Source organism: Paenibacillus sp. YSY-4.3, assembly GCF_054767475.1.
In genome coordinates this window covers 690,014-887,927 of the sequence record NZ_BAABMC010000002.1, presented here as the reverse complement: position 1 = coordinate 887,927, position 197,914 = coordinate 690,014, and the positions used below count along the sequence as shown (strand labels likewise).

General features: G+C 47.0%; 183 protein-coding genes, 9 tRNA genes and 1 other RNA gene (1 of these 193 only partly in view). 137 read left to right on the top strand and 56 right to left on the bottom strand.

Features of this window, described 5'->3' with window-relative positions; all coding sequences use genetic code 11:
* Nucleotides 1–26 precede the first annotated feature (26 nt).
* The 15 genes from ACYUJT_RS10730 (at nucleotide 27) to ACYUJT_RS10660 (ending at nucleotide 6,761) form a co-directional block, all read left to right on the top strand.
* Nucleotides 27–118, top strand: a tRNA-Ser gene (locus tag ACYUJT_RS10730).
* Between the two features lie 21 nt (nucleotides 119–139).
* Nucleotides 140–216 (top strand) — tRNA-Met (locus ACYUJT_RS10725).
* A gap of 8 nt (nucleotides 217–224) precedes the next feature.
* Nucleotides 225–300, top strand: a tRNA-Val gene (locus ACYUJT_RS10720).
* Nucleotides 301–321: 21 nt separating this feature from the next.
* Nucleotides 322–397, top strand: a tRNA-Thr gene (locus ACYUJT_RS10715).
* A gap of 24 nt (nucleotides 398–421) precedes the next feature.
* Nucleotides 422–498: transfer RNA gene (locus ACYUJT_RS10710), tRNA-Asp, on the top strand.
* A 91-nt stretch (nucleotides 499–589) separates the two neighbouring features.
* Nucleotides 590–662: transfer RNA gene (locus tag ACYUJT_RS10705), tRNA-Phe, on the top strand.
* A gap of 46 nt (nucleotides 663–708) precedes the next feature.
* Nucleotides 709–793: transfer RNA gene (locus tag ACYUJT_RS10700), tRNA-Tyr, on the top strand.
* A gap of 15 nt (nucleotides 794–808) precedes the next feature.
* Nucleotides 809–881, top strand: a tRNA-Lys gene (locus ACYUJT_RS10695).
* 216 nt (nucleotides 882–1,097) lie between these two features.
* Complete coding sequence (locus tag ACYUJT_RS10690) at nucleotides 1,098–2,144, top strand: PucR family transcriptional regulator (protein ID WP_460321618.1); 1,047 nt, start codon at nucleotides 1,098–1,100, stop codon at nucleotides 2,142–2,144.
* Between the two features lie 123 nt (nucleotides 2,145–2,267).
* Nucleotides 2,268–3,386 carry an ABC transporter ATP-binding protein gene (locus tag ACYUJT_RS10685; RefSeq protein WP_460321539.1) on the top strand — a complete coding sequence of 373 codons (1,119 nt, stop codon included), beginning with the start codon at nucleotides 2,268–2,270 and terminating at the stop codon, nucleotides 3,384–3,386.
* Between the two features lie 10 nt (nucleotides 3,387–3,396).
* Nucleotides 3,397–3,591, top strand: a complete 195-nt coding sequence (locus ACYUJT_RS10680; RefSeq protein WP_460321537.1) for a hypothetical protein — start codon at nucleotides 3,397–3,399, stop codon at nucleotides 3,589–3,591.
* Nucleotides 3,584–4,525: an HPr(Ser) kinase/phosphatase gene (hprK, locus tag ACYUJT_RS10675; RefSeq protein ID WP_460321535.1), complete on the top strand. Its 942-nt coding sequence runs from the start codon at nucleotides 3,584–3,586 to the stop codon at nucleotides 4,523–4,525. Before ACYUJT_RS10680 ends, hprK begins: the two co-directional genes overlap by 8 nt.
* 11 nt (nucleotides 4,526–4,536) lie before the next feature.
* Nucleotides 4,537–5,580 (top strand): prolipoprotein diacylglyceryl transferase, encoded by a 1,044-nt coding sequence (gene lgt / locus ACYUJT_RS10670; protein WP_460321533.1) that lies wholly within the window; start codon nucleotides 4,537–4,539, stop codon nucleotides 5,578–5,580.
* Between the two features lie 6 nt (nucleotides 5,581–5,586).
* Nucleotides 5,587–6,240, top strand: a complete 654-nt coding sequence (gene ppaX, locus ACYUJT_RS10665; RefSeq protein ID WP_460321531.1) for a pyrophosphatase PpaX — start codon at nucleotides 5,587–5,589, stop codon at nucleotides 6,238–6,240.
* Nucleotides 6,237–6,761: an acyltransferase gene (locus ACYUJT_RS10660; RefSeq protein ID WP_460321528.1), complete on the top strand. Its 525-nt coding sequence runs from the start codon at nucleotides 6,237–6,239 to the stop codon at nucleotides 6,759–6,761. Before ppaX ends, ACYUJT_RS10660 begins: the two co-directional genes overlap by 4 nt.
* Before the next feature lie 72 nt (nucleotides 6,762–6,833).
* On the opposite strand, the gene ACYUJT_RS10655 is transcribed toward ACYUJT_RS10660, so the two are convergent.
* Together ACYUJT_RS10655 and ACYUJT_RS10650 are read right to left on the bottom strand one after the other, a co-directional pair.
* Complete coding sequence (locus ACYUJT_RS10655; protein WP_460321526.1) at nucleotides 6,834–8,243, bottom strand: DUF4179 domain-containing protein; 1,410 nt, start codon at nucleotides 8,241–8,243, stop codon at nucleotides 6,834–6,836.
* Nucleotides 8,227–8,757 (bottom strand): sigma-70 family RNA polymerase sigma factor, encoded by a 531-nt coding sequence (locus tag ACYUJT_RS10650; protein ID WP_460321523.1) that lies wholly within the window; start codon nucleotides 8,755–8,757, stop codon nucleotides 8,227–8,229. Before ACYUJT_RS10650 ends, ACYUJT_RS10655 begins: the two co-directional genes overlap by 17 nt.
* 310 nt (nucleotides 8,758–9,067) lie before the next feature.
* On the opposite strand from ACYUJT_RS10650, the gene ACYUJT_RS10645 reads away from it, so the two are divergent.
* The 12 genes from ACYUJT_RS10645 to trxB all read left to right on the top strand — a co-directional run bounded on the left by ACYUJT_RS10645 (nucleotide 9,068) and on the right by trxB (nucleotide 21,062).
* Complete coding sequence (locus ACYUJT_RS10645) at nucleotides 9,068–10,270, top strand: ATP phosphoribosyltransferase regulatory subunit (RefSeq protein ID WP_460321521.1); 1,203 nt, start codon at nucleotides 9,068–9,070, stop codon at nucleotides 10,268–10,270.
* A gap of 33 nt (nucleotides 10,271–10,303) precedes the next feature.
* On the top strand, nucleotides 10,304–10,945 hold the full coding sequence (hisG, locus tag ACYUJT_RS10640) for an ATP phosphoribosyltransferase (protein ID WP_460321518.1): 642 nt from the start codon (nucleotides 10,304–10,306) through the stop codon (nucleotides 10,943–10,945).
* A 60-nt stretch (nucleotides 10,946–11,005) separates the two neighbouring features.
* A complete protein-coding gene (gene hisD / locus ACYUJT_RS10635) occupies nucleotides 11,006–12,319 on the top strand; it encodes a histidinol dehydrogenase (RefSeq protein WP_460321516.1) in 1,314 nt (437 codons plus the stop codon).
* Complete coding sequence (gene hisB, locus ACYUJT_RS10630) at nucleotides 12,303–12,914, top strand: imidazoleglycerol-phosphate dehydratase HisB (RefSeq protein WP_460321514.1); 612 nt, start codon at nucleotides 12,303–12,305, stop codon at nucleotides 12,912–12,914. The genes hisD and hisB overlap by 17 nt, the downstream gene beginning before the upstream one ends.
* Nucleotides 12,915–12,916: 2 nt before the next feature.
* Nucleotides 12,917–13,543, top strand: a complete 627-nt coding sequence (gene hisH / locus ACYUJT_RS10625) for an imidazole glycerol phosphate synthase subunit HisH (RefSeq protein WP_460321512.1) — start codon at nucleotides 12,917–12,919, stop codon at nucleotides 13,541–13,543.
* Nucleotides 13,544–13,678: 135 nt separating this feature from the next.
* A complete protein-coding gene (gene hisA / locus ACYUJT_RS10620; RefSeq protein ID WP_460321509.1) occupies nucleotides 13,679–14,413 on the top strand; it encodes a 1-(5-phosphoribosyl)-5-[(5-phosphoribosylamino)methylideneamino]imidazole-4-carboxamide isomerase in 735 nt (244 codons plus the stop codon).
* Nucleotides 14,414–14,518: 105 nt separating this feature from the next.
* Nucleotides 14,519–15,277: an imidazole glycerol phosphate synthase subunit HisF gene (gene hisF / locus ACYUJT_RS10615; RefSeq protein WP_460321507.1), complete on the top strand. Its 759-nt coding sequence runs from the start codon at nucleotides 14,519–14,521 to the stop codon at nucleotides 15,275–15,277.
* Nucleotides 15,274–15,981: a bifunctional phosphoribosyl-AMP cyclohydrolase/phosphoribosyl-ATP diphosphatase HisIE gene (gene hisIE, locus ACYUJT_RS10610; RefSeq protein WP_460321505.1), complete on the top strand. Its 708-nt coding sequence runs from the start codon at nucleotides 15,274–15,276 to the stop codon at nucleotides 15,979–15,981. The genes hisF and hisIE overlap by 4 nt, the downstream gene beginning before the upstream one ends.
* Nucleotides 15,982–16,005: 24 nt before the next feature.
* Nucleotides 16,006–16,851 (top strand): histidinol-phosphatase HisJ, encoded by an 846-nt coding sequence (gene hisJ, locus ACYUJT_RS10605; RefSeq protein ID WP_460321502.1) that lies wholly within the window; start codon nucleotides 16,006–16,008, stop codon nucleotides 16,849–16,851.
* Nucleotides 16,852–16,907: 56 nt separating this feature from the next.
* The gene (locus tag ACYUJT_RS10600; protein WP_460321500.1) at nucleotides 16,908–17,855 is read left to right on the top strand and encodes a ribose-phosphate diphosphokinase; all 948 of its coding nucleotides are present in this window, start codon (nucleotides 16,908–16,910) and stop codon (nucleotides 17,853–17,855) included.
* A gap of 367 nt (nucleotides 17,856–18,222) precedes the next feature.
* On the top strand, nucleotides 18,223–19,950 hold the full coding sequence (locus ACYUJT_RS10595; RefSeq protein WP_460321498.1) for a tetratricopeptide repeat protein: 1,728 nt from the start codon (nucleotides 18,223–18,225) through the stop codon (nucleotides 19,948–19,950).
* Nucleotides 19,951–20,105: 155 nt separating this feature from the next.
* On the top strand, nucleotides 20,106–21,062 hold the full coding sequence (gene trxB / locus ACYUJT_RS10590) for a thioredoxin-disulfide reductase (protein ID WP_460321496.1): 957 nt from the start codon (nucleotides 20,106–20,108) through the stop codon (nucleotides 21,060–21,062).
* Nucleotides 21,063–21,135: 73 nt separating this feature from the next.
* Here the strand turns inward: trxB and ACYUJT_RS10585 are convergent, their stop codons facing one another.
* From ACYUJT_RS10585 to ACYUJT_RS10545, 9 genes are all read right to left on the bottom strand, one after another.
* On the bottom strand, nucleotides 21,136–21,738 hold the full coding sequence (locus ACYUJT_RS10585; RefSeq protein WP_460321494.1) for a response regulator: 603 nt from the start codon (nucleotides 21,736–21,738) through the stop codon (nucleotides 21,136–21,138).
* A complete protein-coding gene (locus ACYUJT_RS10580; protein ID WP_460321491.1) occupies nucleotides 21,716–22,882 on the bottom strand; it encodes a sensor histidine kinase in 1,167 nt (388 codons plus the stop codon). Before ACYUJT_RS10580 ends, ACYUJT_RS10585 begins: the two co-directional genes overlap by 23 nt.
* 6 nt (nucleotides 22,883–22,888) lie before the next feature.
* Nucleotides 22,889–23,626: an ABC transporter permease gene (locus ACYUJT_RS10575; protein ID WP_460321489.1), complete on the bottom strand. Its 738-nt coding sequence runs from the start codon at nucleotides 23,624–23,626 to the stop codon at nucleotides 22,889–22,891.
* A gap of 2 nt (nucleotides 23,627–23,628) precedes the next feature.
* The gene (locus ACYUJT_RS10570) at nucleotides 23,629–24,549 is read right to left on the bottom strand and encodes an ABC transporter ATP-binding protein (protein ID WP_460321487.1); all 921 of its coding nucleotides are present in this window, start codon (nucleotides 24,547–24,549) and stop codon (nucleotides 23,629–23,631) included.
* Between the two features lie 710 nt (nucleotides 24,550–25,259).
* The gene (locus ACYUJT_RS10565) at nucleotides 25,260–25,994 is read right to left on the bottom strand and encodes an ABC transporter permease (protein WP_460321484.1); all 735 of its coding nucleotides are present in this window, start codon (nucleotides 25,992–25,994) and stop codon (nucleotides 25,260–25,262) included.
* 2 nt (nucleotides 25,995–25,996) lie between these two features.
* The gene (locus ACYUJT_RS10560; RefSeq protein WP_460321616.1) at nucleotides 25,997–26,710 is read right to left on the bottom strand and encodes an ABC transporter permease; all 714 of its coding nucleotides are present in this window, start codon (nucleotides 26,708–26,710) and stop codon (nucleotides 25,997–25,999) included.
* Nucleotides 26,710–27,621 carry an ABC transporter ATP-binding protein gene (locus tag ACYUJT_RS10555; protein ID WP_460321482.1) on the bottom strand — a complete coding sequence of 304 codons (912 nt, stop codon included), beginning with the start codon at nucleotides 27,619–27,621 and terminating at the stop codon, nucleotides 26,710–26,712. The genes ACYUJT_RS10560 and ACYUJT_RS10555 overlap by 1 nt, the downstream gene beginning before the upstream one ends.
* Before the next feature lie 71 nt (nucleotides 27,622–27,692).
* Nucleotides 27,693–29,087, bottom strand: coding sequence for a sensor histidine kinase (locus ACYUJT_RS10550; RefSeq protein ID WP_460321480.1), 1,395 nt, complete (start codon nucleotides 29,085–29,087; stop codon nucleotides 27,693–27,695).
* A complete protein-coding gene (locus tag ACYUJT_RS10545) occupies nucleotides 29,084–29,761 on the bottom strand; it encodes a response regulator transcription factor (RefSeq protein WP_460321478.1) in 678 nt (225 codons plus the stop codon). Before ACYUJT_RS10545 ends, ACYUJT_RS10550 begins: the two co-directional genes overlap by 4 nt.
* A 167-nt stretch (nucleotides 29,762–29,928) precedes the next feature.
* Here ACYUJT_RS10545 and ACYUJT_RS10540 point away from each other — a divergent pair, with 167 nt between their 5' ends.
* From ACYUJT_RS10540 to ACYUJT_RS10475, 14 genes are all read left to right on the top strand, one after another.
* Nucleotides 29,929–30,156 carry a DUF1858 domain-containing protein gene (locus tag ACYUJT_RS10540; protein ID WP_460321476.1) on the top strand — a complete coding sequence of 76 codons (228 nt, stop codon included), beginning with the start codon at nucleotides 29,929–29,931 and terminating at the stop codon, nucleotides 30,154–30,156.
* A 42-nt stretch (nucleotides 30,157–30,198) separates the two neighbouring features.
* Nucleotides 30,199–31,464: a DUF438 domain-containing protein gene (locus ACYUJT_RS10535; RefSeq protein WP_460321474.1), complete on the top strand. Its 1,266-nt coding sequence runs from the start codon at nucleotides 30,199–30,201 to the stop codon at nucleotides 31,462–31,464.
* Between the two features lie 275 nt (nucleotides 31,465–31,739).
* Entirely contained in the window at nucleotides 31,740–32,690 is a 951-nt protein-coding gene (locus ACYUJT_RS10530; protein WP_460321472.1) for an ROK family glucokinase, read from the top strand.
* A gap of 193 nt (nucleotides 32,691–32,883) precedes the next feature.
* Nucleotides 32,884–33,777, top strand: a complete 894-nt coding sequence (gene rapZ, locus ACYUJT_RS10525) for an RNase adapter RapZ (protein ID WP_460321469.1) — start codon at nucleotides 32,884–32,886, stop codon at nucleotides 33,775–33,777.
* Between the two features lie 17 nt (nucleotides 33,778–33,794).
* Nucleotides 33,795–34,781: a gluconeogenesis factor YvcK family protein gene (locus tag ACYUJT_RS10520; RefSeq protein ID WP_460321468.1), complete on the top strand. Its 987-nt coding sequence runs from the start codon at nucleotides 33,795–33,797 to the stop codon at nucleotides 34,779–34,781.
* Between the two features lie 5 nt (nucleotides 34,782–34,786).
* On the top strand, nucleotides 34,787–35,725 hold the full coding sequence (gene whiA / locus ACYUJT_RS10515; protein ID WP_460321466.1) for a DNA-binding protein WhiA: 939 nt from the start codon (nucleotides 34,787–34,789) through the stop codon (nucleotides 35,723–35,725).
* Between the two features lie 100 nt (nucleotides 35,726–35,825).
* The gene (locus ACYUJT_RS10510; protein WP_019640181.1) at nucleotides 35,826–36,095 is read left to right on the top strand and encodes an HPr family phosphocarrier protein; all 270 of its coding nucleotides are present in this window, start codon (nucleotides 35,826–35,828) and stop codon (nucleotides 36,093–36,095) included.
* 186 nt (nucleotides 36,096–36,281) lie between these two features.
* Entirely contained in the window at nucleotides 36,282–37,034 is a 753-nt protein-coding gene (locus ACYUJT_RS10505) for an SIMPL domain-containing protein (protein ID WP_460321462.1), read from the top strand.
* 266 nt (nucleotides 37,035–37,300) lie between these two features.
* Entirely contained in the window at nucleotides 37,301–38,269 is a 969-nt protein-coding gene (locus ACYUJT_RS10500) for an ABC transporter ATP-binding protein (protein ID WP_460321458.1), read from the top strand.
* Nucleotides 38,266–39,114: an ABC transporter permease gene (locus ACYUJT_RS10495; RefSeq protein WP_460321456.1), complete on the top strand. Its 849-nt coding sequence runs from the start codon at nucleotides 38,266–38,268 to the stop codon at nucleotides 39,112–39,114. The genes ACYUJT_RS10500 and ACYUJT_RS10495 overlap by 4 nt, the downstream gene beginning before the upstream one ends.
* The gene (locus tag ACYUJT_RS10490) at nucleotides 39,114–39,920 is read left to right on the top strand and encodes an ABC transporter permease (protein ID WP_460321454.1); all 807 of its coding nucleotides are present in this window, start codon (nucleotides 39,114–39,116) and stop codon (nucleotides 39,918–39,920) included. Before ACYUJT_RS10495 ends, ACYUJT_RS10490 begins: the two co-directional genes overlap by 1 nt.
* 113 nt (nucleotides 39,921–40,033) lie before the next feature.
* Entirely contained in the window at nucleotides 40,034–41,083 is a 1,050-nt protein-coding gene (locus ACYUJT_RS10485; RefSeq protein ID WP_460321452.1) for an ABC transporter substrate-binding protein, read from the top strand.
* Nucleotides 41,084–41,245: 162 nt separating this feature from the next.
* Nucleotides 41,246–42,034 carry a DUF3298 and DUF4163 domain-containing protein gene (locus ACYUJT_RS10480; protein WP_460321450.1) on the top strand — a complete coding sequence of 263 codons (789 nt, stop codon included), beginning with the start codon at nucleotides 41,246–41,248 and terminating at the stop codon, nucleotides 42,032–42,034.
* A gap of 299 nt (nucleotides 42,035–42,333) precedes the next feature.
* Nucleotides 42,334–42,582 (top strand): substrate-binding domain-containing protein, encoded by a 249-nt coding sequence (locus ACYUJT_RS10475; protein ID WP_460321448.1) that lies wholly within the window; start codon nucleotides 42,334–42,336, stop codon nucleotides 42,580–42,582.
* A gap of 127 nt (nucleotides 42,583–42,709) precedes the next feature.
* Here ACYUJT_RS10475 and ACYUJT_RS10470 read toward each other — a convergent pair whose 3' ends face one another.
* From ACYUJT_RS10470 to ACYUJT_RS10440, 7 genes are all read right to left on the bottom strand, one after another.
* On the bottom strand, nucleotides 42,710–43,444 hold the full coding sequence (locus tag ACYUJT_RS10470) for a DsbA family oxidoreductase (protein ID WP_460321446.1): 735 nt from the start codon (nucleotides 43,442–43,444) through the stop codon (nucleotides 42,710–42,712).
* 24 nt (nucleotides 43,445–43,468) lie between these two features.
* Nucleotides 43,469–45,268: an adenine deaminase gene (gene ade / locus ACYUJT_RS10465; RefSeq protein WP_460321444.1), complete on the bottom strand. Its 1,800-nt coding sequence runs from the start codon at nucleotides 45,266–45,268 to the stop codon at nucleotides 43,469–43,471.
* A 90-nt stretch (nucleotides 45,269–45,358) separates the two neighbouring features.
* Nucleotides 45,359–45,955 (bottom strand): ATP-dependent Clp endopeptidase proteolytic subunit ClpP, encoded by a 597-nt coding sequence (gene clpP, locus ACYUJT_RS10460; protein WP_460321442.1) that lies wholly within the window; start codon nucleotides 45,953–45,955, stop codon nucleotides 45,359–45,361.
* Nucleotides 45,956–46,291: 336 nt separating this feature from the next.
* Nucleotides 46,292–46,366: transfer RNA gene (locus ACYUJT_RS10455), tRNA-Arg, on the bottom strand.
* Nucleotides 46,367–46,556: 190 nt separating this feature from the next.
* A complete protein-coding gene (locus tag ACYUJT_RS10450) occupies nucleotides 46,557–47,876 on the bottom strand; it encodes an ABC transporter substrate-binding protein (RefSeq protein ID WP_460321440.1) in 1,320 nt (439 codons plus the stop codon).
* 55 nt (nucleotides 47,877–47,931) lie between these two features.
* Nucleotides 47,932–48,327 (bottom strand): hypothetical protein, encoded by a 396-nt coding sequence (locus ACYUJT_RS10445; RefSeq protein WP_460321438.1) that lies wholly within the window; start codon nucleotides 48,325–48,327, stop codon nucleotides 47,932–47,934.
* A gap of 174 nt (nucleotides 48,328–48,501) precedes the next feature.
* A complete protein-coding gene (locus tag ACYUJT_RS10440; protein ID WP_460321435.1) occupies nucleotides 48,502–49,785 on the bottom strand; it encodes an ABC transporter substrate-binding protein in 1,284 nt (427 codons plus the stop codon).
* A gap of 249 nt (nucleotides 49,786–50,034) precedes the next feature.
* On the opposite strand from ACYUJT_RS10440, the gene ACYUJT_RS10435 reads away from it, so the two are divergent.
* The 9 genes from ACYUJT_RS10435 to smpB all read left to right on the top strand — a co-directional run bounded on the left by ACYUJT_RS10435 (nucleotide 50,035) and on the right by smpB (nucleotide 61,931).
* A complete protein-coding gene (locus tag ACYUJT_RS10435; protein ID WP_460321432.1) occupies nucleotides 50,035–51,096 on the top strand; it encodes a sugar-binding transcriptional regulator in 1,062 nt (353 codons plus the stop codon).
* 83 nt (nucleotides 51,097–51,179) lie between these two features.
* The gene (gene gap, locus ACYUJT_RS10430; RefSeq protein WP_460321430.1) at nucleotides 51,180–52,190 is read left to right on the top strand and encodes a type I glyceraldehyde-3-phosphate dehydrogenase; all 1,011 of its coding nucleotides are present in this window, start codon (nucleotides 51,180–51,182) and stop codon (nucleotides 52,188–52,190) included.
* A gap of 202 nt (nucleotides 52,191–52,392) precedes the next feature.
* Complete coding sequence (locus ACYUJT_RS10425) at nucleotides 52,393–53,574, top strand: phosphoglycerate kinase (protein ID WP_460321428.1); 1,182 nt, start codon at nucleotides 52,393–52,395, stop codon at nucleotides 53,572–53,574.
* 31 nt (nucleotides 53,575–53,605) lie between these two features.
* Nucleotides 53,606–54,358: a triose-phosphate isomerase gene (tpiA, locus tag ACYUJT_RS10420; RefSeq protein ID WP_460321426.1), complete on the top strand. Its 753-nt coding sequence runs from the start codon at nucleotides 53,606–53,608 to the stop codon at nucleotides 54,356–54,358.
* Nucleotides 54,359–55,906 (top strand): 2,3-bisphosphoglycerate-independent phosphoglycerate mutase, encoded by a 1,548-nt coding sequence (gpmI, locus tag ACYUJT_RS10415; RefSeq protein WP_460321422.1) that lies wholly within the window; start codon nucleotides 54,359–54,361, stop codon nucleotides 55,904–55,906.
* A 30-nt stretch (nucleotides 55,907–55,936) separates the two neighbouring features.
* Entirely contained in the window at nucleotides 55,937–57,223 is a 1,287-nt protein-coding gene (gene eno / locus ACYUJT_RS10410; RefSeq protein WP_460321419.1) for a phosphopyruvate hydratase, read from the top strand.
* Nucleotides 57,224–58,129: 906 nt separating this feature from the next.
* Nucleotides 58,130–58,363: a preprotein translocase subunit SecG gene (gene secG / locus ACYUJT_RS10405; RefSeq protein ID WP_460321415.1), complete on the top strand. Its 234-nt coding sequence runs from the start codon at nucleotides 58,130–58,132 to the stop codon at nucleotides 58,361–58,363.
* Nucleotides 58,364–58,597: 234 nt separating this feature from the next.
* Nucleotides 58,598–61,180, top strand: coding sequence for a ribonuclease R (gene rnr, locus ACYUJT_RS10400; RefSeq protein ID WP_460321412.1), 2,583 nt, complete (start codon nucleotides 58,598–58,600; stop codon nucleotides 61,178–61,180).
* A gap of 271 nt (nucleotides 61,181–61,451) precedes the next feature.
* A complete protein-coding gene (gene smpB, locus ACYUJT_RS10395; RefSeq protein WP_460321410.1) occupies nucleotides 61,452–61,931 on the top strand; it encodes an SsrA-binding protein SmpB in 480 nt (159 codons plus the stop codon).
* Between the two features lie 77 nt (nucleotides 61,932–62,008).
* Here smpB and ACYUJT_RS10390 read toward each other — a convergent pair whose 3' ends face one another.
* On the bottom strand, nucleotides 62,009–63,040 hold the full coding sequence (locus tag ACYUJT_RS10390) for a DUF2167 domain-containing protein (RefSeq protein ID WP_460321407.1): 1,032 nt from the start codon (nucleotides 63,038–63,040) through the stop codon (nucleotides 62,009–62,011).
* 348 nt (nucleotides 63,041–63,388) lie between these two features.
* On the opposite strand from ACYUJT_RS10390, the gene ssrA reads away from it, so the two are divergent.
* Together ssrA and ACYUJT_RS10380 are read left to right on the top strand one after the other, a co-directional pair.
* Nucleotides 63,389–63,752: a transfer-messenger RNA gene (gene ssrA / locus ACYUJT_RS10385) on the top strand.
* A gap of 347 nt (nucleotides 63,753–64,099) precedes the next feature.
* On the top strand, nucleotides 64,100–65,230 hold the full coding sequence (locus ACYUJT_RS10380; protein WP_460321404.1) for a protein kinase family protein: 1,131 nt from the start codon (nucleotides 64,100–64,102) through the stop codon (nucleotides 65,228–65,230).
* Between the two features lie 330 nt (nucleotides 65,231–65,560).
* On the opposite strand, the gene ACYUJT_RS10375 is transcribed toward ACYUJT_RS10380, so the two are convergent.
* The 3 genes from ACYUJT_RS10375 to ACYUJT_RS10365 all read right to left on the bottom strand — a co-directional run bounded on the left by ACYUJT_RS10375 (nucleotide 65,561) and on the right by ACYUJT_RS10365 (nucleotide 66,914).
* Nucleotides 65,561–65,788 carry a hypothetical protein gene (locus ACYUJT_RS10375; protein WP_460321401.1) on the bottom strand — a complete coding sequence of 76 codons (228 nt, stop codon included), beginning with the start codon at nucleotides 65,786–65,788 and terminating at the stop codon, nucleotides 65,561–65,563.
* Nucleotides 65,789–66,002: 214 nt separating this feature from the next.
* A complete protein-coding gene (locus ACYUJT_RS10370; protein ID WP_460321398.1) occupies nucleotides 66,003–66,275 on the bottom strand; it encodes a hypothetical protein in 273 nt (90 codons plus the stop codon).
* Nucleotides 66,276–66,458: 183 nt separating this feature from the next.
* Nucleotides 66,459–66,914 (bottom strand): S-layer homology domain-containing protein, encoded by a 456-nt coding sequence (locus ACYUJT_RS10365; RefSeq protein ID WP_460321396.1) that lies wholly within the window; start codon nucleotides 66,912–66,914, stop codon nucleotides 66,459–66,461.
* Between the two features lie 449 nt (nucleotides 66,915–67,363).
* On the opposite strand from ACYUJT_RS10365, the gene ACYUJT_RS10360 reads away from it, so the two are divergent.
* From ACYUJT_RS10360 to ACYUJT_RS10250, 23 genes are all read left to right on the top strand, one after another.
* A complete protein-coding gene (locus ACYUJT_RS10360; RefSeq protein WP_460321394.1) occupies nucleotides 67,364–68,800 on the top strand; it encodes a deoxyguanosinetriphosphate triphosphohydrolase in 1,437 nt (478 codons plus the stop codon).
* Between the two features lie 16 nt (nucleotides 68,801–68,816).
* Nucleotides 68,817–69,509, top strand: coding sequence for a hypothetical protein (locus ACYUJT_RS10355; RefSeq protein ID WP_460321391.1), 693 nt, complete (start codon nucleotides 68,817–68,819; stop codon nucleotides 69,507–69,509).
* A gap of 1,287 nt (nucleotides 69,510–70,796) precedes the next feature.
* The gene (locus ACYUJT_RS10350) at nucleotides 70,797–71,354 is read left to right on the top strand and encodes a hypothetical protein (protein ID WP_460321388.1); all 558 of its coding nucleotides are present in this window, start codon (nucleotides 70,797–70,799) and stop codon (nucleotides 71,352–71,354) included.
* A gap of 119 nt (nucleotides 71,355–71,473) precedes the next feature.
* The gene (locus ACYUJT_RS10345; RefSeq protein WP_460321385.1) at nucleotides 71,474–71,767 is read left to right on the top strand and encodes a hypothetical protein; all 294 of its coding nucleotides are present in this window, start codon (nucleotides 71,474–71,476) and stop codon (nucleotides 71,765–71,767) included.
* A 262-nt stretch (nucleotides 71,768–72,029) separates the two neighbouring features.
* The gene (locus tag ACYUJT_RS10340) at nucleotides 72,030–72,278 is read left to right on the top strand and encodes a hypothetical protein (RefSeq protein WP_460321382.1); all 249 of its coding nucleotides are present in this window, start codon (nucleotides 72,030–72,032) and stop codon (nucleotides 72,276–72,278) included.
* Complete coding sequence (locus ACYUJT_RS10335; RefSeq protein WP_460321379.1) at nucleotides 72,247–72,933, top strand: hypothetical protein; 687 nt, start codon at nucleotides 72,247–72,249, stop codon at nucleotides 72,931–72,933. Before ACYUJT_RS10340 ends, ACYUJT_RS10335 begins: the two co-directional genes overlap by 32 nt.
* A gap of 564 nt (nucleotides 72,934–73,497) precedes the next feature.
* The gene (locus ACYUJT_RS10330; protein ID WP_460321376.1) at nucleotides 73,498–74,109 is read left to right on the top strand and encodes a DUF4352 domain-containing protein; all 612 of its coding nucleotides are present in this window, start codon (nucleotides 73,498–73,500) and stop codon (nucleotides 74,107–74,109) included.
* 409 nt (nucleotides 74,110–74,518) lie between these two features.
* Complete coding sequence (locus tag ACYUJT_RS10325) at nucleotides 74,519–75,772, top strand: mechanosensitive ion channel family protein (RefSeq protein WP_460321373.1); 1,254 nt, start codon at nucleotides 74,519–74,521, stop codon at nucleotides 75,770–75,772.
* Nucleotides 75,773–76,086: 314 nt separating this feature from the next.
* Nucleotides 76,087–76,443, top strand: coding sequence for a DsrE family protein (locus tag ACYUJT_RS10320; RefSeq protein ID WP_460321371.1), 357 nt, complete (start codon nucleotides 76,087–76,089; stop codon nucleotides 76,441–76,443).
* A 16-nt stretch (nucleotides 76,444–76,459) separates the two neighbouring features.
* Complete coding sequence (locus ACYUJT_RS10315; protein ID WP_460321369.1) at nucleotides 76,460–76,702, top strand: glutaredoxin family protein; 243 nt, start codon at nucleotides 76,460–76,462, stop codon at nucleotides 76,700–76,702.
* The gene (locus ACYUJT_RS10310; protein WP_460321367.1) at nucleotides 76,695–77,378 is read left to right on the top strand and encodes a Crp/Fnr family transcriptional regulator; all 684 of its coding nucleotides are present in this window, start codon (nucleotides 76,695–76,697) and stop codon (nucleotides 77,376–77,378) included. Before ACYUJT_RS10315 ends, ACYUJT_RS10310 begins: the two co-directional genes overlap by 8 nt.
* A gap of 226 nt (nucleotides 77,379–77,604) precedes the next feature.
* Nucleotides 77,605–78,039: an HNH endonuclease gene (locus ACYUJT_RS10305; protein WP_460321365.1), complete on the top strand. Its 435-nt coding sequence runs from the start codon at nucleotides 77,605–77,607 to the stop codon at nucleotides 78,037–78,039.
* Nucleotides 78,040–78,244: 205 nt separating this feature from the next.
* The gene (locus tag ACYUJT_RS10300) at nucleotides 78,245–79,558 is read left to right on the top strand and encodes a BaiN/RdsA family NAD(P)/FAD-dependent oxidoreductase (protein WP_460321363.1); all 1,314 of its coding nucleotides are present in this window, start codon (nucleotides 78,245–78,247) and stop codon (nucleotides 79,556–79,558) included.
* 32 nt (nucleotides 79,559–79,590) lie between these two features.
* Nucleotides 79,591–80,922: a BaiN/RdsA family NAD(P)/FAD-dependent oxidoreductase gene (locus ACYUJT_RS10295; protein ID WP_460321360.1), complete on the top strand. Its 1,332-nt coding sequence runs from the start codon at nucleotides 79,591–79,593 to the stop codon at nucleotides 80,920–80,922.
* A 73-nt stretch (nucleotides 80,923–80,995) separates the two neighbouring features.
* The gene (locus ACYUJT_RS10290) at nucleotides 80,996–81,304 is read left to right on the top strand and encodes a hypothetical protein (protein ID WP_460321358.1); all 309 of its coding nucleotides are present in this window, start codon (nucleotides 80,996–80,998) and stop codon (nucleotides 81,302–81,304) included.
* A gap of 120 nt (nucleotides 81,305–81,424) precedes the next feature.
* Nucleotides 81,425–82,273, top strand: a complete 849-nt coding sequence (locus ACYUJT_RS10285) for an ATP-binding cassette domain-containing protein (RefSeq protein WP_460321356.1) — start codon at nucleotides 81,425–81,427, stop codon at nucleotides 82,271–82,273.
* A gap of 26 nt (nucleotides 82,274–82,299) precedes the next feature.
* Nucleotides 82,300–83,118, top strand: coding sequence for an ATP-binding cassette domain-containing protein (locus tag ACYUJT_RS10280; protein WP_460321354.1), 819 nt, complete (start codon nucleotides 82,300–82,302; stop codon nucleotides 83,116–83,118).
* Nucleotides 83,111–83,860 (top strand): energy-coupling factor transporter transmembrane component T family protein, encoded by a 750-nt coding sequence (locus ACYUJT_RS10275; protein ID WP_460321351.1) that lies wholly within the window; start codon nucleotides 83,111–83,113, stop codon nucleotides 83,858–83,860. Before ACYUJT_RS10280 ends, ACYUJT_RS10275 begins: the two co-directional genes overlap by 8 nt.
* 24 nt (nucleotides 83,861–83,884) lie before the next feature.
* Nucleotides 83,885–84,463, top strand: coding sequence for a hypothetical protein (locus ACYUJT_RS10270; protein WP_460321349.1), 579 nt, complete (start codon nucleotides 83,885–83,887; stop codon nucleotides 84,461–84,463).
* 28 nt (nucleotides 84,464–84,491) lie between these two features.
* Nucleotides 84,492–85,922 (top strand): PQQ-dependent sugar dehydrogenase, encoded by a 1,431-nt coding sequence (locus tag ACYUJT_RS10265; RefSeq protein WP_460321347.1) that lies wholly within the window; start codon nucleotides 84,492–84,494, stop codon nucleotides 85,920–85,922.
* A gap of 126 nt (nucleotides 85,923–86,048) precedes the next feature.
* Nucleotides 86,049–87,209 carry a cobalamin-independent methionine synthase II family protein gene (locus ACYUJT_RS10260; RefSeq protein WP_460321345.1) on the top strand — a complete coding sequence of 387 codons (1,161 nt, stop codon included), beginning with the start codon at nucleotides 86,049–86,051 and terminating at the stop codon, nucleotides 87,207–87,209.
* A gap of 289 nt (nucleotides 87,210–87,498) precedes the next feature.
* The gene (locus ACYUJT_RS10255; RefSeq protein WP_460321343.1) at nucleotides 87,499–87,840 is read left to right on the top strand and encodes a DUF485 domain-containing protein; all 342 of its coding nucleotides are present in this window, start codon (nucleotides 87,499–87,501) and stop codon (nucleotides 87,838–87,840) included.
* Nucleotides 87,841–87,844: 4 nt separating this feature from the next.
* Nucleotides 87,845–89,395 (top strand): solute symporter family protein, encoded by a 1,551-nt coding sequence (locus tag ACYUJT_RS10250; RefSeq protein ID WP_460321341.1) that lies wholly within the window; start codon nucleotides 87,845–87,847, stop codon nucleotides 89,393–89,395.
* An 87-nt stretch (nucleotides 89,396–89,482) separates the two neighbouring features.
* On the opposite strand, the gene ACYUJT_RS10245 is transcribed toward ACYUJT_RS10250, so the two are convergent.
* Nucleotides 89,483–90,673, bottom strand: a complete 1,191-nt coding sequence (locus tag ACYUJT_RS10245) for a hypothetical protein (RefSeq protein WP_460321339.1) — start codon at nucleotides 90,671–90,673, stop codon at nucleotides 89,483–89,485.
* A gap of 152 nt (nucleotides 90,674–90,825) precedes the next feature.
* Between ACYUJT_RS10245 and ACYUJT_RS10240 the strand changes: the two genes are divergently transcribed.
* Complete coding sequence (locus tag ACYUJT_RS10240) at nucleotides 90,826–91,746, top strand: VOC family protein (RefSeq protein WP_460321337.1); 921 nt, start codon at nucleotides 90,826–90,828, stop codon at nucleotides 91,744–91,746.
* Nucleotides 91,747–91,900: 154 nt separating this feature from the next.
* A complete protein-coding gene (locus ACYUJT_RS10235; RefSeq protein ID WP_460321335.1) occupies nucleotides 91,901–92,659 on the top strand; it encodes an SDR family NAD(P)-dependent oxidoreductase in 759 nt (252 codons plus the stop codon).
* A 35-nt stretch (nucleotides 92,660–92,694) separates the two neighbouring features.
* On the opposite strand, the gene ACYUJT_RS10230 is transcribed toward ACYUJT_RS10235, so the two are convergent.
* Nucleotides 92,695–93,438, bottom strand: a complete 744-nt coding sequence (locus ACYUJT_RS10230) for an NADPH-dependent oxidoreductase (RefSeq protein WP_460321333.1) — start codon at nucleotides 93,436–93,438, stop codon at nucleotides 92,695–92,697.
* Between the two features lie 163 nt (nucleotides 93,439–93,601).
* On the opposite strand from ACYUJT_RS10230, the gene ACYUJT_RS10225 reads away from it, so the two are divergent.
* A complete protein-coding gene (locus ACYUJT_RS10225; RefSeq protein ID WP_460321331.1) occupies nucleotides 93,602–94,090 on the top strand; it encodes a MarR family transcriptional regulator in 489 nt (162 codons plus the stop codon).
* A 45-nt stretch (nucleotides 94,091–94,135) separates the two neighbouring features.
* Here the strand turns inward: ACYUJT_RS10225 and ACYUJT_RS10220 are convergent, their stop codons facing one another.
* A complete protein-coding gene (locus ACYUJT_RS10220) occupies nucleotides 94,136–94,480 on the bottom strand; it encodes a hypothetical protein (protein ID WP_460321329.1) in 345 nt (114 codons plus the stop codon).
* Between the two features lie 197 nt (nucleotides 94,481–94,677).
* Here ACYUJT_RS10220 and ACYUJT_RS10215 point away from each other — a divergent pair, with 197 nt between their 5' ends.
* The gene (locus ACYUJT_RS10215) at nucleotides 94,678–95,475 is read left to right on the top strand and encodes an SDR family oxidoreductase (protein WP_460321326.1); all 798 of its coding nucleotides are present in this window, start codon (nucleotides 94,678–94,680) and stop codon (nucleotides 95,473–95,475) included.
* Nucleotides 95,476–95,516: 41 nt separating this feature from the next.
* Here ACYUJT_RS10215 and ACYUJT_RS10210 read toward each other — a convergent pair whose 3' ends face one another.
* Entirely contained in the window at nucleotides 95,517–95,861 is a 345-nt protein-coding gene (locus ACYUJT_RS10210) for a winged helix-turn-helix transcriptional regulator (protein WP_460321324.1), read from the bottom strand.
* A 161-nt stretch (nucleotides 95,862–96,022) separates the two neighbouring features.
* Between ACYUJT_RS10210 and ACYUJT_RS10205 the strand changes: the two genes are divergently transcribed.
* From ACYUJT_RS10205 to ACYUJT_RS10145, 13 genes are all read left to right on the top strand, one after another.
* Complete coding sequence (locus ACYUJT_RS10205; RefSeq protein ID WP_460321322.1) at nucleotides 96,023–96,961, top strand: aldo/keto reductase family protein; 939 nt, start codon at nucleotides 96,023–96,025, stop codon at nucleotides 96,959–96,961.
* A 140-nt stretch (nucleotides 96,962–97,101) separates the two neighbouring features.
* Nucleotides 97,102–97,329 (top strand): DUF2997 domain-containing protein, encoded by a 228-nt coding sequence (locus ACYUJT_RS10200; RefSeq protein ID WP_460321319.1) that lies wholly within the window; start codon nucleotides 97,102–97,104, stop codon nucleotides 97,327–97,329.
* Nucleotides 97,330–98,085: a hypothetical protein gene (locus ACYUJT_RS10195; protein WP_460321316.1), complete on the top strand. Its 756-nt coding sequence runs from the start codon at nucleotides 97,330–97,332 to the stop codon at nucleotides 98,083–98,085.
* Nucleotides 98,086–98,090: 5 nt separating this feature from the next.
* A complete protein-coding gene (locus ACYUJT_RS10190) occupies nucleotides 98,091–99,119 on the top strand; it encodes a helix-hairpin-helix domain-containing protein (RefSeq protein ID WP_460321314.1) in 1,029 nt (342 codons plus the stop codon).
* Complete coding sequence (locus ACYUJT_RS10185) at nucleotides 99,119–99,715, top strand: 4Fe-4S single cluster domain-containing protein (protein WP_460321312.1); 597 nt, start codon at nucleotides 99,119–99,121, stop codon at nucleotides 99,713–99,715. Before ACYUJT_RS10190 ends, ACYUJT_RS10185 begins: the two co-directional genes overlap by 1 nt.
* Nucleotides 99,716–100,074: 359 nt before the next feature.
* Nucleotides 100,075–100,494, top strand: coding sequence for a DUF1259 domain-containing protein (locus ACYUJT_RS10180; protein ID WP_460321309.1), 420 nt, complete (start codon nucleotides 100,075–100,077; stop codon nucleotides 100,492–100,494).
* Between the two features lie 47 nt (nucleotides 100,495–100,541).
* On the top strand, nucleotides 100,542–100,964 hold the full coding sequence (locus ACYUJT_RS10175) for a DUF1259 domain-containing protein (RefSeq protein ID WP_460321307.1): 423 nt from the start codon (nucleotides 100,542–100,544) through the stop codon (nucleotides 100,962–100,964).
* A gap of 171 nt (nucleotides 100,965–101,135) precedes the next feature.
* Entirely contained in the window at nucleotides 101,136–101,705 is a 570-nt protein-coding gene (locus ACYUJT_RS10170; protein ID WP_460321305.1) for a TetR/AcrR family transcriptional regulator, read from the top strand.
* Nucleotides 101,706–101,788: 83 nt separating this feature from the next.
* Nucleotides 101,789–102,247 (top strand): hypothetical protein, encoded by a 459-nt coding sequence (locus ACYUJT_RS10165; RefSeq protein ID WP_460321303.1) that lies wholly within the window; start codon nucleotides 101,789–101,791, stop codon nucleotides 102,245–102,247.
* 283 nt (nucleotides 102,248–102,530) lie between these two features.
* Entirely contained in the window at nucleotides 102,531–104,438 is a 1,908-nt protein-coding gene (locus tag ACYUJT_RS10160) for an S-layer homology domain-containing protein (protein WP_460321301.1), read from the top strand.
* Nucleotides 104,439–104,639: 201 nt separating this feature from the next.
* Nucleotides 104,640–105,275, top strand: a complete 636-nt coding sequence (locus ACYUJT_RS10155; protein WP_460321299.1) for a TetR/AcrR family transcriptional regulator — start codon at nucleotides 104,640–104,642, stop codon at nucleotides 105,273–105,275.
* A 12-nt stretch (nucleotides 105,276–105,287) separates the two neighbouring features.
* Nucleotides 105,288–107,606: an ABC transporter permease gene (locus ACYUJT_RS10150; RefSeq protein ID WP_460321297.1), complete on the top strand. Its 2,319-nt coding sequence runs from the start codon at nucleotides 105,288–105,290 to the stop codon at nucleotides 107,604–107,606.
* A 4-nt stretch (nucleotides 107,607–107,610) separates the two neighbouring features.
* The gene (locus ACYUJT_RS10145; RefSeq protein ID WP_460321294.1) at nucleotides 107,611–108,369 is read left to right on the top strand and encodes an ABC transporter ATP-binding protein; all 759 of its coding nucleotides are present in this window, start codon (nucleotides 107,611–107,613) and stop codon (nucleotides 108,367–108,369) included.
* Between the two features lie 61 nt (nucleotides 108,370–108,430).
* Here ACYUJT_RS10145 and ACYUJT_RS10140 read toward each other — a convergent pair whose 3' ends face one another.
* On the bottom strand, nucleotides 108,431–108,826 hold the full coding sequence (locus ACYUJT_RS10140) for a VOC family protein (RefSeq protein WP_460321291.1): 396 nt from the start codon (nucleotides 108,824–108,826) through the stop codon (nucleotides 108,431–108,433).
* 210 nt (nucleotides 108,827–109,036) lie between these two features.
* Here ACYUJT_RS10140 and ACYUJT_RS10135 point away from each other — a divergent pair, with 210 nt between their 5' ends.
* A complete protein-coding gene (locus ACYUJT_RS10135; RefSeq protein ID WP_460321288.1) occupies nucleotides 109,037–109,954 on the top strand; it encodes a class I SAM-dependent methyltransferase in 918 nt (305 codons plus the stop codon).
* 80 nt (nucleotides 109,955–110,034) lie between these two features.
* On the opposite strand, the gene ACYUJT_RS10130 is transcribed toward ACYUJT_RS10135, so the two are convergent.
* Complete coding sequence (locus ACYUJT_RS10130) at nucleotides 110,035–113,997, bottom strand: endo-1,4-beta-xylanase (protein WP_460321285.1); 3,963 nt, start codon at nucleotides 113,995–113,997, stop codon at nucleotides 110,035–110,037.
* 1,412 nt (nucleotides 113,998–115,409) lie between these two features.
* Between ACYUJT_RS10130 and ahpC the strand changes: the two genes are divergently transcribed.
* Nucleotides 115,410–115,973 carry an alkyl hydroperoxide reductase subunit C gene (gene ahpC, locus ACYUJT_RS10125; RefSeq protein WP_460321282.1) on the top strand — a complete coding sequence of 188 codons (564 nt, stop codon included), beginning with the start codon at nucleotides 115,410–115,412 and terminating at the stop codon, nucleotides 115,971–115,973.
* A 13-nt stretch (nucleotides 115,974–115,986) separates the two neighbouring features.
* On the top strand, nucleotides 115,987–117,516 hold the full coding sequence (gene ahpF, locus ACYUJT_RS10120) for an alkyl hydroperoxide reductase subunit F (protein WP_460321280.1): 1,530 nt from the start codon (nucleotides 115,987–115,989) through the stop codon (nucleotides 117,514–117,516).
* 48 nt (nucleotides 117,517–117,564) lie between these two features.
* Here the strand turns inward: ahpF and shc are convergent, their stop codons facing one another.
* Complete coding sequence (shc, locus tag ACYUJT_RS10115) at nucleotides 117,565–119,466, bottom strand: squalene--hopene cyclase (RefSeq protein WP_460321277.1); 1,902 nt, start codon at nucleotides 119,464–119,466, stop codon at nucleotides 117,565–117,567.
* A gap of 76 nt (nucleotides 119,467–119,542) precedes the next feature.
* On the bottom strand, nucleotides 119,543–120,481 hold the full coding sequence (locus ACYUJT_RS10110) for a helix-turn-helix transcriptional regulator (protein ID WP_460321275.1): 939 nt from the start codon (nucleotides 120,479–120,481) through the stop codon (nucleotides 119,543–119,545).
* Between the two features lie 115 nt (nucleotides 120,482–120,596).
* Here ACYUJT_RS10110 and ACYUJT_RS10105 point away from each other — a divergent pair, with 115 nt between their 5' ends.
* The 13 genes from ACYUJT_RS10105 (at nucleotide 120,597) to ACYUJT_RS10045 (ending at nucleotide 133,837) form a co-directional block, all read left to right on the top strand.
* Nucleotides 120,597–121,046: a VOC family protein gene (locus tag ACYUJT_RS10105; protein ID WP_460321272.1), complete on the top strand. Its 450-nt coding sequence runs from the start codon at nucleotides 120,597–120,599 to the stop codon at nucleotides 121,044–121,046.
* A 280-nt stretch (nucleotides 121,047–121,326) separates the two neighbouring features.
* Entirely contained in the window at nucleotides 121,327–123,120 is a 1,794-nt protein-coding gene (locus ACYUJT_RS10100) for a sensor histidine kinase (RefSeq protein ID WP_460321270.1), read from the top strand.
* The gene (locus ACYUJT_RS10095; protein WP_460321267.1) at nucleotides 123,113–124,684 is read left to right on the top strand and encodes a response regulator; all 1,572 of its coding nucleotides are present in this window, start codon (nucleotides 123,113–123,115) and stop codon (nucleotides 124,682–124,684) included. The genes ACYUJT_RS10100 and ACYUJT_RS10095 overlap by 8 nt, the downstream gene beginning before the upstream one ends.
* 109 nt (nucleotides 124,685–124,793) lie before the next feature.
* The gene (locus ACYUJT_RS10090; protein WP_460321264.1) at nucleotides 124,794–125,750 is read left to right on the top strand and encodes an ABC transporter permease; all 957 of its coding nucleotides are present in this window, start codon (nucleotides 124,794–124,796) and stop codon (nucleotides 125,748–125,750) included.
* An 18-nt stretch (nucleotides 125,751–125,768) separates the two neighbouring features.
* Complete coding sequence (locus ACYUJT_RS10085; protein WP_460321614.1) at nucleotides 125,769–126,656, top strand: carbohydrate ABC transporter permease; 888 nt, start codon at nucleotides 125,769–125,771, stop codon at nucleotides 126,654–126,656.
* Nucleotides 126,657–126,735: 79 nt separating this feature from the next.
* Complete coding sequence (locus ACYUJT_RS10080; protein ID WP_460321262.1) at nucleotides 126,736–128,436, top strand: ABC transporter substrate-binding protein; 1,701 nt, start codon at nucleotides 126,736–126,738, stop codon at nucleotides 128,434–128,436.
* Nucleotides 128,437–128,643: 207 nt separating this feature from the next.
* A complete protein-coding gene (locus ACYUJT_RS10075; protein WP_460321260.1) occupies nucleotides 128,644–130,242 on the top strand; it encodes a multicopper oxidase family protein in 1,599 nt (532 codons plus the stop codon).
* Between the two features lie 132 nt (nucleotides 130,243–130,374).
* Nucleotides 130,375–130,575: a DUF2933 domain-containing protein gene (locus tag ACYUJT_RS10070; protein ID WP_460321257.1), complete on the top strand. Its 201-nt coding sequence runs from the start codon at nucleotides 130,375–130,377 to the stop codon at nucleotides 130,573–130,575.
* Nucleotides 130,576–130,695: 120 nt separating this feature from the next.
* Complete coding sequence (locus ACYUJT_RS10065; RefSeq protein ID WP_460321254.1) at nucleotides 130,696–131,403, top strand: response regulator transcription factor; 708 nt, start codon at nucleotides 130,696–130,698, stop codon at nucleotides 131,401–131,403.
* A complete protein-coding gene (locus ACYUJT_RS10060; RefSeq protein WP_460321252.1) occupies nucleotides 131,400–132,806 on the top strand; it encodes a sensor histidine kinase in 1,407 nt (468 codons plus the stop codon). Before ACYUJT_RS10065 ends, ACYUJT_RS10060 begins: the two co-directional genes overlap by 4 nt.
* Nucleotides 132,803–133,006 carry a hypothetical protein gene (locus ACYUJT_RS10055; protein ID WP_460321250.1) on the top strand — a complete coding sequence of 68 codons (204 nt, stop codon included), beginning with the start codon at nucleotides 132,803–132,805 and terminating at the stop codon, nucleotides 133,004–133,006. Before ACYUJT_RS10060 ends, ACYUJT_RS10055 begins: the two co-directional genes overlap by 4 nt.
* A 177-nt stretch (nucleotides 133,007–133,183) precedes the next feature.
* Nucleotides 133,184–133,555 (top strand): NusG domain II-containing protein, encoded by a 372-nt coding sequence (locus tag ACYUJT_RS10050; protein WP_460321247.1) that lies wholly within the window; start codon nucleotides 133,184–133,186, stop codon nucleotides 133,553–133,555.
* 51 nt (nucleotides 133,556–133,606) lie between these two features.
* The gene (locus ACYUJT_RS10045; protein ID WP_460321244.1) at nucleotides 133,607–133,837 is read left to right on the top strand and encodes a hypothetical protein; all 231 of its coding nucleotides are present in this window, start codon (nucleotides 133,607–133,609) and stop codon (nucleotides 133,835–133,837) included.
* A gap of 102 nt (nucleotides 133,838–133,939) precedes the next feature.
* Here the strand turns inward: ACYUJT_RS10045 and ACYUJT_RS10040 are convergent, their stop codons facing one another.
* Nucleotides 133,940–134,359, bottom strand: a complete 420-nt coding sequence (locus tag ACYUJT_RS10040) for a hypothetical protein (protein WP_460321242.1) — start codon at nucleotides 134,357–134,359, stop codon at nucleotides 133,940–133,942.
* A gap of 173 nt (nucleotides 134,360–134,532) precedes the next feature.
* Here ACYUJT_RS10040 and ACYUJT_RS10035 point away from each other — a divergent pair, with 173 nt between their 5' ends.
* Nucleotides 134,533–134,748: a hypothetical protein gene (locus ACYUJT_RS10035; RefSeq protein WP_460321239.1), complete on the top strand. Its 216-nt coding sequence runs from the start codon at nucleotides 134,533–134,535 to the stop codon at nucleotides 134,746–134,748.
* Nucleotides 134,749–134,793: 45 nt separating this feature from the next.
* On the opposite strand, the gene ACYUJT_RS10030 is transcribed toward ACYUJT_RS10035, so the two are convergent.
* Complete coding sequence (locus tag ACYUJT_RS10030) at nucleotides 134,794–135,159, bottom strand: winged helix-turn-helix transcriptional regulator (protein ID WP_460321237.1); 366 nt, start codon at nucleotides 135,157–135,159, stop codon at nucleotides 134,794–134,796.
* 271 nt (nucleotides 135,160–135,430) lie between these two features.
* Between ACYUJT_RS10030 and ACYUJT_RS10025 the strand changes: the two genes are divergently transcribed.
* Complete coding sequence (locus ACYUJT_RS10025; protein WP_460321234.1) at nucleotides 135,431–135,967, top strand: NAD(P)H-dependent oxidoreductase; 537 nt, start codon at nucleotides 135,431–135,433, stop codon at nucleotides 135,965–135,967.
* Nucleotides 135,968–136,041: 74 nt separating this feature from the next.
* Here ACYUJT_RS10025 and ACYUJT_RS10020 read toward each other — a convergent pair whose 3' ends face one another.
* Complete coding sequence (locus ACYUJT_RS10020) at nucleotides 136,042–136,176, bottom strand: hypothetical protein (RefSeq protein ID WP_460321231.1); 135 nt, start codon at nucleotides 136,174–136,176, stop codon at nucleotides 136,042–136,044.
* Between the two features lie 104 nt (nucleotides 136,177–136,280).
* Between ACYUJT_RS10020 and ACYUJT_RS10015 the strand changes: the two genes are divergently transcribed.
* The 4 genes from ACYUJT_RS10015 (at nucleotide 136,281) to ACYUJT_RS10000 (ending at nucleotide 139,140) form a co-directional block, all read left to right on the top strand.
* Nucleotides 136,281–136,538, top strand: coding sequence for a hypothetical protein (locus ACYUJT_RS10015; protein ID WP_460321228.1), 258 nt, complete (start codon nucleotides 136,281–136,283; stop codon nucleotides 136,536–136,538).
* On the top strand, nucleotides 136,535–136,921 hold the full coding sequence (locus ACYUJT_RS10010) for a retropepsin-like aspartic protease (RefSeq protein WP_460321226.1): 387 nt from the start codon (nucleotides 136,535–136,537) through the stop codon (nucleotides 136,919–136,921). The genes ACYUJT_RS10015 and ACYUJT_RS10010 overlap by 4 nt, the downstream gene beginning before the upstream one ends.
* Nucleotides 136,922–137,174: 253 nt before the next feature.
* A complete protein-coding gene (locus tag ACYUJT_RS10005) occupies nucleotides 137,175–137,747 on the top strand; it encodes a TetR/AcrR family transcriptional regulator (protein WP_460321223.1) in 573 nt (190 codons plus the stop codon).
* Between the two features lie 22 nt (nucleotides 137,748–137,769).
* Entirely contained in the window at nucleotides 137,770–139,140 is a 1,371-nt protein-coding gene (locus tag ACYUJT_RS10000; protein ID WP_460321612.1) for a DHA2 family efflux MFS transporter permease subunit, read from the top strand.
* Between the two features lie 106 nt (nucleotides 139,141–139,246).
* Here ACYUJT_RS10000 and ACYUJT_RS09995 read toward each other — a convergent pair whose 3' ends face one another.
* Nucleotides 139,247–139,750 (bottom strand): hypothetical protein, encoded by a 504-nt coding sequence (locus tag ACYUJT_RS09995; RefSeq protein WP_460321221.1) that lies wholly within the window; start codon nucleotides 139,748–139,750, stop codon nucleotides 139,247–139,249.
* Nucleotides 139,751–139,963: 213 nt separating this feature from the next.
* Between ACYUJT_RS09995 and ACYUJT_RS09990 the strand changes: the two genes are divergently transcribed.
* Nucleotides 139,964–140,128, top strand: coding sequence for a hypothetical protein (locus tag ACYUJT_RS09990; protein WP_460321219.1), 165 nt, complete (start codon nucleotides 139,964–139,966; stop codon nucleotides 140,126–140,128).
* 13 nt (nucleotides 140,129–140,141) lie between these two features.
* A complete protein-coding gene (locus tag ACYUJT_RS09985) occupies nucleotides 140,142–140,795 on the top strand; it encodes a hypothetical protein (RefSeq protein WP_460321217.1) in 654 nt (217 codons plus the stop codon).
* A gap of 52 nt (nucleotides 140,796–140,847) precedes the next feature.
* Here the strand turns inward: ACYUJT_RS09985 and ACYUJT_RS09980 are convergent, their stop codons facing one another.
* From ACYUJT_RS09980 to ACYUJT_RS09945, 8 genes are all read right to left on the bottom strand, one after another.
* On the bottom strand, nucleotides 140,848–141,267 hold the full coding sequence (locus ACYUJT_RS09980; protein WP_460321215.1) for a hypothetical protein: 420 nt from the start codon (nucleotides 141,265–141,267) through the stop codon (nucleotides 140,848–140,850).
* Nucleotides 141,268–141,355: 88 nt separating this feature from the next.
* On the bottom strand, nucleotides 141,356–142,273 hold the full coding sequence (locus ACYUJT_RS09975; RefSeq protein ID WP_460321213.1) for a hypothetical protein: 918 nt from the start codon (nucleotides 142,271–142,273) through the stop codon (nucleotides 141,356–141,358).
* A gap of 787 nt (nucleotides 142,274–143,060) precedes the next feature.
* Entirely contained in the window at nucleotides 143,061–143,540 is a 480-nt protein-coding gene (locus ACYUJT_RS09970; protein WP_460321210.1) for a hypothetical protein, read from the bottom strand.
* A 203-nt stretch (nucleotides 143,541–143,743) separates the two neighbouring features.
* A complete protein-coding gene (locus tag ACYUJT_RS09965) occupies nucleotides 143,744–144,127 on the bottom strand; it encodes an iron-sulfur cluster assembly scaffold protein (RefSeq protein ID WP_460321207.1) in 384 nt (127 codons plus the stop codon).
* A gap of 19 nt (nucleotides 144,128–144,146) precedes the next feature.
* The gene (locus ACYUJT_RS09960) at nucleotides 144,147–144,944 is read right to left on the bottom strand and encodes a class I SAM-dependent methyltransferase (protein WP_460321204.1); all 798 of its coding nucleotides are present in this window, start codon (nucleotides 144,942–144,944) and stop codon (nucleotides 144,147–144,149) included.
* Entirely contained in the window at nucleotides 144,910–146,139 is a 1,230-nt protein-coding gene (locus ACYUJT_RS09955) for an MFS transporter (RefSeq protein ID WP_460321202.1), read from the bottom strand. The genes ACYUJT_RS09960 and ACYUJT_RS09955 overlap by 35 nt, the downstream gene beginning before the upstream one ends.
* Nucleotides 146,140–146,163: 24 nt before the next feature.
* The gene (locus ACYUJT_RS09950) at nucleotides 146,164–147,453 is read right to left on the bottom strand and encodes an adenine nucleotide alpha hydrolase family protein (RefSeq protein ID WP_460321199.1); all 1,290 of its coding nucleotides are present in this window, start codon (nucleotides 147,451–147,453) and stop codon (nucleotides 146,164–146,166) included.
* A 60-nt stretch (nucleotides 147,454–147,513) separates the two neighbouring features.
* Nucleotides 147,514–147,702: a hypothetical protein gene (locus ACYUJT_RS09945; RefSeq protein ID WP_460321196.1), complete on the bottom strand. Its 189-nt coding sequence runs from the start codon at nucleotides 147,700–147,702 to the stop codon at nucleotides 147,514–147,516.
* A 263-nt stretch (nucleotides 147,703–147,965) separates the two neighbouring features.
* Between ACYUJT_RS09945 and ACYUJT_RS09940 the strand changes: the two genes are divergently transcribed.
* From ACYUJT_RS09940 to ACYUJT_RS09910, 7 genes are all read left to right on the top strand, one after another.
* Nucleotides 147,966–151,388 (top strand): AAA domain-containing protein, encoded by a 3,423-nt coding sequence (locus ACYUJT_RS09940; protein ID WP_460321193.1) that lies wholly within the window; start codon nucleotides 147,966–147,968, stop codon nucleotides 151,386–151,388.
* A gap of 288 nt (nucleotides 151,389–151,676) precedes the next feature.
* Nucleotides 151,677–154,097, top strand: coding sequence for a DUF2357 domain-containing protein (locus ACYUJT_RS09935; protein ID WP_460321190.1), 2,421 nt, complete (start codon nucleotides 151,677–151,679; stop codon nucleotides 154,095–154,097).
* Nucleotides 154,098–154,383: 286 nt separating this feature from the next.
* Nucleotides 154,384–156,513 carry a sensor histidine kinase gene (locus ACYUJT_RS09930; protein WP_460321187.1) on the top strand — a complete coding sequence of 710 codons (2,130 nt, stop codon included), beginning with the start codon at nucleotides 154,384–154,386 and terminating at the stop codon, nucleotides 156,511–156,513.
* Nucleotides 156,514–156,517: 4 nt separating this feature from the next.
* Nucleotides 156,518–157,135 carry a hypothetical protein gene (locus ACYUJT_RS09925; RefSeq protein ID WP_460321184.1) on the top strand — a complete coding sequence of 206 codons (618 nt, stop codon included), beginning with the start codon at nucleotides 156,518–156,520 and terminating at the stop codon, nucleotides 157,133–157,135.
* Nucleotides 157,125–157,784, top strand: a complete 660-nt coding sequence (locus tag ACYUJT_RS09920; RefSeq protein WP_460321181.1) for an HNH endonuclease — start codon at nucleotides 157,125–157,127, stop codon at nucleotides 157,782–157,784. Before ACYUJT_RS09925 ends, ACYUJT_RS09920 begins: the two co-directional genes overlap by 11 nt.
* A complete protein-coding gene (locus ACYUJT_RS09915) occupies nucleotides 157,756–159,222 on the top strand; it encodes an Eco57I restriction-modification methylase domain-containing protein (protein ID WP_460321178.1) in 1,467 nt (488 codons plus the stop codon). The genes ACYUJT_RS09920 and ACYUJT_RS09915 overlap by 29 nt, the downstream gene beginning before the upstream one ends.
* Before the next feature lie 341 nt (nucleotides 159,223–159,563).
* On the top strand, nucleotides 159,564–159,866 hold the full coding sequence (locus ACYUJT_RS09910; protein ID WP_460321176.1) for a DUF6809 family protein: 303 nt from the start codon (nucleotides 159,564–159,566) through the stop codon (nucleotides 159,864–159,866).
* Between the two features lie 756 nt (nucleotides 159,867–160,622).
* Here ACYUJT_RS09910 and ACYUJT_RS09905 read toward each other — a convergent pair.
* Complete coding sequence (locus ACYUJT_RS09905; protein ID WP_460321174.1) at nucleotides 160,623–160,988, bottom strand: hypothetical protein; 366 nt, start codon at nucleotides 160,986–160,988, stop codon at nucleotides 160,623–160,625.
* 125 nt (nucleotides 160,989–161,113) lie between these two features.
* Here ACYUJT_RS09905 and ACYUJT_RS09900 point away from each other — a divergent pair, with 125 nt between their 5' ends.
* Nucleotides 161,114–163,567 (top strand): AraC family transcriptional regulator, encoded by a 2,454-nt coding sequence (locus tag ACYUJT_RS09900; RefSeq protein ID WP_460321172.1) that lies wholly within the window; start codon nucleotides 161,114–161,116, stop codon nucleotides 163,565–163,567.
* Nucleotides 163,568–163,588: 21 nt separating this feature from the next.
* On the opposite strand, the gene ACYUJT_RS09895 is transcribed toward ACYUJT_RS09900, so the two are convergent.
* Nucleotides 163,589–163,807 (bottom strand): hypothetical protein, encoded by a 219-nt coding sequence (locus ACYUJT_RS09895; RefSeq protein ID WP_460321170.1) that lies wholly within the window; start codon nucleotides 163,805–163,807, stop codon nucleotides 163,589–163,591.
* 167 nt (nucleotides 163,808–163,974) lie between these two features.
* On the opposite strand from ACYUJT_RS09895, the gene ACYUJT_RS09890 reads away from it, so the two are divergent.
* The 6 genes from ACYUJT_RS09890 to ACYUJT_RS09865 all read left to right on the top strand — a co-directional run bounded on the left by ACYUJT_RS09890 (nucleotide 163,975) and on the right by ACYUJT_RS09865 (nucleotide 171,222).
* Nucleotides 163,975–165,588 (top strand): ABC transporter substrate-binding protein, encoded by a 1,614-nt coding sequence (locus ACYUJT_RS09890; protein WP_460321167.1) that lies wholly within the window; start codon nucleotides 163,975–163,977, stop codon nucleotides 165,586–165,588.
* Nucleotides 165,589–165,599: 11 nt separating this feature from the next.
* Nucleotides 165,600–166,514 carry an ABC transporter permease gene (locus tag ACYUJT_RS09885; RefSeq protein WP_460321165.1) on the top strand — a complete coding sequence of 305 codons (915 nt, stop codon included), beginning with the start codon at nucleotides 165,600–165,602 and terminating at the stop codon, nucleotides 166,512–166,514.
* Nucleotides 166,515–166,593: 79 nt separating this feature from the next.
* Complete coding sequence (locus ACYUJT_RS09880; RefSeq protein WP_460321610.1) at nucleotides 166,594–167,694, top strand: carbohydrate ABC transporter permease; 1,101 nt, start codon at nucleotides 166,594–166,596, stop codon at nucleotides 167,692–167,694.
* Nucleotides 167,695–167,960: 266 nt separating this feature from the next.
* On the top strand, nucleotides 167,961–168,335 hold the full coding sequence (locus ACYUJT_RS09875) for a PH domain-containing protein (protein ID WP_460321163.1): 375 nt from the start codon (nucleotides 167,961–167,963) through the stop codon (nucleotides 168,333–168,335).
* 198 nt (nucleotides 168,336–168,533) lie between these two features.
* The gene (locus ACYUJT_RS09870; RefSeq protein WP_460321161.1) at nucleotides 168,534–170,822 is read left to right on the top strand and encodes a hypothetical protein; all 2,289 of its coding nucleotides are present in this window, start codon (nucleotides 168,534–168,536) and stop codon (nucleotides 170,820–170,822) included.
* Nucleotides 170,823–170,835: 13 nt separating this feature from the next.
* Nucleotides 170,836–171,222, top strand: coding sequence for an immunity 22 family protein (locus ACYUJT_RS09865; RefSeq protein ID WP_460321159.1), 387 nt, complete (start codon nucleotides 170,836–170,838; stop codon nucleotides 171,220–171,222).
* Between the two features lie 224 nt (nucleotides 171,223–171,446).
* On the opposite strand, the gene ACYUJT_RS09860 is transcribed toward ACYUJT_RS09865, so the two are convergent.
* Complete coding sequence (locus ACYUJT_RS09860; protein ID WP_460321156.1) at nucleotides 171,447–172,178, bottom strand: alpha/beta fold hydrolase; 732 nt, start codon at nucleotides 172,176–172,178, stop codon at nucleotides 171,447–171,449.
* Nucleotides 172,179–172,828: 650 nt separating this feature from the next.
* On the opposite strand from ACYUJT_RS09860, the gene ACYUJT_RS09855 reads away from it, so the two are divergent.
* Entirely contained in the window at nucleotides 172,829–173,038 is a 210-nt protein-coding gene (locus ACYUJT_RS09855) for a PH domain-containing protein (RefSeq protein WP_460321153.1), read from the top strand.
* Nucleotides 173,039–173,514: 476 nt separating this feature from the next.
* Here the strand turns inward: ACYUJT_RS09855 and ACYUJT_RS09850 are convergent, their stop codons facing one another.
* Both ACYUJT_RS09850 and ACYUJT_RS09845 read right to left on the bottom strand, forming a co-directional pair.
* Nucleotides 173,515–174,366 carry a hypothetical protein gene (locus tag ACYUJT_RS09850; RefSeq protein WP_460321151.1) on the bottom strand — a complete coding sequence of 284 codons (852 nt, stop codon included), beginning with the start codon at nucleotides 174,364–174,366 and terminating at the stop codon, nucleotides 173,515–173,517.
* Between the two features lie 339 nt (nucleotides 174,367–174,705).
* On the bottom strand, nucleotides 174,706–175,578 hold the full coding sequence (locus ACYUJT_RS09845) for a TetR/AcrR family transcriptional regulator (protein WP_460321149.1): 873 nt from the start codon (nucleotides 175,576–175,578) through the stop codon (nucleotides 174,706–174,708).
* Nucleotides 175,579–175,738: 160 nt separating this feature from the next.
* Between ACYUJT_RS09845 and ACYUJT_RS09840 the strand changes: the two genes are divergently transcribed.
* Entirely contained in the window at nucleotides 175,739–177,238 is a 1,500-nt protein-coding gene (locus ACYUJT_RS09840) for a DHA2 family efflux MFS transporter permease subunit (RefSeq protein ID WP_460321146.1), read from the top strand.
* 92 nt (nucleotides 177,239–177,330) lie between these two features.
* On the opposite strand, the gene ACYUJT_RS09835 is transcribed toward ACYUJT_RS09840, so the two are convergent.
* From ACYUJT_RS09835 to ACYUJT_RS09810, 6 genes are all read right to left on the bottom strand, one after another.
* Nucleotides 177,331–179,076, bottom strand: coding sequence for an extracellular solute-binding protein (locus tag ACYUJT_RS09835; RefSeq protein ID WP_460321143.1), 1,746 nt, complete (start codon nucleotides 179,074–179,076; stop codon nucleotides 177,331–177,333).
* Nucleotides 179,077–179,134: 58 nt separating this feature from the next.
* Nucleotides 179,135–180,025, bottom strand: coding sequence for a carbohydrate ABC transporter permease (locus ACYUJT_RS09830; RefSeq protein ID WP_460321141.1), 891 nt, complete (start codon nucleotides 180,023–180,025; stop codon nucleotides 179,135–179,137).
* Between the two features lie 10 nt (nucleotides 180,026–180,035).
* A complete protein-coding gene (locus tag ACYUJT_RS09825) occupies nucleotides 180,036–181,004 on the bottom strand; it encodes an ABC transporter permease (protein ID WP_460321139.1) in 969 nt (322 codons plus the stop codon).
* 178 nt (nucleotides 181,005–181,182) lie between these two features.
* Entirely contained in the window at nucleotides 181,183–182,700 is a 1,518-nt protein-coding gene (locus ACYUJT_RS09820) for a response regulator (RefSeq protein WP_460321137.1), read from the bottom strand.
* Between the two features lie 13 nt (nucleotides 182,701–182,713).
* Nucleotides 182,714–184,486, bottom strand: coding sequence for a sensor histidine kinase (locus ACYUJT_RS09815; protein ID WP_460321135.1), 1,773 nt, complete (start codon nucleotides 184,484–184,486; stop codon nucleotides 182,714–182,716).
* A 39-nt stretch (nucleotides 184,487–184,525) separates the two neighbouring features.
* Entirely contained in the window at nucleotides 184,526–185,377 is an 852-nt protein-coding gene (locus ACYUJT_RS09810) for a helix-turn-helix transcriptional regulator (protein WP_460321133.1), read from the bottom strand.
* A 183-nt stretch (nucleotides 185,378–185,560) separates the two neighbouring features.
* On the opposite strand from ACYUJT_RS09810, the gene galA reads away from it, so the two are divergent.
* The 5 genes from galA to ACYUJT_RS09785 all read left to right on the top strand — a co-directional run bounded on the left by galA (nucleotide 185,561) and on the right by ACYUJT_RS09785 (nucleotide 195,044).
* Nucleotides 185,561–188,320 carry a beta-galactosidase GalA gene (gene galA, locus ACYUJT_RS09805; RefSeq protein ID WP_460321131.1) on the top strand — a complete coding sequence of 920 codons (2,760 nt, stop codon included), beginning with the start codon at nucleotides 185,561–185,563 and terminating at the stop codon, nucleotides 188,318–188,320.
* A 354-nt stretch (nucleotides 188,321–188,674) separates the two neighbouring features.
* A complete protein-coding gene (locus tag ACYUJT_RS09800) occupies nucleotides 188,675–190,546 on the top strand; it encodes a sialate O-acetylesterase (protein ID WP_460321128.1) in 1,872 nt (623 codons plus the stop codon).
* Nucleotides 190,547–190,588: 42 nt separating this feature from the next.
* Entirely contained in the window at nucleotides 190,589–191,191 is a 603-nt protein-coding gene (locus tag ACYUJT_RS09795) for a hypothetical protein (RefSeq protein WP_460321126.1), read from the top strand.
* 398 nt (nucleotides 191,192–191,589) lie between these two features.
* Entirely contained in the window at nucleotides 191,590–192,162 is a 573-nt protein-coding gene (locus ACYUJT_RS09790; protein ID WP_460321124.1) for a DUF1349 domain-containing protein, read from the top strand.
* Nucleotides 192,163–192,251: 89 nt separating this feature from the next.
* Complete coding sequence (locus tag ACYUJT_RS09785) at nucleotides 192,252–195,044, top strand: glycoside hydrolase family 3 C-terminal domain-containing protein (protein ID WP_460321122.1); 2,793 nt, start codon at nucleotides 192,252–192,254, stop codon at nucleotides 195,042–195,044.
* A gap of 116 nt (nucleotides 195,045–195,160) precedes the next feature.
* Here ACYUJT_RS09785 and ACYUJT_RS09780 read toward each other — a convergent pair whose 3' ends face one another.
* The 3 genes in view from ACYUJT_RS09780 to ACYUJT_RS09770 are tightly spaced (at most 19 nt apart) and all read right to left on the bottom strand, a layout consistent with a single transcriptional unit that may run on beyond the window.
* Nucleotides 195,161–196,390, bottom strand: coding sequence for a sugar efflux transporter (locus tag ACYUJT_RS09780; RefSeq protein WP_460321120.1), 1,230 nt, complete (start codon nucleotides 196,388–196,390; stop codon nucleotides 195,161–195,163).
* Between the two features lie 19 nt (nucleotides 196,391–196,409).
* Nucleotides 196,410–197,180, bottom strand: a complete 771-nt coding sequence (locus tag ACYUJT_RS09775; RefSeq protein WP_460321117.1) for a methyltransferase domain-containing protein — start codon at nucleotides 197,178–197,180, stop codon at nucleotides 196,410–196,412.
* Nucleotides 197,177–197,914 carry the 3' portion of a glycosyltransferase family 2 protein gene (locus tag ACYUJT_RS09770; RefSeq protein ID WP_460321114.1) on the bottom strand. Its footprint extends 426 nt past the window's final position, so the window shows 738 of its 1,164 coding nt (coding positions 427–1,164); the start codon falls outside the window, past its right edge; the stop codon is at nucleotides 197,177–197,179. Before ACYUJT_RS09770 ends, ACYUJT_RS09775 begins: the two co-directional genes overlap by 4 nt.

Here is a 197,914-nt window from a genome sequence, read left to right as displayed (position 1 = left end):
GATTAACATCCTTGAATTTATGGCTTGGAGAGGTACCCAAGTGGCTATAAGGGGACCCTCTGCTAAGGGGTTAGACTGCGTAAGCGGTGCGAGGGTTCGAATCCCTCCCTCTCCGCCATTTGTACAAGTATATATGTTTGGCGGTGTAGCTCAGCTGGCTAGAGCGTACGGTTCATACCCGTGAGGTCGGGGGTTCGATCCCCTCCGCCGCTACCATAATTTTCGGAGGCTTAGCTCAGCTGGGAGAGCATCTGCCTTACAAGCAGAGGGTCAGCGGTTCGATCCCGTTAGCCTCCACCATAATTTAATTATTTTACCTATGCCGGTGTAGCTCAATTGGTAGAGCAACTGACTTGTAATCAGTAGGTTGGGGGTTCAAGTCCTCTCGCCGGCACCATTTTTTTCTTGAAGTTGTTATTGCGGAGCCGTGGTGTAGAGGCCTAACATGCCTGCCTGTCACGCAGGAGACCGCGGGTTCGAATCCCGTCGGCTCCGCCATTACTTCCTTGAATAACTTCAAAATAGTATTTCCACAGAAAGTGGGAAAGTTATAAACTTAACCGCTTTATTTTTTTGACCATTTTTGTATGGCTCGGTAGCTCAGTCGGTAGAGCAGAGGACTGAAAATCCTCGTGTCGGCGGTTCGATTCCGTCCCGAGCCACTTTTATGTCAATCAAATCGTAGTGATTTGAGTCAGGCATGAATCTGGAGGCTTAGTGAAGTGGCTAAACACGGCAGACTGTAAATCTGCTCTCTTCGAGTTCGGTGGTTCGAATCCATCAGCCTCCACCATTCTTATTTTAATAAGAGCCATTAGCTCAGTTGGTAGAGCACCTGACTTTTAATCAGGGTGTCGAAGGTTCGAGTCCTTCATGGCTCATCTCAAAAGTCGTCAATCTAGTATTGACGACTTTTTTGCTATTTTACGAAGTTGTTGACGGTGTGATGTAAATTTTATTTTATTCCGGGGAACATGATACAATATGGACTATGGTCAATAAAAAACGGGATTTTCCGGAAAGGCAATCTTATGGAAATGAACTTACTTAAGAAGCAACTGGAACTCATAATTAAAGCTCCTGTCCATTTGTCGAACATGGAATTGCAGGAGTGGGAGAAATTGACGAATTATAAGAAGTCCAAGGAAGAAGCGATGGCTCGGTCCGCAGTGCAGAAAGATCGCTCACTATGGATATGTGGCATTGATAAACAGACGGTTCAAGTGCTTGAAGCGGATACGTCCAACCTGGCGGAGTCGGAAGTAAAGCTGATCGAGCTCTTAATGGCGGCTGTTGAAGGGGAAGCGCTGTTGCCAGCAGCAGGCGTGAAGAAGGATGACGAGCATCGGAGCCGTCAGTTGGGCGCATGGATTCAAGAGCAGTTGGAGCAGGGTGAATATGAAGCGAGTACCCCCGAGTCCTTAACTATACCAACTAAGATAGAGGGGATAATGATTCCTTTCTTGTTAAGCTGGGAAACCCATTCGGTCATGGACATTTCGTACGCCAAGCTAAACAAATTGCTGCGCAGTTATTTTGGCGGTGATATCGTGCTGCTGCCGCTTAAGGAAGAGTGGTACGTGCTTGTCGGCGAGAAATTGTTGACCGAACTTCGCGATGAGAACGATGAGGGCTTGGATACGGAGAGGGATATGCTCAGTGCCCTGAGTCAAGGGATGTATGAACTTGTCGCTAATGAATGGGGCGGAGGCGGATTTCATTTGGCGGTGGGCGACCCCATTGCTCCGGAGCGGGCGCTGGTCTCGACGGCTTTGCTGCTGCGGGAGACGTTGACGTTGGGTCGGCTATTCCACGTTGCGGAACAAATTCATCTGCCCTGGGAGCTGCGTCTGGAACGTCTCGTCTATAGTATTCCTGGTGACCAGCGGCAAAGATTCATAGAGGATACCGGAAACCAGATAAACTTGATGCAGGATGAAGAGATATTATCTACGCTGGATATTTTTTTTCAACTGGATTGCAATGTAAGTGAGACCGCCAAGCGATTGTATATCCATCGCAATACGCTGCTGTACCGGTTGGATAAGTTCAAGCAGGAGACCGGCCTTGATGTGCGCAGCTTCCATGATGCGGTTATAGTCAAGCTGGGGATGCTATTGTATAAAGTGACAAATAGGGAATAGGTTTTTTGTGCATTTTGTGGATAGCGCTTTATTGCCCAGATAGGTTAATATAAAGATACGAAATGAATCCGATTACATTATTATTTAACTTTGATACTAAATTAATTCTAGGAGGCAGAACTCATGGCAGGCGTACGCTTAGAACACATTTTTAAAAAATATCCAGGTGCTGATAAAGCAACCGTTATCGACGTTAACCTTGACATTGCAGATAAAGAATTCCTCGTATTGGTTGGACCATCCGGTTGCGGTAAATCTACAACGCTTCGTATGATCGCAGGTCTGGAAGAAATCACTGAAGGTAAATTGTACATTGGCGATCGCGTCGTTAACGACGTAGCTCCTAAAGACCGCGACATCGCGATGGTTTTCCAATCCTACGCTTTGTATCCGCATATGAACGTGTATCAAAACATGGCATTCGGTCTAAAACTTCGTAAAGTGAAAAAAGAAGAAATCGACCAACGCGTACGCGAGGCAGCAAGAATCCTCGACATCGAGCACTTGCTTGACCGCAAACCGAAGGCACTCTCCGGTGGTCAACGTCAACGGGTTGCCTTGGGACGTGCGATTGTCCGCGATCCGCAAGTCTTCCTCATGGACGAACCGCTTTCCAACTTGGATGCTAAACTTCGTGGTCAAATGCGCGCGGAAATCACAAAGCTCGTTAAGCGTCTTGAAACCACTTGTATTTATGTAACGCATGACCAAACAGAGGCCATGACGATGGGTGACCGTATCGTTGTTATGCAAGACGGTATCATTCAACAAGCTGCTTCTCCTGAAGAGCTGTACAACCAACCAACGAATATTTTCGTTGCTGGATTTATCGGTTCCCCTACAATGAACTTCATCAACGGTAAAATTGTAGAGCAAAACGGAGCTGTATTCTTCCATTCCGATTCTCTTAAAGTTGAAGTACCTCAAGGTAAAGCTGTTACCCTGAAGGAAAAAGGATACCTTGGCGGCAAAGAAGTAATCATGGGCGTTCGTCCAGAAGATATTCATGAAGAGCCAATCTTCTTGGAAGGATCTCCAAATACCGTCTTTACGGCAAGCGTAGACGTAACCGAGAACCTGGGTCACGAAATGCTCTTGTACTTGAACAGCACATCTCCACTGATCGCTCGCGTAGATGGACGTTCGAACACTCGTGAAGGCGACAATGTGAAGCTTGCAATCGATATGAACAAAATTCATATCTTCGATAAAGAAACTGAGCAAAACGTATTCTTCGGCTAATCTTAGCCAGATGACAAACCGCCCTTTGGGGCGGTTTTTGCCTTATAAATCGCTGGTAATTGATTTACGTCGTATTTTCCTTTACGATGAATACAATGAACTAAATGTAGTTGCCGCTGAATTCAATTTACATATTGCAGGCTGCTCTCCGTCATACAGATTATTTGCGGGCGAGTGGCTTGGAGAAGGAGAACACCATGGCTAAAAAAGTAAAAGTATCAGAATTGGTCAACCAGTTCGGACTTGAGGTTGTGTCCGGAGAACAAGGGTTGAAACGGGTAATTACCGTCGATGACTTATACCGTCCCGGCTTGGAAATGGCCGGTTACTTCGAGTACCATCCGCCAGAGCGGGTACAGATCCTGGGAAAGACGGAGTTAGCATTCTTCGAGATGCTGCCGTCTGAAGAGCAGCGTGACCGCATGGAGCGTCTATGCTCCAGCGATGAAACGCCTTGCATCATCGTAACGAGATCCTGGGAAGTGCCGCAAGAGCTGATAGACATCAGTTCAGTAAAGAATATTCCCGTCTTGCGGAGCAGTATGGCTACAACGATTTTGTCCAGCCGCATTACGAGTTTCCTGGAGAAGAAGCTTGCCCCTACAGCAACAATTCATGGCGTTCTCGTTGACGTGTACGGGGTCGGAATGCTTATCACGGGCTCCAGCGGCATAGGTAAAAGTGAGACTGCACTGGAACTGGTTAAGCGCGGACACCGTCTTATTGCCGATGATGCCGTAGAAATTCGTCAGACTTCCGATTTTCAGCTTCATGGAACCGCGCCAGAGTTGATTCGCCATTTGCTTGAAATTCGGGGCGTAGGCATCATCAACGTCATGACGCTGTTTGGTGCAGGCGCTATTCGTAACAATAAGCGGATTTCCCTCGTTGTTCGCCTTGAGGCTTGGCAGCAAGAGAAGCAATATGACAGACTCGGGCTTGATGAGGAGACTACTCGAATCATTGATACTGATGTACCGTTGGCTACGATTCCGGTTCGGCCTGGACGGAACCTGGCTGTCATCATTGAAGTGGCAGCGATGAACTTCCGTCTGAAGCGAATGGGATATAACGCGGCATTGCAGTTTACGACAAAGCTTACTGAGACGATTGCCGAAGATATAGACGATTTGGACTAGGAGCGTGAATGATGGGCACTTTGTTATTAGATCCAATAGCTTTTTCTATCGGAAGTATCGCCGTACGCTGGTATGGCTTAATTCTCGGAACTGGCGCGTTGGTCGGTTTGCTTCTAGCCATTCGAGAGGGGAAGCGCTTTGCGATTCCGCAAGAGTTCTTCATGGACTTATTGCTGTTAGGAGTTCCTTCCGCTATTATTGGCGCCAGAATTTACTTTGTCGCTTTTACATGGGATCAATACAAGAATAATTTATGGGATGTCTTCAAAATCTGGGAAGGCGGCATAGCGATATACGGTGCGCTTATTGGCGCAATTATATGTGCGGTCATTATGGTGCGTAGACGGGGCTATAATTTCTGGCGTATCGCTGATATTTGCGCGCCTTCGCTGATTGCTGGACAAATGATCGGCCGCTGGGGGAACTTCGTGAACCAGGAAGCCTACGGGGGGCCGACGACAGAAGCCTTTTTGAGGGATTACCTGCATTTGCCGTCGTTTATCGTGAACCAGATGAACGTTGAGGGTGTGTTCCATCACCCGACCTTCCTCTATGAATCGGTATGGAACCTGATCGGACTGCTGCTGTTATTCGTTCTTCGAAGACAGAAATTTTTGCGGTCAGGGGAGTTGTTTTTCTCCTATTTCATCTGGTATTCCATCGGCCGTTTCTTTATTGAGGCGCTGCGCACGGACAGCCTGGCATTTCAAGGGCCAGCGTGGCTGGCTTCTTTCGTGGACGGGCTTTGGTCTCCAATGATCTGGCTTGGATTCGAGCACGGACATTTGGACCCCGGCTATGGCAATGTACGCATATCCCAGTTATTGGCCTTGCTTATCATCGTTATTGCAATTATCTTCATCATCGTTCGCCGCAGAACGATCTCTAATTTGCCGCGCTATAGCGATCCGATCATTTCTACGAAAAATCAGGAAATGGAGAGTGGATCGAGCGCAAGCGCCGCTGTCCTGAATAGAAAGGCTGCAGATACAGGCAAGGCAGATGAAACGGATACTCCTGGGGCGGACCAAGATGAGGAACAGAAAAAGGAGTAGCTCAACTTGAATATAGACACCGTGTTATTCGATTTAGACGGAACGATCGTCGATACCAACGAACTGATTATTGCGTCGTTCCAGCACGTATTGGACAAGCATAAGCAGCCGCATACCCGGGAGCAGATCATTCCTTATATGGGGATGACGTTGGAGCAGCAGTTTCAGGCTTTTTCAGGCTGGGAGGATGTCGCGGAACTCGTCACCGATTACCGCTCGTTTAACACCATGCACCATGACACGATGGTAAAAGGATTTCCGCATGTCGATGAAGTCATCTCCACCTTGAAAGAGAAAGGAATTAAGCTTGGAATCGTGACGACCAAGATCAGGCCTTCGACGATGCGTGTACTCGAGCTTTTTGGATTGCTGAAATATATGGACACGATCGTTACGGTGCAGGATGTTACTCATCCCAAACCGCATCCGGAGCCGGTCCTGATGGCAATGAAGCAGCTCGATGCTGATCCGAAGCGAACGCTGATGGTGGGAGATAGCCCTGCGGATATTAAGTCGGCTCAGGCTGCCGGAGCGCTCTCTGCCGCAGTGGCTTGGTCCCTTAAAGGGGCGGAGGAGCTGAAGAAGTACAACCCGGATTATATTCTGGAGGATATGCTCGATCTGTATGGAATCCTAGGATGGGAGCTTGTGAAGAAGTGAGAAAAGTGCAGCGTTATCCAGTAGAGGGGCCAAATGCGCTGTGGCAGTTATACCGAACGGTAAGTCCATGGAAGGGTGTCAAAAATTTTATTTTCATCCAATTGGCCAGGTATTGTCCGGTGCTGCCACTGAAAAACTGGATTTATCGCCGCGTTCTCGGCATGAAGGTCGGGGAGCATACCGCTTTTGGCCTCATGGTGATGGTAGATGTCTTCTTTCCCGAGCTGATCACGATTGGGCAGAATTCAGTCATTGGCTATAATTCAACGATTCTGGCCCATGAATATTTGATCAAGGAATATCGTCTGGGCGAGGTTCGTATCGGAAATGAGGTCATGATTGGTGCAAACACGACGATACTTCCCGGAGTGACGATTGGAGACGGGGCAGTCGTCGCTGCCGGATCTGTCGTACATAAAGACGTGGCCCCGGGGGCATTCGTTGGCGGCAATCCGCTTCGCGTCATTGAGCGTAAAACCCCGGAAAATGCAGCCTTTGAGGCTGAAAAAACAAACGAGTAATACAATAAGGATCGCCTTTAGGCGATCCTTATTTGTTTGCAGTGCGGAATTTTTTTGAAATGGTGGTTACAGCTACTTGGCAGGATTGTTTCCGGAGAGAATCGGAATATCAATAGGCTGGTTGATATCTGTTCCGGGATAGGACAGAAGCTTAAAGGTTAGCGGTTGGGTATAATCCCCCGGCTCTAATTTATAGTGAACCGTTTGGAATGGATCATCGCCGGATCGGTAGCTGGACCGGCCCATCATTAGAGTATGCTTCTTCCCGTTTCCATCCGTGAATTCCTCATCTAAATCGAAGTATAGAGCTCTTTGGTCGGAAACGTAATCGAATTCAAAGTAAATGTCTATAAATTCTTTACTTGGAACCACGCGGCTAAGCCGGATGGAATCATTCGGAGCAGAGATGATTTTCTGTTCCTCCGTATCGAGCACCAGCTTTAAATTTTCCCCTAGAGCCTCTTCTATTCCGGATACGCCAAATGACAGGTCTTGCCACTTGGCATAATACAGGCTGTCAAACTGGATAAGATATTCATTTGGCCCAGCATTCATTGTAGACATTTGCATGGGTATGGACTTTCGCGCGCCTTCCTGAGTTATCCATAGAACAGGATCGATCAGACTCTGATACAGATTCTCCTTGGTGGAATCAATTCGGAGATAGACCTTTGTCGTTAGTGGATTCAAGACAGCTTCAACTACGGTAACCGAATAATGTCCAATCGCCGTTGAATGGTTAACCTGGATTCTCCGCTCCAACCCGGCATATTTACTGGAATCCAGCTGAATAGGAAACTCCATGAGTTCATGGGTCTCATCCGACGCTTGCGGATGACCCCATTTTGCGGAGAAGTTGAAATGAGCAGGCACATCATTATTAGGAAAAGAAACAGTAAATTTACCATGCTGTACATTAGTTGGAGTACCTGGCTTAGCTTCGGGAGATGGATATTCGATCATAACGTTTAGGTCATTCCCCTGGGCATCCAGAAACTTGGCATCCCGGGGAGAAATGGGGACATTACCCGGCAAATTAACCGATGTATAGAATACAACCATCTCTGTTCGGTCAGCAAGAATCCCGTCAATTGTAACCTGGTAATTGCCCTGTGAAATGGTTTCGTTAATGGGCTGGTACAGACCATGATTGGCTGCATCCTTAAGCTTGGGGGTCATGCTGTCGTATACGAAATTTGGGATATCCGAGCGGGATGCGTGAAAAGCAGCATGGCGTAAGTTGTCCGATGTCCACATCCGCCAGCCGCCGAACAGCAGGAGGCAGCATGCAAGCAGCGCACCTGTAAGCCTCCAAGGGAAATTATGAGCTAGGCGTTTATAGCGGGAATGGCCTGCCGTTATCCCGGTAAGCAGTGCATGATCTAATTTTTCTTCATCGATTTGCTTAGCAGCGGAGTCGTGGGATTTATAATAATCCGATAATAGCTCTTCCTCTCGATCAAAATCAAGCTTCCTCGGCATATCCTTCGCCTCCTTTTCTTATATGTTCGCGTACTTGCTTTAATCCTTGATGCAGCCAGGTCTTCACAGTGCCTTCGGGCCGCTGGAGGATCCGTGAGATTTCAGTCAATGTCATATCCTGATAATACTTAAGCATGAGTACGTCGCGATACTTGGGCTTCAAGCGCTCAAGTGCCAGTTCAAGATCCAGTTTATAAACGCTGATCATTTCTGTTTTCTCTTGGGTTTCCTCAGCATGATGCGGCCATGTTCTTTTGCGGTATTTTAATTCATCGTGACAACAGTTGATCAGGATGCGGATAAGCCAAGGTACGAAGGCATCCGGATCCCGCAGTTTCCGGCATTTGACCCAGGCGCGGCAGACCGCTTCTTGAACTGCGTCCAAGGCATCGGCCTCATTTTTCAAGTAACTATGGGCAATGCCGAATAATTTTCTTTTCTGGGAAGATACCAGCTTGTAGAAGGCGTCTTCGTCTCCAAGGCATGCGGCTGCAGCCCATTCTTTTTCTTGCACTTTCCGGCTCCTTTCTTGTGCGTGTTAGAGTTTCGCCGTAATTAAACGGGTATGAAATTCACTTTATATAGTTAAGACGCTGTAGAGCCGAAAACGGTTTTATCCGAACCCCTGCCAAATAGGCGTAGGTATGTTAAAGTTGTAATAGTTGGTACTTTTGCTGCCAAATGCAGCCATTTAGTTGTGCATTGACGATTCGGAAGCAAGTGTGATAAAATATGCCATACCCTTTAATTTGGTAGTATGGTAGCACTTTAATATGATAAAGTAAATTGAAATAATATAATGAATCTGCTGAGAGGTGAAAGTCTTGTCTAAACCGAAAGGATTTGAGAAACCCGCTGGTGTACGTGATTATTTGCCTTTTGCGGTAGAGAAGCTGCGTGCCATCGAGCGCAGCGTGCTGGATTGCATGTCCAGCTGGGGTTACCGCCAAATCATGACGCCTACGCTGGAATATTACGATACGGTCGGCGTAGCGAGTTCAACGTCCGATCAGAAGCTGTTCAAGCTGCTTAACAGCCGAGGAACGACGATGGTGCTTCGTTCAGACATGCCTGCTCCGATTGCGCGGGTCGTCTCTTCATTATTGAGGGAAGAGCCTTTGCCGCTTAGATTATCCTATCATGCGAATGTATTTCGGGCGATTGAGGAGGAAGCAGGCAAGGAAGCGGAGTTCTTCCAGACAGGCGTGGAGCTGGTTGGTGACGACTCTCCGGAAGCAGATGCAGAGGTTGTTGCTTTAGCGGTATCTTCGCTGCAGGCGGCTGGCGTGACGACATTCAAGATCGCTTTGGGCCATGTCGGCTTTCTGAATGGATTGCTCGAGGATGCGATTCCTGATCGGGAAGAAGCCAGGGAGACTTTGAAGGAAGTGCTCATGCACCGCGATTACGTGGGATACCGAGAGACGCTGGCTAAGCTGTCCTTGACCGAAGAGCAGAGAAATGAACTGGAAGGCGTTCTTAAGCTGCGCGGAGGAAAGGAAGTATGCCATCAGGCTCTTGAACTGAGCAGCAATGAGCTTGCCCAGGCTTCGATAGAGCATCTTGGCCAAGTATGGGATGCGCTTGAGGATTATGGCGTCGCCCAGCATGTGATGATCGATCTGACTATGATCGGCGATTTCTCGTACTACACAGGGATGACTTTTGAAGGATATGCGGCGGAGTTGGGCTTCCCAGTTTGCAGCGGGGGGCGTTATGACAACTTGCTCCAGCAGTTTGGCCGGCCGGCTCCGGCAACGGGGTTCTCCTTGAAGACCAATCGGATTCTGGATGGCGTGGGCGGTATTCAGGTGGAGCGTGAGCTGCCAATCCTGCTGCAATATGATGCGGCGAATCGCAAGCTGGCTTTTGCCGAGGCGGCTCGTCTTCGGACGGAAGGGCGAAGCGTAGTGATGAAGCATACCGACAGACCGGAGGACTTATTATCCGAGACGGTTGCCAGAAACATGCGCAGCGGCCCGTTGGGCCCGGCATACGGCGAGATTCGCAGCTACGTCAGTTTCTGACCTACATAGGTTTAAGAAGGGAGGGCTTTGGCTTTGGGAGAGATCATTAAGGTAGCAATGCCCAAGGGGCGTATATATAAACAGGCAGCGGCCATGTTCCGCGAAGCGGGGTTATTTATTCCGAACGATGTAGATGAGTCGCGCAAGCTCGTCATTCCTTTGCCGGAGATCGGCATGGAATTCATTATGGCCAAACCGGTGGACGTGCCGACTTATGTGGAGTATGGAGTTGCGGATATCGGCATCGTGGGCAAGGACGTACTAATGGAAGAGAACCGTGATGTGTATGAGCTGCTCGATTTGGGGATTGCCCGCTGCCGAATGTCGGTTATAGCGCTGCCGGAATGGAAGCCAGGCATTCATCAGCGAGTAGCGACCAAGTACCCGAATGTCGCTTCACAGTATTTCCGCGAGCAGGGCCAGCAAGTTGAGGTAATCAAGCTGAACGGTTCTATCGAGCTGGCGCCGTTGATCGGCCTGGCTGACCGCATCGTGGATATGGTGGAAACCGGCCGGACGTTAAGGGAAAATGGCCTTGTGGAGATGGAGAGCATATTTGAGATCACGAGCCGCCTGGTGGCGAACCGGGTCAGCTACCGCATGAAGAACAGTGAAATTCAGGCGGTGTGCGACGCCTTGAGCCGGGTTATTCAAAGTTCGGGAATCGAGAGCTAGGAACGGAATTGGAAGAAGGAACGGATAGAGAACATAGCCAGTGATAGGGGGCAATCAGGGATGAGAATCGTATCGGCGGGACAATTTCAGCTGAAGCGGGAAGTGGACTACGGTTCACCGGAACAGAATGCAATCGTCAAGACGATCATAAGTGCTGTGAAAAATGAAGGGGACGCTGCGCTTCTTAAATATACGGAGCAGCTCGACGGTATGAAGCTGTCGCCAGAAACGCTGCGCGTGACGGAGGAGGAAATGCGGGCCGCTTACGATAAGGTCGAACCTTCCTTTATAGATGCGATATCAGCCGCGGCCGCGAATATCCGCGCCTACCACGCCAGGCAGAAGCGCAATTCCTGGATGGATTTGCAGCCTGACGGCAGCATGCTGGGCCAGATCATTCGCCCGCTTAAGCGAGTTGGCGTGTATGTACCCGGCGGTAAAGCTTCTTATCCCTCCTCGGTGCTGATGAATGTCATCCCCGCTCAGGTGGCGGGCGTGCCGGAGATCGTCATGGTGACTCCGCCGGCGACAGGTGGGAAGGAAGGGATCGACCCGTACATCCTTGTGGCTGCTGCGGAGGCCGGAGTGAATGAGATTTACCGGGTCGGCGGAGCGCAGGCCGTCGCCGCTCTTGCCTACGGCACAGAGACTATCGTGCCTGTCGATAAAATCTGCGGACCGGGCAATATCTACGTCGCTTTGGCGAAGCGGGAAGTGTATGGAGCAGTCGATATCGACAGCATAGCGGGGCCAAGCGAAATCGCCGTGCTGGCCGATGATAGTGCTGACCCGGCTTACGTCGCTGCCGATCTGCTGTCGCAGGCCGAGCATGACGAGATGGCATCGGCCATTCTCGTCACGACCTCGGAAGCCTTCGCCAAAGCATGCCAGGAAGAGGTTCAGCGCCAGTTAACGATTCTGCCCCGGCGGGATATTGCGGCGGCCTCGATCGAGAAATACGGCGTCATTCTTCTGGTCGATTCCATTGAAGAGGGGATCGACGTGATTAACGAGCTGGCACCGGAGCATTTTGAGCTGATGGTGGAAGAGCCAATGGCATATCTCGGTCTCGTTGAGAACGCTGGGGCAATTTTCCTCGGGCCATATAGCTCAGAGCCGGTGGGGGATTATTTCGCGGGCCCGAATCATATTATCCCGACGAATGGAACCGCTCGTTATTCCTCCCCGGTCGATGTGGATGATTTCATTAAAAAATCGAGCTTGATCTATTATAGCAAGGAAGCATTGCTCAAGAACGGCGAGACGATTATGGAACTGGCGCGCCGCGAAGGTCTCGAAGGCCATGCGCGGGCGATCGAAATACGGATGCGTAAAGAAGGAAAGGCAGGGAATGTTGATGACAACGAATTATGAAGAGACAAGAGAGCGGAGCGCAAGCGTTAGCCGCAAGACGAATGAGACGGATATTAAATTGAGTTTCTCCGTGGATGGCAGCGGGCAATCCAACCTACAAACTGATGTGCCGTTCCTCGATCATATGCTGGACCTGTTTACGAAGCATGGCCATTTTGATCTGACGGTGGAAGCGCATGGCGATATCGAGATCGACGATCATCATACCGTCGAGGATATCGGTATTTGCTTGGGGCAGTGCCTGCGGGAGGCGCTAGGAGATAAGAGAGGCATCAAGCGCTATGCGAGCGTCTTTGTGCCGATGGATGAAGCTCTTGCTCAAGTGGTGATCGATTGCAGCAACCGCCCGCATTTCGAGTATCGCGCGGAGTATCCATCGGGTCGGGTGGGCAGCTTCGACGTTGAGCTGGTGCATGAGTTCTTGTGGAAGCTGGCTTTGGAGGCGCGGATTACGCTGCATGTCATCGTCCATTATGGGCAGAACACACACCACATGATCGAAGCCGTGTTCAAGGCACTCGGACGTGCCATCGATGAAGCTACAAGCATTGATCCGCGTGTTAGCGGCGTTCCGTCAACGAAGGGAGTGCTCTAACTTTGGCCATTGCCATCGTTGATTACGGAATGGGCAATTTGCACAGCGTCAGCAAAGCCGTCGAGCGCCTCGGCTACGAGGGGCTCGTCACCGGCGACGCTGCGGCGATCCTCGGTGCCGACGGCGTGCTGCTGCCGGGCGTAGGCGCCTTCGGCGACGCCATGGCGCATCTGCACGGCACCGGGTTGGACGCCGTCGTGCGGCAGGCTGCCGCCGGCGGCACACCGCTGCTCGGCATTTGCCTCGGCATGCAGCTGCTCTTCGACGAGAGCGAAGAGCATGGGCGCAACGAGGGCCTCGGCATTTTGCCGGGCAGGGCGGTGCGCTTTGCGGGCGGCGGATACAAGGTGCCGCACATGGGCTGGAACCGGCTGTCGTTCCTGCAGCCGGACAACCCGCTGCTTGCGGGGCTAGAAGAAGGGCATGTGTACTTCGTCCACTCCTACCATGTTGAGCCGCAAGCCAAGAGCGACTTGATCGCCGTGACCGACTACGGTCATCCGGTGACGGCGATCGTAGGCCGTGACAACGTTTACGGCATGCAGTTCCACCCCGAGAAGAGCGGAGAACTGGGCATGGCCCTGCTGCGCAACTTCCTGGCCTTGGCAGAGGCGAAGAGTAAAGCTTAGGGAAGCGCGGTTGCGGCATTGGAATACGAAATGATCTGTCTGAATAGAAGATAGATAGTATCAGGCAAAGATAGCGTGAAATCGAAATCACCTTGTTATATCAAGGAAAAGTATAGAGCGGAGGAACGAGAGGCTATGTCTTCATTTATCATCTACCCGGCGATTGATATCCGGGGAGGCAAATGTGTTCGCCTGGTTCAGGGCGATTATGGGCGCGAAACGGTATACAATGACAATCCGGTGGAGGTAGCCAAGTCCTGGGAAGCGCAGGGCGGCAAGTTCATTCACCTCGTCGATTTGGACGGAGCGAAGGCAGGCCATCCCGTAAACGATGAGCTGATCGGAGAAATTGCCCGCAGCGTGCAGGTTCCGGTGCAAGTGGGCGGTGGCCTGCGTACGCTGGATGACGTGAAGCGCCTGTTGTCGCTGGGAGTAAGCCGGGTCATTCTAGGTACAGCAGCCATCGAGGATCGCCAGTTTACGGAATCCGTGCTCGGCACCTATGGCGATAAAGTCGCCATCGGCATCGATGCGCGCAACGGCTTCGTTGCTACTCGCGGCTGGCTGGAGACTTCGGAGGTTCAGGCGGAGGTGCTCGCAAAGGAGCTGGCCGCTAAGGGAGCGGAGACCTTTATTTTTACAGACATTTCCCGTGACGGGATGATGCAGGGGCCGAATGTGGAAGCCATTGTCGCTTTAGCCAAGGCTTCGGGACGCACGGTTATCGCCTCGGGCGGCGTAACGGTCCAGAATGATCTGCTAAAGCTTGCGGCACATGCCCAGGAGGGCGTAGGCGGTGCGATCGTCGGCAAAGCGCTGTACACGGGCAGCATCGATCTGGCAGCGGCCATTAAGGCGATTCAGGGCTAGGGCTAGACAGTTAGGATCAAGATCAAAGGGCCTCAAAGGGGCGCTTGAAGCAGAATGCTGCAGCTTAAGGCTGAAGGAAACTATTCTAGGAAGGAATGATCCATCATGCTCGCAAAACGAATTATTCCCTGCCTTGACGTAAAGGACGGGCGGGTCGTGAAAGGCGTAAATTTTGTGAATCTGCGGGATGCGGGGGATCCAGTTGAGCTCGCGGCGCTGTATGACCGGGAAGGCGCGGACGAGCTTGTCTTCTTGGACATCTCCGCTTCAAATGAAGGGCGAGCGACGATGGTTGAGGTCGTGAAGCAAACCGCTGGGGAGATTTCCATACCGTTCACCGTAGGCGGGGGCATTTCCCAGGTGGAGGACATGAAGCGGATTTTGCGGGCGGGTGCGGACAAAATCGGCATCAACACCGCAGCCGTGCTGAATCCCGATTTGATCTCCGATGGAGCGAAGCGCTTCGGCTCACAATGTATCGTAGTCGCGATTGACGCGAAATATAACGAGGAGTTGAAGGATTGGGAGGTCTATACCCACGGCGGACGGAAGGCGACGGGAATGAGCGCGGTCAAGTGGGCTTTGGACGCCGAGTCGAGAGGCGCGGGTGAAATTTTGCTGACGAGCATGGACGCTGACGGTACCAAGGATGGCTTCGACCTGTCCTTGACGAAGGCGATCAGCCGTGCGGCGGGCATTCCAGTCATTGCTTCCGGCGGCGCGGGCAAAGTATCCCATTTTTATGATGTGTTTACTGAAGGAGAGGCGGATGCTGCCTTGGCGGCAACGATTTTTCATTATAAAGAGATTGCGATCCCGGATTTGAAACAGGATCTGATATCCAGAGGAGTGGAAATACGATGAGTCAGCAACTTAAACAGCAGCTTCCACTAAGTCAGCTGGAAGAGGCCATTCGCTGGGACGAGAGCGGCCTTGTACCGGCTATCGTGCAGGACGCAGCCTCGAAAGATGTGCTGATGCTGGCCTACATGAACCGGGAATCCCTGAAGAAATCGCTGGAGACCGGGCAGACCTGGTTCTGGAGCCGTTCGCGTGCCGAGCTGTGGAATAAGGGAGCTACTTCAGGTAATACGCAGCAAATCGTAGCGCTTCGCTATGATTGCGATGGAGACACCTTGCTCGTGGAGGTGCAGCGTCAAGGCCCAGCCTGTCATACCGGGGAGGATAACTGTTTTTACCGGGTAGTTGCCGCCGTGTCTGAAGAACAGGCAGCAGGAACAGGCGCAGCAGAGCGCGGCAAGGCAAGCAGCCGTTTCGCCGTTCTGGCCGAGCTCGAGCAGCTGATTGCCGAGCGGTACAAGGAGCGTCCTGAGGGGGCATACACGACCTATCTTTTCGATAAAGGGATCGATAAAATCCTGAAAAAGGTCGGCGAGGAAACTGCGGAATCAATCATCGCCGCCAAAAATGGGGATAATGACGAGCTGCGTTACGAGGTCAGCGATTTAATTTATCATTTGCTTGTACTGCTGCGCGAACGGAATTTGCCGCTCGACGACATCATGCACGAGCTAGAGCGGCGTCATGAACGTCCACGTCGTGATTAATAAGGCGCAAGCGAGGGATTATAAATGGCAAGGAAGAGGAATTATTGGATAGACTATCATACGCATCATGCCCGCTGCGGCCATGCCGTAGGCAGCCTGGAGGAATATGTCGTTCGAGGCATCGAGATCGGTCTGTCCGAAATCGGCTTATCCGATCATATGCCGCTCTTGCATGTGGACCCGGAGACTTACTATCCTGAAATGGCTATGCCAATGGTAGAACTGCCGCGTTATGTAGAGGAGGCCTTTGCCCTTAAGGAGAAATACCGCGGCCAGATCGACGTGAAGGTAGGTCTGGAAGGCGACTATATCGAGGGCTGGGAAGCCGAAATCGAGGAAATCATCCAGGCCTATCCTTGGGATTATGTCATCGGATCGGTGCATTTCTTGGGCACATGGGATATTTCTGATTTCCGTCAGGTACATAATTGGGAGGGCCAGGACGTCTTTGCGGTATATGAGCGTTATTATAAAGCAATAGGCCAAGCCGCCAAGACGGGCTTCTATGACATCATCGGGCATTTTGACGTCATTAAGCGCTTTGGCAACGTTCCGGACCCGGGGCGTGAGGAAGAGACAAGGGCTTTGGAGCAGGCCGCATTGTCAGCTATCACTGAATCCGGAATAGCGATGGAGCTCAACGCTTCGGGATTATCCAAACCTTGTGCTGAAATGTTCCCGGCCAACCGTATCCTAGAGTCGGCCATCCAATTGGGAATACCGCTGACGGTAGGCTCCGATGCCCATGATCCTCTGAAGCTGAGCGAACACTTGGATAAGGCGCGGGCCACACTCTACGGATTGGGAGTCCGGGAGTTGGCGACATTCACGGAACGGCAGCGCAAAATGATTCCACTGGAGCAGGATTAAAGAGCGATGCATCACCCACATAAATGACTACTACAATAATGATCCAGGAGGCTGTTATGGAATCCAGGCTGAGAATTTTTTCGGGTTCATCGAATCCAAGATTGACGGCACAAATTTGCGAGCGGCTCGGTGTAGAGCCGGGCAAGGTCAAGCTGTCCCGATTCAAAAGCGGAGAGATCTACGTGCATTATGAAGAGAGCATTCGCAACTCCGATGTGTTTCTGGTGCAGTCCCTTTCCCATCCGATCAATGAGCTGTTCGTCGAGCTGCTCGTGATGATCGATGCAGCCAAGCGGGCTTCCGCGCGGACGGTCAATGTCATTATGCCGTATTACGGCTATGCGCGGCAGGAGCGCAAATCGGCTCCGCGGGAACCCATCTCCGCGAAGCTGCTGGCCGATGTGCTGACCACTGCGGGGGCGAGCCGAGTTGCGACGATCGACTTGCACGCGCCTGCCATTCAAGGATTCTTTAACATTCCTGTCGATCATTTGACCGCGCTTGATTTAATGACCGAATATTTGAAGGCGCAGAACATTCCGAATCCGGTCGTCGTATCTCCTGATGCTGGACGGGCATCGATGGCGGAGAAGCTGGCCAGCGGGCTGGATTCCCCCTTCGCGATCATGATCAAGAAACGGCCGACCCATAACGAGTCGGTGATTACGCATGTTATTGGCGATGTTGCGGGATATACGCCGATCATTATCGAGGATTTGATCGATACCGGGAGCACGATCGTGAACGTCGTGGAGGGGCTGAGGGAACGCGGCGCCAATGACGCCTATGTCTGCGCGACGCACGGCCTGTTTTCGGATCGGGCGATTGAGCGCCTTCACCATAAGAACATCCGCGAAGTCGTGGTGACCGATTCGATCGAACTGCCGGAGCAGCCGCCAGCCCATTTTAAGGTGCTGTCCGTTGCGCCGATGCTGTCTCAGGCGATCCAGTTTATTACGGAGGGCGGATCAATCGCGGCCTTGTTCAGGGATCGGGGTATTTAGATTATTGGCCTAAAGGAAATCAGTACAGAAAAGAGCCAGAAATCCTCTGTCAAAGAGGATTTCTGGCTCTTTTTTGGTTTCAAGGATTGCGGCGGCCCCTTCCTAAAATAAGCCATACAATTAGCCCGGCAATCAATGCGAGGGGGACTAGAATAATTAACAAAGTAAGGATGACATTCTCCCATAAGATGGTCAACTATCTCACTCCAATTGTAAAATTATGTATCTATATTATACTTCGGGATAAGCTGGATTTTTCCTCTAAATCGGGCGATAATCCGTATTTTACCTCCCTGATTTTCCGTGGGAGGACCGGTCCCTCTATGGTATACTGTGTGAGAGATAGAGATAGAAGGAGGTGCCTTGAGTGAAGAAGAACAGAATCCGAATGGAGGGCATGCAGGCGAATGTGCTGCGGCTGTCCATGGATGCGAACTTTTTCTTTGAGAGAGCTGTCTCATCGCTGGACCGCAATCGCTATGACAAGGCATTGAAATATTTTCGCAAAGCAGTGGAATATGAGCCGGGCAACCCGGTAAATCATTGCAATATGGCGGGCATACTGTCGGAGATGGGCGATTATGAGGCGTCCAACGACGTGTTGTCCGCTGTCTTACGGGACATTGATCCGTCCTTGACGGAATGTTATTTCTACATGGCTAATAATTATGCGAATATGGAACAGTTTGAAGCAGCGGAAGAGTCATTAATAATGTATTTGCAGGAGGATGCCGGCGGACAATTTTTGGCCGAAGCGGAAGAGATGCTGGATTTGCTGCAATATGAGCTGGAGCGTCCGACGAAGCTGAAGCGCATCAAAGCGCGCGAGGGCATGGTCGAGCATGAATTGGCCCGTGACTTGCTCGAAGAGGGGAAGTTCGCCCAGGCCGTGAAGCTGCTGGAAGAGATTGTCGAGGATCATCCGGATTTTCTGGCCGCCCGCAACAATTTGGCATTAGGATATTATTATCTGGGATTGTTCTCTCAGGCGATGGAGGCCATTAACGGAGTGCTGGAGCGGGATGCCGGCAATCTGCATGGCCTCTGCAATTTGGCTATATTCTTACAGCGGGAGGGCAATGCTGCTGAATTGGACAGGCTTCGGGGGCTGCTCCGGGTCGTGTATCCTTTCCATCAGGAGCATCTGTTCAAGCTGGCGACGACGATGGGGATTCTCGGAGAGCATGAGGCGGCTTACACGCACTTTAGGCGGCTGCTTAAAGACCATGAGGTGAACAGCGATCCTGTTTTATATCATTACACAGCGTCTGCGGCTTGCAATACCGGCCGCTACCCGGCTGCGCGCGCGCTTTGGCGGCAGCTAAGCAAGCTGGATCCCAGTTCGGGTATCGCCTCTTTTTATTTGAATAGACTGGACGATTACGAACTGCATGGGCAATATCCTTCGATTAGCTATCATTATAACCTTCCTTTCGAAGAGCAACTGAAGCATCCGGAGAGATGGAAGAACGGCTTTCCTCCGGAAATTCGGGATAACCCCCTCATTCGCGCTTCCTTCTTCTGGGCGCTGCGCCACGGAGATCACCGTACGAAGCTTCAAGTCATTCAGGCCCTTGGCATGATTGCCGACCGGGAAGTAGAAGAGGCGCTCCTGGCCTTTCTACTCGTTCCGGAGGAGAATGTGTATTTAAAGGACATGGCTATTATCGTGCTGCGGTCACTTGGTGTAAAAGGCCCGGTGCCCGTATGGAAAGACGGGACAACGATCATGGTCGATCCCAGCAAAATAGGCTCCAGCTTGCCGGTATGGCGAAGCGAATGGCAGGCGGTTGTCGATTTGGCAGTTAAGCGCATTGGAAAATCCTCGGATCTGCGTTTGCAGTATGACATCGAAACGTTATGGGTAGACTTTTTAACTCGTTTATACCCGGACGTTCCGGCAATGGCCCATATTGAAGGGTGGGCGGCTGCGCTCGATTACCTGACGGCAAAAATGCACCGCAAAGCACTTACCTATGAAGAGGTGGCGAAGCGATACGGGATTTCCGCCTCCACGGCCAGCCGTTACGCCCGGCGGATGAGCCAGGTATGCAACGTGAAAGAAAAAGAGGATACGGTCCCCTTCGTACAATAGAAGATAATAGCATGTCTGCTATTGGCCGATTACTGGGCGGAAGGGTAAGACGGACCTTTCTTGGGTAAAACTTGTGTATAGGATCAATTACATAATGAATCATAGGCAAATTATGAATTGATTTGATGAACAATGACTACCAGGGAGGTTCGTTAATGTATAAAGCGATTGTAATTGGAACGGGTCCGGCGGGACTGACGGCAGCGATATACTTGGCCCGCGCCAACTTGAATCCGCTCGTGATCGAGGGTATGCAGCCCGGGGGGCAGTTGACGACCACAACGGAAGTCGAGAACTTCCCCGGCTTCCCGCAGGGCATTATGGGGCCGGAGCTGATGGATCAGATGAGGAAGCAGGCCGAACGTTTCGGTGCCGGGTTCCGCAGCGGATGGGTGCAGGAGGTAGATCTCCATCAGCGGCCGTTCAAATTAACAATAGAAGGCGGCGAAGTCCTAGAGGCGGAGACCGTCATCATCTCCACGGGAGCTTCCGCCAAATATTTAGGCATTCCCGGAGAGAAGGAGAACGTGGGTCGCGGAGTAAGCACCTGCGCAACCTGTGACGGCTTCTTCTTCCGCGGCAAGAAAATCATCGTGATTGGCGGCGGCGACTCGGCGATGGAGGAAGCGAGCTTCCTGACACGCTTTGCTACCAGCGTGACCATCGTGAACCGGCGCGACGAGCTTCGGGCCTCGAAGATCATGCAGGATCGAGCTCGGAATAATGAGAAAATCGAATGGGCGTTGAATCGTACCCCGCTTGAGGTATCGACGGACGAGAATGGCGCAGTTATCGGCCTTAAGGTGCGAAATAATGCAACAAATGGGGAAGAGCTGATTCCGGCGGACGGCGTCTTTGTCGCGATCGGGCATACGCCGAATACAAAGTTCCTTGGCGGACAGATTGAAACGGACGAGCACGGTTATATTCTCGTCAAGCCGGGAACGACGATCACGAATATCGAAGGCGTATTCGCCTGCGGCGACGTGCAGGATACGCGTTACCGCCAGGCGATTACCGCAGCAGGCTCAGGCTGCATGGCAGCGATGGATTGCGAGAAGTTGCTGGAGGGTGCCATGGTACGCGACTGGAGCGAGACGCTTAATCCCTAAAAATAGCAAAGGCTGTTCTTAGTTCATCCTCAGCTGGATGACGCTAAGAACAGCCTTTATTTTGTTTTGGGAGCTATATCCACCCTTTACCCTCGGCGAGACGTACCGCTTCGATCCGGCTCTTCACTTCGAGCTTGTTCAATATCTCCGAAATGTAATTGCGGACAGTTCCGTAGGACAGATGCAGAGAGGAGGCGATTTCTCCGGCGCTTAGCCCGTCTGCCGCGAGCTTGAGGATTTCTCGTTCCCTGGCGGTCAAAGGGTTTTCTTCACGCACGGCCCCGAAGATTAGCTCAGGGGATATTTCGCGATGCCCAGCCATGACGCGGCGAATGGACTCTGCCAGTTTATCGGAGGGCTCGTCCTTGAGCAGGTAGCCGTGGACGCCGGCCTGTACCGCCCGCTCGAAATACCCCGGCCGAGCAAAGGTGGTCAGAATGATGACGCGGCAGGAGGAGGAGCGCTGTTTGAGAAACTCAGCGATATCCAGCCCGCTCTGGCCGGGCATTTCGATATCCATCAACAGGACATCGGGCTGGACGCGTTCAACTAAAGCCAGCGCCTCTGCTCCGTTCTCTGCTTGACCGACGACTTGAAGATCCTCTTCCATATCCAGCAGAGAGGCGAGCGCTCCCCGCAGCATGCGCTGGTCTTCAGCAATGATAATGGAGATCATGCTGTCCAGCCTCCTTTCCGTCTTTCGTGATGATTGGAACGACGGCGTGCAGCAGCGTTCCTCCCGACCGGCCCGGCGATATCGTCAATGCCCCGTTAATGAGAGATAGCCGCTCTGCCATGCCCTTTAAGCCATTACCGGTCGTCATTTCGGCAGCAGCTGAATTGTCCAGGCCGATGCCGTCATCCTCGATGGCCACTTGGATGCTGTCTTCCAATCGCTCTATGGAGATCCGGCAGCATGCGGCCCGGCTATGCTTCACGGTATTCGTTACGGCTTCCCTGATGCAGAGGCTCAAGATGTTCTGAGTTAAATCGGGAATGTTCTGCACGCTGCCCATATTTCCGTATATCTCAAGCTTGATACCCGCAATGCGAAGAATTTCCGCAGCTTCGGACAATTCCTCGGTGACTGTGACCGCGCGCATGTCCGACACTAGTTCCCGGACTTGGCGCAGTGCAGCCCGGGAGGTGCGCTGTATTTCCCGGGCTTCCTCTTGAGCCCGCTGCGGATCGAGGGGAGCGAGCTTCTCGACAAGCTGGCTTTTGAGCGTGATCAGGGATAATGTATGGCCCAAGGTATCGTGCAAGTCCCGGGCGATGCGCATGCGCTCCTCCCGCTTGATCAGCGCCTTGATTTGTTCATTGGCCCGATCGAGCTCCTTCTCGAGCTGCTGCCGCGTGCTCAAAGAGCGGATGCCGAACGGAGAGGCGATCATGATCACCAGGAAGGGGAGCAGGAAGAGCAGATCCGTTCCTTTAAACTGCGGGAGATTCAGCAGAATGGATAGTGCTTGCATGAGAAGGAACGCGACCATACTTATTCTGAATTTCTTCCGTTCGGTATACCAGCCGATGAAATTGGCCGTGAAGAAGCCCATGTACAGATTATAGGGACTGTATAGGAGGCTCATGGCCAGAATGATCGCCATTTGCAGACCAAGCCACCAATTAAAGACGCGTCCGGTGACAAAATACAGCTGACGATAGCTGATGACGAACAGCCCGATCATGAGCCATCCCCCAAGAAGCAGGATTCCGGTATAACTCCTCAGGTTAAAGATCGGCATGGCGATATAGATAAGCCACACGTAGGGGAAGAAGCCTAATTTTCTAGGAAGAAACTCGAACGGCTTGCGCGACATGGTTGGTTACACCGCTTCCTGTTTTTTTCGGATATAGGTGGATAGTAACATAAACAGGAGAAAGTAGCCCAGCAAAATCAGTACGTTGCTCCACTCGGGCGATTGGCCGCGAATGATCGCCCAAGCGCCGCCGCCGAAGTTGTAAGAGGGCAGCCAGTGCGCGATGCGCTGCATGATCTGCGGAAGTATATCGATTGGCATCCACATGCCGCCGCAGATGGCAAGAATCATATAAACGGCATTGCTGATCCCGCTTGCGGTATCGACCCGCTTCATCGTGCCGACCAGGGTGCCGAGCGCGAGAAACGGGAGGGAGCCGCCAAGGATCCACAGCCCGCTGAGCAGCCATTGGCTTGGTGCGAGGGAGATGCCATTAATGAGATAGCCCGCCAGGAAAATGACGATGATCGAGAACAGATGCATGACGGTCTGACCGAACATTTTGCCAAAGAAGTAGGTCGTGCCTGGCAGCGGGGTAACCCGCATGAACTTATCCCAGCCGTTTGTCCGTTCTTGGACCAGCCGGATGCCGAGGGTCATGATCGCTGAGCCCATCACGCTAAAAGTAGTCATGGACATGAGATAATGCGCCTGCCACAGCTGGACGTCATCGGCTCCGGTGTTAAAAACTCTCGTGAAAATAAAGTAAAACGTAATAGGCATCGCCAGTGACCAAAATACATAAAAAGGATTTCGCAGAATCCTCAGCATTTCTGCTTTGCATTGCAGTCCGATAATTTTCATGATTATATCGCCTCCCCAGCAGACATCGTTAATTGTTCAAAAGCTTCGTCCAGCCGTCCCTGGTCGATCCGGATATCATGAACTGGCAGCTGTTCGGCGAAAATGGCCGCCAGCGCTTCATCGGTGCTGTCCGTGCTGACGTAGATGCGCCCGTCTTTGTCATAGCAGTCCGAGATAGGGGAGAGCTTCATCAGCCGCTTGCGGAGATCCGGGCTGTCCTCGTCGGATGTAAATGAGATAGAACGCTTTACGATTTGGGACTTGATCTGTTCCGGCGTGCCGTCGGCCGCAAGTTTCCCCTGGTTGAACAGCAGGATGCGGTCTGCGATATCGTCGGCCTCCTGCAGGTAATGGGTGGTGAACAGAATCGTGCGGCCTTCATCGGCTAAGCGCCGGACATTGTCCCAAAAACGGCGGCGTGCGGTAATATCGAGCCCGACGGTCGGTTCATCGAAGAAGACAAGCTCAGGATTTCCAGCCATCGCCAGTGCGAAGCCGAGACTGCGCTTCTGGCCGCCGGACAGCTTCTCCCCGTAGCGATTCAGATCGGAATTGCTAAGCCCCGTCAGTTCGATGAGGGCATCCATATTCAAGGGAGCGGGGTAATATGACCGGAACAAGGCCAGTATTTCCCGGACCTTGAGCTTATCCATGACGCTAACTTCCTGCAGCATCGTGCCGATTCTTTCCCGTACTTTGCGGTCTTTCGGATGCCCACCGAGCAGCCGAACTGTTCCTTCGGACGGCTCCAGCAGGCCGAGCATCATGGATAAGGCCGTCGTCTTCCCTGCTCCGTTCGGCCCGAGGATGGCGACGATAGAGCCTTTGGTGATTTGAAAGGATATGCCGTCAACGGCTTTTTTGTCTTTGAACGATTTGGTGACATGGTTCATTTCAATAATGATATTGCCATTGGCATTCATGAAGGATCGCCTCGCTTCTTTGTATCATGTGCGGTATTACTGCTTAAGTTCATGATAGAAGAATGCGGCGGCGGCCGTTAGTATGGACTGTCATAAATTCCAGGTGACAATTGTCATCTGAACAGATAGGGATAGGCGGGCAGTTGGGCGGATAGCAGGGGAAGAGGGGGCCATTATGGCATGGCAGGTCCCAAAAACAAAAAGTTGGATGTGAAGACAACCTGTTTTCCATCCAACTTTTTTGTACTGAATTTTTTGAGTAGGAAAGCAGCGGGGCGGATGCCCACCGGATTTCCGTCGTGTAGTGCCGGGTTTTCTTTTTCAAATAGCTCTGCCGTAAGGAAGGAGAAAATCAAATGGATTTATAGTAGTTAGTTTTTGTGGCAGAGAAAGGAAAATGAATTTAAATGTATTTCATGTCGCTAGAAGAAGGGGGAAGGCCATCCTGGGCTGAATTTCTGATTTTAGGTGCATAGAATCCATCTAATCCCCTGAAGTATTCATTATTAGATACATGAATTCCATTTAGTGTTCGACAGCGTACTGTACGACAGCTTAGATAAGATAACTAGAGAACGGGGTGCAGGCAAAGGAGAAAATTGATTCCGCAGAAACGGAAAGCTTTCTGAAAGAAAGGGGCGCCCCTGTCATCTAGGATGACTTTAGGACAGCCCCTCTATAAATTAATGCGCTGACGCTAAATTTTGGCGCTAAATTTCCTTCCGGCGAAAGTAGGTCAGACCGGCTAGGAAAAACAGCAGGAAACTGCCTAGTACGGTGATCAGTAAGTTTTGGTAAGGCAGGTTGAAGGCACCGAACTCAGCTTCGCCGTTTGGCATCATTGCCAATAGCGGCTGGGCCCAGGGATAGAACGGGCCGTAGGTGGCTGAGTTGACGATCAGCATGTTCGGAATCGTCAACGAGACGTTCAGCGCCAACGGGGCTGCAAAACTTGCCCAATTCAGCGACGCACCCAACTGCAGCGCGACGAGCGGCAAGCAGGCTACCCAGCCGCCCAGAATGCTCTTCAGGAACATGCCCCATGGCATGGCTCCCGGGAAGGCATGGTATTTCGCCGCACCGATCAGTGCCAGGAGAAAGAAGAGCTGGCTAAGTGCAAGCAGCCCGGCTACGACGGCAAATTTGGCGAGATATACGCCTGTGCGCGATACGGGCAGGACAAGCAGCTGCTTCCAGCCGCCGCCGGTATGCTCATAGCGGCAGACGAAGGCGGCGAACAGCCCGGCCATGATGGGCAGGAACAGCATGCCGTGCAGCATGACCATGCTGCCAAGCATGATCGGCCAAGGATCCGCGCCTGCGGGAACCGAGATCAATGCCCCGACCAATAGCGAGAGAAGCGGGCTGGCCAGAATAACCAGCCAAATGCCGGATTTGGACATTTTCAGCGTTTCCGCCGATAGGATTCGCAGGAAATTCCGCATGGTCAGTCCACATCCTTTCGGTTAAAGTGCAGCAGGCTGATCATAAGTATAAAGAGGCCGAGTGAAACTCCGCCAAGCGGATAGGCGAGCGGGCCGGTGTCGCTTAAGGCCAAAGTGGCCCAATTCAGCGGCAGCCATGCGGATAGATCCAGCGTAAAAGGCGAGAGAATCGCCGCGGCTATGCCGATCGAGACAGAAAGAGCCTGATTGCGGAACGTCAGCGACAACCAGAGCTGCAGAGCTAGCAGCGGCCATGCGGCCAAGTAAGGATAGAAGCCCATGGAGAGCAGCTCCCTTACCGGCAGCGGCATTTGAAAGCCGAGCAGGAGGCCGAGTCCAGTGGTGAAAACCGGCAGCAGCAGGCAGGAAATGCTCAGTACCAGTACGCACAAAGTGAATTTGGCCAGAAATACGGCACTGCGCGATACCGGCAAGGCTAGCAACTGCTTCCACGAGCTCATCTGGTGCTCCACGTTGGCGACCAGGGAGCTAATCAAGGTACAGCCGAGGAACAGTGCCATTGGGACGAAAAATTCGATGTTTTGGATTAACCCGCCCCAGAGATCGTCCTTGTATACTTTGGATAAGTAGTCGAATCGCAGTCCGAAATTCAGCCCCTGCATGGCGACGAGGCCAATCGGTGCAAGGAAAACCAGGAACCAGATTCCCTTACGGCGTATTTTGAGAAAGTCGGCGCTAAGGGAGCGCAGCAGCATCATAGTGCTCCCTCCCCGATCACTTGCATGAAGATATCCTCCAGGGATTTTTTCTTCTGCTCGACCCGGTAAATGGCGTGCCCGTTCTCAACGAGCCGCTTGACGAGATGGGCGACCTGGGGATCCTTCATGCCGGGAAAGGTCATAATCCCGCCTTGGAGGTCGACCGTCTGACCCATATCGCGGGCGATCCAGATGGCGGAATCGGGTTCGGATACGACCAGCTCGATGTCATGCTGCGCTTGGAGACGCAAGTTATCGATCGTATCCTGGAATACCAACCGCCCTTCGCGGATAATGCCGACCTTATGGGCCATCTGCTCGACTTCGCCCAGCAGGTGGCTGGAGACAAGTACGGTTATGCCGTATTGTAGGGGCATGTTCTTGATCAGCTCGCGCATTTCATGAATCCCGGAAGGGTCGAGACCGTTGGTTGGCTCATCCAGAATCAGGAGCTCGGGATTCCCGAGCAATGAAGCGGCAATGCCAAGACGCTGCTTCATGCCGAGGGAGAAGCCCTTGACCGGGCGCTTCGCTTCCTTCGTTAAGGAGACGATCTCGAGCACTTCGGCAATCCGCGATTTCGGCACATTCAGAATGCGGCGAATCGCCTCCAGATTGTCGATGGCGCTCAAATGGCCGTAATAGGAAGGGTACTCCACAAGCGACCCGATCCGGCGCAGAATGTTCAGCTTATCCCGCTTCAGCTCCCGTCCGAAAATGGAGATCGAGCCGCTCGTCGGCTGAATCAACCCCAGCAGCATGCGGATCGTTGTCGTCTTGCCGGCTCCATTCGGTCCAAGGAAGCCGTAAATATCCCCCTTGGAGATTTCCAGGTTCAATTGATCGACGGCCGGACGGCCGCGGTATTTCTTCGTTAATCCTTTGGTTTGGATAATGAGTTCGCTCACTACATATCACCTCGGTAACCAGCATAGCTTCCGAAGTTTAAATGCAGCGGTAGACGAAGTTTAAATTTAGGTTAAGAAGCGGGATAGATGGCGAACCGGGCACCTTCGGCCGAGGACTCCGCGTCCAGGCGAAGCCCCATCTCCCGCAACAGCAGCTCCACGATGGCCAGGCCAAGGCCTGCGCCCTTGGCTGACGAAGCGGCGTCAAGGCCCGGGCCGCGATCCGTAATAATAAGAGCAGGGTGTCCCTTCCACGGTGCCGTATGGATGCCTACATACTTGCCTGAACCGGCGTGGCGGACGACGTTCTGGAACAGGTTATCGAGGATGCGGCGGAAGCCCTGCGTGTCGACAGCCCACTTCAGGGGCTCTTCCGGCAGGTCGATGTCCACGGCTATGCCGGCTTTTTCCCAAACGGGATACCATGCAGCAGCGCTTTCCCGGACGATGCGATAAACGTCCTGAGGCTCCATGGACAAGGCATATTTTCCGCTGGTCAGCAAATTGTAGGACAATAAATGATCGATTAGGTGGTCGAGATCATCCAGTTTTGTCTCCATCAAGGATAAGGATTGCCGTCCTTGTTCGGATAAAGGCTCTTTGCCCATGGAATAGAGATGGCTAGCGAGAATGGTCAGCGGCGTACGCAGGTCGTGGGACAGATTGGCGATCAGATTTTTACGCAGCTCCTCTTCCTTGCGTTCCCTCCTGCGGCCTTCCTCCAGTTGGTTCACCATATGGTTGAAGGCTTGTTCCAGCCTGCCGATTTCATCGGGCCTCCCTTCGTCCGTGGGTTCCGGGAGCCCGTTCTTTCCGACGCGGGTCATGGCCGCTTCCAGCCGGAGCAGGCGCTTCTGGATGCCGCGGAAGAATAAATAGGACAGCAGAATGAAGATGCCGAAGATCAGGGCCAGGAACAGGCCATAGAATCGGGAATCGCTGGGCCGGCCCTGGGGCGTCAGATAGGAGCGCGGAAGTTCGAAGACCATGAACCCCTGCTTCGCCTCCTCGTCTCCTCCGATTAAGGCGACGACGGTGTAGGGGTCGGCATTGATTCCCGCCTTCATGAAGGCGATCGTATCCTCTGCTGACCATTGTTCGGGAAGCGATGCCTGCGCGGGCAGCTGAAGCCGGGTGAAGCTCTCGCCGTCGACCCAGAACAGCGCGGCATCGGGGTACTCCTCCTTCAGTCCGGTTAGCTTCGCGTCGATTTCCTCGGGGGAGGCTCCAGTCAGCGCTTTGGCGTGCTTATGCCACATCTGCTCTAGCTCATAGGCAGAGCCATAAGGCAGCTGATAGTTTTCCTGCCCGCCCAGCATCAGCATCCGGTTGACGGCCCAGGAGGCCATGAAGCTGGCCGGAATAAGCACGGGGATAAATACAAGGGCCGTGACGATGATCAGCACGTATCGCGACAAAAGGGAGCTGCGAAGGCGCTGAAAAGGGCTTTGTTTGATAAATCTCATGCCCGCACCCTGTAACCTATGCCGCGGATCGTCTCGATAATTTCCGGCGAGGCTGGGTCGCGCTCGATTTTTTCGCGTAAATGCCGAATATGTACCATTAGGGTCTTGTCGCCTTCTAGGTAGGATTCTCCCCACACGGCTTCATAGATTTGCTCCTTCGTCATGATTTGGCCGAGGTGGCGCAGCAGGTAATGGAAGATGTGAAACTGCTTCCCGGTAAGCAGAATCTCTTCTCCGGTATTCTGGTCGATAATGAGGTTCTCGCGTTCGTGGACGAGCAGATGCCGCAGCCTAAGCGGTTCCGGGGAAGCATTGCCGCTGCGGCGGAGCAGCACTTCAATTCGGGCGGCGAGCTCGTCCGGATGAAACGGCTTCGTCAGGTAGTCGTCCGCGAATTCCAGGCCTTGCAGCTTATCGTCGATGGAGGTTCTGGCCGACAGCATCAATATGGGCATTTTCGGGAACTGCTTCTTGAGCCGCTGCCCGACTGTGAAGCCATCCAGGCCCGGCAGCATGACATCGAGAATGGCAAGCCGGCAGGAATCGGCATACTCCAAAGCATGCTCCCCGCTCGTCAGCCATGTTACACGATAGCCGCGGTCCTGCAGGTTGGCATTAACCCACTTTCCAATCTCGGGGTCGTCTTCAATATATAGCAAATGAATGGGATTCATCATTAAGCCTCCTTTTGCTCCTATTGTGACAAATCTGCATTAAAAAATAAACTACGATAAAGCACCCACTTCCTTGTGATTGTAATCACAAGCCTCGATGGCGGCCTGTGATACTTTTGGTATGAGAATGGTTTTCAATTAAATTTGAAGAAATGCGGTGAGGGTTCATGGGGAAAGTGATCGATTTGCGTAGATCGGTTTATGAGTTATGCACGGCTGATCCAGAAATCATCGATATCATGGTGGGGTTGGGCTTCGAGCAGTTGGCCAAGCCGGGAATGCTGCAGAGCGCAGGGCGCTTTATGACGATCCCCCAGGGAGCCCGGCTGCGCAAGGTGGAGCTGGATACGATCAAGGGCGCGTTTCGCGCCAAGGGCTACGAAATCACGGAATGAGCTTAAGGCGGCAGGCTTTTAAATATAAAGGAGGATACGGCGATGAGTGAAATGATCAATAACCGCGAGCATGCGGTACCGGAGCAAGGACGCCGGCAGGAACTGCTGAAGGAGATCATTAAGGAGCTGCATGGAGGCAAAAGTGTGGAGGAGGTCAAGGCACGGTTCGAGGAAGCGGTCGGGGACGTAACGGTAGCGGAAATATCGGCGATGGAGCATGCCTTGATGGAAGAAGAGGGCATTCCGGTCTCCGAGGTGCAGCGGCTGTGTTCTGTGCACACGGCTATTTTCAAAGGCTCAATTGAGGAAATTCACCGCTCGTCCAAGCCGGAGGAGCAGCCAGGGCATCCCGTCCATACCTTTAAGCTGGAGAATGGTGAGATTGAGCGGCATGTCAATTTCAAGCTGGAGCTGCATAAGGACAAATTCCACCGGGAGGACAGCACGGAAATCGTATATAAGCTAGTAGAAGATTTGAATCTGTTACTGGATCTTGATAAGCACTACAGCCGCAAGGAAAATTTGTTGTTCCCGTATTTGGAGAAGTACGGCATTTATGGTCCGACCAAGGTCATGTGGGGCGTAGACGATGCTATTCGGGCGATGATCAAAGAAGTGAAGGAGAAGCTGCTGAGTTACAACGGCGACCGTGCCGATAAGGATATACTCATCATCGATCTGGAGCGTGTGATTACCGAGGTTAACGAGATGATTTTCAAGGAAGAGAATATTTTGCTGCCGATGGCTTTGGAGAAGCTGACGGAGGATGAATGGGTCAAAATTGCCGCAGAGAGCGATGAGATCGGCTATTGCCTGACTGCCCCGGAGCAGAAGTGGATCCCCGAGCGCGTTCCGCTTTCATATAACGAAGATGGGGAGGAAGCTGGGCAAGGCAATCTGCCGGACGGACTGATCCGGTTTGAGACAGGAATACTGACCTCCGCGCAGCTGGAAGGGATCATGAATCATCTGCCCGTCGATCTTACGTTTATCGATGAAAATGATGTCGTCCGGTATTTCTCTCATGGGAAGGAGCGTATTTTCGCCCGGACAAAGGCCGTCATCGGCCGTACGGTACAGAACTGCCATCCTCCGCAAAGCGTGCATGTCGTCAATGATCTGCTGGCGGATTTCAAGGCCGGGAGGAAGGACTCGGAGGACTTCTGGATTCCGTTTAAGGATAAGTTCGTCTACATCCGTTATTTCGCTGTTCGCAGTGTCGAGGGACGGTATATGGGAACCTTGGAATTCACGCAAAATATCGCACCGATCCAGGCGTTGGAGGGTCAGAAGCGAATATTGTCTTAAGCTTGATAGATATAGTATGCTCGCCTATAATATGACAGCCCCGCCTGCGGCGGGGTTTTTTGCTGGGAAATTGCAGGATTGGGCTGCATTTAGAGGGGCACTGCAGCAGGTGTAAATTCTATGTAAACGCCTCTTGTGAATTTCATCATTTGCGCTAAAAGCCTTGTATTTACTGGATTTTCTGCCGCTCGCTTCTCTTGACCGAACGGTGTGGTTCGCTTATAGTTGGTACGTAGGATAAACTATTTTATATGAAGAAAAAGGTGGCTTGTACAATGTCTGAAAAAATCTACATTGGTGTTGACCTTGGCGGTACTGCGATCAAAGTCGGCATCTGTAATGATGAAGGGCAGCTTCTTCATACTTATGAAGGGCCAACCGAAGCTGATAAAGGTGCCGATGCCGTAGTAAGCAATATCGAGCAGTATGTCCGTCATATCGTGGAGCAATCTCCTTTTGACTGGGAACAGGTAGCAGGCGTCGGAGCTGGAGTTGCCGGATTTACGGACGTTCGCGAAGGAATCATCATTCTAGCACCGAATGTAGGTTTGAGGGATCTTCCGATTCGCGAGATTCTGGAGGAACGTCTTGGCAAGCCTGTCAAAATAGACAATGATGCCAACGTTGCGGCACTGGGCGAAGCTTGGGGCGGCGCGGGCAAAGGCATCGATCATTGCGTTTGTGCCACGCTGGGTACAGGAGTAGGTGCCGGCATTATTATTCACGGTAAAATCTACCAAGGATTCGCTGGATTTGCGGGCGAGCTTGGCCATATGTCTGTCGTTCCCGATCTGGAAGCGATTCAATGCGGCTGCGGCGAGACAGGCTGCCTTGAGACGGTATCCTCGGCAACCGGCATTATCCGGATGGCGAATGATGCGGTAGCTAGAGGAGAGCGCACAACCCTGTCGCAAGTAGAGAAAATTATGGCGAAGGACGTATTCGATGCGGCGAAAGCCGGAGACGAAGTAGCGATTCGCATCGTGAACCGTGCTGCATTCTATTTGGGCAAAGCGCTGGCGGCCGTAGCCGTTGTGCTGAATCCGGAAGTGTTCATTATTGGCGGCGGCGTATCCAAGGCCGGGGACATTCTGTTTAATGAAGTGCGCAGCGTGTTCCAGAAGCTGACGCCGGAAGTAGCGGCAAGAGGGGTAAGCATCGTTCCTGCAACGCTGGGCAATGATGCCGGAATGGTTGGCGCGGCTGGCCTGTTCACTCGTTCGTAAGAAAATCGCGGCAAGCTGATTTGCTTGCAAGGGCAATAGCCTTCGGGCTATATTGAACAATCAGTTCGACAAAGCATGTTCGCAAGCTCGTAGGCAAGTCGGGGGTCTGTTATCAAATTCTGTCGATATATACTGTCGATTTTAGATATATAATAGATAGAAGAACAGGAGAACTTTACGAGGAGGGAAATGCATGTCAGACAAGGAGAAAGCTTCAGTTGCCAATTTGATTATCATTACAGGCATGTCGGGCGCAGGGAAGTCGCTCGCCGTTAGGAGCCTTGAAGATCTAGGATTCTTCTGCGTGGACAATTTGCCTCCAGTACTCATCCCCAAATTCGCTGAGCTGATCGAGCAATCGAACGGCAAAATCGCCAAGGTGGCGCTCGTCATCGACCTGCGCGGCCGGGAGTTTTTCACCGCTCTATCTGAGTCGCTTGGCTATGTTAAGGATCATTTTACGATTAATAGTGAAATTTTGTTCCTGGATGCGACCGATTCCGTGTTGGTTCAGCGCTATAAGGAAAGCCGCCGCCGCCACCCGCTTGCACCGGACGGCATGCCGCTTGACGGCATCCGGCTTGAGCGCAAAATGCTGGAGGAGCTGAAGATTTCCGCTACCCAGGTCATCGATACGAGCAATATCAAGCCTGCCCAGCTCAAGGAGAAGATCATCTCCCGCTTTTCTCATTTGGAGAGCAATCATTTGACCGTAAACATTACTTCCTTCGGATTTAAATATGGCATACCGATCGACGCCGATTTGGTCTTCGACGTCCGGTTCCTGCCAAACCCTCATTATATTGAGCAGCTTCGTCCACACACCGGACAAGACAGCGATGTATATGATTATGTTATGAAGTGGCCGGAGACACAGTCCTTCTTGACGAAGCTGTTAGATATGCTGCATTTTCTGCTGCCTCAATATCATAAAGAGGGAAAAAGCCAGGTGATTATCGCCATTGGCTGTACCGGTGGGAAGCACCGTTCGGTCGCCATTTCGGAATATTTGGGCCGGATGCTCGGAACTAGTGAAACGGAGACGGTTCGCGTAAGCCATAGAGATGAGGGCCGAGACCGGCATTAAGAGGGTGAATCAAGACGATGAATCGAGCTAACGAGACGAAAGACCCGCGAATCGTAGTGATGGGCGGTGGAACCGGCCTATCGGTCATGCTTCGCGGATTAAAGGAAAAACCGCTCGATATCACGGCCATTGTTACCGTTGCCGATGATGGAGGGAGCTCCGGGATTCTCCGGAATGAGCTGCACATGCCTCCTCCCGGCGACATTCGTAACGTATTGACCGCGCTTGCGGACGTAGAACCATTGCTATCGAACATGCTCAGCTACCGTTTTTCCAACGGATCTGGACTAGCAGGGCATAGTTTGGGCAATTTAATACTAGCGGCTATTACGGATATATCCGGGGATTTCGTCACGGCCGTCCGGGAACTGAGCCGCGTGTTCGCAGTCCGCGGTCGTGTGCTCCCCGCTGCTGACCAGGCGGTGGTGCTGCATGCAGAGATGGAAGACGGGACGATCGTGACCGGGGAATCGAAGATTCCCGAGGCCCGGGGCAAGATCAAGCGAATCTTCCTCGAGCCCGAGGAGGTTGAGCCGCTGCCGGAGGCGTGCGAAGCGATCCGTGAGGCCGATGCCATTCTGATCGGCCCAGGGAGCCTCTACACGAGCATTATACCGAATCTGCTCGTTCCGAAGCTGACGGAGTCGGTTCTGGCCAACAAGGATGCGATCAAGATCTTTGTCTGCAATGTCATGACTCAGCCTGGTGAGACGGATGACTACACGGTAAGCGATCATCTGCAGGCGATTTACGATCACGTAGGCCATCATTTATTTGATTATGTCATCGTCAATGACGGCGAAATCCCGACTCAGGTTCAGGATTTCTACGCGGAGCAAGGCGCCAAGCCAGTTGAAGTCGACTGGGATGTCGTTACAGGCAGAGGATACAAAGTCATTGCCGACACGCTTGTGTTGTTCCGCCGCTATTTGCGCCATGATGCCGACAAATTGAGTCAGCATATTTATCAATTGGTGCAAAACTGGAATTTACGAAAGAGGTGAGACCCTTGTCGTTCGCGGCGCAAACCAAAAAGGAACTAACGATGGTCGAGGCTGAGCCCTGCTGCGAGCAGGCCGAGCTGTCTGCGTTAATCCGGATGAACGGCTCGGTGCAGGTCTCGAACAAGAAGGTTGTTCTGGACATCTCTACGGAAAACGCCGCGATAGCAAGGCGAATTTATTCCTTATTGAAGAAGCACTTTCAGGTTCATACGGAATTGCTTGTACGCAAGAAAATGCGGCTAAAGAAAAATAACGTCTACATCGTACGAATTCCGGCCAGGGTTCAGGAAATACTGAAGACGTTGAACATCGTGTCCGAAGGTTTTATTTTTACGCAGGGGATTAATCCGGAGTTGACCCGGAAAAACTGTTGTAAACGGGCCTACCTGCGCGGGGCGTTTATGGCGGGGGGCTCCGTCAATAACCCGGAGGGCTCCTCGTATCATCTAGAGATCGCCTCTATGTATGAGGAGCACTGCCAGGCCCTGGTGGACCTCGCCAATGAATTTCATCTGAATGCGCGATGCATCGAGCGCAAGAAGGGCTTTATTTTCTACATTAAAGAGGGCGAGAAGATCATCGAGCTGCTGAACATTATCGGTGCTCACCAAGCGTTGTTCAAATTCGAGGATGTGCGCATCATGCGCGATATGCGGAATTCGGTGAACCGGATCGTGAACTGCGAAACGGCGAATTTGAATAAGACGATCGGAGCGGCCGTCAGGCAGATTGAGAATATCAGGCTCTTGGAGAAAGAAGTAGGACTTGAGAACCTTCCGGAGAAGCTGCGCGAGGTTGCGGAAGTACGTCTTGCTCATCCCGATATGAACCTGAAAGAGGTCGGGGAGCTGCTCAAAGGCAAGGTCAGCAAGTCAGGCGTTAATCATCGACTGCGGAAAATCGACGAGCTGGCGGAAAAAATTCGCGGGGGTACAGGCCTATAGCTAGTCTGTTATAGTCTGTATATGATATAATGATATAAATTTACCATGATCACATAGTTCTACAACATGCTATTGAATTCGTAATAGGGGGTAAGGTTTCATGATCAAACACCCGGTAACTGTTCGATTGAAAACGGGTCTACACGCTCGGCCGGCTGCGCTTTTCGTCCAGGAAGCGAATAAATATTCATCTGAAATATTTGTTGAGAAAGACGATAAAAAAGTAAATGCTAAAAGTATCATGGGTATTATGAGCCTTGCCATTAGCACCGGAACGGAAATCTACATCAGTGCGGATGGCGCAGACGCGGAGCAAGCCGCAAACGCTTTAATTAATCTGGTGAGCAAAGAGGAACTGGAGAACCAATAATAGGGTTTATGCCAGTGTTCTAGAAGGGATGATTTCGGGGTTCTGCCGCGAAATCATCCCTTTTTAAATTGAGTTGAAACCAGCTGAAATTAATATTTTTCCAAAGGAATGAATGTCTGGCTGCAACATTTGCATACGAGCCGTCGTTTAGTAGTTAAACTCACCCTATATTGGAGGTCATTACTAATGAAAAAATGGTTCAAGCCGATTGGCGCAGTCGTGATCGCAAGTGCATTAGTGGTTGGAGGTACTTTGGTTGGCGGGGGGCTGGATATCGCGCAGCCTGTATACGCTGACAATGAGGCGCAACGCAATGTAATCAACGTCACTGGCAGCGGTGAAATCATGATCAAGCCGGACGTAGCTTACATTTCCGTAGGGGTAGAGACACAGGCGGCTACGGCGAAGGAGGCGCAAAGCCAAAATGCAGCCAAAATGGCGAAGGTGAACACGCTGCTGAAGGATACGTGGAAGCTGGATGCAAAGGATATCAAGACAGGCCAGTTCTCGGTGCAGCCGAATTACACTTATGTCGAGAAGGAAGGGCAGAAGGTGAAGGGTTATACCGCTTACCATACTTTGTCGATTACTTACCGCGATTTGGAGAAGGTCGGCCAACTGCTGGATGAAGTCACGAAGGCAGGGGCTAACCGTATCGACAGTGTTCGCTTCTCAACCGAGAACCCTGATCAATATCAGGAGCAGGTGATTCAGAAGGCGATGGCTAACGCGGACATGAAAGCCGCCGCGATTGCCAAGGCCGCCAAGCGTCAGGTCGGCGTCGTGCTGAGCGTAACTCAGGCGAGCAATGACTACGCACCTTATATGAACATGAGCTTCGCTGTGGCGGAGAAGGCAACCATGGATCAGGGAACCTCCATCGAGCCGGGCGAAATCAGTGTAAAGACGACTCTTTCCGTCATGTATGAAATGAAATAATTGGAAGGCGAAAATCTGCCTGCCAAGGCCGTGATGCCCGGACCTGTCCATGGATAGGGGTGTTGCGGTCCTTTTTATTTGCCGAATGAACGCTTAACCTTCACAAAACTTCCTTTAGTTCTATCAAACGACCTAGAAAAGTGTTGTAACTAGGGACGAAACAAGGTATAGTGAATATGCAAAAAATGAATCGACTGACCTGTTAAAAGCCATACCAATGGATATGGCTTTTTTTTCTTAGTAGACTTAAAGGAGTTGGTGCATACATGATTGAACTGGCCGAAGTTGAGAAAAGCTTTGCAGGACAAGTCGTTGTGCATCCGCTTTCGCTCACCATACAAGAAGGGGAGTTCTTAACCCTGCTGGGCCCGAGCGGCTGCGGCAAGACGACGATTTTACGAATGATCGCCGGGTTCGAGCAACCGACAAGCGGCAGAATTTTGCTGGACGGCAAGGATTTGACCCATCTGCCTCCGAACCGCCGGGATTTGAACCTGGTATTCCAGCACTATGCATTATTCCCGCATATGACGGTAGAGGATAATATCGCATTTGGATTGAAAATGAAGAAAATACCGGCCAAAGAGCAGCGCCAGCGGGTAGAGGAAGCGGTCACGACGACCCAACTGACTCCGCTGATCAAGCGCTATCCGCATCAGCTGTCCGGTGGACAGCAGCAGCGCGTAGCAATCGCTAGGGCGATTGCGAACAAGCCCAAAGTCCTGCTGCTGGACGAGCCGCTGAGCGCCCTTGATTTGCAGCTGCGGAAGAATCTACAATCCGAGCTGAAGCAATTGCAGCGCAGTTTGGGCATTACGTTTGTGTACGTCACTCACGACCAGGAGGAAGCGATGATGCTGTCCGACCGGATCGTGATTATGAATAACGGACAAGTGGAACAAATCGGCACGCCGCGCGAAATTTACGCTAAGCCGGCCACCCTGTTCTCCGCCACCTTTGTAGGAGAGAATAACATTTTCTCCAGCGACGGGCGGCTATTTGCTGTGCGTCCGGAGAAATTGCGGGCAAGCAGAGAGGTAGAAGGCTCCAAACAAAGCGGAGAGGTCATGGATGTCCTATACCTAGGCAGCATACACAAACTGATCGTTCAGTTGGACAATGAACCGATGACCGTGTCCATTATATTTGATTTTACAGATGATCGCCCTTGGAATATCGGTGACAAGGTTGGGGTAGACTGGAATGCCGAGGACGAGGTGGTAATTGGGCGATGAGGAAATCGAGCCTGTCCGTACTGCCGGTGATGTTATGGTTGGGCGTTTTTATGATCATTCCGATGCTTATTGTCGTCGGGATGTCGTTTATGGGCCGTGACCAGGTTGGCGGCGTCGTAGCCGGCTTCAGCTTGGACTCATATGCCCGCTTTTTTGATCCGCTGTATTTGGGGATTTATTGGGATACGATCGTGCTGTCTGTCGTGACGACGGTGATCTGTCTGCTGCTGAGCTATCCGCTTGCTTATTATATCGCTAATGCCGGTCCGAAGAGACAGACCTGGGGACTGATTCTGGTTACGATACCGTTCTGGATCAACTTCCTCATTCGCACCTATGCCTGGGTGCTGCTGCTGCGGACACAAGGAATCGTCAACAATTTGCTGATCGATATCGGTCTGATTCACGAGCCGCTGCAGCTGCTATATACTCAGGGGGCCGTTCTGCTAGGCATGGTATATACGTTCATTCCCTTTATGGTGCTGCCGATCTATGTCGCCCTAGAGCAAATGGATAAGAAGCTGCTGGAGGCGGCCAGCGATCTTGGTGCATCGCCATGGAAGTCGTTCTGGCATATTACGGTGCCGCAGACCAAATCCGGCATCATGACGGGCTCAGTGCTGGTCTATGTCTCCACAACGGGAATGTTCGTCGTAACGGATATTCTAGGCGGCGCGAAATCGGCGATGATCAGCAATGTCATCCAAGCGCAATTCTCGGGAGCGAGGGATTGGCCGTTCGGTTCGGCGCTGTCGATCATTTTTGTGATCACGTCGTTGATTATGATCGGCTTGTTTAACAAAGCGATGACTTCCAGGCACCTCAAAGTGAAGGAGGGCCGCTGATGAAGACGAAGACACACCCATTGCTCGGCTTCCATTCATTATTGATGATGGTGTTTATTTATGTGCCGATCGCTTTTATTATTGCGTATTCCTTTAATAGCTCGCGTCTAGCTGCGGATTGGAGCGGCTTCACGCTGGACTGGTATTTCTCTTTATTTAAAAATCGCCGGGTTATCGAGGCGCTGAGCAACAGCTTGATCGTAGCTGCAGTATCTACCGTGGTATCCACGATCCTGGGAACGATGGCCGCGTTGTCGATGAGGAAGCTGAAGAGCAAGATGCGGGCTGGGATGGGCGGTCTGCTCTACCTGCCGATCATCATACCGGATATTATTATGGGGTTATCCTTGCTTGTCCTGTTCACCCAGTTCCATATTCCGATGGGCAAGCTGACGATTATTCTCGCTCATATTACGTTTAGCATGTCTTATGTTTACGTTGTGGTTAGTACACGGCTGGCAGACATGGGCAAGCAGCTAGAGGAGGCGGCGAACGATTTGGGGGCGGGCCCATGGCAGACGTTCCGTTATGTCACGTTTCCGCAAATCATGCCAGGCATCGTGGCAGGGGCGCTCATTGCCTTTACGTTGTCCTTGGATGACTTTATGGTAAGCTTCTTCGTAAGCGGGCCTAGCTCAACGACGCTGCCAATTTATATTTATGGGCAAGTAAAAAGGGGTATTTCCCCGGAAATTAACGCGCTGTGTACGATTCTGATCATCGTCAGCGTAACGTTGATTTTACTCGCGCAGTATGCGTTGAATCGGGGCAAAGGGCAAAAGAAAAAATCCCTCCTCCCATTCTAAGAGGGGAAGTGAGCTGGAACAACAGTGATCGTAGGAACATTTTACGTACTTGCCCTACATCCTTTTCAATTGTCCAACTTATAATAGGTTATTAAAGAGAGGAGATCAAAGAATTGAAAAAAATGAGATGGGCCGGCGTGCTGCTGGCAAGCATGCTGGTGATTTCCCTGTTGTCCGGATGCGGATCATCTGGCAAGGAAACGTTGAACATATACAGCTGGGCGGATAACTTCGACGCTGACGTCCTCGCTGATTTCGAGAAAGAGTATAACGTAAAAATCGTGTATGACGTATTTGCCAACAACGAGGATCTGCTTGCAAAAATTAAAACGGGCGGCAGCGGCTATGACTTGATTCAACCTTCCGACTATATGGTAGATACCATGATCAAGGAAGATTTGCTTGCACCGCTGAACATGGAGAATATTCCGAACTTTGAGAACGTCGATCCTGCGTTCAAGGACCCTGTATTCGACCCGGGTAACAAGTATTCCATCGTCTATATGACTGGTGTGACGGGAATTGCGTACAACAAGAAGTACATCAAGGACGAGATCGATAGCTGGGAAGATCTGTGGAACCCGGCGTACAAAGGAAAAGTACTGCTGCTCGACGATAACCGGGAAGTCATCGGGATGGCTCTGAAAAAAGCCGGCAAATCGAACAGTTCGATGGACGATGCGGAAATCGGTGCTGCGGTAGACGACTTGAAACAGCTGCTGCCGAGCGTGCTTGCTTTTGATACCGATAATATCAAGAATAAAATGATTCAGGAAGAAGGCTGGATCGGCACGGTTTGGTCTGGCGATGCTTCCGTGATCGCGAGCGACAATCCGGATGTGGCATACGTCGTGCCTAAAGAAGGCGGTACGATTTGGGCTGATAACTATGCGATTCCGAAGGACGCGAAAAACAAGGAGCTTGCGGAGAAGTTCATCAACTACATGCTGAAGCCTGAGGTTAGTGCGAAGAACTACGAGTCGATCGGCTACAGCGATCCGAATATCAAAGCGAAAGAATTCCATAGCGATGAATATAATGCCGATACGATGATCAACCTTTCTGCGGATGAGCTGTCCCGTACGGAATGGCTTGGCGACGTTGAGGATAAGCTGCAGCTCTATGACCGCTATTGGACAGAGCTCAAGAGCGGCCGGGAATAACGGCAACCGATCGAAAAAAGTACGGATCATAACAGCGAGGCGCATTTTGCGCTTCGCTGTTTTTTTACGGCCTCATACGCTGCATTTGGGAAGCAAGCATGATTTTGTTGGAAGAGGGACATAATTCGGTTATCCAAGGAAAGGTGTGAGGCAAAAATGATCATGTGGAAAAACATCCGGGTCGGGCTTGGCCTGCTTGCGGCCGTGCTGTTATCGCCGGGAATGCTGCTTGAGGGGAATATCAGCATAGCTGCGGCTTCCGAAATAGGAGTTCACGCCGAGCAGGCACAATTCGCTGCGCCGGCCCGAGAAAGCGCAGCTCCTGACCAAGGGGTCAAAGTCGAGACGCGAACGATAACGAAATCCCTTCCGGGGGCCTCGATCAAAGCGGAGTATCCTCAAATAAGCGGCTTAAAGAGCAAATCTGTCCAGCGGAAGCTCAACTCGTTCTTCAAGGCCCGCGCAGAGGATTTCGTGAAGAAATCCGTCAAAGAAGCGAAGCAAAGCCTCCCTTCCCCGAGCGGGAATAAGTATGAATTTCTGGGGAACTACACAGTCACGTATAACAAGAATTGCATTCTGAGCCTGTATGAACAAACGTATGCTTACACAGGTGGAGCGCATGGAAACAGCTACCGGGAGGGACTGACCTTTCGGCTAAAGGACGGCAAGCTGCTTACGCTTGATGAGCTGCTGCGGGCGAATCCGAATTATCGCCAAATTGTGGATCCGGTGATTGCCCAGCAATTGCAGCAAACGCCAGGTTATTTCGGCAATTTCAAGACGATTGGCCCGAATCCGTCGTATTATGTCAAGGACGAGGGAGTCGTCATCTTTTTCCCGCTTTATGAGTACTTGCCTTATGTGAACGGATTTCCGGAGTTCTATTTTCCTTTCTCGCAGCTGCTGCCGCCGGGTACGAATCCGTTTGATTTTACGAAACACAAATAATTTAACAAGAGGCTGTCCTAGGTCGATGATCTGCGGAAAGTCTCTTTTTTTATGTAAAAAAGCCATCAATGGCACAATTGTTTTGTTACTGTTATTTCGTTATGCTAATATAAGCTGTGAAATTAGAAGGCGTCATGCTGATTTGCTGGGGGAGGGTTATCTGTGCGAAGGAAGGTCACGATGCAGCAAATTGCTGACATGGCCGGGGTGTCTAAATTTGCTGTACCGAATACGGCATTGCACACAATCAGCTTCCCCAGCTTATGGTGTCCGACAATTTGAACGAGTATGAAGGTGTTATGTCTATTCCGCAAGACGAGCTTCCGCAAATTTTCGTGTGTGCCAATGACTGCGTAGCATTGAGTGTATATGATGCCTTGAATGAACGTGGCGTGAAAATTCCCGCCGAATGCGGCGTGACGGGGTTTGATAATACGGAATATGTAGAGAAATTAGTCCCGAAATTAACATCGGTCCATGTCCCCAAAGAAGCGATGGGCGCCAGGGCCGGATGGCCGTCTGTCCCTGCGGGTGCCTGCCGATTATAGGTATCAGGATATTGCCTTTGTACTCACGAGGCGCTGAATTATACGCAATGACGAAAAAGCTCCCCTCATAAGGGCGGGTATTTAACCTGCCTGCCATGAGGGGAGCTATTATTTTCAGGACGAGCTGTCAAACGGAGCAGGAGCCGTCAGAGCAGGAAGGGTCGGAATCCGGGCCTGCGTCCGAATTTCCGCCTGTCTGGCCGGAGATCACTTGCAATGGCTGCTGCTGTTCTTCCTGCCACACCTGCTCAAGTGCTTCCAGGAACGTTCCGCTCGGCTGTGCGCCGGATACGGCGTATTTATCGTTGAACACGAAGAATGGAACACCAGTAATTCCAAGACGCGCGCCCTGTTGGAGCTCGCCGATGACCGTGGAATTGAAGGAGCCTTCCTCAAGGGCGTGAAGAGCTTCTTGTTCGTCCAGGCCAACTTCGGCCGCTAATCGGGCGAGCGTAGGCTGGTCTCCGAGATCGAGCCCTTCCGTGAAGTAAGCTTTGAATAGCCGTTCGGCCAACTCGTTTCCTTTGCCATGCTGCTTGGCGAACTGCGTCATTTGGTGGGCATCATGGGTGTTCGTCGGAATAACTTTATCCATATGGTATTCCAGCCCGACTTCAGCGGCCTGCATGGTAACTTGCTCGTTCATTTGTTTGGCTCGGTCGTACGGCATGCCGTATTTTTCGGCCAGTATGGTATTGATGTCCTTGCCGGTCTTCTTCTCGGCATCGGGCGCCAGCTCGAAGCTGCGGAAGCCGATTTGGACTTGATCGCCGTGCGGGAATTGCTTCAGGGCGGCTTCGAATTTGCGTTTGCCGATATAGCAGAACGGGCAAGCGAAGTCTGACCATATGTCTACTTTCATAGTTGCCTCCTTAGATTTGTTCTCTTATTCTTCGATGATCTCTACGGGAATTAGCTTAAACTCAGTGACGTCGACCAGGCCGCGGTTCGAAATGCGGATCTCCGGAATGACCGGCAGGGCGATTAGCGAGAAGGTCATAAACGGCGCGTTCAACGGACAGCCCAACTGCTGCCAGGCTTCGGCGAGCTGCTTCACTTCCCTTGTCACGGTCTCCAGAGGCTGATCGGACATCAGGCCGGCGATGACCATCGGAACCGCGGCGAGAATTTGGCCGTTCTCCACCACGATCATGCCGCCGCCGAGCCGGGCAAGCTCATTGGCCGCGAGAGCCATGTCCTCCGCGTTCGTTCCCATAACGAGCAGATTGTGGCTGTCATGGGCGACTGTAGAAGCGACCGCCCCGCTTTTCAATTGGAAGCCTTGGGCAAATGCCAAAGAGATTTGTCCTGTGCCATGATGGCGCTCGATGCACGCCAGCTGCACGATATCCTGCTCAGGGTCAGGTTGGATGATGCCGCCGGAGACGGACAGCATCGCTACTGCTTTGGCTGTACGGGCGCTGTTCTCGATCGCTTGGATAACATGCACCTTGGTGCTTGTTCCCTGGCTCCGGCTGTTCAACAGGAAGTCGGCTGGAGTAAGCGGCCGGGCCAAATGAACTGACTGCCGAATCTTCTCCGGATAGACGTAGCTTGGGAACTGAGCTGTCAGCTTACCGTGATCGTATACCAGCTCTCCGTTCGTAATGACAGTGGACGGCTCCATTTGCCGCAAATCATCAATGAGCAGCAGGTCAGCGCATTTGCCTGGAGCGATTCCGCCGATATCGCCGTCGAGTTTGAAATAACGGGCTGTGTTGATCGTTCCCATCTGAATGGCAGTAACCGGGTCAACGCCTTCCTCGATGGCGCGGCGGATAACGTGGTTAAGATGCCCCTTCTCAACAAGCGTTTCCGGGTAGACGTCGTCGGTAACAAGCATGATGTTGTCGGTCCGCACGCGATCCTCGGTGACGACTTTGATGACCTCTTTGACGTCATGCCAGGCGGAGCCCTCACGGATCATCAGATGCATACCGAGCCTTAGCTTGGCCAAGCCTTGTTCTCTCGTAACCGTCTCGTGACAAGAGGTTACGCCCGCGGCAATGTAGGCCTGCAATTGCTGCTCATCATCGCTTGGGAAGTGGCCGGTTACCGCTTTGCCGGCTTCCATGGTGGCTTTGATTTCCCCGGTCATTTTCGGTTCGCCATGCACGACGCCAGGGAAGTTCATCACTTCGCCCAGTCCGGCCACGCCGTCCCAGGTCATGCCTTCCGCGATGTCGGCGACATGGAGCTCGGCTCCGGCATCCTCCAAGTCCGTCGTGGACGGAACGCAGGAAGGGAAGGTGGTGTACACTTTGAGCGGCAAGCCGCGGCCCTCTTCATGCATGAGGCGGACACCTTCAGTGCCGAATACGTTGGCAATTTCATGCGGGTCCATGAATATGGCGGTCGTTCCTTTGGCTAGCGCTGCTTTGGAGAATTCGGTCACGGACAACATCGTGCTTTCGACGTGCATATGTCCATCCAGCAGACCGGGCGAAATATACCGCCCAGCGGCGTCGATCACTTGCGTGCTTGTTCCTATCGTATGTAATGCGCCGCCAACGTAAGCAATGCGGCCATGCTTGATGGCTACATCCGTATTCTCGATCAGTTCGCCGGTATATACGTTAACCAGTGTACCGTTAGTCACGACCAGATCGGCAGGTTCTGCTCCCATGGCCACCTGGCCCAGACTGTGGCTGAAATCATATTGCTTGCTCGTTCGGTTATTGCTCATCCTCTTGTCTCCTTTATATTCTAGCACCCTAATTGCAAGAAAGACTGTCCTCCAAGCTATGCTTGGAAGACAGCCTTATATCAATAACGATTACACTCCTTCAGGAGTCACTCTTTCGATAACTTTGTCCACGATGCCGTATTCCATCGCTTCGGCAGCGCTCATAAAGTAATCGCGATCCGTATCCTTCTCAATCCGCTCCAGTGGTTGCCCAGTACGCTCCGCAAGAATGTGATTCAGTTTATCGCGCATTTTGAGGATGCGGCGAGCCCGGATTTCGATGTCCGTCGCTTGTCCTTCCGCACCGCCAAGCGGCTGGTGGATCATGATCTCACTGTTCGGCAGCGCATAGCGCTTGCCTTTGGCGCCCGCATTCAGCAGGAATGCGCCCATGGAAGCAGCCATCCCAACGCAAATCGTTGATACGTCCGATTTAATGAATTGCATCGTATCAAAAATCGCCATCCCTGCGGTAATCGAGCCGCCAGGGCTATTAATGTACAAATGAATATCTTTGCCTGGATCTTCTGCGTCCAGGAACAGCATTTGTGCGATGATGGAGTTGGCAACGACGTCATTCACTCCGCTACCAAGGAAGATAATACGGTCTTTCAGCAGTCTGGAATAAATGTCGTATGCGCGTTCTCCGCGGTTGCTTTGTTCAACGACCATTGGAATATAACTCACCGATAAAACCTCCTTAGATTGGTTCGAGCTACTACTAGCGTCCCTTGCGACAAAGGCCGGGCCAATTGCGAAGCGAGCAGTATAGCCTCCATTGTAATATAGATTCAGGTATCGATTCAATCAATCTCATAATTGACGAAATCGAGAATTATTAACCTCATCATAAACAATTTCAAGCATAAAGTCAAAGATGGTCAAACTAATAAAAAAAAGAAAAGCACCGCTTGGGTGCATTCGTTCTTCCGCTGTGATTCCACGAGTACGCGGATAAAGAGAATAAGAGAAATAAAAAAAGCCTTATGCAAGGCTTTGTGTGTGTAGAGATTGAAGATAAGATGGCGCGCCCGCGAGGAATCGAACCTCGATCTCAGGCTCCGGAGGCCTACGTCATATCCATTGGACCACGGGCGCAAATTTAGCGTAACAAAAATGATTATATGGCATCGGGGTGCAAATTTCAAGTGGCAAATTTTATTCTGCGCCAACACGTGTGTGGACGGCATGTCCGTCTCCATGCCAAAGAGCAATACTGCGGGCCGAAAGCTGCCGAGCGGTGTGAACTGGCCTGAACGTGTTGGCGGCATGTTATTTACTTTGCTCTTTACTGCTTCAGCTTAATCTCAGCGACTGCTGCATCGACCGCTTCTTGACCACGCAGCTCCGCTTCCGCGAGCGCTTCCTCTAGCGTCAGCTCATTTTGTAGGAGCCGATCCAGCACGGATTGCGCGGCAGATTGAAAAGCATCCAGCACATCGGCGTCAACCTGGGTATACGGGTCGATGTAATCGGGGTTGGCCTGAAGCAAATAAAGGGGAGAGAGATCATGCGCGCCTACCGGCTGGACATATTCGGTAACGGAAGGTAGGCCGTAATTGGGCTGTTTTTGGGCCAGCAGGCGGCTGTTAAAGGAATCTCCCGCAATGAATTTAACGAGTTCCAGTGCTTCTTCCGGATGCTCAGAGATTGTAGAAACACCAAAAAGGTCAAAAATCTCATAAAAGTTGGAGGTATCCGGACTCAACGGGTCAATGGGCGCGCTAACTACTCCCCAATCGAGCATTGTACCATCTTCAAAATGAGAGAAGGGTTCGAAATTATAAGCGAGAGCATTGGAGCTCACGGTCATTGCCGCATCTTCCGTCAAAAATGCGGGATGCTTCATTGAATCCAGATCCTCGCCTTGATCGTAAACGACTCCTGCACGGAAAGCCTGAACAGCGGTTGTCCAAATCGAATTCCAACGCTCAGTGTTCATCGTTACCTTCAGGGTGTGGGGATCCAAATAAGACAAGTTCTCGGTTTCCCCGGCTTTAAGGATATAATTCATCGTCACGTTCTTATAATAATTCATTTGAATGCCGTATAAGCGGTTGCCCTCCTTATCTTCAGTAGGAAATCGCTGTGCCAGAGCAAATACATCGCTCCAGCTCATTCCGTCGTACGGATAAGCGATGTTATATTCGTCAAACAGTTTCTTGTTGAAATATAATGCTTCGCTATGAAAAGCGGGAGCTAGCGCATAGTAGCGGCCGTCCTCGGAAGCTGAGCTAAGTAATGCGGTAACGATCGGCGAGAGTTCTCCTTCATTCGTCGATGGATCTAATAACGGCGGGAGAATCTGCCTAAGCTTACCTTGTTCTATTGCTGCTTTGTATTGATCCATTCCGTTTATATAGATTACATCAGCCTCTGTATCGAAGCTGCCAGCGTCCATACTGGGTTCATCCTGGATGACCTGGATTTCAATATGGGGATGCGATTTCTGAAAAGCAAAACCGAACATCTTATAGAACTGCTGTGCAGACGGATAACTGACTTTGATCGTAATCGGCTTAACCTGCTGCGGCCTCTGGCAGCCTGCAAGTGACGACATAACGACACTAAGAAGCAGGATCATGAGCAGTCCGCGTCTTCCGGGCATATGTATGTCCCTCCTTATAAGTGAAGAATAGGGCGGGATAGACCCGCCCTATCTATTACCAGCTATCTGATGCATAATCCTGGGCGTATTTGCCCCCGGAGAAATAAGTTCTTGATGCCGTATTTAACTTGTAGGATCCATTGCTGGAGTATACGCCGTCTTTTGTTAACCAGGCAGCTTCGGTATTTCTGCTGGTCGTAGTAGCGGTGCCGGTTTCTTTCTGGGTTGATGATTGATAGAAGGTTCCTTGTACATTTAGACTGGTCATTTTGGTATTCGAAGTAAGTGCATAAGACTTACCCCTAACGGTGTTGGGGGAGGATTGGCTTGAACCAATAAAAGCAACCGTTGTTACATTGGGATCTGGCGTATCAATGTCCGCAGCAAACGTTGGGATAGCGATAGCCAAAAAAAGTGAAGTGGCTGTAGCAGCTAATGTTGCCTTTTTCATCTTAACACGCTCCTTGCTTCATTTTATTATTGCAAGTCAACACGAGTGCTTTAAAAAGATAAGAACCAAACCCTCCTCTCTCGGCATAATGCTGAAGTGCGAGTCTGGATGCTTATATGTAAACGGAACAGAAGGTGTCCCGATTACACTCACCTAATTGCAGAGTTGGTATAGTTATTGAATTTCTTTCTTAGCTACTTCAGCTAATGCCTGTTCTACTGTTGCATTTCCGGTGATGACTTGTTCTATCGCTTCATTGAGAAGCTCATATATTGTGCTTGGGACCGGGCTTGTACGATAAGCAGGTCTAAGCTTGTAGAAGGCTTCTATATTTTCCGTGCTCTGCCCCATGAAAGTATAGGCTGTAAGTGAAGAAAAGCCGTAAACGGAACGATACGACCACTTGGCCGTTTGATCCGACATAAAGAAACGGATTAATTCCCAGGCTGCATCGCTTTCGGTCGAACTGGCAGGAATAGCCCACATGCCGTCTAACACATAGTGGTGGCTTGAATCCGGCTCTGATGGATGGGTTGGCATGGTCACCAGCTTCCATTCCAAATCCGAGCCTTGCTGCTCCAGTTGAATCAATTCTTCGTAAGTGATAATACCCATGGCATATTCGCCTGTTAAAAATAAATTGTCATTTGAATCATGAATGGCAATATTGCCTGTTCTTAGCGGCTCAAGAGTAAGCTCCAGTAAATTTGCCCATGAGGAGCTGTCTAAAGTGATTTGGTTCGTATCCTCGCTGTAGGCTTGGAGATTCTCGGTTTGCCCTACGTTAATTAAAAAGTGGGCGGTCGACGGGTAAGAAAGCGCCAATCCTTTGGGAAATTGATGGGCTAAATCAATGATTTCTTCCCAGGTCATCTGATCCTTAGGATATGGAACGCCATATTGATCAAATAAACGAGAGTTGTATACAAGAGCTCGGCTATAGAAGGTTGGAGCCAGTCCGTACAGCTCGCCATCTCCATATTGCCTCATGAGCTCTACGGCACTCGGAACGAAAGTATCCAGAGAGAAGGAGTTTTTTTGTATGTATGGGTCAAGCTCCTGGAGCAATTCGTTCTTTGCCAAAGATTGCAGATAAACCGGCGGTAGGTAGATCAGGTCCACAGCGTTCTCGGCAGCCCATTCTTGCACGGATTTCTTCTCGGTTATAAAGTCTCTTGTGGATATTACATTGTAATTTAATTTCGGGTATTCAATCGACAGCAAGGACGAATATCGATTCTCGAACTGCTGTTCTGAGAAGTAGCCGATGTTTAGGGTGAGCTCGTTGTCGTTCAGTTTGGAAGGGGAGGGCTGACCCGTACATCCGGTTATAAAAACAATGCAAATGATAAGAATATAGGTTGGCAAAACACGCAAGCGACACACCACATTTCCCAAAATTGTAATTAGATACCAATTCAAGTATACCTCCATCTCTACTATTTTGTAAATCAACAAACTAGATTGCTAGCATATTGTTGCCGGCTTGCCGTAAAAAAAGACATGACAACGCCATTTTTCATGTCTTGGCGAATTTCATCGAAGATTGTTGAATAAGTCTCCCGAAGATAGAGAAATATAGGGACATCACACTTGCAACAGGGACCAAAATTGGTTAAAATATCAGTGGGACTTAAAACGTTAACCCGGGACATTTTAAGGCCAAGGGAGATGGAGAGGAAGACGAAGCTTGCAGGAGTGGAAAGCATGCGAAATATTTTAGAAATGCAAAAGCAGCTTCTTCCAGATCTCATGGAAATTCTCAAAAAAAGGCATACCATACTTCACCAGATCATGTTATCGGATGTGATTGGTCGCAGAACCTTGGCGCTATCGCTAAACATGACGGAACGTGTACTGCGTGCCGAAACAGATCTCCTGAAGGCTCAAGGCCTGATTGAAATCGAGAATATAGGCATGAGGATTAGCGATTCGGGCAGGAAACTGCTAGAAGATATGGAGCCGATCGTAAAGGAAATATTCGGCCTCGCTAATTTGGAGGAGAAGATTCGCAAAGCCTTTGGATTGCGCAAAGTTGTGGTTATCCCTGGAGACTGGGAGAACTCTCCGCTGACGAAGCGGGAGCTCGGTCTGGCAGGTGCCAAGGCGCTGCTAGGGGCCATGCGCGGCGGAGACGTCGTAGCGGTCACGGGCGGTACAACGATGGCCGAGGTAGCGGAGCAGCTGAATCCGCCGGCGAATACAGCGTTCAAGCAGAACTGGTTCGTTCCGGCGCGTGGAGGGCTTGGCGAGAGCCTGGAAATCCAGGCGAATACGATTGCTTCCGGCATGGCTAAGCGGGTTGGAGCAGGATACCGATTGCTGCATGTGCCTGATTTGCTCGGCAAGGAAGCGTATCAGTCACTGGTACACGACCCGAACATCCGGGATATCGTGAGCACGATTCGCCAGGCGCGGATTGTTGTGCACGGCATAGGGGATGCTACGGAGATGGCCCGTCGCCGCAAACTCGACGCTGCAATGATCGAGGACTTGCAGAAGGATGGCGCGGTCGCAGAATCATTTGGATATTATTTCGACGAAGAAGGCGTAGTTGTTCACAAAATGCTGACCTTGGGACTCCGTCTGGAAGACATCAGGAAGACGGACACGGTGATCGGAATCGCGGGCGGCAAAAGTAAGGCCAAAGCTATACACGCGGTGCTGCAGTTCGGACATGAAGACATTCTCGTCACGGACGAAGCCGCGGCAATGGACATCGTGAGCGAACTGGAGCAAAAAGAAAAACAGCAGAACAGCGTATTTTGATCGTTTAACCTTATTTACTCATGACTGCCTTATCAGGTTGGTCTTGAATAATAAAAAAACAAACACACTGGGAGGATCTATCAATGAGTGTAAAAGTAGGTATTAACGGTTTTGGACGTATTGGACGTCTTGCTTTCCGTCGTATTCAAAACGTAGAAGGCATCGAAGTAGTAGCGATTAATGACTTGACCGACGCTAAAATGTTGGCTCATCTGTTGAAATATGATACAACTCAAGGCAGATTCGACGGCGATGTAGAAGTTCATGACGGCTTCTTCAAAGTTAACGGCAAAGAAGTTAAAGTTCTTGCAAACCGCAACCCTGAAGAACTTCCTTGGGGCGAGCTTGGCGTTGACATCGTTCTGGAGTGCACAGGCTTCTTCACAACGAAAGAAAAAGCTGAGCTTCACTTGAAAGGCGGCGCGAAGAAAGTTGTTATCTCCGCACCAGCTACAGGCGACATGAAAACGATCGTTTACAACGTTAACCATGAAATCCTTGATGGTTCCGAGACGGTTATTTCCGGCGCTTCCTGTACGACGAACTGCTTGGCTCCAATGGCTAAAGTTCTGAACGACAAATTCGGTATCGTTGAAGGTTTGATGACGACGATCCACGCTTACACAGGCGACCAAAACACACTTGATGCTCCTCATGCGAAAGGCGACTTCCGTCGTGCTCGCGCAGCAGCTGAGAACATCATTCCTAACACGACTGGCGCTGCTAAAGCAATCGGTCTGGTTATCCCTGAACTGCAAGGCAAACTTGACGGCGCAGCACAACGTGTGCCTGTAGCTACTGGTTCCCTGACTGAGCTTGTAACTGTTCTTGATAAGAGCGTAACGGCTGCTGAGATCAACGATGCAATGAAAGCTGCTGCTGATCCAGAAACTTACGGTTACACAGAAGACGAAATCGTATCTTCCGACATCAAAGGAATCACTTTCGGTTCCCTGTTCGATGCCACGCAAACTAAAGTTCTTACCGTTGGCGACAAGCAGCTGGTTAAAACTGTAGCTTGGTATGACAATGAAATGTCCTACACAGCACAACTCGTTCGTACGTTGGAGTACTTCGCTAAAAAAGCTAAGTAATCCCGCTATATAACACTTATATACCCAAAGAGGAGCGACCTGGCTGCAGGACTCCTCTTTGGTTCATGAAGTTATAGAATCGACATTCACACACACAAATTATAGAGATACAAGCACCGCTTAGGAGAGAAATCATTCAAGAGAACCCGTGGCGCATAGTGGCCTAGAAGCCATAGCCGCATACCTTAGGAGGAACGTGGAGATGAACAAGAAAAGTGTACGTGATGTGGAAGTAACCGGCAAACGCGTGTTTGTCCGCGTCGATTTTAACGTCCCAGTTCAGGATGGTAAAATTTCTGATGATACTCGTATTCGTGAGACGCTGCCTACGATTAACTATTTGGTTGAGAAAGGCGCGAAAGTTATTCTTGCCAGCCATATGGGACGTCCGAAAGGCCAAGTGGTCGAATCGCTGCGCTTGAATCTGGCTGCAGAACGCCTTTCCGAATTACTCGGCAAAAAAGTAGCGAAAGCTGACGAAGCTGTCGGCGAAGCGGTTAAAGCACAAGTAGCTGCCTTGAACAACGGCGATGTACTTGTACTAGAGAACGTACGCTTCTACCCAGGCGAAGAGAAGAATGATCCTGAGCTTGCGAAGCAATTCGCTGAGCTGGCTGATCTATTCGTCAATGACGCGTTTGGTGCAGCTCACCGTGCCCATGCTTCCACAGAAGGCATCGCTCATCATCTGCCAGCCGTATCCGGTCTGCTGATGGAGAAAGAGCTTGACGTTCTTGGCAAAGCATTGTCCAATCCGGATCGTCCTTTCACGGCGATCATCGGCGGTTCCAAGGTTAAAGACAAAATCGATGTTATCGATAACCTGCTTAACATTGCCGACAACGTATTGATCGGCGGCGGCCTGACTTATACCTTCTTCAAAGCGCAAGGCTATGAGATCGGTAAATCTCTGCTGGATGAGAGCAAGCTGGACGCTTCCCTCGAATTTATCGAGAAAGCGAAGAAGCTGGGCAAAAACTTCGTGCTTCCTGTAGACATCGTTGTTGCAGATGACTTCAGCGCGGATGCCAACCATAAAGTCGTCGATATCGACAGCATTCCGGCAGATTGGGAAGGCGTGGACATCGGACCGAAGACGCGCGCGAAATATGCGGAGATCATCAAGAACTCCAAGCTCGTCGTATGGAACGGACCGATGGGCGTATTTGAAATTGATATTTTTGCGAACGGTACTCGCGAAGTAGCAGAAGCTTGCGCTTCAACAGAAGGCTACACGATTATCGGCGGTGGCGACTCGGCTGCGGCAACGGAGAAATTCAATTTGGCGGATAAAATGGATCACATCTCCACGGGCGGCGGCGCTTCCCTGGAATTCATGGAAGGCAAGGCGCTTCCGGGCGTTGTGGCTCTGAACGACAAGTAAAACTATCAGTGAAAGATAAGGAGTGAACCGCATGAGAACACCGATCATTGCAGGGAACTGGAAAATGTTCAAAACCGTTCCTGAAGCAAAAGCTTTCTTCGAAGCGGTGAAAGGCAAGGCGGAGGTAGAAGGCGTAGAGAGCGTAATTTGCGCTCCTTTCACGAATCTGCCAGCTTTGGTCGAAGCGGCTAAAGGAACGAAAATCAAAATTGGTGCTCAAAACCTGCATTTCGAAGATGAGGGTGCATTTACCGGTGAAATCAGCGGCGGAATGCTGAAAGACCTCGGCGTCGATTATGTCATTATCGGGCATTCGGAGCGCCGGGCTTACTTCGGAGAGACGGATGAAATCGTGAATAAGAAAGTTCATGCTGCATTCAAGCATGGCTTGACTCCGATTCCTTGCGTCGGCGAGAAGCTGGAAGAGCGCGAAGCTGGACAAACGAAAGAAGTCGTTAAGGTGCAAACTGAAGCGGCGCTAAACGGATTGTCCGCAGAACAGGCTGCGCAAGTGGTTATCGCTTACGAGCCAATCTGGGCAATCGGAACGGGCAAATCCTCGACGGCTCAGGATGCGAATGAAGTGATTTCCTACATCCGCAGCTTAGTTAAAGATTTGTACAATGAAGAGGTTGCCGGCAAAGTTCGTATTCAATACGGCGGCAGCGTAAAACCTGAGAATGTGAAAGAATATATGAGCGAAAGCGACATCGACGGAGCGCTAGTCGGCGGTGCCAGCCTGCAGCCGGCTTCTTATATTCAGCTGGTCGAGGGGGCGCAATAAATGGCAGCTCCAAGACCTGTAGCATTGATCATTATGGACGGCTTCGGGCTTCGGAATACGACGGAAGGCAACGCGGTTGCCCAGGCTAACAAGCCGAACTACGACCGCTACCTGAAGGAATATCCGAATACTACGCTGACTGCTTGCGGCGAGGCCGTAGGCCTGCCGGAAGGACAAATGGGGAACTCCGAGGTAGGTCACTTGAACATTGGTGCGGGACGCATCGTGTATCAGGACTTGACTCGGATCTCCAAATCGATCCGCGAGGGCGAATTTTTCGAGAACGAGACTTTGGTAAGTGCCGTACGCAGCGCCAAGGCTAACGGAAAGAAGCTTCATCTATACGGACTTCTCTCCGATGGCGGCGTACACAGCCACATTGACCATTTGTTCGCAATGCTCGACCTTGCGAAGAAGGAAGAGATGAACGAGGTCTATATCCACGCATTCCTGGATGGCCGCGACGTGGCTCCGGATAGTGCGAAAGGCTTCATCGAGCGTCTCATCGCCAAGATCGAGGAAGTCGGAGTAGGCAAAATCGCCACGGTGCAAGGACGTTACTATGCGATGGACCGCGATAAACGCTGGGACCGCGTGGAGAAGTCCTACCGCGCCATGGTATACGGCGATGGACCGAGATACACCGATCCGATCACGGCTGTGACAGAATCCTACGAGAAATCGGTATTCGACGAATTCGTTATGCCGACTGTCATCGTGGACGGACATGACCAGCCGATTGCGCTTGTTGAGTCCGGTGATTCGGTCGTGTTCCTGAACTTCCGTCCTGACCGGGCGATTCAATTGTCGAACGTATTTACGAACAAGGATTTCCAAGGCTTTGACCGGGGGCCGAAGTTCCCGCAAGGTCTGCATTTCGTCTGCCTGACGCTGTTCGCAGAGACGGTAGACGGCTATGTAGCCTACAAGCCGAAAGATCTGGACAATACGTTTGGCGAGGTTCTGGTGCAGAACGGGAAAACTCAGCTTCGCATTGCCGAAACGGAGAAATATCCTCACGTCACGTTCTTTTTCAGCGGCGGGCGTGATGTTCAGCTGCCAGGCGAAACGCGCGTGCTGATCAACTCGCCGAAGGTCGCCACGTACGACCTGAAGCCGGAGATGAGCGCTTATGAAGTGGCTGAAGCTGCCGTGAAGGAGATCGAGTCCGATAAGCATGACGCGATCATTCTGAACTTCGCAAACCCGGATATGGTAGGCCATTCCGGCATGCTGGAGCCAACGAAGAAAGCGGTGGAAGTAACCGACGAATGCGTAGGCAAAGTGGTGGATGCCGTTAAGGCAAAAGGCGGCGTCGTCATCATCATCGCTGACCACGGGAATGCCGATATGGTATTCGACGAGAACGGCCGTCCGTTCACGGCACATACGACGAACCCGGTTCCTTTTATCATAACTGATGAGAATGTTATACTACGTGATAGCGGCATCCTGGCGGATGTGGCGCCAACACTTCTGGATTTGATGGGTCTGCCTAAGCCGGAAGAAATGACAGGCACCTCGATGATCGCCAGCCGCAAAGCATAAAAAAATACACATTTTAAAGGAGACTATACAATGACTATTATTTCTGACGTATACGCTCGCGAAGTCCTAGACTCCCGCGGTAATCCGACGGTAGAAGTTGAAGTATATCTGGAGTCCGGCGCAATTGGCCGCGCTATCGTTCCTTCCGGTGCTTCCACTGGCGCTCACGAAGCGGTTGAACTGCGTGATGGGGACAAATCCCGTTACCTGGGTAAAGGGGTACTGAAAGCTGTTGAGAACGTAAACGAAATTATCGCTCCTGAAGTGATCGGCATGGACGCTTTGGATCAACTCGGCATCGACAAACTGATGATCACTTTGGACGGAACACCTAACAAAGGCAAGCTCGGCGCAAACGCGATCCTGGCTGTGTCCATGGCTGTAGCTCGTGCAGCAGCTGACGCTCTGGATCTTCCACTGTACGTATACCTTGGCGGATTCAACGCGAAACAGCTTCCAGTTCCAATGATGAACATCATCAACGGTGGTGAGCATGCTGACAACAACATTGACGTTCAAGAGTTCATGGTTCTTCCTGTAGGAGCACCAACGTTCAAAGAAGCTCTTCGTGTTGGAGCAGAAATCTTCCACAACTTAAAATCCGTATTGAGTGCCAAAGGTCTAAACACAGCTGTAGGTGACGAAGGTGGTTTCGCGCCAAACCTTGGTTCGAATGAAGAAGCAATCACTACAATTATCGAAGCGATCGAAAAAGCTGGTTACAAACCAGGTGTTGACGTATTCTTGGGTATGGACGTTGCTTCCACTGAGTTCTACAAAGACGGTAAATACACACTTGCTGGCGAAGGTAAATCTTACACTTCCGCTGAGTATGTTGACCTTCTTGCTTCATGGGTTGATAAATACCCAATCATTACCATCGAAGATGGTATGTCCGAAGACGACTGGGATGGATGGAAATTGCTTACTGAAAAATTGGGCGACAAAGTTCAATTGGTTGGTGACGATTTGTTCGTTACTAACACTGAGCGTCTTGCAACAGGTATCGAAAAAGGTATCGGTAACTCTATCCTGATCAAAGTAAACCAAATCGGTACGCTGACAGAAACATTCGACGCGATCGAAATGGCAAAACGCGCAGGCTACACGGCAGTTATCTCGCACCGTTCCGGTGAGTCCGAAGACAGCACGATCGCTGACATCGCTGTAGCGACTAACGCTGGCCAAATTAAAACAGGTGCACCATCCCGTACAGACCGTGTTGCGAAATACAACCAATTGCTTCGCATCGAAGACCAATTGGGCGAGCTGGCTCAATACAACGGCCTGAAATCTTTCTACAACCTGAAACAATAGTCTGGAGCAAGTCTTCAGCATCTATTGACAGTTACTCCCGCATTCTAAAGAATGCGGGAGTTTTTGTTGTGGTAACGTTAAAAATGCAATTGATCTGAGGGAAATTGTATAACCCTAATAAAAAAAACGATGGGGCTGTCCCAGCAGTCATTAAAGATGACTGAGGGGTATCCCTTTCTTTTAGAAAACTATCCTTTCTGCGGAATCCATTTTTGCCTGAATCAATTTCTCCCTTGCCTGTATCCCATTCTTTGGCTCATCTTATATAGGCTATCGAACTCTAAAATCCACACTCTTTGGCCTATGTTATATAAGCTGTCGAACTCGAACACTAAATGGAATTCATGTATCTAATTATGCTCTAAACGAATGTTTTAGGGGAGTAGATGGATTTCATGTACCTAAAATCAAGAATCTCGCCCATGATGGACAGTTCCCTTCTTCTAACGACATAAAATCCATTTAAATCTGCTTTCCTTTCTTTGCCGCAGAAACTAACTACTATAATTCCATTTAGAACTAGAAATCCGCGATTCATGCTTGGCGTTAAGTGAGTGGAGAGCCTGTAGTGTGTTAGTTTTTAATGTGGCTTATCCGGATCCAACATATGTCTTAAGAATGAACAAAGAAAGACAAAATTTATATTGAAATGGATAGTACTTCTACGTGCAAATTCAGGATGGAGCTTTATCTGAGCTTCTGGAAAAAATAATTCAGCACCTGCAACCGTTGGATTAGAGCGTTGAATGTAAGAATGGAAAACATAGGGGTACATTGCTTAATTAGGTTGTCATTCCGTGGATGCTATGGTACAATAATAATGCTGTTTTTCTGTTTATGACATGATGCAATCATCATGATAATCGTTGAATTAATTTGGATGTTCTCACTTAGGAGGTGGATACAATGGAATTGTTTTTGAAAATATTGCTTATTATTTTTTCCATCGGTGTAATCACGGCAGTCCTTCTGCAGGAAGGTAAAAGCGCGGGTCTGACCGGCGCCATCTCTGGAGGAGCGGAACATCTGTTTGGCAAGGCGAAAGCACGCGGTATGGAACTTGTTCTGGAGCGGGTTACTGTTGCATTTGCTGCAGGATTCTTCATCCTGGCCATCGCGGTTGCCGTTGCTATTAAATAGGATACCTATAAGAGCCCTCGTTCTTTACGAACGGGGCTTTTTTGCATTGGTTTTCAGGTGAAATGAAATTTGGTGAAAAATGAAGTTCGGCGATTTGCGGAGAAACGGATGATGACGGTTAATTTCGTGTATACTAGGGTATATACATGGAGGGTAATTCATGGAAATCAGTTCCCAACATATAAAATACATAACCGGTTAAGGACAAGCCGAGCCGGGCCGAGGTGAGTTGTTATGGTAACAGAATCAGAGCTGCTTGATTTTATGCGGGAGACCGCTTATAAACCGATGACGTATCAGGAGCTTGAAGGGCATTTCCATATTACAGACGCGAAGGAATTCAAGGAGTTCCTGAAGCTGCTGAACCGTTTGGAGCAGGAAGGAAAAATCATACTGACGCGTACTCACCGTTACGGCATGCCGGAGCGGATGGATTTGGTGCGGGGGCGGCTGCAGGCGCATGCCAAAGGCTTCGCTTTTCTCATTCCAGAGGATCGCGAGCACCCTGACGTATATATTCATGCTAATGATCTCAAAAGCGCGATGAACGGGGACACCGTGTTCGTGCGTGTTAATTCGAAGAGTGTGGCCGGCGGCAAGCTGGAGGGTGAGGTCGTACGGGTCGTTACCCGGGCCGTAACCCAGGTTGTCGGCGTATTTCAAAATGAAGAGGCTTATGGCTTCGTCATCCCGGATGACAAGCGGATTAATCGTGATATTTTTATTCCGAAAGAGGGTTTTAACGGCGCGGCCAACGGCCAGAAGGTCGTGGTGCGGATTGTACAGTATCCGGAAGGGAGAGCCGCGGCCGAAGGCGAGATTATCGAAATTCTCGGGCATAAGGATGACCCGGGCGTCGATATTCTGTCGATCATCCGTAAGCATCAATTGCCGGAGGCTTTTCCAGACGATGTGATGGAAGAGGCGATGAGCGTCCCCGATGAGATCGACCCGGCGGAAATTGCCAAGCAAGGGCGCCGCGATCTGCGGGACAAGGTCATCGTGACGATTGACGGCGAGGATGCGAAGGATTTAGACGACGCCGTGAACGTGGAGCGTCTGCCGAACGGCAACATCAAGCTGGGCGTGCATATCGCCGACGTCGGCTATTATGTGCGCGAGAAATCGAAGCTCGATCAGGAGGCGTATAACCGCGGCTGCAGCGTGTACTTGGTGGACCGTGTTATTCCGATGCTGCCGCATCGGCTGTCGAACGGCATATGCTCCCTGAATCCGAAGGTAGACCGGTTCACACTGTCGTGCGAGATGGAATTCAACGAGCAGATGAAGGTCGTGAAGCATGACATTTTTACGAGCGTGATCCGCACGAAAGAACGGATGACCTACACGAATGTCCGCAAAATCGTAGAGGACGAGGATCCAGAGGTGTCGGCGCGCTACAGCGAATTAGTCGATATGTTCCGCCTGATGAAGGAGCTGGCGCTCAAGCTGCGGAGCAAACGGATGCGCCGCGGGGCGGTGGATTTCGACTTCGAGGAATCGAAGGTGATCGTGGACGAGAACGGCAAGCCGACGGATATCGTCAAAAGAGAGCGTTCGATCGCGGAGCAAATTATCGAGGAATTCATGCTGGCGGCCAACGAGACGGTGGCGGAGCATTTCCACTGGCTGAAGGTGCCGTTCATTTACCGGATTCACGAAGACCCGGATCAGGAGAAGCTGCTCAATTTCATGATGTTCGTCGCTAACTTTGGATATTCGGTCAAAGGCGGCAAGGGAGACCGCGTTCATCCGCGGGCACTGCAGTCGCTGCTGGAGGATATCCAGGGGACGAAGGAGCAGACAGTCATCAGCACGATGATGCTGCGTTCGATGAAGCAGGCGAAATATGATGCGGAGAGCACGGGGCATTTCGGGCTGGCTGCCGAATTCTATTCGCACTTTACCTCGCCGATCCGGCGTTATCCGGATTTGGTCATTCACCGGGTCATTCGCGAGGTTATCGAGAACGGAGGGGCTCTGCCGGCGGCGCGGGAAGAATATTTGGCCAGCCGGATGCAGGAGGTTGCCCAGCAATCGTCCGAGCGCGAGCGGGTCGCCGTCGAAGCCGAGCGGGATACGGAGCAGCTGAAGAAGGCCGAGTTCATGCTCGATAAGGTCGGGGAAGAGTTCCCGGGCATTATTAGCAGCGTGACGAGCTTCGGGATGTTCATTGAGCTGGAGAACACGGTAGAAGGCTTGATTCGCCTGAGCGCGATGACGGACGATTATTACCACTTCCATGAGCAGCATATGGCACTGATCGGCGAGCGCACGTCGAAAATCTACCGCATCGGCGATGAGGTCGAGATTCGCGTGGCCCGGGTCAATATGGACGACCATACGATCGATTTCGAGATGGTCGATATGAAGCCGCGGCGCCGGGGAGAAGGCTTTGAAGACGGCTTCGGCGGGCGTCCAGGCGGTAAAGGCGGCGGGAAGCCATGGCAGGCGGCTGGCGGCAAAGGCGGTAAGGCCGGCGGCGGTAAAGCCGGGAAGAAGGCCGGAGCGGGCAAAGCCTTCGGCAAGGCCGGCAAAGGCGCTGGCGGCAAGGGCAAGGCGGCGGCCAGTGGCAAGCGCGGCAAGCGTGGCGCCGGAGCGGCTGTGGATGCCGGGCCAGCGGTGAGCTTTGGCTTCGGCTCCGGCAAGGGCGGCTATGGCGCCGGGCCGGCGGCCACGAGCCGCAAAGCGGGCGGCAGCGGCGGCGGCGCGGGCAAGAGCTCGCGGCGGAAGAAGACGTCCGCGAGCGGGATTTTCATCGGCGGCGGCAGCAGTGGTGCGCCGGACGCCGATGGGAAGCCGCGCAAGAAGCGGTAGCTCTTGCGAGTGCGGTACGCCCGCCCGTGGGCTGTGCCCGGGCGGGCAGCGGTTTGGGCCGCGTGCCGGAACGGCGCGGCCTGTGGCGGCGGCCCCCACGGTGGTGGGGGCCGCTTTGTGTGGCCGCCCGCGCCTGGCGGGGCGGCCTGTGGTTTTGCGCCGCGCAGCGGTGCGCAAGCTCCTTGCTTTTGCCGCAGGGAGTTGATACAATAAATTTCTGATATACTAGAGTCAGTGACCTGGCAAAAATGGCGATGGAGGAGGATGAAACATGGGCAAGAAGAATGATGGTAAAGTGTTGGCGCAGAACAAGAAGGCTTCCCATGATTACTTCATCGAGGATACCTTTGAGGCAGGGATGGTGCTGACTGGTACCGAAATTAAGTCGATCCGTAACGGAAGAGCGAATATCGGCGATGCATTTGCGACGATTCGTAACGGCGAGATCCATATTCACAACATGCATATCAGTCCGTTCGAGCAAGGCAATCGGAGCAATCCGACTGATCCGACTCGTACACGGAAGCTGCTGATGCACAAGGCACAGATTAGCAAGCTGCTCGGGCTATCCAAGCAGGAAGGCTACTCGATTGTGCCGCTGAAGATCTATATTCGCAACGGTTATGCCAAACTGCTTATCGGCCTTGGTAAAGGGAAGAAGCAGTATGACAAACGGGAATCTGCCGCCAAACGCGATGCGCAGCGCGATATTCAGCGCGTGCTTCGTGAGAAGCAGAAGGTGGCGCGGTAATTTACTACAATAAAAGCCAAAACCTCGGATCGCAGCGGCATGATGCTTGCTGAAATCCGAGGTTTTTTTGATTTCTCTTAGAGTGAAGTCGGCGGCTTTTTATTTTCCTCTTCTATTTCGAATTTTGATTTGAATTTTGAATCTTCGTCGGTTCCGTGCGGGTCGCTTGCATGCGAGCTGTGATCTACTTCATCCGCTTGGTTAGTCTCTTGTGCCGGATCTTCCTGCTGCTTGTTGTTGCCTTTCCTGCGGAGCTTGTTGAATACCCATACGAACGGCAATATGACCACGAACCAGAATTTTTTGATCAGTACGGCTAGCAGTCCGAACAGCCCAGCCTTTTTGGCGACCGCAAGTCCTGCGCCACCCAGGATGAGTCCCGTCAATCCCATGGAGGATTTTTTATCGACTGCAGGGTCAAAGTCCTCATAGGTTTTACCAGGGTTAATAACGAGGTTCGGCAGGATGTCGCGCTCCATTGTCGCGCGGTCTGCGGCCAGGTTCTCAGGGTCTGAGGCCAGAATGACGGATAGGTAGCCAGTACGCGTTAATATGCGGACGTGATAGTTAATGAGCTTTTCCCCTTTGTAATCATGAAGGAGCAAAGACCATGTGAGGCTTCGCAAGGATTCGTTATATGTAGGTTCGATATCCCATCCGTCTACATAAAGACGGTTATGTTCTTCAACTTCTTTGTTGACTTCCTCTGTGCCTTTTTTGAAGCTATCCAGAAGCTTGTCGGCATCGATCTTGGTCTTCTCGTCATCTGAGATATGACCGGAGTCTACGTATTCGAAGTAAGTCACCCAGTAAGCATCTTCGTCTATAGGAAAAACAGCTCCGATCTCTAGATCAGAAGGAACTTGTCCATATTGTCTGATATAGGCCTTGACATCGGCGCCATTCAGAAACACGTAATCCTCATTAATAGTGACCTGCGCGATGTCTCCCACAGGAAGCGCCTGATCTGAGCCCTGAATCCAGTTCAGGTTCGTTTCGTTGACGGCCGCAGCACTGGCGGATAAAGGCGCGACCAAGGTGCTGATGACTAGAATCCAGGCCATCATAAAATGTGTTGCATGACTTTTGAATAAACGGCTAATTTTCATAACATCCTCCAATATTAGTTTGTCCAACCATTTATATCGGAGAATGATGTTATATTTTGTAGATTAATGTTTATTATTACCTTGAAAGTCGTGATTCACGGCTGAAAACTTGCATTTCGTTGTTCGGGTTGCTACAATTATGGTCTACCTGCCATTAAATCACCAGACATGAAGCGTGGTGAAAGTGGTATAATGATGTTAGTCAGATTGAAGCGATATTCGCTGAATTTGACTTTGCAATACTAAGTGCAAACAGCACTTATGCTCGGAATGAACCGGCTTAGCAGCCGACCCATTCGAATCGCCGTTTAAGGCGGGCGGATCGTTGAAGACCGCTTATCTTATTTCGGGGGCGTTTTTGGATTCGACGGGGGTAGATCGAGCATGGGTAGCGGGTAGTGGGGACGCGTCCGCTTTATCAACGCTAAAGCCAATTAAACGGCAAACAACAAACAAACTACGCTCTAGCAGCTTAATAACCTGCAGACGTGCTCTCGCTCTGTATCGCCCATGTACCGGGATGAGGGCCCAACTTTAGTGGGATACGCTGTCTAGTCTCCGCCTGCGGCTAGCTGAAGAAGACAAACAGGCTGACCCGAAGGGAATCCGGTGACGGGGAGTCTCTAGGGTGACATCAAAACTGTCACTACACCCGTAGAAGCTTATGTGGCGTTGCCTTCGGACAGGGGTTCGACTCCCCTCGCCTCCATATGTAGTACCAGTGACGGACACCAAAAAGGTGTCCGTTTTTGCTTGCTCGTACTCGATGGGGTGGGGCAAACTGCTTCGGCTCTAGGGCTTCGGGCTACTCTGACGTCGAATACGACATATTTCAGATGATGTACATGCGGTGCTTCTGTATGTAGCAGTTTTGATGTCACCCGAGCGATGCCCCGCAACTGGTTTCCCTTCAGGTCAGACTGCTTGTCTTCTTCCGTTCGCTACAGGCGGAGACGAGACAGCGTATCTTGGGGAGTACATAAAATAATCCTGCATTGACAACCTCAATTAACTTGTGAGACCATATTTTTCAAATTAATTGATATAAGGGGGATTACTATGTTGGTGCCAGGAGAACTTGTGAAATTTGATAGCATGAAGAACTTCAGATATCTTTCTCCATTAGGGGCTGGAGGAACTGGGGATGCTCATCTTTTTAAGGATGAGACAACGGATATGTTGTTTGCATTTAAAAAATATGCTCCTAAGGATAGTAATAACTCAGATGATACCTATAGACGTTTTGTAGACGAGATCAAAATTCTATTCAATATATCCCACAATAATATTGTCAGGGTTTTCAATTATTACTTGTATCCCGAAGCAAAGACAGGTTATTTACAAATGGAGTATGTGGAAGGCACGGCTATACATGAATTCGAGCCATTTTTTGGGGATAAATGGGAATATATTTTTAAAGAAGTTATATATGCTTTTGAATATTTAGAAGAAAAGAAAATATTACACAGAGATATCCGTCCTGCAAATATACTAATAGATAAGAATCAAAATGTAAAAATTATAGATTTTGGGTTCGGTAAAAAATTGGATTTTGAAGAGACTGGAGGGGAGAGCGTCTTTCTTAATTGGCCAGTGACTCAATGGCCTAACGAGACTCAGTTAGAAGGTATATATAATCATCAATCTGAGATTTATTTTATTGGGAAACTGTTTCAGAACATCCTTAGAGATAAAGGAGAGGTAGGGAGGTTTAAGTTTAATCATATTTTAGATAAGATGACTAAATTGGAACCATACGAACGTTATGCTTCATTTAACGATATCTCCCAAGCTATTTCTGAAGGAGTGATAAGCGAGATTGATTTCTCGGAAAAGGAGAAGGATACATATAAGAAATTTGCTGATGCACTAGTTGGTCACATTTCTTACTATAATGATAAATATGAGCCAATAAATGATATAGACATTATACTTAATAAATTAGGGACTCTAATTCGTAGTAGTTCACTTGAAACATTTATACAAGATAACTCTCAGCTTATCAGGTGTTTCATTAAAGGAAGCTATGCATATAATAAAAGATGTGATATTGAAGTTCAGCATGTAAAAGATTTTTATCAATTATTGGTAGGATTAGATCCATACAAGCAAAAAATTGTACTTGATAATATTCAAACTCGTTTAGGTGGCGTTAAAATTAATATTACTGATGATGATTTGCCATTCTAACTACTGAATTTGTGATAATCTTTTGATGCAAGCAACGACCGATCTTATCCTACATTATTGGACTGTCACTAACTGTATTGGGTGTTAATTTAGTAGAATGCTCTAATCTTCCTGATGCACTTATATGCCATTATAGCCGCGATTTTGTAACCAACATTATGAATTTTCACTTATTCAAATACAACTTCGCGGCAAAGATCTATAAAACTGCAAACAGTGGAAAGAACAACTGTATCCCCTCCGCTGTATTGTTGTTCATTCTCGTAAATGTATCCGCACCCTACGCCGTTCCCCATCTTATAGTTCTCAGGATGCGTCTCATGACTTGGTCTACTGTCTAGCCTTGGTTTCTTCAGATAGTTTCAGCATATCTGCATTGTAAGTCGTTCTAGCCAGCGTTACACCTTTATTCGGGTAAGCACTATAATCTAGTAGTAGACGTACTATATCAACCTGATTGAACATCCTCGCCGATTCCAGACCGCTATTTAAATCCGCACCGTATTGGGCAAGCAACTCTACAACCTTCAGATCGCCCTTCTCGATAGCATCCTGCATGGCCGGAAAGTCTAGGGTCGGCCCCCGCTTCCAGCAACATCTTCACCATCGGTACCAAGTCATCACAGCCAGTGGTAAGTTGCCTACAGCAATTTCATTTGCACCTATACCATAATCGGCCGGGATATTCGGCGAAGCTCCTTCATTCAACAATCGTTGCACCTCATTCAGATAACCTTCTCTGTTGCGGCAATCAACTCCGTAAATATGCCATCTAATCTTGTCCCACTGGACTGTTGCTGAGCTTTCCGTCTGTAGTCAGCTCATATATCGTTACTCCTGCGGTTAGATAGAATTTGCCGCTATGGTTTGTGAAGCTGTCATAGCGAGAACTATTCAGAGTAACGACCATCTCCACTTTGCGAGGGAAGAGACTGATTTTGGACAACGTATTGTTGCCAGTATCGAAGATGAAAAACTGCATTGTCGTTGACAATGGCATCACTTTTACCGAAGAAGTCAATGCCTGTTCCTTGGGAGTAATCACCTATAAGTTCCGCTTCGTTTCCTTATCCTCCTGCAAAGATGGAAGGGTTGAATTTCCATGCAACATCGTAGCCATAGTAGACCGTGTTAGCGCCAGGTACATTGATAAAGGCCATCGTTCTGCTTTTACTGCTGTATCCCAAGTTACCATCCACATCATCACGTAAAATGTAAGTTGCCAACTTCACATTGGACGTGATGTCAAAGACGAAATCATTGTCATAAGCGTACCTTTTGGAGCTTCGGCCCAGCAGATACAGTTTGTTGGTGATGATGAACTCGGTGTAGTTTTTTCCTTGTTGTCATTACCGTACTGATAAGCACGCCAGAGCATAACGGTTGTTTCTGCACGGGTGACTGTTGCCTGCGGACGGAATTTCTCATCCTGAAAACCAGAGACAAGTCCGTTCTCTACTGCCAATGTAACATAGCTCTTCGCAGATTCGGATATGCCAGCGTAGTCTTTAAACATGGCTTCAATGGTGCTTTGGTCAGGTGGACGATTAGCGTCATAGCCCTTAAGTTTGACAAGAGCCACAGCTACAACTTCACGAGTTGCAGGGGCAGATCTGCCGTCCACGCATTGGACAAGCAAATACATATATCCGAGATGGTGAACCGCAAAGTCATCAGAGGCCATCCTGACGGCAGGTTTCGGCCTAACAACACCATAGTTATCGGCAGGACTGTATACGGCCGATGTGCCAGAAGAATTCATTGCATCTGTGAAATATGATATTTAAACGTTGATAGGACTGCTGGATGCTGAGATTCAGAAATTTCAGTTCGTCAGCAAGTTTATGTCCCAGGTGCAGGTGATGAGAGAGACGAAGTAGATATATCTTATGGTGTGATTTGTGAATGCGGATGGGGTTCTGTATGAGAAGCATATAGTAACTGAACTCTAGTTCAAAATGAATACGAAACAGCCGATAAATCTTTTGACAGTGAGTTCATGTTATGGGAATATAGGCTTATCATATTCCAATATCTTGAAGGGGTTATTGGAGTTGTCGGCTGAATTTCGTATTAGTATTCAGGGTAAGGGTGTGTCAGTTGTTATATTAAATAAAGAAAAGAGGAAGAAGAGTGGAAAATTTTGTGATGGATTGGTCTTTATTGTTGAATGAGAACAGGAGAAGAGATTCTAAGGCCGCTAAAGACCATCGAAATGAATTTGAAAAAGATTATGACCGTGTAATCAACTCCTCATCCCTAAGAAGACTGCAAGATAAAGCACAAGTGTTCCCACTTCAAGAGAACGACTTTATTCGTACCAGATTAACACACTCTCTAGAGGTTTCATCTCTTGGAAGATCGTTTGGTTATGACATTGGACAAAAATTAGTTGAGGGTGGTCAAGTTGATATTGATGACTTCCCTAGAAAGATTGCATCAATACTTTCAGTAACCTGTTTAGTACATGATATTGGAAACCCACCATTCGGTCATTTTGGTGAGGATGTTATTCAAAAGTGGTTTAGTAAGTGGTTTTCAAGTGACGAGTTTAATAGATTAGATAAAGAATATTTTCGTAAAAATCAAAGGGCTCTCTTAAATGATCAGCAAAAAAATGACTTTATTAACTTTGAGGGAAATGCCCAAGCTCTTAGAATTCTCACTAGGTTACAATTTTTAAATGACCAATATGGTATTAACTTTACATATGCTACTTTAGCTGTTCTTCTTAAATATCCACGAAACTCATTAGAAAAAAATAAGGACAGTGAATTGAAAAGTTACTCGAAATTTGGGTATTTTAGTTCTGAACAAAACATTTTTGAGGACATAAAACTAAAAGTAGGGATTGCAAAATATAGACACCCCCTTACCTATCTGATGGAATCGGCTGATGACATAGCATACTCTGCGGCTGATGTAGAAGATGGTGTTAAAAAAGGTATTGTTCCTTGGGAAATTGTTTATGAAGATGTAAAAGTCGCTTTGTATGAGAAATACAAGGTGGGTTTTGACTATTTAGAATCTCTACGCATGAAAGCAAGGGAAAATAATGTTCCTGATATTGATCTTGTCAATGCACAAAATTTCAGGGTGTGGGCACAAGGTGAAATGTTTAAAGCATGTTCTGAGGCTTTTATTAATAATTATGAATTAATCATAAGTGGGCAAATTGATAAAGAATTGTTAAAAATTTCAACAGCATCCGATATTAAAGATAAGTTAGACGAAATAGCGCGTAAATATTGTTATTCGAGCAAGGAAGTGCTGCAACTGGAGCTAGTTGGAGAGAGTGTGCTTTCAGGTTTGTTGGATATGTTTGTAGATGCAATAATTTTGGTTAATACGGAGGAGGGAGCTAAGAAAAAAGAAAATAAGCTATTCCATCTTATATCTGAGAACTTTAGGTATGTTCAAAAGTTGGATGCATCTGGTAAGCCGACGAGGACTATACAAGATTTAAGTTTGTATGATAGGCTATTACTTATCACTGATTTTATATCGGGTATGACAGACTCTTATGCGGTTGATCTGTATCAGCGTCTTTCTGGCTTAAAGCTATTGTAAGGAGGTCTAGAAAGCTGTGTATCCTAAAAACTTTGAATTAAGGGATCAGTTTTACAATACAATTAAAAACTTTCCTCTTGCAAAAAATGTAGTATTTAGGTTGTTAGAAGAAGGGAACCTTCTTTTGTTTGGTGGTGCCATAAGAAGTTATTATGAAAATCAGTTTAGTACAATGCCTCGTGATTTTGACATTGTAGTTTGTACTAGAAATGACGAACTTGACCAATACTTTTTTAATGTTCCTTATACTCGTAATAGATATGGTGGGTATAAAATAAATATTTACCCGGTGGGTTTTGACATTTGGAGTATTAATTCAACGTGGGCTTTTAAAAATGGTGTAATAGAAAATCCCAACGTAGAAAATTTAACTAAAACTGTGTTTTTAAATTACGATTCCGTTGTTTATGATTTAACAACTGGTGAAGTCTATGATGAAGATTATCAAAAAGCTAAAGAAAATAAGAAATTGGATATTATTCTTGAACAAAATCCGTTTCCTGAACTTAACATTTTACGTTCTTTAGTTTTTAAGACGAGATATAATATGGATCTCTCAGAAGCTTTATATGATTATATGAAATCGTGGAGAAAAATGTTTAGTAATAATGAAGAAATAAATGTTTTAAGTGAGGTTCAAATAAAACATTACGGCTTTGAGTACATGACAAAAAAGCAGTTATTCAACGAACTACAACTTATCAGATAACTTTTGCTTTGAAATGATAGGTTAACATAGAACATTGACTACACTCGTAGAAGTATATGCGTCGTTATCCCTTACTTCCATACATGTACAAAAATGGACACCATAAAGGTGTCTGTTTTTATTAATATAAGTCTTTATATGTTAAATACTCCCTAGCGGTCATACTATGCAAACATTGCCTTCTTTCATGGAATATTCATCATCTTCCAATTACTCTATCGGATTCTTTCCTTTTTCTGATTGGTTATGAGAATATTTATATATTTCAAAGTAAGGAAGATAAAAAGAAGTTTGACTGTATTTTGGGTTATCCAGAACAAGAGAATCGAATGAGACAAAAATCAGGAAATTAATTTCAATTATATGGAAATCGGAAAGTGGTATATAGTAAAATAGGTATAAGTTGTATTTTAATTATTCAATTTTTTGGGGAGGATACTGATGTATCGCGAAATGAATGCAGTAAATGAACTGATCTCTAAACTCGGACAGAGATTGAAAATGCTGAGTTTTATACTCCCAAAGTCCTTAAATTTTTCAATACATTTATAGATGAAGAAGTACCGCTGGATGCAATTACTTATAACGATATAAATACATATTTATATGATCGAAGCAATCAATATTATGGGCTAAAAAAATTCCTTGAACTTACCTATACAGGGAAAAAGGCACAGAGTGTAATGTCCAAAGTAACAACACGTGTATCAAAGGCGAAAAATCCCAATATATACCTTCTAGTCATTTGAAAAGTTTTGAGGAGTTTATACTAGATGAAAATGAAGATATGCCTGAAAGATTGTTATTAGTTTTTTTACTTAACTCGGGGGAAAATCTGGCTCTTAAAGAATAGAGACATAGTAGTAGGTAAGGATTTTTGACGGTCACTATATCAATAAATAGTCCGGATGCTGTTATTCCTGTTACACCTAAATTTGCAATGGTGCTTATTGAGTATAGGAGTACTTTATATCCTACAAATCTGAATAAACAAATAAATTTTTAATGTGACAAAAGGTGAAGAGTTAAATCCAATGCTCAATAAATTGAGCATGAGGATCGTAGGCAAGAAATACCCTCCAACAGAGTAATCGTATACGTTTATTGCAAAATGGCATGATAAGTCTGATGATATCGAGGCGATAAGCAAGTTGGTATTGAATGATCCATCAGGAATAATTAAACATAGATGCAGTGAAGCAGAAGTAATATATACTCGTCAGAATAAAGTAGTGAGCAATCTTTTTTGAAAAATCACAAAATATTATTAATTGGGAGAAGAGTAGATTGAGAAAGGTATGGCGGTTATTTAAAGAAAGTATATGGGATTTATTGAAGGATTGGACCAAAGCCATAATTAGTGCAGGTGTTATTGGTCTGTTGGCTATACTAGCTTCAAATGTAAAAAACGCATCAAGCATTGAAGTGAGAGTAAAGTTAAGCGTTATTATTTTTTCGAGTGCAGGTTTACTTGTTATACTAATACTTGTTGTTACTTTGTTTAAAAGACAGGTCGTTCTAAAGAAACTTTATAATGAGTTATTAAATCCGACAAATGAAAATGTTACAAAGTTTGAACGAGGTGATATCGTAATTATAAAAACTGAATCACAATCAATGAAGCCAAAAAGGCTGATAGTATTTAAAGTAACGAATTCACATGTATATTGTAGGTATGCATCCGATACAGATAAAGTAATTGAATTTGCTCCCGAAGAATTATTAACAAAGATTGAGACTGAAACAATTTTACAAAATTTGTTATTACGAAAACATAAACAGGAGAATGCTAGAAGAGAACATAACCGAAGTCAAGCGGATTTCTTCAGTCAACTTAATCGTTAAAATTCTTTGACGGATAATTTTATAGAAATTTCAAATATATTTGTTGGATATTTATAACAATTATTATGTCTACGAAGAAGAATAAAATGAGCTATGTAAAATTTTATTCGGAATATGATATGGCATATGGTTGGGAAATTGATAAGATAATTGAAAAGATTAATGGATGTGCAATTGAAATTGATTGGTCCATTAATGATCTAATAGATTTTCATAATATTTTAAAGTACTTGGATATTAAACGATTTGCAAATTACATTGTTGAGCAGACTGGTATCGATATTAAGGTATATGAGAAAAGACTAAAACAAAAAGTTGGTCTGTTTATTGGTAAGAATAAAAGTAATTTTGTTTCATTATATGATGATATTGATTTTATGGACACCAAGACTTTTTGGAAATTCCATTTATAAACTGATTTCAGAAGATGAATTTAAAGAACTACTTGGAAAAGAATATGTACATATATATATAGTTCTAAAATTTAGGAAACTAACAGAGTATTTTGATGCTGTAGTTAAAGAAGCTATACTAAGTAACTCTAGTAATGCTGAGACTATAATTTCGAAGTATCTAAAAGAGAGTCTATTGTTTTTGTAGTCTTCATTAACGGATAAAGAAATACTTAATTTAATTGATGAATATATTGACTCGCCACATGATAATATAAGTGATTTGAGGAAAGTTGTAAATTTCCCACCAGGTAAAGGCATTAATATTCCTGATAAAACTAAATTACTTGCAAAAAGAAAACTTAAGAAAGAGGAAGAAAAAATTTTCAGTACTGGAGCAGGGGTTGAATCAGGAGTTTCAATATCATATCCGATATACCAAGACGAAGTAGTCTTACTAAATAGCGATAAGAACATGGTTAGCATTAAGGTTAGAAGATTTGGTGGAGTGGTTTTTTCACATTTATGTTAAAGAAGAATTTGAAATTAATGATTTCATAGTAAAGATGCCATCTGAAGATGCCTCGTATTTTGAAAAATGCAGGACTATTCTTCCTGAAATTTACAGGATATTCAGGCAATTTAACGTACTAATCGAAGATGGTGAAATAGACCAGGAATTAATCCAGATGTCGTCATCTAGTGTGAAGAACAAGAATATTAAGTCATTAAATGAGAAAAAGTATGTATACTCTTCAAGTGAGTGGTGCGAAACAGCATCATACCTCTTGTTTTCTGACCAGAGCAGAATATTTTACTTGCCTAATAAAGGTGAAAAATATCAAAATTTCTTGGATTTGATAATTAAAGAGAAAGTATCAAGAAGCAAATTTCAGGAATATCAAATACAGAGAATGAAATGGTTATTTGACAATGATTTAATCCGTGAAAATGATAGTGATTATAAAGAGTTTACTGACATTAAAAAAGTCTATGCTCTAAAAGAGCTTTATTTTAAGGATGTATTAAGTTATTGGCACTATCCAGATGATATCAAAAACACAATTGATGATTTAGCAAATCAGGGGTATGTCTCTTTTGAAAGTATCTTATTCTCTAGAAACGAACAAGATTATTTTGACTTTTACTTAAATAAGGCAAAATTCACTAATGGTCTTGATCTTTGAAATAGGTATTTGCACGGTACTAAAAGTAATGATGAGAAACAGTACGAAACAGATTATTATTTAATTTTGAAGTTGATTGTAATAATTATTATCAAAATTAATGACGACTTTTGTATTAAAGAGGTTTATTCACGTAATCTGGAATAAAGCATTTTGTTCTACAATCATCATTTTAAATTGATTTGCATACTGCAATTAGGGACAGTTCTTAAAGTGCCTTCTATTCTACTTTAGTATTTTAAACTAACCTACTTATAATGAATGTATCCAACTGACAGGGTTTTTAAAAGTTTAAGTTCGCCTCCATATGTAGCATGAGAAAAAGCGACCTTAATGGGTCGTTTTTTTGTATTCTCATATAAATCAAAAGTTACGTGACACATTCCTTTCTACGGTAGCGTTAGCAACTCTACATTTTTGGTGAAATAGGAAGTGGAAAAATTAAGTTAATGTAGTGACTAACAAATTTAGGACAAAAGAAAGGCGAAATATTGAAAAAAAGGGAACCTAAGAACCATAAGGCTCGTAATATGTGGTAATATGTAGAAAAAGGGGGAGAGAGTTTTGAGAAAGACTAGTTTGGGAATTATATTTTTAGCACTGTTATTATTGGTTACTGCATGTGGAGGTGCTGCGTCTACATCAACAGGAACGCAGAATACTAATACTTCTGTAAAGGATCAAGGCACTGCTGAGAATGCAAATAATGAGCAAACGGGTGACGCTGTTGCAGCAGAACCGACTAAGGAGCCTGAAGAGCCGAAAGAGGTTGCTTACAAAGTAGGTGACAAGTTCAAATTGGGCGATTGGGAAGTTGTACTGGACTCTTTTGAATTCAATCAAAAAGTCAGTGATGAATACTTTTCTTCAAGTGCGGACGAGGGCAATAAGTTTTTAATTTTAAATTATACGGTTACTAATGAAGGAACGCAAGCAGACAACTTTACGTCAATGATTGGCGGAGTCGATATGAAGGCGATATTCCAGGACAAATATGAGTATCGATATACGATCACTATGATAGATAAAGATCTTAGCAAAGAGAGTATTAAGCCGCTATCTTCAAAAACCGGATTTGTTGTAATGGAAGTTCCTGACACAGTAGCTACATCAGAAGATAGTTTGATTCTTAAGCTCGAAGAAGATAAGGACAAGGCCACTATTAATTTAAGATAGCTGAAGTTGCCACTAGTATGAAAGAAACCGCAATCGTCTGGGAGTTCTCCCCAGGGCTTGCGGTTTTTTTGAGAGTCCCATCGCTTTAAAGAAACCTGTACCTCATTCGTTCAATCTGGAACCGATCACAAGCTGTATGATACGAATCAGTATGAATAATGGAGCGAGATTCTAGCAAGCTGCCCCGTGTGGCGTTGCCTTCGGACAGGGGTTCGACTCCCCTCGCCTCCATATGTAGCATCAGAAAGACCGCCGTTGAAGGTGGTCTTTTTTTGATTTTTCCTAGAGTCTTGCCAAGTACCTCCCAAATCAATCCCGTAATGTCTTATCTTGAACTTTGCTTAGCACTAAAATCTAATTTATAATAATAGGCTAATCTAAACTATCTATACTGCGTTAGGAGGAAACGATGGAATTTATCAAGAATCAACTAGACGGATATGGCATGAGCGAACAGATGATTGGATATCTTTCGAATATGATCATGGTCGTTTTTATAGCTGTGGTCTCTATACTAGCCAATTTCATTTCCAAAAAAATCGTGTTGAAGACGATTATTCATATCGTCCATAACAATCGGTATACGTGGGATAATATCATTTTGGAGAAAAAAGTGTTCCATAAGCTGTCGCATCTCGTGCCAGCCATTATCATCTATTATTCTGCGTCCATCTTTCCTCCCTATCAAGCTTTGATTGAAAAGGCCGCATTAACGTACATGATTATTGTAGCCATGGCGGTGTTTAATGCACTGCTCAATGCTTTTGATGCGATTTATCGCTCGTATGAAGTCTCTAAGATCAGACCGATTAAGGGATACATTCAGGTGGCGAAAATCGTTCTATTCATCGTTGGCGGCATTGTGGTGATCTCGAATCTTATCGGTCAGAATCCCTTAATCATTCTCAGTGGCCTTGGTGCTCTATCGGCTGTTCTGATGCTCATCTTCAAGGATTCCATATTAGGCCTGGTGGCAGGCGTTCAATTATCATCGAATGATATGGTGCGTGTCGGTGACTGGATTGAAATGCCTAAATATAATGCGGACGGCGATGTGATCGACATTACGTTAAACACGGTAAAGGTTAGGAATTTCGACAAGACGATTACGATGATTCCTAGCTACGCCCTCATCTCGGACTCGTTCAGAAATTGGAGAGGCATGCAAGTGTCCGGTGGCCGCAGGATTAAGCGAAGCTTCCATATCGATACGAGCAGCATCGGCTTTTGCACTGAGGAAATGATTGAGGAGTTCCAGAAGATTCACCTCCTTACCGATTATGTCACGACAAGATTAGATGAAATTAACGCATACAATCTAGAACACCAGATTAATACGGAAAGCAAAGTGAACGGTAGACAGCTTACGAATGTGGGCGTATTCAGAGAATACATCCATCAATATCTGCGGAACCATCCGAAAATTCACCAGGAAATGACGCTGATTGTCAGACAGTTAGCGCCAGGAGATAACGGACTGCCATTGGAAATCTACGCTTTCAGTAATGATACCAACTGGGGAGTGTATGAATCGGTTCAGGCGGATATCTTTGACCACATTTTTGCGGTTGCGCCGACATTTGGGCTTCGTGCCTTCCAAAATCCAACGGGCCACGATATCGCCAATCTCAAGGAAAGCACGCAATATTCACGAGGGTATTGAGATTGGATCGGAGGTAAGTTGAAGGGATTTGCAAGGTGAAGGCATGACTAAAATAAGTCTGATAACGGCGACTAGTTGGGCATGAGTTCGGTACTTTACCGGATTCATGTCTTTTAGTTTGGCCTTAACAAGGATTGAATTTCCCATATACTACCAATATGTTACCCATTTAATATTCTTTGGTAATGTACCTTACAGAACATTTTTCTTTTCTCCGGTAACATGAATCTAAAGCCAAAACAAAAGGGATCATTGTATGTATGATCACCCTAATTCCGGAAATAATAAATTTAAACTTTGGAGGGAATCAAAAGATGAGTAAAGTAGCTATATTTTTACATGCAACAGAGAATGAAATCGGTAGAGCCATCCATTCCTTGGTTTATACACAAGAGCTGCACGAAGCGGGTCATGAAGTTAAATTGATTTTTGACGGTCAAGGCGTGCTATGGATTAGTAAATTGGAAGATCCAAGCCATATGGTTAATCCACTCTTTAAGGCAGTAAAAAAGCTTGGTGTTATTGAAGCTTGTGGACACTGCGCAAGTTCTTTTAACGTAACTGAGACTGTTAAACAAGCCGATGTCTCCTTCTCCAAAGATATTGACACAGAAGGACATACTAATATTGCAACGTTAGTTACTAATGGTTGGCAAATTATTACTTTGTAATAGGGAGCTGCACCATTTGAAAGCTAAGATTCGGATTTATGTTACCTCGGATTGTCCTTCTTGCAAAGAAGCAATAAGTTATTTGAAACGTAAAAACACTCCGTATGAATTGGTTGATGTTACTTATAGTAAACAACATTTTAAAGAGATGATGGGATTGGGGGGGTTCGCAACCCCCTTTATCGTGTTGGATGAACGCAAGCTGTATTATTTTAACCCCAAGATTCTAGATTGGTTACTTGAGGATCAGCATGGATAAATTGTGGTATTTATCGCGCATTAGCCTTTTCGAGTCACTTTCAACCGAGGATTTAAAACAACTTGACCAGATGGCTCCCATGACGCATTTTAACAAACTTCCTAAGAACACAATTATTCAGCGGCCTGATATGGTAGTTGAAGGATTGTTCATCGTTAAGGAAGGAAAAGTAAGACTCTATAAGTTAAATGATGAAGGAAAACAGTTTACGGTGGGGATATTAGGTTCAGGGAATATGTTTGGGGAAGTTCATTTTATATCTCTCGGTACGAAAGGAGTTTACATTGAAACGATAGAAGAAACGCTTATATGCTCTTTAACGAAAAATCAATTCGAAAATTTTTTACTGCAAAGACCAATGCTGGCAATAAAATTACTACAATTATTGAGCAATAGGCTTCATGAACAGGAGGAGCTGCTTGAGATTATCGCGCTTGGTAATTTAAAGGCTCAAGTTCTCTTTTTGCTAATCAAGCTAGCCGATAAATTCGGTATTGCTGCAGAAGATGGAATGGTAAAAATCGATATGCCCCTTACGCATCAAGAATTAGCCAACATGATTGGTGCTACACGTGAATCTGTTACTGTTGTTTTGAATGATCTTGCAAAAGAAAATATCGTGATTACCGGCAGAAAAAGCATTTTATTGCGAAAAGATATTATGCAGGAAAGTTAAAAGGGATCAAGGTTGAAACCACCTATTAAATGGCAGTCAATGAACGTGTTCTAGAACATTAAGTGTGCTATTATGCCATCTCCCAAACAACCTAGACATCATGCGGCGGCGGATTGTGGATTTTCTGAGCCAAGGTTCGCCTCCACCATCATGAACACCATCCGCATGAGGATGGTGTTTTTGTTTATAATAAGTCAAAGCATTTCGTACAGTTGGAGTGAAATAGATGAATCATAATCATAATGAGGGAACAATGATATCGGTACTCAATATGGATGGTCAAGAACTAACACCGTGTTTGCCTCATCGAGCTTGGCGGGAAGTCGAGCGTTCGCGTGCCGTCTGGATTGATGAGGAGACGATCCAATTACTGTATAACCCATTCTTATTTCGTGACTATCGAAAGGTTGCGCTAAAACGGGATCATCACACTTGTTTGTGGTGCGGAAGTCCCGCCACGACAGTGGACCATATTATCCCCTCAAGCAAAGGCGGATCGGATCTTCCACACAATCTGCTTGCTTCATGTAGCGAGTGTAATACGAAGCGAGGAAACCGTACTGCGTTCTCTTATCTTGCCGAAAATGCACATTCGGTTCCTAATCTTATCAAGCTTTGTTGGCGCATTTTTAGAGCTAAATACAGACATCGTTCATTGTAAAAAACGATCATGAACACCATCCACTTAAGGATGGTGTTTTTGCTATATTTGGGGTATTACTGTAATGAGACGTAATGTCAGGAATACTCTACCGGGATTATACGGTGCACACTCCTGTGTTATAATTTGATATAGCATAGTTTCATTCGGAAAAATTACATTTCCTATATATAAATCCATTGGACAAGGGGTGCATTGACCAACCATGCACGATGATCAAGCTTTATTGCACCACAAGTTGATTATTATCGGCGCAGGCGCATCAGGACTCATGGCCGCCGTTACTGCGCGGGATTTGGGTATTGATACTGCCATTCTGGAGGGTAACGACAGGATTGGGAAAAAAATCTCAATGACAGGCGATGGTCGTTGCAATATTACGAACGATTCCACTGCGACGGGTTCGGACGACGAAGCGGTGGCCTTATCGCGTAAGTATTACGGAAATCAGGCTGAATTTCCATTGCCTGTGCTGCAGCAATTCGGCATCCGTCAAACCATTGATTACTTTCATGTGCTCGGGCTGCCGTTTACAAAATTGAAAGAGGGCTTAATGTACCCGATGTCGCTGCAGGCTGCATCTGTGGTGGATATTTTCGAGCTTGCTCTGGAGGAGCGGAGCATTCCGGTATACCTTAACAATAAAGTGCTGGATGTCACTGTATCGGCAGGTCATCCACGATTTAAGATGACATGCCGAACTGAAACAGAGGAGCAGGTTGTTTATACCAGCGAATATCTGTTTCTTTGTACGGGCGGTCTTACCGGCCAGAATGCCGGGACGGATGGGTCCGGGTATACACTTGCCCAGCGAATGGGGCACTCCTTGGTTAAGCCTGTTCCGGCCCTTGTGCAATTGAAGGTGAAATATCCATATCAGAAGGCGCTATCCGGCATCAAACTCCAAGGACGAGCCGACATCCTCGTGAACGGCAAAGTCGCCCGCAGCGAAACCGGCGAAATTCATTTCACCGATTACGGCTTCTCTGGACCAGCGATTTTGCAGCTCGGGCGGAAGGCAGCTGTTCATCTCGCGAAGGGAGATTCCGTGACGGTATCCATCGATTTGATGCCGGACCGCACGGAGGAAGAGGTTATCGAATTTCTGGAGACGAACTGGGGAACGTTCGCGCACCGGACGGTCGCGGAATCCTTCGTCGGTTTTTTACACAAGAAACTGGTCTCCGTCCTGTTGAAGGAAGCAAAAATTGATCAAGAGCCGAACTTGCTTTGCCAGGATCTCTCGTGGAAAACGAAAAAGGTCTTCTATAAGTTATTGAAGTGTTGGGAGTTTAAAGTGACCGAAACCCATAGCTTTGAGCACGCACAAGCGACAGCCGGCGGCATCGCTACGAAAGAACTCGTCGCAGATACGCTGGAATCCAAGCTCGTTCCGGGGCTCTATTTGACCGGTGAGGTGATGGATGTCGACGGCGACTTTGGGGGTTACAACCTGCAATGGGCCTGGAGCTCCGGTTATGCGGCCGCGATGGCGTTAGGGAAACACATTTTCAGATGAACCCATTAGAAAAAGGAATGAATTCAACACATATGTATAAGTCGAAATCTACAAAGCACCACAAGCTGTTCATTATCGGTGCAGGCGCCTCAGGTCTTATGGCCGCCGTTAATGCGCGAGACCGAGGGATCGATACTGCGATCATTGAAAGCAACGACCGGGTCGGCAAGAAGGTCCTAACGACCGGCAATGGGCGTTGTAACATTACGAACCAATCCACGGCGACGGGTACAGACGAAGCGGCCAACTTATTCACCAAATATCATAGCAATCAAGCGGAATTTCCGCTGCCTGTGCTGCAGCAATTCGGCGTTCGGCAAACTGTTGATTTCTTTAACACACTCGGCCTTCCGCTGACCGCTATTGAGAATGGCCGAATGTACCCGATGTCGTTGCAGGCTGCATCGGTGTTAGAGGTTTTCCGGATTGCTCTGGAGGATCGGAATGTTCCGATATACTTCAAAACCAAAGTATTGGACGTTACCGTATCGAAGGAACATCCGCGGTTCACGATTCAGTGCCAGTCGGAGGAAGAAGGGGAGGTTATATATACCAGCGATTATCTTTTCCTCTGTACGGGCGGCCTTACCGCTCCAAAGACAGGAACGGATGGCTCTGGTTACACCCTTGCCCAACGACTGGGACATACTCTGATCGATCCTGTACCCGGGATTGTTCAATTGAAGCTGGATAGCCCATATCTGAAGGATCTTTCCGGAGTTAAATTCGAGGGATGGGGGCATATCATTGTAAATGGTGAAATCATTCGCAGTGAGTATGGAGAGGTGCTGTTTACGAATTATGGCGCTTCCGGCCCGCCGATTCTCCAGTTAAGCCGAAAGGCTGCATATCAACTCGGAAGAGGAGAAACGGTGACCTTATCGCTTGACATGATGCCGGACCGGACAGAGGAAGAGGTCGTTGATTTTTTCGATACGCATTGGGGAATGTTCGGGCACCGGACGGTGGCTGCTTCCCTGATTGGTATTTTGAACAAGAAGTTGATCCCCGTCCTCTTGAAAGAGGCGGGAATCGACGATCAGGACCAGAATATGCTGTGTCAGGATCTATCGTGGAAAACCAGGAAAGCCTTGTGCCGCCTCATGAAGCATTGGGATTTCATCGTGACCGATACCAATGGTTTCCCGAACGCTCAAACGACAGCCGGCGGCATCGATACGACAGAGTTAAAAGAAGGAACGCTAGAATCGAAGCTTGTGCCTGGGCTCTATTTGGCCGGCGAGGTGATGGATGTGGACGGGGATTGCGGTGGCTATAACCTGCAATGGGCCTGGAGCTCCGGCTATTCCGCCGCGGTAGCACTTGCTGAACAACTTGCAAGCACCATGGAAAAGGGTGGATAGTTGCTTGCTCCTCGCATCTGGGAACACAAGTCGGCGAATAAAGATAACGTATTAAAGATGGTGGGGGTACTGGATGAATACTAGGTATCGAATTACGAGAAATGCTGACGGTAATCACCCTGATCAGGTCATGTCTCTTGATGAATGTAAAAGCTATTTTGCAGCTCAAACGGACTTTGTATATGCACAGGAGTATTCCTTTCGGTCAGCTGATACGACAATGAAGATTCCGGGAGATTTTTTTCTTTGGCGGCTAGGAGAGGCGACAGTTCCATTCCGATTTTATGAGGGAGACCTGTATGTAGCAGTATCGCATGAGGTTATTTTTCAGAAAATGCTAGAAGTGGCTGAGCAATTCAATGCGCAATATATAGAAGGTTAAGGAAGAGGGCACCTAATAGGGTGCTCTTTTTAATGTAACATAACAAACAAGCCTGCGATCATATAAATGGTGAATGTATATATATGTTCTCTTTTTTAGTGTAGGAAATGGGGTGACGATATGACCGATTCCTCCAAATCGCCAGCCGTCCTCTTCGAGAACGTTTCATTTCGATATTCAGAGCAAAGTGAATGGGTCATCAAGGATATAAAATTTAGCATTAGTCTGGGTGAATGGGTATCCATCGTGGGAGGCAACGGTTCGGGAAAATCGACTTTAATTAAATTAATGAACGGCTTGTTGAAAACAAGTTTGGGAAAAGTGTATGTCCTTGGTGAAAGTATCAAAATGGCGAATCTACTTAAGATTCGCAAGTGTGTCGGGGTTATTTTTCAAAACCCTGATGAACAGATGGTGGGAATAACTGTTGAAGAAGATATTGCATTCGGTTTGCAAAACCTGATGTTCCAAAGGGATGAGATCATTTCGAGAGTAGATCGTATTATGAAATTACTGCAACTGGAGGAGTTTCGGAACCGCCCCGTTCGAACCTTATCCGGAGGGCAGAAGCAGTTGGTTGCGATTGCGGGCATACTTGTCATGCACCCCAAAATCATCGTTTTCGATGAAGCCACATCCATGTTGGATCCACAAAGTACCATCCATCTGCACAGCCTAATGTCTGATCTTCATCAAAAGGGATTCACCGTGATCCATGTGACGCATCATCCAGAAGACATATTAAAGGCAGATCGGGTACTGGTATTGAATAAAGGCAGACTCACTTTTGAGGGAGATGTCCCGACCTTAATGAAACAGCCCGAGATTCTACATGATGCTCATACTCTACCGCCTTTTGTTGTACGCTTCAAAGAATCACTTTATAGGAGAGGTATAGAGCTGTCAGGCGGCTGCAAATCGGAAAAGGAATTGGCTAAATCCATATGGGCATATATTTCTGCGATGTAAGCTATACGCATGCCAAAGGGACGCCTATGGAGCATAGAGCGGTTAAGTCTATAACTATGTCCATCCCCGACGGACAATTTATTGCGATCATGGGTTCATCCGGGTCTGGAAAATCCACATTAGGACAGCTCAGTGCGGGTTTGCTGAAGCCGGATAAGGGTACTGTGTATGTGGATAATATCCCGATCAACAACCGCAAAAGCCGTTCTCAATTATGGAACAAAATCGCTTATGTATCCCAATTTCCGGAGCACCAGATGTTTGAAGAAACGGTATTTCTGGATATCGGTTTTGGCCTTCGCAGGATGAAGTATAGCGAGCATGAAATCACGGCTAAAGTGAAAGAAGCCATGGAATTAATAGGGCTGGACTTTGAACGTTACAAGGATCGATCCCCTTTTCAGCTTAGCGGTGGAGAACAAAGACTTGTTGCATTGGCAGGGGCACTGATCAAAGAACCCAATATTCTTATATTGGACGAACCGACAGTTGGACTCGATCCGTTAGCCCGTATGAAGTTCCATGCTTTACTAACCTTTCTTCAACGAACACGCCGAATATCCATAGTCTACATTACTCATGATCTTCAGGATGCATTGGAGCATGCAGATCGTTTAATCCTTTTACATCACGGAGAATTAGTCCATGACTTGAAAGCAACTGCAATCCAAAGTGTACTTGATCATCCTGGCTTTCCTTTATTTCCAACCCCACTACTGCGTCTATGTAAGGAACTTGAAGTCGTTTTCCCTGAATTAATCGATTCAGAGATCGTGCAGGAAAACAAGCTCCTCAACTACGTATCTGAACGACTTTTACGTATCTCGGAGATGGACAATGAGTAACTTTGGCGCATTATCCTCCTTGCAGTATGTAGCAGGCGATTCCTTACTTCACCGGCTGGACCCCCGTTCAAAATATGGTTTTGCTATCAGTTATTTGGTAACCCTCATGTTATCCAACTCATTAATAACGAGCTCAATAGGTATGGTTATCGTCATATCCTTCTATCTGCTTTCCGGGCTTCATCTTCTTATGGTATGGAAAAATCTGCGAGGTATTATTGTCGTCCTGTTCATCTTGGGTAGTGTTCAAGCCAGTCTAAATGGGATAGAAGCCGCAGCTCTAATGACTTTAAAAGTGCTTTCTTTTTTCCTGATGATCACATTGATGTTATCCACAACGCCGCCTGAAAAACAACTAGAGGGGCTTCGTAAATTATTAACCCCTGTACGTCGCTTAGGGATAAATACGGAAACGTTTGTGTTTATGTTCACTGTAGCCGTTATTTATATGCCGCTTCTTTTGGAGGATACAATGCAAATCATGCAGGCACAGAGAGTTCGTGGATTGCATAACGGCAGATGGAATATAGCAGGGAGGGGGAAAGATATGTTTTTACTTTTGACACCCTTACTCCTCATGATTTTAAGGCGGGCAGAACGATTGTCAGAGGCCATGGAGTCCCGATGTTATCAGCCCGGATGCGAGCGAACGGGTTATGTTCAACTGAAAATAGCTAAACACGATATCATCGTTTTGATTCTGGCGATCTTGCTTCCATTTATTCTTCTGTACCCAATATAAAGGAAGGCGGGAGGCTTCAGAGCAATGCGTGAACTTCTCCTAAATTATTGGATAAAACCGTTACCGCAAATGTCCGAAAAAATATTACCCCGGGCTCGTGAAAATCAAACGAAAACTCGGATCATCATTGCGTTTTTCAGCGCTCTTACCGCATTACTCCAATCGGCGGGAGGATTTTTGCCAGGACCGGGATACTTGATCAGCCCGTTTTCTACTGCCCCAATTGTATTATCGACGCTCATTTCGTTACGCTCAGGCCTTACTGCCCATGCACTTAGCTGCTTGTTATTGCTTCTTATTCAACCAAGCGAATTAATCGTCTTCCCATTTACTACAGGATTGCTTGGATTAGCATTAGGCTTCGGCATTACACATTTAAAGAATCGGATTCAAGTTATATTATTTTCCTCAGTCGCGTTATGGATGGGGATTGCACTAGTGGTATATGCCTTTCGTTTTCCAATACTCGGACCGACGGTCCCCATAAACTTTCAGATTGACATCAGCGTGTATGTCATTCTTTTTTGCTTGCTTTATAGCGGGATATGGGCGGAAATTAGTCTCCGGCTCTTAGCGAGATTAAAAAAGGCCGTGCAAGAATAATAATTAAGGGGAAGGAGTGTGATGCTAGTTGATGAAAGTTAAGGTGAGTTTACGGCCCATTGTAAGTAAGATAAATCTACCCACTGTTATGAAAACAGCTATACTTCCGGGTGATTCAGTTGAACGATTGTTTATTGCAACCCAGGTAGGAGAGATCTTTTACATAGGCAATGGAGATATAAGGACTTTTTTGGATATTCGCCCGCGAGTCATAAAGCTAGGTACTTCTGAACCGGGTGTTTCTCGTGGTGGATATGATGAACGGGGATTGATCGGGCTGGCGTTTCATCCCGAATTTTATTATAACGGTTTGTTTTATCTTCATTATTCAGTAGCTGGAACACAAGGTCCAGGTGCTCTTTCTGAACATTTTAAGCCTAATCCGTGTGATCCCGGAACTTTAAACTTAAGGTGGGTAAACAGAGAAACTCAATATGATCATGTTGATACCGTTGAAGAATGGATTTTACAATCGAATGGTCAACCTCGAAAACGGCGGACATTACTTCATTTAAGAAGACCATTTTTTAATCATAACGGTGTCAATAGCTTAAACTTTTCACCTGAAACAGGAAAGCTTATTCTAACAACCGGAGATGGAGGATCAGGGTATGATCCATTTAATTTAAGTCAGGACGATATGGAGATAGCCGGTAAAATCATAGAAATTGATGTAGTTAAGCCTACATTTATCAATGATCCACCTGTAGTCACACGTTTTAATGAACTTCCCGCATCTATTCAGGAAACCCTTACGGTAATTGCCAAAGGGGTTCGCAATATAACAGGCATTTCATTTCAAAGGTATTATAATTCGTATATTAAATATGTGGGAAGTGTGGGCCAGGATTTGGTAGAATCGATATTTTCATTCGTTCATTATAAACCCATACCGGTTACTCAGCTTATTCAAGCTTCTTCAATGAATTCTGAGCTTGAACAAGAAGGATTTATTAACTTTGGCTGGCGAGGGTGGGAAGGTGCTTTTCCTACTTCGTTTATAAAGGGGTGCTCTGCAAATCCGACTTTGGATGAGAAAACAATTGCTTATTACAATGAAGCCATAAAAACTTCTGTGAGGCGTATTCAGCCTTTAATAAGTTATTTTCATAAAGATCCCAGACCTGATAAGTTTGGAGGAACTGCACTTACAGGTGTCCAGTCATATATAGGGAATCAAATCCCCAATTTAACAGGTAGTGTTGTGTTTACCGATCTTGCCCGGAAAGAAGGAGCTGGGCCTCCGGTTAGAGGGGTGTTAGCTTATACTAGGGTAAGAGCGGATTGTAAACTAAATGATTTTAGTGTTATTGAAACCGATTATAATTTTGGATCTCAATCCGCTTATTATGTGAGTTTGGGGACGAATTTAGATCAAACCAGACTGTATTTAGGGGTTTACAGCTCTATGAAAGTAACTGATGTTAACCAAGGTACTGTTTTTGAAATTGTTCCATAATTCGTAGCCATTCCCGTTATAGCTTTTAGCTATAACTAGTTATGACTTTTGAGTGTTACCTATAAGGCCCTCTTCAATGCTACAATCAAGGCATTACACACGAGATAGACCGAGGAGGTTTTTTGAATGAGCAGTAGATTCCAAATAGTAGGTAGTTTGTTGCGACCGTCTGAGCTATTGAAATATAAAACACAAATAGAACATCGTGATGACATCAGCTATCCATTTTATCAAGATTTTGAGGGCTATGAGCAGTGTGAAACTGAGGCAATTCAGACTGTGATTGAAAAACAAATTGAGCAAGACTTGTCGATTATAACGGATGGTGAATATTCCAAATCCATGTGGCATCTAGATTTTGTTTGGGGATTTCAAGGAATAGATCGCTATATTGCGGATCATGGATATTTTTTCCGTGACATTGATGGAAGTTCGAAATATGAGACACGAAAAGATATCGGTTTGCGCATTACAGGTGAATTGAGCGGAAAGAACCATCATTTCATTGAAATATTCAAAAAGTTCCAAGCTCTTGCTGGCGACCGTGAAACGAAGTTATGCGTACCTTCTCCATCCCATATTTTTGGTGAGTTGTCATGGTCGGATAATATTGGCGGCACAGATGCGGTTTATAAAAATAGACATGAGCTTAAAAATGGCCTAGTCAAGGCATATAAGGAATTTGTTGAGGAGTTTGCTGCTGCTGGAGGGAAAATTCTGCAATTTGACGATTGCTTATGGGAACTGTTTGCGGATGACAACCCGAATTCTCCGTATACCGGTGAAAATATCAATCAAGAGGAAGTACAAGCTCTTGCTACTGAATTTATTGACATTAACAATACATTGATTGATTTTGGTCATAGTTTAGGTTTGAAAATGTGGACGCACAACTGCCGTGGCAACTATGATTCCCGTAATATGGGTGGCGGCTCCTATGTGAAAATTGCTAATCTGTTCCTGAAGCAGCTTAAATATGACCGTTTCTTCCTGGAATGGGATGATGAACGTGCAGGTTCGCTTGAGGCGCTTGCAGTCTTCAAGGATAAGCCGGAAACAGAAATTGTACTTGGCTTGCTGTCATCTAAAACGAATACGCTTGATGATGAAGAGCGTGTAATCAGAATGCTTGATGAAGCCTCGAGTATTATTGACAAGGATCGATTGCTGCTATCCCATCAATGCGGATTTGCTTCTTGTGATGGCGGTAATGAATTAACTGAGGCTGAGCAGTGGGCAAAAATTAATCAAGGACAAAGAATTGCCCAGCAATATTGGAATCAATAGGAATATGTAGGGATATATATACTGAAAACCCGCTCTTTGAGTGGGTTTTTCTCATTTTAAGAGTAAAATTGTAGACTTGATGATGATTTGAATCTTCCATGTTACATAAAATACAAATAAACTAATATATTTACAATTTTAAATCTTGTTGTATAATATTTTCAAATTGCATATCCATAAATTGTTCACATTTTGTTAAAGGTGGTGGCCCTTAATCATTGACGGATGTTGGAAGCGCTTCGTTTTTATACTTTGCAGGTAAATAAAATCGAATGAGAGGGGATTACCGATGGTAAGTAAACCATTAACCACTGATCGGAAAAGGCAGAAGCTAACTCCCGCACAATACTCATCCATCGCGAAGTCGGATCAATTTAGAAAGCTGATTCGAACCAAGAAAAGATTCATTATTCCTTTCACGATCTTCTTCCTTTGCTTCTATTTCGCTCTGCCGATTCTGACTTCCTATACGAACATCCTGAACCACTCCTTCTACGGCAGTATCACATGGGCTTGGGTCTTTGCTTTTCTGCAATTTATCATGACCTGGGCGCTTTGTATGATCTACTACAAAAAAGCTGCCAAGTTCGATGAAATCTCCGATCAAATTATAGCTGAGAAGGAGAGGTAATCATATGAATACAGCTGCATTTATTATGTTTTTAGTGATCGTTGCCCTGACACTCGTTATTACATACTGGGCTTCGAAAAAGAATAATTCTGCAAGTGAATTCTATACGGCTGGCGGCGGATTGACCGGTTGGCAGAACGGGATGGCGATTGCCGGAGACTATATGTCAGCGGCTTCGTTCTTAGGGATTGCGGGTTCGATTGCGCTAGCTGGATTTGATGGATTTTTCTACAGTATCGGATTCCTTGTCGCTTACTTAGTCGTCCTATTCTTAGTTGCGGAGCCTTTAAGAAATTTAGGAAAATATACTTTTGCAGATATGATCGCCGTTCGCTTTAAAACTGCAAAAATTCGCGGGTTTGCTGCGTTTAATACGATGGTCATATCCATCTTCTATATGATTGCCCAGCTTGTAGGTGCAGGGGCTTTGATCAAGCTGCTTCTTGGTATTGATTTTGCAACTTCTGTTATCATCGTAGGGATTCTCATGACTATCTACGTCACTTTTGGCGGAATGCACGCAACGAGTTGGGTGCAGATTATTAAGGCGGTCCTGCTGATGGCCGGAACGCTTCTAATCTCGATTATGGTGCTGCACAAATTCAACTGGAGCATCACAGGCATGTTCGATCATGTCAAAGAAGCAACGCCACTCCAAGAGAAGTTCCTTAATCCTGGCGTTAAGTATAAAGATGGACTGGATACCCTGTCCTTGACGATGGGATTAGTCCTTGGAACTGCCGGCCTTCCTCATATTCTTGTCCGCTTCTTTACGGTTAAGAATGCAAAAATAGCCCGCAGCTCCGTTGTCTACGCAACTTGGATTATCGGCATTTTTTATGTGATGACGATTTTCCTGGGCTTTGGTGCTGCCGCCTTCGTTGGAAATGGCGATATTACCGCTGCGGATAAAGCGGGGAATATGGCTGCTCCGCTGCTCGCACAAGCGCTGGGCGGCAATATGTTGTTTGCCTTTGTCTCTGCCGTAGCCTTCGCGACCATTCTCGCCGTTGTAGCAGGACTTGTGCTTACCGCCGCGGCTGCCTTCTCCCATGACTTCTACAATCAAATCTTGAGAAAAGGGAAGGCTACCGAGAAGCAGCAGGTCAGTATGGCACGTTACGCTTCCATTGGGATTTCTATCATTTCCATTCTACTGGCTTTATTTGCCCAGAATCTTAATGTTGCTTTCCTAGTGTCGCTGGCGTTTGCCGTTGCTGCAAGTGCAAACCTGCCTGTGATCCTATATACGATTTTCTGGAAGCGATTCAATACAAACGGGGCAATCTGGGCCATGGTGGTTGGTCTGATCGCCTCCGTGGGACTCGTTATCGTCAGTCCAAACGTATTTCATCCGGAAGCCGGAAAGGCGATCTTCGTTGGGGAACCCTGGTTTCCGCTGACGACTCCGGGTCTTGTCTCTATTCCGCTTGGCTTCCTCGCTGGTTTTGTGGGCACCATGCTGTCGCGAAAAACAGGCAACGCAGACAACCAAGTCGAATACGATGAAATTCTCGTCCGTTCCAATACGGGAATGGGTAACACGGTGATGTAATTGTTTACTTCCAGCAAAAAACCACTAAACCTAACGTTTAGTGGTTTTTCTTCGGGCAGAGATAACACTGCAGGTCCTTATGGTCACTCACTGACTCGTAACGACAAGCGCTTCTTTTTCCTCATCTATATATACCGTGGCGTTGCTCACCATTTCAAAATCGGATTGGGAGAGCCCTCCGCATTCATGACCATGATATTGCAACAGGTTCTTTTTTTCCCCGTTCTTCTTCAGAGTCCAGCCCCCCAATTTATTGACGAGGTAAGTATCCGAGCCTAATTTCCACTTGTATTTACCGTGGTCTGGAGAAGACACCTGAATTCCGAGTAGAACCAGTACGTCTTCAAAATCATCAATATGATATTGCTTGGTTGTCGTACAATATTTGACCTGGTGGACAGAAACGTAGGTGTCTCCCTCTTTGTAATTTTTTCTAACCTGATATTCCTTGCCGTTGACGATCACGCTTCCGAGTTCTTTCAAATGTCCGTCTATGTATCGTAGCGACTCGTGGTATTCCTCCATGGTAATCCAGGTGAACGAGTCCCTATCCTTATCATAAGTCCCGTAATATCCATGTCCATAATCTTCGACTACTACGTCGACGGGAAGCAGATCGTAGTTGTCCACATACTTAGCATAATCTCTTAACGTTTGCTCGATTTTAGCTAATAACTCTTTTATTTGCTCTTCATCGTCGATTAAAGTGAAGAATTTAAACTTATAGGAAGTTCCCCAATCATTAACGAGCTGTTTCGGGTGAATAGATTTCAACCGCAGTCCTTTTTTGGGATCAACAAAGCTGGCATAATAGTCCTCACCCTTGGTTAGGTATTCGTTGAACACGGCTACCGATGTTTGGGTTGCATTCGTTTCGTATTCGTGCAATCCGATTTCTTCCGGTTTAAAATATTTTGACAGCACATCCGAGTTAATTTGTTCTTCGCCTAGTCCCAAGGCATAATCCATGACCGCGTAGCCAAAGTTCGGCTTATCCCCTCCTTGGGTGTATCCATAATTGCGAAATTCAAATTCCCTTTGGATTCCGCGATCATCGGAAAATGCGACAACCCACCGGTAACCCGTTCCTTTCACAGGCAAGGGATTCGCTCGCCAATGGATTTTTTCTTCCTCCAGCACTTCATAGGGGCCTAAAGAATAGTTGAGATAGGCGCCGAATTTCTTGATGTAATCCGTTTTATAATGCTCCGTACATCCTGAGAGCAAAAGGAAAAGCATGGGGCATCCCAACAACAAAGTTACGAATCGTTTTTTCATGACAATGACAACACCTCTTTATGATTGTTCAACATTACATCATCTATTGAATGGACTATCTTTATATTGTAGTGTAAGTAGTGTGAGAAAAAAAGGAAGTATATAACATTATAGAGTTGTCAAAAATCTTCTTTAAAGGGGGCCGTTGAATCATGTCAACCCGTTTAACAGATCAAACAATTGTTCCGCATTTATGGTACGACAAGGAGGCCAAAGAAGCAGCGGAGTTTTATGTTTCCTTGTTCCCGGACTCACAAATTACGAATGTAACCACATTACATAACACACCGTCTGGCGATAGCGATCAAGTCTCTTTTGAAATATGGGGTCAAAAGTTCATGGCGATCAGCGCAGGACCCTACTTTAAAATCAATCCATCGGTGTCTTTCATGGTTAATTTTGACCCATCCCAGGACAAAGATGCGGAAGAGAGATTGAATGAGGTTTGGAACAAATTATCTGATGGTGGCACAGCGTTAATGCCGCTTGATAAGTATCCGTTCAGTGAGAGATATGGCTGGATTCAGGACAAGTATGGTTTGACGTGGCAGTTAATTCTTACGAACCCGGAAGGCGAAGTACGCCCTACGATCATACCGTCGATGTTGTTTGTCGGTGATATATGCGGTAAAGCGGAGGAGGCGATTCATTTTTACTTATCCATATTTAAGGCTTCAAAGCAGGGACATACTGCTCGCTACCCCAAAGGTATGGAGCCTGACAAAGAAGGGACGATCATGTTCGCTGAATTCATGCTTGAAAATCAGTGGTTTACCGCAATGGACAGCGCGCACGAGCATAGATTCAGTTTCAACGAGGCAGTTTCATTCATGGTGTATTGCGACACACAAGATGAGATTGACTACTACTGGGACAAGCTCTCTGCGGTTCCTGAAGCTGAGCAATGCGGCTGGCTGAAAGATAAGTATGGTCTGTCCTGGCAGATCGTGCCGAGAGATATGGACGAGATGATGAGTAAGGGTACACCGGAGCAGTTGGCTTCCGTAACAAAAGCATTTCTTAAAATGAAAAAATTTAATATTGCGGAATTGCAAGAGGCATACAAAGGATAATGTGATTTAGCCTAAAAAAGCCCGCTCATTGAGCGGGTTTTCTCATTTTCAGGTTCGAATATTCTATGGAAATTAGCGGCAGCGAATAATCTAAAGTCGGCAACGGAATATTAAATCTGAGAAGCTTAACAAGAAAAATCTAGGGGGTAATGAGATGAGCCTAAAAGATTTTGACGGCCGTGTTGTATTGATCACTGGAGCTGCCACCGGTATTGGTCGCGCAACAGCGATTGCTTTTGCACGCCGTGGTGCGAAAGTGGCTATTGGTGACGTGGATGGGCAAGCAAATGAAACGGTTGAACTGATTCAAAAAGAAGGCGGAGAAGCCGCATTCTTTAAAGCGGATGTAACAAACTCGAAGGAAGTAAAAGCACTTGTTGAACAAACAGTAAACCAATTTGGCGGATTGCATCACGCATTCAATAATGCGGGAATTTTAAATAAACCAGCCAAATTCGCAGATATTGAAGAAGATGTATTTGATAAAGTCATGGCTGTTGACGTAAAAGGCGTATTCCTTGCTGTAAAATATGAACTTGAATATATGGTTGCTAACGGTGGCGGTACCATTGTAAACACTGCTTCAGTAGCAGGTTTAATCGCCGATCCTAATATGGCCCCATACGTTGCTGCAAAACACGCGGTTACCGGTTTAACCAAAGCAGCTGCATTTGACTACGCCCAAGACGGCATTCGTGTAAACACCGTTGCACCAGGTCTAACTGAAACACCAATGACTCAAATGTGGAAAGATGACGAAGACAAATGGGCGGAGGTTACTTCCAACGTTCCCATGCGCCGTGCCGCTAAACCGGAAGAAATCGCTGAAATGGTAGTATTCCTTTCTTCCGATGCTGCAAGCTTCTGTAACGGATATGTTTATGCAGTGGATGGCGGACAACTTTCTCACTGATCTCCAAAGTTCAACTCGATTTTGTTGGTGTTCGTCTATTTCAGATCAAAACCTTTGCTTCTCACATATTCCGTATATCCGCCTAACGGCAAATCTCTATCCAGCATGGCGATGAACTTCCCGGACCAACTGGCCTTCTGCTTGTTGTTTGTTCGCGCGCCGTAATATTCCTCAATTTCCCGGTCATACCTTTCGACTTGTGCTTTAAGATCATGATCATACCGGTTCTCAAAAAACACGGCGGACCGGGGCAACCGCGGCTTCTGCTCGGGAGACTCATCGGGAACGCCTACTGCAAGTCCAACCAAAGGAATGACGAAGTCCGGCAGTTCAAGCCATTGGTCCAGTTCGGGCAGAGCTCCGGTAATCCCGCCGATAATTACGGCGCCGAGCCCCATCGATTCGGCCGCCAAATTGGCATTTTGCAGGGCAAGCGCGGAACTTAGCACAGCGGTTTGGTAAAAATACGAGAAACTCAGGTTATCACTCATTTTTTCTTGCTGGTCAGGTCCGGCGGCTAACATCATGCGGTGAAGATCGGCGCAAAAAATAAAAAAGTACCCGCATTCCTCAATCCACGGATTTTCCGAACGCGCCGCGATTTTCTTTAACAGCTCTTGATCCGTGACACCGATGATCGAGAACGGCTGCATATGCGCCGAGGTCGGCGCCATTTGTGCCGCATCGACGATAGCCTCGATTTGCTCGCCGGTCAACGGAGTATTTTTGAACTTGCGGATGGAGCGATGCTGGCGGATGACTTGGATGACCTCATTCATAAAATTTCCCTCCAAATAAATGGTTTTTGTAGAAGCTGCATGAAGACCACGTTTCGCCATATGGTTTCCATGGAAACAATAATAACAAAGGATATGACGCTCTGTCAAATGGTTTCCGCGGAAACCATGATATAATGGGAAGAAAAAAAGGTAGGCTTGCCTTATGTCAGATATAAATGATGATATGCTTCAGCTCAAAAACCGCATCGAAAAATCAATATACCGGATCCTCATCAGCGAAAACGATGAGGATCAGGACCGGCTTTGGCTTATAGAGCGCGTCGCCGACAATCGACTGAAAAAGCTGCTGCCCCGCCTATCCATCTCAAGCCTGCACGTTTTGGATGTCATCCATGCGCATGACGGCATTATAGGAATCGATATCGCCCGCGAAATGGGCTTAACGAAAGGCGCCGTCTCCAAAATTACCCGCAAATTGCTGGAACAAGGCCTGATTCGGAAAGCCCAGCTGCCGGACAACCTGAAGGAAATTTATTTCTTCGTGACTCCGCTTGGCGCCGAATTGGCCGAACTGCATCGGCTGTTTCACCAGGAGAAGGATCAGAAAGCGATGGAACTGTTGGCAAGTTTCGACACAGCGTCTTTGGAAATCGTGGCAGATTTTCTGGAGAAGCTGGCTAGGCTACGGTAGCTTGCGAAGTTTTTTATTTTACCGACATGAACAGAAGATCTCTTCCTACGAATTTGATTGTTTCAGCAGTTCTCTTATTTCATGTAGTTGTTCTTCCGTCATTTGTTGAGATTGATGAATTGTATTTAGCTTTTCCTCTACTTTTTCTAACCGCAGTTGGGTTTCTTTTTGGATTTCCTCGGTGTTCTTTTGCGTTTTGGAGTTATCCATGATGACCAGGATGGTGAGGCCTGCACTAAAGATGGTTAGTCCTCTAGCGATTTGATTTAAATCCGGTTGATTCATGGCGAGCAGGCAATCGGCAAGTCCTGCCCCGATTAGGATGCCGCCGATCGTTACAATCCCATTTCGTTTCCACTTATCAGGGATAATATTTAATGGTTGTTTCATTATGAGATCTCCTTCAACTAGGTAACAAGTTTATTATTCTTACAAGTATTCTACTATATAAACGGTCTTGTTATCGCACTTCCAAGGATGCGTTTAGGATCGTAAAGCTGGGTAATCAAAGAGTAAAAACAAGGGAATCATAAACCCGAAGGTTGCGATTGTCCATAATCCTACCGTGAAAGGAAGGAATGAACCAAATGGCGCAAAAGAGCGGCGAGCTATCCGGAAAGACGGTATTGGTGACTGGAGGAGGGTCGGGTATTGGCCGGGCAGCAGCAGAGCTTCTGGCGGAATATGGTGCGCAGGTATGCGTAGCCGATATCAATCTCGATGGAGCGGTGGAGACGGTCGATCCTATTCTGGCAGCGGGCGGGGAGGCCTTGGCGGTTCCCTGCGATTTGACGAAACCCAGCGATGTCCAACAAGCGGTGCAGTCGGCCGTCGAGCAGTGGGGGAAGCTCGATGGTGTTTTTGCGAACGGCGGCATCGTAGGCGACCTAACGTCCATTGAGGAGATGGAGCCCGAAAATTGGGACCAGGTGATGGACACGAATTTAAAGGGCACCTTCCTGACAGTCAAATATTCTGTTCCGCATCTGAAGCGGCAGGGAGGAAGTGTTGTGATTACAAGCTCGGTGAGCGGTAACCGCGTAATCTCACAGGTGGGGATGTCGGCGTACAGCACATCGAAGGGAGCGTTGACCACCTTTGCCCAAATGGCTGCGCTTGAACTGGCGGGATACGGCATTCGTGTGAATACCATCTGTCCCGGCGGTGTGAAAACGAATATTCAGGCAAGCATAGATGAGAAACCGGCACTCGAAGCCGTGGAGCTTCCGGTGCATTTACCGCATGGCGGCATGCCGCTTGAGCACCGGCCGGCCAGTCCAAAGCAGGTTGCAGAGCTTGTCTCGTTCCTGCTTAGTGACCGATCGTCACATATCACGGGCACAGACGTTTATATCGATGGTGCGGAATCTCTGCTGCGGGGTTAGACGCTGTGGCTGGCTTAGGCGGTAAAAGGAGAACAGGCCTCTTAAGTCCAACGGGCCGCCCACAGCTTCATCTCATGGCATATAACGTGCAGATCCTGCCCCTTCGGAGTCAGCGAATATTCGACCGTCACAGGCACCGTCGGGAATACATTCCTCTCCAGAACCCCCTTCTCTTCCAAATGCCGGAGTGTACTGGTCAATGCACGAGGACTTATGCTAGGGATTTTCCGCTGCAGTTCCCCGAACCGGAGCGTGCCGCAGAACAGTTCCCGGATGACAAGAAACGCCCATTTGCCACCCAGAACGTCCAATGTTTTTTCGATGTTGCATTCGATATGTTCAGGCGTCTTAGGAATATAGCTGCTAGCCTTTTTGGTTGTTGTCATTAGTGTATCCCTCCGATATATCATTACTATACTTTGTATAGTATCTATATCTCATATAATTAAGTGAAAAACATTTCACTTCTTCAAATTGTATATGAGATTATATAGAATGAAAAGGGAGATTGAAAAGGGTTACAACATTTATTAAGGAGGCCTATAAGATGAGATATAGAAGATTAGGCGGAAGCGGACTAAAAGTCAGCGAAATCAGCTTGGGTAGTTGGCTGACATACGGAGGTTATGTAGAACGCGAGAACGCGGTAAATTCCATTAAAACTGCCTATGACCTGGGGATCAACTTCTTCGATACAGCCAATGTTTATGAGAAGGGTGCCGCGGAAGAGCTGGTTGGGAAAGCTTTGAAGGCTTATCCGCGCGAATCCTACGTGCTGGCTACGAAAGCGTTCTGGCCCATGGGCGAAGGTCCGAATGACCGCGGGCTGTCGCGCAAGCATATCGTTGAACAGGCCAACGCCAGCCTCAAGCGCCTTGGTCACGATTACGTGGATATTTTCTACTGCCACCGCCATGATCCGGAAACGCCGCTGCACGAAACGCTGCGCGCCATCGATGATCTGATTCGCCAAGGCAAAGTGTTATATGCTGGCGTCAGCGAGTGGCAAGCTTCCCAAATCGCAGAAGCGCTTGGCGTTGCTGACCGTTATCTGCTGGATCGTATCGTCGTCAATCAGCCTGTGTACAATATGTTCGACCGCTATATCGAAAAGGAAGTCATCCCGCTCTGCGAACGTTCCGGCATTGGGCAAGTCGTTTTCTCTCCGCTTGCGCAAGGCTTGCTGACCGGCAAATACACGTCCGCTACCGACATTCCGCAGGACAGCCGCGCGGCCAAGATCGAATGGGTGCGCAAAGGAATCACGGAAGAGAAGATTGCCAAGGTTCAGCAGCTCGAAGCGATTGCAGCAGAGCTGGGAATTACCGTGGGCAACCTTGCGCTGGCTTGGATTCTGAGCCATGAGAACGTAGCGAGTTCGCTTGTTGGCGCCAGCCGTCCAGAACAAGTAACGGAGAACGCCAAAGCGTCGGGCATCGATCTTAGCGAAGATGTTCTGAACCGTATTGAAGAAATTTTGAAATAGGAAGCGCCCCGCTTCATACAGATAAAGGCCGTACTCAAAAGCGATTCGCTTTGAGGCGGCCTTTTTGTCGAGGCAGGGATATATTTCCGTATGTCGAATAAATACATAACATTTGAGATTTGGGTAAAGGAGCGGGGGATATGGCAAAGAAACAGATTCGAGTCCAAATTTTTCCCGATGGGCAAATTAAAGCAGACGTCATAGGGATCAAGGGGAAATCCTGCACGGATTATATTGAAATTCTAGAACAGCTGCTCGACGCGGAAACGATAGATTCTGAATATACGGATGAATATTATGAAACCGAGCAAGTGGAAAATCAGCAGCAGGATTTGAATCATATCCGTACCAGAGAAGGGGGAGTATAAATGTCGGTTTCAATCTCAATGATCCCTGTCGCGCTTACGCTGCGTCTGGTAATGGGGAAAGACAAATTTGACAGATGGGTCGAGTCGATGCAGGTGAAGGAGCCTTCCACTTTTCAGAACGAGACGGAACTTGTGCGTACGGTGCGCAAGGCCGGGTACGATGCCGAAAAATGGGGGGGAAGCTATAAAACCCATATCGATGGCGAAGATCTGTACTTCTTCTGGGAGCTCGTAGACGGCAAATGGACAGCGATCTTTGGGAGATCTGATTCCAGGCAGAAAGTCAGGCAATTCATGGCTGAAATCAACCAGGCGGCTGGGCGGCAAATTTTTGAACAGCTTCAGGGACAGAGCGAAACGATGACCATGACAGCAGCCACAGCGGCTGCCGAGTCCGTAGCCACCTTTCCTACCAATTTTCGAGACGGGGAGCTGCTGTTCAGAACACTGAAGGAATTCGGCGTTAACCCGGTCCGTGAGGGCTCCGGCATGAAATGCAGAGTAGAAGATTCCCTGTTGATATTCAGGCAGTCCCAATCCCATGACAGCCCGTTTTACGTTGAGGTTCACAATGCGCCTGATTTACGCAAAGTATACCAGTACCTGTCTGACGTAGATGAAGATTATAAGCGCTGCCTGCAGTCCATGGTCTATGAGAAGCTAAAGGAACGTGTGGAAGCAAAGAACATGACTGTCGAAAGTGAAGAAGTGCTGGAGGATAACTCCATAGTACTTACGATCAACATCAGGGGTTGAACAGGATGAGATCCATAGATTTTAATAGAATTGAGCGCATTTGCGCGGGTTACTGGGGGTCTGGCTATTTCGTCGGAGAGACGATTCCATTCAACAAATTGTCTAAGTTTTGCAGTGCGATATCGGTCCAGGTTCAGGGGCATGCCATTGCTTTTATAGACGCTACCGTATTTGGCAGCGGTAAAAATGGGCTGCTTATTACCGAAGCCGGAGTATATTGGCGCAATGACTGGGCGACGGATACCAGACAGAATTACCTGAACTGGGAGGAGTTCATACAGGTCGTGATCATGCGGAGCGGAGATTATGACATCGAACTTGGTCCAGGCAACTTTTTCAGTATGTCCTCCGGGCAATTTGATAAGGACGCCTTGGTTCAGTTGCTACAGGATATTCAGAGCTATATCATTACGGTATTTGGGGATCAAGCTGAATCTAATGACAAACACACGCAGGACGAGGTGAGCGCCCCACCCATGCCCGCTCCAACAGAGAAGTGGAATGTGGCCATTGCAGGTCAGTCCTACGGTCCATACGATATTTATCTTATTAAAAGTTTATTGGGAAGCGGACAAATTCGTCCGGAAGAGAGCCATGTATGGCAGCCGGGAATGCCGGATTGGATCCCGTTCATGAGTCAGCCGGAAATGGCTGAACTTGTCTTTCCAGCCGGAATGCCAGCTCCTCGGTTTATGCCGACACCACAGTCGATAGAGGACTCGATTGAAGCAGCCCTGGAGCAGGTGCAACAAGCTAAGGATACGGGCGAGCCTGGCTCTGTCGATGTTAATACCGCATCCATGGATGAATTGATTGAAGTTCTGGGCGTTGGAGCGGTTGGGGCCGAGCAAATCGTGCAGCAGCGTGATGCGATTGGCGGGTTTCGGTCTCCTGAAGAAGTGGGGGAATTATTAGGATTAAAGCCTCATCAAGTGGCCAGATTGCGGAAACGGGTTGTTTTTACGCCTATAGAACAAGCCTTATCCTCGTCGCCATCCCCTATGAAGCCAAACGCTCGGGTGGTGGATTACTGATGCTACTACGAGTACATCAATTTATACCTGTGACCAAAGTGGAGGGGCCCGGCATACGTGCTTGTATTCAGGTACAAGGATGCCCCATTCATTGCCCTGGCTGCGCAGTTCCGTTTACTTGGGCGGCAGACGGCGGGGTTACAATGGAGGTAGAACAACTGGCAGAACAGATTCTGCAGGGTCCTGAAGTTGAAGGAGTTACCTTTCTCGGAGGGGAACCCTTTGCCCAAGCCCGGGCGTTAGCTCAGTTAGGCGGTATTCTTAAAAATGAGGGGCTATCTGTCATGAACTTCACGGGTTATCTGATTGAAAATTTACGGGGCTCGGGAAATCAGGATTACCTCGACTTATTGGCGGTTACCGATCTGCTGATTGATGGACCTTTTCAAAAAGAAAGTCTGGATACGAGTCGTCCCTGGGTAGGATCCTCCAATCAGCGCTATCATTTCCTGTCGGATAGGTACCTTCACCTCCAGGATCAGCTGACAGAGATTCCGAACAGGCTTGAGGTTCGCCTTGCGCCTGACGGCAGAGTTAAGGTTAACGGGCTAGCCGAGGTTAAGGATTTAGAGGACCTGTTTGGACGGCTGCTGTAATTATTCGTGTTAGGAAGATGCGATATGCGATGTGGTGAGAAATGTTTTCTTGTAACCTATGAAATCGACGGTGAACAAAAAGTAGCTCCAATCACAGCCAGAACGCCGGTGGAAGCGAGAAAAAAGCTCCGCCGCACGATTGGAGCTGAACCGAGTATTATTGCGGTTAGACGGGAATCAACAAAATAAACTTGACGGAAGACACTGACCTTTGAAGGTTAGTGTCTTATTTTTCTTTTTGGGTTCCTGGAAGGATTAGTTGACTGCCTTGTATTGCACCAAATGAGTGATTCGTCCAATTCACTTCTCTCCTCTAGTCATAAGATGGTTAGAAAGAAAATGATCAAAGGAGGATTTATATGGCAGAGCAGATAAAGGTAAGTCCGCGATTCAAAAGGCTGTGTACCCAATTTGGAAAAATCCTGGGGGGCGAATCTGAAATTGATGAGGGGCCGGTTTGTTTTGTCACGCGAATGACGAATTTAAATGAGACGATCTTGGGAAGAAGAACTCGTTCCCCGTTAGTTCAAATGCAAATGTTCTCGTTTGAATCGCTGGATAAGTCAGGCCGCGCGCTTTGTTTGGGTGAGACTGCCGTACATCAAAGCCAGGTTAATCGATTGTTATCGAATCTCCGTAGACGGGGGATCAAAGTAACCGCCCTTCATAATCACTGGCTAAAAGAAAATCCGCGCCTCATGTATATGCATTGGGAAGCCATTATGAATCCTATTGTATTTGCCAAAAAAACAAAAGAATCCATTGCATTCTTGGGTTAATGCAGCTTGGCCGATGTTTCTTACTATGAATTGAAAGGATGAATTCTATGGCGGAACAAGTAAAGGCAAGTCCTCGTTTTAAAAGGCTATGCAACCAATTTTCACGTATTTTGGGCGGAACAGAGCATGAAATTACAAAAGGACCGGTTTGTTTTGTATCTCGAAATAGGAGAATAAAGGCTTCCATTTTGGGTAGAAAGACAACCTCTCCATTGGTGCGTTATCAGCTGTTCTCGTTTGAATCGCTGGACAGTTCAGGCCGCGCGCTTTGTTTAGGGGAAACGGCTCTCTTCCAGGGCCAAGTCAACCAATTGCTGAGCAATCTTCGAAAAAACGGGATTAAAGTAACGGCAGTCCACAACCACTGGTTGTTTGAGAATCCGCGTCTTATGTATATCCACTGGGAGTCAATCGATAATCCTATTTCATTCGCAAGGAAAGTGAAAAATTCTATTGCATTCTTAGGTTAAGATTGTTGGATGAGTAACCGTATTAATTGAAGGCGGATTGTTAAGCCCGGCCGTATAGAGGTTGGGCTTTTGTTCTATGTGCGAATCAAGCCATCATTGCAGCCCATTTGCAACTATGCTATATTTGACATAATTGGTCAACCAACCAAATATAGAAAATGCGGTGATTGAATGGTACAACAAAAGCGGGATAAAGTCGTTGAAGCGGCATATAAAGTGATGTCAGAAAAGGGATACGAGAAGGCCTCCATTAAGGATATAGCCAGCGAGGCAGGGATCACGCCGGGATTGATTCATTATTATTTTCGCAATAAGGAAGAAATCTTGACTGATCTGCTATTAGCTTCCTCCCAGCAGTACACGCAGGATATGCAGCGGCTTCAATCCAGCGTACCTTCCGGGCATCTTGCGAAGGCGGCTCTTAACGAACCTAAAGATCGTGTTGAAAGGCAGCCCGATTGGTATAAACTCAGATACGAATTATTTGCCCTGGGGCTCCGCAATCCGCAAATTTCGGATAATGTGGATGCCTTGCTGGAGAATGCACGAATCGGGATTGAGGAAATTCTGCACAAGATTGTTGGCAATACCGGAGAAGAAGCGGCTTCGGTGGCAGCAATTATGCTGGCCTGCTTTGACGGGTTGGCTTTGCAGAAGCTGCTGAATCCGGAGTTTGATATAGACCGTGCATACTTGGAGCTCGAGGCAATGTTGAGAGCTAGATATAATATTACGGATTAAGGGGCCGCTTTTCTTTTTTTAAACAGTATTGGTTGGTCAACCAACTAAAACATTAAACTGTAGTTAAAAAGGAGATGTTTACTATGTTTATGTTCATTTTGCAAGCCATTGAAAATTTTGCGTTGGCCCTTATCGTAGGCGGAGCCATTGTCATGGCCGCTGCGGTTCGTCCACTTTTGTCTGAGAAGCTGGCCTTAAGCTCTGATTCGGGAATGGCCTCGACGCTTGAAGAGATATCTATTAACGCCTGGAACAAATATAATCGGTTAGCGCTTGCCTCGACAGTATTATTGTCCGTCGTTGACATGATTCGGATTATCGGTCGCCTGTCAGCGGCTTATTGGCACATGGGCTTAACCTTATTGATGCTGGCGGCTCTGATCGGCAAGCTTGCCATCGATAAGCAACTGAAGCAGCGCCTGAACACTTATGCGGCGGATGCAGTCGGCAGCAAGGAACAAAATACGGGCCACCGTCAGGTCGAATGGCTAACTAAGTTGATTCTTGTTATTGCCCTGCTATTGGTTTTATTACCCGAATAGATAGTGTGCATCCTTTCGCTTAAAACGAAAGGTAATCAATTTGGTTGATTTTACATGGACGCTGCTGAAGCGTCCGTGTTATTATTTCTGTGCCAAAGGACCCAAATGGCTTGATCCATATTGAAAGGAGTGGTGTTCCGTACGAGGATGGGGAGCGAAACACAGCCATACAGTAATTACTTCAGACCCATGATAAAGGAGTAGGAGAACCATGAAACTTTTCAACAAAACTTGGATTTTTAAGATGATGCTTTGCGGTATACTTGCAATTTCTATCATTCCTATGGGCAATACATATGCGGCGAAACAGCGATTCACGGATGTACCTTCCAATCACTGGGCGAGTCCTGCCATTGAGTACCTGGCTGATTCCAAATTAATGGGCGGCTATAGCGATGGAACGTTCAAGCCAAATGCGTATATCACGCAGGAGGAATTTATCGTAACAGCCGTGAGCATTGTGCTCGGCAGACCTGCGGGCACAGCTTCCCAAGAGGATTCAACATCAGAGGAGTGGTCTGATTGGGCATATGATGTATTGGATCAGAAGGGAATCTACTCTTATGATGATTATTGGGTTAGCGGCGGGGATAAAAGAAAAGTGCATATAACCCGGGCAGATGCGGCTCGAATCATCTATTTGCTTCTAAACGGGAATGTCGAACACCTGTCTACGAAGAAGGCCGTGCAATATTTATACCAAAAAGGCATGACTTCAGGATCATATAACAATAGGGGAGATTTCTTTGCGAATTACGGTCCAGCAGAACTGCTAACCCGTGCGTATACTGCAGTTCTATTGAAAGGCGTGAAGGATTCTAAAGAAGGGAAGATCAAACGTCCAAGCAGCGCTACCCCTTTAAAAGACACACTCGCCAGCCGAATCAAGAATGTCGCTCAAAAGGCCAATGTCAAAGTAACGGCGACCACCAATGGGGAAAGGTACCAGACAGAAGTTAAAGGCAGCGGCATTCATCTAGACTTCCAGCTGGATGATTTTGCTTACGCCGATCTTGGCGAGCATTGGCATATGACGATCATTGCCCTCGATAAAAGCAAGATCAATCTCATGGCCTCCATCCTCGTTGAGCTTGGGCTGCCTATGAGCGAGAAGGATGCCCGTTCATTACTTAAAGATTTGCTTGCGCTCAAATACGGGCAAGTTGGCAAGACGTATGAGAAGGGAAAGACAGCCATTCACACTTCGTATTACTTTGGCCACCATATACAATGGGGTGAACAGAGAAACAACAGCCCGGAGGTCGTCTCAAATGCCGATCCCTATGCGCTATTCGTCAATGGCGTATTAAAGAGAGCGCCGGGTTTCAATACATTCTTGGATCCGGTATTCGCGGAGAATGGAATCGTCTATGTTCCGGTTAACGATATTTTAAGAGACATGGGAGGATCCTATACACTGGACGACGACTGGACGACTTCCATATTGAATATGGGAGGTAACGTACGATGGCAGTTCGAATGGGATGGGGTTCCTAAGAAAAAAGGATCACCCATATACGTCGGTACCCGAATCGGAAATCATCCAGACAATCATACCGTTTCCGCAATCATGGAAGGCGGCACTCTCTTCGTGCCATTAGAGTTTATTGCTGAGTATTATCCCGTCAATAAGCAGATGGAAAATAAAACGCAAATGATTTTTGTGGGGACATTCCCTGAGCACCCTACGGCTAATTATTTTGGAACCAAGGGACAGTACCCGTCTACCTTTGATTTCAATCCTTTGGACCCGAACGCCAAATACCCAGGCGGGTGGAAGGCGCCGCAGCTCAAGGCGAAATGGTCGCCTGATCCGCAGAAGAACTTTCAAGCCTTTGCTGCCGAGCTTGGATTTACGAATGAAGGACGTACATTTGGCATCACTGGTGCTTCGAGAGCTATCACTTTGATCGGCGGAGATGATAACGGTACGGAGATTACGCTTCAGTTTACAGGATGGGGAACGCCTCCAGGCCAGCCTGATGCAACGTTGTCGGAATCATTTAAGATCCCGGTCGTCTCAGCGCAATTATTCCACTTCTACTTCGAGGAGAAATGGAAGACGGTTTGGAATTACTTTAATCGCAACGATATTCCAGAGCAGTTTAAGTTGAACGGCAGAATGGTGAAGGTGTCGTATGACCACCTCACAGGCATTCTAACGATGAAAATTGGCAAGAAATCTTCTTAAACTTCTTCACACGATGAAGACACTAACTATGAATCGGTTAGTGTCTTTTTTATTGTGCTTAAATGAGTGATTCGCCTAATTCGCTTGCTCGACAGTATGACTGGCCGCCGTAAAATAACCGAAGCAGCTTGACATTCTATAGCGACATGCTAAGATATAACCGACAGACAGTCGGTCGGTATAGTAAGGGGAGGCATATCAATGAGAATTGTAAAAAATGCAGAGGAGCGCAGAAACGAAATACTGGATGCGGCGGATGAGCTCTTCGCTCTTAAGGGCTTTGACGGTACAAGCACAAACGATATTCTCGAGAAGGTCGGCATTGCGCGGGGAACTTTATATCATCACTTCAAGTCGAAAGAGGATATTATGGATGCGCTGATTGAGCGGTATAGCGACCGTCTTTTAGGTGCAGCCAAGGAAGTTGCGGCAGACAAGAGCCTCCCCGTAGTCGAGCGTATTATCCGTGTTGTGATGGCACTGAACATAAGCGGCGGAAGCAGCAAGGAAATTATGGAGCATATCCACAAGCCGCAGAACGCGTTGATGCATCAAAAGATACATAAAGTCATTATCAATGGCGTTCCGCCGATATTAACAGAAATCATTCGCGAGGGTATTGCGCAGGGAATGTTCAACACACCGTATCCCTATGAGTGCATGGAAATGGTTGTGATTTATGCGAATACCGTGTTTGACGATGATATGGTTGCATTGACGGATGAGGAGCGCCTATCGCGAATGCTTGCCTTTATTTGCAATGTAGAGAGGCTGCTTGGTGCAGAAAGCGGAAGCCTGAGGGACACTTTGAAGATGTTTGGGATGAACCATGAGTAACAGGGGTGACTTATGTATTTCAGATTAATCCGCAATGATATTTCAAACAGCAAGCTGATCACGTTGACAACCACGATATTTGTAGCAGCGGCAGCTATGCTTGTCTCGCTTGCGGTGATCCTCGTTGTCAATCTGTCGGGTGCGATAGATACGCTGATGACGCGGGCGGAGACTCCGCATTTTATGCAGATGCATGCAGGTGAACTTGATACTGCCCGGCTAACGGAATTTGCGAATCAGAACAGCAATGTGGATGAATTTCAGGTGCTGGAATTTCTCAATATGGACGGCGCGCGGATTGTATTTGGGGATCGCTCGCTTGCGGATAGTGTCCAGGATAACGGATTCAGCGTTCAAAGCGATAAGTTTGACTATCTGCTTGATCTGAACGGGAATATTATAAACGCATCTAGCGGCGAGCTGTATGTACCCGTCAGCTATATGAGAGATAACACCGCAAAGATTGGCGATAGGGCAGTCATCAGCGGCAAGGAATTTATCGTTGCGGGATTTCTGCGCGATTCGCAGATGAACTCCATGCTCTCTTCCTCTAAGCGATTTCTGGTTAGTGCCGGGGACTACGCAGACATAAGAAGCCTGGGCAGTACGGAATATCTGATTGAATTCAGGTTGAAGGATTTAGCGGCATTAGGGGCTTTTGAGACGGCTTATGCAGCTGCGGGACTTGAAGCGAACGGGCCAACGATTACATATCCGCTTTTCAAAATGATCAATGCGATTTCCGATGGGATGATGATCGGTGTAATCCTGCTAGTGAGCGTGCTTGTCGTGGCCATCGCTTTGATGTGCATACGCTTTACGCTTCTTGCAAAAATCGAAGACGATTACCGCGAAATCGGAGTGATGAAGACATTAGGGCTGCGTATTTCCGACATCAAGAAAATTTATCTTGCCAAATATGCGGCCATTGCGGCGGCGGGGTGCATGCTGGGTTTTGGACTGTCCTTATTCTTCAAAGATCTGCTGCTTGAAAATATCCGGCTTTATATGGGGGAAAGCAGCTATTCTTCTTTGGCGCCGCTCATAGGAATAGTTGGCATCCTGGTTGTTTTTCTCGCTATTACGGGCTATGTGAGCGGAGTGCTGAGACGCTTTCGGAAGATTTCTGCTGCGGAAGCTATTCGCTTCGGCACCTCACAGGAGAAAGCGGCAGTTACAAAGCATATGCTCTTGAGCACAAACCGGCTGTTCAATACGAATGTTTTTCTAGGAGTCAAGGATGTGCTCGCCAGAAAAAAACTGTACGCCACCATGCTGATCGTACTGATCATTTCCGTATTTATCATAATTGTGCCGCAGAATCTGTACAACACGATATCCTCCAAAAGCTTCATTCAATATATGGGGGTTGGTAGCTATGATCTGCGCGTTGATCTCCAGCAGACTGACCGTATCTCTGAAAAGGCCGCTGAAATATTAAAGGCGATGGACAACGACAAGGCCATTTCCGAGTATGCCGTGCTTGTAACTAAAACGTTCAAAGCAAAAGCAGAAACCGGCGCGGATAAAAATATAAAAGTTGAACTCGGCGACCATTCGATATTCCCCATCACCTACTCCCAGGGCAGAGCACCTGCCGCAGCAGATGAAATTGCACTGTCGACTTTGAACGCGGAGGAGCTGGGCAAAAAGGTCGGCGATGTCATAACACTGGTCATCGAGGGAGAGGAGAGAAACCTCACAGTAAGCGGCGTCTATTCCGACATTACCAACGGAGGCAAAACGGCAAAGGCTGTTTTCAATGACCATGCGGCAGACGTGATGTGGTACGTCATCTGTGCAGAGCTTGCAGATCCATCCCTCATCAACAGCAAGGTTGCGGACTATGCGGGCAGGTTTGCTTACGCCAAGGTCTCGGACATAGATGCATATACTGCACAGACGTTTGGTTCGACAATAAGCTCCATCGGAAAAGCCTCTTATGCGGCCATTGCGGTGGCCCTCATGATTATGGTACTGGTTACACTGCTGTTTATGAAACTGCTTGTCACTAAAGACAAATACTCCATCGCCGTCATGAAAGCCTTCGGTTTTACCAACTCCGATATTCAGGCGCAGTATGTATCGCGTGTGGTGTTCGTGCTGATTGCTGGCATAGTCCTTGGCACGCTTCTGGCCAATACGCTCGGAGAGATGTTTGCCGGGGCGGTGATCTCCTCCTTTGGAGCGTCAACGTTTCGTTTTACGGTCGAACCGCTTGCGGCCTATTTGCTAAATCCGCTGATGATGATCGGTACGGTGCTGATCGCCACCATTCTTGGCACCGCGGGCGCGGGACGCATTACAATATCCGAACATATAAAGGAGTAGGCCTATGCAGAAAATGTTGATTGGTGATCATATCGTAAAATCCTTCGGTGCAGGCGATGAAAAACGCAATGTTCTGGGCGGAGTGACCGTGGAAATAGACGAAGGCGAGTTCGTAGCCGTTATGGGGCCTTCGGGCTCGGGAAAATCAACGCTGATGTTTGCGCTGAGCGGTACGGATCACGTAAATGGCGGGCAGGTCTTTTTTGGCGGCAGGGATTTATCGGAGCTCGGTGAGAATGAGCTTGCAGATATGCGCAGAACCCAAATGGGCTTTGTCTTCCAGCAGCCGACGATGCTGAAGCATCTGAACATCCTCGACAACATCATTCTTCCGTCCATGCGGGGCAGTAGAAAGAACGCCGCAGCAATTACGGCAAAAGCAAGAGCGCTTATGCAAAGAGTAGGTATTGCGGAACTTGAGAAGCGTGACATTACACAGGTGTCTGGAGGCCAGCTGCAACGGGCGGGAATTTGCCGCGCGCTGATGAACAGCCCGAAAGTTATTTTCGGCGACGAGCCTACAGGCGCGCTCAACTCCAAATCGGCGCAGGAGATTATGGACATCTTTTCTGAAATCAACGCGGAAGGTACGGCGATTATGCTTGTAACTCACGACGCGAAGGTTGCGGCGCGGACGGAACGTATAATGTTTATGCGCGATGGAACTATCGTCAGCGAATTGAAACTTCCGAAGTTTAACGGAACGGATATCGATGCAAGGGTCGGGCAAGTAACGGCGAAAATGAGAGAAATAGGAATATAGCTGCAAAAGGAAGGTGGGTAGAACAATCCACAGCCGCTGAGGCTGTGGATTGGGCAAAATGCTATTTTGCGTTCTTGTCCGGCTGATGAATACCGAAATTATTGCCTTCGGTGTCCGTGTAATACCCTTGCCAGGCCATGCCCGGAAGAGCATGCTTAGGTACTGCGACCTTGCCTCCAAGATGAAGAATCTTTGCTTCAGTAGAATCGTAGTCCTCGACTCCCATTGTACATGCATAACCGTTCATAGCTTGGCCTGGTACGGGAGAAGCGCCTTTGCGCTGCATCAAAGCCCCGTTGATTCCAAGTTCATTTGCATCGCCCGTTGTAGCCCCGAAATATGGCATACCCGCGTATTCGCTCCAATCCTCGAAGGTCCATCCAAATACCTCACCATAAAATTTCTTAGCACGCTCCATGTCATCTACATGAATTTCAAAATGAACGATTCTTCCCATGATCTCCTCCTGTGGTTTGGCTTCGTTATATCTTTCTTCTAATAGGTTGCCCTTTCCTTCTTCATATTAAAGCAGCTGTCACACAATTAAATTTCCTATTGACAAAATAATATATTTATGCTATAATTTACAAAATTAATATTCGCTTGTATAATGAGATTCTCCTGGCCAGGGGGAATCTCATTTTTGTGTATGCAGGGAGATGATAGAATGAAGCCCAATGAGTCCAGTTTAACTTCCTTAATATCTGCTTTTGCCAGAGCCTATCACAGTAAATATGACAACCCTAAAATTATCGACGATGATCTCGCCAAAGAGTTGATTTCACCGGAAGAATTCACGAACATCAGCGAAAATATGATCCAAGGCGCATCGTTCTTCAATCCTGAAGTTGCTCAGAAGCATCGGGAGGATCCCGGAGAGATTCTGAGATGGATTACTCAAGTCCAGCTATCTCCAACAACCTTGGCGCGAGCCGCTTACTGTGAAGAAGTACTGCTGCATGAGGTGAAGCTTGGCTTGCAGCAGTACGTCATCCTTGGGGCCGGGCTGGATACGTTTAGTTTCAGGCATCCCGAAATGAACGGGACCCTGCAAATATTTGAAGTGGATCACCCTGCCACACAGAAATTCAAGGAGGAAAGATTGGCCGAGGCCAATTTTGATATTCCGGACAATCTGCATTTTGTCCCTATGGATTTTACGGGTGGCATCTCTTATTCCAAGCTGGTCGATAAGGGTTTTGTATATCATCATAAAACGTGCTGCAGCCTGCTCGGTGTGTCTTATTATTTAACGAAAGCGGAGATTTCGAGTCTGATCGATCGGTTATTCTCCTTGCTGCCTTCAGGAAGCTCAATCGTTATGGATTACGCGGATGAGCAGCTTTTTACGGAGAGAGGCCTGTTTAATAGAGTCGAGAATATGGTCAACATGGCTGCGGCAAGCGGAGAACCGATGAAATCCTGCTTCACGTATGAGGAGATGGAGGGCATGCTGGATCAATCGGGCCTGTTAATTTACGAGCATCTTACGCCAGCGGGCATAAATGAGCGCTTCTTTCGTCAGCGGACCGATGACTTGTCCGCTTTTGAGACGATCCACTATGTGCATGCGGTGAAGAGATAAGGCAATAAACCTTATTATCGCTATAAAAAAGAGCTGACGCCGGATCATACCGGCGTCAGCTTGTTTTTTAGTGCATGAGCTTACAGCTTCCAAATGCGATACAGGATGGCCGCAGCTTCAGCGCGATTGAGCGAATCGTGCGGCGCAAGCTTGTCATTCTTGCCGGCCACGATGCCGTTCTTCACCAGAGCTGCGATGCTGTCCTTAGCATAGTCAGCAATGTTCGCAGCATCCGCATACGCGTCTAAGGCTGCGCTGCCTTCGGATTGCTTGCCGGCAGCTGCAAGTGCGCGTGCCGTCAATACCATCATATCCTGGCGGGAAATCTGGGTGTCAGGTCTGAACGTATTGTCTGTAAACCCGGCGGCGATGCCGAGCTCCCTGGCAATGGCCAATTCATGGCTGTAGTAAGCCGTGGATGGTACATCGCTGAAGGCCTCATTGCTGCCGCTGCCTTTCAATTCCAGAGTTCTGATTAGAAGCGCAAGGAAATCTGCTCTATTCATTGCAGCTTCAGGAGAGAAGCTGTTGTCATTCGTTCCTTGGATGATATCGCGAGCCACCATCGCATCGATGGCTCGTTCGGCCCAAGGGACATTTTGCAGATCTCCGAAGCTCTTCGATGAGAAGGCTACGGCGAAGGAGCCGAAATGGTCAGTTTGGAAAACAACCGTTCCAGATGCCGCATCATATCTGCCGTTCGGGATAGCTGTTGCATTGCCTTTGCCATCAATGTACAGAACAACGATCTGATCCGGATGGGTCAACTCTTCCGCTGAAGGCGTGTAAGGAATGGACACCGTTACAGGCGCATCAGGGTTATTCCAGGCAATGGCATTACCGCCTGCACTGATGCTCAGGTCGATCGCCGGGTGATTGCCGATCCGCTCCCGGGTAGCTGCACTCCAGCCATCGGTAGAAGCTGCGCCCACGCGGATGGATACTTGGTCAGCTTCTACGGCCGCGTTGGACAGCATGCCGCTTGGAATTTGCAGCGTCGCTTGATCCGTCTTCAACAATAGCTCGAAGGTTTCCTGACCCTTCAGGCTTTGTGCGGGCAGCTGGACTTCATAGGATACTGCATCCGTCTGCTCCGGTACGTCAATGACGATTTGCTTTTTGCCATTGGCTGCAGGAGTGGCTTGCTCGAGAGCTTTGCTCAGGTTGTCGTTGGAAATCGTAGCAGTCGCAAGTCCATTGCCGACTTTTACTTCCGGTTTAATTGTTACTACACCGTCTTTGCTTTCCACGCTTCCTGTCTGCTGGGCAGATCCGCTGCCGCTATTGCTGCTGCTTCCACTGCCGCTTCCGCTTCCTCCACTACCGCTGCCGCCAGGAGTGCCTGGCTTGCCGATGAGAGACAGCACGCCGTACACGGATGTGTCCTGGTATCCGTTGCCGGTCGTATCGTTCCACGCAGCCACGCTTTGGCGGGCGCCATCTTTGGCGTCATTGATTTGGGCGTCGAAGCCTATTTTCATATTGTTGGCTGGTGTAATCGATTTGAACGGGATCTTCATTTCCACCGTATAGTTCGAACCGGAAACCTTAACAGCCGATTCGAAGCCTACGGCGAGGCTTAGCGGATTAAAAGAAGTCTCGTTAGCAAAGTTGATTCTGTACTGCCCGTCGTCATCCTGATAGAACGAGGTTTTGCCATTGTTCTCGTCCAAGAAGACTTCAACGGAATCATGCTCCCATACGTTGGCGCTGGACTTGTCGAGCTGGGAGTCGCTTACCTGGATCAATACGTACAGGTTCTTGTCGTCCCACAGCGCTTTGGCAACTCCATTTGCTCCCTGCCAAGCCATCTGATACCGGTTAATCGGCATGCCCGGGGTATCGTTCCAGACGGCGTCAACCGTTCCGTCAATGACCGGAGTGGCAAATTTGGCGGTTGATTGGTTGGCATTGCCCGTCTCGGGCTGATGATCCTCGATGAATTTATCTGGGTTAATGACACCGTAGTAAGCTGGTTTGGCTTGTAGATTTTTATCAAATAGCAATGGATTGCTCGAAGCTCTCCAGCTTGTGGCGTCATCCAGGCCCCAGAACGTAACACGGGCGATATGATCGGCGTGCTTCTTATAGATTTTGAACAGCTCTGCGTATAAATAGCCTTGGGCATTGGCGAGTTGATCAGAGAGCTGGTAGTTGCTGCCGGCTTGAATGTCGAGCTCGGTGACGCTGACTTCCACACCTAAGGAAATGAACTTCTCCAAGGACAGCTCCACATTCACCGGGTTCGTGTTCACCGAATAGTGCCCCTGCATGCCGACGCCGTCGATCAGCAGCTTGCCTGGGTGTGCTTGTGCATAGTTCTCATTGATTTCTTTGACCATGCTGTAGATGGCCTCGGCTTTGTTCTGGTTATCGTCGTTGTAATCATTGTAATACAGCTTGATGTCCCAGCCTTTCTCGTCCAGCACTTCTCTGGCTGCGAGGAACGCCTGCTCGATATAGTCCGGACCGATGGCCTGGTACCATGGGGCCTTGCGCAGCGCCTCTTTCCAATCGGACGGATTAGGCGGGTTATCGTTCATCGCTTCGTTGACAACATCCCAGGAAATGACTCTGTCGCCGAAATGCTCAACGACCGTTCTGATGTGGGCTCTTAAATTCGCGAGCGCTTCATCCCGGCTCAAGGGAACCGTATTGCCTGATCCATCTGTTGTCGTATTCATCCATGCCGGCGATTGCTGATGCCAGACCAGGACGTGTCCGTGCATCTGCATTCCTTCGGCCAGAATTTTATTCACCATGGCATCGGCGGCATCAAAGGTAAAGTTCCCTTTGGTCGGCTGCATCGCATCCGGCTTCATGGCGTTGCCTGCTGTAGCGACGTTGTGATGCATCTTCAGCAGCTCAAGCCGAACGCCGTCGAGATCCTCCGCGGATATGGCGTTACCAATCAGGAAATTAGATGAATAGGCGTCTTTGATCGGAAGCAGATCCTTCTGGATGTCGATCGGTCCGGCGCTTGTTTTCTCGAAGCTGATATCGTCAATGTAGAAGGATGCTGCGGCGTTGTTGGAGCTCTCCACATAGATCGTTAAGAATTCATCGCCAACGCTGCTATAACGGTAGGTTCCCTCGAATTGGACCCAGCCGTCGCTGGCATTGATCGTTTTGGGGGCGAGTGCGACGTAATTCGCGCTGCCGCCGTTGCCGATTTGCGTGGACAACTGAAGCTGAGAGCTTGCGGGGTCGATCAACTTGACCCAGGCGGAAATCTTGTATTCGCTGCCCTTGTCGACGTATTGCTCGACGCGCAGCGACGGCCCGTGCCAAGTGTCGGATCGGTTCTCAATTTTTAAAGCGCGGGAACCCCCTTCGGTATGATTCGCTTCAGGGGTGACGGTCAGAATTTCTGTGCCTGAACGGCCCTCAAATCCGCCAGTCGTTCCGTCCTCGAAGGTGATGGTGGTGAAGTCCTTCGCTGGCGGTCTAGAAGGTTCAGGATTGCCGCCTCCGGAATTCCCCTTCTCGGTGATCAATATGTCTCCGATGTAGAAGGGAACGGAGGCGCCTGCAGCATTGGATTGAATGCGCAGAGCCGTATCCGTACCGGTATCGACGGTAATGTCTTTGGTCAATGTAACGGCTGTTCCAGCTTGATAATCCACGCCGGTCCAGTTCCCATAGCTATTTACGGTAAGCAGAACAGCCTGGGCACCGCTCGGTACAGTCTCATTCGCATCCACATATACGGATGCCGTGACGGTGTAGGTTTTGCCGTTGACCAAGTGGATATCGGCAAATTTGAAATCGGCTGCGTCATAGTCGTTCGCTCTGTTGCTTACATATAGAGCCGCTCCGTCGGCGTTCCCGTCGAAGACCTTGCCGGAGACCGGCGTCAGGTGAGCGCCCCCCGACTGCGTCGCCGCGCCTTGCCCGCCGGCAAAGGTCTCGTGATACACGGTGACCGCATCACTCGTAGCCGATGCCGCCGCGGCCTTCGCTTCTGGAGGCAGCCATCCTAAAGGAATAAGCAGGATTGCTGCAAGCAAAGTCGAGATGCCTTGTTTGATCATTCTACCCATTCGTTGCATTCCCCCTACAATAAAATTGATTAAAGAATAGGTGAAGCGCTTTCATTAAATTGAAGGAGTCCTCCTTTCCCAACCCAAATCATAGCATCCATGCGAAAAATGCTACTAGCTAGAAATTAAAGAATATTCCGTAGTTTTTATAGATAAATCTCGAATGGTGTTTATTAAGTTGAGTAACAGAGAGGCTGAGTTAATGGGGAGTTGCGTTTAAAGGATGAAGAGGACGTTTAGTAAAGAGTACTTTGATTGTTGGGACGGCGATTTGAAAACGAACTGTATTTTATACATTTAGTTAAGGCTCTTTTATCAAAAATACATGGGTTAGATGTAAAACATGCAGTTAGTTTGCCAGAATGGAGCTCATTCGTCGAAATAGCTTAAAACTAAATGTAGGTTATGCAGTTAGTTCCCTTGAACACGGCCAAAAACGAGGATCTAACTGCATGAATTACATTTATTGGGTTGAGTGACAGCGAGGCTGAGTTAATGGGGAGTTGCGTTTAAAGGATGGAGAGGACGTTTAGTAAAGAGTACTTTGATTGTTGGGACGGCGATTTGAAAACTAACTGTATTTTGTACATCTAGTTAAGCTCTTTTATCAAAAGTACATGCGTTAGATGTAAAACATGCAGTTAGTTTGCCAGAATGGAGCTCATTCGTCGAAATAGCTTAAAACTAAATGTAGGTTATGCAGTTAGTTCCCTTGAACACGGCCAAAAACGAGGATCTAACTGTATGAATTACATTTAGTTACCTTATCAGTATCCTTCCCCTTCCCTTACCCCTCACCCTAATCGTCTCTTAACCTGCCGCTCGATAGCAGCGCTCATGGATCAGGGCGTGTAGCCGAAAGCGGACATATGCCGAACTGCTTCAATGAGGAGGAGTATCACAGGCATACCGGGGAATGGCAGGAGGGAGTATCGCTAAATAAGCGAAAGGAGGCAATGAGGGAAGCAATAAGCAATTTGATGATACTTTCATTAGAAGGAGCGAGCCAGCATCAGCAATCAGCTTCGGTAATCAGCAACGGCAATCAGCATCGTGCATATAGGCTGTCTATTATGAAGGTTAAGAAATTTGCTGAAAATCCCCAGTCTCGATTATATGAGTCAAAAACATAGGAACCCCACTGTCGCACTATGCTAGCAGGGAACCGTGAATCGAATGATTCTGCTAGTCGAGGACAATGATTAGCGATTCGCAGTCCAGTGCTCAATAAATTCTCCCCTTTCCGGACATAATAAAATTATGAAGACTTCGTGAAGATGTTTGACAATGAGAATCAATAGCATATAATAATGATTATAAATAAGAATTAGTTTTAGTTGAGTAAGGCGGTGTGATAAACTAGTCTTAAGCTTCTATTACTAATTGCGAAAACATAGGAGGTAAGGTTAACCATGGCATTGATTGGAACAGAGGTACTACCATTTAAAGCAATGGCTTTTCACAACGGAGATTTTATCGAGGTATCTGACGAGAACTTCAAAGGTAAATGGAGCGTAGTTTGCTTCTACCCAGCAGACTTCACATTCGTTTGCCCTACTGAGCTTGAAGACTTGCAAGATCAATATGCAACTTTGAAAGACCTTGGCGTAGAAGTATACTCCGTATCCACGGATTCCCACTTCGTGCACAAAGCATGGCATGACAGTTCCGAAGCAATCGGCAAGGTTACTTACATTATGATTGGCGACCCTTCCCATACAATTTCCCGTAACTTCGACGTACTGGATGAGGCAAGTGGCATGGCGAACCGCGGTACTTTCATCATCGATCCAGACGGCGTAGTTCAAGCGGTTGAAATCACTGCAGACGGCATCGGCCGTGATGCAAGCACGCTTATCGACAAAGTCAAGGCAGCTCAATACGTTCGCAAACACCCAGGCGAAGTATGCCCGGCTAAATGGAAAGAAGGCGGAGCAACATTGAAGCCAAGCCTTGATCTCGTAGGCAAGATCTAAGGAGAGAGAAAACATGAAACTGGATGCAGACATTAAACAACAACTGGAGCAATATCTTCAGCTTTTGGAAGGCGATGTTCTGCTGAAAGTCAGTGCAGGTAGCGATTCTGTATCTAACGACATGCTGGATTTAGTCAACGAACTATCCAGCATGTCGGATAGAATTGCTGTAGAGCAAACACAGTTGGCTAGAACTCCGAGTTTTAGCGTTAATCGTGTAGGTGAAGACACTGGCGTAACATTTGCTGGCGTTCCATTGGGACATGAATTCACTTCGCTCGTCCTGGCACTGCTTCAAGTCAGCGGAAGAGCTCCAAAAGTTGAACAGAGCGTAATCGATCAGATTAAGAGCATTAAAGGCGAGTATAACTTCGAGACATACGTTAGCCTCTCCTGCCACAACTGCCCTGACGTTGTGCAGGCATTGAACTTGATGAGTATCCTGAACCCTGGCATCACGCATACGATGATCGACGGTGCAGCCTTCAAGGAAGAAGTGGAAAGCAAGGACATCTTGGCCGTGCCGACCGTTCACCTTAATGGCGAATTCTTCGAGAGCGGCCGCATGACCATCGATGACATCCTTGCCAAGCTGGTTACTTCTGATGCCTCCGAGTTCGAGAATAAAGAGCCGTTTGACGTTCTGGTCATCGGCGGCGGACCAGCCGGCGCGAGTGCGGCAATTTATGCGGCACGCAAAGGAATCCGCACAGGTATTGTGGCCGAGCGCTTCGGCGGACAGGTTAATGATACCTTGAGCATTGAGAACTTCATCAGCGTGAAGTACACGGAAGGGCCTAAACTCGCTGCAAGCCTTGAAGAGCATGCGAAGGAATACAACATCGATATTATGAAGGCACAACGTGCGAAGCGTCTGGAGAAGAAAGATCTTATTGAAGTTGAGCTGGAAAATGGCGCAATCCTGAAGAGTAAGACAGTGATCATCTCCACAGGTGCTGGCTGGCGTAATCTAGGTGTGCCTGGAGAAGCGGAATATAAGAACAAAGGCGTGGCTTACTGCCCGCATTGCGACGGACCTCTATTCGCAGGCAAGAGCGTTGCAGTGGTTGGCGGCGGTAACTCGGGTATTGAGGCAGCAATTGATCTGGCAGGTCTGACGGAGCATGTCACGGTTCTGGAATACATGTCAGAGCTGAAGGCGGACTCTGTATTGCAAGACCGTCTGAATAGTTTGCCAAATACGACTGTTATCAAAAATGCGCAAGTGAAAGAAATCACGGGTTCGAACAGAGTTGACGGCATTAGTTACATCGAACGCGAGAGCGGTGAAACGAAGCACGTCGATCTGGAAGGCGTATTCGTTCAAATCGGCCTTGTTCCTAATACGGCTTGGCTGGGCGATACGGTTGAACGTAATCGTATGGGCGAAATCGTCGTTGACAACCATGGCGCAACGAGCATCCCTGGCGTATTCGCTGCCGGTGACTGCACGAACTCACCTTACAAGCAAATCATCATTTCGATGGGATCCGGTGCTACCGCAGCGTTAGGTGCATTCGATTACCTGATTCGGAATCAATAATATATTTTAGCGGCCTTGGTCCTGATCTTCATTTGGACCGGGGCCGTTTTACTTTTGCTCGTCATCATATTTCCTTCTATAGTGGCTCAGCGCCAGGAGCGGCCAGATATACCGGTAGCTGTGATAATGGGTATAAAAATGACCGGGTAGACCCGCTCCTGTTGGATAAGTGCTCTTCCAGTTGTCTTCATGCAGTAGTGCGATAAGTCTACGGATCCCCGCATTTATCGCGGACGTTGGTTCCGTATGAACAGCGATAAGCGCGTCCAGCGCCCATGCGGTCTGGGAGGGTGTGCTGTTCCCTAAGGGCAAGTAGCGCTGCAGCCGATCACTTTGGCAGGATTCGCCCCATCCGCCGTCCGGGTTTTGGATACTTGCAAGCCAGCGGGCGCCTTTTTGGAGAGCCGTATCGCTTGCAGGGATACCGACAGCTGCTAAACCAGTCAGTGCAGCCCACGTACCGTAGATATAACAAACGCCCCATCTTCCGTACCAGGAGCCATCCTTCTCCTGATGTCGAATTAACCACTTCGTTCCCCGCTTGATGAATTCGTACCGGGTATCCAGTCCGGCGAAGTTTCCGAGATACTCTAATGTTCGCCCTGTAAGATCCGCCTCCGAGGGATCAATGGCAGCCGATTTGGCGCCGTCGATGGCGAGCCAGGTCAGCATCTCATTATTCGTATTTTTCTCGAACGCCGGCCATCCGCCGTCGTTATTTTGCATGGAGAGCACCCAATTCAGTCCGCGATTCCACGATTCCAGGTAGGCTGTATTGGTATTGGATAAGCTGGCAATCGCCCGCAGAGCTGCGGTTGTGTCATCCACATCGGGATTGATCGTGTTGGTCTCCGAGTATCCCCAGCCCCCGGGAGGGGTGCGCGGATTATGAATGCTCCAATCTGCCATTTTATTATGCTGCCTGGACAGCAGATACGAGGCGGCGCGGCGCATCGCTGGATGATCAGCGGCAATTCCGGCTTCTTGCAGAGCGTAGGCAAGCAGAGCGGTATCCCATACCGTAGAAGGGGAGTTTTGAATCGTTGTTTTGCCGTCATAACGGTGGCATTGCATAGCGGTAAGCCCCTGAATGGCGCGGGTAATGCGAGGATGCTGCGGATCATATCCAAGGGCCAGCAAGGCAAAAATCATGAGAATCGTGCTGCTGGCATAGCTGTAGAGGGTACCGTCGGCTTCGACCCGCTCCAGCATGAATTGCTCAGCCTTGGTTGTAGCGGCTTCATGGATATAACGCGGGGTACCGATGAGCCGTTTTAGCCCCGTATGTATGTAGTCCAGCATATCTTGGTATCCGCGAGGGAGCTGCTCGTCTTCGTCAACAGGTCGGCCAATGAGATCGGTCATATCAGGAGCATGAGCTCCCTTTATGGAGAAATGCTTGTCGGCCATGATTAGCATCGGGGTAAGATGGACCCGTGAATATCCAGAGAAGTCAAAGAAGTTAAGCGGAAAATAAGCCGGGAACAGCAAAATTTCCAGCGGAATGAGCGAGATGGACCGAGGCCATTTCCTTTGCCCTGTGGCAGCGAGGATCGCTTTGGTTAGGAGGTTGGTGACTTTGCCATGACCGCCTTGGGATAAAATATACCGCTTGGCCCGCTGGATCGGTTCGTCTGCCGCTGTGCTGTAACCGGAATAGAGCAGGGCATAATAAGCTTCCACCGAAGCGGATAGATTCCCTTCGGCTTCATCGAAGAACCATTTCCAGCAGCCCTCGGGCTGCTGCTCTGCAAGGATCCGGTCATGGAGCTGCCGAATCAGCGTTTCATTTTGGATGCCCAATGCCCGAAAGAGAATGATCACATACGCATCTATAGCGGTCCCATTCTCAAAGCAAAAATGCCAGGACCCATCCTCCCGCTGCTGCTGAAGCAGAGCTGTGGTCAGCCGCTTTATTTCATCATCCACTGCATGGAGCACGTTGCCCATCCCTTGGTACCTCCGAGTATGTCTTTTTAGCATTATATGAAGGCGGCGGAGGGGAAATGAGGGGAACCAGACGGATTCATAATTGCTGATAATGACGTAAGAGACGCTCTACCCGGTCTTGGATTATTCGCTTCAAGGATTCAGGCTTCACGGATACAACGGAGCTGCCATACCTCATCAAATAATCAGCTATAAACTCCTCTTCCCCCGGGTTATAGAATCCCCTAATGACAGCCTTATTCCCGCTTTCTAGGCTCATCGAAGGGTAATGTTCTTTATAGAAAATATCCTTGGCCTGTTCTAAAATCTCCACTTCAAAGCCAATACTATGCTTAGATTGATAAATTTCTAACGAACGACGAAGGAGCTCGTCTATAGAAAAAGGAGACTCAGCATCCAGTTCTTCTACAGAGGTGATCCGGTCACATCTGAAAACCCGATATTGCTGCGTATCTAACTCGATTCCGGCAGCATACCATTGACCAAACTTAGCGGATATTTTGAAAAATTGAACGTGGTAGCTTCTTTGCTGCTTGTTTTTGCGATATTGTATCGTGCAGCTGCTTTCATGAAGAATGCTTTTCAAAATTTGATCTAAACATCGGCTCGTATGAGCATGATGAACCATTTCAAACTGCAGAACTTTTTTCATTTGGTGGATTTGCTCGATTTGTTTTTCAGACAAGCAGTTTTCAAACTTTTCATTCAGTTTATTTACGCTTAGATGAAATGGAGTGGATTGATACGCCTCCAGTGTCAACATAGCAAAATACAGCGCATACACCTCATCCATCGTAAAAATAATGGGGGATAGCAGCCGGTTCTTTAAGATCCCATACCGTCCATGCCTGCCATGCTCGGAGAAGATCGGCATGCCTAATTGCTCTAACGAACTAATGTCCCGCAGGGCTGTGCTTTTGGAAATATCGTATTTATCCATCAGGTCATTTAAGTTAAAAAACTCCCGACCGTTCAAGTATCGGATCATGTCATTTAATCTTTCCGATTTCTTCATCCTGGATCTCCTTGTTAAGGTGTCATATTTTGATACCTTTATAAATTATGATGAGTTCAAGGGTAAATATCAAATGTGCAAACCTCAAATTACTATATCAAAGGAGACTGATCCCATGAGTGCAACATTAGAAGTAGCTATTTTCTTATCCATGAACGGAAGAGCGAGAGAGGCCATCGATTTTTACAAAAAGCATTTGAACGCCGAGGAATTGCTGCTGGTGACCTATGAAGATATGGCAAAACGCGACAGCTCGCTGCAGCTCACGAACCAGAATAAGCATTACATCACTCATTCCGTCTTAAGAATCGGCAAAACAAAGATCATGCTGGCCGAGGAAACTATGGACCCACGTGAAAAATACACCGTCGGCAACAACACCTCCTGGTGCATTCAAAGTGCGGACTTGGAGGAAATTGAACAATTCTACAAGAGCCTAACTTCCGATGATCGAGTGAGGGTCATTGTTCCTTTATCCAGCAATGTGTTTAGCAAAGCGTATGGGATTATAGAAGACCCGTTCGGGATTCAGATTCAGTTAATGTATGATGAGAGATTGGGGTGAGAAATATTAGATGATCCCAAGTTAGAATTCCTTATATAATAGTCCGTCACCTTAAAGGAGCCATGAGGCTCCTTTTTTGTATAAATACAGCTCCCAGTAATGCCATATTTACATAGTAGGACTCCATTTACTGGATACGGTGGGTAATCTTAGAATGGGTATTGGAGTATTAATTATTTTCGCCATGATTTGAGGTGTAATTTGAACGAATGAGGTGATGCGAGAGATTCTGAAAGTTTTTGGACAATGAGACCAATGAGACCAAGGAGAATCCATAATCATGAAGCTAATCGAGATACTCAATGATATTAAGCTGCGAAATAAGCTGTCATTGATTTTCATTTCTGTTGCCGTTATCCCGATGCTGATCAGCGGCGTCATCCTTACGGTGCAGCTTCGCGAAATTTTAATTGCGGGCGCATTTCAGCAGGCTTTAAGCAATGTAGAGCGAGTAAGACAAAGAACCGAGGAGGTGGTCAAAGTCCCCCTGGACATCTCCTATCAGCTCTCCAACGATTCGCGATTAAAGACCGTCGTTAACCGGGAGTATGGCAGCAATTACGAAGTCGTCCATTCGTATAAGCAATATACCGATCTCAGGGACTACGTCCATATGTATAAGGAAATTCAGGGGATACGCCTGTACACCCCCAATTCGACGATGCTTAATAATTGGGATTTTATGCAGCCTGATGAATCTATACAGAACCTGCCTTGGTATAAGCAAGCGATAGGGCAGAGAGGGCTTGTCGGGTGGAATTTTATTGAGGATGAGCGGGATAGGCGGTCCTATCTAAGTCTGGTGCGCAAAATTAACCTCGAAGATGGGCCGTATGATAGCGTCCTTGTCATCAACGTAGATACGGTGCTCCTGGATTCGATATTAGCACAGGAGACCTTCGCCACATGGATTGTGGATGACCAGAATAACATTGTAGCGGCGAACCGTCCGGAGCTGTACGGGGAAAATCTGAACGAAGTGCATGGGGACAACCCGGATATTTTAACGAAGGGAGAAGGAAGCTTTGACGTGATGCTGGCGGGACATCCGTCCAAAGTTGTCATATCCAGTCTGAGCCTTCAGAATAGCTGGAATGGACTTAGAGTCATCTCCGTCTTCAGTATTCCGGAAATTGTGAAGGAAGCGAATGGGGCGATCGGGCGCGCGGCACTGGTCATTGCCGCCAGCTTCTTCATCGCGATTCTGTTAGTCTATAGCTCGGCCTCTCTCATTACAAGGCGTCTGCTGCGTCTTAGCAAGCACATGTCTAAAGTGGGGAGCGGGTCGTGGAAAGCGTTCCTGACGATCGACGGCAAGGATGAAATCGGGCAGCTGTCCAGACAATTTAATGGAATGGTCGAACGGTTGAATCAGCTGATGAACGAAGTAGAGGAGAGCAACTATCAGAAAAGCCTGCTGGAGCAGAAGCAAAATGATATTAAGTTCAAAATGCTGGCCAGTCAGATCAACCCTCATTTTTTATTTAATACGCTCGATTCGATCCGAATGGAGGCGCATGTTCGCGGGCAGGAGGACATCGCGGAAGCCGTATGGCAGCTTAGCAATATGATTCGGAGCAGCCTCGAGATTGGGAACAGAAAAATCCAGCTGCGAGAAGAGATAAATATCGTGCTCTGTTACCTTGAACTGCAGAAATTCCGTCATGAGGAGCGGCTGCAGTACGAATTAAATATTGAACCGGATACGGAGCAGGTCGAGATTTTGCCTCTCATCATTCAGCCCTTGGTGGAGAACTCCATCATTCATGGCCTTGAGAATAAAGAGGAAGGAACTACCTTGGTCCAGGTTTATGTATATCGTTCACAGGAGGGCGTTCGAATTGAAGTTATCGATGATGGCGCGGGGATATCGAAGGACAAATTGCTTGAGATTCATGGCCATCTGGAATGCCCGGAGGAAGAGGTGATGGATCGGAGAATTGGCCTTCGCAATGTTCATGACCGATTAATCCTCTCTTACGGCAAGCCGTATGGGCTTCAGATCGATAGCGTCGAAGGGAAAGGAACTAGAGTGTCATTTTTAATACCGAAGGAGGGTCATGTTCATGTATAAAGTGATGATCGTAGACGATGAGCCTAAGCTTCGCAACGGACTAAGAACCTTGATTCCATGGGAATCTATAGGCTTTGAAGTCATCGGGACAGCGGCCAGTGGAAAAGAAGTGCTTCGTTCATTCGATACACAGCTGCCTGACTTGCTCATTGTCGATATTCGCATTCCTGGCATGAGCGGCCTGCAGCTTATTCAGGAGATTCGCACGCTCGGATTTCCTATGCGTTACGTGATCGTTAGCGGCTATGCCGACTTTGAATATGCCCGAACAGCGCTGCAGTTAGGAGCCGACGGCTATTTGCTGAAGCCTGTGAACAAGGACGAAATGACCTCATTGTTAGTAGATGTGAGAGGGAAAATGATGCAAGAGGAACAGCAGCAAAGCTCCGGACGCAATGACCATCCATCGAAAGAATGGCTTATATATTCGCTGTTATCAGGCGGCGCTAATATAGATCAAAGTACGGTTCAGGACATGGCCATAGAATACGAGTTAAGCTGGCCGGAGTATGAAGTGGTGCTTGTGGAATTTCGGGGAGAGGCTTCCAAGAGTGAAGCCGAAATCCATCGCTTCCGCGAGCAGCTTGCTGATCTATTTAACCGTCAGAAGCGTGGTGTTGTTCTTGATACTGCTGCTTATATCGCCATACTTCTTAAAAATCCGCTGGAGAGAGAACAGGACAAGGTGGAGCTCTATAAGGAATTGCAGCATATATCAGGAGTGTTGGGCCCTTATATAACGATAGCCGCAGGCGGTAAGGTGAAGCATTTGCTGGAGATTCGACAGTCCTATACCGCATCCCAAAGATTATTGGAGAAGAGCTTCTTCTATGGCCAGGATGCCATTCTATGCCCCGATTCTTCAACAGCCAGCCTATCCCAGGTGACAGTACCAGATCGCTGCGATTTACCAGATGTACAGGAATGGGGCTTTCGGCTGTTTTACCTCATAGACGTCGGGGAAGGCGGTAATCTGGAATCTTTATTGAAAGATGCAGCCCAAATTTATATGAACAAGGGATGTAGTGAGCAAGAGGTAAAAGAAGCTTTCTTCCAAATGATGAATGAAGTGATTCGGAGAATTTCAGGGAGAACATGGCATGAGGCGAATCTGGCATCTAGCCCAGCACAATTTCTAAGCAGTATTTACGGATACCGTACTCTGGCCCGGCTTGTTGAAGATGTGCTTAGAGTACTGGAGAAATTGTCTATCGTATCTGCTTCTTCGGGTCAACATAGCGAAATTAAGAAGATGCTGGATTTTATAGACCGCCATTATGCGGAGAACCTCAAGCTGGAGACCTTAGCTCGTATGTTTAATTACAGCAGCGCTTATTTAGGACAAATTTTCAAGAACAAGACGGGGGAGTACTTTAACACCTATCTAGATAAGGTAAGGATTCAGAAGGCGAAGGAATGGCTGGCCCAAGGGGACAAAGTATATGAAGCAGCTGAAAAGGCCGGTTTCTCGAGCGTTAATTATTTCTACAGTAAATTCAAAAAGTACGATGGAAAATCTCCATCCGATTATCAGAAAAAAGTGAAAAACGATGGAATAAATTGAAAATTTCAGAAATGATCGAAGATTTATGGATGAATTTATGCGAAATCCCTAGTCTGTTACGGTGCTCTCCTCCTGCGTTACTATGAAATGCAGGAAGGGGGAGAAAGGGATGAAAGCGGTAACAACGAGTGAGCCTGAACTGGGATTAACCAGGAAAAGGACAAAGTGGACAACATTCAAAAGCCAAAAAGTGTTGTACATGATGTCCGTACCCTTCGTGCTATGGGTTTTGGTGTTCCAGTACTTGCCCTTGTGGGGCTGGACCATGGCTTTCCAAAATTATAAACCGGGAAAGAGCTTCCTCGAACAAAAATGGGTAGGATTCGAGCACTTTGCCGCTTTATTTCAGGATGACCGATTCTATCTGGTGCTTAGAAATACGCTGGCTATGAGTGGCTTGGGACTCGTCGCTGGATTTGTATTCCCTGTCATGTTTGCCTTGCTGCTAAATGAAGTTAGGGTACAGGTGTTGAAACGTTTTGTACAGACGGTATCGTACCTGCCCCATTTTGTATCGTGGGTCGTTGCGGCCGGGATTGTGAGCAAAATGCTGTCCACGGACGGAGGCGTAGTGAATGCTGTCTTAATGAGCCTTCATTTGATAGATCAGCCAATTCAATTTATGGCGAAGGGCAACATGTTCTGGGGGATTGTAACCGCGGCTGACGTCTGGAAGGAGACCGGCTGGAACGCCATTATCTACTTGGCCGCCATCGCGGGGATTGGACCGGAGTTGTATGAGGCGGCGAGAGTGGATGGAGCTAGCCGATTGCGCCAGATGTGGCATATTACGCTGCCGGGCATCAGGCCGACGATTATCGTTCTATTAATTATGTCGATCGGTCATTTGATTGGCATTGGGTTTGAGAGACAGTTTCTGCTTGGCAACCATATGGTCAGTGATTATTCCGAGGTCCTCGATTTATATTCTCTAAAATATGGGCTTGAAATGGGACGTTATTCTTTTGGTACGGCGATTAACATTTTTAATTCCGTCATCAGTCTCATGCTGCTGTTTATTGCGAACGGAGCGTTCAAGAGAATAGCGAATGAAAGCATCATGTAAGGGAAGGAGGAGCTTGCCATAGCTTCCAAATCGTTATTCGATAGATTATTTGACGTCGTTGTCTATGTTCTTATTACGCTCATTACGATCATTACACTGTATCCGTTCTTAAACGTGCTGGCGATTTCTTTTAACGACTCGGTAGATACCGTCAGGGGGGGCATTACGATCTATCCGCGAGATTTCACCTTGCAGAATTACAAGCTGATTTTCAGCTACGACGGTCTCATTACCGGGTTTAAAATATCCGTTCTGCGTACGGTAGTCGGCACGATTGCGGGACTGATCAGCGGTTCGATGATTGCCTTTACTTTGGCCCGGACGGAATTCCAGGGTAGGAAGTTCATCTCGACCTTCTTGGCGATAACGATGTACGTGTCAGGCGGGCTCATTCCAGGTTTCGTTCTGATTCGTAATTTGGACCTGGTGAACACGTTTGCCGTCTATATTTTGCCGGGGCTTGTAAGTGCTTTCAACATATTTGTCATACGCTCGTTTATTGACGGTATTCCCTATGCCCTTCAGGAGTCTGCGAAGCTGGATGGGGCGAATGATTTCACGATTTACTATAGAGTGATTCTTCCTTTATGCAAGCCGGCATTGGCCACTGTTGCTCTGTTCCTTGCCGTGGGCCAGTGGAATTCCTGGTTCGATACTTATTTATTTAACGGCTCTAATAGCAAGCTGACTACCTTGCAATATGAATTGATGAAAGTGCTGCAGAGCACGACAGTGAATGCGAACAATGTTCGAGGGGACAACATGAACCAATTGATGGCCCAGATCTCTCCGGATTCCGTCAAGATGGCTATTACGATCGTAGCTACGATCCCGATTCTCGTCGTATATCCATTTTTGCAGAAGTATTTTGTGAAAGGGATGACTCTCGGTGCAGTCAAAAGCTAGTGGAACCCGATGATCCATAGATCCGGTATCGTCAGGCGTGGACCTGTTCAATACGCAATAACAAATAAGGGGGATTAATATGAGGCTAAGAAGCAAGGGGCTGGCAGTTTCACTACTGGTTCTGCTTATGCTGTCTACTGCATTAACGGGTTGTGGCGGGGCCAAAAATGAGGGGCAGCCTGACGAATCACAGCAATTAAACACAAAACAGCCGGGTGAAGTCATCACGTTGACGTATTTCTCTGAGGATGCGAACCCGAATTGGAATAAGATGCAGGACCGTATTGGTAAAATCATTACCGAAAAGACGGGGGTAGTCCTGGATGCCGAGTTTGCGGTCGGTGATCCCGGGCAGAAGGTATCTATTATGGCCGCTACCGGGGAATACCCTGATCTAATCGCGGCCAAATCCGATTTGGGCAAATTGGCCGACGTCGGAGCGGTTCTTGATTTAACCGACCTGATTGAACAACATGCCCCCAATATTAAGAAGATGTTAGGGGACAAGATTGTCCGGACAAAATACAGCCTGGAGGATCAGGCGATCTATGCCATTCCTACCTGGTCTGCTGTAGATGAGAAGAAATTCAGAGCAGAGCACGGGTTTGAATTGCAGCATCGGGTTGTAAAAGAAGCCGGATATCCAGAAATTCGTACCCTTCAGGATTACGAGAAGGTCATCTCCGACTTTTTAGCGAAGCATCCTACCGATGAGAACGGCAATAAGAATATCGGTCTCTCCCTAAATGCAGATGATTGGCATATGTACATGGTGACCAATGTGGGCTTCATGACGACTGGTGCGCCTGACGATGGAGAGTATTATGTCGATCAGGAAACTTTTGACGTGACTTATCACTTCCGCCGCCCGGAAGAGAAAGAATATTTCCGCTGGCTAAACCACATGAACGATATTGGCCTCTTGGACCCGGAGAGCTTCGTTCAGAAGACCGATCAGTTCAAGTCTAAAGTAGCGTCAGGACGCGTACTTGGTCTCATTGTTCCGATGTGGGAGTTCGGTGATGCGCAGCAATCGCTGAAAGCGGCCGGCAAGTTCGATCATACCTATGGCCATTATCCAGTAACATTGAGCCAAGAATATAAAGATCCCAGCTTCTGGTCGGCAGGCTTTGACGGCGGGTATGGTGTAGCGATATCCAGTGAATGCAAAGATCCTGTAGCGGCCATCAGGTTTCTGGACTACCTTGCTTCCGAAGAGGGGCAAGTTCTGGTGAACTGGGGCGTTGAAGGCATCGATTACGTAGTGGAGAATGGCAAGCGTTTTGTGCCGAAAGACATTCAGGAGAAAATGGACCGCGAGGGTACGGCTTACACTAAAGAAGCCGGCCTGGGATTCTATTGGAACATGATGGTGCATTATGGAGATGGAATTAAAGATTCCACTGGCAACTATTTTACCAAGACGAATGCCGAGGAGCTGACGGCTTCCTACAGTGAGCCGGAGAAAGAAGCGCTGGCTGCATACAATATAGAGCATTGGAAGGGCCTCTTCCCTAGTGAAGAGGATTTCCCGGAGCGAAAGGCTGGCGCAGTATACAACATTTCATTACCGGCAGATAACAAGGCGACTATACTGGGAGCCAAAATGAAGGATATTACATGGAAGCGCATCCCGGAAGCGATCATGGCGAAGCCAGCGGACTTCGATGCCATTTGGGACAGCTACATGAAGGATCTTGAAAAAGCCGGCGTCAAGGAAATGGAAGAGGCTTATGGCCAGTTTGTGAAGGACCGTGTTAAGCTGTGGTATGGAGAGTAAGAATATAGCATGAACTGGAACTGCCAACTTATTTGTTGGCAGTTTTTTTGTCACAGCGTGCCATTAGCGTATGCTGGGGGAATGTTCGAATTCATCATTAGCTAGTATCCAAATCGATGATTAAAATTTTAGATATCTACACAGTTTCCACACATTTTTTGGTTACAGTAACTTTATGTAACAAAAAAATGACAGGAGGACAGAGTAATGAACAGGAGCTTAAAGGTATTACTGGCCATCGGAACGATCAGCCTGGCGGCAGCAGGTTGCAAGAATGCTAGCAGTAAGGACGCTATGGAAGCAATGGGTCATTCCAGCATCAATATGAAGGTCTTTACACAAGAAACCCCGCAGGTGGATGGCAAAGAATATACAATCACTGCGCAAGCGAGTAATTTGGAGGTATCCGAGGGGAAGACACTGCCTGTATGGACGTTCAATAATGCTGTGCCTGGTCCGGAGATTCGAGTCAAGGTTGGGGATACCGTCAAGATTCATTTGAAAAACGAGCTTGAGGAACCCGTCTCTATTCATTGGCATGGGTATCCAGTTCCCAATCAAATGGATGGCATTCCCGGCGTCACACAGGATGCAGTAGTTCCGGGCAAATCGTTTACGTATGAGTTCAAGGCGACCGTTCCAGGCACCTACTGGTATCATTCGCATCAAGACAGCGTCAATCAGCTCGATAAGGGGCTCTATGGCGCGTTGATCGTGGAGGATCCGAAGGATAGCTACGATCGGGATTATACGCTGGTGCTTGACGAATGGGTAAGCCCGGGCAGTATGGAATCCGAGGCGAATAGCGCTGCACAACCGGATAACGGGGAAATGGCACATATGGATATGGATCATAGCAAGATGAACATGGGCGATAGGAGCGGCATGGATCACGGCAGCATGGACATGGGTGATATGGCTGGCATGGAGGGCCACGACATGAGCATGTATGATCTCTATACCATCAATGGGAAAACAGGCGACGCTATTAACAAGCTTATGGTTAAGAAGGGTGAAAAGGTTCGAATTCGCCTGATCAATGCAGGCTACCTGTCGCATACGATGCATCTGCATGGGCATGAATTCAAGGTGGTCGCTTCCGACGGTCAACCTGTAAACAGTCCGGCTGTCATTGCAGATCAAGGCATTGCTATTGCCCCAGGCGAGCGCTATGATATCGAGTTTACAGCGGACAATCCCGGCTCTTGGCTGCTAGAGGAACATGGCTCCGAAGACCGGGTGAAGAACATGAGAGCGGTGATTCAGTATGAAGGATCTTCCGTAAGGTCCGATAACTCCAACGCCTTGGAGAAGCTGCCGCAATTCGACCTTATGAAATACGGTCGGCAAGCGAAGACGAAGTTCGCTTTGAATCAACTCTTTGATCAAGAGGTGCTCCTAAATCTGAATACGGAAATGCAGGATGGTGAGATGGTCTATACGATTAACGGAAAGGTATTTCCGGATACCGATTCGATCAAGGTGGATCAAGGGGAGAAGGTCAAGCTCACCTTTGTCAATCAGTCGAAGACTGAAGATCACCCAATGCATCTGCACGGGCATTTCTTCCAGGTACTTAGTAAAGATGGACAAGCACTTGATGGTGCGCCTGTCATTAAGGACACTCTCAATGTGAAGCCGGGCGAGAAATATGTGGTTGCATTCGAAGCGGATAACCCCGGGGAGTGGATGTTCCATTGTCACGATCTGCACCATGCATCCGCAGGTATGATGACCGATGTCATATATAGGGGTTATCAAAGCGGCTACACCCCTGATCCAAGTGTAGGGAATAAGCCGGAATAAGGGGAAGACTCCTGCGGGTGTTTGCACCTTCAGGAGTTTTTTGCCGTTATTGAAGGCCCCACACGGTTTCTACACATTTATGATCTACAATTCAGGTGTACAAAACTTTTATCGGATACGGAGGAGTTGGAGATGGATTGGATATGGCTGGTGCTGATGTGCCCACTCATGATGGTGATCATGATGTTTGGAATGCGTGGAGGTCATGGACAAGGACGTGGTTCACATGGAAAAGGAATTGCCGAGGATACCGAGCGGATGCAGCGGGAGATCAATGAATTAAAGGCTCAGAATGAGCAGCTGCGCAGAGATATTCAAAGTGTGACCTGTTAGAATGGTCACCATAAGGAGGAAGGAACGTTGAAGGAGTACCGTTTGCCGTTTGCCGATTCTTGAAAGGACGGTTTGTTTCGTTTACATTGGGGGGAGGAATTCACTAAGAAGGTGAAAGCAGTGGCTAAGCTTCATGTGCTTGTAGTAGATGACGAATGGAATATGCGGAACCTGCTTCGGATATATCTCCAGCGAGAGGGCTTTGAGGTCAAGGAGGCTTCGTCGGGTTACGAGACCTTATCGATGATTCGGCAGCAAACCTTTGATCTGATGATACTGGATGTGATGATGCCAGGCATGGATGGCTGGCAGGTATGCAAAGCTGTTCGGGAGAGCGACACTATGCCTATCCTGATGCTTACCGCCCGTTCAGAAACCAAAGACAAGGTTCATGGGCTGGGCATCGGGGCCGATGATTACCTGACCAAGCCTTTTGAACCCGAAGAGCTGGTCGCCCGCGTATTTTCGTTACTAAGACGCTCCATGCTCCATCAGGCGCAGAAGCAGCTTGAACCCAGCCTGGAATTTCACAGCCTCAGCATCTATGCAGAGGCCCGAGAGGTTCGTATCCATGACGTCAACATCGATTTTACACCGAAGGAATTTGATTTACTGCTCTATCTGGCACAAAATAACCAGCGCACCTTTGAGCGAGAAGGATTGGTGGAGCGGCTATGGGGGTACGAGTATACAGGGGATACCCGTGTCGTGGATACTCATATCAAGAATATCCGGGAGAAATTGCAGCGCGCCGGACTTGGCTATGATCCCATCCAAACCGTTTGGGGAGTAGGCTATAAATTTGCCGCACAGGGAGGAGAAGGATGAGCAGCAATCGGATCGGGATGAAGTTAGGCGCTATCATCGCTGCGATTTTCTTAGTTGTTCTTCTCTTCCTTGGCGTAAGTCTATATCAAATGTTTTCGAGCTTTTACCAGAGGGAGATGAGAACAGAGGTCGAAGAGAAGACCTCCCATTTCACGACTATGGCGGAAACGACAGAGGCCTCTATGGAGGAAATGATTCTGACTTTCGCCGATTTTTCCAATGTCAGTCTGTTTTATATCAATGCCGCAGGAGAGATTACCCTGCATTCCGGTGAACACGACGCTGCCGACCGCTCGTTTATCCGGCCTGAGGGCCTGGAGCAAATCTTTGCTGGACAGTCGATTCAATTAGAGCACAAGGATCCGCTTGGCCGTCGCTATATGGTGATTGGGCGTCCAATCTACCAGGATCATGAGGTGTCTTCCGCGATTTATGTGATGTCATCCACGCTAAGCATGGATAAGTCGCTGGCTGCCGTACGCAATCTGCTGATCCTGTCGGGAGTCGGAGCGTTCTTATTGGCCCTGGGAATTACCTGGATTACGGCGCTGCTCTTGTCACGTCCGCTGGTTATGATGCAGAAGGCGACCAAGAAAATAGCGGTCGGAGAGTTGGAGACCCGGCTGGATATCCGCAGCAAGGATGAAATCGGAGATCTGGCCGCAGCGATCAATGATCTGGCTGCCGATTTACAGCGATACCGGGATACGCGGCAGGAGTTTTTTGCGAATATTTCGCACGAGCTTAGAACGCCAATCACATACTTGGAAGGTTACGCCAAGGTCGTAAGGAATCAGTTGTACCAGACCGAAGAAGAGAAGGAGCGTTACCTGGATATTATTTATCAGGAAGGCGTCCGCATCCATCGCTTGGTGGATGATTTATTCGAGCTCGCCAAGATGGAAGAAGGCAAAGTCAGTCTGACGATGGAATGGGTGGACCTGAAGGCGGTGGTGGAACAAGCCGTTGAGAAGGTGTCGTTAAAAGCGCAGGACAAGGGATTGGCGCTGGCAGTTCATTCCCCAGGCTCAGTACCCCTGATCCGCGGTGACGGTATGCGCATGGAGCAGATTGTGCTCAACCTGCTGGAGAATGCCGTCCAATATACGAGAGAAGGTCATATTGACGTTCATTTCAATGTAACAAAAGGCACGCTCTCGCTCTCCGTAGAGGACACAGGCATTGGAATAGCGGAAGAGGAGCTGAGCTATATTTTTGATCGTTTTTACCGGGTGGAGAAATCCAGATCAAGGCAGACGGGCGGAACAGGGCTGGGATTATCGATCGTACAAAGATTAGTCGAGCTGCAAGGAGGTACTCTTCAGGTTCGAAGCAAGAGGAACGCCGGCACTCGATTTACGGTTCAATTCGTTCTCCCGGCCACGCAGGAGGAATCCCAATGAAGAAAGCGGACTGGATCATTGCCTCGCTGTTTATGGCCATCGGGCTGCTCTGTTTAACCGTCTCAGCTTCCTATTATCGAGCCGACCGTGGACTCGGTATGTTCAAATCCGCTTGCCTATGGATGGCGCTTGCTGGGGCTGGGATCTATCTCGGCTATCGCATCCTTCGATGCATGCTAGGGAGAGGAAAGAAAAAGTGACTTCCAGGAGAAGCCGCTTTTTTTTGTTTCTGCATATGTGACGATCTACACAGATTCAACATATTTGCAGAGTAAAATATAAATAGGGAATGGCTAAGCCCAGAAACGGTTGAAGTGCTGGACTATAAGAAGAGATGTGAGCGAATGCCTTTCAAAATACAAAAAGGGGATTATGTCTTGATCCTAATTCTCCTGCTAATCGCAGCGATGATATATGGATATAATCTCTTGCGGCCCACACATGAGCAGATCATGCAAGGAGAATCCTATGCGCAAATTCAGGTGGATGGCAAGATCTATCAGACCGTGAAGCTGACCAAAGAGACCCAGTGGATAGAGATTGAGACCGACAGGGGCTATGACCGGCTTCGGGTTCGCGATTACGGCATCGAAGTGGTAGAGTCCGACTGCCCGGAGAAAATATGCTTTACGTTTGGACATATCACGAAGTCCAGTGAAGTGATTATCTGCTTGCCGCTTCGCATGTATATTACCATCATCCGTGATGCGCCCAGCGGCGAAGATGAACTGGATGCCATTGTTTCGTAATTTGCACTAGCGGGAGTCCTGGCCCGGGGCTATTGAGGGGAGGTGAACATCATGAGAGCAAAAACCATCGCCATCATAGGCGCGGTAGTTCTGACCATCGGGATCGGCACAGCCGCCTATGCTGCAGAGGCAGGTCCTTCTGCCTTCAGAGACATGCTTCCATTCATGAAAGAAATGCATCCGAATTTGAATGATTCGCAGTTGGAGCAGATGTACAACAGTTGTCATCAAAGAGAAGGAAATGCAGCTTCTCAAGGGATGCATTCTTACTCTTCGATGTGAGTGAATTAATCATACTGGATAGAGACCGCAGCGGCCATTGGATGGTTGCTGCGGTTTTCTCTTCAGGGGCAGTAGATTAAAATTTTTTGTGCCGCAGGTCATCTAACGAAGAGTAAAGTCAAGGGATTCTTGAATGTCTAACCCTCGCTGAAAGTAAAGAGTATAATCTCCCTTCTCCCAATCCAAATTATGAAGTCGCATTTCAAATGCGGCTAAGTCAGAGGTTTCTCTCATTTTCTCTTGCTGAAGAATTTCCTTATCCCCGCGTTTTGTTATATATAATTGAGCTTGAAATAAGCTTTCCTTCTGATCTGGATAAATGGCTATCGCAGTTAATGGAGCAGTGTTCATAAAATCATTAGAGCTGCCGTTTATTTTCGGGAATTCATGATTGGCTGTAAATCCAAGCTGGAGATCATAGCTGCTATTCGTCGTTAGATTCGAAAATAACGCTCGGGACAGCATCCAGACGGAGACGATCCCTAGAATTGAAATGATGAGTAGGGAGGTTTTTCTTGGCATCATTGCTTTCACCTTTCCTATGGCAGGCTAGCGCTTAGCATTACTTTTGTAACGGCTGGTGGACTATATTCCATTGTACTGAATGTGTTCCATGTAATACCCTTTCTGTGAAAACAAATGTAATATTACTGTAAGCTATACAACTGAGATTAATTTGCAAGGGAGCATCAGATATGGCCATCCGTCGTGGAACTGTAGATCAGGATTACATTATTGAGCGTGTCACAGAGATATTTCAATGCAGAGTTTTATGGAGCGAAGGACGTCCATGCTTGGAGTATAAAAGTGCCCGAGAGCTGGATCAAATTTCGGAGTATGTCCAAGCTCATTTTGAAGTAGAGCTTCTGGATGTATTTTTTACAGCGGTGGAGAGCTTGCCGGCAGACTAGAGTGAATTCGTCACGAAAGTAGGCGAAGCTACGGCGATGGGCGTATTAAGGCTTTGCGGCCTGTTCGCTGGCCTCGCACTGAATATATTCCAAGTGTTGAAATCCCCAGCCGCACATCTCCGTCAGTACCTTGTGAAGAGATTTGCCGTAATCCGATATGGAATATTCCACTTTAGGGGGGATTTCTTGATGAATCGTTCGGATCACCAGGCCGTCTCGCTCCAATTCACGCAGCTGATTGGTCAGCATGCCTTGCGTGATATTCGGGAGCAGGCGTCTTAGTTCGCCGAAGCGTTTCGTGCCGTCCTGCAGCAAAATGAATAAAATTAAAGGCTTCCACTTTCCTCCGACCACGCGGAGTGTGGTCAATATACCCGCCGTCTTTCCGTCATCGCGCACCTCGTCCATCATCGTCGTCCATGCTCCTTTCGTGTGGGTACCTATTACCAGAGATTTTACCAGAGGGCTGTGAAATAGAACAGTACGATCATTAGCAGTACTTAGTATGGTTTACAGTACTTAAGGGGACGTCTAAATACGACTGGATGTCTGGCTGGATATCCTGCAAAATGTACGATTAGACATACATAGTACGAAAATAATGCGTACTTTACATCCCAGAGCATTCTCGCCAATAATGGGATTGCATCGCGATGCACCATTGTAGGAAGGAGAAATGCTGGTGAAAATCATGGCTATTCTAGCACATCCCGATATGAACGCTTCTCGGGCAAACAGGGCGTTATGTCTGGAATTACAGCGATCGGGAGTGCGGCTTCATGATCTCTATGAGGCGTATCCGGACTGGAAAATCGATGTGGAGCAAGAACAGCAGCTGTTATTGGAGCATGACAGAATCATTCTTCAATTCCCTTTATACTGGTACAGCAGCCCGCCGCTGCTCAAAAAATGGTTCGATGATGTACTGGAGTATGGCTGGGCCTACGGATCAGGTGGAGATAAGCTGAAGGGCAAAGCCTTCATGGTAGCAACGACGACTGGAGGGTCGGATAAAGAGTATTGCTCAGGAGGTTTTAACCGATATACCCTTAGCGAGCTTCTTCGGCCGATCGAGAGAACCCTGACCCGGTGCGATGCTGAATTTCTGCCGCCATTCGTGACATACAATACAACGAATGCGACGGATGTAGAACTCCAGCAGGAAGCGAGGCATTATGCGGAGATCCTGCGGATGCCATCGGAGCTGCTAATCAGTTAGAACCACAGCAATTAAAAATGGTCCTGTAAGTACTCCTTACAGGGCCATATTGAAGAATATATTAGGTATGCCTCTTATCTATAATCGGTTCTTACTTCGCCCGGCATCGTAAAAGCCATGACTCCCTCCGAGTCAGTGACCCTATCGGCAACAGTGTGTTTGTAAGCAAGAGTCGTATATTTGTAGTTCGTATCGATCATCCAACTCATCATGGCCGTGCTTCTAGTTGCCGGCTTTGGGGGGTTACACTGGTTAATGATAAGCAGTCTGATATGATATAATAATAGTAACTATTCAATCGGAGGTGTCGAAGATGCGATGGGATGAGGTTAAAGAACGTTTTCCCAATGAATGGGTCGTTCTAGAGGCAACCAAAGCGTATTCTAAGGAAGGTCAACGTTTCATAGAAGAGATGACCGTCATTGACTCCTTCGAGGATTCCACCAAAGCATTGAAGCGGTATAGTGAACTGCACCAGGAGGACCCTCACCGTGAGTATTGTTTTTTCCACACATCCCGTTCAGAGGTAGTAGCGCGTGAACGATATGTAGGGATTAGAGGGCCGAGATGAACATAGCAGAAATATATGGACTTCCCTTCGTAAGCATAACGGTCGCATTTAGGGGGAAAGAATTAAGGCTCGAGAAGGTTTTACTCGACACCGGCTCGGCGAGCACGCTTTTGAATGCGGATATCGTACAAGAAATAGGTATGGTTCCCGAGGAAAATGATGTAGTGGATATTATACGGGGCGTGGGCGGTGTAGAATACGTATACACCAAATACTTGGACTCCATTCTAGTTGGAGAAGCAACACTTAAAGATTTTCAAGTTGAAATCGGAAATATGGATTATGGCATGGAAATCGACGGAATACTAGGATTTAATTTTTTGAAGCAAGCAGAAGCATTGATAGATGTGGGAGCCATGGAATTAAAGACCCGTATTTGCTAATCGACAGGTTCGTGGATTTGAACTTCATAATATAATTTTATTTAAAAAGGGGCTTGGCCACGGAACTTGTGGCAGGCTCCTTTTGGTGTTGTCAGATATCATCTCAACACAATTAAATTTTACTCAGAATCCACTAAAAAATTGTGTCTAAATCGTGAAAGTCACTCTATATATAGGGGCAAAAGTTCTTGACTTATAGAAATTTTTTTTGATATGGTAATAAACAGACCGGTTGGTATGGAGGTGCAACGGGATGGATACGAAATCGCGGATCATCGAAATCGCGACAGCCCTTTTTCAGCAGAAAGGATATATGGGCGTAGGATTAAATGAAATTTTAAAAGCATGCAATATCTCGAAAGGCTCGCTGTACCATCACTTTCCGAATGGAAAGGAGGAGCTGCTGATCGCTTGTCTTCAGGCTTTGAATGAAGCCATCACGGAGGACATTGAAGAAGTATTCAAGCGGCATGCGAATACGCAGGAGGCCACCGTCGCCGTCATTGATAAGTTGATCGGGCATCTGGAGACGGAAGGGACCGTTGCCGGGTACACGTTCAGCAGTATCGTCAGTGAAATGGCTGCGGTCAACGAGCCGGTGCGAAAGGCATGCGATCAGCTGTATCAGAGGATACAGAACATTTATTATCATAAGCTTGCAGCCGATGGATTTGCAGAATCTACGGCAAAATCAGTGGCGCTAACGATGACGGCTGCGATCGAAGGAGGCATGCTGTTCTGTCTGACGCAGAAGAGCACGGAGCCGCTTCGAGTCATCGCGCAAACTTTGCCGAATCTTTTAAAGGGGTTATTATCGAGTGAGTAAAGAGATCAAAACAGGGCCCATCATGGCCGCGCTTCTTGTCGCCGGCTTTGTGGGGCTTTTTAGTGAGACGGCATTGAATATCGCCTTGGGCGAGTTAGGTCAATTATTTAAGGTGGGTCCCACGACGGTGCAATGGCTGGCAACGGGGTATTTTTTAACGTTGGGCATTCTAGTGCCGGTCACCGGGATTCTGATGCAAAAATTCACCACACGGCAAATGTTCATAAATTCGATACTATTATTTATTTTTGGCACGATTCTCGCCGCGACGGCTCCCTCATTTAGCGTATTGCTGGCGGGTCGCATTATTCAAGCTGCAGGATTGGCCATTAACCTGCCGCTCACGCAGAACGTCATATTTACAATCTTCCCTCCGCATAAACGAGGCGGCGCCATGGGCGTAATGGGCTTGGTGATGCTGGCGGGACCCGCATTAGGTCCAACCATAGCCGGACTTATTATGGATACCTTATCCTGGCACTGGGTCTTCTGGGTGACCTTGCCCTTCCTGCTGTTCTCGCTCGTGTTCGGGTTCATGTATTTGCGGAATGTCAATGAGCCGCGCCAGGTATCGATCGATGCGCTATCCGTCATTCTGTCGACGATTGGCTTCGGGGGGGTCGTGTACGGTGTCAGCGTTGCCGGCAGCCTGGGATGGACCAGCATGACGGTGATCAGCATGATGGCCGTTGGACTCCTCGCGTTGATTCTTTTTGCGGTTCGACAAACGAAAATGGACAGCCCGATGCTCAACCTGAAGGCATTCCGTTACCCGTTATTCGTGCTCGGGGTCATCATGAGCTTCGTGACCTTCTTCAATATGTTATCCATGCTCGTGGTTCTGCCGATGTACATGCAGATGGCTTTATTGGTTGCCGCCTTTGCGACCGGCCTTATACTTCTGCCAGGCAGCCTGCTGAACTGCGTATTAGCGCCAATGATCGGCAGAATGTTTGATAAATACGGCCCGAAGGCGGTCATTACGCCGGGAACGATTCTCGTGGCCTTGAGCTATGGAGCCTATTCCCTGTTCGGCACGGGCACCGCCCTGTGGCTGATTGTGCTGACCCATATCGTCATGATGTTAGGCATCGGGATGGTGCTGGCCTCCGTGCAGACCAACACGTTGAACTCTCTGCCGAGACAGTACTATCCGGACGGCATCGCCCTAACCCAGACGATCCAGCAGGTATCCGGCGCAATCGGCATCGCGGTCATGGTATCGATCTTGTCAGCCAAGCAGAACAGCTTCCTGGCGACCATCGCCAATGAACCGACCCAGGCGGTCGCTACGGGCTCCTCGCTGGTGTTCAAGATCAGCTTGCTGCTGGCGGTCGTTAATGTGGTGTTGTCGTTGTTTATGAAGAAGCCTAGTTTGCAGGCACAACCTTAAATATGCTAAGTAAAGGAGCCATCTCCATATCGGAGGGCTCCTTGCTTACATTTTTGGGACTCATCAGAAGTCTATGGGGCTTGTATTGAAATAGCGGATTAATCAACTAGTCGATTGCTACTAGCCTCCAGTCTCCCTTGTCATTCTTATTGAAATAGAAAATCTTCGATTTTTCTGTAATATTGTTATCTAGTAGGACTGTTCCAAGAACGACTACGGATATGCGTCCACTCCGATCTTCTTCTAAGCTATTTATTTCATCGTAGGTAGCTATATTATCAAATCCATGCATATTAGCCTCCATTGTCTCAGCATCTATAAATTGATTTTTAAGTTCTTCCTTGTCTTTATTGGTTAAGGCTTCCAAGGTTTCTTTTAAAACTGTCTTGATTTGTTCATTCATTAATGGCTCATTGACCGAGTCCCAATCAATGAATACACCGGGAGTAAAATCAATAGCGGATGTTTCTATATTCTCCTCTACAGAGTTAGTATGTTCTTTTGTAATGGGGGGTGGTGAGCTATTGGGGGTTGTATTAGTTGTGTTACCACATCCGCTCAAAAGGCTAATCATAAAAACAGTAGTAATGATTCGGTTTATTGTCCTCATTAAACTATCCTCTTTTCCTGGTTTATTAAGTAGGACGCTTTAGGAGGGGGACTAGTTTCCGATATATGTAAAAAATCTCCAAAGTATGCTCAATAAATGCTACGGTGGGTTGATTGGGATTTGGAAGTGAATATTGGGGAAGTCGCTCTTTGAGCGGCTTTTTTGTTGTTAATGGAGAAGGGGCAGTAGCGAGCCATTAGCGTATACTGATCAATGTTCGGATTAATCAAAATGATGGAATTTACCGATTTACATAATAAAGGAATTTGGGGGCCGGTAAAACCTTCCAGTGGATTGTTTGTGGGAATATCATTAAAAATTGTAGGCCTGGATAACGAAGGATGCTCCTTCGAGCTAGATGATGAATTATTGGCATGATTGGAGGAAGCTTATGCGAAATAAATGGCGTATATATGGTGGAATAACCTTAATTCTACTTCTAATCGCTTATATTGCTTATATGCAATTTGACTACTGCGAACAATCGAAACAGAAGTCCCACGAACGTCAAAAAATGGAGCAAGATCTGAGGTCGAAGGAAAAGCAAATTGAGTTTTATTTTAATAAAGTTAATGAGCTCATTACGGCAAGTCAGAAGGCTAATGTGAAAGTTGATTCACTGGATGGAAGAATAGAAGATATGAATCTGGATGATCAATTGGTGTGGGATGTTTTAAGTACATATGAATACAAAGAGATTGTGGCGGAATATAGAAAATACTATGGTGTTATCGATGAATACAGCATCCCCGAAAACGAAACTTTAGGCGGTCTAAGATATAAAATGAAGGAAAGCATCGCTGAAGGGTATGATTTATTGCCAAAGTATTATGGAATAACTAATGTATTGATGTGTTTGGATACGAAGGAGTTCATAGAATTGAACAGCTTATTCCAAGAACATTTTGGCGATGTCATCCCGACCGAAGTAATTGGTGGAACAATGGAGCAACTGATAGATATCGTGAATAAAAGTGTGAAGGAAGGGAAGAATCTCCTGCCTGAGTATTACGGGTATGGGAGGAATCGGGATGCTTATTATTGATTTTAGATGACAATAGGTTCGGGATGTTTTGGATTCAAAAGAATACAATAATCTAACGAAGAGTAAAATCAAGGGATTCTTGAATATCTAAACCTCGTTTGAAGTAAAGAGTATATTCTCCCTTTTCCCATTCTAAATTATTAAGTTTCATTTCAAACGCGGCTAAGTCATTAGTCTCTCTCATTTTCTCTTGCTGAAGAATTTCACTTTCTCCATGTTTTGTTACATATAATTGAGCCTGAAGTAAGCTTTCTTTCTTATCTGGATAAATGGCTATAGCAGTTAATGGAGCACTGTTAATAAAGTTATTAGAACTATCGTTTATTTTGGGCAATTCGTGATTTTGTGTAAACCCAAGTTGGAGATCGTAGTTGCTGTTCGTGGTTAGATTCGAAAATAACACTCGAGATAATAAAAAGATAGAGATTATACCTAAAATTGAAATGATAATTAGGGTGGTTTTTCTTTTCATAATTGCATTCCCCTTTCAATTATCTAATAAAATTTATCGGATAATAAACCGAACTAGGAACAATGAAATGTTCCTAGTCCGAAGAATATTAATATTTATTCAAACGTTCGTCTCCGTTTAAAAAAGTAAAGCTTGAACAATTGTACCCCATATTTTTATATCCCTTATAATAACCACTACTCTTAGGTGAGTGATTACAGTAAGAATTGCTTTCATTAGAATCTTCCCCAGAGCTCATTGCTTCCTGGACACAGAAGACTCCTTGAACATAATTAGAGTACAGGGCTGGTTTACTTAAATATAATAGGCCGCCAGCTACTGCTTTTGTACAATCTGCTCCATTAAGAGGAAAGTTCTTACCTTGGTCGTGATCAGACTTATTACAGCTTACATGTCCTTCAGGGGTTAGCATTTTCATTCGACCTTTACCCAGCCCGAAATAGGAACCGACTTTTATACCATTGTAATATGAGTCAGGGTCATAAAACGGAGTAACTAATTGTTTACTAATATTGTTACTGTCATCGGAATTCATTTTTAAACCGGCATTAATAACGAGATTGTTAAAGTCAAAGTTTAATTCTAAGGGTATATGATTTATCCCACTCACAAGGGTATGCTCTTCTTCATAGATTAAGGAATCTGAGAGGTATATTTGTATTAAGGGCTTGTCAATATTCAAATTACTTACAAAAAACTCTCCGTTCTTTAATTCGGTTATGTTATTGTCAATTTTTAATGTGAGTAAGGAGGAGTCGAGTTCTATTTGCGGGATATTATCATTAAGTTCGAGTATTGAGTTTTCCTGATTGGCCTCAATATTATAACCAATTGAGCTATAAAGTTCTTGAACTTGTTCTAAAGATCTACCAGGAAATTTCACAACTGTTTTCAAATGACCGTGAATATTGATATTTTCTGAACTATCAACTTCATGGGCACTTACCGGAATAGCTAACGACAGTAATAAAACTAGTGGCAGAATTAACTTAACAATTTTCCTCAAAATAATCAATCCTCCTAATTAATGTTATTATAAATCAATTACAATATTAACCATATATGTAATTGTTAAAAATAACATTTATCACAGCCAGGAAGAAACTTTTAAATCGATTAACACAAACTAGAAGAAGTGAAAAATTTAAGCTGATGATTAGTGGTTATGGGGTTGGCTAAATAGCCAATTTTGTCTTAATAAAGTTAAGGGGAAGAACTGGTTCATTATAAGGAATACGTCCGGGGAGAGTGTGAAACAAGTTACTTGACCGAAGATATAAATTTCTACTCCACAGAAAAGCCCTTTGTTTATGAAATAAAATTTTTACCAAGTCTACATAAGGAGGGAATGTGCTTTGATTAGGATTATATCATCCATCATTTCTGCATTCATTCTATCTCTTGTATTCACTATGATTAACCAAACGAATGAGGATAATGTCTTATATTACAGCCTTACAAGTAAGCTCTGGATCGGATTCATGATTTTGTTTTCCATATACCTATTTATTGCTGTTCCTATATCCATATTTATCGATTTCAGAATTAAAAAGTATGGGAGATTCGCACATCTCTTGCTGTATTGTCTCGGGGGATTCATTGTAGGGGGAGTATTTTTATTGATCAATCCTACATCAAATCCTACGGCCGGCTTCCGCTTAACTTTGTTATTTGCATTGGGTGGCGGGTTGTTTTCTGTAGTATTGAATGTTTTTCGGCTGTTTGTGAGAAGGTGAGTATTGGGCATGTTAGTATTCGAAGCAAATTAGTGAGGCATATTATTGCTGTTCCTGTTATTTCTCAAAAGGAAGCCTCTCGTCTTTGAGCTCGGCATTAATTCGCTTTGCGTCTTCCATATTGTTAGCTGGTGAAGTGATCGTGATCTTTTTATCCCCATCATGATTGGATAGGGTTAGTTGCTGGTAAAGATCCTGGTCTGTAATTTCTATCGAGAAACGCAGGCTTTTATAATCAAAAAAGATCTGACCAAGATAAGATCTTGTTGATTCGTTGTAGCTGATTAATCCTGATCCAGGAGAAAAGGTTACATGTTCAAGCTTAATTACATCTCCAATGACTAGAGAGCCGACGAAACTGTGTTCTTTGGTGTTATACTCGCCATTCATGGATACCTCTACAGTTTGATTTATCTCGTCCCCATACATAAATGCTGTAATGTCGATATTTATCACTTGCTTAGGATTGGTACAACTGACGAGGACAAGAGATAGAAGAACTATAACTAAAGTTTTAAGCAAAAGACTATTCTTCATTAAAGCTCGCCTTCCTCTTTTAAAAGAGAGGGCCAAGAGTCTCCTCCTAACCCTCTCCGTATAAATTCTAGAATGGGAAATATGGTTTTACATTAACAATAGTACCAGAGCTATAATGGCGAAAGGGTATTATTTGTTGGTGTGTAACGAACAGTGCCTTTGTAATAAACTGTGTTTAATTGAGCTGATGTATCTTTTTATTTTTACATATTTACGCTCTTAGATTCTATTTCTTTAACAATAGTTTTTACTATATTCAAAGCTAACATTGTACATTTTGGACGACTGTAAATAATCTTAGAATTTAGTTTATTTATTAAAAAATCATGGCTGCAAATTTTAATTTCTTCTAATGTTCTTTGGTTAATTTCATCTATAAGTATTGATGCGCATGCTTTAGATAGAATACATCCCGATGCTTCAAATGAAAAAATCAACTTACCCTTTTCTTCTTTAAAATAAATTAACAAAGAATCATTACACCCTGGATTATTCGCCTCATATATTATTGCATTATCTAATTTTCCGTAATTTCTCGGTGAGCGTGCATGATCTAGAATGAAATCCTGAATTAATCTCTCACTCAAAATCACATTTTCACCTTCTTTACTTTTTTTGAGCAACTAATTGTAATCTTCTAAAATTGTTATTAAAACGGATATTATTAATGGTAAAATCTCCATATAGTTTCTCGAGTGAGAAACCATTACTTTCTAATATTTCAATCATTTCAGAAATTGTATACATTCTTATACTATGAGAATTTTCTCTTTCACCATTATCATCAATAACTTTCATTATTGTATTTCTCCTACCAGCTATATAGTCAAACTGGTGGGTTAAACAATATGTAGCGTCATTAATTGTAATCCAATCTCTATATCTAAAATTTTTGAGCATATTATCCCTATTTGGAACATCAATGATTAGAATACCATTATCATTTAATAACGAATTAATTCTTGAAATTAACTCCCTATTTTCTAATTCTGAAAAATATCCAAATGAAGTTTGCATCAATAAACAGCAATCATATTTATTCTGTGATACAAATTTCCTCGCATCATCAACTATATAATTCACATTACTTACACCTGAATTCTTCGCCATTTCTATTGTTTCTTGATTAATATCTACACCAGTTACAGTATATCCTTCTTCACTTAATCTATTTGCATGCCTTCCAATCCCACAAAATAAGTCTAATATAGAAAGTGATTTAGACTCTTTTAATATAGATTTAATAAACATTAACTCATTATCTGTAACTTCTATCGATGAACAAGAATAATTCACAAAGTTCCAGTAATCTTCATTAAAATAAGTATTATACCAATCTTCATTAAACGGGTTATTCTCAATTTCATTTCTAGGAATTGTACATGTTATCGGTTGATTTACCATTACCAGCACTTCCCTTATTAAAATAATTTATTGCAATAATAATAGCTAAAATAGCGGAAATTAAGATTAATAACCTTGGACTGAAATAAAGAATTAATAATGAGGCCAAACTTGTAGCAGTAATATTACTAAGTCTAGCAATGGCATCACCAGCTGTTATTGCTCTACCAATGTATTTTGAGTCGGCTATCGATTGACCCATTATTGATATTCCAGTTCTACCAATAATCAATCCAAAACCAATAAAGAAACTTCCTAAAATTATCAAATATATATTCCCGAACATCCAAAAAATGAATCCTAATGAAAATATTATACCTGCATAAACTAAAAGGTTTTCTAATCGATTAGTTAGCATCTTTTTATTTTTCTTAACTACAATACCACCACTTAATGCTCCAAAACCTTGAATAGTGTTTACTAAACCAAGTAGTACAGGGAATGTCAAAGTGTAGTTTAGAAAAGATTTATCTATACTTGCTAAATATGAATACATAACAATTACGTATATAGCTAACGAGCTCGTTAAGAATATTCGGTTAATATTTAATTTTAAAAGCGGTTTATTTTTGTATAAATAGATCCAGCCTGATCCAATTTTCCTTAAAATTGATTCTTGGGATATTTCATGGTGGGATGTTTCTTTTGGGATTTTTCGTATGAAGTATGCGGATATAACAAAAGTAAATAAATTTATAAGAAATGAAATGTTAGGTGTTAAGAATGCAATTAATATACCAGCAATAGTTGGACCTATTAAACTTATTGTTGATAAATAACTTTGTACAGTTGAAACGATTTCTAATCGATCTTCTTGTTTAAATTGGGACTGGATATACCCCTCTCTTGATGGATGAAAAATAGAATTACAACAGGCTATAAAAAAAACAATAATATAGGTTATCCAAAAATATTCCTTAGTTATAAAGAATAGTGGAATAATAAATATTGCCCGCAATAAATCACAAATTAACATTAAATCTTTTTTGGAGAACTTATCAATAAACCATCCAGAACCTAACCCCATAATAAATGTCGCCAAAGCATTTATTGACATTATCCAAGCTGCTTGAATAGGTGAACCTGATATTTGAAGAGCTGTTGTTGCTAACGCAATTGTTAAAAAGGTTTCCCCAATTGATGCAGTGACTTGAGATTTCAGTATATTTTTATACTGCATTTTATCAACTGCCACAACTATCCCACCTCAAGCAAGACATTAAGATTTTATCAAACCACATTCATCTAAAATCTTACATAAATCGCATAATCCGACATCTTCATATTCTCTATCGATAAGAGTATATTCCGGTTGATAAGAAGTTGAATAAGTCCCAGTGCAATTTCCGCACTTATTATAATTGTTCGGTATTAAATGTTTTAAAGTTGTTTTTTGTGAATTTAGCAATTGTAAACCAGCACCGGGGAGAATTGTTTCAATAGTATCTGCAATAAGATAATAAATATCTCTTGATAGGGAACCGCGCTCGAACTCTGATGGGCTTTCTTGTCGGTTATGACTTGGCATTATAGCTTCTAAATACAGTGTTAGTTCCTTTTTTGATACTGGCCATAAGGGATAAATAATATCAAAGTCTCCAAATTTTCTATTAAATGGTCCATTAAATGGAAAACCAACAAAAATACATTTAATAATTGTTGACATTAAATCTTCTTTCATTAATCCAAATGAAAGTTTTTTTATTCCTTGTTCTCTTGCTGCTTTTTCTACTGCCGAACGCATAATGATATGTGTACCTGCTATAGAATAGGATTTATTATATTCGTATTTTATGAAATCAAGAACCTCAACGGGGTCTTTTTTTAATCTAAATTGTTCTTTAACAGCCTGGTTTGTAATAAGATTATGTTCAAAATGAAACCTGTCCGCAATTTCACTTGAAAATCTTGTTTCTTTCGGTTTAGAAAATGTGCTAACATGAAACGAACTCATGGTATGCTTTGGGAATTTATCTTTATTTCTGCTTAAAAAGTACCCTAATGATAGACTATCCCTACCACCTGACATAGCAAGAGCTATCATATCGTTTTCCTGTATTAATTCATTTAGTAATATGCCGTCCACAAAAACCTGATCTAGATAATTTACAAATTCATCTTTATTAAATGAAGTTTGTGTTGCCGTATAATCGCCATCAGAATCATTATGAAGAAATAACCTTTTAGTATAGTAAGCTTCTTCCTTAACTGTAAGCTTTCCACTCATTATTTTAGTATCCCATAATCGTAACAAAGATAATAAATCTGGGAGATGGTATGCTCTGACCATTTCGACAGTATATTCTCCATTCTCCTGAATTCTTTCCTGCCAATCATCAATAATATTACCATCTTTTTTTACGATTACTGCATCAATAGGAATATGATTCTTATTCAAAAAAGATGATATTGGGTCATCTATATTACCCTCAATGATAAACTTTCTATCTAGCCTATCTTTGATCTCAATGGGTTTTTTTTTAGAAAACGTGTTAACTGTGCTCTTCATTTTATCATTCTCCTTGATTATAAAAGTAGCCTAAGTGTCCTTAGGCTACCATATAATAGATTATAAATGTCCCACATGATTTTCCGATGAATTACAATTTGTTTCTTCATGAATCATTCTCTGCTCAAACATTTTCATGATTTCAACTAATGTTAACGCTTTAGTATTCGTAGAAACTTGCAAGACTGGAGAAATTACAGACTCTGGATTAGAAAATTCACGAATTTTAAGTACAGCAGTTGTCCCCATGGATATCCCTCCTTTCTATTTGTAAAATGTATTCTTTTAAATGATATCATTTATGGAATTTATTCTCAATAAGTTTAATATATGTAATTTCCGTGAATTGTCAAATCGAAGGGTTTCAGACTTAAAAGAGGTATCATAACCTTTAGGCTTTAATACTAAGAAATATATCTAACTTCAATCTATCAAATCAGGAAGGATTTCCCTGAAGTTTGTCGAAAGTACCCCTAACTAGAGCTTTAGGCATGGAAGGGTGAGTAGCAACCATGAACGTACTAAAGTATTGGAGAAATAGCTTAGCTGATGCGGACTGGTTGGATCCGAATTTTAACAAGATGAAGCCCAGTGGGTTTTTAATTGAAAATGATGCAATTGAAAAAGGTGTCGCATCCTCGGATACCGTACAGCAGTTTATTTCCAAGTGTAAGGATAAGGATAAGAAGAAGACGATTTTTGATGTGGTAGTGTGCCCTGCCGTAACTTATGTAAAGAAAGAGCATGGTAGCGCGATTAACTATAGATTACCTGAATCTATTGCTCCATTATGGATTCCGGCCTTACTGGATGTATCCGGAACGTTAAAGCCCCACCCACGATATACGCCCTGGATTTGTAGGGACTATCTGGAACCGAGTGAAACTGAAGTTTTATCGATGGGGAATATTGATCAGGTAGATGAGTATCTTTCAACACGATCTGTAAACCGGGAAAGCTGGGCGGATTATTTAAACTTCGCTCTCGAATTATTTAAAAATGTCACCGGCTTCCCCCTTTCGGAGTGGACACACGAACAGTATCGGTTATCTGATGGAAGTTATCTTTTCATCAATGATCTTGTCACTGGAACTTCGAGAGCTATACAGGATCTTTACGGCAATATCGAGATAGACCAAGTCCAATCGCCTTTGCAGCTAACGTTTGCAAGCATAGAAAGTCAACCTCCGTTACCTGCATTGAAGGGGATAGATTCCGAGAAGCTTTCTGTTGGTCACTATGGGCAGATGAGCAATCAGTTCTACCTTTCCAACTCGCAGCGACAGGCTATGCATCATGCAACGCTGCTAAACGATGGGGATTTGATAGCGGTCAATGGTCCGCCGGGGACCGGAAAAACGACATTGTTACAAAGTGTTGTCGCCACTTCTGTTGTTCACCATGCAATTCATAAAATGGAGCCGCCAGTCATCGTCGTGACTTCTACGAATAACAATGCGGTTACTAACGTTATTGGAAGCTTTGGAAAAGTGAATGAAGTGGGGGAGAATCCCCTTTCCGGTCGATGGATTCCCGATATTACGAGCTACGGATCTTATTTGAGATCTTCCTTCAATGACGAACACGAAAATGAAGACTGGTTAACCGTAATGACTGGACAAGGCGGATTTCGAGGTTACTTTGAGCACATTGAAACGACGGATTTCCTAGCTCAAGCCTCCCAGTACTATTTGGAGAAATGTTCTCAATATTTTGCAGAGGATATCGCCACCGTCGATGATGCAATCGACTTATTGCACGGTAATCTTGTTAAAGTATCACAAGAAATTCAATATATCGTAAACACCCATGTTAAGTATCAAGAATTGGAAGTTTCTATTAAGGCCAAGTATCCCAAAAGTATTCAAAATGTGATTCAAGATCGAACGGAACATGTAAATCGAGTAATAGAGGAATTGGCTGAACTAGAGAAGTTCCGGATCGAGTGGAAGAAGTTTCTTTTGGAAGAACCCTGGTGGATCCCATTGCTGCTTAAAATTCCCGTTGTCAAAAATATAGCTATTCGCAAGAAGCAATTAAGGAACATACTCTTTTGTTCCCTTAACCAGCTACCCGATATGCCCCAAGAGGAGCAAATTGATCAGTGGTTCGCAGACAGTCACAGCAGGTTGAGAGGCAAGAGAGAGCAGGCAGAAGCGCAGTTGTCGGAAGTAAAGAAGGAATATGAGGAATATGTAACAGCGCAGAATAAATGGGAAGAAATCGCATCTACCCTTTCGATTCAAGAGGAAGAGACCTATTTGGAATATTTGGATCGAACGAGCCGTTATGAGGCGTTTAAGCTCGCCGTTCATTATTGGGAGGGTCAATGGTTGCTGGAAACCGAAAGATTGCTATCGGATCCGAGCTATAATCGGAAAAATGGAAAGAAAGGGCGAGCTCTACTGTGGAGAAGATTGGCCAAGTTAACGCCTTGTTTTGTTACAACCTTATATATGTTGCCTACTTTTTTTAGCGCATATCAAGCGAGGCTGCATCCGATGTATGAATATATTGATATGCTGATCATTGACGAAGCAGGGCAAGTTGTACCTGAAGTTGCGGGGGCTTCTTTTGCCTTGGCCAAGAAAGCGATTATTGTCGGAGATACTTTGCAAATTCAGCCCGTTTGGAGCATCCCAATTACAGTGGATATGGGCAATTTACAACGATATGGATTGCAGTCAGACCCCGACGCTTATGATGAACTAAGAATCACGGGGATCCCGGCGTCTTGCGGCTCCGTCATGGAAATTGCCAGAAGACACACTAAATATACTATTTCGGAGTCGGATGGAGGATTTTTGTTGACAGAGCACCGTAGGTGTGTACCTGAAATTATTGCCTACTGCAATGAACTGGCTTATCACGGGAAACTGGAACCTAAGCGGAAATCGATCAAAGATTATTTACTACCGCATATGGGATACGCTCATATTCCGGGTACTTCGCGGAAACGGGGTGGCAGCCTAGAGAATAAACTCGAAGCGGAAGTGATTGTCAGTTGGATTGACCGAAATAAGGATAAGCTTCTGGAATACTATTCGCAAGAAGGGCTAACTCGGATCGAAGACATTGTTGCCATTGTAACTCCTTTTTCTTCTCAAAAATGGCTACTCCTAAATAAGCTGAAACGTGTAGGAATGAAAGGAGTAAAAGCGGGTACGGTACATACATTGCAGGGAGATGAACGCCCGATCGTCCTATTTTCTCCGGTGTACGACAGTAACCACTCTTCAGGGTATTTCTTTGACCAAGGGGTTTCAATGTTAAACGTGGCCGTATCCAGAGCGAGGGACAGCTTTCTTGTGTTTGGCGATATGGGAGTGTTTTCTCCTGCTAGGCCGACACCATCTGGCTTGCTTGCCAAGTATTTATTTGCCAAAGAGGAAAATGAAATCAAGAACATTGATTTGGGAGACTACTTTAACACCCGTTACGGTGCACCCGTCGAGCATATTCATGAACTAGAGGCTCACCAACAATTTCTTCGAGATTGCATTCAATCGGCTAACCAAGAGGTTCATATCGTCTCCCCGTACCTATCGTCAGTCGCTATTGAAGCTGATCAACTTCAGCCGCTATTTGATGAAGCTGTGCAGCGTGGCATCACGGTGGCGGTATATACAAACGAAGCATTAAACTACAACAAGAATGAGCTTAAGTATACTTATGTAAAAGCCAAACAGATTTTGCAGGAACACGGGGTACAGCTACATCTGACCGACAGAGTCCATAGTAAGGCGTTATGGGTGGATACCAATGTCTTGATTGAAGGCTCCTTCAATTGGCTATCTGCCAGGAGGAACCCATCTCATCAGTGGTGTTATTATGAGACGTCATTGGTTTATCGTGGCCCGGATGTTGGAGAGATGATTGGGAAGATCAGGGAGGATTTGGAGAAGAGGAAGTTGGTTCAGGTGGTATTGGGGTAGGAGTGGATGGGGAGCTTGAACTGTCGCACAACTAATCAAGAGCCAATTGTCTGAATCGTAATGGTGGGTCTATTCCTCCCTGGATACAGTAATTAAATTAACATATTACCTTGGTATGGTAAGTGGAATTGTTGAAGGTGTGTTTAGATCGACCTCTTGCCATCAACGAACTAATGGAGGACTTATCCCCGGTATATAATGAGGCAGAATTACTCAATGCACAGTCGCAGATCAAATATCCGCAAAGTGCCCGCAAGATTGTGTTCATGTTACGGAGGTTAGAAGAGGATGGATTTACTTCATACTGGTTATCGTAATGGGACGGTAGAGTTACTACGGATCGAGACCAACCTATTTAATTTATATATTCAGGGCAAGCCGTTTCACCCCACGGTAGAGGCATTACAGCTACACCGGGATGAGGAGGGCGCGTTGGTAAATGCCTCCTTGCGTATAGATAAATACTCCTCCAATTTAGAGATTAGCTCCATATCGGTCTTCTCGCCAGAGAAGAACAGTTTGGAAGAATGGGAAGAGGGTCAAGCGTGCGCCCCTCTTTTCTTTGAGACGCAGGCTTATGAAATTGTAGTCGAGAAAAAGCAAGATGTGGCTATTCAGTTTTTTCATGAGAATAGGTACTTAAGAGAGGCGGTAAAGCCTCTTGGGAAAAATATATTATCTGGTATATTGAACTTCCAGAATGAGGTTGGATTTACGGAATTAGAGCTTCGTTTACATGGACAAGCGCTCCTGCAATTACAGTTAGAAATTTTTCCGACGAAGATGGATTATAAAAAAGACTATGAAACAATACTGAGCGACGTGAACCAACAAATTTATAATCTGTCCTTTGATTTTTTGCGGAAAACCTATCATTTGACAGGGCTAAAGGATACCACCCAGCAAAGTATGACAGAGTTTTTTGCGATCTTAAGATATATGTTTCAGCATCTGGTTCAGGCCGTGGAGCGCATCAAGAATGCGCCTCACATTAAGACGAATATAGTGAATCAGAAAGTAACCTCTGGTAAGGCAAGACATGCTGGGAAAGGTAATATAGCTTACCTCTCTAAACATCCGGAGCTGTTTGTTAAGGATAACAAGAACGGAATTATTCATATTAATGGCCAAAAAATGTACCCTACTCATGTGTTGGAATCCAAGAAGTACATGGACTTCGATACGGGGGAGAATCGCTTTGTTCGGTGGGTTTTAATACGGATTGCAAAGAAATTGCAAGCTCTTCGTATTCGGTTAAAGTCCGTAGAACGTACTTCCGATCCCCAACTATTAAGAAATGTAGATCTGATGGAATCTCAGCTGCAAAGGCTGCTACGATATGATTTTCTGGCAGTCGGTGAGATGACGCATATGTCAGTATCCCTTGTTCTACAGATGGCACCCGGGTACAGAGAGGTATACCGTTGTTATCTCATGCTGATGAAGGGCCTCTCGGTGCAAGGAGATCTCATTCGTTTGTCGTTAAAGGACTTAGCCCAGTTGTATGAGTACTGGTGTTTCCTAAAAATTCACGATTTATTAAGTCGTAAATATGAACTCATCAAACAAGACATCGTCAAGGTGAATCGTTCAGGGATTTTTGTGAAGCTCGACAAAACTCAGAAGTCGAAAATAATGTATCGGAATCCACAGAATGGCGAAGTATTTACACTTTATTATAATTCACTACCAAGGGGAGAGCAGACCCCTACGGTGGGCCAGATGCCGGATAATGTGCTGACCTTGAAGAAAAGCGATTCTTCGATTGAATATAAATATATTTTTGATGCGAAGTATCGCTTAAATCCAGCTTATGAGGGGACTCCTTACCGGAGGGCGTACACTAATCCTGGACCTGAGGAATCAGATATTAATACGATGCACAGGTATCGGGATGCCATTGTATATGGTGATGGACAACAAGAATTGGAACGTAGCATGTTTGGGGCATATGTTCTTTTCCCCTATGACAATGAAGAGCAGTTCCGCGATCATAAATTCTATAAAAGTATTGAGCTCGTCAACGTGGGAGCATTCCCATTCTTACCGAATGCCACAAGCCTGATGGAGAAGTTCCTGGACGAAATCATTATGGATAGCCCAGAGAAGGCTTATGAGAGGTCTACCCGTCCTCGTGGTACGAAGACTTATTATCAGAACAAATTTACAGGTAAAAATGTGTTAGTAGGTTCCTTAAGGCAAGACACGCAGCTGGAAGTTGCCTTGAAATATGGCTTTTACCATACCCCGTTAAAGAATATCTCGAATCATCAACTGCTCACGCAGATCGAATATGTAGCCATCTATCAGTCAATCAATAAATTTGGAAGATTCGGCGAGACGGGCATTCATTGGTATGGGAAAGTTATAGAATGGAAAGTGTTGCGTCGTAAAGAAATCACCGAGCGTCCCGTAAGACCGGGAACTGGTGAGGAGCTGTATGTTAAGTTCTCGGTAGAGAAGTGGGTTAGAAAGGCGCCTTCAATTATTCCGGGCGGTAAGGGGATAAAGACCCTCTTGTTCACGTCAAAGTACATTTTTGATCGTGCGCAGGAAATCGCAGAGCTCAGACTCGAGACGGAAGAAGAGCTGAACACATGGCGTGAGCAACGAAGACGAGGACCGATTACTGTAAAGCTTAATCACGATCAGGTAGATCTGGCTAGTGCTGTTGTGGATATACGGTTGCGGGAAAGTCGGGAGAGTTAATTAAGGAGAGGATGAATACCTCTCCTTTTTTACTTAGGATTTTAAATTAAGTTTTTGGCGTTGAAAAGTTTGTGTTGATCAGAATCGAAAGATGACGCTAAACGAGCTAAGAGCAGTATACTTTGTATGTTGTTTTGAAGGAGCAGTGCGACATGTCCTTACTTTTCATAAAAAAGAAAATTATAGGAGGGATAATGTCGATTGGTGTAGAATTAGATAGGACAGAGGAACTACATTTTTTAGCAAGGCGCTGTTTGCTAAAAAGTATTAAAGGATGTGAAGATACATGGAAAATTTAAAATTCACTATAGAAGAAAAAGAGATTGCCGAATTATTAGGAAGACAAAATTACTCTACAAAAGAATCGGCCATCTTTGAATTAGTGAAAAATTGCTATGATGCAGGTTCTACAGAATGTGACATTTATATAGATAAGAATTTTATAAAAATTATCGATAAGGGGAGTGGTATGAATAGTGAAGATATAAAAAATTCTTGGATGCATGTAGGAAAAAGTAATAAAGGTTACACATATAGTGGTTCTGATAGAGTACTTGCCGGTTCAAAAGGAGTAGGAAGGTTTGCCTTGGCAAGACTTGGTGACAAAATACAGGTATTCTCAAAAAAGAATAATGAAAAAGCTATAGTATGGGAAACAGATTGGGTAACGACTAGCTTAAGAGAAGCTGTTGTAGATTTCGAGAAAGGAACAAGTTTGGAAGTTTTTAACCTAAGAGACACATGGAAATGGAAAGATGTTGAGAAACTGATTGATTTTTTAGGTCGTTCATATAACGGTAATGAAATGAAAATATGCATAATATTTGAGGAGACCCCTTACCCAGTTAAACCAATATTTGAGGGTATACGGAATGGGGTAAATTATACTGCAAAAATTTCATTATCTTATGATAGTGCAAAAATGAAGCTTACTGTAGATATAGAATCTGATGAATTTAAACCAGAAGTGAAAGATATAATTGGATCGATTTCACTTACCAATTTTAAATACGAGTTCAATATGGCAGATGAACTAAATTTAAATACAGAGGAGTTTGAACATTATCAAATATATCTTAAAGAATTGGGGGATTTTACCGCTAAATTATATTATGGAATGGAAAAGGTCCCTGAAGAAATAAGAGAGAGATTCAAATATAAATATAATAGTTTAATCACAAAAGATACAAGAGTTATATTATATAGAAATGCTTTTAGCATCTCTTCTTTAGATGGTACAAAAGATTGGCTGGATATAGCCTCACGAGCAAGAAAATCACCAGCTGCAGCAACTCATCCAACAGGAAGTTGGAGAGTAAGGCTAAATCAAGTTTGCGGATTTGTTCAAATTGATAAAAATACTAACGCAAATTTAAAAGATTTAGCTAATAGGCAGGGACTTGAAGAAGATGATTACTATCAATTGTTTAAAGATATTATACATTTTGGAATTAGTAGATTTGAAAAATACCGTCAATCAATAATCAGAAAAATAAATGAATCTATTCTTCATATCGAATCTGAAAAGGAAGAAAAAAAGAGCCTACAAGGTTTTTTAAAAAAACCCTCTGCAGTTACTGAAATGACAGAAGAAGAAATATCTTCATTAGTACAAGAAATTATAGATATTCAACGTGAAGCAAAGGAACAAACTAAAGCTAGAGAAGATAGTGAGCAACAGCATAAATATGATGTCAGAATTCTTAATGTTTTAGCAACTCAAGGTTTGAGAGCTAGTGCCATTGCTCATGAGCTACATAATAAAAGAAATTCATTAGAGAGCGGCTATAGGGATATAGTAAATGCATTAAAGGAGTATGGGCTCTGGGAAGTATTAACTTCAGAAGAACATACAAGAGTTACATATAAAAATGTTCCAAAAATTCTAAATGGGTTGGAAGAAATAAATAGGAAACTAATAGCTTTTATTGACGTAATTTTGAATAAAATTGAAAAAGAGAAATTTAGCTCAAAAATTGAATCTTTAGAAGGTACTTTAAATAGAATTGTTGATACATGGCAAAAAGAATATAATTGGTTGGGTTTTGAGATTATTATAAAAAATCAAATGCCTCAAAAATACAAGATATCAAAAGATGTTTTGGAAGTTGTTTTTGACAACTTAATTTTAAACAGTATTCAGCACAATGAAATGAAAGACTTATTAATAATAAAAGTTGAAGTTGAAAAAGTAGGCAATATGCTCGAGTTTAAATATTATGATAATGGTAAAGGGTTAGATGAAAAATATGTATCTGATCCCGAGAGGATATTAGAAGTTCATGAAACCTCTAGATCAGATGGACATGGTTTAGGAATGTGGATTGTGAGTAATACATTGCGTATGTACAGTGGTAAAGTAATAGATATAAATAGTGAAAAGGGATTTAACATATATTTTTCAATTAAAGGGTGAGCTTATGAAACAACATATAAATATTGTTTATATTGATGATTGGATTGATCCTATATTAAACAGATACTTGGATGAGTTTTGTAATGATTTAAATGCTCGTAGTACATACGATTATGTCTTTAAATTTGAGGAATATACATTTAGAAAAGAAGATAATTATAAAACTCTGTTAAGTAACAATCTGATAAATAGCGCTAATATTATTGTGATTGATTCTTGGTTGTTCGAGAACAAAAACTCCAATTTGAGTAAATTTACTGGAGAACAATTTAAAATAATTTTGAAGAAGGTATTACCTTTTATAAAGACAATTGTCATAAGTCAAAATGAATTAGACTCTGTTTCTTTGACAATAAAGAAATTCAAATCGAGTAGCAGTGAAACTTATAAGCAGTACTATGATGAAAATCTAGAGCCGGTTCTACATAAACATATTTTATCGATAATAGAGGAATTTGAAGTGTTGGAACAATTAACATTAGATGAGGAAGTAGATCCAATATTGGTAGAGTCAATTCAATCAACGATAGAAGGAATTATGGAAACAACTCTATTTGAAAAAGAAGATTTAGATGAATTGATAAAACTTTTTAAAGAGGTAAAGAGTAATTATGGCGACTAATTTATTGACAGTTCAGGATTACAGAAATACTTCATTTAATCACATCGACTTTTTACTTGGAGAAAAAAAAATAAAATTTATGGAGGATTTTAAATTAGAGCATCCGCAAGTAAAGAATATATACGATACAATAAAAAAAAGAGATAATAAGTTTAATGCTCACTTTAGATCCATATATTATAATAAGTGTGCCTACTGTGGTGTTAATACTCAAGTAATTGATTCTTCAAGATTTGAGGTTGATCATGTAGTACCAGTATCTGTTTTAAAGTTAAGCTTAGGTTATTCAGAAAAATTTATCAATAGTATAGATAATTTGGTAAGTAGTTGTCAGATGTGCAATAGAGGGAAATCAAATTTTCTCTGTGAGGAAGAAAGTCTGTATTTACTTCATCCAGATAATAATAATCTCCCTCAGATTTTTTGGCGTAATGATGATTATTCAATAAAAATAAACGAAAAGTATAATGATAATTCGATAATTATACAATTCTATGATAAATTGAAATTTCATAATCAATTAAGGCGAATAGACTATCTCTTAATGGAAATGAAAGATTTTTGTGATAAATATGAAGGGGAACATTTAGTTGATGAGATTCAAAAACTCATTATTAAAATTGAAAGCAAACGAAGAAGAAACTACTAACTTATTGGTGAGGACTATGAATACTAAATGTCAAATATTCACGCCTGAGAAATATGTGAATAAAATGTTAAATATTATTGAATATAAAGGAAAAAACATTTTAGGTAATTACATATTAGAAAATTCCTGTGGTGAAGGAAATATTTTATCGATAATTACTGAAAGGTATATAGAGGCTGCAATAGAAGAAGAATATACCTTAGATCAAATAAAATCAGATTTAGAAACCTATATCGTCGCTTATGAAATTGATGAAAAGGTTAGAGGTAACTGTATAAATAAATTGAATGAGGTAGTAAAGAGATATGGAATTAGTTCAGTTAATTGGAATATTACCAGTGCTAATTATCTCAAGAAAAATGTTGAACAGAAATTTGATTTTATTGTAGGAAATCCTCCGTATGTTACTTATCAAGATATAGATATTGAAGAGAGAGAATACCTAAGAGCTACTTTTCTATCTTGTCATAAAGGAAAATTTGATTATTGTTATGCTTTTATTGAAAAAAGTCTAAAAGAATTAAGTGATGGCGGTAAAATGGTATATATTATTCCAAATAGTATTTTTAAAAATGTATTCGGAAAGGGTTTAAGAGAAATTATCAAGGAATTCCTAGCTCTTATTTGTGATTATAAAGAAAGTGTAGTCTTCGATAATGTTCTAACATATCCTGCAATTATATATTTAAATAAAATAAACAAAAATAACCATATAGAATATTGTGATATAGATAATAAAGAAAACATATTAATTAATAAAGATTCCCTAGGAGATAAGTGGTTATTTAACAATAATCCAGTAAACTTAAGTGTTTCAAGTAAATTTGGTGATTATTTTAAAGTATCCAATAGTGTTGCAACATTACTTAATTCAGCATATATAATAAAAAAAAGTGATTTTATAGATGAAAATGAAAATTATATTAAAGTAAAAAATTTTTATATTGAAAAAAGTATACTTCGTATTGCAGCTAGTCCGAGAAGCTATTCAATAAAAAGAGAAGAGTACATAATTTTTCCTTATATCTACTCAAACGGAGAATTAATCAGGTTTGAACAGGATGAATTCCAAAAAAAATTCCCTGGAACTACCGAGTACTTATTAAGTTTTAATAGCAAGCTAAAAGAGAGAAAGGTTGATAAGTCGGCGAAGTGGTTTGAATATGGTAGAAGCCAGGCTTTATCATATTTAAATCAAGAAAAGTTAATGTTGTCCTCCGTTGTTACTAATGAGATTCGATGTTACCATCTTGGAAAAGATACGATTCCTTATTCAGGATTTTATATCGTCCCTATAGGAGAGAAAGGCCTAAGTGAAGCTGAAGCAATTTTAAAATCCAAAGAATTTTTTAATTATTTATCTTCTCGAGGTATTAATGCTAATGGAAAATCTATTCGGTTCTCTGTTAAAGACATTTTAAATTATCCATTGGCTTAGATAAATTAAATATTCAACAACCCTAAATTAATATTTAGGGTTGTTGTTTTACTCTTAATCTGATCGAATATCAAATTACCTATTTAGCATCCATTGAATCACATGTATGAGATAAATTAAGCCCTTAGCATTAAAATGTAGAAGAGAACCACCAAGGCAAGTATTAAATTATTTATAAGAACTCACATAAGGATTTAGACATTGAGATTAGAAAGTCGCTTGATATTTCATGGCACTGGGAAACTTTCTGAAAAGCGCCCCCTTTTTTCCAATATTACGCATCCCCGTACCACATTTCGTCCCTCCTTCTGCTATCCTAAAAGAAAAAGGAGGCCTCCCCCATGCAATCCCTACTCGAATCCCTATACTACGGTCATCTCATTCCCGAAGAACAATTGGTTCCCAAAGATCCCATGTATCGCAAGAAGGGCAGGGAACTATCCGAGAAAATAGAAGCCTGGAAGAAGAAGCTGACCAGCGATGAGTTTGTTGAACTGGAGACGCTGTTGGACTTGCAGCAGCAAATCCAGAGTATGGAGATAACGGCGGCGTTCACGTACGGCTTCAAACTGGGAGCGGTTATGATTATTGAAATCCACTTCGATCATCGGGTGGGTAATATCGCCAACCAGGATGATGAATAAACAGCAGCCATCCCAGTGCAATCCAGCGAAAGTTGCCACTAAAGAATACTCCTCACCCTTAAGTCCCCCCCAAATTCCTTCCATGTTCTCTAACTCCCTTCTACGTCTACATTTATAATATAGTCACACAGCAGCATGGTTGACTTAAGCCACTTTTACTATTAACAAGGGGTTGCAGTGACGGGTCTCATATCGATCGCGTCGCAGCTAAGATCGCTGCCCGGCTTCTTTGCTGCCTACATCCACAGCTATCCCCAGCAACAATCCAAAGAAATGGTTGTAAATCTCAATTTCTTCTTATATTTTCTTTACTAACAACACCCTGCTGTATGTAAGAAGCATCGGTTATTTGTTCTCCGAAAACTGGAGACGTATACAGTGTGGAAGATATGGGGAGGCCGGGGTTGGCTTTTTACTATAAGATCTGGTCTCATAACGATCTTACCGAGACGCTGAACACGCTGGATTCTCCCATGGTTCGGCCCGAAGAGGGGCTGATTTCCCGACTATGACCGGGTACGGATACTGATCTTCATGCAGACGGGTTCGGCTTTCAACACCCATTCGCCCGGCGTGGTGATGTTCATAGTCCGGGAGGATACGATCCTCCGCATGATGCGGTCGGTCTCGGCAGCGTATAAGGAGGGACTTCTTTATTTTTAATGCGCAGGGACAGCCACTCGTTGCCTCCAACGAGGCACTGCGTCAGAGCTCAGAGGATTTACCACAGCTGGTAAGCCGTATAGAAAAATTAAGTTATTCATCAGAAAGATCATCAATTGCTTGAACAGCCAGTTCCAGTGATTTCATTCTTCTTTCTAAAAGCGTTTTTTGCGGGCTACCTGCCTTTGACTTGGCATAACTGTTCTCAATGGATGGGAATAAACTAGTAAGCACATGACGAGCTTCGGCTATATCTTCCTGGGTGTAATGATGGGGTTTTTGATTCCATACGTATTCTAGTAGGGCTAAGCCAATGTAAAGAGCTTGAAGTCGTCTCGTGATTAAGGTAGTATTTGCACCTTTCTGTGTCATCTGAGCCAAGGCATTTTCGCATTTGCTGATGGTTGATTGGAAGGATTTAATGGATTCCATTTGAACTTCATTGGATACGTTCTCCATGTTAGTGCTGTCCTCTCTTCGTTTCTAAAGTATTAGGCCTGAACCCTGATAAAATCGTTAAGAACCTCATTGGGGGCTTTTGGGATAGTTATGAAGTGGAAAATAGAAAAAGGGGGTGAGCCAGCATGGGCAAAACTAGGGTGAACTTGCTGACAAAGCTGCTGATTTCCTATTTGCTGGTGCTGTTATTTCCTGTCACGATTATTCTATTCTATTATTATCCGTATTCGGCGCAGGTAGTCAAGGTGAAGGAGATGGATTGGAACGCCCACATTACGGAGCAGTTCCTGACGTCGATGGATACGTTCACGCGGTATGTGTACAATCTGCCGTTCGAGCTGGTGCAGAATCGGGAGTTCCGGCTGTATCAGGCCGAGGAGAGCGATTACCAGCGCGTGCTGATTGCGAATGAGATGAAAAAATACAACGCGACCGATGCTTTTATCTACAACACCCTGCTGTATGTAAGAAGCACCGGTTATTTGTTCTCCAAAACTGGAAGCGCATACAGCGTGGAGGATATGGGGAATCCGGGGGTTGGTTTTTATTATGAGAGCTGGCCTCATCACGATCTGACTGAGACGCTGAACACGCTGGATTCCCTCATGGTTCGGCCTGTAGAGGGGGTACTGGTCCCCGGTCATAACCGGGTACGGATGCTGACCTTCCTGCAGCCGCTTCCGGTGGGCGGTACGAGTTCGCCTGGTGTGGTGATGATCATGGTCCGGGAGGATACGATCCTCCGCATGATGCGGTCGGTCTCGGAAGCGTATAAGGGGGACTTCTTTATTTTTGATGCGCAGGGACAACCGCTCGTTGCCTCCAACGAGGCGTTGATTCAGCGCTCGGGGGATTTACCGCAGCTGGTAAGCAGTATAGGAAAAGATAGCGGCTCATTCCGGGATACGTCCACTGGTACGTCCACTGGTACGGTCTTTGGCGCGTCCTCCAGCTCATCTTCCGGCTCGTCCCTTGGCTCGACCCAGGGTTCGACCTCCGGCATTCACCGGATCGACGGCGTGTCCTATCTCGTATCTTATGCGGTTTCGGATAAGAACGGCTGGAAGTACGTCAGCCTGCTCCCGGTGTCGGAATCGCTCCAGGGGCTGCGCACGATTCAACTGAACACGATTCTGCTTGTCAGCTGCATTTTGCTGCTTGAAGTGATTGTCATCTACGTCTCGATCCGCAAAAATTACCACCCGATCAAGCGTCTGGTTGAGTTCGCTGCAGGTTTGTTCGAGCCTGAGGAGCGCGGGCCGATGAACGAGATCGAGGCGATCCGCTATACGTTAAGTGGTCTATCTGCGGTCAACAGCCGGCTGGATGAAGAGGTGAAGGAGACGCTGCCGATCATGCGGGACAATATGCTGTTGGAGCTGGTCAACGGGCATTTCCTGACCGGGGAGCATATGCAGCGGGAAGCGGCGAAGGTAGGAGTGAGTTTGGACGGAGCGCGCGTGACGGTGGCGGTCATCTCCTGTGATTCCGAGACGGAAGAGACGAATCTTGTGCTGCTTTATTGCAAAAATCGAGAGAGCCAGCTGCCTGAAGGGGTTCGGGGTTATTTTTTCAAAAGCAATTACCATCATGAGATCGTATTCGTCTGCTCCCATGGAGAGGACTTCTCCGTTCAAGCGTATCTGGCCCGGTTGCAGGAGGAGCTCCAGGTGCGATCGGGCTGGAAGACGATCATCGGCATCGGCGAGCCAGGGGAGGTTGTAAGGACAGCGGGATATAGCCAAACAGAAGGAGCACGAAGGACTGAGGGACAGGATCAACCTGAACGAACTTGTACGTACATCCTCGATCCCAACTCGGCGCATGTCTCCTACTTGCAGGCGCTGCGTACGGTCGAGCAGCTGCGGCTACGCCATACGAGCCCGATTCTGAGCTTTGCTGAGATCGAGACGTCGCCGTCCGGCACGGTTTCTTATTTCGCGGAGCTGTTGCAGTCGCTGGAGCTGGCGATTTTGAAGAACGAGGCCACCCTGGTGGAATCGCTGATTGAGCGGATCGTCTGCTATCTGAGCAGCGAAGGGCTGCCACCGCATATGCTGCGGAGCGTGTATTTGAACACGGCTAGCGTGATTTTTAACGGGCTGCAGCGGTTCCGTCATGATGACCAGAGTCTGCTGCGCCTAACGGATGCGGCTTTCCAGCCCCGTTATACGCTGGAGCAGATGACCGGAATCCTCCGCGAGAGCGGCGCCAAGCTGTGCGAGATGATTCGCGAGACGCTGCCGAAGGGACGCACGGCTTCCCGCGAGGAAATTCTCGCCGTGATCGAAGACAAGGGGATGGACCCGAATTGCTCGCTGCAGTTGATGGCCGATCATTTTGGCATGTCGGTCTCGAATTTCAGCCATCATTTCAAGAAGGAGATGGGCCAGAACTTCAAGGAATATATCGATCGTCTCAGAATCCAGAGGTCGGTTCAATTGCTGCGGGAGAGCGAGGAGACGCTGGAGAGCATCGCCGCCCAGGTCGGATTCACGAACACCTCCAGCTTCATCCGCTCCTTCAAAAAAATCGTCGGTACCACGCCCGGCCAATACCGCACTACCCACAGAAGCTGAGGTCCGTTCCATCCGAAGCTGTCATGGCAAGCTGCGGTATAGCCGACAACCATCCAAGCATGCCCCGAGTCCGCATCGTCCGCACAAGGGAACAGTGCGAATACGACGCAGCTCTCCACCAACTGCCGCTGTATGGCCGTTAATGAATCCGTCTGCAAACACCATCGCAAGGGGCATTTTTTGAACATCCACAATATTTGAAGACGCCCCCGGAACGGCCGGGAACAACCGTCTAGCCACACATTACATTAAGCGCTTTCAAAAAATGAAGACCCGCACAAAAACTGCCCGTTTACGCGGCTTGGCATCTCCCGTTACTGTCTAAGGTGCCTGCGATTCAGTCCAGGCAAAGCTGTGGCAGCGGTCTGTATCGATCGGGCCCATATCAAATGTGTGGAGGTATGGATATGCGGAAAAAGGTAAGCGTTCTCACATCACTCGTCTTGATCACAGCCATGCTGCTGGCGGGGTGCGGTTCAGGGGGAGATAGCAAATCCGCGGGGACAACGCCCGGGAATGCGTCCGGGGAGAAGGTGAAGCTGACGGCGATTATGACGAAGCATCCGCTCACCAAGCCGCTGGCGGAAATGGAGTGGCTGCAGGCAGTCGAGGATGCCGCCGGAGTCGAAATTGAGTGGCAGGAGATTACCACCGACTATGGGCAAAAGAAAGGCACGATGCTGGCCAGCGGCGACATCCCGGATCTGTTCATCGGACCAAATGTCATTACGGATGCGGATTTTGCCCAATTCCAGGGGTTGTTCCAGGATTTGTCCGGTATGCTCGACCAGACACCGAACGTACAGAAGATGTTCAGCGAGAAGCCGGAGACGAAGCTCATCGCCACACAGCCGGATGGCAAAATCTACGGCCTCCCCAAATACCAGCGGTTCTGGCCATCAACCGGCACCAGGCAGTTCATCAACCAGAAATGGCTGGATGAGCTAGGGCTGCAAAAGCCGACGACCTGGGATGAGCTGTATGACGTCCTCGTCGCTTTTAAAGAGAAAGACGCCAACGGCAATGGCGATGCGAAGGACGAGATTCCGATGGATTGGCCGGGCGGGATCGGCGGGTACTTCAATCCGGCTGTGCTTCTGGGCAGTATGGGCATCACGCTGTCGGAGGGCAGCAGTCAGGGCTATTTTGTCGAGGATGGACAGATCAAAAATTTCCTCATCGACGAACGCTACAAGACCATGGTGGCTTTCCTCAATAAGCTGTACAAGGCGGGACTGATCAATCCTGAAGTTTTTACACACGACTATACGAAATATCAATCGATCGCCCGCGGGGAAGGGGACACGGCCAAGGTTGGCTTCACCTGGGGCTGGGTGGCGTCCGACCGGTTCGGGGAGCAGCTGGCCCCGCAGTATGTCACTCTGCCTCCGCTGAAGGTTACTGCGGATTACACGGGGAAGCTGTCGTGGAGCTATGATTACTACTCCTTGAACTACGGCACGAATCACGTCGTAATGTCCGCCAAGACGAAGCATAAGGAAGCGGCGATGCGTTTTATCAATGAGCTGTACGATCGGAAGGTCGGCATGCAGGCGCTGTTCGGTTCGATCGGCCCGAATATTCAGGATCATGGAGACGGGACTTACAGCGTGCTGCCTCCGGCTAATCCGGAGATGGACCCCGGCACCTGGAAATGGACGTCCACGATGGCGGATCATGGGGCTTTTTATATCCCGGACGATCTGCAGTTGACGCTTGGTAAAGACATGCAGGAAGTGCTCGGCCAATCCGAGCCTTTGGATGAAGCATTGAAGGTGGATCTGGATAAGGATGTTTTTCCCGGCCTGTTTATTAAATACTCGACGATGGACAACAACACGATGAGCCTGAACAACACGAACATTATGAACCTGGCCGAGTCCAGCTTCGCCAAGTGGGTGACCAAGGGCGGCATCGAGGCAGAATGGGACGCGTACGTGAAGGAGGCCCAGAAGGCCGGCATCACCCAGAATCTAGAGATCATGCAAAAATACTACGAGGAATATAAGAGCAAAAAATAAGGGGGGAGCATATGCGGACTCGCAAAGGGCTAGTTCAAGACGTCACGCGCGACTATCAACTCTGGATCATGATCCTCCCGGCGATCATCGTCATTCTGATCTTCAATTACATTCCGATGTATGGGATTCAGCTCGCTTTTCGCGATTATGACTTCAGCAAAGGACTGACCGGGGGCGAATGGCGGGGACTGGCGTATTTTCAGCAATTCATTGACAGCTATCTGTTCACCGACCTGATGCGGAATACCTTTCTAATCAGCCTGGCGAGCATTGTGCTCGGTTTTCCGGCTCCCATTATTTTAGCGTTGATTCTGAACCAGATTCGGCGCAAAAAAATGAAGCAGCTCATGCAGACGACCGTCTATCTGCCGCACTTCATCTCGATCATCGTGCTGGTGGGCATGCTGAATGTGTTGCTGTCGGCGGAGACCGGGGTCGTCGGTCATTTGATGAAAGCGGTCGGGCTGGGGCATATCAACCTGCTCGCCTCAACCGGCACCTTCATTCCGGTATACGTGCTCTCGGATATTTGGCAGCACTGCGGCTGGAACAGCATCATCTATCTGGCTGCCCTGTCCACGGTTGATCCCCAGCTCTATGACGCAGCCCGCATCGACGGGGCCAGCCGCTGGCAGACGATCCGCTTTGTTGATATCCCGGCGCTCGTGCCGACGATCATTATTTTGTTCATTCTCAGCATGGGCAACATTCTCAGTACCGGCTTCGAGAAAATATTCCTGATGCAGAACTCGCTCAATCTGCCCGTGTCCGAGGTGATTGCCACCTATGTGTACAAAATCGGGATCGTCTCGAGCCAATTCAGCCTGGCCTCGGCCATCGGCCTGTTCAATACGGTGATCAACTTCATCTTCCTGTTCGCCATGAACACGATCTCGAAGCGGGTATCCGAGACGAGTTTATTCTAAAAAGTCTATGAGGAAAGGAGGAACGGGGATGGATCGTACGCATAAGCGTAATAGTGGAGCCGACAAGGAACATACTCGAATGGGCCGCCATGGCGCCTTGAGCAGCGACGGAGCCGGATTAAGAATCCATGGAGCCTTGAGCGGGGGCGGAATCTCACTCAGCCAAGGAACTCCAGGCAGCAATGGGCAGCCACGACTCGGTAGTACCATGCCAAGCAACCAGGGGGCCGGGTTAAGCACCCATACCACCAGGTCAAACACCCATGGGGCACCACCGCCTACCAACGGGAGCCGAGCACGCCTCAACGGCAAAGAGCTAGCCTTCAAAATCACGCTTGGGCTGCTGTGCACGTTTATTTTTCTAATCATCGTTTATCCGCTGTATTTCATCGTGATCGCTTCCTTTAGCGATTCCACACTCGTAGCAACAGGCAAGGTGTGGCTGTTTCCGAAAAACATCAGCTTTTTCGGTTATCAGGAGATTTTCAAGGATATGCGGATCTGGACGGGCTACCGGAACACGGTGTTCTACACCCTGTTTGGCACCTTGGTCAATATGTTGTTCACGCTGCCGGCTGCGTATGTGCTGTCCCGGCGGGAGTTCCGGGCGAGGATGGTCATTATGTTTATTTTCGTGGTGACGATGTTCTTCAACGGCGGCCTCATTCCGACTTACCTGTTGATGAAAGATTTGCATCTGACGAATACAATTTGGGTGTTCATTATCCCGTTCTGCGTCAACATCTTCTATTTAATTATCGCCCGGACGTTCTTCGAGAGCTCGTTGCCGCAGGAATTGTACGAGGCGGCGGTCATGGACGGCTGCTCGCATTTCACCTTTTTCTTCAAAGTGGCGCTGCCGCTCTCCAAGGCGATGATTTCGGTAATTGGCCTTTACTATTTGGTCGGGCATTGGAACGACTTCTTTACCGCACTGATTTATATTCGCAATAACAACCTGCAGCCGCTGCAAATTATTTTGCGGGACATCCTGCTGTCCAATCAGGTGTTTGCCGGCGGGGCGGGCACTGGCGGAGATGCGGGAGGTTATGCGCAAAGATATGCCGACCAGATCAAATACGGCGTCATTATCGTATCCACGCTGCCGATTCTGATGATTTATCCGTTTATTCAGAAATATTTTGAGAAGGGCGTCATGATCGGTTCGATCAAGGGGTGACGTTGTGGGGCAGGACCAGGGAACCTCTCGTAGGACTCGGCAGAACCCGGATGAGCCCGGGAAAGGGTCGTCCAAAATACAGCTACATGAAAAATACCGTCCAATACGGCAGCATATGCTGCCATTGGGCGGTATTTTTGTGTTAAAACAGGGGAAAGGATCGTAAGTTTATAAAACCATCGCGACAAACGTTCCAGGCGTCCGCTCCTTGTGTTAGCCTGAATGTATCTATGGGATGAATTGCAAATCATTAGGAGGTAAAATTGATGCCTGAGACAAGTCATATACTCGAGTGGACGCTGATAACTGAGTGTCCGATCCCCCCGGATGTGAACAGCTTGCTCGTTCCAGGGGAAGTAGCTGTTGCCGCCTACAAAACCTTTCGGGACAGCGCCATTTTCACCAACAAACGATTAATTGTCCGAGATGCGCAGGGATTTACGGGCAAGAAAGTCGAGATTTACTCGCTACCCTATTCTTCGATTGATATGTGGTCTACGGAGAATTCCGGTGGATTTCTCGATATGAACGCCGAGGTGGAACTGTGGACGCGCGCGGGCCATATTAAGGTGAAGCTGCAAAAAGGCGTCGATATCCGCAGATTCGACATGCTGATTGCTAATGCACTATTAACCAAGTGATTTGTACGAGGGTCTTATTCCTTTGCTTTTTGAATGTTTCAGGCCTAAAGTCAGGGAAATTTATAGAGCTAGGATAAAAGGCACTTTTTATAGTGTCTTTTTTTGTTCCTGCATAGGCATACCGGTTTATTCCTTAAAAGTAGGTATTTTGGTAAAATATCAGACACTAATATTTTCCTGAAATGAGGTTGGACAAGCTTGAATAAGGTGGATCCTGGCCGAGTCGGGGGCTTGGCACGCGATCTGGAGCGTTTAGAGCGCACGATGGAGAATGGAATAACGGGAATGTCCCGGGAAATAAGCCGACTTATTAGCGATGTGGAAGCAGCTTATTCCGATTCATCCGAGCATCATGTGCGATCTGCGGCGCGCGAGGCCAGCGGTTTGCTGCGGGAAATCGGAAAGCTGGCCGAGCGTATCGATGAGCAGATGAGGAAGAAAGCTCAGGCTCTACGTTATGCGGAAAATGAATACATAAAGGCAGAGAAGGAATCGGCCAGGGCGACCAGCGTGAAGAAATCGACGACGTTTACGCTCAAGGGGACGATCCAGAGCTGGTTTCAGCGATTTTTGGAAAAGGGGAGGCAGAATGTCGCTGATCCAGGCGCGGTTTCGTCTGCGGAGTCGCGGCCATCGCTGGTGCAATGGATCAAGGGAAACTTGCTAGAGCTTCAGGACGCCTCTTTGGTACAACGTTTAGACCCTGTGAAGGAGGACGAACGCATCGCCTCTCTTCTGCAAATTTTGGACACCGGGACGGCGAAGGATCAGGCGTGGGCGCGTGAAGAGCTCGTGGCAATCGCTTCAAGCTTTAAGGAAATCGCCCGCAACCAAGCGGCCTATAAAATATATGCCATTTACAATAATGAGCTGTATATGGGATACGCACATCGGTCCGCTCAGCAGCAAAGAGAACGGCTGGCGAAGCTAGGTGTCGCAGATGAATGGTATAAGTCCGGAGTCAGTTTGGCCGTGTTCTATAAAGGCTCTCCACTGGACGCCTGTGAATATAATCCATTGAAGCAGAATCTGTCCGCGATGCCCAAAGAGAGCGAGCTGCGTCTGATGATTGCAGCCGGCATGATCAATCCCTTCTACCGGGAGTGGGTGAGACTCAACTACGATTCCATTGCGGCGGCGGTGCGTCAAGCGGCGGAACGGCGCAGGGAAATGCAGGCGCTGCTGGATGAGTACAACCAGGCGATTCCAGCGGAGGATATCCGCAACATGCAGCAATATTTGAAGGACATGAACATCTACCAAGGCGAGATTACGGGCGAATATAATCAGGAATTCCTGATCGCCGTAGCTGGCTACCAGCATATCGCGAACACAGTGAGCTCTATGGCGTCGGTTAGGCGCGATTGGTTCGGATGGGGGATGTTCGAGGTAGATGGGAAGATCACGAAGAACCTACTGGATTTGGCCCGCTCAGAAAGAGGCTCGGGAATTCGCAATGATCCGAACCTGAAAACCGGCGGATTGACCGCTGCCGTAACGATCGTAGGCGTTGGAGACGGCATCGTCAGTCAACTGTTTGAAGACGTGAAGGACTTAGCTGAATTCGCCATCAATTCCAATCCGGCAAACCTGGGATTCTGGACAGATACGGTGCCGGGATATTACGCTATAGGGGAAGCGATTGCAACCGGCGAACTGACGATTGACGATATGAGAAAATTGCTCGGCGACGCAGTGGCAGAGGAATTCGTTGTTCCTTTCCAGGATATCATCGAGCTGCAGCCTAAGGTTCTTTCTGGAAAAGCGACCTATGAAGAGAGCGTAAAATACGGACGAGCTGTAACGAAGGCATTCTTCGCCTTGACGATAGTAGAAGGCGCCGCCAGAGCGGGAGCCAAATTCTCCGGCAAGACCGTAAAGGAACTTGTGAAGACCGTGAAGGAAGCGGCGCAAACGCGGCCGCAAGTATCGCTTGCTACCCCCAATGGCCCTCCAATCCCTGTTCGGGATTTGGACATGCCGAAGACGGAACCGCAGTTCTCCAAATCCAAGCCTGATTCGGGATCGAATGGTGGGAAGATGGATTCTGTTGAGGGGAAGGGGAATGCTCTTGATTCTGTGCCATCAGTAAGAAACGGAGAGTTTAATAAGTGGTTCAATTCCTTGACTCCCGATGAATTTGATAAAGTATGGGCAGATCCTAAACTAAGGGATTCTATAAAAGACCGACTTAGACATCCTGGAGGATTGCATGAGTGGCATTTGGTATCAAGAGCTGATGTTTTCAAAAGATGGGGAGTAACGAGCGAACAAATCGCTGAAATGAGAACGCTTATAAGCGAGACCAAGTTCGTGAATCCCACTGGTAAGCATGGTGGGAAAGGCTCAACAAAAGCACATAATGAATTGTTAGAAATTATTGATTCGTCTACTGATTATGATATGTTTAAAAGAAGATTACAAAACTGGGCTAATTATAGATTTGAGGGTGGAGTAGATGCTCTACCTGATGGACTAAAACCTTAGAGGGAGGCTTAACATGGAACAGGAAAGACTTGTATCTTTGTGGGTGGGTAATGTTCAATCTTCCGAGGAACTAGACAGACTACTTGCTGTTTCTTATTCGGATGAAGGGGATTTTATTCCATCCATATTTGCTAAGCACTTTGAGATTGATAGATATGATGATGCAGTAAGAGAAGCTGAATATTATGATGAAGCAAGTAGTGTCCTAAACCAATTACTTGAAGGATTCTCATATGATGATGAAATAATTCCAAGATTTACTAACCTAGTGCAAGAAGGTCTGACGGATGGTTTTAATGCAGTAGTTTTACTATATAATTTTAAGTATACTGGAGAAATTTTTGAAGCAAACGTCCAATCCAATTATTTTAGATTCTTAGGTGCGGTAGAATATCAATGATTACCCAGTGCTGAATAAACCCGTTATTCTATCAATGACACATATAACCAACGTAATATCCATATGAAGATTTCGTCATTTCGCTTGTACGCACACCAATGCTTGAATTTTATAACCTAAATAGCGTTAGAGTTATTCCGGTACATTGAACAGGTCGATTATGGTAAGATACCACCATGATTGACCTGTTCTTGTTAAAGCAAACAATGAGTGCCTATGACAATCTAGTATAAGTCCACTTGCTCAGCTAAGTTATTCAAATGTGACGATAAAACTTCCGGTTGTGATAAGAATGGGGAGTGGTCTGTATCCATAGTAATAATGGACCTGCAAGGTGTTCGAGTGTACATTTTTCTTTGACATCTTGTGGAGAGAGCATTGTCCTTGAGTGTTTCAATATACACGCGGGGGATCCTTCCGAAATTATCTTCCGTTGTCCGAACAGGTGTGGCAAAAGGCAGCAGTGGTTGTAAACAAAGTTTTTGTATTGCCTCAAAAGCATCATTTTCAGAGCACTCCCCAAAAAAAGCGTCTTTTACAAATTGCTCATTGAGCTTTAAATAAGTGTTATCCTCGCCTTTTATGATGGGAAGAGGCGATTCTTTATTGTCTTTTTCGAGGATTTGAAGTAATGTTTGTCCATTTTCCGGCAGAAAGGCACATACATAAACGAGCAATTGAATTTTTTCAGGACGATATTCAGCGGTTTGTGTTACCACAAGTCCCCCCATGCTGTGCCCCACCAAAATAACTGGTTCAGATTCATTGTCCAAAACACTGCATAGATGATCCGTATAGTCTTGCAAAGTAACTTTAGAAGTTGCAGCTATATCCATTCCATGTCCGGGTAAGTCTATGGTAAGGACCCGATGTCCAGCCTCTCGCAACAATGGGACTATTTTATCCCAACACCATCCCCCGTGCCATGCTCCATGTACTAAAACAAAAGTGCTCATTTTTTCACTCCTTTTTATTTGCCCCAACGTTCCCCAAACACTTATATATAATACTTTTATATTAATTTATGCAATACAATAGAACTTCATAAGCAATGCTGCGCGGGACGCCCGTTCTAACGGACAGGAGATCCGCTATTTGCCGTTTTTTCGCGAAATTGGCAAGCTAACGGACACAGAAGGCGCTATTTAGTGAAAATGACCATGGAACCCATCGATTTTACACTAATAAGGTCCGCTGTGTCCGTTTGTTCTAGAAAAAGCAGCATTTTTGTGAAATAGCGGAACCAGGGTCCTTAAGAGATCAGGCAGATATTAGAAGAGATAGATAATCAACTTGAAAAGGGCATAGGTGGGATTTTAATTTCCATATTCATTCTTTTGTTGTAAATTTCATTTCCGGAAAACTAATTTAGCCGCTCGACATCAAGCTTAAGAAAAAATACCGTCCAACAGGCAGCTGCTGCAGCCGCTGGGCGGTATTTTTGTGATAAAACGGGGGGAGGATCGTAAGTTTATAGAATCATCCCGCGGAAGCGTTCCGGGCATCCGCCCCTTGTGTTAATCTGGATGTATCGACTGGATTAGAGGCAAGTCATATACTCGAGTGGACACTTATAACTGAGTGTCCGATTCCCCAGGTGAACAACTTGCTCTTTCCAGGGGAAGTAGCCGTTGCCGCCTACAGAACCTTACGGGACAGCGCCATTTACACCAACAAACGATTAATTGTCGGAGATGCGCAGGGGTTTCACGGGGAAGAAAGTCGAGATTTACTCGTTGCCTATTCCTCGATTGATATGAGGTCTACGGAGAATTCTGGCGGATTTCTGGATATGAACGCAGAGGTGGAATTGTGAGACGCGTGCGGGCCATAATAAGGGTAAGATGCAGAAAGGCGTCGCTATCCGTAGATTCGCTATGCTCATCGCGGCGCTTTTGACAAAGTGAGTTATACTATTGTTTCGCTCGGAACCGGAGTTACAAATTCACACTGAAAATATAGAGTGATACGACAAAAAATAGAATACATGAAATTATTGATAAAATCAGGCGACGATCCTGACTTTCTCCTCTCTTCACTTCAATGATGTACATAAACATAGCGATGCCGGATGTGAGGGTTAAAAATCCTAAAAATAATGATTTTCGAGTACTGAACACGATACATATAAAAAAGACAAATATTAATACCGTAAAAAAATACCTTAACAATTTAAAAGGTTTTCTGTTCAAATAATCACCTCATAAATAACTATATTTACTAATATTATAAATTAATATGTATTATTGGCCAGAAGTAATAACTTCAAAGCCAATATTTTAATTTTAATAATTATGGGTATACGTAGTGACCTTTCATATTAACTAATAAAGTCTGGGCGTTTTTCATAGCAGCATGACCAGCGGTACTTGCTTCGTATACTACATAAGCAGCAGCAGTGGTTCCAATTGCTCCTATAATCCATGCTGGAGTCAATACAGTTGCACCAGCAGCAATTAATCCTGCCATTCCTGTATTAATTTGTGATCTAGCGTTTGCAACTTGAGTAGCGTAAATTTTAAAATCAGACACATTAGCGCCAGTATACGAGTGTTTAAATATATATGTTTTATCACTTGGAGGATCTAGGAAGAAATTAGTGTATGAAGATAAATACGTCTGCAAATAAAACATAGTAGGATCGTTGGTACCTGCGTTAGTGTAATAAGTTAGAGATGAATGTCCACCACTTTCTATAGGATAGGAACTGGCATAGGGGGTAAAATCCGATTTGTATGGAGTTACAAGTGGTTTATTAGGTAGAGTTATTTTAGTATTCAAAAATTCATCCGTAAGTCTTTCACCATTTATATAGTAATCTCCGGAAGATTCAATTAGTATTTCTGTTGTTCTTATTTCATCTCTATAAAATTTTTTTAAGTTTTGTGTATCTTTAGTGAATTTATATTTTATATCTTCAGTAATTGTTTTTAGTGTTCCTTCATCAACAATATTCTCCTTAATAAGAGTATCAATAATTTTAGTGCCTACAACCTCATTCTTTTCATTTACTACAGGTTTCTCAATATGATAAGGAATAACTTTTTCTGTAGGATTAATGTTATCTGCAAAAGTGGAAGCTGAGAAACAAGAAAAAACCACTAGTGAAAGAAATAAACTAAAAACCTTTTTGAATTTTGTCACAATAATCCTCCTTTTATTTTTTTACTTTACTGCTTTAGCACTTTAAGTCTTTCACCACCTTCTCTAGTCCTTCAATTTAAATCACAACTATATTATACCTTATATTATATTTTTTTCCATAAGATATTAAATATTACATCTAATTCCAATTCGTTCGCTAACTTTGTCACTTAATTACTAGACTTCGAAGCCTAAAGCTGTAAAGCAAAGGATAGGAAAAAGAACGCCCCAAAAAGGATTAATCCATTGGGGCTTGCTCCAAAAAAATACCGTCCAACAGGCAGCTGCTGCGGCCGTCGGGCGGTATTTTTGCATGTCCATCTATTTTCACCAATTCATCTATTGCCTCATATATCTCCAGATCATGGTCATAATATCCTTAGCCTGGTCGTAACCGTCAGAACCCCTAAAGGCCTCGACATACGGCTTCAGGAGGGCGTTAACGACCGATTCACGCAGAGGTAACTGGTCGATTTCATAGCGCAGTGCTGCCGACAGATCGGCTTGCGACTTCGTGAATCTTAGCTGGCATGCGAAATCGTCCAGTGCCTGTAGTATCTCCTCCTGTTTGACCTCTTCCTGCATCAGCTGGCCTTTCATGACATGCAGCTTCTCGTCGTCAATGACAGAGGTGTTCTTCTCGACCAGGCATTCAATAATATAGCTCATATAGTGCAGCAATACTGTGCTGGCGACGTGCTTGGGGTCCGGGGTTTGGTTGATATTTTTGGCCGTAAACTGGAGGTGCTGCTGAATCCCCATGAAAATCACGGCGGCCTCAAAGGCGTATTGGCGTAATTTCTCGCCGTACACGTCAACCAGGCGTTCCGCGAGCCAACCGATTTCAATGATGCGATGGTACATGACATATTGCTTCATTTCTTTATCTCGGGAATGCAAAATTTCCTCGAACAAGGCGGATAAGCCATATTTCTGGCTAGTCTCTGAAATCATCGCGATTTGCTCGATTAGGATATGGATGTCGCTGGGGTCCTTGCCGATCTGCAGCTCGCTTCTTTTCATGCGCGCTTCGTAACGAAGCTTCTCTAATACGGCGCTGACGCAGTCATTCTTAGAAGTGAAGTAATTGTAGAACGTTCCTTTGGAAATTCCAGCTCGTTCAATAATATCTTGAATAGAGGTTTGCATGATTCCCTTTTCGATAAACAGGGCAAAAGCATGGTCCACCACTTGCATTTTACGTCGATTCATGAGTTCCTCCGTACAACTTGATACCAACAAGTATATCCACGATACCTAGAAAATACAATGTGAATTATACCCTGAGTATAAAAACTTGATTTTATTGAACCGATGATATAAAATCATCAAGTAACTTTAAATTTTAAATAGAGATAGGAGAAACTTCAGAATGAGCGATACTGTTAAACAGTTAGAAAAACCGCCCTATTTAATGATAGGCTTGTTATTCTTTGCAACCTTCGTTGCATTTCTTAATAACTCATTGCTTAATGTCGCTTTGCCGACGATTATGCATGATTTCAGCATCGATTACTCCGCAGTCCAATGGCTGTCCACCGGCTATATGCTGGTCAGCGGGATTTTGATTCCCGTATCGGCCTTTTTGCTGATGAAATTCACAAACCGCACTTTGTTTATTACGGCCTTATCCATTTTTACCGTAGGAACCTTGATCGCTGCGATTGCTCCGAACTTTGGCTGGCTGATCGCTGGACGGATGACCCAGGCTGCTGGATCCTCCGTAATGTCGCCGTTGTTGATGAACATCATGCTCATCAGCTTCCCGCGCGAGAAGCGCGGCGCAGCTATGGGGGTATTCGGTCTGGTTATGATCGTGGCTCCGGCCATCGGACCGACGCTTTCCGGTTATATCGTGGAATATTACAACTGGCGCCTGCTTTTTGAAATGATTATTCCATTTGCGGTTATCGCATTGCTTCTGGCTATCTGGAAGTTCCGCAGCGTGATGCCGACGAAGGATACCAAGCTGGATTACTTGTCTGTTGTGCTCAGCACGATCGGATTCGGCGGATTGTTGTACGGCTTCAGTGACGCAAGCAGCGCCGGCTGGGGCGACCCTCTCGTCATAACTTGTATCGTTGCCGGTGTTATTGGAGTCGCGCTGTTCGTCATTCGCCAGCTGCGCCTAGAAATTCCGCTATTGAACCTAGGCATTTATAAATTTCCGATGTATTCGATGGCTGCCGTTATTTCGGCCGTCAATGCGGCGGCGTTGTTCTCGGGTATGATCCTGACGCCGGCCTACGTGCAAAATGTTCGCGGCATTACGCCGCTGGATTCCGGCCTAATGATGCTTCCGGGTGCTATCGTCATGGGGATCATGTCCCCGATCACAGGGAAGCTCTTCGATAAATTTGGACCGCGTGTACTCGGTTTTATCGGTCTGACGATTACCGCTATCGCTACATTTATGATGTCTAAATTCGATCTGGAAACAACTTATACTCATATCATCATGCTCTACTCCCTGCGTATGTTCGGGATCTCCATGGTCATGATGCCGATTATGACCAACGGCTTGAACCAGCTGCCTACACGCCTGAATCCGCACGGTACGGCGGCGAACAACACGGTTCAGCAAGTTGCCGGCGCGATTGGCACCGCGATCTTCGTATCGATCATGAACTCGAAAACGAAGTCGAGTGCGGCCAGCCAAATTGCTGCCATGGATCCAACTACGATTACGGATCAAGTGAAAGCCCACATCGGCCAAACAGCCCTGCTTGAGGGGATTCAGTATTCCTTCCTGATTGCGGCTGCAACGACCGTGGTTGCGTTGGTGCTTACACTATTCGTGAAGCGCGTAGACGTGAGCAAGGCAGCCCTGGCGAAGCTTGAAAGCGAACCAGTGCCTGGTACTACGAAATAACTGAGATAAGTGAAGTAACTGAAATAACATGGGTTTATCCAATAAAAAACTCGAAGCCCCAGTCTTAGGACCGGGGCTTCGAGTTTTTTTATTTATTTATACTCATTCGTATATTTCGGAGATACCAGCTTTACACCCGTTGCTTGCTTAAACTCTTGGACGCGGGCATTCTTAGCTGCTTCGATGCTGCCCAGCCCCAGCTTGTCCATCGTAGCCATAGCTTCGTAGTATAGAGATTCGAACTCTTTGGCGTTCTTGGCCAAAATCATCTTCGGAACGATTTGCGCCCAGAAGACGGTGATCTTGGCTTCGGCGTTCGCTTCTTTGGAGCCCGGGTCATAAGCGTCGAAGAGGTTGCCTGAATCCAGGACATCGTTGCTGTACATGTACTTGGCCGAGCCATAGAATAAGCCGTCCATATATTGTGTCTGCTCTGTCTCTTCGGCTTCCCGGACATGCTTAAGCCATACCTCGTTCGTTAACCACCAGATCGACTCGAAGCCCCACTTCTTCGTAGCGGCGTTCCAATCCGCGTTAAACTCTTGATCGATTTCTGGATTGCGCTTGTACTTGCCATCGGCGGTAATTGTAAACGTCTCGCCTTCTTTGCCAAAGAAGCTGGCTGCATGGCCTTGCTCGCTGTACAGATACTCCAGGAATTGAATTGCCCGGTCTGCGTGCTTGGATTTCTTGTTCACGAAGGTTAGCGTCCAGCCCTTGTTCAGAGATCTGCCGTATTGAGGCAGTGTACCCTTGTTGGATTTGATTGCATCGATTGTAATGTATTTCGCATTCGGATCCGCGAGGTACAGCTGGCTGACGGGCGTCGTATAGTCGGCGTAGCTTCCGATCTTCATGAAGACGGCGCCCTGCGTCATTTTCTCTTCAATTTGATTGCGTGCACTAGTGAAGTTCTCCAGGGACAGCAGTCCTTCGGAATATAATCGATTGGCGAACTCCAGCACATGCTTGAATTCCTCCGTTCGGCGGAAGTCAACGTATGAGCCGTCCTCCGCTTCAGGCACCGCACCGAAGGAACCGGCCAGCACGCCGAGGGAATCATTGATATATTTATCCTTGTCATCAAAATACAGCGGCAGCACGGTCATGCCATTATATTGAATATTCGCTTCCTTCACTTTTTTCAGAGCCGCGATAAAAGAATCCTCCTGCTGCAAATCCTCTACCGTAATTCCTAATTGATCCATGATATCTTTTCTCACGATAATCTGGCCATTGGAGCGTTCGTTATAAAATTTCTTGACGTCGGGATACTGCTCCAGCATTTCCGGTGACACGTAGAAGTTCGGAATCGCGTAGAGATTCCCGTCCGCCTGCGTATACCAATCGACCATCGTCTCCGGCAGAATCGTAGCCAAGTAAGGATCGTACTTCTCCATTAATTCATTCAGTGGAGCTACCATCCCGCTGCTCATCAGCGTCTGGATGAGCGAAGTGCTGTTCCAGCGATCCAGCGTAATGATGTCCGGCAGATTGCTGGTTGCCATCATGACGTTGAATTCCGCGTTCACATCGTTGCCTGCATGGAGGAAGTCCACGCTGACCCCGGTTTCTTCGGTGATGAGCTTATCCACGTAGTTATTTTTGGCGTCCCACTTCTTGGAATACCCTGCCACCCCGGTGTACCAGGACAGGGACACGGGCGAGTTGTTCGATTTCCAGCCAGGCTCGCTGGCAGACTGGGAGGCTGCTGCTTCCTGAGAAGAAGCAGGTTCAGCCGGCGTGCTGCTGCCCGCGCCCTGTTGGCTGGAGCAGCCGGTGATCATAACCGTTAGAGCCAGCGCAATCGCCAATAATCGCAGTGATGCTTTGTTCATCGTATTTCCCCCTATGTGTAAAATAGTAAACCTTATATCATCAATCCTCAAATGCCGCCTAACCTTTGACAGAACCAATGAGCATTCCTTTAATAAAGAATTTCTGTACGAAAGGATAGACCAGCACAATCGGCAGTGATGCAGCAACCATGGCGGCTAACTGCAGGGTGGTGGTGGTGACTGAACCCTGCGCTGCTCCGAGGGAGCCTGACATATTCGCCAGCAATAGGGCCGCCTCCGTGCTCTGAATCAATTTCAGGATGTACAACTGCACCGTCTGCAGGCTGTCGCCCTGGGTGAAGATCATGGCATCGTAGTAGGCATTCCAGTGTCCAACCGCCGTAAATAAAGAAATGGCAGCAATAACAGGCTTGGACAGCGAGAGAATAATGCGGAAGAATATCGTGTACTCGCCTGCACCGTCAATTTTGGCCGATTCGATCAATGCTTCGGGAAGCTCGGCAAAATAAGAACGGAACAGAATGACATTCCAGAAGCTGAACAGCGTCGGAATAATAAAGACCAGGAAGTGATTGTAGAGCCCCAGCGCATTAATCAGAATGAAGTAAGGGATCAAGCCGCCGCTCAAATACATGCTCATTAGCCCTAAAGTCGAATACAGCCTTTTAAATTTCAGATTCCTTCGCGAGAAGGCATAGGCGAATAAGGCGGTAAAAAGTACATGGGTGACGGTTCCGATTACCGTTCGGGATAAGGTGACAACGAAGGATTTCACTAATGCGGTATCGCTGAACAGCGCGCTATAGTTATCCCATGTGAACTGCCTTGTCCACAAATACACGCCGCCCTTGGCATAGTCGAGGCCTTCATTGAATGAGCCGATGACGGAATACCAGAAGGGATACAAGGTAAGTACGATTAAGCAAGCCATAATGAATACGTTAAAAATATTGAACAGCCGATTCGGCCATGAATGATCTCTAACCATAAGTCCCTCCCTAAAAAATCCCTTTCCCGGTTATTTTCTTAGCGATGAAATTAGCCAGGTACAGCAGGAATAACGCAATAACGGTCTTCATTAATCCGACAGCCGTCGCATACTCCATACGGAATTCCCGTAATCCAACCTTATATACGTAAGTGTCGATGACCTCACTGGCGTCAATGTTCAGCGGGTTTTGCAGGACGAAGAACTGGTCGAAGCCACTGTTCAGAATATTGCTGATCGAGAAGACGAGCAGGATGACAATCGTGCCTGTAATCGCCGGCAGCGTAATATGCCAAATGCGGCGAAACCGCGAGGCACCGTCCATATAGGCCGCTTCGTACATTTCCTGATCGATGCTGGCTATCGCCGCAAGATACAGAATGGCCCCCCAGCCCAATTCCTTGACTAAATTCGTAAGCACCGCCAGCATCCAGAAATAATCCTTCTCGGCGAGGAAATGAATCGGCTCGGAAATAATACCGAGGTTCACGAGCAGATAGTTCAATACGCCATTGCTTGGCGACAGGATATTGATGATTAATCCCCCGAAGATGCTCCAGGAAATAAAGTGCGGCAGATAAGTGATCGTCTGCGTCAGCTTCTTGAAGCGCGGGAAGGTGAGTTCATTCAGGAACAACGCAAACAGGATCGTGACCGGGAAGGTAATACAGAGGCCTAATAAATTGATCCCAAGGGTGTTGCGCAGCATGTTCCAAAAGTTGATGTCCGAAATGAATTCTTTGAAGTTCGCCAGCCCGACCCATTCCGATGAGACAATCCCCTGGATTCCAGTGACGATGTTGTAGTCCTTGAAGGCGATAATGACGCCGTATAGCGGAATGAACGTGAAGATTAGAATAAACAGGATACCCGGGATGATCATCGATTGCAGTGAAAGCTGGTCACGATTGCGGGAGGATCCTTTTTTTCGTGCCAAAGCCAGATTTGAATTCGCCGTTGAAGCCTCCGAGTCTGTCATCTCTCTATAAACCCCTCTCTCTTTTGCTGTATAACTAAATTGTAAGCGCATTATTTTGGAGGAGACAGGACTCAGGTTTGCGAAAAGGTATCATTATTCGTCATCCGAAAAGCATCTGTCGACGCGCAAAAGCCTTCACATTCGCCATAACGAACGTGAAGGCTGATTGAAGCATCGATTATTTCACGAGCTTCTGGTATTCTTTCGGGCTCATGCCGCAATAATTTTTGAACACGCGGGTGAAATTTTTTGGATTGCTGTACCCCAATGCGGAAGCGACATCGTAAATTTTGACATTGATGCCGTTCAGAGCTTGCTTGGCATAGTCCATCCGCTTCATCGTGACATAATCCTGAAAGTTCACCCCGGTGCTCTCTTTGAACAACTTGCTGAAATACGCATAGCTGACATTGCAGTGGTTGGCGATCACAGCCATATTAATCTCGCCGAGCAGCTGCTCATCGACGTACTTCTTGGCGATTTCCACCATATCGTAGCTGCGGATCAAGCTCTGGCGCGCCTCAATCGTCTGCAATATCCGGGATATGAGGTATAAGCGCAATTGCTCGCTCTGTTCAAAGGCAGAGAAATCCTGCTTCTGACGGGGAACCCAGCTGACGGCCTGCAGGATCGCATCATAATTGCTCTGAATACTGTCCAGGGTGCTTCTTCTTAACGATTCATCATTGAAGTATTTTTGAATATAGGGGAGCACCTGATCCTTTCGGCACATATCAATCATTTCGGCCAAAATCCTCAAATCCGCAGGCGAGATACGGTAGTCTTCCCTGGTCAGAATATCGTCGTGAAGCAGGATGGACCGCGGGCCTGCGGTCAGCTTGTAGCTCAGTACTTCTAGTGCACTGCGATATGCTTGTGCCAGCTCCGTCGCCGCTGATACTGTCTTGCCTACGGCAATGACGATGGGGAGCTCGGGATTGCTCCTAAGGAATTGCTCCAGAATTTCTTTGACGGCGGATAGGCCATCCGTCTGCCTCTCGTAGTTGATCCATATGACAAGGTCATTCTGTCTGTTGTAGAACGCATACAGCTTCATGGGAAACCGACCCGTATCGGGCTTGGTCAAGAGCGCATCCCAGTCGGCGCCAAGCGATTCCGCGTGGGAGGCGGAATGCATAGGGGAGAGAATCGCCGCCGCCGTATCCGGATAAGGCAGGCTGAAGCCCAATTCGGCGAATACGCGTTCCAGGGCATGCTCATCCTGCTCGGCGTATTGAATTCCCCAATTCATGCTTCTGCTGACTCTCTCCATTTGGGTTAACATCTTCTCTGATTCGCCTTTCTGGTACTGCTGCTCCTCCTGCCGCAGTTCGCGGACAATCTTATCCAACACCTCCAGCAGCTCTTCCGAATGGGCTGGCTTGAGCAAATAATCGCGCACGCCCAGCTTGAAGCTCTCCTTAACGAGATGAAAGTCATCATATCCGCTGACCACGATGATTCTATGCCCATGCTTTCCTTGCAACTGCTTGATCATTTCAATTCCGCCCAGCACCGGCATGTTCAGATCAGTGAGTATGATTTGCGGATTTTCCGCATGGATGATGGACAGCGCATCCGCGCCATCCTTTGCCATCAGGATTTGCCCAATATGCCGAACCTGCAGGTACGCGATAATGTCACACAACCCTTCGCGCACGATTTCTTCATCGTCGACAATAAGCAGTTTATACATAGCGGGATGCCTCTCATTCATAGGGTAATTTGATCTGTACTTGGGTATAATCGTTGTCTTTGCTTGCGATGGTGATATGGTAGGATTCTCCATAATACAAGCGCAGCCGGGAGTTGATATTATACAGCCCAATGGAGCGTTCGGGCCTAGACGGAGCGGCTTCATCATAATGAAGCGGAGTCTGAAAATGCTCGTTGAGCGCGTTCATCTTCTCTTCGCTCATCCCCGCGCCATTGTCGATGATATCCAACCGGACCTGCTGCTCTTGCACATAGCAGCGGATTTGAATCTGCAGCAACTCCCTTTGCACGGTTTTCCCGTATTTGATACTGTTCTCCACGATCGGCTGCAGCAGGAATTTGATCACCGGGTACGATTTCAGCTCCTCGGTAATTTCAACCTCGAGCTGGATCGACTGACTGCTGCTGCTTAGCGATTGGAGGCTGACGTATTTGCGGATCAGCTCGATTTCCTCTTTCAGCGTGGTGTGCAGCGTATTGCTGCTGAGATTGTACCGGAGTATTTTTCCGAAATCGGCCATCCGGTCTGCTGTACTGAACATGCGCTCCTTGATGAGCTTCATGCGGAAAATATCCAGCGTATTGTAGATGAAATGCGGATTGATTTGATATTGCAGCGCTTGGATTTGCGCTTCCTTTCTTAATCGCTCCTTCATGACGATGCGTTCGATCAAATGATTGTTCGTCTCAATAAGTCCATTGAAATCCTGCGCGAGCTGTCCCAGCTCATCCGGCTTGGTATCGGTAATTCGCAGATGAGGATTGCCGTTGATGACCTTCCTCATGATGGATACGATGCGATTCAGCCGCAGGAAAATCGTCTTGAACATGAAGTAGCAGGTCACGATGAGCAGCATCACGCTGAAAATGATGAGCAACAGCTGGTTCAGCATGCTTTTGCGAATCGACCGATTCAGCTGCTCCAGGGATACCTTGTATACGAAGGTCTGCTGTATGGCATCGAAGTTCCGGTACAAATAGAGATGCTGATCGTAAATGAAATAAGCTTTCGATTCAGTCAGCTGCTGCTGCAGGATCTCTGCTTCAGCGGCTTCATCGATATCGGCAGCAGCTTGCACAATATTGTGCTCGTGATAGAGGAATTGCGTTATATCCGAAAAGTAAGCACCTCCATTCGTGCTGAGCAGACGATCTTCGGCAACCATAACGGCAACCAGCCCTAACAATTCACGTGAAGGGGAATATAGCTTGGTAAGGAGCGTATACTTGCTGCGGTCGGAATTCAGGGAGCTTGGCGCTAGCTGGAGGTCATCCGGTCTGAGCCACATTTGCGCCTCATTCTCCTGCGCTATAAATGCTTGCAGCTTCGCATTGGAGGCCTGCCTCTTCAGATGCAAGAAGTAAGGCCAGGACTCTGGAATCTGATCATTCATCATATAGATGCGAATGGAATAGTCGTCGGTTTCCGTAAAGGCAGTCGCATATTTAATGATTGGAATCACACTGTCCAGGTATTGGCTGAGGAAATCCGCCTCATCTCCCAGGAAGGGGTCGTCTATGAACGTAATGATTTTGCTATTCTTGCTGACGATCTCGGTTAGGTCATACGCCATATCAATACGTTTTTGAGTTTCCTGGGAAGCTTGATCGAAGGCATGGGACATATTCGAAATGAAGCTGTCCTGAATATTTTGCGTCGATTTCTGACTATTCCAGATGAGAATCAGAGACAGCAGGATAAATGGAATGGTGTACACGATGACCATTTTGACCATGATGCTGTTTTTCTTGATTTTGAATAGCATAGCTGCACTCCTAAGGGAACAGAAATAGGGTTATTGCAATTAATGCCTATAGGCATATGCATTTCTGTAGTTTCTCGGTGTTATCCCGTATTTCTTCTTGAAAATGCGTATAAAATAGCTGGTTTCTATCCCCAGCCGATGAGAGATTTCCTGAATGGAATATTCCGGATTGCTCTCGAGCCAGGCCGCCGCCTGTTCCAAGCGGAGGCGCTGCAAATAGGCGTGGGGACCAGTACCGTAGGCTTCGCGAAAGATGCGCTGAAAGTGCTGGACAGAGTAGCCTACAGCATGGGCTATATTGGAAATGTGCAGATCTTCGTTATAATGCTGCTTCATGAATTGAACGGCCTGCTGCAGCGCATCCTGCGACGCTTTGGGCTGGTTGGGCAGGATAGGATTCTTATGGCTAATGGCATGCTCGGACAAGAGAAGCATAAATTCATATAATTGAACGGACAGCAGCCCTTGGATTCCCGGGGAGTCGGCAATACTCGCCTGCCAGATCGTCGTTATTTTATGGTTCAATACATCAAGGGCCGCCGGGTTCAGCGGAATGCTGGTCATGAAGGGGATGTCGAAGCCTTCGACGATATGCTCTACTGAAGTGCCGTGAACGCTGACGAACCCGAGAAGCCAGGTCTCACCGGGGCAGGGATAGTACTCGTGGGCAGTCTTGGCTGGCAGCAACAGGGCATGATTGGGAGCCAATACGAGTTCTTGATCATTGCAAAAGCGAAATGTACCATATCCGCCAAAGTTAACGAAGCATTGCAAGGTCGGATATCCCATCGGCCTGTATTGATAATTCTGTTCATGCAGCCCGCAGCTATAAAGCGCTAAAGGCAGCGGATAGGAGGATGGGTTCGGAAACAGTCGAAAAGGCATCAGCATAGCGTCTTCTCCAATTCATCTATGTTAGTCTACTATTTCTATTCTTAATCCTACTTAAGGAAAAGAACAATAGTTAAACAGAGGGATGTTCATTTTATACTATTTTCCGTCCGTTTTTGTCCTAACTTACCTTCGTCAAACTTTTTTAGAATGAAGATATCAAAGGGAGAAGGAGTTGAGAAGGTGAGAGAGAGACTGAGTATGGATAAGGACTGGCGATTCCATTTAGGGGATCCTGTCGAGGCGAAGGAAAGCAGCCACAAGGCCGTGTATGGCCACGCCAAAGCGGGCGGGAGCCGGGGACCCGCAGGGATTGAGTGGAATGACAACGAGTGGGACACGGTACAATTGCCGCATGATTGGTCTTACCAGCAGCCGCTGGACCGTGAGAACGGGGTTCCGGACTTCGGTTATTATCCCCGCGGGATAGGCTGGTACCGCAAAAAATTCAAATTGGATCCCGCTGACAAAGGAAAGCAGCTTCTTCTGGAATTCGACGGGATTGCCACGCATGCTGCCGTGTATTTCAACGGGAGCATCCTCGAAAGGAATTTTTGTGGATATACGAGCTTTACCGTGGATATTACCGACCGTGCCTACTTCGGCGATCAGCCGAATTTGCTCGTCGTGAAGGTGGATGCCACTGTATCAGAGGGCTGGTGGTACGAGGGCGCGGGAATATACCGGCATGTCTGGTTAACGAAGACAGCGCCCGTTCATATAGCCCATCGCGGCATATGGGTGAATCCAATCAGGGAAAGCGCGTCCTGCTGGCTTACGAATGTGGAGACGACGATTGGGAATGAATCGGAAGCGGCTGTAGAATACCAGCTCATCTCCCGCGTCGAGCAAGCGGATGGCGGTATCGTGACGGAGGAGCTGACGAACGTGAACTGCGAAGCTGGACAATTCATTGTGGTTACGCAGAATCTTCCGATCGAGCATCCGGCATTGTGGGACGTGGACGCCCCTCATCTATACAAGCTGCACTCCATCCTGGTCGTGAATGGGGAAGAGGTGGATACGACCGTTACGAATTATGGATACCGCACCATCCGCATCTGTCCCGATACTGGTTTTTATTTAAATGATAGGCCGCTAAAAATAAAAGGCACATGCAATCACCAGGATCATGCGGGAGTAGGCGTCGCCCTGCCGGACGGAATTCAGGAGTATCGTATCCGGCGCTTGAAGGAGATGGGCAGTAATGCGTATCGCTGCGCTCACCACAACCCGGCCCCGGAGCTTCTGGATGCTTGCGATCGGCTGGGGATGCTGGTCATGGACGAGAACAGGAACTTTGACAGCTCCCGGGAGGGGCTGCGGCAGCTGGAGAATATGGTGACCCGGGACCGCAACCATCCATCCGTTGTATTTTACAGCCTATTCAATGAGGAACCGCTCCAAGGGACGCCGATTGGACGTAAAATGGTGAAACGGATGATTCGCGCTGTGAAAAAGCTGGATCCTACCCGGCCTATCCTGGGCGCGATGAACGGCGGGGTGATGGAGGACGAGGGAACGGTGGATGTCACGGATCTCGCAGGCTTTAACTATATGAATGGCGGATACGACAAGTTCAGGGAGAAGCATCCGAATCAGCCGATCATCGGCTCCGAGACGGTCAGCGCCTTTTCGACCCGCGGCAATTATATCAGCGACAACAGCCAGCAAATATTCGACAGCTATGATCGGGAGAAGGCCAGCTGGGGGAATACCGTAAGAGAGTCGTGGCAGGCCATTAATACACGCGATTTTGTCATGGGAACCTTTGTATGGACAGGGTTTGATTACCGCGGCGAGCCGACGCCGTATGAATGGCCGAGTGTCAGCACGCACTTTGGAATCTTGGATACCTGTGGGTTCGCGAAGGATTCCTACTATTTATATCAGGCGTTCTGGCTGGATGAGCCGGTGCTGCACATTGTGGGACATTGGAATTGGCCAGGCCAAGAGGGGCAGCAGGTTAAAATCATGACGCATACGAATTGCGATGAGGTCGCGCTGTACCTGAACGATATTCTCATCGATCGGCAGCCCATTGATATCTATGAGCAATATGAATGGGATGTGGCGTACGAGCCGGGAACCTTAAAGATGGAGGGATATAAGGGCGGCCAGCTCGTCAAAGTATCGGAGATCCAAACCACGGATAAGGCTCATACTTTGCGCGTCGAGACACAGAAGCCGTCCTTAGCGGGTGACGGCAGGGATGCGATGGCGGTCAATGTGTATGCGGTGGATGGACAGAGCCGATTTGTCCCTACGGAGCAAAGCAAAGTGTCCTTCTCCATCGAGGGAAGCGGCGCCATACTTGGCGTAGGCAATGGAGACCCGAACTGTCATGAGCCGGATCATGTTGCAGAGCGCAGCTTGTTTAACGGGTGCTGCCAGCTTATTGTCCAAAGCCAGGCCGGGGAAGAGGACATCGTGCTTACAATCGAAGGAGACGGATTGCAGCCCGTATCTTATGTCATCCCGGTTCAACCGGCGGAGGAGCTGCCTTTCGTTCCGTCCATAGATGAGCGGTATATCAACAACTGGCTGATCACGCAGGAAATCGCTGCGGAGCGTCCGGATCCGAACGTGACGATTCATCCTACGGACATGAACTCGTGGGAGATGGTCGATGTCAGCTTCGGCGCCCTTCAGATGCTGCGCGGCGCCAGCGGTTATGTCATTTACCGCAATCAGGCACCGGTGTCGGATATGGAGAGATCGGGGCGGCCATACCTTTGGTTCCATTCGATTAGCGGCGATGTAGAGGTTTATGTGGATGGCAGGCTGCAGCTGAAGCAATTCATTCTTTGGCCTGAGACTCTGGAGGTTCCGCTGCAAGGAGCTGAACTGCAGGATCAAGTCACGATTTCTGTGTTAATCGGAATTAAGCCCGATATGTACAGTCCGGGCATTCAAGGATCCGTCTTGATCCGCACGAAATAGAAGCAGCGCGGGAGGAGCTATTGGGGCGTTCCTCCCTGGCTTCAACAACAAATCCATACCTCTTAGAGGTGTGGATTTGTTGTTTGTTTATGAGTTCCGTGGCTGGAGAATCGGGCCGCCTCGTGTCTAGTTTATAAAGGAACTTAAAATTTTGGGGTCTAACCTATAAAATGAGCCATTTCCCTGAGCTTCCGGATAAAGTAAGATCGAATCAAGCGTACCTATGGAATAGTGTTCTGAAAGAGTGACCATGCAAAAAAGGTACCTATGGAAGAGCTCAGAAAGTGCTCTATGGAAGTGCTCTATGGAAGTGCTCTATGAGAGGTACTATCTATGGGAGGGGAGCGATCAAGGTTGAAGCTGCATAGCATGCTTAGCGACGGGATGGTGCTGCAAAGGAACACCCATGCGCCGATCTGGGGAACGGCCGGGAGCGGCGAGGAGATCCGGGTTTCTTTCCTTGGCAAAACATATAGCGCAGCGGCGGATGCCTCCGGGCACTGGCGGGTGGAGTTGGAGAAGCTGGAGCTACCGGGAGGCCCGCATGAGATGACGATTTCGTCCGGTCAAGAGGAGCTGGTCATTCGCGACATTCTGATCGGCGATGTCTGGGTGCTCGGCGGGCAGTCTAATATGGAGCTGCCGGTGCGGCGAACGCTGGATCTGCTCGCGGAGGAGGTGGCGGACGTCAATCTGCCGCTGATTCGCCAGTTCGCAGTGCCGCAGACGTACAATTTTCATGCACCGCAGCAGGAGCTTCCGGGAGGGCGGTGGGTCGCGGCTGCTCGGGAGGAAGTGCTTCATTTTAGCGCGGTCGGGTTCTTCTGTGCCCGGGAGTTATATGAGAAATATCAGGTGCCGGTTGGGCTCGTGCAAACCGCGGTGGGCGGGACACCGATTGAAGCCTGGATGAGCGAGGGGACGCTCAGGGATATCGGAGGCTATGAAGCCGTTTTGGAGCAGTGCAAGGATGATGGTTATGTCCAAGAAACCATACGCAGGGACGAAGAGCGCAACCGCCTATGGTACAGCCATCTGAACGATACCGACCTGGGGCTGCAGGAAGGCTGGTTTGATGCCGTGTGCGATACAGCGGATTGGGAGCTGGTCGAAGTTCCGGGTTCTTGGTCGGGAAGCCAGCTAGAGCCTTTGCGCGGGGTGGTCTGGTTCCGCAAGGTAATCGATGTACCCGCCTCCGTGCTGGAGGGCGAGGTTATGCTGAAGCTGGGAACGATAGTGGACGCGGATGATACGTATATTAACGGAGTGTCCGTCGGCAGTACCGGCTACATGTATCCGCCGAGACGCTACCCTGTTCCTAAGGGGCTATTGAAGCCGGGGCGTAATACGATTGCCGTTCGCGTCATCAGCAATCAGAACACCGGGGCCTTCGTACCGGACATGCCGTATAAGCTGGTTGGCAGTGGCCAAGAGCTTGATTTGCGTGGAAAGTGGCAGTATCGGATCGGCACGAGCACTGCAGCGCTGGAGCCGAGTACTTTTTTCCAGTACAAACCTTCCGGGGTCTACAACAGCATGATTGCTCCTTTACGGGAATATCCTGTTAAGGGCATTCTCTGGTATCAAGGGGAATCCAACACCGGGCGGCCTGCGGGATACCGTGAGTTGTTTGCGGCGTTGGTTCGGGACTGGCGGCGGAATTGGGGAAGCGCTGACCTTCCGTTTATTTATGTGCAGCTTGCCAATTTGGGTGAAGAGGACGATGCTCTAGTGAATTGGGCGGAGCTGCGGGAGGAGCAGCGTAGAAGCCTGGCGGTACCGAATACCGCGATGGCGGTGACCATCGATGTTGGAGAATATAACGATCTGCACCCGCAGGATAAAAAAACGGTTGGTCAGCGGCTCGCGTTATGCGCCCGGAGACTGGCCTACGGTGAGGAGCAGTTGCTGCATAGCGGCCCGATGTTCTCAAGGATGGAGCAGCGCGAGGATGCGATTGTCCTGCATTTCGACCATGCCGGCAGCGGGCTGATCGCACGCGGGGGCAGCGGGGAGCTTCATGGATTTGCGGTATGCGGCCCGGATGGACGTTTCTTCCCGGCGCAGGCGGTCATTTCCGGCAGCACCGTAATCGCCCGGCATGAGGGGACTTCGCAGCCTGTCCATGTGAGGTATGCCTGGGCGAACAATCCGGCGGGGGCGAACTTGTATAACCGGGAGGGGCTTCCGGCTTCGCCGTTCAGTACTGTGAATGTGACTGAATAAGGTATTCTTTAAGCTTTTTTTAAGATGGATAGGGGGAGTAGCATGAAGAAGTCAGTCCTGATATTGGCTCTGGCCGCTGTATGTCTTTTGTCAGCTTGTCAGAAGGAAAATAAGAGCGTCGCAGGCCCGGACTCAACCATCGAACAGCCAAATCCCGGACAACAGAATCCGGTGCAGCCGGACAAAGTGGAGACGGATCATGATACTCGCACAGAAAGCCTCTTTGAGCTTACAGAATACGATGGCGTGCCAGAAATTACTTTGGAATGGGGAGATCGGCAATCGCCTGCTAAATTCCACAAAGCTCCCTTATTGCCGCTAGGCCTCTATCTTCCTGACCAGATGGAGGTTTATGAATTTGAGGACGGCAATAAGTGGGGATACGATGGGGGAAAACATTTTATTTCTATCAATGATTATGATGAAATTTATCTGATGGACTTAACGCTGCAGAATAAGGAATTGGGGAAATATAAGGAATATGTGGGCTCGAAGCTGGAAGGCACTGTCGCCATGGATGGCTTTATAGTCGAGAAGGATCAGAAGAAATATTTCGTTGAGTTGATTTATTTTACGAATGAACAGGCGAATGCACTCCCGATGTTTGTAGAAGTAGCTAGGCACATACGTCATGTACCGGATTAATTTCGTACAATCGCATGATGGTACAATCACACGGTGGGGACGATCGTACTGTCGTCGATCGCTCCGGGGATCTAGCGGACCGTAGTTCCGCTATTTCCCCGAAAAAACGCAAATTTCAAAGTTAACGGACCGTAGTTCCGTTATTAGGGGAAAAGTGGAGCAAAACATGCTCATTTAAAGCGAATAGCGGAACCAGGGTCCGCTCCGCATATCAAATTCAGTCAAACAGGCGGAATAGCGTACTGTGTGTCCGATAGAACAAACTCAAAGTAGATCATAGCTTCATAGGCGGATCTTCCCTTAAATAAATTCAAGCAGCTTGCAGCTAGGTTAGCGATTGTTAGGGCTTCCAAATATGAGTTATACTAAAGAAAATTACATGTTAGGAGAGAGAGCATATGCACCCATTCGATAAGTGGCAGAATGAATCCCAAATCATTGAGAAGGATAATTTGCTTCAAATTCCCGCACCAGGAAATACCGATTATTTTATTAATCCGGAGTCTGGGGAAGTCAAGAACAATGCGCCATTTTTATATACCGAGGTCCAAGGAGACTTTGTACTGCGCGCTAAAGTAAGACATGATTTCATCTCTACCTACGATGGGGCAGCGCTCTTTATTATGGATCGCGATAACCGCTGGGCGAAGCTGTGCCATGAATACAGTGATTTTGATACATATACTGTGGTTAGCGTCGTGACGGATGGTGTGTCGGATGATGCCAACGGAGTGAACCTGGATGATAAAAGCGTGTGGCTGCAAATCGGCAGAAAAGGCGATGCATTCGCGATGCATTACTCTACGGATGGAACGAACTACCGGATGGTCAGAGTATTCAACCTGAAGGCCTCCGACACACTGAAGGTGGGAATCGTATCTCAATCGCCGACCGGTGAAGGACTGGTCAGTGATTTCTCCGATATTCAGCTGGAGCGGGTCACGATGGAGAAAATCAGAGCCGGAAAATAAAAGTTAAACGTTAAACGTCTTAGTCAGTCATGGTTGTAACCGCTTCAATCAAACTAGTTTATAAAAACAAGACATAGGGAGAGAAGAAAGTGACGACTAGCAAACTGGGAATTCCACTAGAAGGCTTTGCTGAATTTAGTAGAAAAGTAGCCGCAGAAGGCGCTGTACTGTTAAAAAATGAAGGACAAACCCTTCCGCTGAAAAACAATGAAAACGTGGCGGTTTTCGGCCGGATTCAGGTCAACTATTATCGCAGCGGGACAGGTTCGGGCGGCAGCGTGAACGTCGCTTATACAACGAATTTGCTGGACGGCCTTCGCAGCAAGAAGAACATTGCCGTTAACGAGGAACTAGCGGCTGTATACGAGAAATGGATCGAGCAGAATCCGTTCGATAACGGCGGAGGCGGCTGGGCCGCAGAGCCTTGGCATCAGAAGGAGATGCCACTCACCGATGAGCTTGTGCGCGAAGCGAGAAGCAAATCCGATAAGGCGATCGTCGTCATCGGCCGTACTGCGGGCGAGGATCAGGATAATGCCGATAAGCCGGGCAGCTATCAATTGACCCCGGAAGAGAAGGTCATGCTGAAGCAGGTCACCGCACATTTTGAGCAGACGATTGTCGTGCTGAACGTATCCAATATCATCGACATGAGCTGGATCGATGACGCGGATTATGCGCATCCGATTCCATGCGTGATCTACGCCTGGCAGGGCGGCATGGAAGGCGGAAATGCCATTGCGGACGTGTTGGCCGGCGACGTAACGCCAAGCGGCAAGTTAACCGATACGATCGCTTATTCCATTGAGGACTATCCTTCGACTCGCAACTACGGGAACGAATTCAAGAACATTTACCAGGAAGACATCTATGTAGGCTACCGTTATTTCGAGACGTTCTGCCCGGATAAGGTGCAGTTCGAATTCGGATACGGCCTGTCATATACGGATTTCCGCATTGAGCCGGAGGAAGCAAAGATTGTTGCCTTGGAAGGAAAGCCTTGCGTGGAAATTGGCGTAACCGTAACGAATACGGGCAGCGTCTATGCGGGCAAAGAGGTCGTTCAGGTCTATTATGAAGCCCCTCAGGGCCAATTGGGCCAGCCAGCCAGAGCACTGGCCGCATTCGGCAAGACGAAGGAGCTCCAGCCGGGTGAATCGCAGCGCCTGACGATAAGCTTCCCTGTTCATGCCATGGCTTCTTATGACGACGGCGGCGTGACCGGTGCTCCTTCCGCTTATGTGCTGGAAGCCGGGATGTATCGATTCTATGTAGGGAATAGCGTTAAGAATGCAGCGCAGGTTGCAGTCGAGGGACGGGACGGCTACGAAGTGGCGGCCCTTCAAGTGGTGGAGCAGCTGGAGGAAGCGCTCGCCCCGACAGAGGAATTCACCCGCATGAAGCCGGGCGTCCGGAAGGAAGACGGCTCCTATGAGCTTGCGTTCGTGGCAGCGCCGAAGCAGCAAATTTCTCTGGCAGAGCGGATTGAGAAGAACCTGCCGCAGGATTTGAAGCAAACGGGAGACCAGGGCTATAAGCTAAGGGACGTCCATGACGGCAAAGTAAGCATGGAGGCTTTCATTGCCCAGCTTAGCGATGAGGATCTGGCGACGATCGTGCGGGGCGAGGGCATGGTCAGCCCGCTGGTGACGCCGGGTACGGCTTCGGCCTTCGGCGGCGTCAGCGATCGCCTGCTTAGCTACGGCATCCCGGTCGGCTGCACTGCGGATGGTCCTTCCGGCATCCGGATGGATAGCGGGGATAAAGCGACCCAGGTCTCCATCGGCACGCTGTTGGCCGCGACCTGGAACGTGGAGCTGGTTGAAGAGCTCTATGTCATGGAAGGGCAGGAGCTGCTAAGAAACAACGTGGATTCGCTGCTTGGGCCTGGGCTTAACATTCGGCGCAGCCCGCTGAACGGGCGCAACTTCGAGTATTTCTCCGAGGACCCGCTTATTTCTGGGGCGTTCGCCGCAGCTTGTACCCGCGGGATTATCAAAGGTGGATCTTACGCGACGCTGAAGCATTTTGCCTGCAACAACCAGGAGAAGCATCGCAGCAAGGTGGATGCGGTCGTGTCTGAGCGCGCTTTGCGGGAAATTTACTTGAAGGGCTTCGAGATCGCCGTGAAGGAAGGCGGGGCCAATTCGATCATGACCTCGTATAACCCGGTCAACGGGCATTGGGCCGCTTCCAATTACGATTTGAACACGACGATTCTTCGCGGGGAATGGGGCTTTAAGGGCATCGTGATGACGGACTGGTGGGCGGTCATGAACGACGTAGTTCATGGCGGTCAGGCGGACCGGAAATATACGAACTGGATGGTTCGCTCGCAAAACGACCTGTATATGGTCGTTACCAACTATGGCGCCGAGGTCAATGCGTATGACGACAATACGCTCGAATCGCTGGACAACGGCACATTGACCCGCGGAGAGCTGCAGCGCTGCGCGATGAATATTTGCGCGTTTCTGATGCAGGCTCCGGTATTCGCCCGGAAGCAGGAAATCGTCGAAACGGTTCACGCCTTCAAGGCGAATCCTGCTGTGGCATCAGAGCAGGCGCTCGTGCAGGAGCTGTCCCGCGATGCGCAGATCAAGCCTTCGGCGACAGGCGCGGCTTATATGAAGGTAGATCAAGCCGGGCAGTACCGGATCATCGTCAACATCATGTCTCCAGAGCCGGAGCTGGCGCAAAGCGTATGCAACGTCATGCTGAACGGCCAGCCGCTGGTTACTATCCAGACGAACGGCACGGAAGGCAAGTGGATCCGGCAAAAGCTGGTGAAGGCTGAGCTGGAAGCAGGCCTGTACGAGCTAACGCTCGACTTCCTCAAACCGGGCTTGCAAATCGGTTGGATTGAGTTTAATCTGATTTGAATCGAGGCAAGGTACGGAACGTGAAAAGAGATAATTGAGCACAAAAATCCGGGACGATGTAATCATCCCGGATTTTTGTCATCTATGCCTGAATCCGCTGCTGCATGATGCGAGATTCACGTCGAAACTGAATTATGCTCCTCTATCGCCTGCGCCGAGGATTCCCGATCAGTAAGCAGCAATAGGAAAGCTATGGCTGCCATGACGGCACAGACGATAAATACGATACGGAAGCCAAACCATTCCGCGACGCTGCCGGCGATAATTCCTCCAAGCATATTGCCGATGACCGAGGTGTTGGAATATAACGTTGTTGCGGTCCCCGGCTCTTGCGGGAGCAAGTCCTGGAAGTAACTGATGCCCAGCCCCATAACGATCGACACGGCGACTGCGCTTAGGAACTGCATGGGAACGATAGCCCATACCATTGGCGTTACAGCCACCAGAGCATAGTAAGCAATCGCAAAGACCGCTCCGATCTTGATCAGATTGGATTTGCGGTATTTCGCCGCCAGGATGCCTACCCCGATCAGCAGGGGAATCTCTACGGCCGCGGCCACGCTAAACAGCACCCCTACATCGGACTGGCTGCCATGGAGCGTCCGGGTTACATAAAGCGGAAGGTTCACCAGACTCATTGTCGAGGCTACGCTGAGCAATATGAATGAGCCCAATACCCCGGCAATGCGCGGCTTCAGGAGGAATTTCCTTAAATTCACGGGTGCCTCGTTCTTTTGAGCGGTCTCTTGGCGGTTGGGGTTTTTCAGAAAAATCAGGACAAAGATGAATACGATGCCATAGGTCACGGCGGCTGAGAGGAATAATCCCTGAAAACCAGCCGAGGCAAGCAGTATGGCAGCAATCGCCGGGCCGATGACCCAGGCGAGAGAGAAGAACATTCTTAACGTATTGATGGCCATGTCGGCTTGCTTCGCACCGCTCCGGTTCACTTCCTCACGCGCATAAGCGAACATCTGCGGAAACGCAGAGGATGCCGTGCCGAGACATAGAAAGGAAACGGCAAGCAGAACGTAATAGTTCCGAACGTAAATGAACAGGATGTAGCCGATGATCGCCGCACTAACCGAGAGGATGATTACCCATTTCCTTCCCCAGTATCTATCGGACAGCCTTCCAAGCACCGTGCTGATCAGCACGCTGGATGCGGCGGTAACGGTCATGAAATAGCCCAGATAAGAGGGGGACATGCCCACCTCGTCTACGCCGAATAAGGAGAGGAAGGGATAGGTAAAGGAGATGCATATCCCTAACAGCAAGGTCGAAACAATCAGAATGCTATAGTTAGGGATCGAGAATAAAGCCAATATTTGTTTTAACTTATGCAAAGGCTTCCTCCTTCTCGCTTCAATGCTTAATTGCAGCGATACGAATTCTTTTGTAGTCCGCAGACCAGGTCTGACCGTCGTATAGAAGCGGTTTCGTTCGATTCATGATCAACGCGTAGGCCTGCTGCTTCTCGCCTTCGGACAAATCGCTGAAAAAGTCGCCTGTAAAGGAGGCGAGCCAGTGGCGTAGGCCGTTCTCTCCGTCCTCTAGAGGAGTGGGCCGGTCGAAATGCTCGGCATAGGTAACCCGGAATCCCTGATTTTCCAGTAAGGTGCTGTATTCAGAAATGCTAGGAAAGTACCAGGGATTCCGGTCTCTGGCATCGGGGATGCCAAAGAACTCTTCAAGGACGGCTATCGTATTCTCCGTGATGATGCCTACGTTTCCCTTGCCGCCAAACTCGGCGACAAACCTGCCGCCCGTGCGAAGAGAGCTATAGATCGTCTCGACTACGTCCTGCGCATTCTTCATCCAATGCAGAGCCGCGTTGGAGAATACGGCATCGAAGACCTCCTCCGTCCGGTAGTTCTCGGCATTGGCGGTAATGAACGGAATATTCGGGTACTTTATCTTGGCCTGCTGAATCATTTCTTCGGAATAATCCATCCCTGTCACATGGGCGCCGGCTTTTGATATTTCGTCAGCCAAATCGCCGGTTCCGCAGCCCAGGTCTAAAATGCGCTCGCCCGCCTGCGGATTCAAAATAGAAACAATCCCCTTGCCGTATTGCGAGACATAACTTAGCTTATTGTCGTACAAATCCGCGTTCCAATGATTAATCGAACTCATTTATGCTCCTCCTTTATCGGCTTGCCGTAATCAACCTGCCTCCATACTCCGTATTGAGCTATTTGCCGGAAGATCATTTCCTTTTGAGGATAGCTCGGGGAAGAGTAGTACATGAGGTCATATTTGCTTGCTGCACATAACAATGACAGGGAAGCCCGAAAATCTCCGGACTCGTCGATGATGAACACGACCCTCTCATCCGCCTCCCGAATTATTTCATTCAGGCAAGCTTCGTCGACTGGGGAATGAACGGTATAGACGCTTACGGGGCCCCTATACGGCAATTTACCATGGGCTGCGCGAACGGCATATTCAAACCGGAGGTAGCTGTCGAACCAAAATAGGCGAATGTCCGGATTGAAAAAGAGCTCCAACAGCTGGAGCAGCTGAACATCGATGAACGGGTGCAGCTCCTGGAAGGCGTGCAGATTTCTCAGCCAGTTCTGGTAACGGTCCTCGTTATATTCGCTAGGATGGTACATATGGTAAATGAGCGCATTCTTCGCATAGACGAAGGTCAATCCTTGCTGATATAAACGGTAAGCCAGTTCGCAGTCCTCGAGTCCCCATCCTTTAAAGCCTTCGTGGAACAGCCCGGCTTCTTGAATATTCCGGCGGCGTACGGAAGCATTGCAGGTAAAGAAGAAGTACCAGGCGGTTTCCAGATTACTCATTTTCTCTGAAAATGCATCAACGGCAAGCAACCGGTCCGCCGGCTGCTGCTCCGGCAGCAG

Coding starts and splice junctions, on each gene's coding strand:
- ACYUJT_RS10690 (WP_460321618.1), top strand. CDS start 1,098: ATGGAATTGCAGGAGTGGGAGAAATTGACGAATTATAAGAAGTCCAAG.
- ACYUJT_RS10685 (WP_460321539.1), top strand. CDS start 2,268: ATGGCAGGCGTACGCTTAGAACACATTTTTAAAAAATATCCAGGTGCT.
- ACYUJT_RS10680 (WP_460321537.1), top strand. CDS start 3,397: ATGACAAACCGCCCTTTGGGGCGGTTTTTGCCTTATAAATCGCTGGTA.
- hprK (WP_460321535.1), top strand. CDS start 3,584: ATGGCTAAAAAAGTAAAAGTATCAGAATTGGTCAACCAGTTCGGACTT.
- lgt (WP_460321533.1), top strand. CDS start 4,537: ATGGGCACTTTGTTATTAGATCCAATAGCTTTTTCTATCGGAAGTATC.
- ACYUJT_RS10655 (WP_460321526.1), bottom strand. CDS start 8,243: ATGCCGAGGAAGCTTGATTTTGATCGAGAGGAAGAGCTATTATCGGAT.
- hisD (WP_460321516.1), top strand. CDS start 11,006: ATGAGAATCGTATCGGCGGGACAATTTCAGCTGAAGCGGGAAGTGGAC.
- hisB (WP_460321514.1), top strand. CDS start 12,303: ATGACAACGAATTATGAAGAGACAAGAGAGCGGAGCGCAAGCGTTAGC.
- hisA (WP_460321509.1), top strand. CDS start 13,679: ATGTCTTCATTTATCATCTACCCGGCGATTGATATCCGGGGAGGCAAA.
- hisF (WP_460321507.1), top strand. CDS start 14,519: ATGCTCGCAAAACGAATTATTCCCTGCCTTGACGTAAAGGACGGGCGG.
- hisIE (WP_460321505.1), top strand. CDS start 15,274: ATGAGTCAGCAACTTAAACAGCAGCTTCCACTAAGTCAGCTGGAAGAG.
- hisJ (WP_460321502.1), top strand. CDS start 16,006: ATGGCAAGGAAGAGGAATTATTGGATAGACTATCATACGCATCATGCC.
- ACYUJT_RS10600 (WP_460321500.1), top strand. CDS start 16,908: ATGGAATCCAGGCTGAGAATTTTTTCGGGTTCATCGAATCCAAGATTG.
- trxB (WP_460321496.1), top strand. CDS start 20,106: ATGTATAAAGCGATTGTAATTGGAACGGGTCCGGCGGGACTGACGGCA.
- ACYUJT_RS10585 (WP_460321494.1), bottom strand. CDS start 21,738: ATGATCTCCATTATCATTGCTGAAGACCAGCGCATGCTGCGGGGAGCG.
- ACYUJT_RS10580 (WP_460321491.1), bottom strand. CDS start 22,882: ATGTCGCGCAAGCCGTTCGAGTTTCTTCCTAGAAAATTAGGCTTCTTC.
- ACYUJT_RS10575 (WP_460321489.1), bottom strand. CDS start 23,626: ATGAAAATTATCGGACTGCAATGCAAAGCAGAAATGCTGAGGATTCTG.
- ACYUJT_RS10570 (WP_460321487.1), bottom strand. CDS start 24,549: ATGAATGCCAATGGCAATATCATTATTGAAATGAACCATGTCACCAAA.
- ACYUJT_RS10565 (WP_460321484.1), bottom strand. CDS start 25,994: ATGCGGAATTTCCTGCGAATCCTATCGGCGGAAACGCTGAAAATGTCC.
- ACYUJT_RS10560 (WP_460321616.1), bottom strand. CDS start 26,710: ATGCTGCTGCGCTCCCTTAGCGCCGACTTTCTCAAAATACGCCGTAAG.
- ACYUJT_RS10550 (WP_460321480.1), bottom strand. CDS start 29,087: ATGAGATTTATCAAACAAAGCCCTTTTCAGCGCCTTCGCAGCTCCCTT.
- ACYUJT_RS10545 (WP_460321478.1), bottom strand. CDS start 29,761: ATGAATCCCATTCATTTGCTATATATTGAAGACGACCCCGAGATTGGA.
- ACYUJT_RS10540 (WP_460321476.1), top strand. CDS start 29,929: ATGGGGAAAGTGATCGATTTGCGTAGATCGGTTTATGAGTTATGCACG.
- ACYUJT_RS10535 (WP_460321474.1), top strand. CDS start 30,199: ATGAGTGAAATGATCAATAACCGCGAGCATGCGGTACCGGAGCAAGGA.
- ACYUJT_RS10530 (WP_460321472.1), top strand. CDS start 31,740: ATGTCTGAAAAAATCTACATTGGTGTTGACCTTGGCGGTACTGCGATC.
- rapZ (WP_460321469.1), top strand. CDS start 32,884: ATGTCAGACAAGGAGAAAGCTTCAGTTGCCAATTTGATTATCATTACA.
- ACYUJT_RS10520 (WP_460321468.1), top strand. CDS start 33,795: ATGAATCGAGCTAACGAGACGAAAGACCCGCGAATCGTAGTGATGGGC.
- ACYUJT_RS10510 (WP_019640181.1), top strand. CDS start 35,826: ATGATCAAACACCCGGTAACTGTTCGATTGAAAACGGGTCTACACGCT.
- ACYUJT_RS10505 (WP_460321462.1), top strand. CDS start 36,282: ATGAAAAAATGGTTCAAGCCGATTGGCGCAGTCGTGATCGCAAGTGCA.
- ACYUJT_RS10500 (WP_460321458.1), top strand. CDS start 37,301: ATGATTGAACTGGCCGAAGTTGAGAAAAGCTTTGCAGGACAAGTCGTT.
- ACYUJT_RS10495 (WP_460321456.1), top strand. CDS start 38,266: ATGAGGAAATCGAGCCTGTCCGTACTGCCGGTGATGTTATGGTTGGGC.
- ACYUJT_RS10490 (WP_460321454.1), top strand. CDS start 39,114: ATGAAGACGAAGACACACCCATTGCTCGGCTTCCATTCATTATTGATG.
- ACYUJT_RS10480 (WP_460321450.1), top strand. CDS start 41,246: ATGTGGAAAAACATCCGGGTCGGGCTTGGCCTGCTTGCGGCCGTGCTG.
- ACYUJT_RS10475 (WP_460321448.1), top strand. CDS start 42,334: ATGTCTATTCCGCAAGACGAGCTTCCGCAAATTTTCGTGTGTGCCAAT.
- ACYUJT_RS10470 (WP_460321446.1), bottom strand. CDS start 43,444: ATGAAAGTAGACATATGGTCAGACTTCGCTTGCCCGTTCTGCTATATC.
- ade (WP_460321444.1), bottom strand. CDS start 45,268: ATGAGCAATAACCGAACGAGCAAGCAATATGATTTCAGCCACAGTCTG.
- ACYUJT_RS10450 (WP_460321440.1), bottom strand. CDS start 47,876: ATGCCCGGAAGACGCGGACTGCTCATGATCCTGCTTCTTAGTGTCGTT.
- ACYUJT_RS10445 (WP_460321438.1), bottom strand. CDS start 48,327: ATGAAAAAGGCAACATTAGCTGCTACAGCCACTTCACTTTTTTTGGCT.
- ACYUJT_RS10435 (WP_460321432.1), top strand. CDS start 50,035: ATGCGAAATATTTTAGAAATGCAAAAGCAGCTTCTTCCAGATCTCATG.
- gap (WP_460321430.1), top strand. CDS start 51,180: ATGAGTGTAAAAGTAGGTATTAACGGTTTTGGACGTATTGGACGTCTT.
- ACYUJT_RS10425 (WP_460321428.1), top strand. CDS start 52,393: ATGAACAAGAAAAGTGTACGTGATGTGGAAGTAACCGGCAAACGCGTG.
- tpiA (WP_460321426.1), top strand. CDS start 53,606: ATGAGAACACCGATCATTGCAGGGAACTGGAAAATGTTCAAAACCGTT.
- gpmI (WP_460321422.1), top strand. CDS start 54,359: ATGGCAGCTCCAAGACCTGTAGCATTGATCATTATGGACGGCTTCGGG.
- eno (WP_460321419.1), top strand. CDS start 55,937: ATGACTATTATTTCTGACGTATACGCTCGCGAAGTCCTAGACTCCCGC.
- secG (WP_460321415.1), top strand. CDS start 58,130: ATGGAATTGTTTTTGAAAATATTGCTTATTATTTTTTCCATCGGTGTA.
- rnr (WP_460321412.1), top strand. CDS start 58,598: ATGGTAACAGAATCAGAGCTGCTTGATTTTATGCGGGAGACCGCTTAT.
- smpB (WP_460321410.1), top strand. CDS start 61,452: ATGGGCAAGAAGAATGATGGTAAAGTGTTGGCGCAGAACAAGAAGGCT.
- ACYUJT_RS10390 (WP_460321407.1), bottom strand. CDS start 63,040: ATGAAAATTAGCCGTTTATTCAAAAGTCATGCAACACATTTTATGATG.
- ACYUJT_RS10380 (WP_460321404.1), top strand. CDS start 64,100: ATGTTGGTGCCAGGAGAACTTGTGAAATTTGATAGCATGAAGAACTTC.
- ACYUJT_RS10375 (WP_460321401.1), bottom strand. CDS start 65,788: ATGCAGGATGCTATCGAGAAGGGCGATCTGAAGGTTGTAGAGTTGCTT.
- ACYUJT_RS10365 (WP_460321396.1), bottom strand. CDS start 66,914: ATGGCCTCTGATGACTTTGCGGTTCACCATCTCGGATATATGTATTTG.
- ACYUJT_RS10345 (WP_460321385.1), top strand. CDS start 71,474: ATGGCATATGGTTGGGAAATTGATAAGATAATTGAAAAGATTAATGGA.
- ACYUJT_RS10325 (WP_460321373.1), top strand. CDS start 74,519: ATGGAATTTATCAAGAATCAACTAGACGGATATGGCATGAGCGAACAG.
- ACYUJT_RS10320 (WP_460321371.1), top strand. CDS start 76,087: ATGAGTAAAGTAGCTATATTTTTACATGCAACAGAGAATGAAATCGGT.
- ACYUJT_RS10310 (WP_460321367.1), top strand. CDS start 76,695: ATGGATAAATTGTGGTATTTATCGCGCATTAGCCTTTTCGAGTCACTT.
- ACYUJT_RS10305 (WP_460321365.1), top strand. CDS start 77,605: ATGAATCATAATCATAATGAGGGAACAATGATATCGGTACTCAATATG.
- ACYUJT_RS10300 (WP_460321363.1), top strand. CDS start 78,245: ATGCACGATGATCAAGCTTTATTGCACCACAAGTTGATTATTATCGGC.
- ACYUJT_RS10295 (WP_460321360.1), top strand. CDS start 79,591: ATGTATAAGTCGAAATCTACAAAGCACCACAAGCTGTTCATTATCGGT.
- ACYUJT_RS10290 (WP_460321358.1), top strand. CDS start 80,996: ATGAATACTAGGTATCGAATTACGAGAAATGCTGACGGTAATCACCCT.
- ACYUJT_RS10285 (WP_460321356.1), top strand. CDS start 81,425: ATGACCGATTCCTCCAAATCGCCAGCCGTCCTCTTCGAGAACGTTTCA.
- ACYUJT_RS10280 (WP_460321354.1), top strand. CDS start 82,300: ATGGAGCATAGAGCGGTTAAGTCTATAACTATGTCCATCCCCGACGGA.
- ACYUJT_RS10275 (WP_460321351.1), top strand. CDS start 83,111: ATGAGTAACTTTGGCGCATTATCCTCCTTGCAGTATGTAGCAGGCGAT.
- ACYUJT_RS10270 (WP_460321349.1), top strand. CDS start 83,885: ATGCGTGAACTTCTCCTAAATTATTGGATAAAACCGTTACCGCAAATG.
- ACYUJT_RS10260 (WP_460321345.1), top strand. CDS start 86,049: ATGAGCAGTAGATTCCAAATAGTAGGTAGTTTGTTGCGACCGTCTGAG.
- ACYUJT_RS10255 (WP_460321343.1), top strand. CDS start 87,499: ATGGTAAGTAAACCATTAACCACTGATCGGAAAAGGCAGAAGCTAACT.
- ACYUJT_RS10250 (WP_460321341.1), top strand. CDS start 87,845: ATGAATACAGCTGCATTTATTATGTTTTTAGTGATCGTTGCCCTGACA.
- ACYUJT_RS10245 (WP_460321339.1), bottom strand. CDS start 90,673: ATGAAAAAACGATTCGTAACTTTGTTGTTGGGATGCCCCATGCTTTTC.
- ACYUJT_RS10240 (WP_460321337.1), top strand. CDS start 90,826: ATGTCAACCCGTTTAACAGATCAAACAATTGTTCCGCATTTATGGTAC.
- ACYUJT_RS10235 (WP_460321335.1), top strand. CDS start 91,901: ATGAGCCTAAAAGATTTTGACGGCCGTGTTGTATTGATCACTGGAGCT.
- ACYUJT_RS10230 (WP_460321333.1), bottom strand. CDS start 93,438: ATGAATGAGGTCATCCAAGTCATCCGCCAGCATCGCTCCATCCGCAAG.
- ACYUJT_RS10225 (WP_460321331.1), top strand. CDS start 93,602: ATGTCAGATATAAATGATGATATGCTTCAGCTCAAAAACCGCATCGAA.
- ACYUJT_RS10220 (WP_460321329.1), bottom strand. CDS start 94,480: ATGAAACAACCATTAAATATTATCCCTGATAAGTGGAAACGAAATGGG.
- ACYUJT_RS10215 (WP_460321326.1), top strand. CDS start 94,678: ATGGCGCAAAAGAGCGGCGAGCTATCCGGAAAGACGGTATTGGTGACT.
- ACYUJT_RS10210 (WP_460321324.1), bottom strand. CDS start 95,861: ATGACAACAACCAAAAAGGCTAGCAGCTATATTCCTAAGACGCCTGAA.
- ACYUJT_RS10205 (WP_460321322.1), top strand. CDS start 96,023: ATGAGATATAGAAGATTAGGCGGAAGCGGACTAAAAGTCAGCGAAATC.
- ACYUJT_RS10200 (WP_460321319.1), top strand. CDS start 97,102: ATGGCAAAGAAACAGATTCGAGTCCAAATTTTTCCCGATGGGCAAATT.
- ACYUJT_RS10195 (WP_460321316.1), top strand. CDS start 97,330: ATGTCGGTTTCAATCTCAATGATCCCTGTCGCGCTTACGCTGCGTCTG.
- ACYUJT_RS10190 (WP_460321314.1), top strand. CDS start 98,091: ATGAGATCCATAGATTTTAATAGAATTGAGCGCATTTGCGCGGGTTAC.
- ACYUJT_RS10185 (WP_460321312.1), top strand. CDS start 99,119: ATGCTACTACGAGTACATCAATTTATACCTGTGACCAAAGTGGAGGGG.
- ACYUJT_RS10180 (WP_460321309.1), top strand. CDS start 100,075: ATGGCAGAGCAGATAAAGGTAAGTCCGCGATTCAAAAGGCTGTGTACC.
- ACYUJT_RS10175 (WP_460321307.1), top strand. CDS start 100,542: ATGGCGGAACAAGTAAAGGCAAGTCCTCGTTTTAAAAGGCTATGCAAC.
- ACYUJT_RS10170 (WP_460321305.1), top strand. CDS start 101,136: ATGGTACAACAAAAGCGGGATAAAGTCGTTGAAGCGGCATATAAAGTG.
- ACYUJT_RS10165 (WP_460321303.1), top strand. CDS start 101,789: ATGTTTATGTTCATTTTGCAAGCCATTGAAAATTTTGCGTTGGCCCTT.
- ACYUJT_RS10160 (WP_460321301.1), top strand. CDS start 102,531: ATGGGCAATACATATGCGGCGAAACAGCGATTCACGGATGTACCTTCC.
- ACYUJT_RS10155 (WP_460321299.1), top strand. CDS start 104,640: ATGAGAATTGTAAAAAATGCAGAGGAGCGCAGAAACGAAATACTGGAT.
- ACYUJT_RS10150 (WP_460321297.1), top strand. CDS start 105,288: ATGTATTTCAGATTAATCCGCAATGATATTTCAAACAGCAAGCTGATC.
- ACYUJT_RS10145 (WP_460321294.1), top strand. CDS start 107,611: ATGCAGAAAATGTTGATTGGTGATCATATCGTAAAATCCTTCGGTGCA.
- ACYUJT_RS10140 (WP_460321291.1), bottom strand. CDS start 108,826: ATGGGAAGAATCGTTCATTTTGAAATTCATGTAGATGACATGGAGCGT.
- ACYUJT_RS10135 (WP_460321288.1), top strand. CDS start 109,037: ATGAAGCCCAATGAGTCCAGTTTAACTTCCTTAATATCTGCTTTTGCC.
- ACYUJT_RS10130 (WP_460321285.1), bottom strand. CDS start 113,997: ATGGGTAGAATGATCAAACAAGGCATCTCGACTTTGCTTGCAGCAATC.
- ahpC (WP_460321282.1), top strand. CDS start 115,410: ATGGCATTGATTGGAACAGAGGTACTACCATTTAAAGCAATGGCTTTT.
- ahpF (WP_460321280.1), top strand. CDS start 115,987: ATGAAACTGGATGCAGACATTAAACAACAACTGGAGCAATATCTTCAG.
- shc (WP_460321277.1), bottom strand. CDS start 119,466: ATGGGCAACGTGCTCCATGCAGTGGATGATGAAATAAAGCGGCTGACC.
- ACYUJT_RS10110 (WP_460321275.1), bottom strand. CDS start 120,481: ATGAAGAAATCGGAAAGATTAAATGACATGATCCGATACTTGAACGGT.
- ACYUJT_RS10105 (WP_460321272.1), top strand. CDS start 120,597: ATGAGTGCAACATTAGAAGTAGCTATTTTCTTATCCATGAACGGAAGA.
- ACYUJT_RS10100 (WP_460321270.1), top strand. CDS start 121,327: ATGAAGCTAATCGAGATACTCAATGATATTAAGCTGCGAAATAAGCTG.
- ACYUJT_RS10095 (WP_460321267.1), top strand. CDS start 123,113: ATGTATAAAGTGATGATCGTAGACGATGAGCCTAAGCTTCGCAACGGA.
- ACYUJT_RS10090 (WP_460321264.1), top strand. CDS start 124,794: ATGAAAGCGGTAACAACGAGTGAGCCTGAACTGGGATTAACCAGGAAA.
- ACYUJT_RS10080 (WP_460321262.1), top strand. CDS start 126,736: ATGAGGCTAAGAAGCAAGGGGCTGGCAGTTTCACTACTGGTTCTGCTT.
- ACYUJT_RS10075 (WP_460321260.1), top strand. CDS start 128,644: ATGAACAGGAGCTTAAAGGTATTACTGGCCATCGGAACGATCAGCCTG.
- ACYUJT_RS10070 (WP_460321257.1), top strand. CDS start 130,375: ATGGATTGGATATGGCTGGTGCTGATGTGCCCACTCATGATGGTGATC.
- ACYUJT_RS10060 (WP_460321252.1), top strand. CDS start 131,400: ATGAGCAGCAATCGGATCGGGATGAAGTTAGGCGCTATCATCGCTGCG.
- ACYUJT_RS10055 (WP_460321250.1), top strand. CDS start 132,803: ATGAAGAAAGCGGACTGGATCATTGCCTCGCTGTTTATGGCCATCGGG.
- ACYUJT_RS10045 (WP_460321244.1), top strand. CDS start 133,607: ATGAGAGCAAAAACCATCGCCATCATAGGCGCGGTAGTTCTGACCATC.
- ACYUJT_RS10040 (WP_460321242.1), bottom strand. CDS start 134,359: ATGCCAAGAAAAACCTCCCTACTCATCATTTCAATTCTAGGGATCGTC.
- ACYUJT_RS10035 (WP_460321239.1), top strand. CDS start 134,533: ATGGCCATCCGTCGTGGAACTGTAGATCAGGATTACATTATTGAGCGT.
- ACYUJT_RS10030 (WP_460321237.1), bottom strand. CDS start 135,159: ATGATGGACGAGGTGCGCGATGACGGAAAGACGGCGGGTATATTGACC.
- ACYUJT_RS10020 (WP_460321231.1), bottom strand. CDS start 136,176: ATGAGTTGGATGATCGATACGAACTACAAATATACGACTCTTGCTTAC.
- ACYUJT_RS10015 (WP_460321228.1), top strand. CDS start 136,281: ATGCGATGGGATGAGGTTAAAGAACGTTTTCCCAATGAATGGGTCGTT.
- ACYUJT_RS10010 (WP_460321226.1), top strand. CDS start 136,535: ATGAACATAGCAGAAATATATGGACTTCCCTTCGTAAGCATAACGGTC.
- ACYUJT_RS10005 (WP_460321223.1), top strand. CDS start 137,175: ATGGATACGAAATCGCGGATCATCGAAATCGCGACAGCCCTTTTTCAG.
- ACYUJT_RS10000 (WP_460321612.1), top strand. CDS start 137,770: ATGGCCGCGCTTCTTGTCGCCGGCTTTGTGGGGCTTTTTAGTGAGACG.
- ACYUJT_RS09995 (WP_460321221.1), bottom strand. CDS start 139,750: ATGAGGACAATAAACCGAATCATTACTACTGTTTTTATGATTAGCCTT.
- ACYUJT_RS09990 (WP_460321219.1), top strand. CDS start 139,964: ATGTTCGGATTAATCAAAATGATGGAATTTACCGATTTACATAATAAA.
- ACYUJT_RS09985 (WP_460321217.1), top strand. CDS start 140,142: ATGCGAAATAAATGGCGTATATATGGTGGAATAACCTTAATTCTACTT.
- ACYUJT_RS09980 (WP_460321215.1), bottom strand. CDS start 141,267: ATGAAAAGAAAAACCACCCTAATTATCATTTCAATTTTAGGTATAATC.
- ACYUJT_RS09970 (WP_460321210.1), bottom strand. CDS start 143,540: ATGAAGAATAGTCTTTTGCTTAAAACTTTAGTTATAGTTCTTCTATCT.
- ACYUJT_RS09960 (WP_460321204.1), bottom strand. CDS start 144,944: ATGGTAAATCAACCGATAACATGTACAATTCCTAGAAATGAAATTGAG.
- ACYUJT_RS09950 (WP_460321199.1), bottom strand. CDS start 147,453: ATGAAGAGCACAGTTAACACGTTTTCTAAAAAAAAACCCATTGAGATC.
- ACYUJT_RS09945 (WP_460321196.1), bottom strand. CDS start 147,702: ATGGGGACAACTGCTGTACTTAAAATTCGTGAATTTTCTAATCCAGAG.
- ACYUJT_RS09940 (WP_460321193.1), top strand. CDS start 147,966: ATGAACGTACTAAAGTATTGGAGAAATAGCTTAGCTGATGCGGACTGG.
- ACYUJT_RS09935 (WP_460321190.1), top strand. CDS start 151,677: ATGGATTTACTTCATACTGGTTATCGTAATGGGACGGTAGAGTTACTA.
- ACYUJT_RS09930 (WP_460321187.1), top strand. CDS start 154,384: ATGGAAAATTTAAAATTCACTATAGAAGAAAAAGAGATTGCCGAATTA.
- ACYUJT_RS09925 (WP_460321184.1), top strand. CDS start 156,518: ATGAAACAACATATAAATATTGTTTATATTGATGATTGGATTGATCCT.
- ACYUJT_RS09920 (WP_460321181.1), top strand. CDS start 157,125: ATGGCGACTAATTTATTGACAGTTCAGGATTACAGAAATACTTCATTT.
- ACYUJT_RS09910 (WP_460321176.1), top strand. CDS start 159,564: ATGCAATCCCTACTCGAATCCCTATACTACGGTCATCTCATTCCCGAA.
- ACYUJT_RS09905 (WP_460321174.1), bottom strand. CDS start 160,988: ATGGAGAACGTATCCAATGAAGTTCAAATGGAATCCATTAAATCCTTC.
- ACYUJT_RS09900 (WP_460321172.1), top strand. CDS start 161,114: ATGGGCAAAACTAGGGTGAACTTGCTGACAAAGCTGCTGATTTCCTAT.
- ACYUJT_RS09890 (WP_460321167.1), top strand. CDS start 163,975: ATGCGGAAAAAGGTAAGCGTTCTCACATCACTCGTCTTGATCACAGCC.
- ACYUJT_RS09885 (WP_460321165.1), top strand. CDS start 165,600: ATGCGGACTCGCAAAGGGCTAGTTCAAGACGTCACGCGCGACTATCAA.
- ACYUJT_RS09880 (WP_460321610.1), top strand. CDS start 166,594: ATGGGCCGCCATGGCGCCTTGAGCAGCGACGGAGCCGGATTAAGAATC.
- ACYUJT_RS09875 (WP_460321163.1), top strand. CDS start 167,961: ATGCCTGAGACAAGTCATATACTCGAGTGGACGCTGATAACTGAGTGT.
- ACYUJT_RS09865 (WP_460321159.1), top strand. CDS start 170,836: ATGGAACAGGAAAGACTTGTATCTTTGTGGGTGGGTAATGTTCAATCT.
- ACYUJT_RS09860 (WP_460321156.1), bottom strand. CDS start 172,178: ATGAGCACTTTTGTTTTAGTACATGGAGCATGGCACGGGGGATGGTGT.
- ACYUJT_RS09845 (WP_460321149.1), bottom strand. CDS start 175,578: ATGAATCGACGTAAAATGCAAGTGGTGGACCATGCTTTTGCCCTGTTT.
- ACYUJT_RS09840 (WP_460321146.1), top strand. CDS start 175,739: ATGAGCGATACTGTTAAACAGTTAGAAAAACCGCCCTATTTAATGATA.
- ACYUJT_RS09835 (WP_460321143.1), bottom strand. CDS start 179,076: ATGAACAAAGCATCACTGCGATTATTGGCGATTGCGCTGGCTCTAACG.
- ACYUJT_RS09830 (WP_460321141.1), bottom strand. CDS start 180,025: ATGGTTAGAGATCATTCATGGCCGAATCGGCTGTTCAATATTTTTAAC.
- ACYUJT_RS09825 (WP_460321139.1), bottom strand. CDS start 181,004: ATGACAGACTCGGAGGCTTCAACGGCGAATTCAAATCTGGCTTTGGCA.
- ACYUJT_RS09820 (WP_460321137.1), bottom strand. CDS start 182,700: ATGTATAAACTGCTTATTGTCGACGATGAAGAAATCGTGCGCGAAGGG.
- ACYUJT_RS09815 (WP_460321135.1), bottom strand. CDS start 184,486: ATGCTATTCAAAATCAAGAAAAACAGCATCATGGTCAAAATGGTCATC.
- ACYUJT_RS09810 (WP_460321133.1), bottom strand. CDS start 185,377: ATGCTGATGCCTTTTCGACTGTTTCCGAACCCATCCTCCTATCCGCTG.
- ACYUJT_RS09795 (WP_460321126.1), top strand. CDS start 190,589: ATGAAGAAGTCAGTCCTGATATTGGCTCTGGCCGCTGTATGTCTTTTG.
- ACYUJT_RS09790 (WP_460321124.1), top strand. CDS start 191,590: ATGCACCCATTCGATAAGTGGCAGAATGAATCCCAAATCATTGAGAAG.
- ACYUJT_RS09775 (WP_460321117.1), bottom strand. CDS start 197,180: ATGAGTTCGATTAATCATTGGAACGCGGATTTGTACGACAATAAGCTA.